Annotated in this window: 227 protein-coding genes, 2 tRNA genes and 3 pseudogenes (2 of these 232 only partly in view); 93 read left to right on the forward strand and 139 right to left on the reverse strand. The window is 64.9% G+C overall.

What is annotated here, in order from left to right; translation table 11 throughout:
- From WJ542_RS01275 to WJ542_RS01325, 11 genes are all read right to left on the reverse strand, one after another.
- Positions 1-706 carry the 5' portion of an SDR family NAD(P)-dependent oxidoreductase gene (locus tag WJ542_RS01275; RefSeq protein ID WP_411187138.1) on the reverse strand. Its footprint begins 95 nt before the window's first position, so the window shows 706 of its 801 coding nt (coding positions 1-706); its start codon is at positions 704-706; its stop codon lies off the left edge, out of view.
- Between the two features lie 19 nt (positions 707-725).
- Entirely contained in the window at positions 726-1,754 is a 1,029-nt protein-coding gene (araH, locus tag WJ542_RS01280; protein WP_411187140.1) for an L-arabinose ABC transporter permease AraH, read from the reverse strand.
- Between the two features lie 23 nt (positions 1,755-1,777).
- Positions 1,778-3,289, reverse strand: a complete 1,512-nt coding sequence (gene araG, locus WJ542_RS01285; protein WP_411187142.1) for an L-arabinose ABC transporter ATP-binding protein AraG — start codon at positions 3,287-3,289, stop codon at positions 1,778-1,780.
- A 115-nt stretch (positions 3,290-3,404) separates the two neighbouring features.
- A complete protein-coding gene (locus WJ542_RS01290) occupies positions 3,405-4,412 on the reverse strand; it encodes an arabinose ABC transporter substrate-binding protein (RefSeq protein ID WP_027795884.1) in 1,008 nt (335 codons plus the stop codon).
- 163 nt (positions 4,413-4,575) lie between these two features.
- Positions 4,576-5,355 (reverse strand): SDR family oxidoreductase, encoded by a 780-nt coding sequence (locus tag WJ542_RS01295; protein WP_411187144.1) that lies wholly within the window; start codon positions 5,353-5,355, stop codon positions 4,576-4,578.
- Positions 5,352-6,053 (reverse strand): 2-dehydro-3-deoxy-6-phosphogalactonate aldolase, encoded by a 702-nt coding sequence (locus tag WJ542_RS01300; RefSeq protein ID WP_411187146.1) that lies wholly within the window; start codon positions 6,051-6,053, stop codon positions 5,352-5,354. Before WJ542_RS01300 ends, WJ542_RS01295 begins: the two co-directional genes overlap by 4 nt.
- Before the next feature lie 48 nt (positions 6,054-6,101).
- On the reverse strand, positions 6,102-7,157 hold the full coding sequence (locus tag WJ542_RS01305) for a 2-dehydro-3-deoxygalactonokinase (protein ID WP_411190448.1): 1,056 nt from the start codon (positions 7,155-7,157) through the stop codon (positions 6,102-6,104).
- A 32-nt stretch (positions 7,158-7,189) separates the two neighbouring features.
- Positions 7,190-8,119: an IclR family transcriptional regulator gene (locus WJ542_RS01310; RefSeq protein WP_411187148.1), complete on the reverse strand. Its 930-nt coding sequence runs from the start codon at positions 8,117-8,119 to the stop codon at positions 7,190-7,192.
- A gap of 431 nt (positions 8,120-8,550) precedes the next feature.
- On the reverse strand, positions 8,551-8,940 hold the full coding sequence (locus WJ542_RS01315; RefSeq protein ID WP_233862175.1) for a RidA family protein: 390 nt from the start codon (positions 8,938-8,940) through the stop codon (positions 8,551-8,553).
- A 70-nt stretch (positions 8,941-9,010) separates the two neighbouring features.
- A complete protein-coding gene (locus WJ542_RS01320) occupies positions 9,011-10,510 on the reverse strand; it encodes an N-acyl-D-amino-acid deacylase family protein (protein ID WP_411187150.1) in 1,500 nt (499 codons plus the stop codon).
- A gap of 30 nt (positions 10,511-10,540) precedes the next feature.
- On the reverse strand, positions 10,541-11,488 hold the full coding sequence (locus WJ542_RS01325) for a MurR/RpiR family transcriptional regulator (RefSeq protein WP_411187152.1): 948 nt from the start codon (positions 11,486-11,488) through the stop codon (positions 10,541-10,543).
- A gap of 106 nt (positions 11,489-11,594) precedes the next feature.
- Between WJ542_RS01325 and WJ542_RS01330 the strand changes: the two genes are divergently transcribed.
- Positions 11,595-12,887, forward strand: coding sequence for an amino acid deaminase (locus WJ542_RS01330; protein ID WP_411187154.1), 1,293 nt, complete (start codon positions 11,595-11,597; stop codon positions 12,885-12,887).
- Between the two features lie 22 nt (positions 12,888-12,909).
- Here WJ542_RS01330 and WJ542_RS01335 read toward each other — a convergent pair whose 3' ends face one another.
- Together WJ542_RS01335 and WJ542_RS01340 are read right to left on the reverse strand one after the other, a co-directional pair.
- Positions 12,910-13,374: a MarR family winged helix-turn-helix transcriptional regulator gene (locus WJ542_RS01335; protein ID WP_411187156.1), complete on the reverse strand. Its 465-nt coding sequence runs from the start codon at positions 13,372-13,374 to the stop codon at positions 12,910-12,912.
- Between the two features lie 29 nt (positions 13,375-13,403).
- A complete protein-coding gene (locus tag WJ542_RS01340) occupies positions 13,404-14,999 on the reverse strand; it encodes an MDR family MFS transporter (RefSeq protein ID WP_411187158.1) in 1,596 nt (531 codons plus the stop codon).
- A gap of 110 nt (positions 15,000-15,109) precedes the next feature.
- On the opposite strand from WJ542_RS01340, the gene WJ542_RS01345 reads away from it, so the two are divergent.
- Positions 15,110-15,979, forward strand: a complete 870-nt coding sequence (locus tag WJ542_RS01345) for an EcsC family protein (RefSeq protein WP_411187160.1) — start codon at positions 15,110-15,112, stop codon at positions 15,977-15,979.
- On the opposite strand, the gene WJ542_RS01350 is transcribed toward WJ542_RS01345, so the two are convergent.
- From WJ542_RS01350 to WJ542_RS01360, 3 genes are all read right to left on the reverse strand, one after another.
- On the reverse strand, positions 15,949-16,914 hold the full coding sequence (locus WJ542_RS01350) for an alpha/beta hydrolase (protein WP_411187162.1): 966 nt from the start codon (positions 16,912-16,914) through the stop codon (positions 15,949-15,951). The genes WJ542_RS01345 and WJ542_RS01350 overlap by 31 nt on opposite strands.
- A 55-nt stretch (positions 16,915-16,969) precedes the next feature.
- Positions 16,970-17,404 carry a CHRD domain-containing protein gene (locus WJ542_RS01355; protein WP_411187164.1) on the reverse strand — a complete coding sequence of 145 codons (435 nt, stop codon included), beginning with the start codon at positions 17,402-17,404 and terminating at the stop codon, positions 16,970-16,972.
- 174 nt (positions 17,405-17,578) lie between these two features.
- The gene (locus tag WJ542_RS01360) at positions 17,579-18,700 is read right to left on the reverse strand and encodes a porin (protein WP_411187166.1); all 1,122 of its coding nucleotides are present in this window, start codon (positions 18,698-18,700) and stop codon (positions 17,579-17,581) included.
- 484 nt (positions 18,701-19,184) lie between these two features.
- Between WJ542_RS01360 and WJ542_RS01365 the strand changes: the two genes are divergently transcribed.
- Entirely contained in the window at positions 19,185-20,129 is a 945-nt protein-coding gene (locus WJ542_RS01365; protein ID WP_411187168.1) for a LysR family transcriptional regulator, read from the forward strand.
- Between the two features lie 178 nt (positions 20,130-20,307).
- Here the strand turns inward: WJ542_RS01365 and WJ542_RS01370 are convergent, their stop codons facing one another.
- The 6 genes from WJ542_RS01370 to WJ542_RS01395 form a co-directional block, all read right to left on the reverse strand.
- Positions 20,308-24,024: an ATP-binding protein gene (locus tag WJ542_RS01370; protein WP_411187170.1), complete on the reverse strand. Its 3,717-nt coding sequence runs from the start codon at positions 24,022-24,024 to the stop codon at positions 20,308-20,310.
- Between the two features lie 32 nt (positions 24,025-24,056).
- Positions 24,057-24,788 carry an aquaporin gene (locus tag WJ542_RS01375; protein WP_411187172.1) on the reverse strand — a complete coding sequence of 244 codons (732 nt, stop codon included), beginning with the start codon at positions 24,786-24,788 and terminating at the stop codon, positions 24,057-24,059.
- A gap of 178 nt (positions 24,789-24,966) precedes the next feature.
- Positions 24,967-25,938 (reverse strand): threo-3-hydroxy-L-aspartate ammonia-lyase, encoded by a 972-nt coding sequence (locus WJ542_RS01380; protein ID WP_411187174.1) that lies wholly within the window; start codon positions 25,936-25,938, stop codon positions 24,967-24,969.
- Entirely contained in the window at positions 25,935-26,597 is a 663-nt protein-coding gene (locus WJ542_RS01385; RefSeq protein WP_411187176.1) for a helix-turn-helix transcriptional regulator, read from the reverse strand. The genes WJ542_RS01380 and WJ542_RS01385 overlap by 4 nt, the downstream gene beginning before the upstream one ends.
- A 198-nt stretch (positions 26,598-26,795) precedes the next feature.
- Positions 26,796-27,323, reverse strand: a complete 528-nt coding sequence (locus WJ542_RS01390) for a single-stranded DNA-binding protein (protein ID WP_411187178.1) — start codon at positions 27,321-27,323, stop codon at positions 26,796-26,798.
- A 106-nt stretch (positions 27,324-27,429) separates the two neighbouring features.
- Positions 27,430-28,587 (reverse strand): MFS transporter, encoded by a 1,158-nt coding sequence (locus tag WJ542_RS01395; protein WP_411190449.1) that lies wholly within the window; start codon positions 28,585-28,587, stop codon positions 27,430-27,432.
- A 250-nt stretch (positions 28,588-28,837) separates the two neighbouring features.
- Between WJ542_RS01395 and uvrA the strand changes: the two genes are divergently transcribed.
- The gene (uvrA, locus tag WJ542_RS01400) at positions 28,838-31,741 is read left to right on the forward strand and encodes an excinuclease ABC subunit UvrA (RefSeq protein WP_411187180.1); all 2,904 of its coding nucleotides are present in this window, start codon (positions 28,838-28,840) and stop codon (positions 31,739-31,741) included.
- 140 nt (positions 31,742-31,881) lie between these two features.
- On the forward strand, positions 31,882-32,967 hold the full coding sequence (locus tag WJ542_RS01405) for an AI-2E family transporter (protein WP_411187182.1): 1,086 nt from the start codon (positions 31,882-31,884) through the stop codon (positions 32,965-32,967).
- 74 nt (positions 32,968-33,041) lie between these two features.
- Here WJ542_RS01405 and purU read toward each other — a convergent pair whose 3' ends face one another.
- The 5 genes from purU to WJ542_RS01430 form a co-directional block, all read right to left on the reverse strand.
- Positions 33,042-33,911 (reverse strand): formyltetrahydrofolate deformylase, encoded by an 870-nt coding sequence (gene purU / locus WJ542_RS01410; RefSeq protein ID WP_411187184.1) that lies wholly within the window; start codon positions 33,909-33,911, stop codon positions 33,042-33,044.
- A 59-nt stretch (positions 33,912-33,970) separates the two neighbouring features.
- Entirely contained in the window at positions 33,971-34,840 is an 870-nt protein-coding gene (locus WJ542_RS01415; RefSeq protein WP_411187186.1) for an NUDIX hydrolase, read from the reverse strand.
- Positions 34,841-34,846: 6 nt separating this feature from the next.
- A complete protein-coding gene (locus WJ542_RS01420; RefSeq protein WP_411187188.1) occupies positions 34,847-35,461 on the reverse strand; it encodes a LysE family translocator in 615 nt (204 codons plus the stop codon).
- 24 nt (positions 35,462-35,485) lie between these two features.
- Positions 35,486-36,052, reverse strand: coding sequence for an adenine phosphoribosyltransferase (locus WJ542_RS01425; protein WP_411187190.1), 567 nt, complete (start codon positions 36,050-36,052; stop codon positions 35,486-35,488).
- 88 nt (positions 36,053-36,140) lie between these two features.
- Positions 36,141-38,147: a monovalent cation:proton antiporter family protein gene (locus tag WJ542_RS01430; RefSeq protein WP_411187192.1), complete on the reverse strand. Its 2,007-nt coding sequence runs from the start codon at positions 38,145-38,147 to the stop codon at positions 36,141-36,143.
- A gap of 242 nt (positions 38,148-38,389) precedes the next feature.
- Between WJ542_RS01430 and kdsD the strand changes: the two genes are divergently transcribed.
- The 11 genes from kdsD (at position 38,390) to WJ542_RS01485 (ending at position 48,101) form a co-directional block, all read left to right on the forward strand.
- Positions 38,390-39,373 carry an arabinose 5-phosphate isomerase KdsD gene (gene kdsD / locus WJ542_RS01435; RefSeq protein ID WP_411187194.1) on the forward strand — a complete coding sequence of 328 codons (984 nt, stop codon included), beginning with the start codon at positions 38,390-38,392 and terminating at the stop codon, positions 39,371-39,373.
- On the forward strand, positions 39,373-39,933 hold the full coding sequence (locus tag WJ542_RS01440) for a KdsC family phosphatase (RefSeq protein ID WP_411187196.1): 561 nt from the start codon (positions 39,373-39,375) through the stop codon (positions 39,931-39,933). The genes kdsD and WJ542_RS01440 overlap by 1 nt, the downstream gene beginning before the upstream one ends.
- On the forward strand, positions 39,930-40,532 hold the full coding sequence (lptC, locus tag WJ542_RS01445; RefSeq protein ID WP_411187198.1) for an LPS export ABC transporter periplasmic protein LptC: 603 nt from the start codon (positions 39,930-39,932) through the stop codon (positions 40,530-40,532). Before WJ542_RS01440 ends, lptC begins: the two co-directional genes overlap by 4 nt.
- 31 nt (positions 40,533-40,563) lie before the next feature.
- Positions 40,564-41,265 (forward strand): lipopolysaccharide transport periplasmic protein LptA, encoded by a 702-nt coding sequence (gene lptA, locus WJ542_RS01450; protein ID WP_411187200.1) that lies wholly within the window; start codon positions 40,564-40,566, stop codon positions 41,263-41,265.
- Entirely contained in the window at positions 41,262-42,053 is a 792-nt protein-coding gene (gene lptB, locus WJ542_RS01455; RefSeq protein ID WP_411187202.1) for an LPS export ABC transporter ATP-binding protein, read from the forward strand. The genes lptA and lptB overlap by 4 nt, the downstream gene beginning before the upstream one ends.
- Before the next feature lie 337 nt (positions 42,054-42,390).
- Positions 42,391-43,905 carry an RNA polymerase factor sigma-54 gene (locus tag WJ542_RS01460; protein ID WP_411187204.1) on the forward strand — a complete coding sequence of 505 codons (1,515 nt, stop codon included), beginning with the start codon at positions 42,391-42,393 and terminating at the stop codon, positions 43,903-43,905.
- A 176-nt stretch (positions 43,906-44,081) separates the two neighbouring features.
- Positions 44,082-44,438, forward strand: coding sequence for a ribosome hibernation-promoting factor, HPF/YfiA family (hpf, locus tag WJ542_RS01465; RefSeq protein WP_411187206.1), 357 nt, complete (start codon positions 44,082-44,084; stop codon positions 44,436-44,438).
- A 375-nt stretch (positions 44,439-44,813) separates the two neighbouring features.
- On the forward strand, positions 44,814-45,269 hold the full coding sequence (gene ptsN, locus WJ542_RS01470) for a PTS IIA-like nitrogen regulatory protein PtsN (protein WP_027795919.1): 456 nt from the start codon (positions 44,814-44,816) through the stop codon (positions 45,267-45,269).
- Positions 45,270-45,405: 136 nt separating this feature from the next.
- Positions 45,406-46,374, forward strand: coding sequence for an HPr(Ser) kinase/phosphatase (gene hprK / locus WJ542_RS01475; protein ID WP_411187208.1), 969 nt, complete (start codon positions 45,406-45,408; stop codon positions 46,372-46,374).
- Positions 46,375-46,533: 159 nt separating this feature from the next.
- Positions 46,534-47,427, forward strand: a complete 894-nt coding sequence (gene rapZ / locus WJ542_RS01480; protein WP_411187209.1) for an RNase adapter RapZ — start codon at positions 46,534-46,536, stop codon at positions 47,425-47,427.
- Positions 47,428-47,465: 38 nt separating this feature from the next.
- Positions 47,466-48,101, forward strand: a complete 636-nt coding sequence (locus WJ542_RS01485; RefSeq protein WP_411187211.1) for an LON peptidase substrate-binding domain-containing protein — start codon at positions 47,466-47,468, stop codon at positions 48,099-48,101.
- A gap of 33 nt (positions 48,102-48,134) precedes the next feature.
- Here the strand turns inward: WJ542_RS01485 and mutY are convergent, their stop codons facing one another.
- Together mutY and mutM are read right to left on the reverse strand one after the other, a co-directional pair.
- Entirely contained in the window at positions 48,135-49,265 is a 1,131-nt protein-coding gene (gene mutY / locus WJ542_RS01490) for an A/G-specific adenine glycosylase (RefSeq protein WP_411187213.1), read from the reverse strand.
- A 15-nt stretch (positions 49,266-49,280) separates the two neighbouring features.
- The gene (gene mutM / locus WJ542_RS01495; RefSeq protein ID WP_411187215.1) at positions 49,281-50,111 is read right to left on the reverse strand and encodes a bifunctional DNA-formamidopyrimidine glycosylase/DNA-(apurinic or apyrimidinic site) lyase; all 831 of its coding nucleotides are present in this window, start codon (positions 50,109-50,111) and stop codon (positions 49,281-49,283) included.
- A 135-nt stretch (positions 50,112-50,246) separates the two neighbouring features.
- Between mutM and WJ542_RS01500 the strand changes: the two genes are divergently transcribed.
- The 8 genes from WJ542_RS01500 (at position 50,247) to hisC (ending at position 57,546) form a co-directional block, all read left to right on the forward strand.
- Complete coding sequence (locus WJ542_RS01500) at positions 50,247-52,097, forward strand: tetratricopeptide repeat protein (protein WP_411187217.1); 1,851 nt, start codon at positions 50,247-50,249, stop codon at positions 52,095-52,097.
- Positions 52,097-52,750, forward strand: coding sequence for a lipoprotein insertase outer membrane protein LolB (gene lolB, locus WJ542_RS01505; RefSeq protein WP_411187219.1), 654 nt, complete (start codon positions 52,097-52,099; stop codon positions 52,748-52,750). Before WJ542_RS01500 ends, lolB begins: the two co-directional genes overlap by 1 nt.
- A 25-nt stretch (positions 52,751-52,775) precedes the next feature.
- The gene (gene ispE, locus WJ542_RS01510; RefSeq protein ID WP_411187221.1) at positions 52,776-53,678 is read left to right on the forward strand and encodes a 4-(cytidine 5'-diphospho)-2-C-methyl-D-erythritol kinase; all 903 of its coding nucleotides are present in this window, start codon (positions 52,776-52,778) and stop codon (positions 53,676-53,678) included.
- A 53-nt stretch (positions 53,679-53,731) separates the two neighbouring features.
- A tRNA-Gln gene (locus WJ542_RS01515) sits at positions 53,732-53,808 on the forward strand.
- A 134-nt stretch (positions 53,809-53,942) separates the two neighbouring features.
- Positions 53,943-54,899, forward strand: coding sequence for a ribose-phosphate pyrophosphokinase (locus WJ542_RS01520; protein ID WP_027795928.1), 957 nt, complete (start codon positions 53,943-53,945; stop codon positions 54,897-54,899).
- Positions 54,900-55,063: 164 nt separating this feature from the next.
- Complete coding sequence (locus tag WJ542_RS01525; RefSeq protein ID WP_411187223.1) at positions 55,064-55,669, forward strand: 50S ribosomal protein L25/general stress protein Ctc; 606 nt, start codon at positions 55,064-55,066, stop codon at positions 55,667-55,669.
- A gap of 143 nt (positions 55,670-55,812) precedes the next feature.
- On the forward strand, positions 55,813-56,415 hold the full coding sequence (gene pth / locus WJ542_RS01530) for an aminoacyl-tRNA hydrolase (protein WP_411187225.1): 603 nt from the start codon (positions 55,813-55,815) through the stop codon (positions 56,413-56,415).
- A 63-nt stretch (positions 56,416-56,478) separates the two neighbouring features.
- The gene (gene hisC, locus WJ542_RS01535; RefSeq protein ID WP_411187227.1) at positions 56,479-57,546 is read left to right on the forward strand and encodes a histidinol-phosphate transaminase; all 1,068 of its coding nucleotides are present in this window, start codon (positions 56,479-56,481) and stop codon (positions 57,544-57,546) included.
- 92 nt (positions 57,547-57,638) lie between these two features.
- Here hisC and WJ542_RS01540 read toward each other — a convergent pair whose 3' ends face one another.
- The 3 genes from WJ542_RS01540 to rsmD all read right to left on the reverse strand — a co-directional run bounded on the left by WJ542_RS01540 (position 57,639) and on the right by rsmD (position 59,284).
- The gene (locus WJ542_RS01540; protein ID WP_411187229.1) at positions 57,639-57,896 is read right to left on the reverse strand and encodes a YfhL family 4Fe-4S dicluster ferredoxin; all 258 of its coding nucleotides are present in this window, start codon (positions 57,894-57,896) and stop codon (positions 57,639-57,641) included.
- Positions 57,897-57,993: 97 nt separating this feature from the next.
- Complete coding sequence (gene coaD, locus WJ542_RS01545) at positions 57,994-58,497, reverse strand: pantetheine-phosphate adenylyltransferase (protein ID WP_411187231.1); 504 nt, start codon at positions 58,495-58,497, stop codon at positions 57,994-57,996.
- A 148-nt stretch (positions 58,498-58,645) separates the two neighbouring features.
- The gene (rsmD, locus tag WJ542_RS01550; protein WP_411187233.1) at positions 58,646-59,284 is read right to left on the reverse strand and encodes a 16S rRNA (guanine(966)-N(2))-methyltransferase RsmD; all 639 of its coding nucleotides are present in this window, start codon (positions 59,282-59,284) and stop codon (positions 58,646-58,648) included.
- A 232-nt stretch (positions 59,285-59,516) separates the two neighbouring features.
- Here rsmD and ftsY point away from each other — a divergent pair, with 232 nt between their 5' ends.
- Positions 59,517-60,668 carry a signal recognition particle-docking protein FtsY gene (gene ftsY, locus WJ542_RS01555; protein WP_411187235.1) on the forward strand — a complete coding sequence of 384 codons (1,152 nt, stop codon included), beginning with the start codon at positions 59,517-59,519 and terminating at the stop codon, positions 60,666-60,668.
- Positions 60,669-60,759: 91 nt separating this feature from the next.
- On the opposite strand, the gene maiA is transcribed toward ftsY, so the two are convergent.
- Together maiA and WJ542_RS01565 are read right to left on the reverse strand one after the other, a co-directional pair.
- Complete coding sequence (gene maiA, locus WJ542_RS01560) at positions 60,760-61,407, reverse strand: maleylacetoacetate isomerase (protein WP_411187237.1); 648 nt, start codon at positions 61,405-61,407, stop codon at positions 60,760-60,762.
- Between the two features lie 38 nt (positions 61,408-61,445).
- Positions 61,446-62,141, reverse strand: a complete 696-nt coding sequence (locus WJ542_RS01565; protein ID WP_411187239.1) for a fumarylacetoacetate hydrolase family protein — start codon at positions 62,139-62,141, stop codon at positions 61,446-61,448.
- Positions 62,142-62,401: 260 nt separating this feature from the next.
- Between WJ542_RS01565 and ybiB the strand changes: the two genes are divergently transcribed.
- The gene (gene ybiB, locus WJ542_RS01570; RefSeq protein ID WP_411187241.1) at positions 62,402-63,364 is read left to right on the forward strand and encodes a DNA-binding protein YbiB; all 963 of its coding nucleotides are present in this window, start codon (positions 62,402-62,404) and stop codon (positions 63,362-63,364) included.
- 211 nt (positions 63,365-63,575) lie between these two features.
- Here ybiB and WJ542_RS01575 read toward each other — a convergent pair whose 3' ends face one another.
- Positions 63,576-63,809: a hypothetical protein gene (locus WJ542_RS01575; protein ID WP_156954436.1), complete on the reverse strand. Its 234-nt coding sequence runs from the start codon at positions 63,807-63,809 to the stop codon at positions 63,576-63,578.
- 17 nt (positions 63,810-63,826) lie between these two features.
- On the opposite strand from WJ542_RS01575, the gene leuA reads away from it, so the two are divergent.
- On the forward strand, positions 63,827-65,473 hold the full coding sequence (gene leuA / locus WJ542_RS01580) for a 2-isopropylmalate synthase (RefSeq protein ID WP_411187243.1): 1,647 nt from the start codon (positions 63,827-63,829) through the stop codon (positions 65,471-65,473).
- Between the two features lie 188 nt (positions 65,474-65,661).
- On the opposite strand, the gene WJ542_RS01585 is transcribed toward leuA, so the two are convergent.
- The gene (locus tag WJ542_RS01585; RefSeq protein ID WP_411187245.1) at positions 65,662-66,045 is read right to left on the reverse strand and encodes a nuclear transport factor 2 family protein; all 384 of its coding nucleotides are present in this window, start codon (positions 66,043-66,045) and stop codon (positions 65,662-65,664) included.
- A 387-nt stretch (positions 66,046-66,432) separates the two neighbouring features.
- Between WJ542_RS01585 and rpoH the strand changes: the two genes are divergently transcribed.
- The 5 genes from rpoH (at position 66,433) to cydX (ending at position 70,940) form a co-directional block, all read left to right on the forward strand.
- Positions 66,433-67,362, forward strand: a complete 930-nt coding sequence (gene rpoH / locus WJ542_RS01590) for an RNA polymerase sigma factor RpoH (protein ID WP_407667939.1) — start codon at positions 66,433-66,435, stop codon at positions 67,360-67,362.
- 373 nt (positions 67,363-67,735) lie between these two features.
- Positions 67,736-68,035 (forward strand): cytochrome oxidase putative small subunit CydP, encoded by a 300-nt coding sequence (gene cydP, locus WJ542_RS01595; RefSeq protein WP_411187247.1) that lies wholly within the window; start codon positions 67,736-67,738, stop codon positions 68,033-68,035.
- Entirely contained in the window at positions 68,025-69,614 is a 1,590-nt protein-coding gene (locus WJ542_RS01600; RefSeq protein WP_411187249.1) for a cytochrome ubiquinol oxidase subunit I, read from the forward strand. Before cydP ends, WJ542_RS01600 begins: the two co-directional genes overlap by 11 nt.
- A 53-nt stretch (positions 69,615-69,667) precedes the next feature.
- Positions 69,668-70,804, forward strand: coding sequence for a cytochrome d ubiquinol oxidase subunit II (gene cydB / locus WJ542_RS01605; RefSeq protein WP_411187251.1), 1,137 nt, complete (start codon positions 69,668-69,670; stop codon positions 70,802-70,804).
- Between the two features lie 19 nt (positions 70,805-70,823).
- Positions 70,824-70,940, forward strand: coding sequence for a cytochrome bd-I oxidase subunit CydX (cydX, locus tag WJ542_RS01610; RefSeq protein WP_411187253.1), 117 nt, complete (start codon positions 70,824-70,826; stop codon positions 70,938-70,940).
- 126 nt (positions 70,941-71,066) lie between these two features.
- Here cydX and nagE read toward each other — a convergent pair whose 3' ends face one another.
- The 5 genes from nagE to WJ542_RS01635 all read right to left on the reverse strand — a co-directional run bounded on the left by nagE (position 71,067) and on the right by WJ542_RS01635 (position 78,490).
- Entirely contained in the window at positions 71,067-72,818 is a 1,752-nt protein-coding gene (nagE, locus tag WJ542_RS01615) for an N-acetylglucosamine-specific PTS transporter subunit IIBC (protein ID WP_411187255.1), read from the reverse strand.
- A 120-nt stretch (positions 72,819-72,938) separates the two neighbouring features.
- The gene (ptsP, locus tag WJ542_RS01620) at positions 72,939-75,557 is read right to left on the reverse strand and encodes a phosphoenolpyruvate--protein phosphotransferase (RefSeq protein ID WP_411187257.1); all 2,619 of its coding nucleotides are present in this window, start codon (positions 75,555-75,557) and stop codon (positions 72,939-72,941) included.
- Between the two features lie 12 nt (positions 75,558-75,569).
- Positions 75,570-76,577, reverse strand: coding sequence for an SIS domain-containing protein (locus WJ542_RS01625; protein ID WP_411190450.1), 1,008 nt, complete (start codon positions 76,575-76,577; stop codon positions 75,570-75,572).
- Entirely contained in the window at positions 76,570-77,673 is a 1,104-nt protein-coding gene (nagA, locus tag WJ542_RS01630; RefSeq protein WP_411187259.1) for an N-acetylglucosamine-6-phosphate deacetylase, read from the reverse strand. The genes WJ542_RS01625 and nagA overlap by 8 nt, the downstream gene beginning before the upstream one ends.
- Before the next feature lie 82 nt (positions 77,674-77,755).
- The gene (locus WJ542_RS01635; protein WP_411187261.1) at positions 77,756-78,490 is read right to left on the reverse strand and encodes a GntR family transcriptional regulator; all 735 of its coding nucleotides are present in this window, start codon (positions 78,488-78,490) and stop codon (positions 77,756-77,758) included.
- A gap of 389 nt (positions 78,491-78,879) precedes the next feature.
- Between WJ542_RS01635 and WJ542_RS01640 the strand changes: the two genes are divergently transcribed.
- Positions 78,880-79,833, forward strand: a complete 954-nt coding sequence (locus WJ542_RS01640) for a bifunctional helix-turn-helix transcriptional regulator/GNAT family N-acetyltransferase (RefSeq protein ID WP_411187263.1) — start codon at positions 78,880-78,882, stop codon at positions 79,831-79,833.
- 94 nt (positions 79,834-79,927) lie between these two features.
- On the opposite strand, the gene WJ542_RS01645 is transcribed toward WJ542_RS01640, so the two are convergent.
- The 6 genes from WJ542_RS01645 to WJ542_RS01670 form a co-directional block, all read right to left on the reverse strand.
- Positions 79,928-80,740: a MetQ/NlpA family ABC transporter substrate-binding protein gene (locus WJ542_RS01645; RefSeq protein ID WP_411187265.1), complete on the reverse strand. Its 813-nt coding sequence runs from the start codon at positions 80,738-80,740 to the stop codon at positions 79,928-79,930.
- Positions 80,741-80,886: 146 nt separating this feature from the next.
- Positions 80,887-81,516 carry an SCO family protein gene (locus tag WJ542_RS01650; protein WP_411187267.1) on the reverse strand — a complete coding sequence of 210 codons (630 nt, stop codon included), beginning with the start codon at positions 81,514-81,516 and terminating at the stop codon, positions 80,887-80,889.
- A 25-nt stretch (positions 81,517-81,541) separates the two neighbouring features.
- Positions 81,542-82,447 (reverse strand): heme o synthase, encoded by a 906-nt coding sequence (cyoE, locus tag WJ542_RS01655; protein ID WP_411187269.1) that lies wholly within the window; start codon positions 82,445-82,447, stop codon positions 81,542-81,544.
- 9 nt (positions 82,448-82,456) lie between these two features.
- On the reverse strand, positions 82,457-83,566 hold the full coding sequence (locus tag WJ542_RS01660) for a COX15/CtaA family protein (protein WP_411187271.1): 1,110 nt from the start codon (positions 83,564-83,566) through the stop codon (positions 82,457-82,459).
- 47 nt (positions 83,567-83,613) lie between these two features.
- Positions 83,614-84,282: an SCO family protein gene (locus WJ542_RS01665; protein ID WP_411187273.1), complete on the reverse strand. Its 669-nt coding sequence runs from the start codon at positions 84,280-84,282 to the stop codon at positions 83,614-83,616.
- A gap of 89 nt (positions 84,283-84,371) precedes the next feature.
- The gene (locus WJ542_RS01670; RefSeq protein WP_411187275.1) at positions 84,372-85,121 is read right to left on the reverse strand and encodes an SURF1 family protein; all 750 of its coding nucleotides are present in this window, start codon (positions 85,119-85,121) and stop codon (positions 84,372-84,374) included.
- Between the two features lie 126 nt (positions 85,122-85,247).
- On the opposite strand from WJ542_RS01670, the gene WJ542_RS01675 reads away from it, so the two are divergent.
- Positions 85,248-85,457, forward strand: a complete 210-nt coding sequence (locus WJ542_RS01675) for a twin transmembrane helix small protein (RefSeq protein ID WP_027795959.1) — start codon at positions 85,248-85,250, stop codon at positions 85,455-85,457.
- A 92-nt stretch (positions 85,458-85,549) separates the two neighbouring features.
- Here WJ542_RS01675 and WJ542_RS01680 read toward each other — a convergent pair whose 3' ends face one another.
- From WJ542_RS01680 to WJ542_RS01715, 8 genes are all read right to left on the reverse strand, one after another.
- Positions 85,550-86,407 (reverse strand): cytochrome c oxidase subunit 3, encoded by an 858-nt coding sequence (locus WJ542_RS01680; RefSeq protein ID WP_411187277.1) that lies wholly within the window; start codon positions 86,405-86,407, stop codon positions 85,550-85,552.
- 104 nt (positions 86,408-86,511) lie between these two features.
- A complete protein-coding gene (locus WJ542_RS01685) occupies positions 86,512-86,724 on the reverse strand; it encodes a DUF2970 domain-containing protein (protein WP_411187278.1) in 213 nt (70 codons plus the stop codon).
- Positions 86,725-86,730: 6 nt separating this feature from the next.
- Positions 86,731-87,300: a cytochrome c oxidase assembly protein gene (locus WJ542_RS01690; protein WP_411187280.1), complete on the reverse strand. Its 570-nt coding sequence runs from the start codon at positions 87,298-87,300 to the stop codon at positions 86,731-86,733.
- A gap of 53 nt (positions 87,301-87,353) precedes the next feature.
- Complete coding sequence (locus WJ542_RS01695; RefSeq protein ID WP_411187282.1) at positions 87,354-87,494, reverse strand: cytochrome oxidase small assembly protein; 141 nt, start codon at positions 87,492-87,494, stop codon at positions 87,354-87,356.
- A gap of 84 nt (positions 87,495-87,578) precedes the next feature.
- Entirely contained in the window at positions 87,579-89,189 is a 1,611-nt protein-coding gene (ctaD, locus tag WJ542_RS01700) for a cytochrome c oxidase subunit I (RefSeq protein ID WP_411187284.1), read from the reverse strand.
- A gap of 53 nt (positions 89,190-89,242) precedes the next feature.
- Positions 89,243-90,925 carry a cytochrome c oxidase subunit II gene (coxB, locus tag WJ542_RS01705; protein WP_411187286.1) on the reverse strand — a complete coding sequence of 561 codons (1,683 nt, stop codon included), beginning with the start codon at positions 90,923-90,925 and terminating at the stop codon, positions 89,243-89,245.
- 92 nt (positions 90,926-91,017) lie between these two features.
- Positions 91,018-91,494 carry a DUF2244 domain-containing protein gene (locus WJ542_RS01710; RefSeq protein WP_411187288.1) on the reverse strand — a complete coding sequence of 159 codons (477 nt, stop codon included), beginning with the start codon at positions 91,492-91,494 and terminating at the stop codon, positions 91,018-91,020.
- 280 nt (positions 91,495-91,774) lie between these two features.
- Positions 91,775-92,749 (reverse strand): methyltransferase domain-containing protein, encoded by a 975-nt coding sequence (locus tag WJ542_RS01715; RefSeq protein ID WP_411187290.1) that lies wholly within the window; start codon positions 92,747-92,749, stop codon positions 91,775-91,777.
- A gap of 137 nt (positions 92,750-92,886) precedes the next feature.
- On the opposite strand from WJ542_RS01715, the gene WJ542_RS01720 reads away from it, so the two are divergent.
- Together WJ542_RS01720 and trmL are read left to right on the forward strand one after the other, a co-directional pair.
- The gene (locus tag WJ542_RS01720) at positions 92,887-93,648 is read left to right on the forward strand and encodes a ComF family protein (RefSeq protein ID WP_411187292.1); all 762 of its coding nucleotides are present in this window, start codon (positions 92,887-92,889) and stop codon (positions 93,646-93,648) included.
- Between the two features lie 55 nt (positions 93,649-93,703).
- A complete protein-coding gene (trmL, locus tag WJ542_RS01725; RefSeq protein ID WP_411187294.1) occupies positions 93,704-94,174 on the forward strand; it encodes a tRNA (uridine(34)/cytosine(34)/5-carboxymethylaminomethyluridine(34)-2'-O)-methyltransferase TrmL in 471 nt (156 codons plus the stop codon).
- A 72-nt stretch (positions 94,175-94,246) separates the two neighbouring features.
- Here the strand turns inward: trmL and WJ542_RS01730 are convergent, their stop codons facing one another.
- The 5 genes from WJ542_RS01730 to WJ542_RS01750 form a co-directional block, all read right to left on the reverse strand.
- Positions 94,247-94,777: an O-acetyl-ADP-ribose deacetylase gene (locus WJ542_RS01730; RefSeq protein WP_411187296.1), complete on the reverse strand. Its 531-nt coding sequence runs from the start codon at positions 94,775-94,777 to the stop codon at positions 94,247-94,249.
- A 38-nt stretch (positions 94,778-94,815) separates the two neighbouring features.
- Entirely contained in the window at positions 94,816-95,814 is a 999-nt protein-coding gene (locus tag WJ542_RS01735; protein WP_411187298.1) for an NAD(P)H-dependent glycerol-3-phosphate dehydrogenase, read from the reverse strand.
- 28 nt (positions 95,815-95,842) lie between these two features.
- Complete coding sequence (gene secB, locus WJ542_RS01740; protein ID WP_411187300.1) at positions 95,843-96,310, reverse strand: protein-export chaperone SecB; 468 nt, start codon at positions 96,308-96,310, stop codon at positions 95,843-95,845.
- Positions 96,311-96,516: 206 nt separating this feature from the next.
- Positions 96,517-96,780, reverse strand: a complete 264-nt coding sequence (gene grxC / locus WJ542_RS01745) for a glutaredoxin 3 (protein ID WP_411187302.1) — start codon at positions 96,778-96,780, stop codon at positions 96,517-96,519.
- Complete coding sequence (locus WJ542_RS01750; protein ID WP_411187304.1) at positions 96,777-97,202, reverse strand: rhodanese-like domain-containing protein; 426 nt, start codon at positions 97,200-97,202, stop codon at positions 96,777-96,779. The genes grxC and WJ542_RS01750 overlap by 4 nt, the downstream gene beginning before the upstream one ends.
- A 198-nt stretch (positions 97,203-97,400) precedes the next feature.
- Here WJ542_RS01750 and gpmA point away from each other — a divergent pair, with 198 nt between their 5' ends.
- The 3 genes from gpmA (at position 97,401) to WJ542_RS01765 (ending at position 100,902) form a co-directional block, all read left to right on the forward strand.
- A complete protein-coding gene (gpmA, locus tag WJ542_RS01755) occupies positions 97,401-98,147 on the forward strand; it encodes a 2,3-diphosphoglycerate-dependent phosphoglycerate mutase (protein ID WP_411187306.1) in 747 nt (248 codons plus the stop codon).
- Positions 98,148-98,413: 266 nt separating this feature from the next.
- A complete protein-coding gene (locus tag WJ542_RS01760) occupies positions 98,414-100,006 on the forward strand; it encodes a S41 family peptidase (RefSeq protein WP_411187308.1) in 1,593 nt (530 codons plus the stop codon).
- 143 nt (positions 100,007-100,149) lie between these two features.
- Positions 100,150-100,902, forward strand: coding sequence for a HesA/MoeB/ThiF family protein (locus WJ542_RS01765; RefSeq protein WP_411187310.1), 753 nt, complete (start codon positions 100,150-100,152; stop codon positions 100,900-100,902).
- A 78-nt stretch (positions 100,903-100,980) separates the two neighbouring features.
- On the opposite strand, the gene ptsP (WJ542_RS01770) is transcribed toward WJ542_RS01765, so the two are convergent.
- From ptsP (WJ542_RS01770) to WJ542_RS01800, 7 genes are all read right to left on the reverse strand, one after another.
- Positions 100,981-102,720 (reverse strand): phosphoenolpyruvate--protein phosphotransferase, encoded by a 1,740-nt coding sequence (ptsP, locus tag WJ542_RS01770; protein ID WP_411187312.1) that lies wholly within the window; start codon positions 102,718-102,720, stop codon positions 100,981-100,983.
- 248 nt (positions 102,721-102,968) lie between these two features.
- Positions 102,969-103,238 (reverse strand): HPr family phosphocarrier protein, encoded by a 270-nt coding sequence (locus WJ542_RS01775; protein ID WP_411187314.1) that lies wholly within the window; start codon positions 103,236-103,238, stop codon positions 102,969-102,971.
- An 80-nt stretch (positions 103,239-103,318) separates the two neighbouring features.
- A complete protein-coding gene (locus WJ542_RS01780; protein ID WP_411187316.1) occupies positions 103,319-103,816 on the reverse strand; it encodes a PTS sugar transporter subunit IIA in 498 nt (165 codons plus the stop codon).
- Positions 103,817-104,108: 292 nt separating this feature from the next.
- Complete coding sequence (gene gshB, locus WJ542_RS01785) at positions 104,109-105,062, reverse strand: glutathione synthase (RefSeq protein WP_411187318.1); 954 nt, start codon at positions 105,060-105,062, stop codon at positions 104,109-104,111.
- A 126-nt stretch (positions 105,063-105,188) separates the two neighbouring features.
- Positions 105,189-106,478, reverse strand: a complete 1,290-nt coding sequence (gene gshA / locus WJ542_RS01790; RefSeq protein ID WP_411187319.1) for a glutamate--cysteine ligase — start codon at positions 106,476-106,478, stop codon at positions 105,189-105,191.
- A 316-nt stretch (positions 106,479-106,794) separates the two neighbouring features.
- A complete protein-coding gene (locus WJ542_RS01795; protein WP_411187321.1) occupies positions 106,795-108,288 on the reverse strand; it encodes an ammonium transporter in 1,494 nt (497 codons plus the stop codon).
- Between the two features lie 28 nt (positions 108,289-108,316).
- Positions 108,317-108,655 (reverse strand): P-II family nitrogen regulator, encoded by a 339-nt coding sequence (locus WJ542_RS01800; RefSeq protein WP_027795982.1) that lies wholly within the window; start codon positions 108,653-108,655, stop codon positions 108,317-108,319.
- 522 nt (positions 108,656-109,177) lie between these two features.
- On the opposite strand from WJ542_RS01800, the gene WJ542_RS01805 reads away from it, so the two are divergent.
- The gene (locus WJ542_RS01805) at positions 109,178-109,435 is read left to right on the forward strand and encodes an accessory factor UbiK family protein (RefSeq protein WP_027795983.1); all 258 of its coding nucleotides are present in this window, start codon (positions 109,178-109,180) and stop codon (positions 109,433-109,435) included.
- A 231-nt stretch (positions 109,436-109,666) separates the two neighbouring features.
- Positions 109,667-110,128: pseudogene (locus tag WJ542_RS01810) on the forward strand (ATP-binding protein); the annotation flags it as partial.
- A 214-nt stretch (positions 110,129-110,342) separates the two neighbouring features.
- Here the strand turns inward: WJ542_RS01810 and WJ542_RS01815 are convergent.
- Positions 110,343-110,675 (reverse strand): helix-turn-helix domain-containing protein, encoded by a 333-nt coding sequence (locus WJ542_RS01815; RefSeq protein WP_411187324.1) that lies wholly within the window; start codon positions 110,673-110,675, stop codon positions 110,343-110,345.
- A 303-nt stretch (positions 110,676-110,978) separates the two neighbouring features.
- Here WJ542_RS01815 and WJ542_RS01820 point away from each other — a divergent pair, with 303 nt between their 5' ends.
- The 4 genes from WJ542_RS01820 (at position 110,979) to WJ542_RS01835 (ending at position 113,356) form a co-directional block, all read left to right on the forward strand.
- Positions 110,979-111,413 (forward strand): hypothetical protein, encoded by a 435-nt coding sequence (locus tag WJ542_RS01820; protein WP_411187326.1) that lies wholly within the window; start codon positions 110,979-110,981, stop codon positions 111,411-111,413.
- Positions 111,414-111,467: 54 nt separating this feature from the next.
- Positions 111,468-112,175: a type II RES/Xre toxin-antitoxin system antitoxin gene (gene parS, locus WJ542_RS01825; protein ID WP_411187328.1), complete on the forward strand. Its 708-nt coding sequence runs from the start codon at positions 111,468-111,470 to the stop codon at positions 112,173-112,175.
- A 97-nt stretch (positions 112,176-112,272) separates the two neighbouring features.
- Entirely contained in the window at positions 112,273-113,103 is an 831-nt protein-coding gene (locus tag WJ542_RS01830; protein WP_411187330.1) for a metallophosphoesterase, read from the forward strand.
- Positions 113,104-113,128: 25 nt separating this feature from the next.
- Positions 113,129-113,356 carry a hypothetical protein gene (locus tag WJ542_RS01835; protein WP_411187332.1) on the forward strand — a complete coding sequence of 76 codons (228 nt, stop codon included), beginning with the start codon at positions 113,129-113,131 and terminating at the stop codon, positions 113,354-113,356.
- 169 nt (positions 113,357-113,525) lie between these two features.
- Here WJ542_RS01835 and WJ542_RS01840 read toward each other — a convergent pair whose 3' ends face one another.
- The 5 genes and pseudogenes from WJ542_RS01840 to WJ542_RS01860 form a co-directional block, all read right to left on the reverse strand.
- The gene (locus tag WJ542_RS01840) at positions 113,526-113,867 is read right to left on the reverse strand and encodes a hypothetical protein (protein ID WP_411187334.1); all 342 of its coding nucleotides are present in this window, start codon (positions 113,865-113,867) and stop codon (positions 113,526-113,528) included.
- A gap of 1,343 nt (positions 113,868-115,210) precedes the next feature.
- Positions 115,211-116,881 carry a phage integrase family protein gene (locus WJ542_RS01845; RefSeq protein ID WP_411187336.1) on the reverse strand — a complete coding sequence of 557 codons (1,671 nt, stop codon included), beginning with the start codon at positions 116,879-116,881 and terminating at the stop codon, positions 115,211-115,213.
- Positions 116,882-117,525: 644 nt separating this feature from the next.
- Positions 117,526-117,798 carry a hypothetical protein gene (locus WJ542_RS01850; protein ID WP_234775420.1) on the reverse strand — a complete coding sequence of 91 codons (273 nt, stop codon included), beginning with the start codon at positions 117,796-117,798 and terminating at the stop codon, positions 117,526-117,528.
- A 15-nt stretch (positions 117,799-117,813) separates the two neighbouring features.
- Positions 117,814-118,490, reverse strand: a pseudogene (locus tag WJ542_RS01855) (MgtC/SapB family protein).
- Positions 118,491-118,660: 170 nt separating this feature from the next.
- Positions 118,661-118,870, reverse strand: a complete 210-nt coding sequence (locus tag WJ542_RS01860) for a hypothetical protein (protein WP_234775421.1) — start codon at positions 118,868-118,870, stop codon at positions 118,661-118,663.
- A 282-nt stretch (positions 118,871-119,152) separates the two neighbouring features.
- On the opposite strand from WJ542_RS01860, the gene phoU reads away from it, so the two are divergent.
- Entirely contained in the window at positions 119,153-119,860 is a 708-nt protein-coding gene (phoU, locus tag WJ542_RS01865) for a phosphate signaling complex protein PhoU (RefSeq protein ID WP_411187339.1), read from the forward strand.
- 698 nt (positions 119,861-120,558) lie between these two features.
- Here phoU and WJ542_RS01870 read toward each other — a convergent pair.
- The 6 genes from WJ542_RS01870 to WJ542_RS01895 form a co-directional block, all read right to left on the reverse strand.
- Positions 120,559-121,107, reverse strand: a complete 549-nt coding sequence (locus tag WJ542_RS01870; protein ID WP_234775423.1) for a hypothetical protein — start codon at positions 121,105-121,107, stop codon at positions 120,559-120,561.
- A gap of 122 nt (positions 121,108-121,229) precedes the next feature.
- Positions 121,230-121,472: a hypothetical protein gene (locus tag WJ542_RS01875; protein WP_411187341.1), complete on the reverse strand. Its 243-nt coding sequence runs from the start codon at positions 121,470-121,472 to the stop codon at positions 121,230-121,232.
- A 239-nt stretch (positions 121,473-121,711) separates the two neighbouring features.
- Positions 121,712-122,020, reverse strand: coding sequence for a hypothetical protein (locus tag WJ542_RS01880; RefSeq protein WP_411187343.1), 309 nt, complete (start codon positions 122,018-122,020; stop codon positions 121,712-121,714).
- A 102-nt stretch (positions 122,021-122,122) separates the two neighbouring features.
- On the reverse strand, positions 122,123-122,404 hold the full coding sequence (locus WJ542_RS01885; protein WP_234775426.1) for a hypothetical protein: 282 nt from the start codon (positions 122,402-122,404) through the stop codon (positions 122,123-122,125).
- Positions 122,405-122,484: 80 nt separating this feature from the next.
- Positions 122,485-122,898 (reverse strand): Hsp20/alpha crystallin family protein, encoded by a 414-nt coding sequence (locus WJ542_RS01890; protein WP_411187345.1) that lies wholly within the window; start codon positions 122,896-122,898, stop codon positions 122,485-122,487.
- Positions 122,899-122,939: 41 nt separating this feature from the next.
- Positions 122,940-123,380 (reverse strand): Hsp20/alpha crystallin family protein, encoded by a 441-nt coding sequence (locus tag WJ542_RS01895; protein WP_411187347.1) that lies wholly within the window; start codon positions 123,378-123,380, stop codon positions 122,940-122,942.
- A 196-nt stretch (positions 123,381-123,576) separates the two neighbouring features.
- Here WJ542_RS01895 and WJ542_RS01900 point away from each other — a divergent pair, with 196 nt between their 5' ends.
- The 6 genes from WJ542_RS01900 to WJ542_RS01925 all read left to right on the forward strand — a co-directional run bounded on the left by WJ542_RS01900 (position 123,577) and on the right by WJ542_RS01925 (position 127,699).
- Positions 123,577-124,215 carry a diguanylate cyclase gene (locus tag WJ542_RS01900; protein WP_411187349.1) on the forward strand — a complete coding sequence of 213 codons (639 nt, stop codon included), beginning with the start codon at positions 123,577-123,579 and terminating at the stop codon, positions 124,213-124,215.
- Between the two features lie 164 nt (positions 124,216-124,379).
- Entirely contained in the window at positions 124,380-124,697 is a 318-nt protein-coding gene (locus WJ542_RS01905) for a co-chaperone GroES (RefSeq protein ID WP_234775430.1), read from the forward strand.
- A 75-nt stretch (positions 124,698-124,772) separates the two neighbouring features.
- Positions 124,773-126,395, forward strand: coding sequence for a chaperonin GroEL (groL, locus tag WJ542_RS01910; RefSeq protein WP_411187351.1), 1,623 nt, complete (start codon positions 124,773-124,775; stop codon positions 126,393-126,395).
- 109 nt (positions 126,396-126,504) lie between these two features.
- A complete protein-coding gene (locus WJ542_RS01915; protein ID WP_368700003.1) occupies positions 126,505-126,759 on the forward strand; it encodes a hypothetical protein in 255 nt (84 codons plus the stop codon).
- Between the two features lie 93 nt (positions 126,760-126,852).
- Positions 126,853-127,248, forward strand: a complete 396-nt coding sequence (locus WJ542_RS01920) for a hypothetical protein (protein WP_411187353.1) — start codon at positions 126,853-126,855, stop codon at positions 127,246-127,248.
- A gap of 253 nt (positions 127,249-127,501) precedes the next feature.
- Complete coding sequence (locus WJ542_RS01925) at positions 127,502-127,699, forward strand: hypothetical protein (RefSeq protein WP_411187355.1); 198 nt, start codon at positions 127,502-127,504, stop codon at positions 127,697-127,699.
- A 5-nt stretch (positions 127,700-127,704) separates the two neighbouring features.
- Here WJ542_RS01925 and WJ542_RS01930 read toward each other — a convergent pair whose 3' ends face one another.
- From WJ542_RS01930 to WJ542_RS02000, 15 genes are all read right to left on the reverse strand, one after another.
- On the reverse strand, positions 127,705-128,919 hold the full coding sequence (locus WJ542_RS01930; RefSeq protein ID WP_411187357.1) for a DUF3396 domain-containing protein: 1,215 nt from the start codon (positions 128,917-128,919) through the stop codon (positions 127,705-127,707).
- Positions 128,920-128,933: 14 nt separating this feature from the next.
- Complete coding sequence (locus WJ542_RS01935) at positions 128,934-129,674, reverse strand: VRR-NUC domain-containing protein (RefSeq protein WP_411187359.1); 741 nt, start codon at positions 129,672-129,674, stop codon at positions 128,934-128,936.
- Positions 129,671-130,195, reverse strand: coding sequence for a PAAR domain-containing protein (locus WJ542_RS01940; RefSeq protein WP_411187361.1), 525 nt, complete (start codon positions 130,193-130,195; stop codon positions 129,671-129,673). The genes WJ542_RS01935 and WJ542_RS01940 overlap by 4 nt, the downstream gene beginning before the upstream one ends.
- A gap of 179 nt (positions 130,196-130,374) precedes the next feature.
- Positions 130,375-130,947, reverse strand: coding sequence for a YkgJ family cysteine cluster protein (locus WJ542_RS01945; protein WP_411187363.1), 573 nt, complete (start codon positions 130,945-130,947; stop codon positions 130,375-130,377).
- 396 nt (positions 130,948-131,343) lie between these two features.
- Positions 131,344-131,529 carry a hypothetical protein gene (locus WJ542_RS01950; protein ID WP_411187365.1) on the reverse strand — a complete coding sequence of 62 codons (186 nt, stop codon included), beginning with the start codon at positions 131,527-131,529 and terminating at the stop codon, positions 131,344-131,346.
- Positions 131,530-132,155: 626 nt separating this feature from the next.
- A complete protein-coding gene (locus WJ542_RS01955; protein ID WP_411187367.1) occupies positions 132,156-132,296 on the reverse strand; it encodes a hypothetical protein in 141 nt (46 codons plus the stop codon).
- A 62-nt stretch (positions 132,297-132,358) separates the two neighbouring features.
- Entirely contained in the window at positions 132,359-132,685 is a 327-nt protein-coding gene (locus WJ542_RS01960; RefSeq protein ID WP_411187368.1) for a hypothetical protein, read from the reverse strand.
- Positions 132,686-132,804: 119 nt separating this feature from the next.
- On the reverse strand, positions 132,805-133,803 hold the full coding sequence (locus WJ542_RS01965; RefSeq protein WP_411187370.1) for a TrbL/VirB6 family protein: 999 nt from the start codon (positions 133,801-133,803) through the stop codon (positions 132,805-132,807).
- Positions 133,800-134,105 carry a hypothetical protein gene (locus tag WJ542_RS01970; RefSeq protein ID WP_411187372.1) on the reverse strand — a complete coding sequence of 102 codons (306 nt, stop codon included), beginning with the start codon at positions 134,103-134,105 and terminating at the stop codon, positions 133,800-133,802. The genes WJ542_RS01965 and WJ542_RS01970 overlap by 4 nt, the downstream gene beginning before the upstream one ends.
- Positions 134,102-134,308, reverse strand: coding sequence for a hypothetical protein (locus WJ542_RS01975; protein WP_411187374.1), 207 nt, complete (start codon positions 134,306-134,308; stop codon positions 134,102-134,104). Before WJ542_RS01975 ends, WJ542_RS01970 begins: the two co-directional genes overlap by 4 nt.
- Before the next feature lie 91 nt (positions 134,309-134,399).
- Positions 134,400-135,341, reverse strand: a complete 942-nt coding sequence (locus tag WJ542_RS01980; protein ID WP_411187376.1) for a relaxase/mobilization nuclease domain-containing protein — start codon at positions 135,339-135,341, stop codon at positions 134,400-134,402.
- 224 nt (positions 135,342-135,565) lie between these two features.
- On the reverse strand, positions 135,566-135,913 hold the full coding sequence (gene mobC, locus WJ542_RS01985; protein WP_411187378.1) for a plasmid mobilization relaxosome protein MobC: 348 nt from the start codon (positions 135,911-135,913) through the stop codon (positions 135,566-135,568).
- A 185-nt stretch (positions 135,914-136,098) separates the two neighbouring features.
- Positions 136,099-136,347, reverse strand: coding sequence for a hypothetical protein (locus tag WJ542_RS01990; RefSeq protein ID WP_411187380.1), 249 nt, complete (start codon positions 136,345-136,347; stop codon positions 136,099-136,101).
- The gene (locus WJ542_RS01995) at positions 136,344-136,616 is read right to left on the reverse strand and encodes a hypothetical protein (RefSeq protein WP_411187382.1); all 273 of its coding nucleotides are present in this window, start codon (positions 136,614-136,616) and stop codon (positions 136,344-136,346) included. The genes WJ542_RS01990 and WJ542_RS01995 overlap by 4 nt, the downstream gene beginning before the upstream one ends.
- 197 nt (positions 136,617-136,813) lie before the next feature.
- Positions 136,814-137,452 carry a helix-turn-helix domain-containing protein gene (locus WJ542_RS02000; RefSeq protein WP_411187384.1) on the reverse strand — a complete coding sequence of 213 codons (639 nt, stop codon included), beginning with the start codon at positions 137,450-137,452 and terminating at the stop codon, positions 136,814-136,816.
- 382 nt (positions 137,453-137,834) lie between these two features.
- Here WJ542_RS02000 and WJ542_RS02005 point away from each other — a divergent pair, with 382 nt between their 5' ends.
- Positions 137,835-138,524 (forward strand): hypothetical protein, encoded by a 690-nt coding sequence (locus WJ542_RS02005; RefSeq protein ID WP_411187386.1) that lies wholly within the window; start codon positions 137,835-137,837, stop codon positions 138,522-138,524.
- A complete protein-coding gene (locus tag WJ542_RS02010) occupies positions 138,505-139,728 on the forward strand; it encodes a phage integrase (RefSeq protein ID WP_411187388.1) in 1,224 nt (407 codons plus the stop codon). Before WJ542_RS02005 ends, WJ542_RS02010 begins: the two co-directional genes overlap by 20 nt.
- A gap of 99 nt (positions 139,729-139,827) precedes the next feature.
- On the opposite strand, the gene WJ542_RS02015 is transcribed toward WJ542_RS02010, so the two are convergent.
- The 4 genes from WJ542_RS02015 to WJ542_RS02030 form a co-directional block, all read right to left on the reverse strand.
- Positions 139,828-139,903: transfer RNA gene (locus WJ542_RS02015), tRNA-Lys, on the reverse strand.
- Positions 139,904-139,947: 44 nt separating this feature from the next.
- Complete coding sequence (locus WJ542_RS02020; RefSeq protein ID WP_411187390.1) at positions 139,948-140,517, reverse strand: Hsp20/alpha crystallin family protein; 570 nt, start codon at positions 140,515-140,517, stop codon at positions 139,948-139,950.
- Between the two features lie 369 nt (positions 140,518-140,886).
- A complete protein-coding gene (locus WJ542_RS02025; RefSeq protein WP_411187392.1) occupies positions 140,887-141,294 on the reverse strand; it encodes an Hsp20/alpha crystallin family protein in 408 nt (135 codons plus the stop codon).
- Between the two features lie 15 nt (positions 141,295-141,309).
- Entirely contained in the window at positions 141,310-141,750 is a 441-nt protein-coding gene (locus WJ542_RS02030; protein WP_411187394.1) for an Hsp20/alpha crystallin family protein, read from the reverse strand.
- Between the two features lie 247 nt (positions 141,751-141,997).
- Between WJ542_RS02030 and WJ542_RS02035 the strand changes: the two genes are divergently transcribed.
- Entirely contained in the window at positions 141,998-142,381 is a 384-nt protein-coding gene (locus tag WJ542_RS02035) for a hypothetical protein (RefSeq protein ID WP_411187396.1), read from the forward strand.
- Positions 142,382-142,733: 352 nt separating this feature from the next.
- On the opposite strand, the gene WJ542_RS02040 is transcribed toward WJ542_RS02035, so the two are convergent.
- Positions 142,734-143,951 (reverse strand): sensor histidine kinase, encoded by a 1,218-nt coding sequence (locus tag WJ542_RS02040; protein WP_411187397.1) that lies wholly within the window; start codon positions 143,949-143,951, stop codon positions 142,734-142,736.
- Between WJ542_RS02040 and WJ542_RS02045 the strand changes: the two genes are divergently transcribed.
- From WJ542_RS02045 to WJ542_RS02065, 5 genes are all read left to right on the forward strand, one after another.
- The gene (locus WJ542_RS02045; protein WP_411187399.1) at positions 143,950-144,456 is read left to right on the forward strand and encodes a response regulator; all 507 of its coding nucleotides are present in this window, start codon (positions 143,950-143,952) and stop codon (positions 144,454-144,456) included. The genes WJ542_RS02040 and WJ542_RS02045 overlap by 2 nt on opposite strands.
- A 280-nt stretch (positions 144,457-144,736) precedes the next feature.
- The gene (locus WJ542_RS02050) at positions 144,737-144,919 is read left to right on the forward strand and encodes a hypothetical protein (protein ID WP_411187401.1); all 183 of its coding nucleotides are present in this window, start codon (positions 144,737-144,739) and stop codon (positions 144,917-144,919) included.
- Between the two features lie 504 nt (positions 144,920-145,423).
- Positions 145,424-145,786 (forward strand): hypothetical protein, encoded by a 363-nt coding sequence (locus WJ542_RS02055; RefSeq protein WP_411187402.1) that lies wholly within the window; start codon positions 145,424-145,426, stop codon positions 145,784-145,786.
- Positions 145,761-146,099 carry an Hsp70 family protein gene (locus tag WJ542_RS02060; RefSeq protein WP_411187404.1) on the forward strand — a complete coding sequence of 113 codons (339 nt, stop codon included), beginning with the start codon at positions 145,761-145,763 and terminating at the stop codon, positions 146,097-146,099. Before WJ542_RS02055 ends, WJ542_RS02060 begins: the two co-directional genes overlap by 26 nt.
- Positions 146,100-146,128: 29 nt before the next feature.
- On the forward strand, positions 146,129-146,503 hold the full coding sequence (locus WJ542_RS02065; protein ID WP_411187406.1) for a hypothetical protein: 375 nt from the start codon (positions 146,129-146,131) through the stop codon (positions 146,501-146,503).
- A 176-nt stretch (positions 146,504-146,679) separates the two neighbouring features.
- Here WJ542_RS02065 and WJ542_RS02070 read toward each other — a convergent pair whose 3' ends face one another.
- The 3 genes from WJ542_RS02070 to WJ542_RS02080 form a co-directional block, all read right to left on the reverse strand.
- Entirely contained in the window at positions 146,680-146,943 is a 264-nt protein-coding gene (locus WJ542_RS02070; RefSeq protein ID WP_411187408.1) for a hypothetical protein, read from the reverse strand.
- Between the two features lie 609 nt (positions 146,944-147,552).
- Entirely contained in the window at positions 147,553-148,620 is a 1,068-nt protein-coding gene (locus tag WJ542_RS02075) for a trypsin-like peptidase domain-containing protein (protein ID WP_411187410.1), read from the reverse strand.
- 127 nt (positions 148,621-148,747) lie between these two features.
- Positions 148,748-149,032: a hypothetical protein gene (locus tag WJ542_RS02080; protein ID WP_411187412.1), complete on the reverse strand. Its 285-nt coding sequence runs from the start codon at positions 149,030-149,032 to the stop codon at positions 148,748-148,750.
- 365 nt (positions 149,033-149,397) lie between these two features.
- On the opposite strand from WJ542_RS02080, the gene WJ542_RS02085 reads away from it, so the two are divergent.
- Together WJ542_RS02085 and WJ542_RS02090 are read left to right on the forward strand one after the other, a co-directional pair.
- The gene (locus WJ542_RS02085; RefSeq protein WP_411187414.1) at positions 149,398-149,685 is read left to right on the forward strand and encodes a hypothetical protein; all 288 of its coding nucleotides are present in this window, start codon (positions 149,398-149,400) and stop codon (positions 149,683-149,685) included.
- A 209-nt stretch (positions 149,686-149,894) separates the two neighbouring features.
- Positions 149,895-150,179: a hypothetical protein gene (locus WJ542_RS02090; protein WP_411187416.1), complete on the forward strand. Its 285-nt coding sequence runs from the start codon at positions 149,895-149,897 to the stop codon at positions 150,177-150,179.
- A 309-nt stretch (positions 150,180-150,488) separates the two neighbouring features.
- Here the strand turns inward: WJ542_RS02090 and WJ542_RS02095 are convergent, their stop codons facing one another.
- The 3 genes from WJ542_RS02095 to WJ542_RS02105 all read right to left on the reverse strand — a co-directional run bounded on the left by WJ542_RS02095 (position 150,489) and on the right by WJ542_RS02105 (position 152,524).
- Positions 150,489-150,686, reverse strand: a complete 198-nt coding sequence (locus WJ542_RS02095) for a hypothetical protein (RefSeq protein WP_411187418.1) — start codon at positions 150,684-150,686, stop codon at positions 150,489-150,491.
- A 289-nt stretch (positions 150,687-150,975) separates the two neighbouring features.
- Positions 150,976-151,209 carry a hypothetical protein gene (locus WJ542_RS02100; RefSeq protein WP_411187420.1) on the reverse strand — a complete coding sequence of 78 codons (234 nt, stop codon included), beginning with the start codon at positions 151,207-151,209 and terminating at the stop codon, positions 150,976-150,978.
- A 1,108-nt stretch (positions 151,210-152,317) separates the two neighbouring features.
- Positions 152,318-152,524 (reverse strand): hypothetical protein, encoded by a 207-nt coding sequence (locus WJ542_RS02105; RefSeq protein ID WP_342964605.1) that lies wholly within the window; start codon positions 152,522-152,524, stop codon positions 152,318-152,320.
- Between the two features lie 1,474 nt (positions 152,525-153,998).
- Between WJ542_RS02105 and WJ542_RS02110 the strand changes: the two genes are divergently transcribed.
- From WJ542_RS02110 to WJ542_RS02120, 3 genes are all read left to right on the forward strand, one after another.
- Positions 153,999-154,316, forward strand: a complete 318-nt coding sequence (locus WJ542_RS02110) for a hypothetical protein (RefSeq protein ID WP_411187422.1) — start codon at positions 153,999-154,001, stop codon at positions 154,314-154,316.
- A gap of 560 nt (positions 154,317-154,876) precedes the next feature.
- Complete coding sequence (locus WJ542_RS02115) at positions 154,877-155,059, forward strand: hypothetical protein (RefSeq protein ID WP_411187424.1); 183 nt, start codon at positions 154,877-154,879, stop codon at positions 155,057-155,059.
- A gap of 4 nt (positions 155,060-155,063) precedes the next feature.
- The gene (locus WJ542_RS02120) at positions 155,064-155,336 is read left to right on the forward strand and encodes a DUF1488 family protein (RefSeq protein ID WP_411187426.1); all 273 of its coding nucleotides are present in this window, start codon (positions 155,064-155,066) and stop codon (positions 155,334-155,336) included.
- Between the two features lie 403 nt (positions 155,337-155,739).
- On the opposite strand, the gene WJ542_RS02125 is transcribed toward WJ542_RS02120, so the two are convergent.
- From WJ542_RS02125 to WJ542_RS02135, 3 genes are read right to left on the reverse strand one after another with little or no spacing between them, the layout of a single operon-like run.
- Positions 155,740-158,109: an AAA family ATPase gene (locus tag WJ542_RS02125; RefSeq protein WP_411190451.1), complete on the reverse strand. Its 2,370-nt coding sequence runs from the start codon at positions 158,107-158,109 to the stop codon at positions 155,740-155,742.
- A 2-nt stretch (positions 158,110-158,111) separates the two neighbouring features.
- Complete coding sequence (locus WJ542_RS02130; protein ID WP_411187428.1) at positions 158,112-160,055, reverse strand: integrase; 1,944 nt, start codon at positions 160,053-160,055, stop codon at positions 158,112-158,114.
- Positions 160,052-160,711: a hypothetical protein gene (locus WJ542_RS02135; RefSeq protein ID WP_411187430.1), complete on the reverse strand. Its 660-nt coding sequence runs from the start codon at positions 160,709-160,711 to the stop codon at positions 160,052-160,054. The genes WJ542_RS02130 and WJ542_RS02135 overlap by 4 nt, the downstream gene beginning before the upstream one ends.
- Before the next feature lie 196 nt (positions 160,712-160,907).
- Here WJ542_RS02135 and WJ542_RS02140 point away from each other — a divergent pair, with 196 nt between their 5' ends.
- Positions 160,908-161,408, forward strand: coding sequence for a hypothetical protein (locus WJ542_RS02140; RefSeq protein ID WP_411187432.1), 501 nt, complete (start codon positions 160,908-160,910; stop codon positions 161,406-161,408).
- A 136-nt stretch (positions 161,409-161,544) separates the two neighbouring features.
- Here WJ542_RS02140 and WJ542_RS02145 read toward each other — a convergent pair whose 3' ends face one another.
- Complete coding sequence (locus WJ542_RS02145; protein WP_411187434.1) at positions 161,545-162,228, reverse strand: site-specific integrase; 684 nt, start codon at positions 162,226-162,228, stop codon at positions 161,545-161,547.
- Positions 162,229-162,328: 100 nt separating this feature from the next.
- On the opposite strand from WJ542_RS02145, the pseudogene WJ542_RS02150 reads away from it, so the two are divergent.
- Positions 162,329-162,928: pseudogene (locus WJ542_RS02150) on the forward strand (ATP-binding protein); the annotation flags it as partial.
- A 344-nt stretch (positions 162,929-163,272) separates the two neighbouring features.
- Here the strand turns inward: WJ542_RS02150 and WJ542_RS02155 are convergent.
- Entirely contained in the window at positions 163,273-163,782 is a 510-nt protein-coding gene (locus WJ542_RS02155; protein WP_411187436.1) for a hypothetical protein, read from the reverse strand.
- Between the two features lie 284 nt (positions 163,783-164,066).
- Here WJ542_RS02155 and WJ542_RS02160 point away from each other — a divergent pair, with 284 nt between their 5' ends.
- Positions 164,067-164,564, forward strand: a complete 498-nt coding sequence (locus WJ542_RS02160; RefSeq protein WP_411187438.1) for a TlpA disulfide reductase family protein — start codon at positions 164,067-164,069, stop codon at positions 164,562-164,564.
- A 93-nt stretch (positions 164,565-164,657) separates the two neighbouring features.
- Here WJ542_RS02160 and WJ542_RS02165 read toward each other — a convergent pair whose 3' ends face one another.
- The 9 genes from WJ542_RS02165 to WJ542_RS02205 all read right to left on the reverse strand — a co-directional run bounded on the left by WJ542_RS02165 (position 164,658) and on the right by WJ542_RS02205 (position 175,315).
- On the reverse strand, positions 164,658-166,028 hold the full coding sequence (locus WJ542_RS02165; RefSeq protein ID WP_411187440.1) for a sigma-54-dependent transcriptional regulator: 1,371 nt from the start codon (positions 166,026-166,028) through the stop codon (positions 164,658-164,660).
- Positions 166,029-166,056: 28 nt separating this feature from the next.
- Positions 166,057-167,982, reverse strand: coding sequence for a sensor histidine kinase (locus WJ542_RS02170; protein WP_411190452.1), 1,926 nt, complete (start codon positions 167,980-167,982; stop codon positions 166,057-166,059).
- 147 nt (positions 167,983-168,129) lie between these two features.
- Positions 168,130-169,410, reverse strand: a complete 1,281-nt coding sequence (locus tag WJ542_RS02175; protein ID WP_411187442.1) for a dicarboxylate/amino acid:cation symporter — start codon at positions 169,408-169,410, stop codon at positions 168,130-168,132.
- A 396-nt stretch (positions 169,411-169,806) separates the two neighbouring features.
- Complete coding sequence (locus WJ542_RS02180) at positions 169,807-170,706, reverse strand: ABC transporter permease subunit (protein ID WP_411187444.1); 900 nt, start codon at positions 170,704-170,706, stop codon at positions 169,807-169,809.
- Between the two features lie 10 nt (positions 170,707-170,716).
- Positions 170,717-171,517, reverse strand: coding sequence for a taurine ABC transporter ATP-binding protein (locus tag WJ542_RS02185; RefSeq protein WP_411187445.1), 801 nt, complete (start codon positions 171,515-171,517; stop codon positions 170,717-170,719).
- 48 nt (positions 171,518-171,565) lie between these two features.
- A complete protein-coding gene (tauA, locus tag WJ542_RS02190; RefSeq protein WP_411187447.1) occupies positions 171,566-172,624 on the reverse strand; it encodes a taurine ABC transporter substrate-binding protein in 1,059 nt (352 codons plus the stop codon).
- A 294-nt stretch (positions 172,625-172,918) separates the two neighbouring features.
- On the reverse strand, positions 172,919-173,935 hold the full coding sequence (gene lipA / locus WJ542_RS02195; RefSeq protein WP_411187449.1) for a lipoyl synthase: 1,017 nt from the start codon (positions 173,933-173,935) through the stop codon (positions 172,919-172,921).
- Between the two features lie 91 nt (positions 173,936-174,026).
- A complete protein-coding gene (gene lipB, locus WJ542_RS02200) occupies positions 174,027-174,878 on the reverse strand; it encodes a lipoyl(octanoyl) transferase LipB (RefSeq protein ID WP_411187451.1) in 852 nt (283 codons plus the stop codon).
- A gap of 110 nt (positions 174,879-174,988) precedes the next feature.
- On the reverse strand, positions 174,989-175,315 hold the full coding sequence (locus WJ542_RS02205) for a DUF2917 domain-containing protein (RefSeq protein WP_411187453.1): 327 nt from the start codon (positions 175,313-175,315) through the stop codon (positions 174,989-174,991).
- 101 nt (positions 175,316-175,416) lie between these two features.
- Here WJ542_RS02205 and WJ542_RS02210 point away from each other — a divergent pair, with 101 nt between their 5' ends.
- The 3 genes from WJ542_RS02210 to WJ542_RS02220 all read left to right on the forward strand — a co-directional run bounded on the left by WJ542_RS02210 (position 175,417) and on the right by WJ542_RS02220 (position 177,147).
- The gene (locus WJ542_RS02210; protein ID WP_411187455.1) at positions 175,417-176,403 is read left to right on the forward strand and encodes a transcriptional regulator GcvA; all 987 of its coding nucleotides are present in this window, start codon (positions 175,417-175,419) and stop codon (positions 176,401-176,403) included.
- Between the two features lie 64 nt (positions 176,404-176,467).
- Positions 176,468-176,719, forward strand: coding sequence for a type II toxin-antitoxin system Phd/YefM family antitoxin (locus WJ542_RS02215; RefSeq protein WP_411187457.1), 252 nt, complete (start codon positions 176,468-176,470; stop codon positions 176,717-176,719).
- On the forward strand, positions 176,719-177,147 hold the full coding sequence (locus tag WJ542_RS02220; RefSeq protein ID WP_411187459.1) for a type II toxin-antitoxin system VapC family toxin: 429 nt from the start codon (positions 176,719-176,721) through the stop codon (positions 177,145-177,147). Before WJ542_RS02215 ends, WJ542_RS02220 begins: the two co-directional genes overlap by 1 nt.
- A gap of 35 nt (positions 177,148-177,182) precedes the next feature.
- On the opposite strand, the gene WJ542_RS02225 is transcribed toward WJ542_RS02220, so the two are convergent.
- From WJ542_RS02225 to WJ542_RS02265, 9 genes are all read right to left on the reverse strand, one after another.
- Positions 177,183-177,479 carry a DUF493 family protein gene (locus WJ542_RS02225; protein WP_411187461.1) on the reverse strand — a complete coding sequence of 99 codons (297 nt, stop codon included), beginning with the start codon at positions 177,477-177,479 and terminating at the stop codon, positions 177,183-177,185.
- Positions 177,476-178,426, reverse strand: a complete 951-nt coding sequence (locus WJ542_RS02230; RefSeq protein ID WP_411187463.1) for an aminotransferase class IV — start codon at positions 178,424-178,426, stop codon at positions 177,476-177,478. The genes WJ542_RS02225 and WJ542_RS02230 overlap by 4 nt, the downstream gene beginning before the upstream one ends.
- Positions 178,426-179,643 (reverse strand): D-alanyl-D-alanine carboxypeptidase family protein, encoded by a 1,218-nt coding sequence (locus WJ542_RS02235; RefSeq protein ID WP_411187465.1) that lies wholly within the window; start codon positions 179,641-179,643, stop codon positions 178,426-178,428. Before WJ542_RS02235 ends, WJ542_RS02230 begins: the two co-directional genes overlap by 1 nt.
- A gap of 394 nt (positions 179,644-180,037) precedes the next feature.
- Complete coding sequence (locus WJ542_RS02240) at positions 180,038-180,670, reverse strand: alpha/beta hydrolase (protein ID WP_411187467.1); 633 nt, start codon at positions 180,668-180,670, stop codon at positions 180,038-180,040.
- Positions 180,671-180,683: 13 nt separating this feature from the next.
- Positions 180,684-181,010: a (2Fe-2S) ferredoxin domain-containing protein gene (locus tag WJ542_RS02245; RefSeq protein WP_411187469.1), complete on the reverse strand. Its 327-nt coding sequence runs from the start codon at positions 181,008-181,010 to the stop codon at positions 180,684-180,686.
- A 105-nt stretch (positions 181,011-181,115) separates the two neighbouring features.
- Positions 181,116-181,757 (reverse strand): ABC-type transport auxiliary lipoprotein family protein, encoded by a 642-nt coding sequence (locus WJ542_RS02250; RefSeq protein ID WP_411187471.1) that lies wholly within the window; start codon positions 181,755-181,757, stop codon positions 181,116-181,118.
- A gap of 82 nt (positions 181,758-181,839) precedes the next feature.
- Positions 181,840-182,805 carry an MlaD family protein gene (locus tag WJ542_RS02255; protein ID WP_411187473.1) on the reverse strand — a complete coding sequence of 322 codons (966 nt, stop codon included), beginning with the start codon at positions 182,803-182,805 and terminating at the stop codon, positions 181,840-181,842.
- A 78-nt stretch (positions 182,806-182,883) separates the two neighbouring features.
- The gene (locus WJ542_RS02260; RefSeq protein ID WP_411187475.1) at positions 182,884-183,771 is read right to left on the reverse strand and encodes an ABC transporter ATP-binding protein; all 888 of its coding nucleotides are present in this window, start codon (positions 183,769-183,771) and stop codon (positions 182,884-182,886) included.
- Positions 183,768-184,895, reverse strand: a complete 1,128-nt coding sequence (locus WJ542_RS02265) for an MlaE family ABC transporter permease (RefSeq protein ID WP_411190453.1) — start codon at positions 184,893-184,895, stop codon at positions 183,768-183,770. Before WJ542_RS02265 ends, WJ542_RS02260 begins: the two co-directional genes overlap by 4 nt.
- 172 nt (positions 184,896-185,067) lie before the next feature.
- On the opposite strand from WJ542_RS02265, the gene WJ542_RS02270 reads away from it, so the two are divergent.
- The 3 genes from WJ542_RS02270 to WJ542_RS02280 all read left to right on the forward strand — a co-directional run bounded on the left by WJ542_RS02270 (position 185,068) and on the right by WJ542_RS02280 (position 187,157).
- Positions 185,068-185,973, forward strand: coding sequence for a biotin--[acetyl-CoA-carboxylase] ligase (locus WJ542_RS02270; RefSeq protein ID WP_411187477.1), 906 nt, complete (start codon positions 185,068-185,070; stop codon positions 185,971-185,973).
- Entirely contained in the window at positions 185,970-186,815 is an 846-nt protein-coding gene (locus WJ542_RS02275; protein WP_411187479.1) for a type III pantothenate kinase, read from the forward strand. Before WJ542_RS02270 ends, WJ542_RS02275 begins: the two co-directional genes overlap by 4 nt.
- Before the next feature lie 102 nt (positions 186,816-186,917).
- On the forward strand, positions 186,918-187,157 hold the full coding sequence (locus WJ542_RS02280) for a hypothetical protein (protein WP_411187481.1): 240 nt from the start codon (positions 186,918-186,920) through the stop codon (positions 187,155-187,157).
- Positions 187,158-187,194: 37 nt separating this feature from the next.
- On the opposite strand, the gene rfaE2 is transcribed toward WJ542_RS02280, so the two are convergent.
- The 7 genes from rfaE2 to WJ542_RS02315 all read right to left on the reverse strand — a co-directional run bounded on the left by rfaE2 (position 187,195) and on the right by WJ542_RS02315 (position 194,421).
- On the reverse strand, positions 187,195-187,680 hold the full coding sequence (gene rfaE2 / locus WJ542_RS02285) for a D-glycero-beta-D-manno-heptose 1-phosphate adenylyltransferase (RefSeq protein WP_411187483.1): 486 nt from the start codon (positions 187,678-187,680) through the stop codon (positions 187,195-187,197).
- A 145-nt stretch (positions 187,681-187,825) separates the two neighbouring features.
- Entirely contained in the window at positions 187,826-188,695 is an 870-nt protein-coding gene (locus tag WJ542_RS02290; protein ID WP_411187485.1) for a ferritin family protein, read from the reverse strand.
- Positions 188,696-189,150: 455 nt separating this feature from the next.
- Positions 189,151-190,350, reverse strand: coding sequence for a patatin-like phospholipase family protein (locus WJ542_RS02295; protein WP_411187487.1), 1,200 nt, complete (start codon positions 190,348-190,350; stop codon positions 189,151-189,153).
- Between the two features lie 62 nt (positions 190,351-190,412).
- Entirely contained in the window at positions 190,413-191,099 is a 687-nt protein-coding gene (locus tag WJ542_RS02300; protein ID WP_411187489.1) for a PhaM family polyhydroxyalkanoate granule multifunctional regulatory protein, read from the reverse strand.
- 122 nt (positions 191,100-191,221) lie between these two features.
- Positions 191,222-192,052, reverse strand: coding sequence for an enoyl-CoA hydratase/isomerase family protein (locus WJ542_RS02305; protein WP_411187491.1), 831 nt, complete (start codon positions 192,050-192,052; stop codon positions 191,222-191,224).
- A 46-nt stretch (positions 192,053-192,098) separates the two neighbouring features.
- Entirely contained in the window at positions 192,099-193,283 is a 1,185-nt protein-coding gene (locus tag WJ542_RS02310; protein ID WP_411187493.1) for an ABC transporter substrate-binding protein, read from the reverse strand.
- Positions 193,284-193,428: 145 nt separating this feature from the next.
- On the reverse strand, positions 193,429-194,421 hold the full coding sequence (locus WJ542_RS02315) for a fumarylacetoacetate hydrolase family protein (RefSeq protein WP_411187495.1): 993 nt from the start codon (positions 194,419-194,421) through the stop codon (positions 193,429-193,431).
- Between the two features lie 175 nt (positions 194,422-194,596).
- Here WJ542_RS02315 and WJ542_RS02320 point away from each other — a divergent pair, with 175 nt between their 5' ends.
- The 9 genes from WJ542_RS02320 (at position 194,597) to WJ542_RS02360 (ending at position 205,197) form a co-directional block, all read left to right on the forward strand.
- Complete coding sequence (locus tag WJ542_RS02320) at positions 194,597-195,514, forward strand: IclR family transcriptional regulator (protein WP_411187497.1); 918 nt, start codon at positions 194,597-194,599, stop codon at positions 195,512-195,514.
- A gap of 185 nt (positions 195,515-195,699) precedes the next feature.
- A complete protein-coding gene (locus tag WJ542_RS02325) occupies positions 195,700-197,166 on the forward strand; it encodes a DUF3108 domain-containing protein (protein ID WP_411187499.1) in 1,467 nt (488 codons plus the stop codon).
- A 453-nt stretch (positions 197,167-197,619) separates the two neighbouring features.
- The gene (gene pcaD, locus WJ542_RS02330; protein ID WP_411187501.1) at positions 197,620-198,408 is read left to right on the forward strand and encodes a 3-oxoadipate enol-lactonase; all 789 of its coding nucleotides are present in this window, start codon (positions 197,620-197,622) and stop codon (positions 198,406-198,408) included.
- A gap of 173 nt (positions 198,409-198,581) precedes the next feature.
- On the forward strand, positions 198,582-198,839 hold the full coding sequence (locus tag WJ542_RS02335; RefSeq protein WP_027793328.1) for a BTH_I0359 family protein: 258 nt from the start codon (positions 198,582-198,584) through the stop codon (positions 198,837-198,839).
- Between the two features lie 225 nt (positions 198,840-199,064).
- A complete protein-coding gene (locus tag WJ542_RS02340; RefSeq protein WP_411187503.1) occupies positions 199,065-200,150 on the forward strand; it encodes a homocysteine S-methyltransferase family protein in 1,086 nt (361 codons plus the stop codon).
- Between the two features lie 69 nt (positions 200,151-200,219).
- On the forward strand, positions 200,220-202,952 hold the full coding sequence (gene metH, locus WJ542_RS02345; RefSeq protein WP_411190454.1) for a methionine synthase: 2,733 nt from the start codon (positions 200,220-200,222) through the stop codon (positions 202,950-202,952).
- A 302-nt stretch (positions 202,953-203,254) separates the two neighbouring features.
- A complete protein-coding gene (locus tag WJ542_RS02350; protein ID WP_411187505.1) occupies positions 203,255-203,458 on the forward strand; it encodes an acid-shock protein in 204 nt (67 codons plus the stop codon).
- 246 nt (positions 203,459-203,704) lie between these two features.
- On the forward strand, positions 203,705-204,304 hold the full coding sequence (locus WJ542_RS02355; protein ID WP_411187507.1) for a type IV toxin-antitoxin system AbiEi family antitoxin domain-containing protein: 600 nt from the start codon (positions 203,705-203,707) through the stop codon (positions 204,302-204,304).
- Positions 204,301-205,197: a nucleotidyl transferase AbiEii/AbiGii toxin family protein gene (locus tag WJ542_RS02360; RefSeq protein ID WP_411187509.1), complete on the forward strand. Its 897-nt coding sequence runs from the start codon at positions 204,301-204,303 to the stop codon at positions 205,195-205,197. The genes WJ542_RS02355 and WJ542_RS02360 overlap by 4 nt, the downstream gene beginning before the upstream one ends.
- Positions 205,198-205,339: 142 nt before the next feature.
- Here WJ542_RS02360 and WJ542_RS02365 read toward each other — a convergent pair whose 3' ends face one another.
- Positions 205,340-205,666: a DUF1840 domain-containing protein gene (locus WJ542_RS02365; RefSeq protein ID WP_411187511.1), complete on the reverse strand. Its 327-nt coding sequence runs from the start codon at positions 205,664-205,666 to the stop codon at positions 205,340-205,342.
- A gap of 330 nt (positions 205,667-205,996) precedes the next feature.
- Here WJ542_RS02365 and argS point away from each other — a divergent pair, with 330 nt between their 5' ends.
- From argS to WJ542_RS02395, 6 genes are all read left to right on the forward strand, one after another.
- On the forward strand, positions 205,997-207,781 hold the full coding sequence (gene argS / locus WJ542_RS02370) for an arginine--tRNA ligase (protein ID WP_411187513.1): 1,785 nt from the start codon (positions 205,997-205,999) through the stop codon (positions 207,779-207,781).
- An 86-nt stretch (positions 207,782-207,867) separates the two neighbouring features.
- The gene (locus WJ542_RS02375) at positions 207,868-208,695 is read left to right on the forward strand and encodes an SPOR domain-containing protein (protein WP_411187515.1); all 828 of its coding nucleotides are present in this window, start codon (positions 207,868-207,870) and stop codon (positions 208,693-208,695) included.
- Positions 208,696-208,745: 50 nt separating this feature from the next.
- Positions 208,746-209,390, forward strand: coding sequence for a thiol:disulfide interchange protein DsbA/DsbL (locus WJ542_RS02380; RefSeq protein ID WP_411187517.1), 645 nt, complete (start codon positions 208,746-208,748; stop codon positions 209,388-209,390).
- A gap of 16 nt (positions 209,391-209,406) precedes the next feature.
- Positions 209,407-210,183: an SDR family oxidoreductase gene (locus WJ542_RS02385; RefSeq protein WP_411187519.1), complete on the forward strand. Its 777-nt coding sequence runs from the start codon at positions 209,407-209,409 to the stop codon at positions 210,181-210,183.
- A 143-nt stretch (positions 210,184-210,326) separates the two neighbouring features.
- The gene (locus tag WJ542_RS02390; RefSeq protein WP_411187521.1) at positions 210,327-211,955 is read left to right on the forward strand and encodes an ABC transporter substrate-binding protein; all 1,629 of its coding nucleotides are present in this window, start codon (positions 210,327-210,329) and stop codon (positions 211,953-211,955) included.
- A 259-nt stretch (positions 211,956-212,214) separates the two neighbouring features.
- Complete coding sequence (locus WJ542_RS02395) at positions 212,215-212,517, forward strand: hypothetical protein (protein WP_411187523.1); 303 nt, start codon at positions 212,215-212,217, stop codon at positions 212,515-212,517.
- A gap of 106 nt (positions 212,518-212,623) precedes the next feature.
- On the opposite strand, the gene fabI is transcribed toward WJ542_RS02395, so the two are convergent.
- Both fabI and WJ542_RS02405 read right to left on the reverse strand, forming a co-directional pair.
- The gene (fabI, locus tag WJ542_RS02400; protein ID WP_411187525.1) at positions 212,624-213,403 is read right to left on the reverse strand and encodes an enoyl-ACP reductase FabI; all 780 of its coding nucleotides are present in this window, start codon (positions 213,401-213,403) and stop codon (positions 212,624-212,626) included.
- 20 nt (positions 213,404-213,423) lie between these two features.
- Positions 213,424-216,039 carry a DUF3141 domain-containing protein gene (locus tag WJ542_RS02405; protein WP_411187527.1) on the reverse strand — a complete coding sequence of 872 codons (2,616 nt, stop codon included), beginning with the start codon at positions 216,037-216,039 and terminating at the stop codon, positions 213,424-213,426.
- Positions 216,040-216,478: 439 nt separating this feature from the next.
- Here WJ542_RS02405 and WJ542_RS02410 point away from each other — a divergent pair, with 439 nt between their 5' ends.
- Positions 216,479-217,420 (forward strand): phosphate acetyltransferase, encoded by a 942-nt coding sequence (locus tag WJ542_RS02410; RefSeq protein ID WP_411187529.1) that lies wholly within the window; start codon positions 216,479-216,481, stop codon positions 217,418-217,420.
- An 8-nt stretch (positions 217,421-217,428) separates the two neighbouring features.
- Positions 217,429-218,685 (forward strand): acetate/propionate family kinase, encoded by a 1,257-nt coding sequence (locus WJ542_RS02415; RefSeq protein ID WP_411190456.1) that lies wholly within the window; start codon positions 217,429-217,431, stop codon positions 218,683-218,685.
- Between the two features lie 39 nt (positions 218,686-218,724).
- On the opposite strand, the gene WJ542_RS02420 is transcribed toward WJ542_RS02415, so the two are convergent.
- Entirely contained in the window at positions 218,725-219,330 is a 606-nt protein-coding gene (locus WJ542_RS02420) for an RBBP9/YdeN family alpha/beta hydrolase (protein WP_411187531.1), read from the reverse strand.
- 199 nt (positions 219,331-219,529) lie between these two features.
- Here WJ542_RS02420 and WJ542_RS02425 point away from each other — a divergent pair, with 199 nt between their 5' ends.
- A complete protein-coding gene (locus WJ542_RS02425) occupies positions 219,530-220,480 on the forward strand; it encodes a 2-hydroxyacid dehydrogenase (RefSeq protein ID WP_411187532.1) in 951 nt (316 codons plus the stop codon).
- Between the two features lie 52 nt (positions 220,481-220,532).
- Positions 220,533-221,174: the 5' portion of a hydroxymethylglutaryl-CoA lyase gene (locus WJ542_RS02430; protein WP_411187534.1), read on the forward strand. Its footprint extends 282 nt past the window's final position; 642 of the gene's 924 nt are visible here — the first part of the coding sequence; its start codon is at positions 220,533-220,535; the stop codon falls past the right edge of the window.

Below are 221,174 nucleotides of genomic sequence, written 5' to 3' on the forward strand. Positions count from 1 at the left end.
GCAGCAGTTCGGCGTCGATGCACTGGCCGCGCTTGATCGACTCGCGGCCTTCGTCCGTGAGCCACAGGCGCCGCTGCTTCTCGGTCATGACCCAGCCCGGCACGAGGGTATTCACGCGAATGCCGAAGCGCCCGAGATCCTTCGCGAGACCGCGCGTGAGGCCCTGCACCGCCGACTTGCACATCGCGTAGACCGGAAAGTCGGCTTGCTTGAGCATCCAGCTAATCGATCCCATGTTGATGATCGATCCGGCACGCGCGGCCTTCATGTCCTCCACGACGGCCTGCGCCGCAAACAACTGATGCCGCACGTTCACCGCGATGCCTTCCTCGAACGACTGGGGCGTCACCTCCGCGAGCGCGTGGCGGCGGTCGTTCGCCGCGTTGTTCACGAGCACATGGATCGGGCCGTGCGCCGCTTTCACGTCGGCGATGGCGGCACGCAGCGCGTCGATATCGGTGAGGTCGCAGGTCACGAAGAGCGGCTTGTGGCGGGAGTCGCCCAGCGAGTCCGCGAGCGCCACGCCCGCGCTCGTGTCGATGTCGAAGAAGCCCACGCGCGCGCCCTGCGCGGCGAAGTGCTCAACGAACGAAGCGCCGATGCCGGTCGCGCCGCCCGTCACGAGGACGACGCGGTCGACGAGGCTCGGGTAGCGTGCATACGGTTCGTGCGCGTGGCGTGCGACGGCGTTGGCGGGGGACGTCATGATTCGGCTTCCTTAGTGGTTAGTCGCGTGCGCCGCGGTTCTTCAACTGGTCGAGCAGCACGGCCGCGAGCAGGATCGCGCCACGCACGAGGTACTGGTAGAACGCGTCGATGTTGAGCAGGTTCATCACGTTCTCGACCGTGCCCATGATCAGCACGCCGATCACCACGCCCGAGATCGTCGCGCGGCCGCCCAGCAGCGAGACGCCGCCCAGCACGCACGCCGAGATCACGTTCAGCTCGAAGCCTTCGGCCGCGTTCGGCTGGCCCGAGGTGATGCGCGAAGCGAGGATCACGCCGGCGAGCGCCGTAACCGCGCCCTGGATCAGGAAGATCCAGACGCGCGTGCGCTCGACGTTGATGCCCGCGAGACGCGAAGCCTCGGGATTGCCGCCGATCGCGAGCGTGTTGCGGCCGTACACCGTGTGATTGAGCATCACGCCGAATGCGATGAAGCAGACGAGCGTGACCCAGATCGGCAGCGAGACGCCGAAGAACGTGAGGTTGCCGAGCGCGATGAAGGTATCCGACGACACCCCCACGGCCTGCCCGTGCGAAACGATGAAGCCGAGGCCGCGCACGATCTCCATCGTGGCGAGCGTGGTGATCAGCGCGTTGATGCGCAGGTAGGCGATCACCGCGCCATTGACGAAGCCGATGGCGGCGCCCGCGGCCACGGCCGCGACCATCGCAATGAACGTGTTGTTCGTCGCGTTGAGCACCATCGCGCAGAGCACGCCCGCGAACGCGACCGTCGAGCCCACGGAAAGGTCGAAGTCGCGCGAGGCGAGACAGAACATCATCGTGCAGGCCACCATGCCGATCTGCGAGACCGAGAGGGCGAGGCCCAGCATGTTCTCGATCGAGAAGAAGTGATCGACGGTCAGCGACATCACGACGAACATGACCACGAAGATCACGATCAGGCTGTATTCCGTGATCTGCTGCCACCACTTCTGCTTGTCGCTGGCCTGCGGTATCAACGCTTCGGCAACCGTCTTCGCAGTGGTTTGCGCAGATTCGGCCGCCAGATTTTCTCTTGCTTGCATTTCAGTCACTCCTCCCCGTCCACTCATGCGGCCAACGCCTGCTCGCGCCTCGGCAGCGCGAGGTCCAGCACCGCGTGTTCGCTCGCCGCGCTGCGCGGCAACTCGCCCGAAATACGGCCTTCGCGCATCACGACGATGCGGTCCGACACGCCGAGCACCTCGGGCAATTCCGATGACACCATCACGATCGCGCAGCCGCGCGCCGCAAGCTGGTAGATCACGTTATAGATTTCGTGCTTCGCGCCGACGTCGATGCCGCGCGTCGGCTCGTCGAGTATCACGACCTTCAGATCCGGCTCCGCGAGCCAGCGCGACAAGATGGCTTTCTGCTGGTTGCCGCCCGAAAGAAAGCGGATCTTCTGGCGGCGGCTCGGCGTCTTGATCTTCAGGAGCTTGATGAAGCGGTCTGCCGTTTCGGCTTCCTTCTTGCGGTCGAGAAACACGCCCGCGCGCAGGAAATGCCGGCGGCAACTGATGTTGATGTTCTCGGAGACCGACGCCATCGCGACGATGCCCTGCTCCTTGCGGTCCTCGGGGCACAGCACGATGCCGTGACGGATCGCGTCGCCGGCGCGCTTCACCTTGATGGTCTTGCCGTCTAGCACGATCTCGCCGACGCGGCGCTTGTGCGTGCCGTACACGAGCTGCATGAGCTCGCTGCGCCCCGCGCCGACGAGCCCGAAGAAGCCGACGATTTCGCCCGCCTTCACCTCGAAGCTCGCCGGCCCGGAGAGCGGATGACCCTCCACGCCGCGCACCGCGAAGCGCACCTCGCCGAGTTCGCGCGGCGTGTAGTTGTAGATGTCGCTGATCTCGCGCCCCACCATCTCCGCGACGATCGTCTCGCGCTTCACGCCGTCGAGCGTCTCGTGCGAGGCCACCTTGCGGCCATCGCGAAAGATCGTGCAGGCGTCGCAGAGCTCGTAGATCTCGTCCATGCGGTGCGAGATATAGATCAGCGCGCGGTTATCGGCGCGCAACTCGCGCACGAGCTTGAACAGCACTTCGGTCTCGCGGTGCGAGAGCGAACTCGTGGGCTCGTCGAGCGCAATCACGCGCGCGTTGCGCAGGAGTGCCTTGCAAATCTCCACCATCTGGCGCTGCGCGATGGAAAGCTTGCGCAGCTTCGCGGCGGGGTCGAGATCGACGCCCATCGCGGTCAGACGCTCGCGCACGAACTTGCGCGCCTCGCCACGCTTGACCCAGCCGAGCGTATTCGGCAGCGCGCCCAGCAGCAGATTTTCGGCGACGGTCAGATCCGGCACGTACTGCAGCTCCTGGTGGATCACGGCGATACCCGCGCCTATCGATGCCGCCGCGTCGGGGAAACGCACTTCGTTGCCGTCCACGAGGATGCGGCCCGAGTCCGGCTGATACTCGCCGCCCAGGATCTTGAGCAGCGTGGACTTGCCCGCGCCGTTCTCGCCCATGAGGCCGTGCACCTGGCCCGAATGCACGTCGAACGAAACGCCGTCCAACGCGCGCACGCCCGGGAACACCTTGCCGATATTGTCAAAACGCAGTGTCGCTGACACTTCGGTTTCCTCTCATTCGATACGCCGCTTCGCAACCGGCGCGCCCCATGTGGTCATGCGGTGCGCGCCGGCAGCGGGCGGCGGGAAACGCTCAACTCAAGCGCAGTTCACGCGCTTACTTCGCGGCGAGACCCATCTGCTCGCGCACCTGGTTCACGTTGTCGCGCGTGGCCAGCATCCCGGTCGTCAGCGTGAGCAGCGGCGGTTCCTTGCCTTGCGTGATCCATGCGTACATCAGTTCCGAAGTTTCCTCGCCGTGGCGCTTCGGGCTGATGATCACGGTGCCGTAGAAGCCGGTCGGCGCGGGCTTCTTGAACTCGTTCAACGCCGAGTCCGATCCGCCAATGCCGATGCCGATCATGTTGTCGGCCTTGAAGCCACGGCCTTCCGCAGCCCGCACGGCGCCCAGCACGGCTTCGTCGTTCAGGCCATAGGCCACCCAGTGCTTGAACTGCGGGTTCTTCGTGAGCGCGATGTTCGCGGCGTTGAAGGCGTTTTCCGTGTCGGTCTTGGCCTGCGGCGCGGCGATGATGTTCGCCTTCGGGAAGCCTGCGGCGACGAGCGCATCGGTCGCGCCGCTCGTGCGGTCATGCGCGGTCGGCAACTGCTCGTAGGTCACGTCGATCGCACCCACGTCCTTCATGTCCCAGCCGCGCTTCTTGATCTCGGCGGCAATGCCCTCGCCCACCTGCTTGCCGATGTTGTACGCGGAGATGCCCATGTGCGGCACCGACTCGATCGGCTTGCCCGACCCGTCGACCAAGCGGTCGTCCACGGTCATCATCTTGAGGTTGTCGGCCTTCGCCTTGGCCACGATGCCCGGTCCGAGCTTCACGTCAGGCGTGCAGATGATGAAGCCCTGGGCCTTCTGCGCAGCCAGGTTGTCGATCGCGCTCATCACTTTCTCGCCCGACGGCGCGCCGATCTTCACGAGCGTGAAGCCATCCTTTTTGGCGGCCATCTCGGCGAACTTCCACTCGTCCTGGAACCACGGCTCCTCGGGCTGCTTCACGAGAAAGCCGATCTTCACCTCGTCCGCCGCCTTCGCGACCGGCGCCTCTGCCAGTGTCGCGCTTGCAGCAACCGCGGCAGCCATCAGCGTCAGAAAGATGCGTCGTTGCATGTTGTCAGTCTCCTGTCTTCTTCGTTCACGGGAAGGGTCGGCCGCCTGTTCTTCTCTCCGCCGCGGCGCGCGGCCAACGCGTCGGCGGATTCCTGCGGATTCGTGCGTATTCCTGTCTATGCTTTACGGCCCGCGATTCGGTCGTCTGCTTCAGTCGTCTGCTTCAATCGTGATAAAGCGCGGTGCGCCCGCCGTCGATCGTGATGCAGGTCGCGTTGATGAACGGCGCCTCGTCCGAGGCGAGAAACACCGCCGTCATCGCCACTTCCTCCGGGCGGCCGATACGCTTCATCGGCGGCAACGCGAGCGTGGTTTCGCGCGCGGCCTTCGGGTCGGCTTGCGAGTCCCACCAGTCGCGCGTGAGCTGCGTCTCGATGTAGCCCGGCGCAATCGCATTCACGCGCACGTTCTTCGGGGCGTATTCGATGCCGAGCGCGCGCGTGAGGCCCAGCACGCCATGTTTCGCCACCGGGTACGGGAAGCAGCCCGGAATGATCTGGAACGCGTGCGTCGACGCGATGTTCACGATGCTGCCGGCGCCGCGTTCGACCATGCCCGGCAGCACGGCGCGGCAGCCGTTCCAGACGCCGTCCAGATCCACCGCGAAGCAGCGCCGCCAGTCGTCGTCGGTCATGGCGAGCGGGTCGGCGAATACGTTGATGCCGGCGTTGTTCACCAGCACGTCCACGGGGCCGAACGCCCGCACGGCCGCGTCCACTGCCGCGCGCACCGAGCCGGCTTGGGTGACGTCGGTCTGCACGGCCAGCACCTTCGCGGTGTCCTGTTGCGCGGCGATCTCGCGCGCCGTGGCTTGCGCGGTTTCGCCGTCGAGCTCCGCGAGCACGACGGCCGCGCCTTCGGCCGCGAACGCACGCGCAATTGCGGCGCCGATACCGCGCCCGGCGCCGGTCACGAGCGCGACCTTGCCAGCCAGCCGGTTCACGCCGGCGCTCCGCGGCTCGCGCGAGCGGCCGCTTCCTGCGTTGCGTGCCAGCCCGCTACGAAGGCCTCGGCGTTCGCGCGCGTCGTGGCTGCATCCTGACCCGGCTTGTACAGCGCGGAACCCAGCCCGAAGCCGCTCGCGCCCGCTGCAAGCTGCGGCCCCATGTTGTCCGGCTTCACGCCACCCACCGGCAGCAGCGGCACGACAGTCGGAATCACCGCGCGCCACGCTTTCGTCACCGCCGGTCCGAGCTGCTCGGCCGGGAACATCTTCAGCGCGTCCGCGCCGTGCTTCAGCGCGGCGAACGCCTCGGTCGGCGTCGCGACACCGGGCACGCACGCCATGCCCTGCAGCTTCGCCGCGAGCACGACGTCGACGTCGGCGTGCGGCATCACGATCAGCTCGCCGCCCGCTGCCTTCACGTCGCGCACGCGTTCGGTGGTGAGCACCGTGCCGGCGCCGATCATCGCGTCCGCGGGAAGCGCCGCGCGCAGCGCCGCGATGCTGTCGAGCGGGCTCGGCGAATTCAGCGGCACTTCGATAAGCCGGAAGCCGGCCTCGTAAAGCGCGCGGCCGTGGTCGGCGGCTTCGGCGGGCGTGATGCCGCGCACGATCGCCACCATCCGGCACGCGCCGAACGCCGTCACGAAACCGGCATGAGGCGTATAGGGAGCAGGCAGATTCAGTTCGGATTCCATATCGTGTTCCAAGGTTCGCTGTCTGGGCTCATACCACGCGGCTTGCGCTCAGCGCGGTGCGGGCTGCGCCGATTGCACCGAGTGTGCCGGTTGCGCCGATTCCGCGACCAGGCCGGCCTTCACGGCGACGTGCCACAGTCCGCGCTCGGTGGCCCGCAACACGAGACGAGCGCGCGTGCAGCCGAACTGTTCGAGTGCGAGCTTATATCGTTCGCACAACGCATCGGCGCCGATCAACTGTGGCGCACAGGCCGAAAGCGGCACGTCGCGGCGCGCCAGCGAGGCCTCCAGGCCCAGCAGTTCATGACCGATCACCACGCCCGAGAGGTAGTCGGGCTGCTCGTCGGCCGAGAGCTGCCCCGTGAGGCCGAGCGTGCGCGAGCTGAACGCCGTCGCGAGCAACCCGGCGCAGCCGTGCTCGCGCGCCACGGTGACGCCGCGCAGGAACGCCGGCGTGTCCGGCTCCGCGGGCCGCTTCATCGTGCGGCCCAGTATCGTGTGTGCCGTGAGCGCCGCGTAAACCTCGCCGGTCATGAAGGTGTAAAAGCGCGCAATGCGCCCGCCTTCGACCACCACCCACTTCGCGTGCGTGCCGGGCAGTCCGATCAGCGCAGCCTGCCCCGCATCGGTCGCCGCCGGATCGGACAAGGCGCCAAACACCTGGGTTTCTTCGCCGCGCATGACGTTCGGCAGCGCGCCTTGCTCCAGCACGCCCGGCACGACGGTCAGCAAAGTGCCGCGCGCCGTGCGAATGCTGACCACACCCGCCACGAGCGCATCGGCGCTGGCCAGTGTCTCGACGTAGGGCGCCTGCACCCAGCCCTGCGCGCTGCCCACCATGCCCGCCGCGATCACCGGCAGCGCGGGCGCCTCGGCAAGCCATACGCCGCAGGCTTCGTCGAAGGCTTCGTCGAACCCGCCCTCCTCGGCCGGCACCGGCAGATTCATGATGCCGGCCGTCGAAACGCGTGTCGCGAGCACCTCGCCGTTCGCGTCGAACAGATAGGCACGCAGCGAGGTCGTGCCCCAGTCGAGCCCGATCAACGCCGCACGCGCGGCGAGTCCGGTTTCCTGCACGCCCTGCTCCACCGTTGCTTCCCCCATCGCGCCTCCCGTTGCATCTTTTTCGCGTGCTTTCATCGGCGAATCCTGCGCGTGGCCGGCTGCGGCGCGCGCCAGCCGAGTTCCTGGGAAATCGCGCGAGCCTCGCGCTGCACGACGGGAATCAGTTCGTCCATGCGTTCGAGCGGCATGTACGGAATCGTGCTCGCCACCGAAAGCGCGGCCACGATCGCGCCCGACGCGTCGCGCACCGGCGCCGCAACGCAGCGGATGGAAATTTCGTTCTCCTCGAGATCGAATGTGTAGCCGCCTGCCGCATAGCTCGTCATGCGCCTGAGGAAAGTATCCGGATCGAGACTATGGTCGGGACGGAAGCTCACGCCGGCGAGCGTGCGGCGCGACGCGTCGAACAGCGAGCGCCACGACGTGGGATCGAGGTCGAGCATCATCGCCTTGCCAATGCCCGTGGAGGCGAGCGGCATGCGGTGGCCCACGCGCGAGCGCATTTCGAGGCCGCGCTGCCCGGGAATCTTGTCGATGTAGAGCACGTCGTCGCCGTCGCGCACGCCAAGGTGGATCGTGTCGAGCGTCTCGCCGGCCAGCGATTCCAGATGCGTGCGCGCGACCGCCGTGAGCGGCATCTGCTCGAGCGCGATGGTGCCCAGTTCGATCAGCTTCGGACCGAGCAGGTAGCCGCCCTGCACCTGGCGCAGATAGCGCGCCTGAACGAGGCTGGAAACGAGGCGATGCGTCGTGCTGCGCGTCGTGCCCAGCACCGCGCCGAACGAGCGCAGGTCGCGCACGCCGGCCGCGGCGGCTTCGAGGATCGCGAGGCCGCGCAGCAGCGTCTGCGTGCCGGCCTGCGAGGCGCCGTCGAGCAGCGTGGCGGGCAGGCCGATCTCGTCGGAGCCAACGCGGATCTTCCGGGCGGCGGGCTTGCTGTCGGCGACTTCGTCCGCGTCATCGGGCAGACGCGCGGCAAGGGAGGACATCGCTTTGGTCATGGCGGGGCGACGAATGAGCGGTGGGAGCGGATCCGGAACGGTATGCGACGCGGCTTCAGGCGCCGCGGCGCCCGCGAGACGGGAGGCAGCGGCGCGGGAAGGCGCCCCGGTAGGACGTGAGCGGCAGAGCGCCCAACGCTTGCACGATCATGACGATGTCTCCGAATCTTGTATGGCTTGCCGCTCGCGGCCCGCTCATTCTGGTCTGGGTTCCGGGCGGCGGCGCCGTTTGCGGCGCTGCCTGCCGGTTGGTCTGGATTGTAGGTCTGTTTTTTCCCGATCTCCAATATGTGAATGTACTGCTCATATATTGGGAATCAATCCGAAAACGGGTCCTGCGTGCCGGAACGGGCGAAAAAAAAGCGGCCCTCGTTGTCCGAGGGCCGCCTTCAGGCATGCCGTCTTGCGAGCCCCGGTGCGGGGCCTGCGGCTCACTTGCCGGCCGGAGCCTTGTACGCCACGCAGTCGATCTCGACCTTGCAGTCCACCACCATGCTCGACTGCACGCAGGCGCGCGCCGGCGGATGCTCGCCGAAATATTCGCGAAAGACCTTGTTGAACGACTGGAAATCGCGCGCGTCGTCGAGCCAGACGCCGCAACGCACCACGTGCTCCGCGCCGTAGCCCGCTTCCTTCAGGATGGCGAACAGATTCTGGATGGCCTTGTGCGATTGCTCGACAATGCCGCCGTTGATCACCTCGCCGCCTTCCATCGGCGTCTGGCCGGACACGTACAGCCAGCCGTCGGCTTCCACGGCACGCGCGAACGGCAAATGCTGGCCGCCCTGGCCCTTGCCGCCTTCCGCTCCAATTCGTTTCATCGTTTGCTCCTTGTAGATCGTTCGGCACGCCGCACCCGCGCCGCGCCGCGCCGGGGTCGAAATTCGTGACTCAGAATGCCGCGGGTTCGGCTTGCGCCGCTTGCGTATCGCCCGTCTGGCGCGGGCCGCGCGCGACGAAATGGCCTGCCCGCGTTCCGGTCGGCGTGCCGTCGCGATACGACAGCACGCCGTTCACCCATACCGCGTTGATGCCCTGCGCCACCTGCTGCGGCTTTTCGAACGTCGCGGTATCGCGCACCGTCTCCGGATCGAACAGCACGAGGTCGCCGTGCCAGCCCACGTGGACTTCGCCGCGCTTGTCCAGCCCGAAGCGGCGCGCCGAAAGGCTCGTCATCTTGCGCACCGCTTCTTCGAGCGGAATCAGCGCAGCATCGCGCGCGTAGTGCCCAAGCACGCGCGGGAAGGCCCCCCACAGCCGGGGATGCGGCAGCGGATCGTTCGGCAGGCCGTCCGACCCCACCATCGTCGCCGGGTGCGAGAGGATGCGGCGCACGTCGTCCTCGGACATGTTGTGATACACCGCGCCCGCGGGCTGCAGGCGCTTCGCGGCCTCCTGCTGCGAGACGCCCCATGCGGCGGCGATGTCCTTGATGAGCTTGCCCGCCTGCTCGGGGTGCGGCGTGGACCAGGTGATCGTGATGTCGATGTCGCCCGTCACCTGCCGGAGGTCGAGCGTGGACGAACTGCGGCTGTACGGATAGCAGTCGCAGCCCACCGGCTGGTATTTGCGCGCGCCCTCCAGCGACGCCAGCACCTCGCTGCTGCGCCCCCAGTTCGACGGCCCCGCGCACTTCAGGTGCGAGATGATCACCGGCACGCGCGCGTGGCGGCCGATGTGATACGCCTCGTTCATGGCGTCGAGAATCGCGTCGAACTCCGTGCGCATGTGCGTCGTGTAAAGCGCGCCCGCCGCGGCGAGCGGCTCGGCCAGCGTGGCCACTTCCTCGGTCGAGGCCTCGTACGCGGAGCCGTAGGCAAGCCCCGTCGAAAGCCCCAGTGCGCCGTGCGCGAGCGCGTCTTCGAGTTGCGCGCGCATGGCGGCGATCTCGCTCGCCGTGGCGGCGCGCTTGAGGTCGTCCATGTGATTGTTGCGCAGCGCCGTATGGCCGATCAGCGCGCCGACGTTCACGGCCGGCCGCGCCGCGTTGACCGCGTCGACATACGCGGAGAACGTGGGATAGTGAAACGCGTCGCGCTCGCCCAGCAGATTCATCGGGTCGGGCGGATCGCCGCTGAGCGTGACCGGCGAGGCGCTGATCCCGCAATTGCCGACGATCACCGTCGTCACGCCCTGGCTGATCTTCGGCAGCATCTGCGGGGAGCGGATCACGTGCGTGTCGTCGTGCGTATGGACGTCGATGAAGCCCGGCGCGAGCGCGCGCCCGTTGGCCTCCACCACCTCTTCGGCCAGCCAGTTCGAGAGATTGCCGATCGCCGCGATGCGGCCCTCGCGCAACGCCACGTCGCGCTCGACGGGCGGCGCGCCGGTGCCGTCGTAGAGCATGGCGCCGACGATCAGCGTGTCGGCGGCTTCCGGGTGCGAATGCATAGCGGTTTCCCTCTCCTGTCGTCCTGTCTGTCAATCACCGAGCGGCTGGCGCTCGCCGCCGCCGCGATGCGCGTCGAGCGTGTGCTTCATGCGGCGCAGCAGCTCGCGGGTTTCCTCGGGCTGCGCGAGCGCGAGTTCGGTCACGAGCACGTCGAGCGCCATCATCATCGCGTAGCGCGATGACGACGGTTTGTAGATGAAATCGGTCTCGCTCGCGACGATCGGCACGAGGCAGTCGGCGAGCGCGGCGAGCGGCGAGGCGGGCGCCGTGAGCGCGATCACCGTCGCGCCGTAGTCGCGCGCGACGCGGCAACTGTCGAGCAGTTCGGGCACGCGCCCCGTCACGGAAAGCGCGACGACCGCGCACTCGGGCGACATCGTGCTGGCCACCATGCGCTGCAGCAGGCTGTCCTGATACGACGCGACGGGACGGCCAAGACGCACGAGGCGAAAGCGCATTTCGTCGGCGAGCGCGGTCGAGCCCCCGCCCATGCCGAATACGTAGATCATGCGCGCGGCACGCAGCGCAGCGGCCGCCTGGGCAAACGGCGCCTCGCGCAGCAGTTCGTGATTGCGCGCGAGCGCCGCGTGAATTTCGTCGTAGACGCGCGTGGCGAGCGACTCCGGCGCTACGCCCTTGCTGCGCCGCCCTGTGCCCTTCGCGCCGGCGCCTTCGGCGGCGCCCGCGTACCCCGCGGCCGCCCCGCGCAGAAAACGCTCGCCCACCGCCGCGGCCTGCGCGAGCCGCAGCTTCAGCTCGCGCACGTCCGCGCAACCTACCGCCTTGGCAAAGCGCGTGACCGAGGCGATGCTCACGCCAGCGCGCTGCGCGAGCTCGCCGATGCTCGCGCGCGCGGCGCTCGCCAGGTCGTCGAGAATGAGCGCGGCGACTTCGCGTTCGGCCGGTCGCAGCTCGGGCACGCGCCCTGCAATGCGCGTCACGATATCGAAACGGCCGGATTCGGTAGCGGAATTCATCGGACAGACGCTGTTAATAAATAACATTCACGCGGAGATGGTACTTTGTGTACCATCTCAAGGTCAATGCCAACCGTCTGCCAGCAGTGAAATGGAGCGAATGGAAATGAAAGTTACAAACTATCAGGGCGCGACGATCGACCCGCAGAGCAAGGGTCTCGGCAACGTGCCGGGCACGAGCATTCAGCTCGTCGACGCCGCGCGCCTCGAATGGAATCTGCTGGACGAGGACGTGAGCCTGCCCGCCGCGGTGCTCTATGCGGACCGCGTCGAGCACAACCTGAAGTGGATGCAGGATTTCGTCACGCGCTACGGCGTGAAGCTCGCGCCGCACGGTAAAACGACGATGGCGCCGCAGCTCTTTCGCCGCCAGATCGAGACCGGCGCGTGGGGCATCACGCTCGCCACGGCGCACCAGACGCGCGCCGCGTATCGCGGCGGCATTTCGCGCGTGCTGATGGCGAACCAGTTGGTCGGCCGCCACAACATGACGATGATCGCCGAACTGTTGACCGATCCCGATTTCGAATTCTTCTGCCTCGTCGATTCGGTGCAGGGCGTCGAGCAACTGGGCGAATTCTTCCGTTCGGCGCGCCGCACGCTGCAGGTGCTGCTGGAGCTCGGCGTGCCGCGCGGCCGCACGGGCGTGCGCGACACCGATACGCGCCGCGCGGTGGTCGAGGCGATCGGGCGCTATCCCGATTCGCTCAAGCTCGCGGGCGTCGAAATTTACGAGGGCATCCTCAAGGAAGAGAGCGAGGTGCGCACGTTCCTGCGCGACGCCATCAACGTGACGAAAGAGCTGGCCGCGCAGGGCCGCTTCGCGCGCACGCCCGCGCTGCTCTCGGGCGCGGGCTCGGCCTGGTACGACGTGGTGGCGGAGGAATTCGCGCCGGCGTCAGAGGCCGGCGTGATCGACGTCGTGCTGCGGCCCGGCTGCTATGTGACGCACGACGTGGGCGTCTACAAGCAGGCGCAATCGCAGATCCTCACGCGCAATCCGGTGGCGCGCCAGATGGGCGAGGCGCTGCTGCCCGCGCTGCAGCTCTGGGCCTACGTGCAGTCGATTCCGGAGCCGGGGCGCGCGATCATCGGCTTCGGCAAGCGCGACGCGGCGTTCGATGCGGGCTTTCCCGAGCCGTCGCGCCACTACCGCCCTTCGCGCGACCGCGCGAAGGGCGCGCCGCCGCGCGACATCGCGGCGAGCGAGGGCTGGGAAGTGTTCCAGATGATGGATCAGCACGCCTACCTGCAGATTCCGGCCGGCGCCGATATCGAGGTGGGCGACATGATCGCCTTCGACATCTCGCACCCGTGCCTCACGTTCGACAAGTGGCGCCAGGTGCTGCTGGTCGATCCGTCGTATCGCGTGACGGAAGTGATCGAGACGTTCTTCTGAGCTCAGGCGAGCCCGCATGGGCTCAAGCGCCGCTGCTCTCTTCGGCTGCGGCCGGCTGCGCGACGCAGGCCTCGCCGATGCGCGCCTCCATCATGCGCAGCGCGCCCGAGAGCGCGGCGAGCGCGTCGTCGGGCATGGACATCGTCAGGTTCAGAAACGCGTTGCGGCGCGGCAGGCTCGCCTCCGTGGCCGTGCGGCCCGCTTCGGTGAGCTTGACGTTCGTGATGCGGTTATCGCGCGGGTCGGCGCTGCGCTCGATCCAGTCCAGCGACTCCAGCGCCTTCAACTGCCGCGTGAGCGCGCCCGGGTCCACGCGCAGGCGCTCGACCAGACGCTTTTGCGACGACTCGCCGTTCTGTTCGTAGAGCGCCAGCAGAATGCGCCAGCGCGGCAGCGGATGGCCCACCTGGGCCTCGAACGCCGCCATGAACGCGCGATAAGTCCGTCCGAACTGCTGGACGATGGCAATGCGATCGTGTGTATCCATGTCGTGTTTCGAATGAAAGCCAGGCCGTGTCAGTCCGCATGGACGACGGGTTCGACCTTGCGGTGCAGCTTGATGGGCGGCACGCGGCGAGTTTGCCAGATCGACACCACCGCAATCGCCGCCGCCATGGCAATGCCCAGATGAATGGCGCCGACCAGCGCCTCGCGGGCGGCCTCCAGCAGCGCCGCCCCGTTGTGCCCCGCGTGCGCGAGGTCGCCTAGCAGCGTGGCCTGCGCGTCGCGGTTGATGAGGATCTGCGGATCGCCCAGTTGCGGCAGCCAGTACGTTGCGTGATCGGCGTCGAGCGCGTTGCGCACGCCGCTCGCATAGAGATGCGTGACGAGGGTTCCGGTCAGCGCCGTGCCGATCATCCCGCCTATCATCCGCAGCGACTGCAGCAGCGCCGTGGCAATGCCCAGGTGTTCGCGGCCCGCCGTCTGCTGCGCGAACACGGTGAGATTGGGCATCACGAAACCCAGCCCGAGACCGCCGACGATCATGAGCGTCATCAGGAGCGAGCGCGGCGTGCCGCGCGTGGCGACGACCACGGCCAGGCAGGCCGCCGCAATCATCGCGAAGCCGATGTAGAGCATGAGATTCGGATTGCGGATGCGTGACACGATGCGCCCGTTCGCGATGCTGCCGATCGTGATGAACACGACGAGCGGCGTGATGACGACCCCCGCTTCCTTCGGCGACATGCCGAAGCCGCCCTGGAACAGCAACGGCGCGTAGAAGAGCAGCGAGAACATCGTGAAGCCGCCGAGCACCGCCAGCGTGAAGAGCGCATTGAGGCTCGGATTGCGGAACATGTCCACGGGCAGAATGGCCTGCGGGCAGCGCAGCTCCCAGCGCCACAGTGCCCAGGCGGCCCCGACCGCCACGACGAGGAGCGCCACGGAGAAAACCCCCACGCCATGCTTCGGCAGCATTTCGACGAAGAGCTGGAGGCTGCCGAGCGCGATCGCAATGAGGAGCGCGCCGGGCCAGTCGAGCCGCATGCGCGCCTCGTGCGCCACCTGGCGCAGATGCGGCAGATAGCGCCAGACGAAGAAGAGCGAAATGAGCCCCACCGGCAGATTCACGTAAAAGACGGAACGCCAGCCGTAGTACTGCGTCAGAAACCCGCCGAGCGACGGGCCAACGGCGTTGGCAATGCCGAATGCGGAGCTCATGAGCACCTGCCAGCGCAACCTCACGACCGAATCGGGAAAGAGATCGGGAATGCAGGCGAAGGCGGTCCCGACCAGCATGCCGCCGCCGATGCCCTGCAGGCCGCGCGCGAGGACGAGGAACAACATGCTGTTGGCCGCGCCGCAAAGCACGGAGGCGCCGGTGAAAACGACGATGGAAGCGATCACGAACGGCTTGCGCCCGTAATAATCGCCGAGCCGCCCGAAAATGGGGACGGTGATGACCGAGGTCAGCAGATAGGACGTGGCCACCCACGCGTAAAGCTCGAATCCGCGCAGTTCGGCGACGATGGTCGGCAATGCGGTGCCGACGACGGTCTGATCGAGCGCGACCAGCATGGTCACGAAGGAAACGCCGAGCATCGCGAGCAGCGACTCCCGGAACGGCAGTACCTGCCCGCTTGAGTGGTGGGCCGCGGTATGAACAGCCATTTTTTGATCCCGCAACGGTTGACGCGTCAAATATTGCCCATCATAGCACGGTGCAATCCTCTACACTGGGCGAACGCCGCCAAGGCCATGCAATTCTCACCGGGAGATTTATGGGACCACAGTCCGATACCACCGCCAGCCTCGCGGGCCTCGCCGGGACGCTGTCCGACGCCGATCTGGCGGTGCTGCGCCGTGCGAAACATCAGCTCGAAAGTCCGCCCCTCGGCATGAAGCTCGCGGCCATCGTCGGCGCGCCGATCGAAAAGATGATCGCGCGGTTGCCGACGCTCGCCAGCGACAAAGTCAACGAAGCGACCCAGGCCGCGCTGCGCAAATGCCTGCAAATCGCGCTCAAGACGCTCGGCAAAGGGGGCAATGGCCTGTCCGGCGAACCCGGCGCGCTGGCCGCGAAGCCAAGCAACCTGCTGCACAAGTTCGCCGTCGCCACCACCGGCGCGGCCGGCGGCGCGTTCGGACTGTTCGCGCTGCCGGTGGAGTTGCCCGTGACGACCACGCTGATGTTCCGCTCGATCTGCGACATCGCGCGCAGCGAGGGCGAGGACCTCGCCAACCCCGACACGCAGTTGCAATGCCTGACGGTATTCGGTATGGGCGGCCGTTCGGCGGCCGACGACGAAGCCGATTTCGGCTATTTCGTCGTGCGCGGCGCGCTGGCGCAGGCGGTGTCGAAGGCGTCGTCGGAGATGGCGACGAAGGGCTTCGCCGCGCATGGCTCGACGGCATTGCTCAAGCTCATGCAGACCATCGCAACGCGCTTCTCCGTACAGGTCAGCGAGCAGGTCGCCGCCAAGTCGATTCCGGCGATTGGCGCCGTGCTGGGCGCGATGGTCAACACGGTATTCATCGATCATTTCCAGCACGTCGCCCACGGCCACTTCGCCATCCGGCGGCTCGAACGGCGCTATGGCGAAGCCGCCGTGCAGGCTGCCTACGACGCGACCGAAGTCTCGCTCGACTGAGGCCCGCGCGGGCTGGCAGTATCCGTGCCCGTGACGCGGCGCACGAAGCGCGCGGTGTCGTCGAGCGCACGGCGCGCCTCCGGCATGAACGGCGCGTAGATAGGCCAGACATGCGGCTGGTCGCGGGCGACCTCGCACTCCACTGCAACGCCGGCGGCCCGCGCACGGTCGGCTACGCGCAGCGTATCGTCGAGCAGCGTTTCCGTGCTGCCCACCCGCAGGAAGAGCGGCGGCAGGCCGCGCAGGTTGGCATAGACCGGCGACGCATAAGGATGCGTCGCGCTCGTCGTTCCAAGATAGAGCGGCGCGACGCGCGCGAACACGTTGCCGCAGAACATCGGATCGCGTCCGTCGTTGCCGAGAAAGGACGCACCCGTCGTTGCCAGGTCGGTCCACGGCGAATAGAGCACGGCGCCGGCAGGCAAAGGATCGCCGGCATCGCGCAGCGCAATGAGCGTCGCGAGCGCGAGCCCGCCGCCTGCCGAATCCCCCGCGATCACGATCGATGCCGCCGGGCGTCCCGCCGCCAGCAACTGGCGATAAGCGGCCAGCGCATCGTCGACGGCAGCGGGAAAAGGATGTTCGGGAGCGAGGCGATAGTCCAGCGAGAACACGTCGGCTTCGGCGCGCGGCGCGAGGCCGAAGGTAATCGAGCGATGCGTTTGCGGTGAGCAGAAGTAGTAACCGCCACCATGCAGATAGAGGATCGTGCGCGCCTCGCGGCGCTCGCCTGCCTCGTGCACGAGCCACTCGCCACGCAAAGGCGCATCGCCGGCGGCGTACTGCTCGCGCAACTGAAAACCGGGGGGCGGCCGTGGCGACCATAGCCGCTTCGCGGTGTTCGCTCGCACGCGAGCGACGTCGATCGGCTCGCGCGTGGCGGGCAGGAAGTGGCGCCGCAGGTACCAGCACACCAGCCTGCTCTGCCAGCTCATCAATCGGCCTCCACGGGCAGCGCCGCCTCGATGCAGGCGCGCGCCGTCGATTCGGTCAATTCGACGGCAACACCTGGCCGCGAATCTCCCCGGACGGATTCTGCTCCGTATGGATATTGAAGTACCACTGGCCCGCCATGAGATCGGCAGCCTGCTTGTCGTCCAGATTCGCCGATCCCTTCATCGGGCTTGCCAGATCGGACTTCGCGATCGGCACCTGCACCTTCGCGTTCTGACCGACAGGCGCCGGGCCATGGAAGTGAGCGGCCGTCACGGGACCCGACAGGTCGGCGTAAGTCACCGTCCATTTCAGTTGCTTCGACGACGTGTCGAACGTGGCGTCGAGCTCGCCATGGCCGTGGCTCACGCGCGGCGGAACTTCGCTGGACGGCTGGAGATTGGCCTTGAGGGCGACGGTGTCGGCAAAGGCAGCGCTCGAGGCAAGGACACACAGGGCGAAAGCGAACTGCAGCGGACGAAGTGCAAGCATGGGAGTTCTCCGTTGTCATGGTACGTCGCGTCGACCATCCGAAGCGGCGCCCCCACATGCTAGAGCAAATTTTGTGACAATGTCGGTTGCCGCCTCGCCAAGGAAAAGCGTGAGAGCGAAAAAAAGCGCCGCAAGCGGCGCTCTTCCATGCTACGACGTGTGTCCCGGATCGCGTTAGAAGCGATGACGGATACCCGTGGTAACGATGCCCTGGTTCTTGCTCGACGAGAAGTTGCTGTCGCTCTGGTAGCCAACCTGCGTGATGCCCACCGCGTTCTGGCCGGCGCCCCACATGCCGACGCCTTCGAGATAGACGTCGGTGCGTTTCGAGAGCGCGTAGTCGGCTTGCAGCGCGAACTGATGCCAGTGCGCCGAATTGCTGCCGTTCGCGTCGAGCATCGAGCCGTTCGCGTTCGTGTACGTGTACATCGCGCCGATGCCGAGGACCGGCGTCAGGTTGTAGTGGAGATTGCCTTCGAGGTTGTTGAAGCGCACCGAGCCGCCGGCCGCGCCGTCGAGACGCGACTGCGTGAACACGACGCCACCGATCATCGGACCGTAGGCATAGCTTGCACCCAAGCCCCAATTGCGTTGCAGGTCGCTCCCGCCCATTGCTGCACCGAACGTGCTGGCGAGGGGCGAGCCCTGCACCGAGCCGCCGGCGTTCCCGTCCACGCCGTTGATCTGCGTGTAGGCCGCACCGAGGCGCAGGCCAGCGTACTCGTAGCTCATACCGGCGCTGTACGCGCGGTTGCTCGCGAAACCGCCGGCCTGGTTCGAGAACGAATAGAGACCGCCGAACTGGAAGCCGGAGAGATTCGGGCTCGCGTACTTGATCGAATTGTTGAGCGAGAACGTGCCGTTGAAGTCGTCGTTATCGAGCAGGTGAGCCGTATAGGTGCCACCCCAACTGCCGACGGCCGTCATCGGGCCAACGTAGTCGATCATCGAGTCGAACTGGCGACCGAGCGTGAGCGTACCGGAGTCCTTCTGCGTCAGGCCGACGAACGACTGACGATTGAACAGCCCGCCGTTCTGCTGGCCGTTCATGACGTCGAAACCGCTTTCGAGCGTGAAGACCGCCTTCAGGCCGCCGCCAAGATCTTCGGCACCGCTCAGCCCCCAACGGGTGGCCTGAAGGTTGCCGCTCGTTGCCGCGAAATTGTTGTGACCGTTGACGTTGGTCGTATAGGTCATGCCGGCATCGACGATGCCGTACAGCGTCACGCTGCTTTGTGCATACGACGCCGACGCGAATGCTGCGGCTACGGCCGCGAAAACCAGTTTCTTCTTCATATGCTTCCTTTAATGCTGAGCCCTTGGGCAAAACTGGATGTCGGCACCGGCGTTCGTGCCGGCATTGCCTCATCCCTGCCGCGCCAGGACGGCGCTACCTTGATTTGCATCCCGAAGTTTAGGGGGATGCCTCCCTCGCCAGGCGTTGCGCATAGAGGCAAAAGCGTTTTTGAATAAATCAAATGCCCTGCAGCCAATCCGTGACTCGCTTGGCGCATAACGCTCCCGGGCTATCTCGTTTTTATCCATCGGAGCAACGCGCTGCCGTATCCCATTAAAGCGTTGCCTCAAGCCAACACGACTGTTTCGGAACGAGCCGCCGATTCAGACGAGTCCCATTCCTCGGCCACATCGCCTGTCGGTACTATCTGGCTCGAATAGCGCAGGCGTCTTGCGCAATCTCTTCGCACCCTTGCCTCTCCGCGCGCAGCCTGGCGCCGCGCGCATCAGAGTTCTCCATTCGATGTCGCTCCGGCCCAAGTCGATGAATCAACTCCAGGCGATGCGCGTGTTCTTGAGCGTCGCCGAATGCGGCTCGTTTGGCCGCGCCGCCGCCGGCCTCAATCTCTCGAACGCGGTGGTCACGCGCTATGTCGCGCTGCTCGAAACCCATCTGGACACGCGTCTTGTCAATCGCAACACGCGCAGCGTGTCGCTGACGGAGGCGGGTGTGGCGTATGCGGAAGCTTGCAGGCAGGTGATCGACGACCTGGAGCGCGTCGAAGCGCAAATTGCGCACGGCGTATCCGTACCGTCCGGGACCTTGCGCATCGTGGCGCACGCATCGTTCTCGCTGAATCGCCTCACGCCGCTCCTGCAGCGCTTTCTCGAAACCCACCCGAAGGTGCGCGTGAGCCTCACGCTGTTGCACCGGCCCGTCGATCTGATCGAGGAGGGATTCGACGCCGGCATCGTCGTGCCGCGCCAGGTGAGCGGCGGTACGCTGATCCGGCGTCCGCTCGTGACGATCGCGCCGATCGCGGTGGCCGCGCCCGCCTATCTCGCGCGGCGCGGTGTCCCGCGGTGCCCAGCCGAACTCGCGCAGCACACGCTGCTTGCGCCCTCCGCGGACATCCACGGCAACGATTGGCAGTTCGAAACGCCGGAGGGCACCTGCGAAGTGATCCAGGTCGAGCCCACCTACGCGGTCAACGACGCAGTCATGCAACGCCATGCCGTACTGGCGGGCATGGGCATTGCCATCCTTTCCTCGGATCAGGTGGAAGCCGACCTCGCGAGCGGCGCCGTGGTGCGCGTCTTTGCCGGTTACGAAATTCGCGATGCCGACAAGGAACTCTCGCTCGTCTACCCCGGCCGCCGTCATGTCCCGGCAAAGACACGCTCGTTCGTCGACTTCACCGTCGACTGGTTCCGCGGCCAGCCCGCCTCGGCCGCGCCCGCCGCCCAAGATTCCCGGCATTTCCCGTAACAATCAATTGATCGTTTTTGCCTCGATCTTTTTCGGGATAGTGACTACGCTAACCATTGCGAGAAGTGACTCTTCACCGAAGGGTCTCCAACTTTGAACGCGGCTTCGGCCGCGTTTTTTTTGCCCCTTGGCGTCGCTCTTCGTCGCCGCCGACGGCCATCCCCGGCAAACCGGCCGTTCAGGTCAGCAAAGCGGCTTGCTTCTCGATATCGTCCAGCATGGCGCGGCAGGTGCGAACCAGCGCGAGTCCCTCTTCGCGCAGTTGCGCCGGCCTGTGGGTATCCATGTGGCGACGGTAGGTCTCGAGGAGCGCGAGCAGCGCCGGATAGTGAAGCACGCCCACCGCACCGGCAAGGCGATGATGCCATTCGCGCATGCGCGCAATTTCAACCTGTTCGAGCAGCGGCGACAGCGCGTCCAGATCGTCGCGCACTGCCGAAACGAACGACCCCAGCAGCGCCTTGACGGTCGCCTCGCTGCCCCATACCTGAATCATGCGCGTCAGATCGAGCGGTCCGGAATCGCGCGTGCCGGCAGACGCAACGGCCGCCGGGTTGGCGCGCGGCGTGACCGCGGCGCTTTCGTCCAGCAGGCGGTGCGCCCCCCCGGCGCCGAACCAGCCTGCAAGGCGCTCGCGCAGCGTCTCCAACCGCGTCGGCTTGACAAGGCAGTCGTCCATGCCCGCGGCGTGGCACAACTGGAGGTTTTCCGGCGCCGTGTTCGCCGTGATGGCAAGAATCGGCAGACGGTGGCCGTCGCTCCGCTCGCGCTCGATCTCCCGTACCCGCCGCGCCAGATCGTAGCCAGATACATTCGGCATATGGCAATCGGTAATCAGGCAGCCATAGCGGTTCTCCTTCATCGCCGCGAGCGCCTCGGCGCCGTCGTTGACGACATCGCAGGCAAAGCCGAGCAGCGCCAGTTGATGGCGAATCAACTCCTGATTCACGGGATGATCTTCCGCAACGAGTATCAGTCGGCCCGCCGCATGCTCCCTTTCGCGCTCGGGCGCGGCGAGGGCCGCTTCGGCGCCGCTCGCAGGATGCGCAGGGACAGCCGGCAGTCCCGCCAGCGCCACCGCGCAGGCAGCGCTCAGCCCGCGCCACGAGAGCGGGTTCACGCTCACGCGCACGCCGTTCTCCGCGATACGGTAGCCAGTGGGCTTCGGCTTGCCGGTCAGGCGGATGACGGGCGCGCCAAGCCTGGGCAAATCGGATACGTACGAGTCGGAGGCAAGAACCAGATCGATCGAGTCCACGAACGAAGCCAGGCTCCGTGCCGGAAATTCGCCGCGCACGTCGCCTGGCAGGCACGTCATGCGCATGCCTAGCGACGTGCCGAAGTGAGTCAGCGCAACCGCCACGCGCGCATCGTCGCAAAGGACCAGCGCGCGCTTGCCGAGCAGTCCGTTCGCATGCGCCGACCGTGCTTCGATCGGCAGCTCGATCTGCAGCGTGAGTGCCGTCCCGCGCCCCGGTTCGCTTTCCAGATCGAGCGCGCCGCCCATGAGCGCCGCCAGCCGGCGGCAGATGGTCAGACCGAGCCCCGTACCGCCGAAGCGGCGCGTCGTCGACGACTCCGCCTGCGTGAACGGCTCGAACAATTTCGCCTGGGCATCCTGAGCAATGCCGATGCCCGTATCAGCAACCACCATCACCAGACGCTGGCATGCCGGCGACGAGGCCGCCGCGCCGACGGGCTGCACGGCCGATACGCTCACGCTCACCTCGCCCGCCGGCGTGAACTTGATCGCATTGCTCAGCAGGTTAAAGAGGATCTGGCGCAACCTCACGCTGTCGCCGCGCAGCCTCGCGGCCACCTCGGAGCCGACGTCCACGCGCATCGTCAGGCCCTTCTCGTGCGCACGCTGCGCCAGCAGGCCGACCGCGTTGTCGACGAGCGCGCGCACCTCGAACGGCTCGCTGACGATAACGAGCCGCCCAGCCTGGATCTTCGAATAATCGAGCAGATCGTCGAGTATCTGAAGCAGCGCCCCTGCCGACTCATGCACCATGTCGATCATCCGAGTCTGGTCGGCGTCGAGCGGCGTGCGCTCGAGCACCTCCACGAGGCCAAGCACGCCGTTCATCGGCGTGCGGATCTCGTGGCTCATCATCGCGAGGAAATCGTCCTTCGCGCGCGATCCCGCCTCGGCGAGATCGCGTGCGCGCGCGATGGTTTGCTCGACGCGGCGGCGGCGGCGCACCTCGCGCTGAAGCAGAACGTAGGCGCGCAGCGTGACCAGCAGCACCACCCCGAAGGCGATCACGAATGGCAACAGCCGCAGCGCGTTGACGCTCCAGCGCTGGGTATGGCCCGCGGCGCCCGTCGTCCAGCGGTTGCGGATCTGCTGGCGCTCGTCAGGCGGCATCGCCGCGAGCGAGCGGTCGATGAGCGCCGCGAGCGGCGCCAGGTCGCGGCGCACGGCGAAGCCCACAGCATCGTCGACGGCGAGCGTGCCGAGCACCTTGAGCGATCCGGCGTACTGACGGCTGAGCGGCACGTCGAGCGCCGCCGCATTGCCGATCGCCACGTCCGCCTGGTCGTGAGCCACCATCCAGAGCGCGGCTTCGACGCTTGCCGCGCGCAGGGTGCTCACGGCGGGCGGGTCGGCGGCGAGTTGGGCGAGACCGGGGGTGTGCGGCGCGAACACGATGCGACGCCCCGAGAAGTCGTCTACACCGCGTGCCATCGGCTCGTCGCGACGGCCCACGAGCACGAGCGGATAACGCTCCAGCGGTTGCGTCGACACCGCGTTTGCGCCGGCGACTTCGTCATGCAAGGAAGTCGCGAGCAACGCGAGGTCGCCGTGGCGAAACGGCTCGGCGGCGCGCACCCAGATGGAGACCGGCACGCGCTCGAACACCACGCCGAGCGTGCTGCGCAGGTAGTCGAGATAGTCATTCGCAATGCCTTCCGGGCGCTGCGCGCCGCCGATGAAGCTGAACGGCGGCCAGTCGGCGTCGACACCGACTTTCAACGGCGGCAGCGCGCGCAGCCACGCGCGCTCGGCACGGGTAAGCGTGAACGTGGGCGCTGCGGGCATCGGTCCGGCCGCGCCGTCGAGCCAGCGCGCGCGTACGCCGCTCGCGGCGGCGGGACGCACGCTGGCCAGCGCCATGTTCAGCCGGTCGCGCAGAGCGCCCTTCGAAGCGGGTACGGCGAAGCGCAGATCGCGCAGACGCAGGCGCTCCGTGCAGGCAATGCGCAGCATCCGGAAAGCGTCGAGTGAAAGCCGGTAGCGCACGACCGGAGCGAAGCCCGCATAGACGTCCGCCGTGCCTGTGGCGACGGCCCGCAGCGCCTCATCCGTGCTGCCATAGGAACGAATGTCGGCGAGCGGAAAACGTTCGCGCAGGACCGGCTCCAGCGCATACCCTCGCTCGACCGCGAGACGCGCGTGACCGAGTTGCCGCGCCGCCGTGACAACCCCCTCGTTGCCCTCATGCGTGACGAAGACGGTCGAGCCGCTCAGATACGGCGCCGTGAACGCGAGACACCGCTCTCGCAGCGGCGAGCGCGCAAGACTCATGATCACGTCGACCTCGCCGGCGCAGGCCCCGGCAAGCAAGGCAGGCATGTCGTGATAAATACGCGGTTCGAGCGTCACGCGGGCGCCGACGGCAAGACGCAGATAGTCGGCGCTGAAGCCGGTGAGCGTGCCGCCGTCGAGCACGTCGAGCGGCGGCCAGCCGCCGGCAACGACGCCGACGATCAGCTTCGAGGGAAATGACGGCGTCTCGCCCGCCATGGAGACGGCAGGCGGCGCACTCGCCTCGCCGGCCGAAGCACCCGCCCGCGCGGCGCCAGGCGCGAGCGCCACCGCGAGCATCAGCGCAGCGAAGACCAGGAACGCGCGACGCGAGTACACAGCCGCCAGAGCGTAGCCGGACATGCGCGCGAGCGCTTTCATCTGCGCGGTGTGGGTCAGGCTTCTGCGTCACCGGGTTGCCGCGCCGCCGCACGCCGTATCCGCGCGTAACGATGGCACAGCCCCGCGCCGATCGCTCCCGCCATCGGCGCGGCCCAGAAGAGCCAGAGCTGGTCGAGCGCCCAGTCGCCGACGAACAACGCCGGGCCGCTCGAGCGCGCCGGATTGATGCCGCCGTTGCTGACGGGAATGCCGATGAGATAGATCACCGTGAGCGCGATACCCAGCGCCACGGGCGCCGATCTGCGCCGCTCGGGCGAAGCCGACATGAGCAGGTGCATCGAGACGAACATGAACGTCAGAACGCACTCCACCATGAGCACCGCGCCGAACGCGTAGTCGCAGGGCGAATGTTCGTCGTAGCCGTTGGCGCCGAACTCCGAAACGGAAAGCGCAAACCCCGGCCGCCCGCCGGCGACCCATGCGAGCAAAGCCGCGCCGGCGATCGCACCGGCTGTCTGTGCCGCGATGTAGGGCGCCAGGTCGCGCACGGGAAAACGCCGCGCGACGGTGTAGCCTACAGTGACAGCGGGATTGAAATGGGCACCGGCCCCATGGCCTGCGGCGAAACTGGCAACCGCAAGCGCCAGCCCGAATGACGCCGCCATCTCGAATATGCTCCAGCCCTGAGCAGGCATACTGGCATTGAGCGCCACACTCGAGCAGCCCGCGAATACGAGCCACGCCGTCCCGGCGCCTTCCACCGCCAACCGCATACCGAGCTTCATCGTTCCGTCTCCGCTTCACGCGCCGCCCCGGCCGGCAGGAATCGCGCTGCTCGCGTGACGACGTACGACAATTCACTCACTGAGTCTGGAATTATCGTGAGCGCCTGTCCGTCATCGGATAGGACAAGTCTTAAAAGACACGAGGAGACAACGGATCGATGAGTGCAACGATCTTGGCTTATGCCGGTGCGCCGACCAGCTCCGCAAAGCGCAGCAGATCGACGTTACCGCCCGACACGACGATCCCCACACGCTTGCCGCGTACGTCAAGTTTCTGCGCAAACACCGCTGCCGCCGCGAGACAGCCCGTCGGCTCGACGACGATCTTCATGCGGCTCGCGAAAAACTTCATCGTCTCGACAAGTTCGGCATCGCTCACCGTGACGATCTCGGCCACGCGCTCGCGGATCACTGCGAAGGTGTACTGACCGAGATGCTGCGTCTGCGCGCCATCGGCGAGCGTCTTCGGCGTGTCGATATGGACGATCGAGCCGCTCTGCAGGCTGCGCTGGCCGTCGTTGCCGGCCTCGGGCTCCACGCCGATCACCGTGCAGGCGGGCGCCAGCGCGTGCGCCGCCGTCGCGCAGCCCGACAGCAGGCCGCCGCCGCCGAGCGGCACGAACAGCATGTCGAGCGCGCCCGCCTCTTCGAAGAGTTCCTTCGCGGCCGTGCCCTGGCCAGCCATCACGTGCGGATGGTCGTACGGCGGAATCAGCGTGAGGCCGCGCTCCGCCGCGAGCCGCTTGCCGAGCGCCTCGCGGTCCTCGGTGTAGCGGTCGTAAAAAATGACTTCGCCGCCGTAGCCGCGCGTCGCTTCGACCTTGATGGCGGGCGCGTCGTTCGGCATCACGATCACGGCCTTCACGCCAAGCAGCTTCGCCGACAGCGCGATCGCCTGCGCATGGTTGCCCGACGAGAACGTGATGACGCCGCCCGCCTTCTGCTCGGGCGTGAACTGCGCGATGGCGTTGTAGGCGCCGCGAAACTTGAACGCGCCCATGCGCTGGAAACTTTCGCACTTGAAGAAGAGCTCCGCGCCGACGCGCTCGTTGGCCGTGCGCGAGGTCAGCACCGGCGTGCGGTGCGCAATGCCGCGAATGCGCTCGTGCGCGGCGGCGACGTCTTCGAAGGAAATCGGCAAGGTGCTCATGATCGGTCTTCCGTGGGCAAATAGGTGTAGACGGTCGAACGGGCGACGCCCAGTGTACGCGCCACCTCGGCGTGAGCGTGGCGCAGGTTGAGAAGGCCGCTTTCGGCCAGTTCGCGCACGGCTGCGCGGCGCTGCGCCAGCGTCATGCCGATGGGCGTGGTGTTGCGCGCCGCGGCGAAGCGCTCGAGCGCGGCGCGCACGTCGTCGCCCGTGCGCGGCCAGAGCGTTTCGGGCACGGGCGCGGCGGCGTCGGTGCGCATCAATTGCCCGAGACCCGCCGTGACCGCGCCGAGCAGGGACACGTCCATGTTCAGGCAGAGCGCGGCGACGTACTCGCCAGCGCTGTTCTTCAGGCCGATCGACGTGCTCTTGACCGGACGGCCGTCGGGAAACGCATTCGGATAGTTGGGCACGACCTCGGGAAAGCCGGGGTTGGTGATGCGCGCGAGCCCCATCTCGGTGACGGCATCGCCGACCTGACGGCCCGAGAGATTGTTCGCGATCGCCACGACCGAATGCTCCGGCCTCGTGAGGTCATGCAGCACGACCTCGACAAGCGGCGCGAGCGTCTGGCCAAGCGCCTCGACGATCTTGCGGCCCTCGCGCAGGAGGAGCGCGTTTTCGCTTGCGTGCGGATCTGTGTGTTTCGATTTCGTCATGAATGACATTTTGACTATTTACGACAAAATGTCAATTTCGGGACGACGTGTGCTGCGAAGAGGTGTGCGGAAAACCCGTTCCCGGCGGATGGATATGAAAAAGAAAAGCCCCAGATTCCACACTGCGCAGGCGTGCCTGCAAGCGCGAATCCGGGGCCGGGAGTCTGTTGCCGGAAGGCCTGGCCCGGCTGCTTCCCTTCAGAACGGAATATCGTCGTCCATTTCGTCGAAGCCGCCGCCAGCCGGCGCGCTCGGACGGCCGCCACCACCGCCGCCGCTCGGGCGCGAAGCGCCGCCGCCCGAAGCGCGGCCGCCGCCGCGCGGCTGTTCGGCCGGCTGGCGGCTATAGCCGCCGTCGTCGCCCATGTCGCCGCCCATCGAGGCGCCGCCGCTGCGGCCGCCCAGCATCTGCATCTGGTCCGCGACGATTTCGGTCGAATAGCGGTCCGTGCCGTCCTGCGCCTGCCATTTGCGCGTGCGGATGCGGCCCTCGATGTACACCGACGAGCCCTTCTTGAGGTACTCCGAGACGATCTCGGCGAGGCGCCCGAAGAACGACACGCGGTGCCACTCGGTCATTTCCTTGAATTCGCCCGAGGCCTTGTCCTTGTACCGGTCGGTCGTAGCGAGACGGATGTTCGCCACGGCATCGCCGCTCGGCAGATAGCGCACTTCCGGATCGGCGCCGAGATTGCCGACGAGAATGACCTTGTTCACGGATGCCATGAATTTCTCCTGTTGATTCCGTTGCGAGAAGCGGCCGCGCGGCGCGCGTGCGGGCAACCGCCATCGCCGCGTGCAGGCCGCCTCCGCAAAAACTGTTCGACCGATGTCAGGCGCGTTTGACCGGCGCCTTCATATTGGCCGCGATTATAAGCCAGCACAACACGAGCCCAGAGCACGTGTAGAACACGGCGCTCGCCCCGTCGTGCTTGAGGAGCCACCCGCCCACCACGCCGCCGAGCGCAAGACCGATCGACTGCGTGGTGTTGTAGACGCCCGTGGCCGCGCCCTTGCGCGCGCCCGGCGCAAGCTTCGAGACGAGCGACGGCTGCGACGCCTCCAGAATATTGAACCCGAGGAAGTACACGAACAGCACGGCTGCCACAACCATAATGGTATGCGTCAGCGAGCCGAGCAACAGTTGGCCGATCAGGATAAGCCCAATGGCCGAGAGCAGCACGGCCTTCATCTTGCCCCGTTTTTCAGCCGCAATGATGGCCGGAACCATGAGCACGAACGAGAGGCCCATCACCGGCAGATAGATCTTCCAGTGCGAGGCGACCGGCAGCCCCGCATCCACCAGCAGGCGCGGCACGACGAGAAAGAGCGCCGTCTGCGTGGCGTGCAGCACGAGCACGCCGAAGTTCAGGCGCAGCAGCTCCACGTTGTGCAGCACCTCGGCGAACGGTGCGCGCACGTGCACGGGCTTCGGCGCATTGGGCACCACCCACAGCACCACGCCCACCGCGAGGATCGAGAACACGCCGACGAGCGCGAAGAGCCCGCTCATGCCCACCCACTGATACACGATCGGCGCGCCCACGATCGCCACGGCGAACGACATGCCGATCGAGCCGCCCACCATCGCCATGGCCTTGGTGCGGTGCTCCTCGGCCGTGAGGTCGGCGATGAACGCGAGCACGGCGGAGGAAATCGCGCCCATGCCCTGGATCACCCGGCCGACGATGATCCATGCGATGTCGTGCGCGCCGGCCGCCACGAAGCTGCCGACGGCGAAGATCACGAGGCCGGCGACGATCACGGGCTTGCGGCCCAGCTTGTCGGAAAGCCAGCCGTAGAAGATGTACAGGAGCGACTGCGTGACGCCGTACGCACCGAGCGCAATGCCGACGAGCAGCACGTTGTCGCCGCCGGGGATCGTTTTCGCGTAGACCGAAAACACCGGCATGATCATGAAGAGGCCCAGCATGCGCAGCGCGAAGATCGAGGCGAGCGACAGGGTTGCGCGCCGTTCGGGCGCGCTCATGCGGGTAGAGGTGGCGGACGGATTGGACATCGGGGAACGTGTTCTGATTGGGCCGTCGCTGCCCGCGCGTGCTGGTGCGGCGCCGCCGCATTGCGCAGCGCGCCCACGGCCGCGCGACGCTCCCGAAACCTCCGCGGTTGCCCCTTCGGTTGTCGCTTCGAAGGCCCGCGAAGACCGTCGGCAAGCCGTAACGGCGGTCTGGAAAAGTCGTTATAGTAGCAGGTTTAGCCTCCCCTTCTCCCGCAGGTTCATGGAACAAATCCGTATCCGTGGGGCCCGAACCCACAACCTGAAGAACGTCAATCTGGACCTGCCGCGCCACCAGCTCGTGGTGATCACCGGGCTTTCGGGCTCGGGCAAGTCGTCGCTGGCGTTCGACACCCTTTATGCGGAAGGCCAGCGGCGCTACGTGGAGAGCCTCTCTGCCTACGCCCGCCAGTTCCTGCAATTGATGGAAAAGCCCGACGTCGACCTGATCGAGGGTCTGTCGCCGGCCATTTCCATCGAGCAGAAAGCGACTTCGCACAATCCGCGCTCCACGGTCGGCACGGTCACGGAAATCCACGACTACCTGCGTCTGCTCTATGCGCGCGTGGGCACGCCGTACTGCCCCGATCACGAGATTCCGCTGGAGGCGCAAAGCGTCTCGCAGATGGTGGACGCCGCGCTCTCCTTGCCCGAGGAAACCCGGCTCATGATCCTCGCGCCCGTGGTCGTGGACCGCAAGGGCGAGCACGCCGAACTCTTCGACGACATGCAGGCCCAGGGCTTCGTGCGCTTTCGCGTACGCTCGGGCGGCGGCACGGCCAACGAAGGCGAGGCGAAGATCTACGAGGTGGAGTCGCTGCCGAAGCTCAAGAAGAGCGAGCGCCACACGATCGACGTGGTGGTGGACCGGCTGAAGGTGCGGCCCGACATGAAGCAGCGCCTCGCCGAATCGTTCGAGACGGCGCTGCGCCTCGCCGAAGGCCGCGCGATCGCGCTCGAAATGGACACGGACAAGGAGCACCTGTTCAGCTCGAAGTTCGCCTGCCCGATCTGCTCGTACTCGATTCCCGAGCTGGAGCCGCGCCTCTTCTCGTTCAACAACCCGATGGGCGCCTGCCCCGAGTGCGACGGCCTCGGCCAGATCACGTTCTTCGACCCGAAGCGCGTCGTGGCGCACCCCTCGCTCTCGCTCGCGGCAGGCGCCGTGAAGGGCTGGGACCGGCGCAACCAGTTCTACTTCCAGATGCTGCAGAGCCTTGCGGCGTTCTACGACTTCGATATCGACACGGCGTTCGAAGACCTGCCCGAGAAGGTGCGCAAGATCCTGCTCTACGGCTCGGGCAAGCAAGAAATCCCGTTCTCGTACATCAACGAGCGCGGGCGCACCTCGGTGCGCGAGCACGTATTCGAAGGCATCATCCCGAACCTCGAACGCCGCTACCGCGAAACCGACTCCGTGGCCGTGCGCGAAGAGCTCGCAAAGTACCAGAACAATCAGCCCTGCCCGCATTGCGAGGGCACGCGCCTGCGCCGGGAAGCGCGTTTCGTCCGTATTGGTTCAAATGCGGGCTCGAACGAGGATGCACGCGCCATCTATGAAGTGAGCGGCTGGCCGTTGCGCGACGCGCTCGGCTACTTCCAGACGCTGCGGCTCGAAGGCGCGAAGCGCGAGATCGCCGACAAGGTCGTCAAGGAGATCGTCGCGCGCCTCATGTTCCTCAACAACGTGGGCCTCGACTATCTGTCGCTCGAACGCAGCGCCGAAACGCTCTCGGGCGGCGAGGCGCAGCGCATCCGCCTCGCCTCGCAGATCGGCTCGGGCCTCACCGGCGTGATGTACGTCCTCGACGAACCGTCGATCGGCCTTCACCAGCGCGACAACGACCGCCTCATCGCCACGCTCAAGCACCTGCGCGACCTCGGCAACTCGGTGATCGTCGTCGAGCACGACGAGGACATGATCCGCATGGCCGACTACGTCGTCGACATGGGGCCGGGCGCGGGCGAGCACGGCGGGATGGTGATTGCGCAAGGCACGCCGGGAGAGGTGGAGCACGACCCGGCTTCGATGACGGGCCAGTACCTGAGCGGCACGCGCCGCATCGAGTACCCCGACGAGCGCAAGGAGGCCGACGAGCGGCGCCTGCGCATCGTGGAAGCCTACGGCAACAACCTCAAGCGCGTGACGCTCGACCTGCCGGTGGGCTTGCTCACCTGCGTGACGGGCGTTTCGGGCTCGGGCAAGTCCACGCTCATCAACGACACGCTCTACCACGCGGTCTCGCAGCATCTGTACGGTTCGTCGGCGGAACCGGCGCCGTTCGAGGCGATCGAGGGCATGGAGCACTTCGACAAGGTGATCAACGTCGACCAGTCGCCGATCGGCCGCACGCCGCGCTCGAACCCGGCCACCTACACGGGCCTCTTCACGCCGATCCGCGAACTGTTCGCGGGCGTGCCGGCGGCCAAGGAGCGCGGCTACGAGTCGGGCCGCTTCTCGTTCAACGTGAAGGGCGGCCGCTGCGAAAGCTGCCAGGGCGACGGCGTGCTGAAGGTGGAAATGCACTTCCTGCCCGACGTCTACGTGCCCTGCGACGTCTGCCACGGCAAGCGCTACAACCGCGAGACGCTGGAGATCCTGTACAAGGGCAGGAACATCAGCGAAGTGCTCGACATGACGGTCGAGGCCGCCTACGAGTTCTTCAAGGCGGTGCCGGTGGTGGCCCGCAAGCTCAAGACGCTGCTGGACGTGGGCCTCGGTTACATCCGGCTCGGCCAGTCGGCCACCACGCTCTCGGGCGGCGAGGCGCAGCGCGTGAAGCTCTCGCTGGAACTTTCCAAGCGCGACACCGGCCGCACGCTGTATATACTCGACGAGCCGACCACGGGCCTGCACTTCCACGACATCGCCCTGCTGCTGGAGGTGATCCACCGGCTCCGCGACCAGGGCAACACGGTGGTGATCATCGAGCATAATCTCGATGTCATCAAAACCGCCGACTGGGTCGTGGACATGGGCCCCGAGGGCGGCGCGGGCGGCGGCCAGATCGTCGCCCAGGGCACGCCCGAGCAGGTGGCGAAGTCGAAAGCGAGCTTCACGGGCCGCTATCTGGCGCCGCTCCTCAAGCGCCAGGCGGACGCGGCAACGGCATCGGCCGGCCGGTAGCACGACAACGGGGTCGCCCGGGGGAAACGCGCAGGAAAGCGCGCGCGGGCAGCAAGAACGAAGCAGTAGATCGACGGGAAAACCGCGCGACAGGGAAACCGCGCGTTTCCCATGGATCGGCAAACGGGTACACCGAATTTATGGTCAAGCGCAACGAAGCCACCGACGACAAACCGGTGCGCGACCTCAGGCCGCGTCCGGTCAGGCTGACGAGCGACATGAGCCTGCCGAAGCTCTCCGCCGTGGAGACAGGCAGCTACATCGCGGCCGTTGTCGGCATGTGGGCAGTCCTGCAACTGAACCTGCTCGGCGCACTGCTCGCGGGTGCGCTCGTGTTCCAGCTCGTCCATACGATCTCGCCGCTCATCGAACGGCGCATGTCGAGCCACCGGGCTCGCTGGGCAGCCGTGGTGCTGCTGTCGATCGTGATCGTGGGCACGTTGACGGGCCTTATCGTCGGCGTTATCGAGCACTTCGAGGACGACGTGCCGAGCGTGCAGAAAGTCATGGGCCAGATGATGGCCTTCGTCGACCAGGCGCGCGGCCGCATACCCGAGGCCGTCGCCGCCTACCTGCCCGTGGACGTGGACCAGATGAAGGTCAAAGCGTTCTCGCTCATGCACGAGCATGCCAACCAGATCCAGCAGGGCGGCAAGAACGCGGCGCGCATCTTCGGGCGTATCGTGATCGGCATGATCATCGGCGCCATCATCGCCATCGGCGCGCAGAAGAATGCGCAGCGCCTGCCGCTCTCCACGGCGTTCGTCACGCGCGTCGCCCGCTTCTCCGACGCGTTTCGCCGCATCGTCTTCGCGCAGGTGAAGATTTCGGCCATCAACACCGTGTTCACCGCCCTCTTCCTGCTGCTAGCGCTGCCGATCTTCCACGCGCCGCTGCCGCTCGCGAAGATGCTGGTCGTGGTGACCTTCGTGGTGGGTCTTTTGCCGGTGATCGGCAACCTGATCTCGAACACGCTGATCGTTGCCATCGCGCTGACCGTGAGCCTGCCCGCCGCCGTCACCGCGCTCGTGTTCCTGATCGTGATCCACAAGCTCGAATACTTCCTGAACGCGCGCATCGTCGGTGGGCAAATCGAGGCGCGCACGTGGGAGCTGCTCGTCGCGATGCTCGTGATGGAAGCGGCGTTCGGCATCCAGGGCGTGATCGCCGCGCCCATCTTCTACGCGTATATCAAGCGCGAACTGATCTATCTGCGGCTGGTTTAGCGGCACGCGCAACAAAAAACCGGCTCCCTTGCAGGTTAGCCGGCTTTTTTTACGCCTGTGCGCGCCGCAAAAGCTTAACGGAACACCACCGTCTTGTGCCCATTGAGCACGATGCGATGCTCCGTATGCCACTTCACCGCGCGAGCGAGCGTGACGCACTCCACGTCGCGGCCGATCGCCGAGAGCTGGTCCGGCGTCATGCTGTGATCCACGCGCTCCACTTCCTGCTCGATGATCGGGCCTTCGTCCAGATGGCTCGTCACGTAGTGCGCCGTCGCGCCAATCAGCTTCACGCCGCGGTCGAACGCCTGGTAATATGGCTTCGCGCCCTTGAAGCTCGGCAGGAACGAGTGATGGATGTTGATCGCGCGGCCTTCCAGTGCGTCGCACAACTGCGGCGAGAGAATCTGCATGTAGCGCGCGAGCACCACGAGGTCGGCGCGCTCGTTCTTCACCACTTCCAGCACGCGCGCTTCCTGCGCGGCCTTGCCTTCGTCCGTGGCGTTCAGCAGCGGGAAATGATGGAACGGAACGTTGTAGCTCGCCGCGAGCTGATAGAAGTCCTTGTGATTCGAGATGATCGCAGGGATCTCGATCGACAGTTGCCCCGTGCGGTAGCGGAACAGCAGATCGTTCAGACAGTGGCCGATCTTCGACACCATGATGACGACGCGCGGCTTCACGCTCGCGTCGTGCAGCTCCCAGCGCATGCCGAACTCCTGCGCGAGCGGCGCGAAGACTTCGCGCAAGCCGTCGAGCCCGGGATCGCCGCCCACCTGCTGGAAGTGGACGCGCATGAAGAACTCGCCCGTGTGGCTGTCGCCGAACTGCGCCGAATCGAGAATGTTGCTGCCGCGCTCGAACAGGAAGCCCGAGACGGCGTGAACGATGCCGGGCCGGTCGGCGCACGACAGTTTCAGAATAAAGCTGTGATCGGTCGACATGACCTTGGTAACTCCCTTCAAATCTTCAGCAGGGCTGATGCCTAAAGAACCGAGCCCTTTCACAGCATCGGCGGTTCGAAGATCGCGGCAATGCCCACGCACGCGTCTTCGTCGATCCAGCGGCGTCGCAGCAGGCAGTCGAGCGTCGCGAGGCTCGCATCCACGGTCATTACGCCTTCCTCGATCCAGCGCGCCGTTTCGTCGATGCGCGCGAGACGGTGCTCGCCCACTTCGCCATCCTGATTGTGCGGAACGAAATCCTCGGGCAGCGCGAGATCGTAGATGAAGATCTGCTCGGCCTGGGTGCCCTCGGGCAAGGACTGCAACACGTGGGCCGTGCGGCCCGGAACGGCGCGCGAGGCGAGCGCCGCCTCGATGCCCGCCTCTTCCCAGCACTCCTTGACGATCGTGGCCTCGATCCCGAAGCCCCAGCCGATGCCGCCCGCCACCACGTTGTCGAGCATGCCGGGGTCGGTGGCCTTGGTGTCGCTGCGGCGCGCGATCCAGAGCTGCGGCGCGCCGGGTGACGACGACCCCGACGACGACCCGGCGTATTCTACGACGCCGTTCAGGTGCACCGCGTACGTCATCGTCCCGAAGAAGCGCGACGCGGCGCGTTCGATGTACGCGAGCGGCGGCGCGTCGAAGGTGTTGCGGATCGCGTAGGTCTCGTCGCGCCAGCCCGGAATGCGGCCTTCGGCGGCCAGCGCGCCGATCACGGCGCCGAGCGCCGCGCTGCGCGCCGTCGGGTTGTCGAATTTCGCGGACAAGGTCACGCGTACACCGTCGACTTCGAAGACGTCGGGCCAGCGGGCCAGCAACCGGGCATCGGGCAGGCGGATCCAGCCGACGCGTTCCGCGCCGATCCAGAACGGCAAATGGGCGCTCGCGTCGAAGCGGCGTGCGGCGCTGATGCAGGGCAAGGTCATGGCGTATCAGTCACGCAGCGCGACACGGATGCCGATGGCGATGAACGTGACGCCCGCGAGGCGGTCGAGCCATACGCCCGCGCGCGGCCGGCGCTTGAGCCAGCCGCCGATGGTGCCGGCGCACAGGCCGAAGACCGAGAACACCACAACGGTCTGCAGCATGAACAGCAGGCCCAGTTCGAGCATCTGCAGCGTCACGGCCTGCGCGCCGTGCGGATCGACGAACTGCGGCAGGAACACGACGAAAAAGAGCGTGACCTTCGGATTCATCATGTTGCCGAGCACGCTCTGGCGGAAAACCGTTGAGAGCGGCTGGCGCGGACGGTCGCCCGCGGCGGCGAGACCCTGGCTGCGCAGCGCCTTGATGCCGATCCAGATCAGGTACGCGGCGCCCGCGAGCTTGAGAATCTGGAACGCCACGGGGGACGAGCGCAGCACGGCGGCAATGCCAAGCGCGGCAAGCGTGGTGTGGAACGTGATGCCCGCGGCAAAGCCGAGCGCGGCGACGAGGCCCGCGGCGCGGCCCTGCGAGATGCCGCGCGCGAGCACCTGGAGGTTGTCCGGGCCGGGCGCGAAGGTAATGGCGATCGAGGTCGCGAGAAACAGGGCGAAATTGGGCATGGGATCAGTTTCCGCGATCAGTGATCAGTGGCCGCCAAAGGACGTCACGGTATAGAGCTGCAGGCCCGCATCGGCGAGCAGCTTCGAGCCGCCCAGGTCCGGCAGGTCGATGATCGCCGCGCCTTCCACGACCGTTGCGCCAAGGCGCTCCAGCAGCAGCTTGCCCGCCAGCATCGTGCCGCCGGTGGCGATCAGGTCGTCCACGATCACCACGCGGTCGCCCTTGCCGCAGGCGTCCTCGTGGATCTCGACGGTCGCCGTGCCGTATTCGAGCGTGTAGGTCTCGGAAACCGTCTTGTACGGCAGCTTGCCGATCTTGCGGATCGGCACGAAGCCCACACCCAGTTCATAGGCGACGATCGGCCCGATGATGAAGCCGCGCGCGTCGAGGCCCGCGATGTAGTCGAGCTTCGCGTCCACATAGCGCTCCACGAAGAGATCGATCAGGACCCGCAGGCCCTTCGCGTCGCCGATGAGCGGCGTGATATCGCGAAACTGCACTCCCGGCTGAGGCCAGTCGGGCACCGTGCGGATCAGGTTCTTCACGAACTGCGCGGTTTCGGCGGGCGCGTTCGCAGGTGCGTTGGACATGATTTCTCCGGGTAGTCTCAGGAATGATCAGGCGTGAAAAACAGGCGATACGGTTTTGGGGCCGGATAACTCCGGCCACCGGCTGCGCTCAGACCGCCGTAGCGCCGGCGCCGGCCCTGCGGTGCCGCGACAGCCGCTCCTCGGCCTCGGCCAGTTGCTCGGGCAGGCCGCGCAGCACGACGATATCGTTCTCGCGCAGCTTCGTCGACGGATCGGGCTCGACGCCGCGAATCCCGTGCCGGCGGATCGCCGTCACCTCGACGCCGATCTCGGCAAGCCCCAGCTCGGCGAGCGTGCGGCCCACGGCGTCGGCGCGCTCGTCGACCGGTACGGATTGTAGCCGCACCTGCTCGTGACCGTCCTCGCCCACATCGTCCGTGCCGTGGAAGTAGCCGCGCAGGAGGCTGTAGCGCTCGTCGCGCAACTCCTCCACGCGGCGCACCACGCGCCGCATCGGCACGCCCATCAGCACCAGCATGTGGGAGGCGAGCATCAGGCTGCCCTCGACGATCTCCGGAATCACCTCGGTCGCGCCGGCGGCCAGCAGGCGTTCGAGATCGGCGTCGTCGACCGTGCGCACGATCACGGGCAGCGTCGGCTCCAGCTCGTGGATGTGATGCAGCACGCGAAACGCCGACGGCGTGTTCGCATAGGTGATCGCCACGGCCGCCGCGCGGTGGATACCCGCGGCGACGAGCGACTCGCGCCGCGCCGCGTCGCCGAACACCACCGACTCGCCCGCCGCAGCCGCGGCCGCCACGCGGTCGGGGTCAAGGTCGAGTGCGACGTACGACAGGCCTTCGTTTTCGAGCATGCGCGCAAGGTTCTGTCCGGCGCGGCCATAACCGCAGACGATGACGTGGCCGCTCTGCTTGAGGCTCTGCGTCGCGATGCGCGTCATCATCAGCGACTGCTGCATCCATTCGGTCGAGGACAGGCGCAGCACGATGCGGTCGGCGTTCTGGATCAGGAACGGCGCGGCGAGCATCGACAGCAGCATCGCGGCGAGGATCGCCTGCAGGAGCGTGGGATCGACGAGATGCTTGTCGAGAATGAGGTTCAGCAGCACGAAGCCGAATTCGCCGGCCTGCGCGAGCCCGAGGCCCGTGCGCATCGCCACGCCCGGCGACGCCCCGAAGAGGCGCGTGAGCGCCGTGATCATGACGGCCTTGAGGACCACCGGGCCGATCAGGAAGGCCAGCACCATCAACGGGTGCTGCCAGATCACGTGCGGATTGAGCAGCATGCCGGTCGTCACGAAGAAGAGCCCGAGCAGCACGTCGCGAAACGGCTTGATGTCCTCTTCCACCTGATGCTTGTACGGCGTTTCGGCGATCAGCATGCCGGCGATGAAGGCGCCGAGCGCGAGCGAGAGGCCGAACTTGTCGGTGATGAACGCGGCGCCGAGCGTGACGAGCAGCACGTTCAGCACGAACAGCTCCTGCGAGCGGCGGCGCGCCACGACGTTGAACCAGCGCGTCATGAACTTCTGCCCGACGATGAGCAGGAGCCCGAGCGCGAACACGATCTTGAGCGCGGCGAGGCCGAGCGACTCCACGAGCGACTTCGAATCGCCGCCGAACGCCGCGATCACGATAAGCAGCGGCACGACGGCCAGATCCTGGAACAGCAGCACGCCGAGAATGTTGCGGCCGTGCTCCGCTTCGATCTCGAGCCGCTCCGCGAGCATCTTGCTGACGATGGCCGTGGACGACATGGCGAGCGCGCCGCCCAGCGCCACGCAGGCCTGCCAGGTGATATGCACCCAGTGTTCGAGCGCGAGCCCGACGAGGAGCGCGACGGCGATGGTTCCGAGCACCTGCGAAAGCCCGAGGCCGAACACCGCGCGGCGCATCGCCCGCAGCTTCGAGAGCGAGAACTCCAGCCCGATCGAGAACATCAGGAACACCACGCCGAATTCGGCGAGATTCTGCGCGCCGTGCGTGTCCGGCACGATGCCGAGCGAGCGCGGCCCGACGAGGATGCCCACGCTCAGATAGCCGAGCATCGGCGGCAGGTTCAGATAACGGAACAGCACGACGCCGACCACCGAGGCGAGCAGCAGGAACAACGTCATTTCCAGCGGGGAGATCATCGTGTGAAGCGTCCTCGTGCGTGGCGTGTACAGCGTGTTCGACCGGCGAAACCGGCGGGTGCATCGGGCCCGCGCCGGGTCGGTCCATGATCGGCGCAAAGCGGGGCGAATGGATAGTGCTGCGAGGGAGCACCGTGAGGTTGGCGCGACGGTCGCGCGAGGCGCCCGGCGGCAGGGCCGCCCGGGGCTTGCCGGCTGGGCGTACCGGCGCGGCGGGCAGACGCCTTTGCTATACTCCGCGAATGATAGCGAAAATCAATGGCGACCGGGCGCTGAAGCTCGCTCGCGACGTGCTCGACATCGAAGCTGACGCCGTGCGCGGGCTTCGCGACCGGCTCGACGACAGCTTCGTCGGCGCGCTCGATCTCATTCTTGGCTGCCGTGGCCGTGTGGTGGTTTCCGGCATCGGCAAATCGGGGCACATTGCCCGCAAGCTGGCCGCCACGCTGGCCTCCACGGGCACCCCCGCCTTCTTCGTCCACCCCGCCGAAGCCAGTCACGGCGACCTCGGCATGGTCACGGCCGAAGACGTATTCGTGGCCCTCTCGAACTCCGGCGAATCGGAAGAGCTGGTCGCGATCCTGCCGCTCGTGAAGCGCATCGGCGCGAAGCTCATCGCCATGACGGGGCGCCCGGGCTCCACGCTCGCGCAACTCTCCGACGTCCATCTGTACGCGGGCGTGGAAAAGGAAGCCTGTTCGCTGAACCTCGCGCCCACCGCCAGCACGACGGCGGCGCTGGCGCTCGGCGACGCGCTCGCGGTCGCGGTGCTCGACGCACGCGGCTTCGGTGCCGACGACTTCGCGCGCTCGCATCCGGGCGGCGCGCTCGGCCGGCGCCTGCTCACCTACGTGCGCGACGTGATGCGCACGGGCGAACAGATGCCGACCGTGCCCGAAAGCGCCACGGTGCGCGACGCCCTGTTCCAGCTCACGGCCATGCGCATGGGCATGACGGCCATCGTCGACGCGGACCAGCGCGTGACGGGCATCTTCACCGACGGCGACCTGCGCCGCGTGCTGGAGCGCGCGGGCGACTTCCGCGATCTGCCGATCACTTCGGTCATGACGCGAGGCCCGCGCACGATCGGCCCCGACCATCTGGCGGTCGAAGCCGTGGAACTCATGGAGCGCCACCGCATCAATCAGTTGCTGGTGGCCGACGCGTCCGGCAAGCTGATCGGCGCGCTCAACATGCACGACCTGTTCTCCAAGAAGGTGATCTGATGGCGGCTCTCTCCGAACTCGACGCGAGTGCGCGCGCGGCGCGCGTGCGTCTGATGATTTTCGACGTCGACGGCGTGCTGACCGACGGCGGCCTCCTGTTCACGGGCGCGGGCGACACCATGAAGGCGTTCAACTCGCTCGACGGCCACGGCGCGAAGCTCCTGCGCGAGGCCGGACTCGACACGGCGATCATCACGGGACGCCGCTCGGAAATCGTGGCGGTGCGCGCGAAGGAACTGCGCATCACGCATCTGTATCAGGGCGTGGAAGACAAGCGCGTCGCGTTCGCGCAGCTGCTGGCCGAAACGGGCATGACGCCCGGACAGTGCGGCTACATGGGCGACGACTGGCCCGATCTCGCCGTGATGCTCCAGTGCGGCTTCGCCGCGGCGCCCGCCAACTCGCACGCCGAGGTGCTCACGCGCGCTCACTATGTCACCACCGCACGCGGCGGCCACGGCGCCGTGCGCGAGGTCACCGATCTGATCCTGCGCGCGCAGAACCGCTACGATGCGATGCTTGCGGCCGCCTGCGCGCCGCATGCCGCGGAGCCCCGATGAACCCGCAGAAGTTCAGTCTCACCTCGCTCGTGCCGGTCGTCTGCGTGGCGGCGCTTGCGCTCTTCACGTGGTGGCTGCTGCAGGCCGTCAAGCCGCACGAGAAGGAAGAGGCGCCGCGCGCGCTCACGCATACGCCCGACTATTTCGCCGACAACTTCTCGGTGTCCGAGCTCGACCAGTCCGGCGCGACGCAGTACCGCCTCACCGCGACGCACATGGTCCATTACGAGGACGACGAGAACAGCGACCTGACGCTGCCGGCCGTGCGGGCGTTCCAGCCCGACAAGCCGATCGTCACCGCTACGGGCCTGCGCGGCACGGTGAACAGCGACGCCTCGATCATCGATTTGTACGACCACGCGCGCATCCTGCGCGCGGCCGGCTACGGCGACCCCGAGATGCAGGCGGATTCCGAACATTTCCACGTGATCGTGAACGACGATGTGATCCTGACCGAAAAGCCGGTTAAACTTCGTCGCGGCCAGTCGGTCATGACGGCCACCAACGGCATGAACTACAACAACGTCACCCGGGTCATCAAGCTCTACGGCAATGTCCGTGGCGCGATCGCTCCGGCTGACTCCGGCGGCTCGTCCTGAACCCCGGGCCGTCCAATCCAGGCGTGACTGCATGAACGTATCGCATCCCCGTCCTCCGTCCGGCGCCCTGCGCGCCGCGCGCGTGCGCCGCGCCCTTCTCGGCGCGCTGGCCGCGCTGACCACGCTGTGCGTGGCGCTGCCGCTCGCGGGCTACGCGCCCGCCGCGCATGCCGAGCGTGCCGACAAGGACAAGCCGCTCAACATCGAAGCGGACAACATGACCTACGACGATCTGAAACAAGAGACCATCTTCACTGGTCACGTGGTCGCCACGAAGGGCACGATTCTGATCAAGGCCGACAAGGTCGTGGTGACCCAGGACCCGCAGGGCTACCAGTACGCCACCGGCACGGTGGCGCCGGACACCCCCGACGCCAACCTCGCCTACTTCCGCCAGAAGCGCGAGGGCATCGACGAATACGTCGACGGCACCGCCGAGCGCATCGACTACGACGGCAAGCAGGACCTGACCACGCTCACGACGCGCGCCACGGTGCGCCGCCTGCAGGGCCTCTCGACCGTGATGGACACGGTTCACGGCAGCGTCGTCACCTACGACGGCCAGAACGACTTCTACACGGCGAAGTCCGGCAAGGACGTCGCGGGTCCCGGCAACCCCACGGGCCGCGTGCGCGCGATGCTCTCGCCGCGCAACGGCGGCGCCCAGCCGCTCACGGGCGCCTCGGTCCCGCTCGCGCCTTCGACTTCGTTGCAGGGAGCGCCGCAGCAATGAACGCCGTAACCGCTCCGCAAAGCCATGGCCGGCAACTGGCCGGCAAAACCAGCTCGCTCGTCGTGCGCAACCTCAAGAAGCGCTACGGCTCGCGCACGGTCGTCAAGGACGTCTCGCTCGACGTGAAAAGCGGCGAGGTGGTCGGACTGCTGGGCCCCAACGGCGCCGGCAAGACCACGTCGTTCTATATGATCGTCGGCCTCGTGCCGCTCGACGCGGGCGAGATCGACCTCGACGGCCAGTCCATCAGCCTCCTGCCGATCCACAAGCGCGCTTCGCTCGGCCTCTCGTACCTGCCGCAGGAAGCGTCGGTGTTCCGTAAGCTCACCGTCGAAGAAAACATTCGCGCGGTGCTCGAGCTGCAGGTCGACATGAACGGCAAGCGGCTGTCGAAAGACATCATCACGGAACGCGCCGAAGCCCTGCTCGACGAGCTGCAGATCGCGCACCTGCGCGAGAATCCGGCCCTGTCGCTCTCCGGCGGCGAGCGGCGGCGCGTGGAAATCGCGCGGGCGCTCGCGACCGACCCGAGCTTCATCCTGCTCGACGAACCGTTCGCGGGCGTCGACCCGATCGCCGTGCTGGAAATCCAGAAGATCGTGAAGTTCCTGAAGCAGCGCAACATCGGCGTGCTGATCACCGACCACAACGTGCGCGAAACGCTCGGCATCTGCGACCACGCGTACATCATCAGCGACGGTACGGTGCTCGCCGCCGGCGCACCCGGCGAGATCATCGAAAACGAGAGCGTGCGCCGCGTCTACCTCGGCGAACACTTCCGCATGTAATCCGCGCGGGGTGGCGCACTGCGCGCCCCCCGCCGTGCGGCTATGCGCCGCGCATTCCCGAATCCTCATCTCCTGTTTCCCGCTCGGCGCGCCCGTGTGCCGCAAGCACGCGCCAACGCGCGGGCAAGTACGCCCGGCTGGCGTACAGGCGGGCGGCGCTGGTGCCATGCTTGATCGCCTGTTTTCAGGTCGCATTGCCGGCTGCTTCGCGGCCCGGGACCGCTGCCTTGCCCGACCGACGATTTGGGGCCGCACCATCGCGGCGCACGCGTATTTTCGTGGATTTTGCGTGGTATCGCGGGCGTGGCAAACTCTTTACAATGAATCGCACACTGCCATGAAAGCCAGCCTCCAACTCCGCCTCTCGCAGCATCTTGCGCTGACCCCGCAACTGCAACAGTCCATCCGGCTGCTGCAGTTGTCGACGCTCGAACTGCAGCAGGAAGTGGCGACGGCGATCTCGCAGAATCCCCTGCTCGAGAACGACGACGACTGGATCGCGAGCCCGCTGCGTGTTGCCGCCGACGGCTCGCTGATCGCGCAGCCGCCCGCGCCGGCGGGCGATGGCGCGCCGGGGCCGTCCACGACCTCGAGTTCCTCGGCAAACGGCAGCGAAGGCGGCGACGGCGAGCCGCGGGGCGTGGACGAATACGACGGTCTTGGCTCCGACGCGAACGGCGACGCGAGCCAATGGAACCTCGACGACTACGGCCGCCCCGGCGGTGCCTCGGACGACGACGATCTTCCCCCGCTGCAAATCCACGAATCCACCACCACGCTGCGCGATCACCTGATGGCGCAGTTGCGCGTGACGCAGGCGAGCCCGCGCGACCGGGCGCTCATCACGTTCCTGATCGAGTCGCTCGACGACGACGGCTATCTGAGCGCAACGTGCGAGGAAATCCTCGCCGACATCCCCGAAGAACTCGAAGTCGACGGGGACGAACTGAACGCCGCCCTCGCGCTCCTGCACAGCTTCGACCCGGCGGGCGTGGGCGCGCGCTCGGCGTCGGAATGCCTCAAGCTCCAGTTGCTACGCATCGAATCGACCCCCACGCGCACGCTCGCGCTGGAGATCGTGTCGAATCATCTGGAACTGCTCGCCGCCCGCGACTTCACGCGGTTGCGCAAACAACTGAAGACGGGCGACGACGAGCTGCGCGAAGCGCATGGGCTGATCCGCTCGCTGGAGCCGTTTCCGGGCGCGGCCTACGGCAAGGCCGAAGCGGACTACGTGGTGCCGGACATCATCGTCAGGAAGATGGGCCAGAACTGGCATGCCGAACTGAACCCGGAAGTCGTGCCGAAGCTGCGTATCAACCATCTTTACGCGAACATCCTGCGCAACAACCGGGGCGACCCGGGTAGCGGCTCGCTGCGTCAGCAACTGCAGGAAGCGCGCTGGCTCATCAAGAACATTCAGCAGCGCTTCGAGACGATCCTGCGCGTCGCACAGGCCATTGTCGAGCGGCAGAAGAACTTTTTTGTGCACGGCGAAATCGCCATGCGCCCCTTGGTTTTGAGGGAGATTGCTGATACGCTGGGCCTACACGAATCAACTGTCTCGCGTGTGACAACCGGTAAATACATGCTGACTCCATTCGGGACACTTGAATTTAAGTACTTCTTCGGATCGCACGTATCAACGGACACGGGAGGCGCGGCGTCATCCACGGCCATCCGCGCACTCATCAAACAATTGATAGGAGCCGAGAACCCTAAATCCCCCCTTTCGGACAGCCGCATAGCCGAACTGCTGGCGGAACAGGGCTTCGTGGTCGCGCGGCGCACCGTTGCGAAATATCGCGAGGCACTCAAGATTCCGGCAGTCAATCTGCGCAAGTCTCTTTAGCCTGTTGCCGGCTCGACCGGCACGGGCACTTTCCGGCCGCGGCGCCATCTGGCGGCGAAGGCCGGCCGAGGTAGTCCGTCGCGCAGGCCTTTTCGGGGAAGCCTCACGCGGTTCCACCAGTCGACCGGCGTCGCCACGCATGATGCGTAAGGCGGTTATTAGCCAGGAGTTGCACTATGAACTTGAAGATCAGTGGACACCATCTCGAAGTAACGCCAGCGTTGCGAGAATACGTGATCACCAAACTGGACAGGGTGCTAAGACATTTCGATCAGGTAATCGATGGCAATGTGGTCCTCTCGGTCGACAACTACAAGGAAAAGGATAAGAGACAGAAGGTTGAAATGAACCTTCATCTGAAGGGCAAGGACATTTTCGTGGAGAGCGCAAACGGCGACATGTACGCCGCCATCGATCTCGTGGTCGACAAGCTCGACCGCCAGGTCGTCCGCCACAAGGATCGGATGCAAGGCCACCAGCACGAGTCGCTGAAGTACCAGCCCGCACCTTCCGCCGAAGTCCCCCCACAGTAATCCCCGCGAACCCGCGCTTGCTCGCGGCGGGTTCGGCCGGATCGATCAAGGTGGCCGATGGGCGACTGACGATCCGGCCCCAAACAGCATGAGCCGCCCCTGCAAGGGCGGCTTTTTCATGCATAGAGGAGAGCGAACAGTAGAACCTGGTGCAACCAGGCATTATCGGTTGCACTGATGCATGGCGCATCGCACCATCCGTCCGTACGCTTGTTCTATAATGGTCCAGTCGTTTTCGGGGCGTGACGTCCCCACGGTCCCGGCACCGGCTTCGCCGCGAGAATCACATGCGTCTTCGGGGCGTGCAGCAAGGCGCCGGATTTCGCGCCAATTGCCGGGGTGAGGAGCATTCAGGCCACGTTTTCGCCTGCCAACATGAATCGTTTAGCCAAAATACTTCCCATCGAGAACGTCGTCGTCGGCCTGTCCGTCACCAGCAAGAAGCGCGTCTTCGAACAAGCTGGACTGATCTTCGAAAACCAGAACGGCATCGCCCGCAGTACGGTTACCGACAATCTGTTCGCGCGCGAGCGCCTCGGCTCCACCGGCCTCGGTGAAGGTGTCGCCATTCCGCATGGCCGCATCAAGGGCTTGAAGCAGCCGCTCGCCGCTTTCGTGCGCCTCGCCGAGCCCATCGCATTCGAAGCGCCCGACGGCCAGCCTGTCTCGCTCCTCATCTTCCTGCTCGTGCCCGAACAGGCCACGCAGCAGCATCTTGAAATCCTGTCCGAGATCGCACAATTGCTGTCGGATCGCGAGACGCGCGAGCGTCTGCATACGGAACAGGACCGCGAAACGTTGCATCGCCTGCTCACCCAGTGGCAACCTTGATGTAACGGGCCACATCGCGCGGTACGGCCTCGCCGGGCGCCTCGCACGGAGCCTGGCCGGCCGCAGCGGCAAGCGAGCGGCGCGCGGCCCGAAACGTCGCGGCCCTAAACCCGAGTCTTCGCGGAGTCACCGACTCATGGATACTTCCAGCATCAACGCCCAAAGCATCTTCGACGACAACGCCACCACGCTGAAGCTCAGCTGGCTGACGGGGCACGAAGGCTGGGAACGCGGCTTTTCGGCCGAGACGGTGGCGACGGCCACGGCAAGCGCGGACCTCGTCGGCCACCTGAACCTGATCCACCCGAACCGCATCCAGGTGCTCGGCGACGCCGAAATCCACTACTACCAGCGCCAGACCGACGAAGCCCGCTCGCGCCACATGGCCGAGCTGATCGCCCTCGAACCGCCGTTCCTCGTCGTAGCGGACGGCATGACCGCGCCGCCCGAACTGGTCCTGCGCTGCACGCGCTCGTCCACGCCGCTCTTCACCACGCCCATGTCGGCAGCGACCGTCATCGACAGCCTGCGCCTTTACATGTCGCGCATCCTCGCGCCGCGCGCGACGCTGCACGGCGTGTTCCTCGACATCCTGGGCATGGGCGTGCTGCTCACGGGCGACTCGGGCCTCGGCAAGAGCGAACTGGGCCTCGAACTCATCAGCCGCGGCCACGGCCTCGTCGCCGACGACGCCGTCGACTTCGTGCGCCTCGGCCCCGATTTCGTCGAAGGCCGCTGCCCGCCGCTCCTGCAAAACCTGCTCGAAGTGCGCGGCCTCGGCCTTCTCGACATCAAGACGATCTTCGGCGAAACCGCGGTGCGCCGGAAGATGAAGCTCAAGCTCATCGTCCAGCTCGTGCGCCGCCCGGACGGCGAATTCCAGCGCCTGCCGCTCGAAAGCCAGACCGTGGACGTGCTGGGCCTGCCCATCAGCAAGGTGACGATCCAGGTGGCGGCCGGCCGCAACCTCGCGGTGCTGGTCGAGGCCGCCGTGCGCAACACGATCCTGCAACTGCGCGGCATCGACACGCTGCGCGACTTCATGGACCGCCAGCGTCTCGCCATGCAGGACCCGGACAGCCAGTTTCCCGGCAAGCTGATCTGACAGTACGAGTACGCGAGTACGCCGAATGCGCGGAAGGTCTGCGCACGCTTTCTGCAGGGGCGTTTGCGCCTCTGCCGGGCGGCGTCCCTTGCCCGGACCGCCATCGCCTGCGGGCGGGTCCGATGCTATGATGGCCTAATCAGGTCCATCGACTTCCCCATGCGTATCATCCTGATCACCGGTATCTCGGGTTCCGGCAAGTCGGTTGCGCTGACCGCGCTCGAAGACGTCGGCTACTTCTGCGTCGACAACCTGCCCCCGCGCCTTCTGCCGCAACTCGCCCAATCTCTCTCCGACGACGGCTACGAACGCCTCGCCGTCGCTATCGACGCGCGTTCGAGTTCGTCGTTCGAAGAAATGCCGGAGATGATGCGCGACCTCGCGCGCCGGCACGACGTGCGCGTGCTGTTCCTCAACGCGAGCACCCAGTCGCTGATCCAGCGGTTCTCCGAAACGCGCCGCCGCCATCCGCTTTCCGGATCGGCCGCACACGACGCGAATGTCGGCATGCTGAAGTCGCTCGAAGAAGCCATCGAGCACGAACGCGAGCTCGTCGCGAATCTCGCCGAGTTCGGACACCAGGTCGATACGAGCAACCTGAACGCCAATGCGCTGCGCGCGTGGGTGAAGGCATTCGTCGAAGGCGAGCGCGGCTCGCTCATGCTCACCTTCGAATCGTTCGGTTTCAAGCGCGGCGTGCCGCTCGACGCGGATCTCGTGTTCGACGTGCGTACGCTGCCCAATCCGCATTACGACCAGCGCCTGCGCCCGCTCACGGGACTCGACCAACCCGTGATCGACTTCCTGCGCGCACAGCCGGCCGTTCACGAAATGATCGACGACATCTACACGTTCGTCGCGAAGTGGCTGCCGCATTTCCGCGCGGACAACCGCAGCTATCTGACCGTCGCGATCGGCTGCACGGGCGGCCAGCATCGCTCGGTCTACATCGCCCAGACCCTGGCCACGCGCTTTGCGGGCGAATCGAACGTCATCGTGCGTCACCGCGACGCCCCACTCGATGTTGGGGAGTCGTCCCGGCTGATAGCCTAACTGGCCCGCATGCGGGCCTTGACCGAAAGCGCTCCGCCATGTCCTCGTCTCCTGCCGTGCTCGCCGATTTGCCGCTCTTTCCGCTGCATACGGTGCTCTTCCCCGGCGGCCTGCTGCCGCTGAAGATCTTCGAAGCGCGTTATCTGGACATGGTCAGCAAGTGTCTGCGAGAGCACACGCCGTTCGGCGTGTGCCTGCTCAAGAGCGGCGGCGAGGTAGCGCAGCACGACGAACCTTCGGTGCCCGAAGATATCGGCTGTCTCGCCGAGATCGAGCAATGCGACGCGGAAGGCTTCGGCATGCTGCTGATCCGCGCGCGCGGCACGCGGCGCTTCCGGCTGCTCTCGCATCGTGGAGAAGCCGACGGCCTCCTCGTCGGCATGGCCGAACCGCTGCCCGCGGACATCCCGCTCGAAGGCACGGAACGGCTCGCGCGCTGCGGCGCCTGCGCGGAAGTGCTGGAACGCATCATCGCGACGATCCGCGAACGCGATGCGGCCAGCGTGCCTTTCGCGGAACCGTTCCGCTTCGACGATCCTTCGTGGGTCTCCAACCGCCTCGCCGAAGTGCTGCCGATCGCCATGCGCGCGCGACAGAAACTGATGGAACTGCCCGATGCCGGCGCGCGCATCGACATCGTGCATCACTACATGCAGCAGCATCAGTTGCTCTGATACGCGCATCGCAGCAAACCATCGGCGCGGGCGTCAGATCAGCGAACCGCGCAACCCGTCGAGCAGTTTGCGCACCGGCGCGGGCACACCGAACGCGTCGATCTCGCGCAGCGCGACCCATGCAGTCTGCCCATCGTTGAGCTCCAGTGCCGACGTCGGCCTCATCTCGCGCGCGAGTTCGACCACGCGCGGCTCGATGTCGAGCTTGAAGTGCGTGAACGTATGCGAGAACGGCGCGAGCGGCGAAGCCTGGCCCGCTCCGCCGAACGATTGCGCACGCTCGGCGAGCGCCGCTTCGTCGGCGGCTTCAGGCAGGCTCCAGAGACCGCCCCAGATGCCGGTCGGCGGGCGCTTTTCGAGCATCACCGTGTCGCCGTCCAGCAGCACGAGCATCCACGTGCGGCGCGTCGGCACAGTCTTCTTCGGGCGCGCCGCGGGCAGTTCGCGCTGACGCCCGGTCGTATTCGCCACGCAGTCTTCCGCGAACGGGCAGCGTGCGCAGTCGGGCTTGCCGCGCCCGCACAGCGTCGCGCCGAGATCCATGAGCCCCTGCGTGTACGCGCTCACGTCCGCGTCGCTCGCGTCGGCGCCAGGCACGATCGATTCGGCGAGCGTCCACATCGCGTTCTCCACGCGCTTCTCGCCCGGAAATCCCTCCACCCCGTACACGCGTGCGAGCACGCGCTTCACGTTGCCGTCGAGTATCGTCGCGCGCGCGCCGAACGCGAACGACGCAATGGCCGCCGCCGTCGAACGGCCGATGCCGGGCAGTTCGGCGAGGCCCTCGACCGTCGGGGGAAACCGGCCGCCGTGCTCCTGCGCGACGGCCTGCGCGCAGCGATGCAGATTGCGCGCACGCGTGTAGTAGCCGAGCCCGGCCCACAGCGCCATCACGTCATCGAGCGGCGCGGCGGCGAGCGCCTCGACCGTGGGAAAGCGTTCGAGAAAGCGCGCGTAGTACGGAATCACGGTGCTGACCTGGGTCTGCTGCAGCATGATTTCCGAGAGCCAGATGCGATAGGCGTCGCGCGTGTTCTGCCACGGCAGATCATGGCGGCCGTGCTCGCGCTGCCACGCGATCAGGCGCGGCGCGAAGCTCTCGATCAGTTCGGGCGGATAGACGCCGGCAGGCAGCGCGGTGGACGTGGACGAAGAACGATACATGGCGAAACCGGAAGCTCAGCGCTGGCAGCGCGGACAGAAAAAAGTGGATCGCTGGCCCTGCACGATCTGCCGGATCGGCGTGCCGCACACGCGGCATGGCTGGCCCTTGCGGTCATAGACGAAATATTCGAGCTGGAAATAGCCGCTCTCGCCGTTGCTGCCGACGAAATCGCGCAGCGTGCTGCCGCCCTTCTCGATGGCCGAGGCGAGCACGGCGCGCACGGCGTCCGCAAGCAATTCGTAACGCGCGAGCGAGACGCGGCCCGCGGGCGTGGTTGGCCGGATGCCCGCGCGAAAGAGACTCTCCGACGCGTAAATATTGCCAACCCCGACGACGATATCGCCGGCCAGCAACGCCTGCTTGACGGAAACCTTGCGGCCGCGCGTCTCGCGGTAGAGCAGCGCGCCGTCGAAGGCCGGCATGAACGGCTCGATGCCGAGTCCCGCGAGGAGCGGATGGCCAAGCACGTCGCCCGCCTCGCGCGGATGCCAGAGCACGGCGCCGAAACGGCGCGGATCGCGAAAGCGCAGCGTAAAGTCGTCGAAGAGCCAGTCGACGTGATCGTGCTTTTCGGCGACGGGCGGCTTCGGCAGGTTACGTAGCACGCGCAACGTCCCGGTCATCCCGAGATGGACGATGAACCAGCCATCCTCGACCTCGAACAGCAGATACTTGCCGCGCCGCCCCACGGAGCGGATCGTCTGGCCGCGCAGCGCGCGCGCGAGCGCGGCCGGCACGGGCCAGCGCAGCGCGGGGTTGCGCACCTCCACGCGCTCGACGCGGCGGCCCGCAACCCACGGCTCGATACCTCGGCGAGTGACTTCAACTTCGGGGAGTTCTGGCATGTCTAACGGGTATGTTGAACGTCGAGCCGGGTGGCAAAGCGGGGTTGGTCTGCAACTTGCATAATCGGTGTGTGTGCGTTGTGCGCGTATTGTAGCCAGCGCGTTACAATCGACCGAAACATTCGACGGAATTCCATGGAACTGTCTTTCGTAAAGCTGTTTGCGAAGCGCTCGTCCGCCGTGGCGGCGCGCCTGCCCGTCGCCATCGGTGCCCGCCGCCTCATCGGCGTGGCGGTGCTCGCGGCCTGGGCGTTGACCGCACCAGGCGCCTGGGCGCAGGATCAGGCCCCCGACACGGACGACACTTCCGTCTCGATGCCGGACATGTTGGGAGAAGTGAGCGCCAACGAAAAGAAGGATCTGCCCGACGTCCCGCTGACGAGCCAGATCGTCTTCCAGGTGCTCGCCGCGGAAATTGCGCTTCAGCGCGACGAGCCGGCGCCCGCATACCAGACTTACCTCGCGCTTGCGCGCGACACGCACGATCCGCGCTTTGCGCAGCGCGCGACGGAAGTCGCGCTCGCGGCGCAAAGCCCGTCCGACGCGCTGAACGCGGCCCAGCTCTGGCAACAGTACGCCCCCGATTCGGAGCGTGCCGCGCAACTGGACGCTTCGCTGCTCGTGCTCTCCGGCCGCCCCGAAGACGCCGAGCCGCTGCTCGCGCGCGAACTTGCGGCCGTGCCGGCGGACAACCGCGGAGCCGCGGTGGTGTCGCTGCAGTTGCTGCTCTCGCGCGGCCCGAACCGCGCCGGCGGCCTGACCGTGCTGAAGGATCTGCTCAAGAACGACATGGACCGGCCCGAGGCACAGCTCGCGATCGGCCGTCAACAACTGCTCGCCGACGACGTGGCCGGCGCGCGCAAGTCGTTCGAGCAGGCGCTCACGATCAAGCCCGATTACCTGCCCGCCGCGCTGATGCTGGCGCAAATGGGCCCGGAAGAGCGCAGCGAAGGCATCGCCGCGATCGAGAAGTACGTGCAGCAGAACCCGAAGTCGCATGAGGGACATCTCGCGCTCGCGCAGACTTACCTTGCGGCCGACCGGCTCGACGACGCCCAGAAGCAGTTCGAGATCCTGCGCAAGGACAACCCGAACGACCTGATGCCGTATATGGCCCTCGCGCTCATCGCCGTGCAGCAGAAGCACTACGACGTCGCGCAAAAGAATCTGACGCAGTACACGCAGCTCGCGGAAAAAACGCCGGGCGCGGACCCGGGCCAGGGCTACATCTACCTCGCACAGCTCGCGATCGAACAGAAGGACGACGACACGGCGCAGAAATGGCTCGACAAGATCGACCCGAACAGCCAGCAGTACGTCCCGGCGCAGATCACGCGCGCGCAGATCTACGAAAAGGAAGGCAAGGTCGACGACGCGCGCCGCCAGCTCGCGAGCATCCAGACCGACGATCCGCGCGATCAGGCGCTGATCGCGCGCACGGACGCCGCGATCCTGTTCGACGCGAAGCGCTATCCGGAAGCGGAAGCCCGCCTCGCGAAGGCCGTCACGGATTTCCCCGACGACCCCGATCTCACCTATGACTACGCGATGTCCGCCGAGAAGAACGGCCATTACGACGTCATGGAAACCCAGTTGCGCAAGCTGATCAAGACGCAGCCCGACAATCCGCAAGCGTACAACGCGCTCGGCTATTCCCTCGCAGACCGCAACCTGCGCCTGCAGGAAGCGGACAAGCTGGTCGAGAAAGCGTCGGCGCTCGCGCCGAACGACGCGTACATCCTGGACAGCGTGGGCTGGGTGAAGTACCGCCTTGGCGACAACGCCGAAGCTATCAAGCTCCTGCGCAAGGCCTACGATATGCAGCCGAACGCCGAGATCGGCGCGCACCTGGGCGAGGTGCTGTGGGAGAACGGCGACCAGAGCGGCGCACGCGAGGCCTGGCGCGAGGCCCTCAAGCTCGAACCCGATAACGACACGCTCCTGAAGACGCTCAAGCGCTTCCAGGTGCAGACGAACGATCTCTGATGGCAGATAACCGATCGACCTTCCGCCCCGCCGCGCCGGTCCTGTTCAGCGCCCGCTTCCTGCGGCGCCCGGTGCTCGGTGTGGCGGCGGCCGCCCTGCTTGCGCTCGCGGGCTGCGCAACGCCGCCGCATCAGCCCTCGACCTCGAACGCGACCACCTCGCTCACCACGCAGACGACCCGCGCCTACCACGGCCGCTTCGCGGCGCAATACGTCGACCAGAATGGTCAGCAGCGCAATGCGTACGGCAATTTCGACTGGCGCGAAACCGACTCGACCGTGACGCTGCAACTGCTCAATCCGATCGGACAGACGCTTGCGATCATCACATCGTCGCCGGCGCAAGCGATGCTCGAACTGCCGAACCGTGACCCCATCATCGCCGACAACGTCGGGACGCTGATGCAGCAGGCGCTTGGCTTCGCGCTGCCGGTCGAAGGCCTGCGCTATTGGCTGCAGCCCACGGTCGCGCCCACCTCGCGCGCGCATACGACAGCCGATCCGCAAGATCCATCGCACCTCGCCCAGATCGAACAGGACGGGTGGACGATAAACTATCTCGCCTATGCCGACGCACCCGCCACCGGCGTCAAGCGCGTGAACCTCACGCGCGAAGACCCGCCGCTGGAAATCAAGCTCGTGCTCGACCAATAAACTGGCCGCACCCGCCATCCGCATCATGACTGAAACCCAGGACTCGCTGCGCGACTGCCTCGCGCCGGCAAAACTCAATCTCTTCCTCCACATCACCGGCCGCCGCCCGGACGGTTATCACAACCTGCAGTCCGTGTTCCAGTTGCTCGACTGGGGCGACACGCTGCACTTCAAGCGCCGCAACGACGGCCGCATCGCGCGCACGACCGAAGTGGCCGGCGTTCCCGCGGAACAGGACCTCACGGTGCGCGCCGCCACGCTGCTCAAGCAGTACACGGGTACGCAGGAAGGCGTCGAAATCGACATCGAAAAGCGCCTGCCGATGGGCGCCGGCCTGGGTGGCGGCAGCTCGGACGCGGCAACCACCCTGCTCGCGCTCAACCGCCTGTGGAAGCTCAATCTGACACGCGCCGAACTGCAGGCGCTCGCGCTGAAACTGGGCGCCGACGTGCCGTTCTTCGTGTTCGGGAAAAATGCGTTCGCGGAGGGTGTTGGCGAGGCACTCGAGGCGGTACAATTGCCCGCGCGTCATTTTTTGGTCGTGACGCCGCAGGTACATGTCCCAACTGCCGCGATTTTCTCGGAAAATTCGTTGACAAGGGACACAAAGCCTTGCACAATAGCAGTCTTTCTTGCACAGCAAGCGGCGCAGAAGGGATGGCCAGATAGTTTTGGCCGGAACGATATGCAAGCGGTTGTCGCAGGAAAATACGCGGAAGTAGCGCAGGTGCTTGGATGGTTTGAGAATGGCTGCAATGTCTCGAACAACATCGCACCGGCGCGGATGACCGGATCGGGTGCAAGCGTTTTTGCAGCGTTCGCCAGCCGGGCAGAAGCGGAAGCGGTGCAGGCGCAACTGCCGGATGTCTGGCGCAGCGCTGTAGCTTCGAGCCTGGACACACATCCACTCTTCGCTTTCGCGGCATAGTTTCAGCATCGTTGAGCGGCCCTACCCGTTCAGCGAAGCGCAAAGTTAAGTGTAGGGGAGTCGCCAAGTTGGTTAAGGCACCGGATTTTGATTCCGGCATGCGAGGGTTCGAGTCCTTCCTCCCCTGCCAAATATTCCAGCGGTTACAACGCAGCCGGGCACCATTGCTCACAATGCTCCGCTCAGTGGTTCGCAGTGGCAGCCGGTCGCGTCGTAAAGCGCATGTAGTTCCTCTCGCCCTCCCAAGTCCGCAGCAGGTGCATGATGAGCAGCCATGACGGCCTGATGGTTTTTACTGGCAACGCAAATCCCGCGCTTGCACAGGAAGTCGTCAAGATCCTCGGTATTCCCCTCGGCAAGGCTATGGTTAGCCGCTTCTCCGACGGTGAGATCCAGGTCGAAATCCAGGAAAACGTGCGCGGCAAGGACGTCTTCGTCCTGCAGTCCACCTGCGCGCCGACCAACGACAACCTGATGGAACTGATGATCATGGTCGATGCGCTCAAGCGCGCATCCGCGGGCCGGATCACCGCTGCCATCCCCTATTTCGGCTATGCCCGCCAGGACCGCCGCCCGCGTTCGGCGCGCGTCGCCATCTCGGCGAAGGTCGTGGCGAACATGCTGGAAATCGCCGGCGTCGAGCGGATCATCACGATGGATCTGCACGCCGACCAGATTCAGGGCTTCTTCGACATTCCCGTCGACAATATTTACGCGACGCCCGTTCTGCTCGGCGACCTGCGCAAGCAGAGCTACGAGAACCTGCTGGTCGTGTCGCCGGACGTCGGTGGCGTGGTTCGTGCACGAGCGCTCGCGAAGCAGCTCAACTGCGACCTCGCGATCATCGACAAGCGCCGTCCGAAAGCGAACGTCGCCGAAGTGATGAACATCATCGGTGAAGTCGAAGGCCGCACCTGCGTGATCATGGACGACATGGTCGACACCGCGGGCACGCTCTGCAAGGCGGCGCAGGTGCTCAAGGAGCGCGGCGCGAAGAAGGTGTTCGCCTACGCCACGCACCCGGTGCTCTCGGGTGGCGCGGGCGAGCGTATCGCCGCTTCGGCGCTCGACGAACTGGTGGTGACCGACACGATTCCGCTGGGCGCGGAAGCACGCGCCTGCGCCAAGATCCGCTCGCTCACGAGCGCGGGTCTCTTGGCCGAAACGTTCTCGCGCATCCGCCGCGGCGATTCGGTGATGTCGCTTTTCGCGGAAAGTTAAGTATTCGCGCGTCAAGCGCGGCATTCGCAAGGATGCCGCGCTTTAGCGTAATCGGCGCGAGCGGACGTAGCTTCGCGCTGCATTGTTGGGGGCCTTCAGGCGAGCCATTTGCCGAATGGGCTCCGTTTTACTGCCTGGTCGCGGGCAGTGCATTGGAGAAAAACATGAAAGTCATCGCTTTCGAGCGTAGCCAGCAAGGTACGGGTGCGAGCCGCCGCCTGCGCAATACCGGCAAGACCCCCGGCATCGTCTACGGTGTCGGCGCCGAGCCGCAACTGGTCGAACTCGATCACAACGCGCTGTGGCATGCCCTGAAGAAGGAAGCCTTCCACTCGTCGATCCTCGATCTCGAAGTGGCCGGCAAGTCGCAGCAAGTGCTGCTGCGCGACGTGCAGTATCACCCGTTCCGTCAGATCATTCTGCACGTGGACTTCCAGCGCGTCGATCCGAACAAGAAGCTCCACACGAAGGTGCCGCTCCACTTCCTGAACCAGGAAACCAACCCGGCTGTGAAGCTGGCGAGCGCGGTCATCTCGCACGTCGTGAACGAAATCGAAGTGGTGTGCCTGCCGGGCTCGCTGCCGGAATTCCTCGAAGTCGACCTCGCGAAGATCGAAGCCGGCCAGTCGCTGCACGCGAAGGACATCACGCTGCCGAACGGCGTGACGCTGGTTCCGCACGTCGAAACGGAAAACCCGGTGATCGTCTCGGCGACGGTTCCGGCCGGTGCCGTGGCGGCAGCCGAGGGTGAAGAAGCCGCCGCCGAGTAAGCGGCAGGAAAGAACCGATATCCTCTCGATCCGTTTCCCTGAAACGGTCGACGTAACCCGCCGCGGTCCGCCCCGGCGGGTTTTTTTTCGCATCTTTTCCGTGCGGTTTTTCCGCACATTTATTCCGATTCGGGCAACAGCACATGATCAGGTTGATCGTCGGACTCGGCAATCCTGGCGCCGAATACACTGCAACGCGGCACAACGCCGGCTTCTGGCTGGTGGACCAGCTCGCGCGCGAAGCCGGCACGACGCTGCGCGACGAGCGGCGCTTCCACGGCCACTATGCGAAGGCGCGCCTCTACGGCGAGGAAGTGCATCTGCTCGAGCCGCAGACCTACATGAACCGCTCGGGCCAGTCGGTCATCGCACTCGCGCACTTCTTCAAGATCCTGCCCGACGAGATCCTCGTCGCGCACGACGAACTCGACCTGCCGCCCGGCACCGTCAAGCTCAAGCTCGGCGGCGGCAGCGGCGGCCACAACGGCCTGAAGGACATTTCCGCGCATCTGACGACGCAGCAGTACTGGCGCCTGCGCATCGGCATTGGCCATCCGCGCGACCTGATTCCCGAAGGCGCACGCGCGGGCGCGAAGCCGGATGTCGCGAACTTCGTGCTCAAACCGCCGCGCAAGGAAGAACAGGATGTGATCGACGCCTCGATCGAGCGCGCGCTCGCCGTCATGCCGACATTCGTGAAAGGCGAAACGGAACGCGCGGTGATGCAGTTGCATCGCAACGGTTGAGGTCGATCGAAGGGCCATCGCGGCCCGTTTGGCGTAGTAACCGCAGCACTACAGGAGAGCGTCTTGAGTCGTTACTGGAGTGACATCGTCGGCCGTCTCGTACCGTATGTGCCGGGCGAACAGCCCGCGCTCGCGAAGCCGGTCAAACTGAACACCAACGAGAACCCCTACCCGCCGTCTCCGCGCGTGCTGGAAGCGATCCGCGCCGAGCTGGGCGAGCATGCCGAGTCGCTGCGCCGCTATCCGGATCCGGTCGCGAAGCGCCTGCGCGAAACCGTGGCCGCGCATCATGGTCTGCGCGCCGATCAGGTGTTCGCCGGCAACGGTTCGGACGAAGTGCTCGCGCACGCGTTTCAGGCCCTGCTCAAGCACGACCTGCCCGTCCTCTTCCCCGACATCACGTACAGCTTCTATCCGACCTACGCGCGTCTCTACGACGTGCAGTACCGCACGGTACCGCTCGACGAGGCCTTCGCGATCCGCATCGAGGACTACGCGCAGCCCAATGGCGGCGTGATCTTCCCGAATCCGAACGCGCCCACGGGCCACGCGCTGCCGCTCGTGCAGATAGAAAAGCTCGTGGCGGCGAACCCGGAATCGGTGGTGATCGTGGACGAGGCGTACGTGGACTTCGGCGCGGAATCGGCGATCACGTTGATCGATCGCCATCCGAACCTGCTCGTCGTGCACACGACCTCGAAATCGCGCTCGCTCGCCGGCATGCGGGTGGGCTTCGCGTTCGGCCACGCCGACCTGATCGAAGCGCTCAACCGCGTGAAGGACAGCTTCAACTCGTATCCGCTCGATCGCCTCGCGCAGGCGGCTGCCGTCGCCGCCTATGAAGACGTCGAATGGCTGCGCGCGACGAGCGCACGCGTCATGGCGGGCCGCACCCGACTCGTGGCGGCGCTCGCGGCATTGGGCTTCGAGATCGTGCCCTCGGCTGCGAACTTCGTGTTCGCGCGCCATCCCTCGCACAACGCGGCGGCCATCAACGCGAAGTTGCGCGAGCGAGAGATCTTTGTGCGCCACTTCAACGCGCCGCGCATTAGCCAGCATCTGCGCATTACGGTTGGCACCGATGCCGAATGCGACACGCTCGTCGCCGCGCTCAAGGACATTCTGGGCTAGCCAAACGGGCTACCGGGCCGCCAGGCCGGACGAGCCAATAAAAAACGCGCCTCATGAGGCGCGTTTTTTTCGTGGTGCGGCGGCGAGACGCTTCAGACGTTTTTCGCCGCCATCAGCGCGTGATACTTCTGCGTCAATTGCTCGACCGACTCCAGGTGCTCCGGATTGCGCGGAATGCATTCCACCGGGCACACCTGCACGCACTGTGGCTCGTCGAAATGGCCAACGCACTCCGTGCATTTGTTCGGATCGATCACATAGATTTCCGGACCCATCGAAATCGCGTCGTTCGGGCACTCGGGCTCGCAAACGTCGCAATTAATGCACTCGTCGGTAATCATCAGGGCCATGCTGGTCTCGCTTCTCTACTCACTGCGTGCCGGCCTGCCCGCCAGCGTCATTCACTATCAAGTCGTCCAGCAAGTTTACGCCGGTTTGGCCCTGCGCTCAGGCCTTCGTGACAGGAGCGGAGAGTGACGCGACCTTGTCCTGCAGGCGCTTTTCCACCGACGGAAACACGAACTTGCTCACATCGCCGCCCAGTTGAGCGATTTCGCGCACGATCGTGCCCGAAATGAACTGATACTGATCCGAAGGCGTCATGAACATGGTCTCGACGTCCGGCAGCAGATAGCGGTTCATACCGGCCATCTGGAACTCATATTCGAAGTCCGACACGGCGCGCAGGCCACGCACGATCACGCGCGCGTTGTTGTTGCGGACGAAATCCTTGAGGAGCCCCTTGAAGCTCATCACCTGCACGTTCGGATAGTGGCCGAGCACCTCGTGGGCAATCTCGAGCCGCTCGTCGAGCGAGAAGAAGGGCTTCTTGTTGCGGCTGTCGGCAACACCCACCACCAGCGTGTCGAAAATGCTCGACGCACGCCGCACGAGATCTTCGTGGCCGCGCGTGAGCGGATCGAAGGTACCGGGGTACACGGCGACTACCATGAGGCTTCTCCTCTCTCAACAGAATTGGGGCGCAATACGTGCAACGCACGCGATAGGCCGCCGAACCGCTCCGATCGTGGCCGGCACAGTGCGGACGCATGCACGCGCGTGACGGCCAGGCCGTCCGCCGCTTGTTATGGAACGCGCATTATTCCTCATTTTCGCGCTGCAGCAAATGATAGAAGACCGCACCTGCCTTGCCCTCGCGCACGACGCTCCAGCCCGCCAGCGCCGGCTGCGCGGCCGGATCGAGGCCCTCGCCGCACTCGACGTAGAGCCAGCCATCCGGTGCGACGAGCGGCGCGGCGAGCTCCAGCGCGCGCACGAGCAGCGCGGGCTCGCCGAACGGCGGATCGAGGAACACCACGTCGAAGACGCCCGGCGCGAGACTGGCCGCGAGGCGCAGCGCGTCGGCTTCGGCGATTTCGATGCTGCGCGCCTCAAGGCGCGCCTGGTTGGCGCGAAGCTGCGCAGCGGCGCGCGCGTTACGCTCGACCATCACGACCCGCGCCGCGCCGCGCGAGGCGGCTTCGAAGCCGAGCGCCCCACTGCCCGCGAACAGATCGAGACAGCGCAGACCGTCGAGGCGCTGGCCGAGCCAGTTGAAGAGCGTTTCGCGCACGCGGTCGGGCGTGGGACGCAGGCCGTCCAGATCGAGCACCGGCAACGGCGTGCGCTTCCAGTCGCCGCCGATGATGCGGATCGTGTGAGCACCGCCGCCGCGGGCAGCTTTGCCGGCCGCGGCCGTGCGCGCGCCTTGCGGGCGCGGGGACGTAGAACGGGACATGCGTGTTTTCTTTGGTGACGGCTTATGGGTGTCCGGGCGGCGCGCCGTGCACGCGCCGCACCCCTGATGCGCGAACGTTACCACAGGCCCGCCCGCGCGCCGCGGGGCCAACGCAACGACGCGGCCGGGGGCGCCTGATAAAATGGCGTGTTCTTTCGCGCGTTGCCGCCATTTCCCCGACGTCCGGACCGTCCGAGGTCCGGCCCGCAACGCGCTTCCACAACGCCAGATCATGTTCAGTTTCTTCAAACGATTCCGGGGCTCCAAGGCCGACGAGAGCGCGCCCGAGGGCGAAGCCGCGGATTCCGCGGCCACCGAAACCGCGCCGGTGGCGCAGACCGCCCCCGTGCCGGTCGCACGTGAAGCAGCGCAAGCTGCCGGACCCGCACACACCACCTCCGCGACCGCCGAGTCTTCCGCTTCGGTCGCCTCAGTCGACCCGGCGACAGAAATCGTCCCGCCGCCCGCGCCGGAGCCCGCCGCGAAGCAGTCATGGCTCACGCGCCTGAAGTCGGGTCTCGCGAAGACGAGCTCGAACCTCACGAGCATCTTCGTCAATGCAAAGATCGACGACGACCTCTACGAGGAGCTGGAAACGGCGCTCCTGATGTCGGATGCCGGCGTGGACGCCACCGAATACCTGCTCGAAACGCTGCGCCAGAAGGTCCGCGCCGAACGCCTCACCGAGGCCGCGCAGGTGAAGGAAGCACTGCGCCAGTTGCTGATCGACCTGCTCCAGCCGCTCGAAAAATCGCTGATGCTGGGCCGGGCGCAGCCGCTCGTGATGATGATTGCGGGCGTGAACGGCGCGGGCAAGACCACGAGCATCGGCAAGCTGGCCAAGCATCTGCAGCGCTTCGACCAGAAGGTGCTGCTGGCCGCCGGCGACACGTTCCGCGCCGCCGCGCGCGAGCAGCTCGCGATCTGGGGCGAGCGCAACAACGTGACGGTCGTGCAGCAGGAAAGCGGCGACCCGGCCGCGGTGATCTTCGACGCCGTGAGCGCGGCGCGCGCCCGCGGCATCGACGTGGTGATGGCCGACACTGCGGGCCGCCTCCCCACGCAGTTGCATCTGATGGACGAGCTCAAGAAGGTCAAGCGCGTGATCGGCAAGGCATTCGACGGCGCGCCGCACGAGGTGCTGCTCGTGATCGACGCGAACACGGGCCAGAACGCGCTCACCCAGGTGAAGGCGTTCGACGACGCACTCGGCCTCACCGGGCTCATCGTCACGAAGCTCGACGGCACCGCAAAGGGCGGCATCCTGGCTGCGATTGCGCGCCAGCGACCGGTGCCCGTGTACTTCATCGGCGTGGGCGAGAAAGTGGAAGACCTGCAGCCGTTCAGTGCCGAAGAGTTCGCGGACGCCTTGCTCGGCAGCTAGGCAACGGGGCTGAATGCAAAGCAAAAGGGGGGGCGTTCCTGCGAACGACCCCCCTTTTTTCATATCTGCGCCCCCGAAGGAGCGCCACGACTCACTCCGAATCCGGCTGCTCGCCCGGTGCGGCCTTCGCGAATGCATCGATCCGCATCGCGTGGTCGTAGATGCGCTGGATCGTCGGATAACGCGCCGTGTCGATATTGAAGCGGTTCGCGTTGAAGACCTGCGGGATCAGGCAGGCGTCGGCAAGGGTCGGCGTATCGCCATAGCAAAGCTTGCCCGTGCGTGCGTCGCTCGCAAGACGCTGCTCCAGCGTGCCGAAGCCCAGTTCGATCCAGTGGCGGTACCAGGCGTCCTTCGCGGCGTCGTCAACACCTAGCGTGTGCTTCAGGTACTTCAACACGCGCAGGTTGTCCACCGGATGGATCTCGCACGCCACTTGCAGCGCCAGCGAGCGCACGTGCGCGCGGTCGGCTGGCGCTTTCGGCAGCAGGGGCGGCTCGGGATGCGTCTCCTCCAGGTATTCGATGATCGCGAGCGACTGCTGGATCAGGTTCTGCTCGTCGTCGACCAGCGTCGGCACGATGCCATCCTGATTGATCTGCCGATACGCCGGCTTCAGTTGCTCGCCGCCCTCGCGCACCAGATGCACCGGCACGTACTCGTACGACAGGTTCTTCAGGTTCAGCGCGATACGCACACGGTACGACGCGGAACTGCGGAAATAGCTGTAAAGCTTCATGCTCTCCTCGTCAAAGCTCGTAACGGTTCGTGCCCGTCTCAGACCACGCGCAGCGCGATCTCGCCCATCCCCTCCACGCCGCCGCGCATCAGGTCGCCCTTCACCACCGCGCCGACCCCCTCGGGTGTGCCGGTGTAGATCAGGTCCCCCGCTTTCAGCTCGAACAGCGTCGAGAGAAAGGCAATCGTGTCCGCCACCGGCCAGATCATCTGCGAAACGTCGCTGCTCTGCTTGTCCTCGCCGTTGACCGAGAGCCAGATCGCGCCCTTCGCGAGCTGGCCCACCTGTTCGACCGGATGGATCGGACCGATCGGCGCCGAATGGTCAAAACCCTTCGCGGTATCCCACGGACGGCCCAGCTTCTTCGCTTCGGCCTGCAGGTCGCGGCGCGTCATGTCGAGACCCAGCGCGTAGCCATAGACGTGCGCGAGCGCGCTCTCGACGGGGATGTCCTTGCCGCCCTTGCCGATCGCGGCGACGAGTTCCATTTCGAAGTGCACATTCTTCGACTGCGGCGGATACGGAAATTCGGCGGTCGTGCCGGGGGCGACGTAGAGAATCGCGTCGGCCGGCTTGGCGAAGAAGAACGGCGGCTCGCGGTCGGGATCGTGGCCCATCTCGCGCGCGTGGGCTTCGTAGTTGCGGCCGACGCAATAGATGCGGCGCACCGGGAAGCGCTGGTCGCTGCCCGCTACCGGCACCGATGCCTGCGTCGGCTCGAAAACGTAAGTCATGGGGTTCTCCGTCTGCTTGAAGGATGGCGCGGATGGCGCGGAACTGCGTGGGCCGCGCGGGAATCCGGCAGCGGCGCGAACTGCGAGTGTAGCGCGCGGCGCCGCGTCCACGCAGCGTGGCAACCAAGCGGGGCGACTGGAACCGCCGCGCTCCGTCCGCGTGCGCGCCTCATGCGATACTGAGCGCATCCCCGTAATGCATCACGACTGCCGCCCGCCGCGCACCGCGCGCACTCCGGGCGCCTGGAATGCCGCTCTCCATGAATGCTCCCGATCCTGCCGACACCTTTTCCTGCGCCCGCTTCATCAAGGAGATCGGCCGCGGCCCGAACGGCGCGCGCGCGCTGTCTCCGGAAGACACGCAGGCGCTCTATGCCGCGATGCTCGACGGCCGCGTGTCCGACCTCGAACTCGGCGCGGTGCTGCTCGCCTACCGCCTGAAGGGCGAAACCGCGGCGGAGCTGGCCTCGATGCTGGCGGCCGCGCACGCATCGTTCGCACCGCTGGCGTCTCCCGCGGGCGACTATCGCGCCGTCTCGATCCCGAGCTACAACGGCGCCCGCAAGCAGCCGAACCTCGTGCCGCTGCTCGCGCTGCTGCTGGCGCGCGAAGGCGTGCCGACCCTGGTCCACGGCGTAAGCACGGATCCTGGCCGGGTGACGAGCGCCGAAATCTTCGCGGCGCTGAACTTCGCCGCCGTTCGCGATCATGCGGGCATCGAAGCGCAGCTCGCGCAAAAGCGCGTTGCATTCGCGCCTGTCGAAGTGCTCGCGCCGCCGCTCGCACGCCTCCTCGCGCTGCGCGCCCGTATGGGCGTGCGCAACTCCACCCATACGCTCGTGAAGCTGCTGCAGCCGTTCGCGCAGCCGGGTCTGCGGCTCGTCAACTACACGCACCCGCCCTACCGTGAAAGCCTGAGCGCATTGTTCGCGGCGCATCCCGATGCCGCGACGGGCGGCGCGCTGCTCGCGCGCGGCACGGAAGGCGAAGCGGTCGCCGACACACGCCGCCAGGTCCAGGTGGACTGGCTGCACGACGGGATCTGCGAAACGCTGGTCGAGCCCGAACGATCGTCGCCCGACGCGCCCGAAGTGGCGCTGCCGGAAGGCCGCGACGCCCCGACGACCGCCGCCTGGATCGATGCCGTGCTGCGCGGCGAGGCGCCGGTGCCCGGGGCGATCGCGCGGCAGGTCGAGACGATCAAGCGCATCGCCAGACGCTAACTCGCTGTTGACACGCACAGTCGTCCTGTCTTACATTGGCCGAATGCGTTCCTTTCCGAACACCCTCCGAATTACCTTCGGCCGCCTAGCGGCCCTATCGCTACGTCTAGCGTAAGCCAGGCGTAGCGCTGCGCGACCGCCTCCTCCGCGAGGTTCCCCGGTCCGCAGTCCTCCCAAGCCGTTCCCGCAGTACCCCAAACTCGCCGTATCCCTACAACCAGTCGTCTGTATTCGTCCGTTTACCGTTCGGACGAGTCGCGAGGGTCAAAATGCACGTTGCATGGGCATCGTTCACGTCCACATTTGCCGCGCCGGTTACCGCCGCCACCGTGGCCGCCTTCTTCGCGTTCGTGGTTGCCGCCCGAACACCGGAAGTTTCGCGCATCGTGCTTCGTCGCCAGCCCGCCAGCCGCCCGCTGCCGACCGCCATCGCAAACGACTTCATGAAGAACGAGGCTCGTCATGTTGCGTAATCCCGCCGAGAAGTACCGCCCCTTCCCCGCCATCCGCCTGAACGGCCGCCGATGGCCTACCCGCACCGTCGAACGCGCGCCGATCTGGATGAGCACCGACCTGCGCGACGGCAACCAGTCGCTCATCGAGCCGATGAGCATCGAACAGAAAACCGAATTCTTCGAGATGTTGGTGGCGATCGGCTTCAAGGAAATCGAGGTCGGTTTCCCGTCGGCATCGCAGACCGACTTCGATTTCGTGCGCAAGCTGATCGAGGAAAAGCGCATTCCCGAGGACGTGACGATCGAAGTGCTCGTGCAGTCGCGCGAGGAACTGATCGCGCGCACGTTCGAGGCGCTCGAAGGCGTGCCGCGCGCGATCGTGCACCTCTACAACGCGATCTGCCCGTCGTTCCGCAAGATCGTGTTCGGCCAGTCGAAGGAAGAGGTCAAGGCGCTCGCCGTGGACGGTACGCACATGATCCGCGAACACGCCGATGCCCGCCCGCAAACGCACTGGATCTACCAGTACTCGCCCGAAACGTTCAGCATGACGGAGCTCACGTTCGCGCGCGAAGTCTGCGACGCCGTCGCGCAAACCTGGCGCCCGACGCGCGATCACAAGATGATCGTGAACCTTCCGGCCACGGTCGAAGCCGCAATGCCCAACGTCTACGCCGACCAGATCGAGTGGATGGATCGCAATCTCGCGTACCGTGACAGCATCGTCCTCTCGGTGCATCCGCACAACGACCGCGGCACGGCCGTCGCCGCCGCGGAAATGGCGCTGCTCGCGGGAGCGGACCGCATCGAAGGCTGCCTCTTCGGCAACGGCGAGCGCACCGGCAACGTCGATCTCGTGACGCTCGCGATGAACCTCTACACCCAGGGCATCGATCCGGGCCTCGACTTCTCCGATATCGACGCCGTGCGCCGCGTAGTCGAGCGCTGCAACCAGTTGCCCGTGCACCCGCGCCATCCGTACGCGGGCGACCTCGTGTTCACGGCGTTCTCGGGCTCGCATCAGGACGCAATCCGCAAGGGTTTCGCGCAGCAGCAGCCCGATGCGATCTGGGAAGTGCCCTATCTCCCCATCGATCCCGCCGACCTCGGCCGCAGCTACGACGCGGTGATCCGCGTAAACAGCCAGTCGGGCAAGGGCGGCGCGACGTATCTGCTCGAACGCGGCATGGGCTTCACGCCGCCGCGGCGCGTGCAGATCGAGTTCAGCCACGCCGTGCAGACGGCCGCGGACACGACGGGCGAGGAAATCACCGGCGAGGCGATCTGCGCCCTTTTCAAGCGCGAATACTTCGAGACGAGCGGGCCGGCCGTGCATGCCGGAGCGGGCCGCGTGCGCTGGGAAGGCCGTGACATTGCGGCGCCCTCGGCCGCCGACGGGCACGAAGCCCTGGCCCAGGCGATTGCGGCGGCAATAACGACGGCCACGGGCGCGACGGTCGAGATCATCTCGTTCGAAACCGCGCGCACCGAGCAGGGCGCAACCGCCGTGTTCGTCGGTTGCCGCGTAGGCGCTCAGCCCATTCGCCACGGCGTGGGCGTCGCCGATGACACCGTGGAGGCGACGGTCGCCGCGGTCGTGAGCGGCGTGAACCGCGCGGCCTGGCCTCAGGTCGACCGCCGCGCCGCCGCCTGAAGCCGCGCGCGATCAGGCCCGGCAGGGAAATTGACAGAAGCTTTGCGTGGGAACAGCGTTGGCTTTGCATGGGCCCGGAGTAAGCGCTAAAGCGCTAACTCCGGCCGACAAGCGCGAGCGGCAGAACGGGCCGCCTGCGTAGGTCCGGAGCGTCCAGAAGACGCGCCGGAAGAAGGGACTAACCGGTTTTATTCGAGCGCACAACGCGTCGCCTGCCATGCGAGCAGACGCCAGTGACCATCCTCCTGCGTCTGGATGGCCGTGTAGGCAATGGGAAACAGCAGCGCGCCATTGTTGGCTTCCATCTCGATCAGTGCGCGCCCGGACACCACGCAGGCCTCGCGCCCAACCGGCAGCACGTCCTGCGACTGGATCTCGATCTGACGGTAGCGGCGGCGTCCTGCCGTGATGGCATCGATGAACTGCTGTTTGGTTTCGCGTTTACCGTTCGTATGGACGAAGATCGCGTTGTCCGACAACAGGGCGTTCAGCGACGATCCGTCGCCCTCCACCATTGCACGAAACCGTTCGCGCTCCAGCCCGCGAATCGCATCGATTACTTTCGCCGCCATGGCCCTTGCCCCCTTGCGCGCCCGTCCCAATGTCGGTGGAAACCAGCGCAGAAGATGTACCGCACGCGTCTCGCTGAAATTTATACCAGGTTTGGTCGCGTGGAAACTTGCGATCAAAAACGGCGCGCCTCGGCGCGTCTGATTGCCACATCTAGAGGGTTTACTCGCCATTCTTCGGCGCGATACTTCGCCATCCGCTGTCGGCCCCGTCCAGTCTGGTTTCCGGCGAAATCTATCGAAATAAATGTTTCGATAGCAGCCACGGAACCTTGAAGTCCCTACAGACTCCAAGTATTAGCACTCGGTGGAGCAGAGTGCTAACATCCACCGTGGAGTCGCAGTCCGACTTTTGCAAGATATAGAGGAGTTCACTACGTGAGCAACGCAATGGCAATGACCCTTCCTGGTACGCTGAGCCCGACGCCGGCCAAGGCGGCGGGGGCAGGCGTGCTGGCGCTCGCGAATCAATCGATGCTGCCCGGCCAGCTGGGCAATATCGACGCCTACATTCAGGCCGTCAACCGGATCCCCATGTTGACGCCGCAAGAGGAGCGCCAGTTCGCGACCGAGTTTCGCGAACAGAACAATCTCGAATCCGCCCGTCGCCTCGTGCTTTCGCACCTGCGCCTGGTGGTTTCGATCGCCCGTAACTACCTGGGCTACGGCCTGCCGCACGCCGACCTGATCCAGGAAGGCAACATCGGCCTGATGAAGGCCGTAAAGCGCTTCGACCCGGAGCAAAACGTACGGCTCGTTTCGTACGCCATGCACTGGATCAAGGCCGAGATCCACGAATACATCCTGCGCAACTGGCGCATGGTGAAGGTCGCCACGACCAAGGCGCAGCGCAAGCTGTTCTTCAACCTGCGCAGCCACAAGCAGGGCCTGCAGTCGTTCACGCCTGAGGAAATCGAAGGCCTCGCGCAGGAACTGAACGTGAAGCGCGAGGAAGTCGTGGAGATGGAGACGCGTCTGTCCGGCGCCGACATCGCGCTCGAAGGCCAGACCGAGGACGGCGAGGAATCGTTCGCCCCCATCGCCTGGCTGGCCGACTCGCACAGCGAGCCGACCGCCGTGCTGGCGTCGCGTCAGCGCGACCGTTTGCAATCGGACGGCATTGCGAGCGCGCTGGAAGCACTCGACGCGCGCAGCCGCCGCATCATCGAGGCGCGCTGGCTGAACGTCGCCGACGACGGCTCGGGCGGCTCGACGCTGCACGAGCTGGCCGACGAGTTCGGTGTCTCGGCCGAGCGTATCCGTCAGATCGAAGCCAGCGCGATGAAGAAGATGCGCACGGCACTCGCCGACTATAGCTGATCGCGCCCGCCGAGCCCCCGGCTCGCCGGCGTGCTAAAGCCCCGTCCTCTCAGGAGGCGGGGCTTTTTCTTTGCACGATGCCGGCGCGCGGCCACCCTCGATTCATATCGGCGGATTTTTCCCTAACATAAATATCGACCCCGATGCGGAACGCATTTTAATTTGCCCCCATTTTATTGACTTAAAGCAAATCAAATCGCGATACTGACCAGGATGGCCTGTGTTCGCGACAAGATGTCGCGAGCGGACTGTCGCATGCCTTGACTCGCAATCTTAAAATTCTTGTCCATCAGTTGTGCCGAAGCGCCGGGTGACCCAAGCCATCCGGTCGGGATAACGAAGCATTGGAAGAATCTGCAGTCATCGATCCATCATGATCTCGACATCCGATCCCCCCTCCCGGCCGCCGCCCGCACTGCGGTCGCGCTTCCTGCGCTGGGCGCGCGGACCCACCTTCTCCCGCGACATCGCCTTCGTCCTCGCCTTCAAGCTTGTCCTGCTGATGGCGCTCAAATACGCATTCTTCAACCACCCGCAGGCCGAAAACATGAACATGCCGCCGGCGGAGGTCGCACGCGCCATTCTTTCGGTGTCCGTGCCATCCGCGATGAACCCGCATCAAGACCATCAAGGCCATCAAAGCGATACCCAGGGGGACCAAAATGCCCATTAGCGAAACCGTCGACCTCTCACGGCTGCAGTTCGCCATCACCGCGCTCTATCACTTCCTGTTCGTTCCGCTCACGCTGGGCCTCTCGTGGCTCCTCGTCATCATGGAGTCGGTCTACGTGATGACCGGCAAGCCGATCTACAAGGACATGACGCAGTTCTGGGGCAAGCTGTTCGCCATCAACTTCGTGATGGGCGTCACCACCGGCCTCACCATGGAGTTCCAGTTCGGCACCAACTGGTCGTACTACTCGCACTACGTGGGCGACATCTTCGGCGTGCCGCTCGCCGTCGAAGGGCTCGCCGCGTTCTTCCTCGAATCGACCTTCGTCGGGCTGTTCTTCTTCGGCTGGAACCGGCTCTCGAAGGGCCAGCACCTCATCACGACATTCTTCGTCGCGCTCGGCTCGAACCTCTCCGCGCTCTGGATCCTCGTGGCCAACGGCTGGATGCAGAACCCCGTCGGCGCCGAGTTCAACTACGAAACCATGCGCATGGAGCTCACGAGCCTCTTCCAGGTGATCTTCAACCCGGTCGCGCAGGTGAAGTTCGTGCATACCGTATCGGCGGGTTACGTGACCGCCTCGATGTTCGTGCTCGGCATTTCGTCGTGGTACCTGATCCGCCGCCGCGACGTCGATTTCGCGCTGCGCTCGTTCGCCATCGCCGCAGGCTTCGGCCTGGCCTCGACGCTGTGCGTGCTGGTGCTCGGCGACGAGTCGGGCTACACCACGGGCGAGGTGCAGCAAATCAAGCTCGCCGCCATCGAGGCCGAATGGGACACCGCCCCCGCGCCCGCGCCGTTCACACTGTTTGGCATGCCGAACCAGAAGGAAGAGCGCACCGACTATGCGATCCGGATTCCTTACTTGATGGGCATCATCGCGACGCGCTCTATCGATGAGCCGGTGATCGGCCTGAAGGACCACATCGGGCGCGCGGAAGTGCGCATCCGCAATGGCATGCTTGCCTATGCCGCATTGCAGAAAATGAAGGAAGGCACCGCCGACACCGAAACACGCGACGTCTTCGACGCCCACAAGGGCGACCTGGGCTACGGCCTGCTGCTGAAGCAGTTCGCGCCGAACGTGGTGGACGCGACGCCCGAGCAGATCGAGGCCGCCGCGAAGAGCGCGATCCCACCGGTCGCGCCCGTATTCTGGTCGTTCCGCATGATGGTGGGACTCGGCATTCTGTTCCTCGCGACCTTCGTGCTGGCGTTCTGGTTCTGCGCGCAACGTTCGCTGCTCAAGCCGAGCCGCGCGTGGTTCCTGCGTTGGGCCGTGTGGGCGATCCCGCTGCCGTGGATCGCCGCCGAGTTCGGCTGGGTCGTCGCCGAACTCGGCCGCCAGCCATGGACCATCGCCGAAGTGCTGCCGACGCATCTTTCCGCATCGAGCCTCGCGCCCGGCGACGTGATGCTGAGCATCGCGGGCTTCGTGGTGTTCTACACGGCGCTCTTCATCATCGAAATCACGCTGATGTTCAAGTACGCCCGCCTCGGCCCGTCCGCGCTGCACACAGGGCGCTACTTCCACGAACAGGGTTCGACCGTGGCGGCCGGCAACGGCCACGTCGCCTGAGCCCGGCGCCGCCGGCTATCGCACCAACAAGGACGAGCAAGGAACAGACAACCATGGACTACGCAACCCTCAAGCTCATCTGGTGGGTGCTGATCGGCGTGCTGCTGATCGGCTTCTCGCTCACCGACGGCTTCGACATGGGCGCCGCCGTACTGCTGCCCTTCATCGGCAAGACCGATGCCGAACGCCGCATCGTCATCAACACCGTAGGCGCGACCTGGGAAGGCAACCAGGTCTGGCTCATCACCGCGGGCGGCGCGATGTTCGCGGCGTGGCCGCTGGTGTATGCGGCGTCGTTCTCGGGCTTCTACTTCGCGATGCTGCTCGTACTCTTCGCGCTGTTCTTCCGCCCCGTGGGCTTCGACTATCGCGGCAAACGCGACAATCCGACGTGGCGCAACGCCTGGGACTGGGCGCTTTTTGTCGGCGGCTTCGTGCCCGCACTCGTGTTCGGCGTGGCGTTCGGCAACCTGCTCGAAGGCGTGCCTTTCGCCTACGACACCGACCTGCGGGTTACGTACCACGGCAGCTTCTGGGAATTGCTCAACCCGTTCGCGCTCGTCTGCGGCCTCGTAAGCCTGACGATGCTCACCGCGCACGGCGCCGCCTTCGTCAAGCTCAAGAGCGACGGCGTGGTGGCCCAACGCGCGGGCAAGGCGCTGCGCCTCACCTCGATCCTCGCGGTCGTGCTCTTCATCGTGGCGGGCGCGCTAGTCGCGACGCTGATCGGCGGTTACACGATCACGTCGCCGGCGCCGCTCGACGCTCCCTCGAACCCGCTGCTCAAGAGCGTCGAGGCCGGCCAGGGCCTCTGGCTCACGAACTACGGCCTCTACCCGTGGATGGCGATCGCACCCCTGCTCGGCATCGTGGGCGGGCTCGTCGCCTGCGTGCTCGCGGGTTCGCGCATGGAGAAGACGGCGTTCATCGCCACCGGGCTCATGATCGTCGGCGTGATCCTCACGGCGGGCTTCTCGATGTTTCCGTTCATCATGCCGTCGTCGCTCGATCCGCGCAGCAGCCTGACCGTGTGGGACTCGACTTCCAGCAAGACGACGCTCGAGATCATGCTCGTCGCCGTGATCATCTTCCTGCCTATCGTGCTGGCCTATACGACCTGGGCCTACCGCGTCATGCGCGGCAAGGTCACTGCCGCCGCGATCAAGGAACAGCACAATTCGCTTTACTGATTTCGAAGGAGTCTGAACGATGTGGTATTTCAGTTGGATCCTCGGCATAGGCGCGGCGCTCGGCTTTGGCATCATCAATGTGATGTGGCTCGACTCGCAGCAGCAGAAGCCGGTCGACACGGTTCGCAAGGACTGAGCCCGGAGCCGCCGCCGCACGCAGGCGGGCAGGCATAAAAAAATCGGCGCTGCAGATAGCAGCGCCGATTTTTCTTGCTCGCGTTCGCGTGGATCGTGCCGCGCATGCAGCGCGGCACGGCAAGCGTCACGCGGGTTGCGGCGCAAGCATGTGCGCGTAACGCTGCGCGGCGCGACCGACCACGATGTGCATCGTATCGGCCGACACCCACACCACGTCGAGCGCATCGAGCTTCTGACGATCGACCGCCGCCGCATCGCGCACGACCACACGCAGGCGCGTTGCCGCCACGACATCGAGCGACACGACGTTAGCCGATCCGCCCAGTGCCGCCAGCCAGCGCGACGGATCCGGATCGAGCGGGCCCGGTTCGCTTTCGTCTGCAACCGCAACTGCAGCAGCCTCAGCCGGTTGCGCGGGCGCCACGGACTGCGCCGGCGCCTGCGGTGCCGCACCGACACCGCGCTTGATCTCGCTGCGGATCTCGTCGGCGATGATGTCGGCTTCCGGTCCGATGATCACCTGCACGCTCTCTCCGCCGCGCTTGAGCACGCCGCGCGCTCCGATCACCTTCAACGCGGGCTCCGATACCTTCGCCGGATCGGCCACCGAAAGACGCAGACGCGTCGTGCACGCATCGACCACCTTGAGGTTCGCAGCGCCACCGAGCGCATCGATATAGCGCGCGGCGCGCGACGCGCCTTCGGCATTCGCCGGCACGGCGGCACCCGACATCGAGGACGCGAGCGCCGTGTCGCCGTTCGAGGCTTCGCGGCCCGGCGTCGGCAGGTTGAAGCGGCGGATGAAGAAGCGGAACAGCGTGTAGTAGACCACCGCGTAGACGAGGCCGAGCGGAATGGCCTCCCAGCCGTGCGTCGAGAGCCCGTAGTTCAGCACGTAGTCGATGAAACCCGCCGAGAACGTGAAACCGAGCTTGATGTTCAACAGCGAGCAAATCGCGAGCGAGAGGCCCGTGAGCACCGCGTGAATGCCGTACAGCACCGGCGCGAGGAACATGAACGTGAACTCGATCGGCTCGGTCACGCCCGTGAGGAACGAAGTGAGCGCCATCGAAAGCAGGAGACCCGCGACCATCGAGCGGCGTTCCTTCGGCGCTTCGTGCAGCATCGCGAGACACGCGGCCGGCAGACCGAACATCATGACCGGGAAAAAGCCCGCCATGAAGCTGCCCGCGGTGGGATCGCCCGCGAAGAAGCGGTGCAGGTCGCCGGTGACGGCCGCGCCGCCGCCGGGCGGCGTGAACGTGCCGAACACGAACCACACGAGCGAGTTGAGGATGTGGTGCAGGCCCGTCACGAGCAGCAGCCGGTTCAGGAAGCCATACACGAAGGTGCCGATCGCGCCCGCCGTGGTAAGCCAGTGACCCGCGCTGTCGATCACGCCCTGCACCGGCCCCCAGCCATAGCCGAACACAATGCCGAGCACCACGCACACGAGCCCGGTAATGATCGGCACGAAGCGTTTGCCGCCGAAGAACGCCAGGAACTCGGGGAGCTTGATGTCCTTGAAGCGGTTGTAGAGCATGCCCGCGACAATACCCGCCACGACGCCCGAGAGGACGCCCATGTTGAGCTTGTCGTTGATGTCCTTCATCACGGCAATCTCGACGAGATAGCCGAGTGCGCCCGCGAGCGCGGCCACGCCGTTGTTGTCCTTGGCGAAGCCGACTGCGATGCCGATCGCGAAAAGGAGCGGCAGGTTGTCGAAGATCGCTCCGCCCGCGTCGGCGATGATCTTGATGTTGAGCATGTCGCTCTGGCCGAAGCGCAGCAGCAGGCCGGCGACCGGCAGCACTGCGATCGGGAGCATCAGCGCGCGGCCGAGGCTCTGAATCTTGAGAAACGGATTGCCATCCATTGAACTGCCTCCAGTCCCTGTCTCTTTCGTGACGTCAGTGAGTGATGAGAGTCGCCGGTTTGCGCGTGAAACCGCGCGTGCCGGCGTGTTTTTTATTTAAGGGGGTGTTCCAGCGGGGGGTTATTCCAGCGGCCAGATCGAGCGGCTCACGGCGCGCACGGCCTGGGCCGATTCGAGGGCAAGCGCGTCCTGCGCGCGCTGGCGGCACAACTGCCAGTCGAGGTTGCGCACGCGCGCCTTGATGGACGGCACCGATACCGGGTCGACGGACAGCTCGGTCACGCCGAGACCGACGAGTAGCGGCACGGCAACCGGATCGCCCGCGAGCGCGCCGCAGACGCCAACCCACTTGCCGTGCTTTTCGGCGCCCTGCACGGCCGCCGCGACGAGTCGCAGCACGGCCGGGTGCAGGCCGTCCGCCTGCGCCGCGAGATCGGGCTGGCAGCGGTCCATTGCGAGCGTGTACTGCGTGAGGTCGTTCGTGCCGATCGAGAAGAAGTCCGCGTGCTGCGCAAGCTGGTCGGCCAACAGCGCCGCCGAAGGCACCTCGATCATCACGCCGATCTCGACCGGCTCGGTGCGGCCGGCTTCTTCTGCAAACGTTTCGATACGCTCGCGCAGACGCACGAGCTCGCCCACGTCGGTGACCATCGGCAGCAGGATACGCACGGCACCCGCCGGCTTCACGGCGACGAGCGCGCGCAACTGGTCGTCGAGCAGATCCGGGCGCACCTGCGCGAGACGGATGCCGCGCAGGCCCAGCGCCGGATTCGGTTCGGGCGGCAGCGTCAGGTAATCGACTTCCTTGTCCGCGCCTACGTCGAGCGTGCGGATGATCGCGCTGCGGCCGGCCAGCGCCTCGGCGATGGCCTGGTAGCTCTGGCGATGCTCCTCGATCGTCGGCGCCGCCTGACGGTGGATGAACATCAGCTCGGTGCGCAGCAGGCCCACCGCATCGGCGCCGTTCTCCACGGCCGTGTTCGCGTCTTCGAGCGTGGCGATGTTGGCCGCGACCTCGATGGCGCGGCCGTCGCGCGTCGCCGCCGCCTGCTGCGAGGTGCGGCGGTTCGCTTCGCGCACGCCCGCGAGGCGCTGGCGCTCGGCGCGCGCACGCTCGACGTCGAGCGCGGTCGGCGCATAGGCGAGACGCCCTTCGCCGGCATTTACGACAACCTGCGTGCCTTCGGCGATCGTATGCAGCGCGTCGCCAACCGCGACGAGCGCCGGAATGCCCGCCTGGCGCGCGATGATCGCCGCGTGCGAGGTCGCGCCGCCGCGCGCCATCACGAGCGCCGTCACGCGCGCACGGTCGAGCGTGGCGAGATCGGACGGCGTGAATTCGTCGGCGGCGAGCACGGCCTCGTCGGGCAGCACGCGTGCCGCCGTGTTCGAGAGCCCGAGCGCGCGCAGCACGCGCTTTTCGATGTCGCGCAGGTCGGCGGCACGCTCCGCCAGCAGCGGATCGTCGATCTGGCCGAGCACCGCGATCTGCGCGAGGATCGCCTCGCGCCATGCGAAGCCCGCGCTCTTGCCGAGGCTGACGAGATCGCGCGCGGCGTCGACGAGCGTCGGGTCTTCGAGCAGCACGCGATGCATCGTGAAGATGCCCGCCTCGCCGATCGCGCCGCGCTGCGACGCGGCTCGCACGGTGTGGTTCAGCTCGGCGTCGACGGCGGCGATGGCCTTGTCGAGCGCGCGGCTTTCGGCGGCCGGGGTGCCGTTCGCCGCTTCGGGCGGCACGATTTCGGCGTCGTCCCAGCGCACCAGCGTGCCGACGGCGATGCCAGGCGCCGCGCACACGCCCGCGAGCGTGTCGGGCGCGGCATTCCCGGCCGCGGCAGGCGCGGCGGGAAGCGTGGCAGGAAGCGCGGCGGCACGCGGCGCCGGCGAGATCTGTCGTGCCGGCGCTTCGCCGCCCTCGCCCGGCGCTTCGCGGGTCAGCTCGTTGGCGACCGCGTCGACGGCCTGCTGCGCGTCGCGGCCCGTACCGACGAGCTCGATCGTCGCACCCTCGCCCGCGCCTAGCGCGAGCAGGCCGACCACGCTCTCGATGGCCGCTTTGCGCTCACCATGCCGCACCTCTACGCGCGCATCGAAATCGCGCACGGCCTCGCGCGCCCGCGCAGCAGGCCGCGCGTGCAGGCCGCCCGCATGCGCGAGCGTCACGGTCCTGCGCACCTCGTTCTCGACTGGGCTCGCCGCACGGACCACGGCGGCCTCCGCGCCCTCGCGCATACGCAGCACAAGCAACGGCGACACGCCGGCTTCCACCTTGCCCGCCTGCGCGCGCGACACCACTTCGAACGCATCCGAATTCGCAATCGCCACGACGGAAACGAGGCTCGGCGCCTCGCACGCAACGACGTCGAGATCGAATTCGATCAGAACGTCGCCGCGCCGCACCTCGGCGCCCTGCTGGACCTTCGGTTCGAAACCCTTGCCGTTCAGCTCGACCGTGTCGATGCCGATATGCACGAGCACCTGCGCGCCTTCGGCCGTTTGCAGCGTGACGGCATGGCCGGTACGCGCGAGGTGCATGACGACGCCGTCGCACGGCGCGACGAGGCGGCCGACCAACGGGTCGATGCCGATCCCGTCGCCGAACAGCCCTTCCGAAAACACCGGATCGGGCACCGATGCGAGCGGCACGACCGGGCCGGTAAGCGGTGCGACAAGTGAAATGTCGCCTGGGGCGGATTGATCCGGGTTCATCAGGTGGGACTCCTGGATGCGTTCCATCAGCTTTCCAATCTAGTGGGTTTCGGTGACTTTGTTCAGGTAGCGCGGCTCGTCGGGATTGCGGCCGCGCGCGGCGGCGAGGCCCGCCGCCATCACGTAGAACGAAAGAATGGCGGCGACCGGATCGAGCGCCGCATCGGCGGCCGTCACGAGCGGCAGCGTGGCCTCCGGCACGTCCGCGGGCGCGGCGAGCAGCACCCGCGCGCCGCGCTTCGTCATGTCGCGCGCGAACTCGACGAGGCCCGCCTGCTCCGGCCCGCGCGGCGCGAACACGAGCAGCGGGTAATCGCGGTCGATCAGCTCCATCGGGCCGTGACGCACCTCGGCACTAGAGAACGCCTCGGCCTGGATGCCCGAGGTTTCCTTGAGCTTGAGCGCCGCTTCCTGGGCGATGGCGAGGCCCGGGCCGCGGCCAATCACGATCATCTGCGAAACGTCGCGCAGTTCGTCCACGGCCTTCGACCAGTCGAGCGCGCCCGCGCGGTGAAGCGCGTCGGGCAGCGCGCGCACGGCGTCCACGAATGCGGCGTCGCGCTGCCAGAACGCGACCAGTTGCGCGGACATCGAGAGCATCGCGATATAGCTCTTGGTGGCCGCCACGCTCAGTTCCGGCCCGGCGAGGAGCGGCAGCTCGACACCCGCGGCGTCGGCGAGCGGCGAGCCCGGCACGTTGACGGCTGCCGCCGTGAGCGCGCCCGCCTCGTGCAGCACGCGCATCGTGGCCACGAGATCAGGACTCCTGCCTGATTGGGAAAAAGCAAGGGCGAACTGGCCCCGCACGCGCAACGGCGCCTGCTGGAGCGTGGCGATCGACATCGGGATCGAGGCGACCGGCACGCCGATGCGGCTCATCGTGAGCGCGGCGAAATAGCTCGCCGCATGGTCGGAGCTGCCGCGCGCGACGGTTAGCGCAACCTGGCGCGGCTCGGCCTGGAGCTGGAGCGCCAGCGCCTCGACGGGCGCGGTGTCCGCGAGCTGCGCGGCGACGACGCTGGCCGAGGCCAGCGCTTCTTTAAGCATATTCGACAATCGAATCTCCTTCGACATAGGTCGCGGTGAGGGCCAGCTCGCGATCGAACACGACGACGTCGGCCCATGCGCCGCGCGCGAGGCGGCCACGGTCCTCGATGCCGAGGTAATCGGCAGCGTAGCGCGACAGGCGCGCGGAGACGTCGGCGATCGGCAAGCCGAGCGAAACGAGGTTGCGCAGCGCCTGATCCATGGTCAGCGTGCTGCCTGCAAGCGTGCCATCGGCAAGCCGCACGCCGCCGAGACACTTTGTCACGTGCTGGCTGCCGAGGCGGTATTCGCCGTCGGGCATGCCGGTGGCCGAGGTGCTGTCGGTGACCACGTAAAGGCGCGGAATCGCGCGCATGGCCGCACGGATCGCGCCCGGATGCACGTGCAACAGGTCGGGAATGATCTCCGCGTATTCGGCATGCGCGAGCGCCGCGCCGACAAGGCCGGGGTTGCGGTGATGCAGCGGCGACATCGCGTTGAAAAGGTGCGTGAAGCCGCGCGCGCCATGCTTGAGTGCCGCGACGCCGTCGTCGTAGGTCGCGAGCGAGTGGCCGAGCTGCACGCGCACGCCGCGCGCCGCCATTTCCGCGATGATTTCGATGTGGCCGGCGATCTCGGGCGCGACGGTCACGACGCGGATGGGCGCGATCGAGAGGTACTTGAGCACCTCGTCGAGCACGGCCGACACGGCCGCGTCGGGCTGCGCACCAAGCTTGCCGGGATTGATGTACGGACCTTCCAGATGCACGCCCAGCACCCGCGAGCCGCCCGGCGTGCGCAGGCGCGCCACGTCGCCAAGCCCCGCCACGACGCTCATCAGCTCGTCGCGCGGCGCGGTCATCGTGGTGGCGAGCAGGCTCGTCGTGCCGAAGCGCGCGTGCGTGCGCGTGATGGTTTCGATGGCGTCGCCCGCCTCCATCACGTCGGCGCCGCCGCCGCCGTGCACGTGCAGGTCGATGAAGCCCGGCAGGACATAGGGCGCGTCGTTCGTCGCCGGATCGGCAGGCTTGCCCGAGATCGAGTGGATGCGCCCGTTCTCGAACGACAGCGTGCCCAGGATCCAACCTTCAGGAGTGAGTATGTTTCCGCTCAGCATGAATGTTTTCCGGTGAGTTGCGAGGAGGCGCGGGGCGTCATATCGGGGTCGTGCCTGTGGGATTCGTTCAGCGGCGCCATGTTCACTGGCGCAGTTCCGCGACGAAGTCGTAGTAGCCGTCGCGGCAGTAGGTATCGGTCAGTTCGATGGCGTGCTGGTCGGCGGAAAAACCCACGCGCGTGATGACGAGCAGCGCCGCGCGCGGCTCCACGCCCATCAGCGCGGCAATTTCGCCCGTCGCATTGACCGCGCGGAAATGCTGCAAGGCACGCACCACGGGCATGCCGCGCGCTTCGAGATACGCGTAGAGCGAAGCGTCGATGGCGTCGGGGTCGGGCACGATCGAAACCGGCAGGGCCGAATGCTCCACGGCCATCACGGTGCCGTCCGCACGGCGCAAGCGCCGCAGGCTCGTGACCGAGGCGCCCGGCGAAAGGCCAAGCTGCACGATCTCCTCACGATGCGCCGCCCGCACTTCGCGCGCCAGCCACACCGAGTCCGGCGTGAAGCCGCGCTGCTGCATCTTCTTCGTGAAGCCGGTGAGGCGCGAGAGCGGATCTTCGACTCGCGGCGTAATGAAGCTGCCTGCCCCGCGCGCACGACGGATCAGCCCCTGCTCCACGAGCAGCTCGATCGCCTTGCGCGCCGTGATGCGCGAAACGCCGATAGCGTCCGACAGCGTGCGCTCCGAAGGCAGCGCCTCGCCGGCCGACCACACGCCGCAATGAATGGCCGTGGCAAGGTTGCGCGCCAGTTGCAGATAGAGCGGCGTCACGTTGCGCGCATCGGGCATCAGGGCAGACCAACGGGTTTCCATGGGACGTGTGCCTGGGTTCTGGGATCGTGGGGCGTCCGGGCGCCGTGTGCGCTGGACCGCTTTGAAGTCGAGCCCATTATATAACCACAATAATACCAGTCAACAGAATGGTATTGATCTGCCATGTCGCCCAGAATCTGTTAATTATCAATAGCTTGCAATTCATCGCCTGGCTGCTTTATGACGTCTTGCCGCATCGGGATTTACCCTGGACATGCCCAATTGGACCTCCGAACAAGACCAAAACGAACGCCCGATACGCTGCGGAGCAGACCAGAGTGATACCACCCTATACCCAAAATGGCAGATCCCAAATAGTGCTAACGTACGTCATGCAGTTCCCCTATAGTCCTGTTTGATAACAATCCGCGACATCGCAAGGGGGCGACTTGTCGACCGAATCCGATGCCATGCGGCACGCCGAGGCCGTGTTGCAGTTCAATCGCTTCTACGCGAAATACCTGAACGCCGAACACGAGCGCCAGCCGCGAAGCGCCTATTCGCTCACCGAAATGCGCGTCTTCCACGAGCTGGCCAGCGGTGCGGCCGACACGGCGGCGAGCCTCGCCCGCAATCTCGTGCTCGACACCGGCTATCTGAGCCGGATCCTCGCCGGGTTCGAGCAGCGCGAGCTGATCTCACGGCGCCCGAGCGAAACCGACGCGCGCCAGTCGCTGCTGAACCTCACCGACGCGGGACGCGCCGAGTACGCATCGCTCGATGCTGCCGCGATTGCTTGCATTGCAACGGCGCTCGGCAAGCTCGCGCCGGCCGAGCAGGAGCAGTTGATCCGGGCGGTTCGAATGATCCAGGGATTGCTCGGGGGACCCGCAGCCCACGGCATCGTCACGCTGCGTGAGCCGCGTCCTGGCGACTTCGGCTGGATCGTCCACGGCCTCGCCCAAGTCTTCGCGCAGGACGAAGCCTGGGGCGCGCAGTTCGAAGCGATGGTGGCCCACACGATCGGCGCTTTCGCGATGAAACACGACCCGGTACGCGAAAACGCATGGATCGCCGAGCAGGAGGGCCAGGCGGTGGGCGGAGCCTTGGTGGTCGCCGCGGGTGAGCATCGCGCGTGCGTGCGGATGTTGTTCGTGGAGCACCACGTGCGGGGGCTCGGGATCGGCTCGCGGCTGCTCGACGAGTGCGTAGGCTTTGCACGACGCGCAGGCTACGCGACGCTCGATATCGAACTGGCACCCGACCTGCCCGAAGCGCGCCGCATGGCCGGACGCGCCGGATTCTCGCTGATGCCCGCAGGGGATCGCGGGCCCGGCACCAGCCCGCTCACCGAACGCTGGACGCGCAGCCTTCACGATACGGTGTCGCGGTGTGCGGCGTAGGCATGGAAAGGCAGGCATAAAAAAAACGCCGCAGCCGCGGCGTTTGCTTTCGCGAGTCACGCATGCGGCAACAAGCCGCATGCCAATGCACCAATCAGAACGACGGCACCATCGAGCCCTTGAACTGGGTCTTGATGAACTGGCGCACGTCTTCCGACTGATAAGCCGCGACCAGCTTCTTCACCCACGGCTTGTCCTTGTCCTGGATGCGCACGGCGATCAGGTTCGCGTACGGGCTGTGGATGTCTTCCAGCGCGATCGCATCCTTGGTGGGCTGCAGCCCGGCTGCCAGCGCGTAGTTCGTGTTGATGACGGCGGCGTCCACGTCGCCGAGCGCGCGCGGCAACTGTGCGGCGTCCAGTTCGACGAGCTTCACCTTCTTCGGATTCTCGGCGACGTCGAGCGGCGTCGCATTGTTGCCGTTCGTACCCGCACCCGCGCGCAGCTTGATCAAGCCCTTGTTCTGCAGGAGCAGCAGCGCACGGTTCTCGTTCGACGGATCGTTCGGCACCGCGACCTTTGCGCCGGCCGGCAGGTCGTTCAGCGACTTGAGCTTCTTCGAGTACACGCCGATCGGCGAGATGTACGTGAGACCCACGCTCACGAGCTTGTAGCCGCGCTGCTTGATCTGGCTGTCGAGGTACGGCCCGGTCTGGAAGCTGTTGGCGTCGAGATCGCCCGAGTCGAGCGCCGCGTTCGGCTGCACGTAGTCGTTGAACTCGATGACCTTGACGTTCAGGCCTTCGCGCTTCGCGACCTTCTGAACGACGGTCCAGACCTCGGCGTCCGGACCCGAGACGGTGCCGACCTTGATGACCTGATCGTCGGCGCGGGCGCCGAAGCTGGCGAGAAGCGTGGTGGCGGCAAAGCCGGCGAGAAGAGCCTTAAGAAGATTTCTGCGCTGCATGGAGGTGATGTTCCTGCCTGTTATTTCGATATCGCCGGCTCGCACGGCATTGTGTGCCGCTGCCGGAGGGGTGGAATGCTCTCACAGAGGGGCGGCTACGCGAAATAATGAAATCGCATACCGGTATGCCGCTGCGTTTTACGTGCTTAGCTGAGCAGCAGCTTCAGGTCGTGAATCCAGGGCGTCACGCCCTGCCCGTCGCGGGCGAAGAGGCGCAGCTTGCCGGTCGGGTCGAACACGTAGCTCGCGGCGGTGTGGTCCATCGTGTAGCTGCCGGGCGTATTGCCTGGCACCTTCGCGTAGTAGACACGGAAGTCTTTCGTGACCTGCTTGAGCGCGGCATCGTTGGCGGGGCGCAGGCCGACGAACGTCGGGTTGAACGCACTCACGTACTGGCTCAGGATCGTCGACGTATCGCGCTCCGGATCCACGGTGACGAAGAGCACCTGAACGCGCTTCGCCGCATCGGGCCCGAGTTGCTGGAGCGCCTGCGAGAGCTCCGCCAGCGTAGTCGGGCAAACGTCCGGACAATGCGTGTAGCCGAAGAACAGCACGACCACCTTGCCCTTGTAGTCGGCAAGCGAGCGCATCGTGCCGTTCGTGTCGGGCAGCGAGAAGTCCTTGCCGAACTGCGTGTTGCCGGTGATGTCGAGGTTCGTGAACGACGGCGCCTGCTGGCCGCAGCCCGCGACGAGCGCGGTGCCGCCGAGGGCGCAGACCGTGGCGAGCGCAACGATCGTGGCGCGCCCAATGCGCGCAAGCGTTTGACGGTTCATGGCAGGGGTCATCGCCGCTCGGGCATCAAGCGCCGATCAGCGCGCGAACGTAGTGATCGACGAGCAACGCCGCGAACAGCAGCGAAAGATAGACGATCGAGTAGCGGAAGGTCCTGCGCGCCAGTGCATCGGAGTACTCGCGATAGATCTTCCACGCGTAGGCGAGGAATACCGCGCCGAGCAGCACCGCTGCCGCCAGGTAGAGCGCGCCGCTCATGCCCGAGATGAACGGCATGAGCGTGACGGCGAACAGAACCACGGTATAGAGCAGGATGCACAGGCGCGTGTAGGCCTCGCCGTGCGTGTTGGGCAGCATCGGCAGACCGGCCTTCTTGTAGTCGTCGCGACGGTACAGCGCGAGCGACCAGAAGTGAGGCGGCGTCCAGACGAAGATGATCAGCACGAGAATCCAGGCGTCGCCGGGCACGTGGCCCGTGACCGCTGCCCAGCCGAGCGCGGGCGGCATGGCGCCCGAGGCGCCGCCGATCACGATGTTCTGCGGCGTGGTGGGCTTGAGCAGCAGCGTGTAGATGATGGCGTAGCCGATGAACGTGGCGAAGGTGAGCCACATGGTGAGCGCGTTCGTGAACGTGTAGAGCGTCCACATGCCCACGGCGCCCAGCACGGCCGAGAACAGCAGGATCTGCATGCTCGTGATCTCGCCGCGCGCCGAGGGCCGCCAGGCCGTGCGGCGCATCATGGCGTCCACTTTCTGCTCGACGAGGCAGTTGATCGCGAAGGCGGCGCCGGCCGTGAGCCAGATGCCGACGGTGCCGCCAACCAACACCTTCCACGGCACCATGCCCGGCACGGCGAGGAACATGCCGATCACCGCGCAAAACACCGCCAGTTGGGTGACGCGCGGCTTCGTGAGCGCGACGTATTGGGAAATCCGGCTACCCGGGGGATGGGAGAGGGTTGTACTTTCCATAGGGCGGGATCACGCCGGCGCGGCGTCGCGCGCAGCGACAACGGCGCGGCCAGGACGGCTATAAGCAATTCGAAAGTTTAGCATGACGACCAGCAGCAACAGGATCGCCGCGCCGCCGTTGTGGGCCACCGCAATGGCGAGCGGCCATTGCAACACGATGTTCGAGAGCCCGGTGAGGAACTGGATCGCCACGACGATCAGAACCCCATTTGCGGGACGCCGCAGCGACTCGAAGCGCCGCAATCCGAGGGCGAACCATACCAGATATGCGATCACCACGAGCGCAAACGTGCGGTGCGTCCAGTGAATCGCGACGAGCGCATCCTGGGTGATGACGTCGCCGTTGCCGTCCATGCCGAGCGCGCGCCACAGGTGGAAGCCGTGATGGAAGTCCATCGGCGGAATCCAGGCGCCGTTGCAGGTGGGGAAGTCCGTGCAGGCGAGCACCGCGTAGTTCGTGCTGACCCAGCCGCCCAGCGCGATCTGCGCGACGAGCAGGGCGAGCGCCGCGAGCGCCGCCGCGCGCCAGCGCCCCGCTTCGGGCTCGTACGCGGGCAGCGGCGTGATGCGCGCCGCGAGCCAGCCGAGCGTGCCGAGCAGCGTGAGGCCGAGCAGCAGGTGCGTCGTGACGATGATGGGCTGCAGCTTCATCGTCACGGTCCATGCGCCGAAAATGCCCTGCACCACGATCAGCGCGAGCAGCGCGGTAGGCCACCAGGGCGAGACATGCAACGGCAGGCGCTTGATGCGCGCGCGCCACGCGATGACCGTTTGCGCGATGATCAGCACGCCGATCGCCATCGCGAAATAGCGGTGGACCATCTCGATCCACGCCTTCGTCATGCTGACCGGGCCGGTGGGCAGCAACGCATGGGCGGCCGCGATCTGCACGTGCGCGATGAACGGCGAGGAGGTGCCGTAGCAGCCCGGCCAGTCCGGGCAGCCGAGCCCCGAATCGGTAAGGCGCGTAAAGCCGCCGAACATCACGAGGTCGAGCGTCAGGAACGTTGTGACCCAGACGAGCTTGCGGAACTTGCCGTCGTCGGCCTTCACCCACACCCATGAGAGCGGGAAAAGCGCAATGCACAAGCCGATCAGGCCGAGTTCCAATACGAACATGTCCTACCTTTTCACCAATTTTTACCAATACATTCGTGCGTCGCACCTTACCCGATCCGCGACCATTTGAGCAGCTTCGAAATGTCGCTCTTGACCTTCGACGGATCCGGGTGCGCCGGAAAACGCATCATCAGGTTGCCGTTCGGATCGACGAGGTAGATGTGGTCGGTGTCCTTCGTCGCGCTGGTGGCGGGCAGCCATTGCGCGAGCGCGGCCGGGTCGGCGCGCAGCATGCGCGTGTCCGGATAGGCGGTCTTGAGGACGTCGGCGACCGGCACGTCGTCCGTACGCAGCCAGACCATCGCGATGCGCTCGCGCTCCTCGCCCTGCGTCGCGCGTATCTGGCGCATGAGGTACAGCTTCGTCGCGCAAGGCTCGCCGCACGCACCGCCGTCCACGGAAATCATCAGCCAGTGACCGCGCAGCGTGGCGAGCGGCACGGCGCGGCCATCGGCGCCGGTGACCGTCAGGCCATCGGGAATCGGGCGCTGCGGCTCGATCAAGGTGCCGTAGTTGGTCGTGCCGCCCGCCGGCTTGACGACGTAGTACATGAAGTACGAGACCGCAATGGGCGCCGCGCAAACGATCGCCATCAGGAGCAGGATCCAGCGTCCGCGCCGCCACGAGCCGTTCGGGCGGCCGCCTGCCGGTGTGGACGCCCGGCGATGCCCGGCGCCATGGCCATCTTGCGGCGTACGGGAAGTTTGCGTCAACAAGGCTCGAACCTCTTTCTCTGGTTGGCGCGCCGCTCGGGGCAGCGCGGATGTCGCGAACGCGCGGACCGCTCTTGCGCAGCGGCGTATCATCAGTCGTCCTTCGGGGCGCGATCCGGGCCCGCCTGCGTGCGCTCTTTTGCCGCAGCCCGCCGCGCCGCATACAGGCCGAATCCGAGGGCCGCGGCAGCCATGCCCCACCACTGGAACATGTAGCCGTAGTTGCGCTCGACGCCCAGGGTCGGTGCCGGCCAGTCTCGCACGAGGCCGTCCTGGACCGCCGGCGCGAAGCCGGACTGCTGGATCACGAACGGCTGCAGCGGCAGCCCGGTTTCCGCCGCGTAGGACGCGACGCCGAGATTCTGCCGTATCTTCTGATGCGGTGCAGAGCCGCCGGCACCCAGTTCGAACGCGCGCGAGGCATCCGCGCGCGCGATGCCTTCCACCGTGACCGGTCCAGCGGGCGTGTCGTAAGGTGCGATCGCGGTGCGATCGGCCATATTGCGCGGCAGCCAGCCGCGATTCACCAGGACATAGCCGCCGCCTTGCAGCTTGAGCGGCATCACGACGTAAAAACCCGGCTGGTCGTTATACGGCCGATTGTCGAGATAGACGACGAGATTCGGCATGAAGATGCCGGTGGCGCGCACCCGATGGAACTCGATGGGGCCAAGCGGCAACGGTGCCGCGCCGACGGTCTGCGGCGGCGCCGACTCGTAGCGTTCGATCTGCGCCTGCAGCGCCTCCTTCTGATGGGCGCGATCGCGCTGCCAGAAGCCGAGGCGGATCGTCACCGCCATCACGAGCAGGATCAGCAGCGCAGGCATGAGACGGAACTTCATCGGGCACGTCCCATGCAGCCGATATCGTCGCGAGGAGCAAGCGGCCCTCGCCGACCCACATCCGGTGCCATAACCGGTGCCATAATGAGACTGGCGCTTTCAGACATGCCCGATTCCGTGAACTTCATGCACATTCTCGTTCCCATCGCGTTCGCGCTGATCATCGCGAGCCTGTTCTCCGCGCTCTATTTCATGATGCACGACCGCGGCCGCACGAAGCGAATGGTCTGGTCGCTCGCCACGCGCGTGGGACTCTCCATTTCGCTCTTTCTCTTCATCCTGTTCGCGCACTGGATGGGGTGGATCCAGTCCACCGGCATTCCGTACGGACGCTAGTCCCCTCTCCCGCGCACATAAACAAAGCGCCGCGCCGACAGGGTCGGCGGCGGCGCTTGGTTATTCAGTCTTCCTGCTTGTTGCGCTGCAACTCAAAGCCAGTACACGACGACATAGAGCCCCAGCCACACCACGTCCACGAAGTGCCAGTACCAGGCGGCGCCTTCGAACGCGAAGTGATGCTCGGCCGTGAAGTGTCCGCGTATCAGCCGCACCATCACCACGGTGAGCATCGTGCCGCCGAGAAACACGTGAAAGCCGTGGAAACCCGTGAGCAGGAAGAACGTCGAGCCGTACACGCCCGAGGCAAGCGTGAGGTTGAGTTCGTTGTATGCGTGAATGTACTCGAACGCCTGCAGGCACAGGAAGCACAGCCCCAGCGCGATCGTCGCCGCCATCCAGGCGATGGCCTTGCTGCGATGGTCGTCGCGCAGCGCGTGGTGCGCCACGGTAAGCGTCGCGCCGGAAGAGAGCAGCAGCGCGGTGTTGATGGTCGGCACCGGGTAGGGCTTCATCGACGCGAACTGCGAGACGAGCTGCGCTGGCCCGGTGTTCGGCCACACGCCGCTGAAATCCGGCCAGATCAGCTTGTAGTCGAGGCTGCCGAGCTGATGCATCGCGATCTCGCGGGCATAGAACAGCGCGCCGAAGAATGCGCCGAAGAACATCACCTCGGAGAAGATGAACCAGCTCATGCTCCAGCGGTACGACACGTCCACGCGCTTGCCGTACATGCCGCCCTCGGATTCGGAGATCGCGTCGCCGAACCAGTGCCAGAGCGTGAAGAGCAGCCACAGCAGGCCGGCCAGCACCCCGATCGGCCCCCACGACTCGCCGTTGATCCACGATGCCAGCGACCCGAGCATGACGACAAGACCGATGGCCGCGCTGATCGGATGCCGCGACGGATGGGGAATGAAGTAGTACGGGCTATCGTTTTGGCCGCTCATGCCTGATTCTCCAGTTTCCAGTTGCTCCGGAAAGATTCCGGCTCTCTGCCTTCCTTATCGCTTCCTGACGTCCTGCAAGACACCCGCAAAACACGAGCCGCGCCTCATCCCACCACGGCATGCACGATCAGCAACAGCACGCAGATGAAAAGCGCCGCGCCGATGAGCGCCGCCGCAATCAGCGCAACAGGGTTCAACTGCGCGGCATCCGCCTCGAGATCCGCGCGCTTGCGAATCCCCAGAAAGGACCACGCTACCGCCTTGAAGAGCTGCAGCATGCCGCCCTTCTTCTTTGCCCCACCGCCTTCGCCGTTCATGCTTCCTCACGTTCCTCCGCCAGCACGCGCCGCGGCTGGCTTGTTCAGCTCGAAGAACGTGTACGACAGCGTGATCGTGTTCACGTCCTTCGGCAGCTTCGGGTCGATCACGAACACCACTGGCATGCGCCGCGCGTCGCCCGCCTGCAGCGTCTGCTGCGTGAAGCAGAAGCATTCGATCTTGTGGAAATACCCGGTCGCCTGCTTCGGTGCGTAGCTCGGGATCGCCTGCGCGGTCACCGTGCGCCCTTCGTGATTCGACAAGTCGTACATCACCGTCATCACCTCGCCCGGATGCACGTCGAGGCTCGTCTGCTCCGGCTGGAAGGCGAGCAGCCCGCGCGCATTCGCATCGAACTCCACCGACACCGTGCGGCTCATGTCCACCTGCGTGTTGCGCGCCTCGCGCTCCGTCGTATCGCGCTGCACCAGGTTGTTGATGCCGGTGACCTGGCAGATCGCGCGGTACATCGGCACGAGCGCAAAACCGAAGCCGAACATCAGGAACGCCACGACGACGAGCTTGACGAGCATCGAACGGTTGAGCGTGCGGTCGCTGGCCCCTTGCGTCGACATCTGGCTTCCTCGAACAATCTTCTCGCAAGACATACCGGCTCAACGCATGCCGCTCAGTACGTGGCGAAATACACCTGCTTGACGATGGCACTCACAAAAAAGGCGGCGACGATAGCCAGCAAGACCAGGCCGAGTCGCAGATTGCCCGCGCGGATTTCCTCGGGCGTTCGTCTTTTTTGTGAATTCCGGATCATGTTTCCCTGGCTGCTTGCTGCAAGCTTTTGCTTAGGCTTCCCGGCCTTGCGTCACGCGCATGCCGGGAAGCCGTTGCCGACACGTCACTCGACCGTCGGCGGATTTTCGAAGGTATGGAACGGAGCCGGGCTCGGCACGGTCCACTCGAGGCCCGTCGCGCCATCCCACGGCTTGTCGCTGGCCTCTTCCAGCTCGCCGCCGCCGCGGTACACGGGCAGCGCCACGAAAAACAGGAAGTACACCTGAGAAAGTCCGAAACCGAACGCGCCGATCGTGATCACCTGGTTCCAGTCCGTGAACTGGGCCGGATAGTCCGCATAGCGGCGCGGCATGCCCGCGAGGCCGACGAAGTGCATCGGCAGGAACGCGAGATTGAAGAAGATCATCGAGCACCAGAAGTGGATCTTGCCGCGCGTCTCGTTGTACATCCAACCGGTCCATTTTGGCGACCAGTAGTACCACCCCGAGAACAGCGCGAACAGCGATCCCGCCACCAGCACGTAATGGAAGTGCGCGACGACGAAGTAGGTGCCGTGATACTGGATGTCGAGCGGCGCCATCGCGAGCATCAGGCCCGAGAGACCGCCGAACGTGAACACGATCAGAAAGCCCACGGCCCACAGCATCGGTGTTTCGAAGGAGAGCGAACCGCGCCACATCGTGGCAATCCAGTTGAACACCTTCACGCCCGTGGGCACGGCGATCAGCATGGTCGCGTACATGAAGAAGAGCTGGCCCGTGACCGGCATGCCGGTCGCGAACATATGGTGCGCCCAGACCATGAACGAGAGGATCGCGATGGAGGCCGTGGCGTACACCATCGAGCTATAGCCGAAGAGCGGCTTGCGCGAGAACGCCGGAATCACCTGCGACACGATCCCGAACGCCGGCAGGATCATGATGTACACCTCGGGGTGCCCGAAGAACCAGAAGATGTGCTGGTACATGACCGGGTCGCCGCCGCCCGCCGCGTTGAAGAAGCTCGTGCCGAAGTGGCGGTCGAACAGGAGCATCGTGATCGCACCCGCCAGCACCGGCATCACGGCAATCAGCAGGTATGCGGTGATGAGCCACGTCCACACGAACATCGGCATCTTCATGAGCGTCATGCCCGGCGCGCGCAGGTTCAGGATCGTCACGACGATGTTGATGCCGCCCATGATCGACGACGCGCCCATCATGTGCAGCGCGAAGATCGCGAAGTCCATGCCGGGGCCCATCTGCGTGGAAAGCGGCGCGTAGAGCGTCCAGCCCGCTGCCGTCGCGCCGCCCGGCGAGAAGAACGAGCCGACCAGCAGGCAACCGGCGGCCGGCAGCAGCCAGAAGCTGAGGTTGTTCATGCGCGCGAAGGCCATGTCCGGCGCGCCGATCTGCAGCGGGATCATCCAGTTCGCGAAGCCCACGAACGCCGGCATGATCGCGCCGAACACCATGATCAGACCGTGCATCGTGGTGAGCTGGTTGAAGAACTCGGGGCGCATGATCTGCAGGCCCGGTTCGAACAGCTCGGTGCGGATCCCGAGCGCCATCACGCCGCCCGAAAGGAACATCACGAACGAAAAGATCAGGTACAGCGTCCCGATGTCCTTGTGGTTGGTGGCCAGCAACCAGCGGCGCCAGCCGTGCGGTGTCGCGTGGGCGTGTTCTCCGTGGACGTGACCGTGGCCCGCTACATCGTGTCCGATGCTCGACATGAGTCTCTCCTAGTGCAAATCCGAGTGCTGCTTGTACGTCCCTGGCCGGCAGCTCAGGCTGCCGGGCCGATTTCCACGCGCCGGGCTTCCCTGGCATCGCTGCCGCCCGTGACCGTTTCCGGCTTCTTGAGAACAATTCGATCTTCCGCGATCCCCGCCGACTTCAGCGCGTCGCGCACCGCCTGTGCACGGTGCTTCGCGAGTTCGGCGTTGACGCCCGCGTTGCCGCTCGCGTCGGTGTAGCCCGAGAGGGCGAGCTTCGCGTCCGGGTGAGCCTTCGCGTAGTCGGCAGCGGCCGCGATCGTGTCCTTCGCATCGGCGGGCAACGTGCTCTTGCCGATGTCGAAATAGATGCTGGCCGGCAGCGACGCCGCGCTGGTCGAAGCGCTGGTCGACGCACTCGCGGCCGAATCCGCGGCCGAACCTGCCGCCGCGCCCGATGCCTGATCGGCGCCGCTCGCCGCGGCCGCGCCGCTGGCCTGATCCGCGCCGCCGGCCGCAGCCGCGCCGCTCGCCGCCGCGCCCGCATTGGCCGTCTGACCGCCGCCCTCGGGCATCTTGCCGTTGCGCGCATCCGCGACCTGGCGCGGCTGCAGCACCTCGCCCGTGTGATTGCCCCACGAGTTGCGCTCGAACGTGATGACCGAGGCGATCTCGACGTCGCTGAGCGTCGGCGCCCACGAAGGCATTGCGTTCTTGCCGTGCAGGACGATGCTCACGTGACCGGCGAGCGGACCGTTGACGATCTTGCTGCCGTCGAGCGCCGGGAACGCGCCGGCGCCCTTGCCGGTCGGCTGGTGGCAGACCGCGCAGTTCGACATGTAGACCTTTTCGCCGCGCGCTTTCAGCTCGGCGAGCGTGTAAGTCTTGTTCGGGTCGTCGTTGGCGGCGGCCATCTTCGCCTTCTGCGTGTCGACCCACTTGGCATAGTCATCGTCGGAGACCACTTCGACCACGACCGGCATGAACGCGTGCTCCTTGCCGCACAGCTCCGTGCAGAAGCCGCGGAAGGTGCCGATCTTCTCGGCCTTGAACCACGTGTCGCGCACGAAGCCCGGAATCGCGTCCTGCTTCACGCCGAACGCGGGCACGTACCACGAGTGCACGACGTCGTTCGCGGTCGTGATGATGCGGATCTTCTTGTTGACCGGCACGACGAGCGGGTTATCGACTTCCTGGAGATAGGTGTCGGTGATCGGCGTCTGGCCATCCACCTCGGCGCGCGGCGTCGAGAGCGTGGAGAAGAAGTTGATGCCCTCGCCCGGCCCCTTCACGTAGTCGTAGTTCCATTTCCACTGGTAGCCCGTGACCTTGATCGTGAGGTCGGAGTTCGAGGTGTCCTTCATCGCGACGACGGCTTTGGTGGCGGGCAGCGCCATCAGCACGACGATGATGAACGGCACGATCGTCCAGATGATTTCGACGGTGGTGCTTTCGTGGAAGTGGGAGGCCTTATGGCCCTTCGATTTGCGGTGCGCAAAGATCGAATAGAACATGACGCCGAACACACCGACAAAGATCACGGTGCACAGCAGCAGCATCATCATGTGGAGGCTGAAGAGCTCCTCGGCGATCTTCGTCACCGGCGGCTGGAAGTTGATTTCGTTCACCGCCGGGCCGCCCGGGCTGTCTCCTACGGCAAGGGCCGCGCCGGCGAACAGGAGTCCGCTACATGCCAGCACACCCGAAAGGGCTCGCTTGATTGTTTTCATAGCTTCCTTACCCATGATTTCCATTCAAACCCTCGACCCCGCAGGAAGGTTGCGGATCGCGCGAAGGATGCACGTGCCGGAAAAGCCAGGCACAACCCTGACGCGGCCCGAGCCGCTCAAGGTCCGCACGCGAGCCACATGCGCAGTTCCCGCGCGAACTGCGCACGCCGGTATTGCGGCAGGTACAACCCGACAGCGACCGTCTGGCCGCGGGATACGAGCCGCACCGGATCGCGTGGCGACGCGACCGGCTCGACCCGGACCCAGCGGGGATTGAATTCGAACTGGGAGAGCGTGTCGGCGCTCATCTGTTCGATCACCAGCCGGTTCGGATACAGCCTGATACGTTCGTAATCGACAGCGTGGCGCGCATAGACGGCAAAGGCGCCCCCTACTACCAACAGATCGATACCGGTGAACGGCAGTACCAGCCAGGCGCCGTTGATCAACAGCAAGACGGCGATCGTGACGGAAACGAAAGCCAGCGACACAAAGAAGTACACGAATTGCCTGGGCGAGACCGAACAGTTGCGCTTCATCAGCCAGTCCTTGATGACCGGCTCGGGACTCGCCAGCAGATCGGACGTCTGCATCGCTGCCTCCTGCCGCACACCACTGCAACAACCTCAGACTATCGCTGCCCGGCGCGTCGCACAACTCTCATAACACTGTAGACGCAGGGCTTGACACATCGGAACCCGGGACGCCCCATGCGGCAAACTGACGCATTATAGGCACGAACTCCCGACACCCACAAGCCAGGTCTGATCGCCCCCAAGTCCAAGCCAGACAAGGCTTTGCACGATCTTCACAGGCTTTTTCGGGAGCATTTCGGTCGCTAATTTCAGGCATAACGAAAGCCCCCTTGCCACCTCATCGATTCCTTGCCGGGCCTCGCCCGATATCCTCGATTCTGACGATGCCGTGCCCTTCGGCAGTCGTGCGCGGCACGGCCTTCCATGCGTGTCCGTAGATGATTTCGAAGGTGAGCGGGATCGTGCCGTCCTCGCGGCGGCGCGCTTCCAGCGCGGCCGCGAGCGCGCGATAGAGGCGCCGCGCGGCATGGGCAGTGCCCGTGGTGCCGGTTTCCCGCTCGAACGGATACGCGCCCCAGCGGCGCACGTCGGCAAGCAGCTTGTCGGCGGAGCGATAGGTGACGGTGATCGTCTCCTGATCCATCACCGGGATCTCGAAGCCGTTCTCGACGAGCATGTCGCCCAGGTCGTGCATGTCGACGAAATCGATGACGTGCGCGCGCGTCGGCACGCCGTGCGCGGCCTCGACCTCGGCCCATGCGCCGCGCAGTTCCTTGAGCGTGTCGGGGCCGAGCGTGCTGAACATGAGCAGGCCGTTCACCTTGAGCACGCGCTGCCACTCGCCGAACACGAGGTCCGGGCGCGAATGCCAGTGCAGCGCGAGGTTCGACCAGAGCAGTTCGAAGGCGCCGTGCGCGAACGGCAGCGCGGCGAAGTCGGCTTGCGCGAAGCGCGGGCCGCGTGCGCCCAGCGCCCGGCCGATGGAGGCAGGAAGGAAGCGCCGCCAGCTCGTGTCGCCGGCGTCGTGATGCAGCGCGCGCTGGAGCATGGCGAACGACAGGTCGGTGCCGAAGACGGGCGCCTCGGGAAAACGCTGACGCAATGCGGGCAGGTCTTCGCCGGGGCCGCAGCCCACGTCGAGCACGCTCGCGGGATTCACCTTGATGTAGTCGAGCCGCTCGCGCATACGCTGGGCGATCTCGCGCGGCAGGAACGCGACCTCGTGAAAGGTCGCAGCGCGGCGGTCGAAGATGCGCCGCAGTTGCCGGGAATCATAGGCCGGACGGCCGGGTCTGGCGGGAGACGGGGACATGTCGGTCGTATTGGCGAAGTCTGCGAAGTATACTCGCTCACTCCCATCCTTTCAGTACGCGAGCCCTCACCACGGGCCGTCCGCCGATGCCGCCGCCGTCCGTCCCGCCGCCCGCTGTCCTTCGCGCAAACCGTTCGATGCGCCTGCGCGTCTGTCAGAGCCTGCGGACCCTCGCCACACCGACGTGGCCCCGGCTTGCCCAGTTCGTGCTGCCCAATCAGTGTTCATTATGCGGCAATTTGTCGCGAGCGGTACTCTGCGTGGCCTGCGACGCACGCTGCTGGAACGAGCCGCGCCTGCGTTGCACCGTCTGCGCGCTTCCGCTTGCCGGCGCGCGGCGAACGACAGGGCGGGCGCGCTACCGCTGCGGCGCGTGCAGCGAAACGCCGCCTGCCTTCGATACGACCATCGCGCTTGGCGACTACCGTGCGCCGCTCGATCTGCTCGCGCGCGGGCTGAAGTTCCATGCGCGCCTCGCGCTGGGCGCCGCCTTCGCCCGGCAACTCGCGCGGGCAGCCGAAGATGCACTCGACCCCACCGATCGACCCGACGTGATCGCGCCGGTGCCGCTCTCGCGCGAGCGGTTGATCGAACGCGGCTACAACCAGGCGTGGCAGATCGCGCGGCCGCTTGGGCGCGCGCTGCGCACGCGCGCGGACCCGACGCTCGTACGCCGCGTGCTGCACACCGCGGCGCAATCGCGGCTCGACCGCGACACGCGCCGCCGCAATGTCGCGCGCGCGTTCGCGCTGACCCGACCGGTGCGCGGCCTGCACGTGGGCATCGTGGACGACGTGATGACCTCGGGCGCCACGCTCGACGCGCTCGCGCACACGCTGAAAGCCGCAGGCGCGAGGCGCGTGACGAATTTCGTCGCACTGCGCACGCCGAAGGACTGATACGGTTTCTCCATTCCTTGTTGCTTTAGTTGCTTCTCAACGAGTCTCACCCATCATGTTCAATGTCGTTCTCGTCGAACCGGAAATTCCGCCAAACACCGGCAACGTCATTCGCCTGTGCGCGAATACGGGTGCGCGACTGCATCTGATCGAGCCGCTAGGCTTCCCGCTCGACGACGCGAAGATGCGGCGCGCGGGACTCGACTATCACGAATACGCGCAGATGCACGTGCATCGCGACTGGGACGCCTTTCTCGCCGCCGAGTCGCCCGATCCGTCACGGATGTTCGCGTTTACGACGCGCGGCTCGGGACGCTTCCATGCCCATGCCTTCGTGCCCGGCGACTGGTTCGTGTTCGGTGCGGAAACGCGCGGCCTGCCCGAGGCGCTGCTCGAGCGCATTCCGGATGAACAACGCGTGCGCCTGCCGATGCGCCCGGGCAACCGCAGCCTGAACCTCTCGAATACGGTGGCCGTTGTCGTGTTCGAGGCGTGGCGTCAAGCGGGGTTCGAAGGCGGCGAGTGAAGCCGCCACCGGCAGGATCAGGAAAATAATGGACGACGCATCGAGTGGCGTCGTCTCCGATGTCGACGAATATCAGGAAGAACGCGCCGCGAGTTCGCGCCGGTAGCGCGTATTCATCGCATCGTCGAAGCACGCGAAAGTCACGTGCTCGAGTTCGGCGTAGTCCAGCAGGAAGCCGATCACCGTCTGCGTGGCGATGAGCACGGCATCATCGGCGGGGAAATGGTAGACGCCGCAACTGATTGCCGGAAACGCGATGCTGCGCACGTCCGCCGCTCTGGCGCATTCGAGCGAGCGGCGGTAGCACGACGCGAGAAGCCGCGCCTCGTCATGGCCGCCGCCATGCCACACCGGACCGACGGTATGGATCACATGCTTCGCGGGAAGCCGGTAGCCCCGGGTGACTTTGGCGTCGCCGGTGGGGCAGCCGCCCAGTGTCTCGCATTCGCGCAGCAGACCCGGCCCGGCGGCGCGATGGATCGCGCCATCCACGCCGCCACCGCCCAGCAGCGAGGTATTCGCGGCATTGACGATCGCATCGACGGCGAGCGTCGTGATATCGACCACCCGCGACTCGATCCGGCAGTTTCCGATGGTAAGCATGTCCGTCCTCCTGGCGGGCGAAGCGCGGACGAAGCGCCCTACTCCGCCTTGGCGTCGCGCCTGAGCAGCGCGCTCACGGCATCGCTCGGCGCAACGCCGTCGAACAGCACGGCGCAGACCGCCTCGGTAATCGGCATGTCGATACCGTGCACGCGCGCGATCGCCAGCACGGCCTGCGCGCAGCGCACGCCTTCGGCGACGTGACCGAGCGCGCCGAGGATATCGTCGAGCGTGCGGCCGCTCGCGAGTTGCATGCCCACGGTGCGGTTGCGCGACAGATCGCCCGTGGCGGTAAGGATGAGGTCGCCGAGGCCTGTCAGCCCCGTAAAGGTTTCGGCCCGGCCGCCCAGCGTCACGCCGAGCCGCGACATTTCCGCGAGCCCGCGCGTAATGAGCGCGGCGCGCGCGTTCAGCCCGAGGCCGAGGCCGTCCGAGATGCCCGTCGCGATCGCCAGCACGTTCTTGACCGCGCCGCCCACCTCGACGCCCACTACGTCGTCGCCGGTGTAGATGCGCATCGCACGGTGATGGAATGCGCCGAGGGTGCGCTCGCGGCACGCCGCGGACGTGCTCGATATGGTCAGCGCAACGGGCAGACCCTGGCCGACTTCGCGCGCAAAACTCGGACCCGAGAGCACGCCATTGCTGGCGTGATCGGGCAGTTCGGCGGCCACGACCTGGTGAGGCATGAGCTGCGTGTCGGCCTCGAAGCCCTTGCAGAGCCAGACGAAATGCGCAGGCACGCGACCGAGATCGCGCATCGTGCGCAGAAGCGCGCGCAGCCCGGCTACGGGCGTCGCGACGACGACGAGCGCCGTCTCGTCCGACGCGTGGTCGAGCGCGGCGGCGAGATCCGTTTCGTAGTGGAGATTGCGCGGCAGCGAGATTCCCGCCAGATAGCGGGCATTCTCGTGCGTTTTGGCGAGGGCGCCGATGAGCGCGCCATCGCGCGCCCACAGCACCGTGTCATGCGCGCGGGCCAGATGGCCGGCCAGCGCGGTACCCCACGCGCCGGCGCCGAGAACGGCGACTTTCATTGCGATACTCCGCTCCGGCGGCCTGGGGTCAATGCGTGGCGCTGCTTTGCGCGCCGTCCTGCTGCGCGATCTGCTGCAGGCGTTGCTCGTAGAGCGCCTGGAAGTTGATCTCGGCGAGGTGGATCGGCGGGAAACCGGCGCGCGTGATCGCGTCGGCAATGTTCGAGCGCAGGTACGGGAACAGGATCGTCGGGCACGCAATGCCGACGAGCGGATCGAGCTGCTCGGCCGGAATGTTGCGGATGTCGAAAATACCGGCTTGTTTGGCCTCGATCAGGAACGCGACCTTGTCCTTCACCTTCGCGGTGACCGTGCCGGTGACGAGAATCTCGTAAACGGATTCCGCAAGGCGCTCGGCCTTGACGTCGACTTCCACTTCGACCGAAGGCATGTCCTGCTCAAGGAAGATGGCCGGCGAATTCGGCTGCTCGAGCGACATGTCCTTGAGGTAGATGCGCTGGATATTGAAGAACGGCTGGTTGTTCTCGTCAGACATGGTGATTGGCTTCCCTGATTAAATGGATTGCAGCAGCAAATGACAGCGCAAACTGCGGTACAGCGCATACGACAACAAGCCCGCGCGGCCGCCTTACGTGAAAGCAGGTCTGCGCGGGCTCGAAAAGCCCTGCGGCGCCTCGAACGGTCCCACGACGGTCCCGCACACCGGCTTCGCCCGAAAATCAGGCTGACTGCGGGCTAACCTCAAGCCGCCTTGTCGAGCAGCGGCATCAGGCCGCCGGCGCGGTCGAGCGCGGAGAGGTCGTCGTAACCGCCCACATGCGTCTCGCCGACGAAAACCTGCGGCACGGTCCGGCGGCCGGTGCGGGTCATCATTTCCTCGCGACGGGCCGGGTCCCGGTCGATCAGCACTTTTTCGATGTGCTCGACGCCGCGCGACTTTAAAAGACGTTCGGCCATCTGGCAATACGGGCACACCTGGGTGCTGTACATGACCACCTTGTTCACTTCGAACCTCCTTGTTTCACGACCGGCATACCGGCCTGCTGCCAGGCGTTCACGCCGCCGTCCAGGACATGGACTTCGGCAAAGCCGGCATCCTGCACGAGGCGCTGCGCCTTGTGCGATTGCTGGCCCGTCTGGCAGACCAGCAACACCGGGTTGCTCTTGTTCTTCACGGACTGGCCCACCTTGGCCTGCAGCTCGGCAAACTCGAGATGACGGGCCGAAGGCAGATGCCCCTTCGCGAAATCCTCCGCGGAACGCAGGTCGATCACCACCGCGTTGCGGCGGTTGATGAGCTGCGTCGCCTCGGCGGCGGAAACGCCGCCGCGCCCGCCGCGCTTGAGCGTCGGCCACAGCAGCATCCCTCCCGAGATGAGGACGATCGCGATGAGTACAAGGTTGATGTAATTGGTAAAGAACGTCACGGAAAATCCGCCGGAAAAATGAGAAAGCGTGGGAAATCGGGAGCAGGCAATCTTGTCATTATAAAATAACCGTTTGTCGCGAGGGTGGCGCGCCCCTGCCCGGGCCGAAGGGTCACCCCCGAGGCCCTCCGGACGGGCCGAGGCTCCTCCCGTCCCCTATTACCCGACTACCGCTTCCTCACTACCGACCGGCATCCCATGTACAAACTCGTGCTCATCCGCCACGGCGAATCGACGTGGAACAAGGAAAACCGCTTCACCGGCTGGGTCGACGTCGACCTCACCGAACAGGGCATCCGCGAAGCCCAGCAGGCGGGCCGCCTGCTCAAGGAGTCCGGCTACACCTTCGACATCGCCTACACGTCGGTGCTCAAGCGCGCGATCCGCACGCTCTGGCACGTTCAGGACCAGATGGACGAGATGTACCTGCCGGTCGTTCACTCGTGGCGCCTGAACGAGCGTCATTACGGTGCGCTTTCGGGCCTGAACAAGGCCGAAACCGCCGCGAAGTACGGCGACGAACAGGTTCTCGTCTGGCGCCGCAGCTACGACACGCCGCCGCCCGCGCTCGACCCCGCCGACCCGCGCACCGCGTACAACGACCCGCGCTACGCGAAGGTGCCGCGCGAGCAGTTGCCGCTCGCGGAGTGCCTGAAGGACACCGTGGCGCGCGTGCTGCCGATCTGGAACGAGTCGATCGCACCGGCCATCAAGTCGGGCAAGAAGATCGTGATCGCCGCGCACGGCAATTCGATCCGCGCGCTCGTGAAGTATCTCGACAACATTTCGGACGACGACATCGTCGGCCTGAACATCCCGAACGGCGTGCCGCTCGTCTACGAACTGGACGAGAACCTCAAGCCCATCCGGCATGACTACCTGGGCGACGCCGAGGCCATCGCCAAGGCACAGGCTGCCGTCGCGAACCAGGGCAAGGCTGGCTGAGCATCGTTTGGCCCGGGGGTTTGCCCCCCCGGTTTTGCTCCCCCTCCGCTTTTTCCCGGCTTCGCTGTCAAAACTGCCAGCCCGGCGTCAGCGCCACGCCCGACAAGGCTTTGCCGTCGGGCTCATGCGAACCGGGCACGCGCTTCGCTGTCGAACCCCCATCTTCCGCGCACGACGCACAGCCCCGGCGAGTGTGCAGTTATACTTGTCCGTCGCTTTTCCATTAGACGCTGCCACGCGCCTTTCGACCGCACGCAACAATCTCTATGCGAAAGAACCTGAAAAACATCGGCCTGATTGCCGCTGGCCTCGCGACCGGCGTATTTGCCACCCTGCAGATCTCCGCCTCGGCCCAGCAGACCACGACCGAGCCGCTGCCGCTCGACCAGTTGCGGCTCTTTGCCGAAGTGTTCGGTCAGATCAAGCATGATTACGTCGTGCCGGTCGACGACAAGAAACTGCTGATCTCCGCGATCAAGGGCATGGTTTCGAGCCTCGACCCGCACTCGTCGTATCTCGACAAGACCGATTACGAGGAGCTCCAGGAGCAGACCAAGGGTCGCTTCGCGGGTCTCGGCATCGAGATTTCGTCCGAAGACGGCCTGATCAAGGTCATCTCGCCGATCGAGGACACGCCCGCGTTCCGCGCCGGCATCCGTCCGGGCGACCTGATCACCCGCATCAACGACAAGCCCGTGCGCGGCATGACGCTCGACCAGGCCGTCAAGCAGATGCGCGGCGACCCCGGCACGAAGGTCACGCTCACGATCTTCCGCAAGACCGACGACCGCACCTTCCCGCTCACCATCACGCGCGCCATCATCAAGGTGCAGAGCGTGAAGACGAAGGTGCTGCAGCCGGGCTACGCCTACATCCGCATCACGAGCTTCCAGGAGCGCACGGTGCCGGATCTCGCCGACAAGCTGCAGGACATCGCGCGTCAGGAGCCGCACCTCAAGGGCCTGATTCTCGACCTGCGCAACAACGGCGGCGGTCTGCTGCAAAGCGCCGTGGGCGTTGCGGGTGCGTTCCTGCCGCCGGACTCGGTGGTCGTTTCGACGAACGGCCAGATCCCGGATTCGAAGCAGGTCTATCGCGACACCTATGAGAACTACCGCCTGCCCTCGTTCGACGGCGATCCGCTGAAAAACGAAGCGGCCGAGTTCAAGACGGTGCCGATGGTCGTGCTGACCAACGCCTACTCGGCTTCGGCTTCGGAAATCGTGGCGGGTGCGCTGCAGGACCAGAAGCGCGCACTGATCGTCGGCAAGACGACGTTCGGCAAGGGCTCGGTGCAAACGGTCCGGCCGCTCACGGCCGACACGGCGCTGCGCCTGACGACGGCGTACTACTACACGCCGACCGGCCGCTCGATCCAGAACAAGGGCATCCGTCCTGACTACGCGGTCGACCAGTATTCGGACGGCGATCCGGACGACGCGCTCGTCACGCGCGAAGTGGACTACTCGAACCACCTTGCGAACACACAGGATCCGAACGAGAAGAAGGAGCAGGAAACGCGCGAGCAGGAGCGCATGGACATGCTCCAGCAACTCGAAGAGCAGAACGACAAGAAGACGCCCGAGCAGCGCGAGAAGGATCGCAACCGCAAGCCGGTCGACTTCGGCACGCCGGACGACTTCATGCTGCAACAGGCCATCAACGTCCTGCAGGGCAAGCCGGTGATCGAATCGAAGTCGCCGATGGAGCGCCGCCTCGCGCAGGAGAAGCCGGAGCAGTCGGCTTCGGCGCCGATCGCCGTGAAGCCGGCGGCTTCGGCGGTGCCGGGCGCCTCGGCCCCGGCTGCCGCTCCGGCCTCGGCGGCTTCCGCCCCCCAGCCGGCCTCGCAGGCGAAGTAACCGCTGTGGCAACACCCGCTCCCGAAACCCGCGCATAACGCGGGCGCCGGGAGCGGACCTCCTCGCGCGACTACAATAACGAAACCGAATTCACGGCGCGCGATTCCGGTCTCCTCGCTGCGCTCAACTCCCCGCGCATCGCGATGAACGACGATCAACTCCTCCGCTATTCCCGTCATATCCTCGTCGACGAGATCGGCATCGAGGCGCAGCAGCGCTTTCTCGACGCGCACGCGATCGTGGTCGGCGCGGGCGGCCTCGGCTCGCCGGCGGCGATGTATCTGGCGGCGTCGGGTGTGGGCGCGCTCACGCTCGTCGACAACGACACCGTCGACCTCACCAATCTCCAGCGGCAGATCATGCACGAGACGGCCTCGGTGGGCCGGGCGAAGGTCGAGTCGGGCCGCGACGCCATCGCGCGGCTGAATCCCGAGGTGAAGGTGAGCACCGTGCAGGCGCGCATCGACGACGCCTGGCTCGATGCGCATGTGCCGGGGGCGGCGGTCGTGCTCGACTGCACCGACAACTTCGCGACGCGCCACGCGATCAACCGCGCCTGCGTGAAGCACGGCGTGCCGCTCGTTTCGGGCGCGGCGCTGCGCTTCGACGGCCAGATCAGCACGTTCGACTTCCGCGACCCGGCTTCGCCGTGCTACGCCTGCGTGTTCCCCGAGGACCAGCCGTTCGAGGAAGTGGCCTGTTCGACAATGGGCGTGTTCGCGCCCACGGTAGGCATCATCGGCGCGATACAAGCCGCCGAGGCGCTGCGCGTGATCGGCGGCATCGGCGAGCCGCTCGTCGGCAAGCTCATGATGCTCGACTCGCTGCGCATGGAATGGAACACCATGCGCATTGCGCGGCAACCCGACTGCCCTGTTTGCGGCGAGCGTCACTGAACCCCGAGATCGAATTGGCCACAAGCGCAAACGCCCCGGCATGCCGGGGCGTTTCTCGTGATACAGATGCAGGACCGCTCAGGCCTCGGCCACGCGCCTGAGCGCCGCGTGCAACTCCTCGGGCTCGTAGGCCGCCAGCACGTCGGCCACGGGCTTCTCCAGCGACTTTAGCTGCGAGCGCAAGATTTCCTGCTTCACCACGAGCAGTTGGCTCGGATGCATCGAGAACTCGGTGAGCCCCATGCCGAGCAACAGGCGCGTGAGCGTCGGGTCGCCTGCCATCTCGCCGCACACCGAAACCGGCACGCCGGCGCGCCGGGCCTCGTTCAGCGTATGCGCGATCAGTTGCAGCACGGCCGGATGCAGCGGGTCGTAGAGATCGGCGACGGCATTGTCGGCGCGATCGATCGCGAGCGTGTACTGGATCAGGTCGTTCGTGCCGATCGAAAGGAAGTCCAGACGCCGCAGGAACATCGGCAGCGAGAGCGCCGCCGCCGGAATCTCGATCATCGCGCCCACCTGCACGTTCGGATCGTAGGCGAGGCCCGCGTCGTCGAGCTGGCGCTTCGCCTCGCGGATCAGGTCGAGCGTCTGGTCGATCTGCTGCGCATGCGCGAGCATCGGAATCAGGATCTTGACCATGCCGAACGCCGATGCGCGCAGGATCGCACGCAGTTGCGTGAGGAACATCTGCGGTTCGGACAAACTCCAGCGGATCGCGCGCAACCCCAGCGCCGGGTTCGCCGCCGTCTCGTAGCCGTCGCTCGCGGTCATCGAATCGAGCGGCTTGTCCGCGCCCACGTCGATCGTGCGGATCGTCACCGGCAGCCCGTTCATGAGCTCGGCCGCGCGGCGGTAGGCGAAGAACTGCTCGTCCTCCTCCGGCAACTGGTTCTTGTGGTTCATGAACAGGAACTCGGTGCGGAACAGGCCCACGCCCGTCGCGCCCGAGTCGAGCGCCGCCTGTGCGTCCTCGGGCAGTTCGATGTTCGCGTAGAGCTCGATCTTCGTGCCGCACAGCGTCTGCGTGGGCGAGAACTTCAGCCGCTGCAGCTTGCGCCGCTCAAGGGCCATCTCGCTCTGGCGCCAGGTGTACTCCTCGAGCACGATCGGCGCGGGATCGACAATCACGACGCCATGATCGCCGTCGACGATGATGAGGTCGTCCTGGCGAATCAGCGCGCTCGCCTGCTGCACGCCCACGGCCGCCGGAATGCCGAGGCTGCGCGCGACGATCGCCGTGTGCGAGGTGCGGCCGCCGAGGTCGGTGACGAAGCCCTGGAAGGTCTGGGTCTTGAACTGCAGCATGTCGGCGGGCGCGATGTCGTGGGCGACCACGATCATCTCGTCGCAACTGCCGTGCAGCACCGCGGGCGACGCGCCCGCCAGCGCCTTCAGCACGCGCTCCACGACCTGCTCGATGTCGGCCTTGCGCTCGCGCAGATATTCGTCCTCGACTTCGTCGAAGTGGCGCGTGAGCCGTTCGAGCTGCTCGGTGAGCGCCCATTCCACGTTGAAGCGCCGGGTGCGGATGAGGTCGATGGTCTCCTGGACGAGCATCACGTCCTTCAGGATCATCAGGTGCACGCCGATGAACGCGCCCATTTCGGTAGGCGCGTCGGCGGAGAGGTCCGCGCGCAGCGCGTCGAGTTCCTGCTCGACGACGGCGAGCGCCGCGCGAAAGCGCTCGATCTCGGCCTCGATCTTGTCGGGCTCGACCAGATAATGGTCGACGTCGAGCGCAGCCGGAGCGATCAGATAGGCTCGCCCAATGGCAATACCGCGCGATACGGGAATTCCATGCAGCGTGAACGGCACGCGCACCTCCTCTGGTTATGTGATGCCGCGGCAAACCGCTGCAATGCGCTCTCTCAGACCCCGATGGCGATTATAAATTCCGTGCGCCGCTCCTGGCTCGTTAAGTCCTTTCATTAAGTCCAATTAATGGCCGGGACATGCTGCCGCGCAGCATGCCGTTCACTCGCCGCACTCGCCGTAATGCGCCCATACAAAAACGCCGCGGGCAAAGCCGCGGCGTCTCGACATTCAAGGGCGATGCACGCGGATCATTGGCCTTCGCCGAACTTGTCGGCAATGAGCTTGAGCAGCGCGCTCATGGCGTCGGTCTCGTCGGGACCTTCGGTTTCGATGAGAACCGTGCTGCCAATGCCGGCGGCCAGCATCATCACGCCCATGATGCTCTTCGCGTTGATCCGGCGGCCGTTGCGGCTCATCCAGATTTCGGACTGAAAATTGCCTGCCAGTTGGGTCAGCTTCGCCGACGCCCGCGCGTGCAGGCCAAGTTTGTTCACGATGGTCGTTTCTTGTTGCAGCATAGGTTCGATCCGGGCGCTGTGTGTTTGAGTGAGACGGGTTCGGTCAATGATCGGGAAGCGCGGCCGCGCTTGCGTGACGGCTATGCGCCGGCCGGTTTCAGCTTGCCTGCCGCGAAATCGGAGGCCGCGGAGGCCGCTTCGGCGCACGGCGTAGGCGCGCAGGCACACTCCGTGGCCGCGGGCGGCGGCGTGGCCGGGCCGATCGCCTGGATGCCGTTGCTCGCGCCAGCCAGCGCCTTCTCGACGAGGGTTTCGAGCGACGTCGTCCGGTAGCAGACGGCGCGCACCAGCATCGGCAGGTTCACGCCCGCCAGCACGCGCACCTGCGGCAGCGTCGCGAGACGCGAGGCGATGTTCGAAGGGGTCGCGCCGAACATGTCGGTCAGAACGAGTGCGCCATTCTCCTCGCGCAGCCGCTCGATTTCCGCATTGGCCTGTCTGACGACCTCGGTGGGGTCGCTGTCGGGAAGGACGTCGAGTGCGCCAACGCGCGCCGGACAGCCGCCGTAGATGTGCGCGATGCAATCGCGTAGCGCGGTGGCTAGCGGTGCGTGCGCGATGATCAGAATGCCTGCCATGTCAGCCTGACTGCAAAAACGGCTCGGTTGATGGCCGAGCCGATCCCCACGATCGTGTCCGGCAGCGCCGATCCCGAGGCCAGCCGCGGGCCTTCAGGGTCGGAACACACGCCGCGCAGCCGTACCGTAAACGTCTTGTCAGACGCCCGCCGGCCTGCCCGGAACGCGGGCTCGCGGCATTGTAGCAGGGTCATTTTCGCGCGAGCGAAGAGCTTTTGCTCGCGCGGTGGCCGTCGCGCCATGGCCCCTGCTACCCCATTCCCTGCATCAGATGCTGGCGGGCGCGTTCGATTCAAGCCGCCGCACGCTCCAGCGCGTCGACGAACATCGCCGCCACGTCGAAGCCCGTCTGGTCCATGATCTCGCGAAAGCAGGTCGGGCTCGTGACGTTCACTTCGGTGAGCCAGTCGCCGATCGCGTCGAGCCCCACCAGCAGCAGGCCGCGCGCGGCCAGCACCGGCGCGAGCGTCTTCGCGATCTCCCTGTCGCGCGCGGTGAGCGGCTGCGCGCGGCCAAGGCCGCCCGCCGCCAGATTGCCGCGCACCTCGTTGCCCTGCGGAATGCGCGCGAGCGAATACGGCACCGGCTCGCCGCCGATCAGCAGGATGCGCTTGTCGCCTTCCTTGATCTCGGGGATGAACTTCTGCGCCATCACGCTGCGCGCACCGTCGTGGCTCAGCATCTCGATGATCGAGCCGAGGTTCATGCCGTCCGGCTTCACGCGGAACACGCCCATGCCGCCCATGCCGTCGAGCGGCTTGAGGATCACGTCCTGGTGCTCTTCATGGAACGCGCGCAGGCGCGCCGCGCTGCGCGTGACGAGCGTGGGTGCGACGAACTGCGGAAACTCGCCGATCGCGAGCTTCTCCGAATGATCGCGGATCGACTGCGGGCGGTTGAAGATCTTCGCGCCCGCGCGCTCGGCCAGTTCGAGCAGCCACGTGGACGTCACGTACTCCATGTCGAACGGCGGGTCCTTGCGCATCACGACCGCGTCGAAGCCCGTGAGCTCGCGCGAAGCGTCTTGCGCGACGAACCACGGTTCGCGATGCAGATCCGCCAGGTCGCCGACCATCTCGAAGCGCCGCACGTCCGCCTCCACCCTGCCGTTCACCCAGGCGAGGTGCTGCGGCTCGCACGCGTAAAGCGTGTGGCCGCGCCGCGCGGCCTCGGCCATCATCGCGTAGGTCGAGTCCTTGTAGATCTTGAACCGCTCGAGCGGATCGGCGATGAAAAGAATGTCCATGTCGTCCCTGCTGCGCCCCCGAACGGGCGCCGTTTATCCGTTATGCGAAAGATCCGCGCAAAAGCACAAGAGCGGGCACAAGGGCGAACGCCAAAGCGGACGCAAAGCCCGCCGGCTTCACACCTGTCACACCTGGATCGCCTCGGGGTCGGTCTTCTCCAGCTCGACCGACGCCGCGAGCAGCCCGAGGCGCGCCACCACGCCGTACATGTAGAAGCGGTTCGGCGGCGCCGCGCCCGGCTTCGCGCGCGTGTCGGGCAGCGCCGTGTGCTCGAAGCCTAGCGGCACGTAGTGCATGCCCGGCGCGTTCAGATTCTGGTCGCGCTCGCGGCTGCCGTGCGCGCGGTAGAAGCCGCCCACCACGTAGCGGTCGATCATGTAGACCACCGGCTCGGCCACTTCGTCGCCGATGCGCTCGAACGTATAAACGCCTTCCTGCACGATCACGTCGTGCACTTCGAGGCCGTCCTTCGTCGCCGACATCTTCGCACGTTCGCGCCTCGTGAGCGCGGCGACCTCGGAGGCGTCGTGCACCGTCATCACGCCGCGCCCGTCGGTGCCCGCATCGGACTTGATGACGACGTAAGGCTTTTCGGTGATGCCGTACTCGCGATACTTCTTCGCGATCTTCTTGAGCACGGCGTCGATGGCCGTGGCCAGCGCCTCCTCGCCGATACGCGCCTCGAAGTCCACGCCTTCCACGTGCGCGAAGTACGGATTGATCATCCACGGATCGACGCCCACCATCTTCGCGAACTTCTTCGCGACGTCGTCATAGCACGAGAAGTGGGTCGACTTGCGACGCACCGCCCAGCCCGCATGCAGCGGCGGCAACACATATTGCTCGTGCAGGTTCTCCAGCACGGGCGGAATGCCGGCCGAAAGATCGTTGTTCAGAAGAATCGAGCACGGGTCGAAGTTCTTCAGGCCCACGCGGCGCGCCGTACGCTCGAGCGGCTCCACGACGATCTTCTGGCCGTCCGCGAGCGGGATCGTGACCGGCCCGGCGATGTTTTCGTCCAGCGTGCCGAAGCGCACGTTCAGGCCCGCCTGGCGCATGATCGTCGCAAGCCGCGCGACGTTCTCCAGATAGAACGCGTTGCGCGTGTGCTGCTCGGGAATCACGAGCAGGTTCTTCGCGTCGGGACAGATTTTCTCGATCGCGGCCATCGCGGCCTGCACGGCGAGCGGCAGCACTTCCTCCGGCAGGCAGTTGAACGCGCCGGGGAAGAGATTGGTGTCGACCGGCGCGAGCTTGAAGCCGGCGTTGCGCAGGTCCACCGAGCAATAGAACGGCGGCGTGTGCTCCTGCCATTCGAGGCGGAACCAGCGTTCGATGGCCGGCGTCGCGTCGAGGATGCGCTGCTCCAGCTCGAGGAGCGGCCCGTTCAACGCCGTAACCAGATGCGGGACCATAAAGTCGTACTCGCGGACTAAGAAATTGCAGGAAAAAAATTGCAGGGAAAGCGGGAGTCTATCTGGGGACGATTCTGCACGATGCAAGATGGCTTATCCCTTACGCGGCGCAGGGTTAATCGGCATGCCCCGGCCGGTCGTCGCCCTCGCGCCCGCCATTCCATTCTGGACCGCGCGAGCCCGCGCGCGCAATGGGTGCACCCGCCCCAAAAAGAAAAAGGCCCGCCGGAAAGGCGGGCCGAACTCGCTGCGCTGATTGCAGACTGCTATACCCCGTAGGAGACGCCCCCGGCGTGGCCGGAAGCGTTCTTGATCGTTATTCGACGCGCTCACCGTGGAGGATCACGTCGAGGCCTTCGCGCTCTTCTTCTTCCGTGACGCGCAGGCCCATCACCATGTCGATGACCTTCAGCAGGACGAAGCTCACCACGCCGCTGTAGATCAGCGTCGTGAGGACGCCCTTGCATTGCAGGAGGACGCTGGCATCCTGCCCGCTGATGTCCTTGACCGCGAACACGCCGGTCAGGATCGCGCCGATGATGCCGCCGATACCGTGCACGCCGAAGGCGTCGAGCGAATCGTCATAGCCGAACTTGTGCTTGAGCCACGTGGCCGACCAGAAGCAGACCACGCCTGCCACGACACCGATCACGATCGCACCCATCACGCCGACGAAACCCGAAGCCGGCGTAACCGCAACGAGACCCGCGACGGCGCCCGAGGCAATGCCGAGCACCGAAGGCTTGCCCTTGGCGATCCACTCCGCGAACATCCAGCCGAGCGCCGCGCAGGCGGTGGCGACTTGCGTCGTGAGCATCGCGAAACCGGCACGGCCGTCAGCGGCGACCGCCGAACCCGCGTTGAAGCCGAACCAGCCCACCCACAGCATGGCCGCGCCCATCAGCGTGAGGACGAGGTTGTGCGGCGCCATCACTTCGCGGCCGTAGCCGATACGCTTGCCGAGCACGAGGCAGCACACGAGACCGGCGATACCGGCGTTGATGTGCACCACCGTGCCGCCTGCGAAGTCGAGGATGCCGGCGGCTGCGAGCCAGCCGGTCGGTTCCCAGACCATGTGCGCGATCGGCGAGTAGACGATGATCGACCACAGCGACATGAACACGAGCATGGCCGAGAACTTCATGCGGTCGGCGAACGCGCCCGTGATCAGCGCCGGCGTGATGATCGCGAACGTCATCTGATAGACGAAGTACACGGTCTCCGGAATGGTCGGCGCGAGGTGGCTCACGGTCAGCGTCACGCCCTTGTCGCCGTGGATGTAGTTCATGCCGGCGAGGAAGACGCGCGAGAAGCCGCCGATGAACGCGCCGCCCGGCGTGAAGGCGAGGGAGTAGCCCACCACAGTCCAGATCACCGTGACGACGCAGGTGATCGCGAAGCTCTGCATGAGCGTCGCGAGCACGTTCTTCTTGCGGACCATGCCGCCGTAGAAGAGCGCGAGACCCGGGATCGTCATGAACAGCACGAGCGCCGTGGAGGTCAGCATCCACGCGGTGTCGCCGGAGTTGATCTTCGACGCGTCGACGGAGAACGGCGCCGTCGGAGCGGCCGGCGCCGCAGCGGCGGCCGAAGCGTCGGCGGGGGCGCTGGCCGCGGTGGTGGCCGACGCGGCGGCGGCAGGTGCCGAGGCCGCCGGAGCCGCCGCAGCGGCGGAAGCGTCCGGAGCGGACGCGACGGCGGCTGGCGCCGAAGCGGCTGCCGGCGCGGAGGCGTCGTCCGCCAGCGCGGCGCCGACGCCGCCAGCCAGCAGCGAGCCGGCCATCAGCAAGGACATCAAAAGTTTGCGCATCTCGGTTTCCTCTTGTCTCTCTCTAATGTCACAGCGCGTCTGCGCCGGTCTCGCCGGTGCGGATGCGGATCACTTGCTCGATCGGCGTCACGAAGATCTTGCCGTCGCCGATCTTGCCGGTGCGGGCGGCGCGCTCGATCGCCTCGATGGCCTGCTCGACGATGTCGTCCGAAACGGCGGCCTCGATCTTCACCTTCGGCAGAAAGTCGACGACGTACTCCGCGCCGCGATACAGCTCCGTATGGCCCTTCTGGCGACCAAACCCCTTCACCTCGGTCACGGTGATCCCCGAGACGCCTATGGCCGACAACGCCTCGCGCGCCTCATCGAGCTTGAACGGCTTGATGATTGCTGTAATGAGTTTCATGTAGTCCTCGCTGTGGTTGCTCCAATCCCTTGTTCGCATATGCAACGGGCGCCGGGCGGGCGGGTCACGCGCAGCCGGCGCACCGCAAGCCAACCGCTGTTCGGTGCGCGGGGCAGTATTAGCAACACCCGTGCCAATCCGGATGCAGCCGCTTCCGGCGACTTCGTGGCAGGAATCGCGCAAGACGGGGACAATGCCGGTCCGCGGGGCCGACAGGCCCGGTACGCGGGCCCTGGCCGGACGGCCAACGTGGCGTGCGCGCGGTGGCGAGGGGTCCGGAACGTTGCTAGAGTGTCTTCAGGCTGTGCGGCTGCAAAGGCCATTCAACAGGCCGCGGCGCAATACCAGGACGTTCGTGCGAGGGCGCCCGGGTCGCCGCGCGAAACCACCTGCAACGGCACGCACCAGATGCGTTCATGGACGCAGGCGGCAGCAGGCCGGCGCACCAAGATCGCTCATGACCGGATGCCAGGCACAGGTGAAACGAAATCTGCACAGGTTTTGTGCAAAGAGGGGAATCAAATGAAACAACCGAACGACGTATTCAACGATCTGCAGAGCCGCGTGAGCGAGCTACTCAAGAACTCGCCCGCGCGCGATGTCGAACGCAATGTGCGCGCGATGCTTTCGCAAGGCTTTTCGAAGCTGGAACTCGTGACGCGCGAGGAATTCGACGCGCAGACGCAGGTGCTCGTGCGCACGCGCCAGCGCCTCGAAGAACTGGAGCGCCGCGTGGCCGAACTGGAGCAGAAGCTGCCCGTCACTGGCCAGTCATCCTGAACATCGGATGCGCGCACTCACTGCAAGCGAGCCGTAGCATGGCCGCAATGGAACCGTAAAGGGGCGCAAGCCTCACCGCCTGGCGCATGCGGGACCTGACTGCTCGCGGCGCCGTCTTTCGGAGAATCCCATGTCGCTTGCCGTGGTGCGTAGCCGCGCGCCGGCTGCTGGCCGCGCGCCGGAAGTCACCGTCGAAGTCCATCTCGCCAACGGCTTGCCGTCGTTTTCGACGTGTTCGGCGCCGCCGACCTGCGCTCGCTGTGCGCGCATCTCGCGGGCGAGGAAGGCGCGCGGCTTGCGCCCGTACGCGCGAGTCTCCCCGGTGCGGACGGCCATGCCGCGCCGCCTCCCGACATGGCGGACGTGATCGGCCAGCGGGGCGCGCGACGGGCGCTCGAAGTCGCGGCCGCGGGCGGGCATCATCTGTTGATGGTCGGGCCGCCGGGTGCGGGGAAATCGATGCTGGCGGCGCGCCTGCCCGGCCTGCTGCCGCCGATGACCGACGCGGAAGCCCTTGCCTCGGCCGCACTGCTCTCGGCGAGCCCGGTCGGCTTCTCGCCGCAGCAGTGGCGGCAGCGGCCGTTTCGTGCCCCGCACCACTCGTCGAGCGCGGCGGCGCTGGTAGGCGGGCGCAACCCGCCGCAGCCCGGCGAAATCACGCTCGCGCATCTGGGCGTGCTGTTTCTCGACGAGCCTTTGTTTAGGTGTTTGGATGTTGTATGTCTTTCGCTCCGGAGGGGTGTGGGGAGGACATGATTAACTTTATCCACAGCGGTCTCAAGCCCTGTCAATTCCTCTTGTGCCATCTCCTGAGCGCCGGCCGACATCGTAACGCCAAGAGCAACGGTAGGATCGCGACCGTCAGGCCAAGTAAAGGTCCAATTTATCGCGCCATCTAGGGACTCGGCTACTCCTGGAAATCGGGCTTCGTCCTTCGGGCTCGTTGCCGCAATGCTCTAACGCGCGTCCCTTTCGTCTTTCCTTGGGTCGCCGCTAGCCGGCGCTCAACGTCGAGGAGCAGGTCACTCGCGGAGCAGCCTAGTCCCGAGGCAAGCAAAAACAGCATGGTTAGTGTTGGCTGGTGCTGACCCAGTTCAAGCATGCTGACATAATTTCGACGAATATCGGCTTCGAAGGCGAGTTGTTCCTGTGTCAGGTCCGCCTGCAGCCGACGTTCTCGCAATACCGCTCCGAAGACCTTAACCGCTTCCAAGTCCCACTCCCAGTGAAATGGGAGCACTCTCGGTTTAACACATGCGCCTGTCTTCCCAGTACACTGGGAGTTATCGGTGTCGTTGGATTTGCACTGCCATATGCCGCCTTAGTCATAGCGTGATCGCAGAGATTGAAAAAGACGGCCCGGAAACTTGTTGGTAAACGGCTAAACGGGGCACGAGACCCGGATGCAGGTCCCGACGCTACGTAGCACCGTGAATCGATCAGTCGGAATTGGAGCACTAGTGGACTGGCCCAGCGCGACCCCCGTTCGCGAGCCACTAACTAGGTTCTATTGGAATTGCGTGGCTCAGTCCAAGGAGCATTGATGCTAGTGACAAATCCAAACTGGATGGATCTTAAACCTGCTAAACGGCTGCCCTCCGAATCGCTTCAGCCGTGGCGGTACGTGTTGTGGACAGACGATACGCCCAACTTTTGCCTAACCCTGTCGCACGGCCTACGTAAAACTGGCGACATGCCAGACGGTGTGCTGGCAGCGGGGCCTGAAGCATTGCTGGATGCGATTGAAGAATTTGGATATCGAGACATCACCGTCTATGTGCTCGACTACGAGTCGAATCAAAGCGCAGTGCGGTTGTGTCGGGTTACCGGTATCTGGCGGGAGCGTGACCTCGCTGGTGGTATCTCCGGTTTCTGGTACTCCACCGATTCAGGCGAACTAAAACCGTGTTTCCGCCCCCACTCGGTTCCGGTCACCAAATTGGAGAGGGTTATCGAGTTGGCTGCTGGCAGGCGCTAATCCGTTACCGGCTGCTCGTCTCTACGGAGCGCGCGCGAGGAAAAGAAGGTATCAATGTCACTGGTGGCAAAGGCAAACTCGCAGAAGACCGGTGCCGCAAAATCTTGCGTTAGCGTCTCGATTGCGGCACACGGGCTCGGCGCGACCCATCGTCACCCGTCCATTCTGGAGCGCGACAAGTGGCACAACGGAGATGTTGGGATGGTCCCTGATGCAGCCGCTAACGAGCGGCCATCCAGCACACACGTCGCAATATCTCTTCTAGAGTTTCTGCGAGCATTCTGTGCGATGCTGGCAGACGTACTTCAAGGTGAGGATTCCACCCATCAACCGGTGACGGCCACTGGCGACGGCACCGAATTCAAAATCGGCAAAGTCGCCAACATCACATCACTCGCCACTCACGACGTCGTCATGAAAGGGCTTCCTATATCAGTTGCATACGAAATGATGCGTGCCTTCAAGACAGCCGACCGCAGAGCCCTGCTTTGTGCCATTGGCATGAGCGAACGCGCGCTCCAGCACGGCAGGAGGACAGACAGGCTGCTCGACAGCAATGCCAGCGACCGGCTGCTTCGCCTAGCCATCGTAACGGAGCAGGCAATCGATGTCTTCGGCTCGCAACAGGCAGCTGAACGCTGGCTCACCACGCCGGCAACTGGGCTGGGAATGCGAAAACCGATTGATCTGCTACAAAGCTCGGCGGGTTCGCAGCTCGTAACGACGGTGCTTGCGCGCATCGACCGCGGCGTTTATACATGACAGCCTTTTCGAACAGGGGTCGTGCTACCGATGGCATGTTAGTCGTCCAGGCTACTTATTTAATGCAAGCTAGGCTTACGCGGTAAGGGTGAAAGGAATGACAACCAACTCACACCATTCGCATGTCGTCGAGCGATACGCGCAGAATGCTTCGGGCCGCGACTTCGCTGTGGGCGACGTGCATGGTTGTTTCTCGCTACTCGACGCTGAGCTTGCCGCCCGCGGTTTCGATCCGTCGCGCGATCGACTGTTCAGTGTGGGCGATCTGATAGACCGCGGCGAGGAATCGCCGTCGGTTCTCGAAGCTATGCGCCGGCATCAGATCAAGGCTGTACGCGGCAATCACGAGCAGGGTATTCTTGACTGGCTTTCGCACAAAGAGCGGGCCTACGATGCAGATCGTATTAAAACTGTACGAGCGAATGCCGACAAAGGTATTGATGGCTGGGCTTACCAAGACAGTAGTACGAAATTTCTAATCCTCAATGGCGCAGAATGGTTTATCCGGTTGTATTGCTCCAGCGAAAAGGGGGCCGCCAATACTGTCAGGGATATAAGGTCCTATTTGGCATCGCTACCTTATGCGATCGAAATCGAGACTACTCATGGTAGGGTCGGCATCGTGCATGCAGATCCCCTTGTTCCTCAATGGGATAATCTGATCCGCATTCTAGAACATGGTCCATCCGATGCGGTGGAGCGCAATTCCATTCTAATCAACCGTCTACGCTGGCGACCCAATGCATGGGCCGCACCTATGGAAGACGTGTCGGCCGTAATCGTAGGGCACACACCGACCCGGGAAATAGCACAGCGCGGCAGCGTGATGAACATTGACACAGCCGCAGTCTACGGCAACAAATTGACGATACTTAACCTAGCCGAAATCCCGGAATATCTGGCGGCAGGGGAACGCGGCATCAGCTAGTCCAATGCGCATCCTGCAGCACACATTGAGCTTCAAAATCAATGAGGATGAAATGGCTTCAGAAAATCAAATCGACCTAGCGATTGCTCTTCGGAAAATTCATGAACTGGCTCTGTCTGATGGTGACTTGGGCTATGCGTACTGGTATCAGGTCGGCAGACTTCTACAGCATGCACGTGGTATGCAAGCGCAAATCGATTTACTCACCAAGGAGTTGGAGCTGTGTCGCACGATACATACCAAGACGGTGTGAAATGTTAAAAAACGCTATGGAATCGTCGATCAGCCGGCAAGCCGCCGCGCTTCGGTCAGACGCTATCGACCGGCCATAGAAGGTGCTTCGTGGCAGCCCAATCACTCTGCATCTTCCCGGGACGGAACGGGACGTGGAACATCGACGATTTCTCGGCAGGCAACAATCGTCAGAGTCCTTGGACCGGATAGTCAGAAATAGAACTCAAGTCGAAGCGCTTGATCGCGTCGACAAGTGATGCACCAAATTTCCTCAGCAATACGTCAGCGTCCTCATCGGTGGTCACAACCGGATATGCCGTAAAGCCAAGTATTGCCAGTGCCGCTGTGCGATGCCGTCCTTGCCTGAATGCAACGCCACCGTAGGACCCGTCGCGAACATCAGGCAACTCAAAAATACGGGTCTCCGGAATTTTTATGGTCCTCTCCAGTCTCGCCGGTACAGGAGAAAAGCATAGTGCTCCTCGTTCCAGCGCTTGATAGACAAGCTGCGGGTTAAGAATGACAATCACCGGCCTCTCACCGCACTCGTTATCGAGTTCCCATCCACCCTTTGGTTCATAGTGAACCGGCTTTTTGCATCTAATCATGATTTTCCGGGTACCATGCCGACGCGGTAATGGCAACTCGCGCCGACAGCGCGTCAGATAGAAAAATCGGGTTTGCCATCGTCGTATATGACGGAAATATTGTCACGATTCCTTATACGCATATGGGACTCATTTTTAATGATTGTGCAAGGCGCTTATCAGTCCCGGATCGTCGAATGCACCAGCTTCGACAATTTTCTGGTCGATCCAGGTTCCTGCGTCGGTACTCCGCTTCGCGCGAATGGCCAAGACATCGAGGATGGTCAGTTTTGCAAGAAAGAGAGAGAGCGCGCGGCAGAAAATCGTACTGCGACGCGAGGAACAGATTTAGGGCGGCGAGGACCCGCTCATCGATCACCGGAGGGCTATTCTCAAGCGTCCAGCCCAAGACGTCCTGTGGGTTCCAGCTGCATGTCCCGACAACGTCCGTCCACGCCGGGGACGGCGAGAGATGACCCGGGATTAGTGATGGGAGAGTACCGTCATAGGTTGCAATTGAGGAAACATCCGGTCCGTGGGCAGGAATGCGGAAGTTCGCACCCGCGTTCATCGAAACGACGGGAACCCGCGCGCGCAAGTCAGCGAGCAGATTTCGCGCTGGGGATCGAATAGGAGCCACTGTTTGATCACGAGCGCGCTCGCCGACCCGAATGAGATATGCGGTTCGCGATCAAGTAGCTTCGCGCTTCGGCCCAGCACCATTACGCGTCGGTCAGGGGGCGCCTCGAGCAACATGCCCGGCGTTGTCTCGAGGGGAACGTGCAACCAGTACAGATCGGGTCGTGACATATTGTTCTACGAAAAATACGCCAGTGGGCGGGTCATCCAGCCTGGTCGCGCGAACGCCTGCGAGCCGCCGATGGCGGCCAGGAGCCGCCAGGGACTCTGTTAGTTGGTGTGATTGTTCCCGATCGGATAGAGGTCCGCAAATTTCGTTAGACTTTCGCTCAGCGAAGTCGCGGTGGACCGCGTCGTCGAAAGCCTCGACGCCGGCAAAAAACGAGAAGCAGGAGAGGATACATCGTGCCCAGCCTCACTCTGGTTGCTGACTCACCGGACGAATGGAAAGAGACTGTACGATCCGAAGACGTCCGCCGAAGGAAAGATGTTCCGTTTTGCGAAGTAAAGTTGGAACTTCGCTGAATTCAGATGAATTCGCGCGATTCCGAAGAATTGTTTTCGTTAAAAATCAACCGGTTGCGAGATTCGCGAAGTAAAGATGAAGCTTTTCCGGGTCCGGATTGATGGCCATGTAGCCGCTATCGCTAGCGGCTGGGTACACCAAACGCCTGATCGAACTGTCTTGCCCGTTTGACCTCGTCGCCGTGCAGGTAGATCGACGTCGTTGAGATCGACGCGTGCCTTAGATTGTCGCGCACCATGATCAGTTCGGTTCCGCGCGCGAGCGCGAGTGAAGCGTGCGTGTGGCGCAGCCAATGGGGGCTCGCGCGCCGCAGCTTCTCCGCCATCGCAGGCCGCTCATCCCTGATCGTGTCGGCGACCAGTGCGAAGAAGCGTCGCAGCACGCGTCCGAGTCGCGTGATTTCGATCCCGGTGCCATCTTCCGCGAGGCTGGCCACGATCACCGTTGCCGGATCCCACCGTTCGCGCGTGACCGGCAACCGGCGTTGCACCAGATACTGATCCAGCGCCATACGCGCCAGCGTCGGGAGCGCGACCTTGCCCATCTTGCCACCCTTGCCGACGAGATGCAGCCAGTGATCACCATGCTCGTCAATGTGGATGTGTCCGAGCGTTGCGCCTGTCAATTCGCTGGCCCGCAGGCCGGTTGCGTATCCGAAATCCAGCAGGAACCGAAGCCGCTGGGCGGCCGCCTCGCTCCAGCCGTAGGACCATTCGAGGCCATCGGCGATCGTGCGGAGCAGCAGCCATTCGCCTTCAGTAAAGCCGCGGGTAACGTCGAGGCCCGCTTTCACGCTTCCTCGCACCTTGACGCCAGCGAACGGGTTCGCAAGGACGTAGCGCTGTTCGACCAGCCACCGGAACAGGGCTGCAAGTACGGTGAGTGCGTACGCAACGGAGCGCGTCGATAAAGGTCCGCTGAACGGTCGCCATTCCACGCTTTGTCGTGGCCGCGACGGCCCGACCCAGCGCTCGCGTGGTGTCGGCCGTCGCAGGAATGCCCGGTAGGCGATTGCGTCATCGGTGGTCAGCGAGGACAGCGCGCAGCCCCGCTCGACGATCGCCCACAGGATCAGGCGTTCCGCCTCCTTCCGGTAGGCGCGCTGCGTGGCGGTGGACTCGTGGAGGGACAGCCAGGATTGCACCGCCTCGTAGTCGTTCGACGCCTTGAGCAGGCATACGTGCCGTGGTGCGCGAAACTGTCCGTGCGAGCCGTCGACCTCGTGCGGCAGGCGCAGTTGTTCCCACGGGACGATCTGCCCTGAAGGGGCTGCCGCAACCAGCGCGCGCGCACGCTCGGTCAGCGCTGGATGGGCCGCAAAGAATGCTTCGACATGGCGTGCGCCTGCCGTGCCGAGTCCGGTGATCGTTGCCCACCAGCGCCGCCGGCGCGGAATCCGCACGGTCAGGTCTGCGAAGGTCCGGATTCCATGCGCCTGCAGGGCAACCACCACCCGCTGTGGCAACCACTGGTCAATTTCGTCGGCGATGTGCGGCTCCGGAGCCGGCAGGTTGCGCAATGTCTCGATCGTGTGCGCGACGATATCAGCCGACACTGCCGATCGCTCGTCGAATGTTTCTGCCAGGTCGGCCCGGTGACGACTCATCGCGAACGCGACCAGTGCGCGCCGGATACGCCCGAGCACGCCGCGCGCGGACATCCCCGGCGCCTTGCGGTCGCCCAGATATCGGGCGACGGCCGAGCGGGCGTCGAGCCCGGCATACCACGCGCGCAGCGCGGCCAGTTCGGCGTCGTCGGGGAACCCGGCGGGTTCGGTCTCGCGTATTTTCATGACCGCCAGTTTAGTCCAGATTTGATAGCGGACCGATAAGAAAAGTTATCAGTCTGGCTCGATTCCAGTCATCGGCCCTGCTTCCTCGCGGGCAGAACGATCGCTATCCCGGCTTCAATTGTCGGTCTTGGCCACCTGCATATGGCCGTGGACGACCCGTTGGCGACGTTCAGCAATAGAGGTCAGCGAGGGCAGGTTTCGTTGCTAAAGTGGACGCTGACGCGTCGCGCCTCATCGAACTAGCGAAAGCCGCGACACTTGTGAAGCCAAGCGGAGGGGGGCTATTCGTGGCGCCAGGGCATCGGCTTCATTTGCTGCAACGCCGGCTAGGCAAATTGAGTCGTTGCAGTTCTGCGGATCGCGCCCCGGCGCCGGTAAACACGCGGCCGTGAAGACCTGCGCTGATCGCTCCCCCTACATTTGATTCGATGTACTTATCAAAAATGGTCCGATGCGCTCACACCGAGGCGATCACGATAGCGAAGATACGCATCCGCTGCTGGTTTCGCGGCACCGAACTAGGCCGAAGCGTAAATCTGGTTACCGAAGAGTTCCGCCACTGCGGGATTAAGTGTGAACGTCGGTGGAAATCCGACAAAAAATGGCGGCGTCGTGGTTTTTCAGTCAGGCCTTGACCATTCAAATCAGTACCGGTCAAGGCTGAACAGATCATCGACAAGTTTGCACGCGGCGTTGTATCCACCCATGAGCGCGTCAGCCTCTGTTGCGAAGGGACGGCCGCGCGCTTCGCCAAAGCGCAAGGGTGAAAACACCGCTACGGTGCTCGCTGCGTGAAATATCCTGACGATAGCAACGTACCCTGGCCGCATTGGCTCGCGCCTGTTCGGTCCGATGCTGATGTCGGACTCAACAGAAATCTCGAGCGTAAAGCCTTCATAGTCGTAGCTTCGCGTCATGACCGTCTCCCCGCCTTATTTCTCGCGTCGACATTCGCGCACGCCCGACATGGCTTCGAGCCGCGTGCATATCGTCGAGAATTCGCTCGCGTTCACCCGCGACAAAGCAATCTGCACATCGTCGAGATCGGCGTCATCCTCCGACTGCTGGACGATGAACTGCTTGACGCGAACGCTCCCCGTGCCGAGTGCCTGATGGACGATATCCAGCGAGACACTGCCGCGCTCGACCAGCAGCTGTATGGTGCGCTGCTGACGCACGGAGATAAAGCGCCGCTCCAGCGGTTTCACACCGACCAGGATGATCATGATGATGACCGTCGCACCGATCGCGGCAGTGTACATGCCACCACCCACCGCCAGGCCGATACCCGCGACCGACCAGAGGCTCGCTGCCGTCGTCAAACCGCGCACGACTTCGCCACGAAGCAGTATCGACCCCGCGCCGAGAAAGCCAATACCGGAAACCACCTGGGCGGCGACCCGAGATGGATCGAGCACGACGTTCTTCTCGCCCAGCACGTCGGAAAACCGAATGCCGAAACGAGCATCATCATCGCGGCCCCAACGCAGACCAGCATGTGCGTGCGCAAGCCGGCCGCCCAGTTCAGTCGCTCGCGCTCGAAGCCGATCACGCTGCCGAGCAGCGCTGCTATCAACATGCGCGACAGAAGTTCGAGATTTTCGATCATCTTCCTGCCCCGATTCGCTGCCCGCGTTAGAAGCGGACGTTAGCCAAGGGTGGAATTGTGGTATTTGTCTGACAATTGCGGCGCGCGCGAATGGGTCAGTGCCATGTCGAACCCTGCGCCCTCCTGCCTTGGTGTTCCCGCCGGGCCTCCTGTTTGGCCGCGAGCACGGCTTACTTCGATTTCGGTGGCCGGCCGGTCTTGACCGGTTCGACCGCCTTGACGGCCGCAAGAAGACGTTTCGTCGGTGCAGATGCCAGCAGAAGCAGCCCTGCACGGACGAGCTCGCTCTTCTTCACGGGCCGGCCAGCATCGAGGCAGCGCTGCTTGAGTACCGCGAGCTGTTCGTAGTCCTCCCTGGGCATCGTGAAGGTGTCGCGCACAACCTTTTCCTGTTTGACATGCTCCCTGCGCCGGCGGACGGCGCGCGCAGAAGGCGCTTCAAAGGGTATTACCTTCCGGGCCTGTGGCTTGGCCGCCACACGTCGGGTTTGCTCAGTTTGGACCGACTTCCCGCTGGCCACTGCCTCGTTGGCACCGTCGTCCGGGGATACATGCGCTCGCTTGCCGCTTCTGTTCCTGGTAGCCATTGGCTTCATGATTTTTTCGGGTTTGAATAAACCGTACAAACAGTTTATCGTCTTTCTGGCAAGAGGGAGTTTTCTATGCCAGACAAACACATTTCCAGCCAGTTTGATGCCGACCTGGAACACCTGTCGTCGAGATTTTTCGAGATGGGTGGGCTGGTTGAGGCCCAATTGGCCGATGCGATGGACGCGCTCAGCCACTTCGACATGGGTCTGGTCGAGAAGGTGGTTGATGAGGAGCATCGACTCAATGCGATGGAAGTCGAAATCGATGCCGCGTGCAGCAACATCATTGCGCGGCGCCAGCCTATCGCATCCGATCTGCGTCAACTGTTGGCCTTCTCCAAGGGGATCAGCAATCTCGAGCGCGCAGGCGATGAAGCGCGCAAGATCGCAAAGCGGACGAGCAGAATCGCGAATGACGCTGCGGGCAGGAACATGAATATCGCGGAAATCCGGTCATCCGGCCAGATGGCGGGAACCATCTTCCACAACGCGCTTGCTGCATTCGCGCGGCTTGATACGGTTGAGGCAGCCCGGATCATGCGTGAGGATGAGGCGATCGACGAGCAGTACCGCGCATTCGTGCGCAAGCTGCCGACATTGATGGCGGAGAATCCCCGCATCATCTCTTCCGCGCTCGACTACGTGTCCATCGCGTCGGCCATCGAACGGATCGGCGACCATGCGAAGAACCTGGCAGAACTTGTCATCTATGTTGTCAAGGGTAAGGATGTCCGTCACATTTCGCGCGACCGACTTGAGCGCGAGGCCCTGGATGATTGAGAAGCGTACAGCAGTGGCGCGAGGCCCCAACAGTCGCATGCGTGACGTGCTGTATCCGGTTGTGAGCCTCATGAAGTGCGCAGTGAACAGCCAGTGTGTCGCGGGGGGAGTGCTATGAAAATGTCTCATAGATTGCAGTCCGATTCGGCCGGGCCGGTATGGGGGCTGCTTTTGGGGATGTTCCTGATGGTGGCTGGGATCGGCATCTGGATCTATGCGAAGTCATCGGGACCCTGCGATTCCCTTGATGAATCGCTCGCGATGGCTGCAATGCTTGTCGGCACCTTTCTGGCTGTCTACGCCGGCCGGGAAATCAGGCACAGACATCGATAGTTCCACGGTCGGCAGCCGGGGCAGCACACGCCAGGGATCATCGAGGCGTTAGAAGGGTAGCCGGAACCGAAAGCGTGCTGGCCACGACAAGGATGCCGGACGGTGCGCGATTTCGCGCGACGAGCGGGTTCCCGACATAGGATCGACCGACGTCCGAGGCGATCGCTGTCCGCTTTCGAATGTCTCTTGCCGAAGGTGAAGGCAACGTTCGAATGTCCATTCAACGTCCCGGAGGAGCGGCCGAAGATGGCCGTTCGACTGCCGCCCGCGATGCAGGCCAGTTTATTCCCGGATGGGAACGACGAGCCAACAGTTCACCTGGCCTAGGTGCCTTGTCCGCGTTGGCATTGCGGCATTACGTTGCCTTAAGTCGGTTCGCTGTTCCGTTGCTCCCCAGATCCCCAAATCTGCCAGTCGCGTTGGAGCGAACGACTTGACTGGCGAGGTACGTCGCGGCCGACCGGCAGCCCGATGGCCGAAAGAATGTATCGCGCCTGCGGGAAGCCACTTTCGGGGAAGCGCTCAAAAATTCGGTTGAACTCCTCGACAAGCGGACGCGCCCGCTCCGGCACGGGCGCGTCGGGCCCCAGCATCAAGGCCGTCTGTCCAAACTTGACAGGTCCAGCCTTGATCAAGGCACGCAGCCCCGAGTTCGCGCTGCCGCGCCCGAACAGCTCCATGCCGTATGCGCGGATCATGGCGCGCACGATCGCTTCAGCAGCGGGTGTGAGCGGCGGCATGGCCTCGACCAGGCGCAGGTGCGGTGAGCGCACATCCGGCGCGGTGAAACGTCCGATATCGTCGATGTCGGCTTGGAGACGCTGCACCGGCAGGTCAGCGCTGAAGAGCAGGAGCCGGATGCGTTCATAAAGCGCGTCTTCGTCGTCGGGATCGATGACTGCAATATCTGTCATTCTCTTTTCCTTGAGGTGGCTTGTGCCCAAACAGTTCCGGAAGCTCGGCGAAGCGGACCCGGATCGACCCTCGAGTCCGCCGTTGTTCACCCTGCGTCCGGACGGAAGTTGCTGCCTGGAGGCTAGGTCCGTCGGACATACCGGTCCGAAACAACCGAGCGTTGCTGGATCCATGCGACGGCAAGCTCCAGCGCTTCATCGCGTGCCTCCTGGGCGTTGGCAAAATCTCCATCGACACCGAGCGTGCGTATTTCGCCCGCCCGGTCGGTGACGATGGCCGTGGCTGTGTAACGGCCACTCCCGGCAGCGGTTACCACCGGCCGGACCTCGCAGCCGTGATACTCGATGACTTTGTCCGTTTGCATATGACACCTCCGGCTGAGCGTCGTGTCCGGAACATGTCCGGGCACGCGCAATTCGCGTCCAGTCTGTTCAGTGCAGCACCTGTCATTCCTCGACCTGCACGCCCGGGTCACCATCGATGGGACCGGACGCTGCCGCGACGACCTGTATCGCACCGAGGTTACCGCAGAGTTTCACGGTAACCTCGCGCCCACGCGTTACCGCGGAGATGACAAGCCAGGCGTTGTGATCGCACAACCATTCAGCCTGCATGTCCCGGCACCACGATATCGGTCGGTTGGCCGCCCGGCACGGGGGACGGCTCCGGCCTCTCCCCACCGCCGTTGCCGGCGGTCTTCTGGCTTCGACGTGTTGCGCCTCCCGGGTGGAGCGCGTCGAGGAATGTTCGGCCCTTTCCGGTCAGGTATGCGCGGCGTGCGCCCTCGCCGCAATGTTCCAGCATGACGAGCTGGCGTTCGAGCAGCGCGTCGAGCTCGGCGCGGTCCATGTCGAGCTGGTCCGGCGCCTGACGAACCAGCATCAGGGTCGCAAATTCGTGCGGACTGAGCATTTTCGTCTCCTGTAAGACATGGCCCCGAAAACAGGGGCACGGTGCAGAAAAAGGACACATAATGCTGGCCATACAAGTGCGCAGCCACGCAGCGCGGCGCGCTCACGCGAGGAAGCGCGGCGGCGAATCCGTGTCGTTGAGACAGCCCGCGTTGATGGCGCGTATCGCGTACTCGACCGTCTCCCGGTGCGCCTCGTCCGCGCTTGCCCAGTGCTGGGCGTAGCGCGGCAGATGCCAGTCCGTGACCGTGTGCTCCGCACGCCGGATGCGCACGATGGCCATGTACCTGTCTGGCCGGTCTGCCGGCAACGCGCAGTGCCGGACCGGAAACGCGAAGGTCTCGATCATGAAGCCCTTCCAGCTTTGGCTGCGTTCGTTGTCCATAACTACCTCCGCGTGGCGGGTCACGCGGCGCGGGCCCTGCGGACCACGCCGCATGACCGGACTTGCCCCTGTGCGTACGCCTAACCAACGCTCACCTCAATGCGTCGCGACTTTGCCTCCTCACGACGAGGAACGGTGAGCTTCAGGACGCCATCGCGCAACTGTGCGTCGATGCGCGAGGCGTCAAAATCCGGACTGAGCGTGAACGCCCGCCAGAAGTGCGGGTGGAGCACCTCGCCATGCTGCAGGCGCAGTCCTGATGGAGTCGGAATCACCGCCTCGGCCTCGATGTTCAGACTGCCGTCCTGCACGCGCACGTCGAGTTTTTCGCGCGGCACGCCCGGCAGGTCCGCATATAGTGTGATACCGCGGCTGTCCTCGAACACGTCGACGGCAGGTGCGACCCAGGTGCGCGGCTTCGCTGCCTGCGCACCCGCTCCGGGGGCAACCTCTGTGCCCGCCCGGCGGGTAGCCAGTTCGGTGCTGTCGTTCATGATGTCCTCCGTAGCTTTCTCATGCTTCATATCCATCAGGCTTACTGAACGGCGATGGCGCGTGGCTTCGACGCCCCGGGACGTCCGACGCTCACCGTCAGGCAACCGTTGACGTAGCGCGCACTGACCTTGTCGGGGTTCGCGCGCTGCGGCAGCTCGATCACGCGCCGGAATGCCCCCATGAAGCGTTCCCTGGCGTAGACGCGCGTCTCATCGTCCGCTTCAGGTCCGGGCGGCTTGCGTTCGCCACTGATCGTCAGCAACCCCTTGTCGATCGAGACGTCGATTGCTGCCGGATCGAGTCCTGGCGCGAACGCGACGATCACGACGCTGTCGTCGGTGCTGCCGAGGTTGACGGGGGGAACGGTTTCGCTGCGCGTGGCGCGCAGGCTTGCGGGAAAGCCCGCGAAGACGCTGGCCATCTGCCGTTGCAGGCGGTCGAATTCGCCCAGCAGATCGGTGCTGAAGAAAAGATCGCTCACGACTGGTTCCCTGAAACCGGGGGCCGCGCACGAAAGACGAACGGAACCACGCGCTCCAGTCCGCCTGTCCGTGAGAAACCCGCCGACAAACAAATCGAAACACGCAGCGCTTATCGCGACTGCCTGAGCGATGAATAAAATAGTGCAAGGAACGGAAATTTCAAGAGGCCCTGCAACATGTCAACCGGGAGGCTTCATGGACCTTTTCGACAGGCTTCAGCAGCAGATCGACACCGTGCGCCTGCCGCTCTTTGCCGTCACCGTCACGGCGGCGGCACAGGTGAATACGCCACTCATCGCAATCCTCCACTGGCATGGATTCCGGCGTGCGACGCCGCTTGTCCTGCCCGGCATTGAGATCCCGCCTCGACCGGTTCCGGGATCGGCCGTCCGGCTCGATGCACCGTGGCACAGCTTCGAGACCGTGGACGCCATGCTGCTGGACGCCGCCTGGCAATCCGGCGCGTGGGAGGTCGAGCGCGTTGAGCAGCGCGGCTGCAACGTGATCGGTGCAAGCGCGGCCGAGGCGCTCGCCTGCAGGCAGGCGTTCGGCGACTACGGAGAGGACGGGGCCCGCGACCGGCCGCTTCTCGATGACGATACCGATCGCGGCGAACTGATGCAGCTTGCCGCGCGCAGCGGCTATCTGCGCTGGCTCTTCCGCCCCGTCAAGGGCGGCCTGTGGGGCACGCTCAACGAACCGGATGACACCCTGGACGCCGACGGCGGACGCCGGCCACCGTGTCCGGTACCCCCTGCGCCCCGTCGCCCGGATGGGTGTGGCCGCACGGTTTATCGCCTCGGGACGGTCCGTCGCATCCTCCTGCCACGTTGAAACAATTTGTTACAAACAGACATTTTCACGCCCCTTGAAGGGTGCGATGGCCGCCTCTATTTCGCTTTCCGCCAGACATTGGCTCGGCTGCACGGAGGCTTTTCACGTGCCCCATATGCAGCCGGATTCTTATTGGTGATCCTTTAATCGCTCAGGAGATGGAAATGCAGATTCGTCCCCTCTACGACCGGGTTATCGTCAAGCGAATCGAAACGCAGCGGACGACAGCTTCGGGCATCGTGATTCCCGATTCAGCGGCAGAAAAACCAGAACAGGGCGAAGTCGTCGCCGTCGGCAGCGGCCGGCTGCTGCAGGATGGAACGCTGCGCGCGCTCCAGCTGAAGGTCGGTGACCAGGTGCTCTTCGGCAAATACGCAGGCCAGACCGTCAAGGTCGATGGCGAGGAACTGCTCGTCATGCGCGAGGAGGACGTCATGGGCGTTCTCGAAGCCGACGCGGCAACCGCCCGCAAGGCCGCCTGAATTCACAATCGCTCGCGGACGCCCGCCCGGTCGTTCGCGACGCGCTGAGTCAACGACTTTACCCGGAGCAACAACATGAGTGCAAAAGACGTCAAATTCCATGACAGCGCCCGCGCCCGTATCGTCAGGGGCGTGAACGTGCTCGCCGATGCCGTGAAGGTCACGCTCGGACCCAAAGGCCGCAACGTGCTGATCGAGCGCAGCTTCGGCGCGCCCACCATCACGAAGGATGGCGTGTCGGTCGCCAAGGAAATCGAGCTGAAGGACCGGTTCGAAAACATGGGTGCGCAGGTGGTCAAACAGGTTGCATCGAAAACCGCCGACGTGGCGGGCGACGGCACCACCACCGCCACCGTGCTTGCCCAGGCGATCGTGCAGGAAGGCATGAAACACGTCGCCGCGGGCATGAATCCGATGGATCTGAAGCGCGGTATCGACAAGGCGGTCGCGGCCGTGCTCGACGAACTGCGCAAGCTGTCCAAACCGATTTCGACGAACCGCGAAATCGCTCAGGTCGGTTCCATCTCGGCCAACTCCGACGAGGCAATCGGGAAAATCATTGCTGACGCGATGGAGAGAGTCGGCAAGGAAGGCGTCATCACGGTCGAGGACGGCAAGTCACTCGAGAACGAACTGGACGTGGTCGAGGGCATGCAGTTCGACCGCGGCTACGTGAGCCCCTACTTCATCAACGATCCCGACAGGCAGGCCGCATATCTCGACGACGCGCTGATCCTGCTGCACGACAAAAAGATCTCGAATATCCGGGACCTGCTCCCGGTCCTCGAAGCCACGTCCAAGGCAGGCAAGCCCCTGCTGATCGTCGCGGAAGACATCGACGGCGAAGCACTGGCTACGCTCGTGGTTAACGCGATGCGCGGCATCCTGAAGGTTGCCGCCGTCAAGGCGCCCGGCTTCGGCGATCGTCGCAAGGCCATGCTCGAGGACATCGCCATCCTCACGGGCGCGACCGTCATCTCGGAAGAGACCGGCAAGCAGTTGCAGAAGGCCACGCTCGAGGATCTCGGGTCTGCAAAACGCGTCGAGGTACGCAAGGACGACACCATCATCATCGACGGCGCGGGCGAGGAGAAGCGCATCCAGGAGCGCGTGCATTCGATTCGCCGGCAGATTGAGGACACGACGAGCGACTATGATCGCGAGAAGCTCCAGGAGCGTGTCGCGAAGCTCGCCGGCGGCGTGGCCGTGATCAGGGTCGGGGCGGCCACCGAGGTTGAGATGAAGGAGAAGAAGGACCGCGTCGACGACGCGCTGCACGCCACGCGTGCGGCGGTCGAGGAAGGCATCGTGCCGGGTGGTGGCGTCGCGCTCGTACGCGCGCGTTCGGCCGTGACGAGCCTGAAAGGCGTCAACAGTGATCAGGACGCGGGCATCCAGATCGTGCTGCGCGCACTCGAAGCGCCAATGCGCGTGATCGCCTCAAACGCGGGCGATGAGCCTTCGGTGGTCATCGCGAAGGTGCTCGAAGGCAAGGGCAACTTCGGCTACAACGCGGCCACCGGCGAATACGGCGATCTTGTCGAGGCGGGGGTGGTCGATCCCACCAAGGTCACGCGCACGGCTCTGCAGAACGCCGCATCGATCGCCGGGCTGATCCTGACGACGGATGCAACGGTGGCCGAAGCGCCGAAGGACGAAAAGCCGGCGCAGGCGAGCGCGCCGGAACTGGAGTACTGACCGCATCGGTTCCGCTCTGCACCGGTCGTCCAGCCCGGCCGGTGCATTTTCTTCGGCACTGTTCTTTCAGTCTTCTCGGGGGCAGTGCCGCTTTTTGCCCGAGACCGTCATGAAACTCGAACTTTTCATAGACTCAAGACCGCTCGACATCGAGATCGATGACGTCGTGGCGGGACTGCTGGCCGTGCGGCTTGACCTGCCGGCTGGCGCAGACAACCAGGATGCTCTCGCTCGCTATCTCAGCGAAAAGGGTGCGCCGTGGACTCTCGACGAGGAACACATGCGCAGGCGTATCCTTCGCCGCCTGATTCTGGATATCGCCGACCCGGCGCTCGTGATCCGCCATCTCATGGCTGAGGAATGAGCTGACCTGGCCAGGCAGGTCGATCGCGGATCGGGAGTGTGGCGACATAGCCCGCATCACGACCGTCTTGCTGTCCCCGCGGAATCAGACATCATGCCAGGCCATCCTCGTTCGCCCGCCCGCTCCTCGGTGAAACTTCCTGCCGGCGTGCTCGGCCGGGACTATCTCAAGTTCCTGCAGCTCTCGGTTGACGATGAGCTTGCCTCTAAGGGATTGTTCGCCGACGCAGCGCTACAGGACGCCATGTCTGCCGTCCGCAGCGGTTCAATGCGCGCGGCGCAGCCGGCGATGAAGGTCTTCTTTGATGGCTGCCAGTTCTGGCTTGCCAGTCATTTTCATCGCTATGAAGCGGCCCGACGTCTCGGCGCCCGTCACCAGGAATTCTGGTGTGAGATTCAACCCGGCCCGAAGGACCATGCCGTACGATATGCGTCGGGCCCCCCCGGCATGATGCGTTTCCGTAACGAGAGGTCCACCACCGGTGGCTGACCGCCATCCATCGCCTGGTTGAACCTGGCGCCGTCCTCGCCCCGAGACGGGCGCTGTTGATGTCCCCGATTCTGGAGGGACCGTTCTCCCGCCCGTGCCTGCAGTCAAACGGAGTCGAAGCCACGTTTGCCGGCTGGCGTCGGACGCCCGGTTTCATGTGGGTCGTACTGGATTCGAACCAGTGACCAACGGATTAAAAGTCCCTTTCATTGCGCGACTATAAGTGCCAATGCGTGACTATTCAAAAAGTTACATGCCGACGATCCACTTCACGGCCTTGTTAAACAACAACGCTGTTGAACTTCCGTTGAACCTGCATCCGATCATCCACCGCAATTGCAGGAGACGCACGCGCATCGTGATGGACATTCAGCAGGGCACCGAGTCGGCGCTCGGCCGACGGTTGAGCGTTTCTCGAAGCCCCGATCCGGTGGATCGCCGGGCGGAGTAGGCCAATCAGTCGGGCGAGTTGCCGTCGTATCCCATACCGTTCGGCGCGGCAACATCGGGAAGGCCCATCGCCTGCCGCAGACGCTTGATGTTTTCCGCGACGGCGGCTTTGCTGCTCGTGACCTTGGGGGTCGTGTGCAGTTCGCGCCAATAATCGTTGATGCTCTCCTTCGGCACGTCGAAACGCCGAAGCCATGCTTCGGAAGCAACGTTCGTGTTGAGCAGCGGCGCGGTACTGTCGAGGGTGCCGGACTGGATAATGTCCGTTTTTTCGGGGATGAGCGAGTGCAGCGCAGCGTTCAGCAGGACGTAGGCGGGGGGAGGCTCGGGCGGCTTGCCTGGTCCTGCGGAAATGCCCGATTCCGGCGCAGCACCGGCTTGGATGATCAAACCCCCATCCCCCAACGGCTGGCGCACGTACCACTCCGGCGGGAGCGGCAGCGAGGAGGCCCCACCGGCGGCGCGAACTAGGTCGGTGTCCAGCGCCACCATCCAGTCCACGGTCTTGATCCTACCGACCAGATCGACGGTGCCCACCGCCATCGGGTCACCGACGTCAATGCCCGGGCCATACCGACGGGCGAGGTAATACTCGCTGGCCTCGTTCGCTTCGCGCTCCATGGGTGGCAGATTCACCGCTAAACCCGCATGACCGTGCACGGTCGGCAGCGCTTCGGCGAACGCGGTGAACAACGCCTGAAACACGCCGGGCCGTTGCAGAAGAAAGGCACGCGGCACCGTGAAATCGAGCGCGTCCAGCCCGCGGTTGAGCTTCGATTGCCAGTCGGCGATCGTGAAGACGGCGAACTCGTAGAAGCCTGTCGCGAGTTTGTGATCCGCGCTGGTCATCGTGGCGACCAGCGCAACGTCGGCCGGCACGGACTTCGCCAGGCTCGCAAACCCCGGCGCTTTGTCGTACGTTACCGGCTGCTCGCCTTCGGTGTAGAACCAGCGCAGCGGCACGTCTTTGGACGGCTTTTGCCCAGCCGCAACTTCCAGGGCGTGCGTGTACTCGTCGATCGTCGCACGGTATTCCTCGAAGCATTTGACTAAGCCTTGCCGCACGGCCGGCGTGTGGCCGTTCCGGAAATACAGGACCCCACGGACCACGAGCGCGGCGCCGGTGATTCCTTTCCGGTACGCCGGTTCGTACACACCGAAGGGAAGCGTATCGGCGCGTCGGGGGTCATCGACCCAGGCTTTGATCTCGTCGTTCGTCATGGCAGGTCAGTCAATCAGGGAAGGGCCGGCAGCGGTGGCATCGTCGGTGGAGGCGGCAAGCCACCGCTCTGAGGGTGGCTACCACCGCCTCCGCCCAAAAGTTCGTCCATGTCCGACGACGATTGGGGCTGGGTCGACGTGGACGTCTTGCCGTCCATTTTGTCGTCGCCGCAGCCGCATTCGGCCGGGCCGATCCGCACAAACTTTGACCGATCGCCGGCGATGCGGATGTAGTCGCGCTGCTGATTCGGACCATAGTCATCAGGTGGAAACTTCATCTCCACGACCATGCGGAGATTTGGTTGCACGGGCGGTTGCGTCGGATCGTTCACGATCACAACGTCTGGCCGGCGCATGTTGCCGTCACCCGCCTTGTATGCTTTTCTCCCGCCAGGCCATGCGTCCTCGATCCATTGTCGCAGATTAGAGTGCGGGGCAAGCGGGTCGTCCGGGTCCGTGATCGGCGCAGGAGGCTCTTTGCGCATGTCGTACGATTGCTCTGGGCAGTATCCCGTCGGAGCGCCCGTCTCGATGCGTGACACTTCGTTCGCGGCGTTGAGGCGCATCTGAACGCAGCGTTGGCGCTGAATCCGTCCGTTCTTCGTCGCGACGCCGACGGCTTTGCATTTGCAAAGTACGGAGCACAACACCGCACGGTCCTTCGCCGACAGACGGCTGTTCAGACCAACTTGTGTGGTCTCACCGTCACCGGGCGCCATGCCACCGGACGAGGAGCCTGGGTCGTACCCGCTCATGCCCCGCCGCTCCCGGGATGGCTGAACGTGAGCGATGACGCTTGGTGGCTTTCGAGCCATCCCGTGAAACCGTTCGCGTCGGTCGTGCCCTGCACCACGCGTCCGTCCGTCGATCGGACGGTGTAAGGATGCCCCGCGACGGGTTGGCGCGTGATGTCGTCGAGGACCTGAAAACGTCCGCGCTGCGGCGTATCTTGGCTTGGTTGCGGCAGCACGTGCTTGCCGCCGCCGACGGAGCCGCTTGGCCCTGCGGTGGGCGACGCGGTCGCCGTGGACTGTGAGGCGATCAACGTCGCCCCACATGCAACCTTGTCTCCCTCTGAGGCCACAGGACGACCATCGAAGGTCATTCCGAGCGATTTGACATCGACGATGGGATAGATGCCCCCGCACTTGGGGCACGACGCCATGTCGCCCAAAAGGGCAAGAGGACGTCCGTCCACTAGGTTTGTCGCCGTACAGGCGAGAACGCGACCCCCATGCGAGGTGGAGTCGCCCTCACGTATGAATGCAAAACCCATGCTGCATAACCTCTCGTCGTTTTGTGGGAGGAATGTAGCACGGTGTGACTTCGATAAACCACCCTATCAATGTCGAGAGCAAGTGTGACGTTTCTTCTCGGCGTTGGCGCTGGGTTGATGGGGTTTAGGATGGTTGATCGACGCTTCGATAACCGATCAGCGCATGTCTGGAACCCGCACTACGCACCAACAGGCGCGAAGAAGTCCCGGATGTCGCGCCAGCGCCCTTGTCCGTTCAATTCCAGGAGCAACCTCGCGAAATCAGCCAAGATCGGGTTTCCCCGAGCGTCGTATGTCACGTGAGTGACGTGGTTGTCATTGCAGTAACGCGGGTCATCAAAAGCAAAATAGGTTCTGCACGCGAATGGCCGGAATTCGTAGATAGAGCACGTGTGGTCAACGCTCAAAAACGGACACGGAGTCTTGGTTTCTCCGTGGCCGGAGCTACGCGATGTTCCAAAATTCTTTCTCGCGCCAGTATTCCGCTCTATGTACTGCGCCTCAATTTCCGTGACGCCAACGTCAATATGGCAGCAGTGGCCGCAACCTTTCTGACATACGGCAAGCGGGGAAATCTCCGAGGCTAGCAGGTCCGCAGCATGATAAATGCGTTTGACTTTTGCCAGACGACTAGCATTTGCACCTCGAACAAAATCGAAATCGCGGCGTGCTTCGTCGATATGCTCTTTGGGTGTCTTGGGAAACGTCAGCGCCTTTGCTTCTTCGATCGTTCGGAATTTGATGGGCGTCATTGTTGTTGAATCCGTGCGGATTACCTTTTGGGGAGGGCAGACGACGAACAGTTATCACGAGATCGTGAGCGCCGTCAACCCAATGCGGCGGGAGCCGCCCCCGAGGGGGAAACTCCCCCTCGCCCCTGCTAGCTCAGGTCGTTGCCTTGCGCGGGAGCGCAAGGTCGCTTTCGACGGGGCGGTTCCGTTATTGAGCTGTCCAAGATTTGGTCCCGAGTGAAATACTCGCCGGCACGTATTCTGTCCGCAGACTCGATCGCCCATTGCAGCGCTTGTGCTAGCGCAAATTTACATCGTTGCGGCTCGTCCTGATCGGGAGGCGCGGAGCTAGGGGCGTTCATAGTCACTCATCCTTGCATAGCTTATGTGTAAAGCGTAAGCGATACGTGCTTTGCCCTACAGCCACTCGCTTTTTTCGCCACCTGGTCGGTGCTGCGCAGCGTTCAGCAACTCATCGTCGAGCTCGTCGTCGGTGAAATAGTAGCCTGCGTCCATCCGAGCGGCGGCGATTCGCGCCCGCTGAATCTGCTCGTCGAGTGAAAACGTTCTGAGGTCACCGATTGGATTTGATGTCGTACTCATGACTCTTTTAAGGGCGTGGTGATCGTTCCGGTGGCTCTGTGAGAGTCAGGAGCGGCTTGCTGCAGTGATTTGCCGCGCATCGAATCCCGTTTGTTAATAGTCCATCATCCTTGTAAGCAAGACCCGCAGTGACTAACCACGGATGTCACAGAGCTACTTATGACATTCGGGCGCTGCGCTTTCGTTCTCCGTGCCCCAAGCACCTATCCACCGTCGCACCTCTTCACCGGTCAGGTGGAGACCTGTCTCGCGGTATTGCCGCCAGGAGGCGGCAGCCTCTTGAAGAAAGCGCGCGCGAGGAACGCTAGGGTGTTCGAGCTCGGAGCCAAGCAGAAGGTGGACAGATCGAGCTTCGCCGGACGGGGACCTTGATTTCATATCATAACGTAACGTATCAACCGTATCGTAACGTATCACGGCCTATTCGAATCACGGAGGCTCGGCGCATCTCCTAGCGGCGGGAGCCGCCCCCGAGGGCAGCGGCCTCGCCTTTATGCTCCTAAGCTTCGTTTGTGGACTTCGCGCGGGAGCGCGAGGTCAGCCCGAATGGGTGTTCAAAGTTCCTCATCCTTGTACCCGGGCGCGAAATTCGGGCTGTAAACCCCGTCGCGCCTCGGGCATCCAAATCAGACCCATTTAGCCTTGATCGGTTGACGTTGGATCTTGCTCGCGGCCGGATTTGTGTCGAGCTCTTCATCGGTCACGTAGTAACCGGCCTCAACGTTTGACAGCGCACGCTCAACTCGATCAATCTGTTTTTCCGTCATCGTCGCTCTTCGGAGAATGTCCGGTCCGAGGGTTAGAATTGGTCTCCCTGACCATAGCTATCTCACAATTTCGTGAGCTCGACCGGTCCAAACATGAAGACCATCATATACCCGGTGGATGTTCGAAATTTTCCAACTGAGAATCCGGCCGGAACCTTCGCAACCATTGCCATCTTCGTTTTCAGTCCAAGGAACGAGCCGTCAATCGGGCCACCGACGAGCTTTTGGAATTCTTCCTTTGTCATTGGCTCAGCCACCTCCGTGCCGATTCGCCAGTTGCCATCCTGGTAGTCGTCGAAAACGTAACCTGCATCCGTTTTCTCGACCTTAATCACCGGCTGAAGCTTCCCATTCTGCTCAGCCCCGTACGCGCCCTGAAGAGTATCCACGGACTCGTGTTTGCATCCCGATAGCACCAACGCAAGACACGATACCAGCAGCGAGCATGCAAGCTTTCCGTTCAATTTGAAATCCCCCTATGTTGGCATGTCACCGGCGCATCGCCGTGCTATAGCCCCTTCACGCTGTTCATGCGAAACCGACTCGTCGCCGCGCGAGCAGCAGCACGCGCGCCTTGCGCCGCCGCGCCACCTGCCCGGCCTCCAGCCCATCGACCGCCCTGGGCGAGTTTGCCCGCGACCATGCGCGACGCCCCACCTGTCGCCGAAGATACTACCCAATTCCCGAACCCGGTCCCGATCGGAGCGCCGCCCGCTAGACTCGATGCGAGATGCGTCACGCCCATGATGATCAGCACGTCAATGATAGCAATCACCAACAAGCCGAGAGCACCGCCGAGGCCCGAATTCGGCGTCATGGTGTCTAGGTACTGCTGAAACGCGACGAACGTGAACGAAAGGATTGTCACGGCGAAAACGTTGACGAAGACGTAGTTGACGAGAAGTCCGAGCCACGCGTCGAAAAACCGTTTCGTCACGTCGAAGATCAGACAGCCGATGAAGATCGGCCCGAACGCTAGCAGAAGCGTCAGCATGCCCTTCGAAAGCAGGATCAGATAAGCCGCGTACAGTGTCATGATAAAACCTGACGCGTAGAACACGAGCCCTGCGAGGTATAGCGCAAAGCCACTGGAGCTCAGGAGAGAACCTTGCGTAACAGCATCGTGTCCGAGAGACCATGCTTGTGCCAGTTGCCGGTCAAGGATGGCCGGGCCGGCAACCGAATCGGGTGTCTGACCGGTGACAATACTTGTCAAGTCCGTTGGCAAATTCAACACGGGATCGAGCACATACTGACCATAGCCGGCGACCGAAAAGCCGATGCTGAGAATCAGCGTAAGCTTGATGACACGAAACACCATGTCGTTGCCCCAGTCCTGCACCTTGCCCCGAATTCCTGCCCAAGCATAGAGGATGAAGTAGATGCCAAGGCAGGTTGTCACGACGGGGAGCATTGCGCTGATCGTTCGCTGCACGGATGTGCCTATGAACGTGTCGATCGCGTTTTGGTAATGCGTGAAGACATTTGCGTAGAGAGTGAAGCTCATGATGTTTCTCCACCTTTTGTTTGACGATCAGGACTTTCGTTGACTAAAGTTTTTTTGACACGCGCCTCCTTGAGGAACTGGCCATAGTCGCGGCGCACGTGTTCAATAGCGACGTCATCGGCGGGATCAAGTGTGCGTCGCTCGAATGCCAATAATTGGCGTTTGACATGCAAACGAGCGAGGAGCTTGGCGTTTGGATGCTGCTTCGCTTCTTCTGACGCAATTTCATTTAACAGGTACCCGATCATGGAATTCATGATCTCTAGGGCAGTTTCGAATTTGACAGCGATTTCGGTTGTCATAGGGCCTCCGTGACCAAAAGAAATCCGTCCTGTGCCAAGTGGTCCAACTGGTCGTGAAATACGCCCAGCATCGCCGCTACGTCGTCGTACATGGGATTGGGTTTGAGCAGATCGATGCATTTCCCCATTCCGTATATCGTCGACTGGAGCGATGTGTACCAGGTCAATAGATCGGGTGGAGCGTTACCATTGATGTCAGCCATAATTCACCTCCTTGCAGGTGGGTTGAGGTCAGGGGGCGTCGGGCGTGTCAGCGCTCGACCTTCCCGTTATTTCGTAAGGTTCGGTACGTGTTCAACGTTCATGGTCACTTTCTCCCGGCGAATTACGTCGGGTTGGCGCGGTCCTGGATCGTTTGACCGTGGCGGATCTGCTGTCGGCGCTTGGTGTTTCAGGGGATGTGTCTTTGCTACGCTGCCTGTTGAGTGTCTCACTCATCTTTTTCGCGGTTTCTTGGCGCTCGGTCAGCAAGGCTGGCAGGTTGTCTACAGAGTACTTGATGTCTCGAGCTAGGACAGTATCGTTAGAGCGTTCAGATGTTTCGAGTCCCTTGGCTAGCGTCAACCATCCTTCGCGTACCTCTTTCTGCTTTTGGCTTGCTTGGTGCTCCCACACGCCGTCAACCTGCTCCCCATTCAACACCGCCTTAGCCGCTTGGCGGAGCTTGCTCGCCTGAACAGTTGATCGACGCCCCTTCGCTGCGTGGTATAAGCTCTGCGGTTTCTGCTTTTTCACGACGCCGCGAATCGAGCGGGGCGTCGCCGCCGCTTCAATTCCCTGCTCGCGCAGCTTCTCAGCAAATAGCTGCCGAAACGCCTGTAGTTCGGGCGGACCATGGCGAAGACGACGACCATTCACTGCACCGGCTCTGACGCAGATGTGCGCATGCGGATGCGGAGGTGCATCTGGGTCCGGGTCAGTGTCTGGTGTGTGAAGAACGAAAGCGTATTCGTGTCCCACGAATGCATCCTGCGAAAACGCCCGTACTGCCGAAGCGAGCCGCTCCACGTTTGTGCCGGCCGGCATGGAAAGCACTATGTTCACCGCCAGCTTTCCGTTTGACCGTCTTTTGCCGGGACATTCCGACCAATATTCATTCAGCTCACGGATATCGTCGAGACACGTAAGCACCTGGCCGCTATCGGTTTCCGCGACGATACGACCATTGCGAGTTATGTAGGTCAGATGCGCCCATACGCGGCCCGTGTCTTTCGCTACGCTGCTGACCTTGACCACAACCTCAGGGGCTCGGCGGACTACCCTGGATATGGCTGCGCGAGCTGTTCCGCCCGAGTTTGTGGATGAACGTTTTCCCGGCGATCGTGCTTTGAGGATCGATGGCGCTGGAGTGTTCGTGGACTGGCCTCCAGCTCGGACAGATGTAAGCCGCCGGAGCTCATCGGCATCGACAGAATCTAGTACGCCGAGCGTATCGAACAGCTTTGCGACTGCCGGATTCGTCATTGTGGTGTCTCCCTGCGGTTGACGCTGGCGTCCGTCATTGCGCCGACCTCCATGCAGTGTTGTTTGATATCGGCCGACAGTTCCGCAATGAGATCGACCGTCACCTGATAGCTCGCATTCGGATCAAGGTTGAGGGTCCTAGCGATCTGATTGAGATTCCTGCCGATAGCTGCAAGCTGTCTGCTCGACTCCGCCAGTGCGTCGATTTCAGCCCGATTGAACTGCGGTTGCCGCAGCAGGGTTGCCCGTATCAACTTGACAATCCATTCCGTTCTGCGGAGCCCTTCAGTTGATGCCGCCGCGCAAACCAGCGAGTTCTCTTCGCTCGTTAACTGGATGTTCACCTGTACCCGCGACCCGACCGGTGACTTACTAGGTTTCGCCACGGGTAGCGGTTCATCATGCAAAACCCTAGCAAGAACCAGCCTGAGGAGCTGGGACTCGCTGCTGCAACCGTGTCGTTTCGCTGCCGCAGCTAACTTCAGTCTCATTTCAGGTGATACGCGTGCTCGGACCGTCGTGCTTTTTCTCACACCACACCTCCGGTGTGTGGCCACTTTCTAGCAGAAAGTGTTTCCTGCCCTAGATCAGAAGACGCCTCTCGACTTTCGTTGACTAAAGTTTTTGCGGTTGTGTATTGCGCAATACACAACTCGTGGGTGGTCGGCGAGTTGCCGCCGCGCTCCCGCGCGACTATGCCGATATCGCTTGCAGAGGCGAGGGGTTCCCCCTCGGTGGCGGCTCCCGCCGCTTTTCGGGGGATGAAATGTTGGCTCACGAAGCGTCTCCTAATCCTTCACTGATGCCTACCAAAGCACCTAGAATCGCGTCGTAGGCATACGTCAGGGCCAAGGAACCTGTGCCAACTGTCGCCATCAGCAATTGATTGCGGATCGGTACTGGATATGGAATGACGAGCGTCGCCGCTAAAACGAACAGGGAGGTACCAGACAACAGCAATAAGGGCCACCTCACAAGCGGACGAATCCATTGCAGGGCGAGGAATATGCCCATCGTCAGAATCACTAGTAGCTTAATCGGCTTCATCGTCATTATCTCGGCGGAGGGAAAGTCAGTCGAATAGGATTGCTTATCTAGTAGATTTCGACTGTCAAAGAGACACCCATGTCCAGGGGGGATGATTTCTTTATAGATAAATATCTATGCTCTTTAGTAGCTCACCGGCGAGCCAAATCTGCGGGAAATAGAGCTCATGGATGAGCTCAATGAACGTCTCCCAAAGCTCACCCATGATCCGGCTCGCCGGTGAGCTGTGTATAAGTTTCGCCGTGCTCTGTTTCTGCACTTAGCCGAAGGAAGATACGCCCAAGCTGCTCCTTCAACTGCCCGTCTGGGAACTGGTTTAACGCCGCTTGCATGTCGTTCAGACCATTGATGTTCAGAGCAACGCCACCGGCTTCAACGTGGTTGAAGTTGACCTGAAGGCGTTCGATATGAACGATTCGAGCGTTCTCGGCGTTCTGCTCTTTCAGCACTTTCTTGATGTCATCTCGCGTGTCCTCCACAGCCGAGGGGACATACTCCCAAGATGCTGTTCCAGTGTGGTTACCTGACTCGTCGAGAATGCGTACAGCCTCTCGAATACGGTATTCGCTGGAGCGACCAACACTCGATTTCAAGATGTAGCCGAAGCCCACGAGTTCACTAATCGCCCGTTTGACCTGAGCGACCGACACGCCCGATTTTTCGGCAATGGTTACCACACTCGGAAATCCGACGCCCGTGTGATAGTTGACGTGCGCCTTTATAACCAGATAGACCTTGAGCGACGAGCCAGCTATCCGCGAGAGGTCGCCGCTATCGACCATGGACCGAAAGAAGTGGAACCAGTGCGTATCGGCCTTGAACAGTTCGCCTTGCACTTGTTTGGAGCTTCGTGTCAACGAGGCACACGCGGTGCTCGACAACGACGGAGCTTTGCCTCGCGGCTTCTTCGAAGTCATAGCGAGAACCCTTGCTCCAAGCAGCGTTTCTGAAGGAGGGCGATATTGATAAGGCTGTACTTCCCGATGCTCACGGTCGGTAGGTAACCTTTGTTGCAGAAGCCAATGACGACGCCGATTGGCAGGCCGATTGCGGCAGCGAATGCCTCTCGCGACATCATTGGTACGGGAGGCAGGTTGGGGAAAGCCTGAGGGTTTGCAAAATCAATCTGTGCGCTCATAATCCACCATTACCAGTTGGATGTATTCGTACTATATGTACGATAAGCAACTATAGGTGTGTCGTCAAGTGGAGAGTGGAATGCGTGATATCGCTGACCGAATGATTGCGATAGTTAATGCGGAAACCCCCGAGGCTCGAAGGTTCAAAGCTCTCGAAGAGTTCTCGCAGATACCAGCAGTGAGTTGGCGGAAGGCCTACCTCCGTGGTCAAAGGCCGACTGCGGAAATGATTCAGGCAATCGGCCAGCGTTGGCCGCAATACGCCTTCTGGATGACGACTGGCATCACCGACCCGGAGCGCGGCGACATAGCTCCAGCCCAATCTAGTACAGATTTCCCGGTGATGAGAGGCGTCGAACAGAAAGCCGCCACCCGGGAATTTCACTACCTGATTGATCTGCTGAAGGGCGAACCGACCGACGAAGGTGAAAGGACAGCACGTCGCCGGCAACTTCAAGAGGCTGCACTGGGAGCAATGGAGACGGTTATATCTCCGGCCGCAAATGTCTCGTATGAAAAGGCGATGCGCGCATTTGGTGAGTCAGGTCGGCACGATTTTTATCCGCTAGTGCTCGACCCGGAGTATCTGGCGATCAGGAAAGCTAGGCGAGATGCGGAAGAACGGCTGAGGACGGAGGGCTTCAATTGGTTCGACAACATTCTCGTGTCTATCAAAGTAGACAAGCGTTTCCTCCAAGGACCCCGATCGTTGTTCGTTAGGTTCTTCGGAACACTATTCCCTCAGAAAGATGACGATCAAGAAAGTTAATAGCGGTTGGCAGGTCAATATTCAACCGGGTGGTCGGGCTGGGAAGCGCCTCAAGAAGACGTTCACGACCAAGGCCGAAGCGATCGCGTGGGAGCGACACATCCGAGCTAAGGTGCAAGAGGTGCCAGACTGGACACCACCGCGTCGTGATGCTCGCCTGTTGACCGAACTCGTCGACATTTGGCATCGGCATCACGGTTCGGGTCTGAATGCAGGCGAAGACACAAAAAATCGGCTACTCGCCATGTGTGAAGCGATGGGAAACCCGCGTGCCGAGGCATTTACGGCCGAGATATTTGCCGAATACCGTGCGCGCCGAATGGGCTCTGGCGTCACGGCGAGTAACATGAATCGCGAACATGCATACCTTCGCGCAATGTTCAATGAACTCATACGGCTCAAGCACTGGAAGAAAGAAAACCCGCTCAAACATGTCCGTGCTTTTAAGGTTCAAGAGCAGGAACTCACCTACCTCACGGCCGTGCAAATCGTGACGTTGTTGACGGCCCTAGCGTCTGGAAAGAATCCGCACGTCGCCTGCGTCTCGAAGGTCTGTCTTGCGACCGGCGCGCGATGGGGTGAAGCCGAAGGCCTGCGTCGGTCGCAGATCAAAAACGGCATGATCCAGTTCGTGCAGACGAAGTCAAGCAAGGCGCGCGCCGTGCCGATCACTGAGGGTCTTGAGCAGGAGTTGATCGATCATTTCGACGAACACGGTGATCCAGCGAACGGGCGCCTGTTTGAGACCGCATTTGCCGCTTTCCGCGAAGGGGTTGAGCGCGCGAGCGTGGTGCTCCCCGCTGGTCAGCTCACGCACGTCCTTCGCCACACGTTCGCCAGTCATTTCATGATGAACGGTGGCAACATCCTCGCGCTGCAACGAGCGCTTGGTCACCACAGCCTGACCATGACGATGCGCTACGCGCACTTGTCGCCGGAGCACCTGGCCGAGACCCGCTGGCTGAATCCTGTCGCGTGCATCGAAAACGGCGGCGCACAAGGGAAACCAGATGAGCGGGACGGGGAGTTGGAAGAGTTGCGCGGGGAACTCAAGGCGCAAACGGACGCACGTATCGAGGCTGAGCGCACGGCGGCAGTCCTGAGGGCCAAGCTCGAAGCAATGACTGATCGAGCGGAGAGGGCCGAGGTCCGCGCAGCGGCGGTTGAAGATCGCGAGAGGGACCGGCTCGTCAACGGGGCATGAGCGCCGCCCAGCGGTGCCTTCCTGCGCTACGCGGTTGTACCTTTGTTGAACTTCTGTAATGAGAAAGGGCCTAGCGCGAACGCTAAGCCCTTGATTCTTTGGTAGGCCGTACGGGATTCGAACCTGTGACCAACGGATTAAAAGTCCGCTGCTCTACCAGCTGAGCTAACGACCCAGTCCTCTTTTTTGGCCGCCGTCATTGCGCTTTGGAGGCTCGCCCTAACTGATATCGATCGTGCGACTCGTGGACGGTACCGGCTCCGTTTTCGGCACGGTCAACGTGAGTACACCGTTGTCGAATTTTGCCAGGGCGCGACCGGGATCGGCGTATTCAGGCATCGGGATCGTGCGCACGAAGCGTCCATGCGCACGCTCCAGCCGGTAGCAGCCGTTTTCCTCACTGCGCACATCCTGCTTTTTCTCACCACGCAGCACGATCGCGCCGTCCTCGACGCTCACCTTCACGTCTTCGCGCTCCATCCCGGGCAGTTCTGCGGTCACGCGCAACACCGGTCCCTCATCGACGACGTCGATGCGCGGCTGGAAGCGCGATGAACTGAAGTCGCCGAACCATCGTTCGAGCGCGCTACGGCCTGCAAACGGGTCGTGAAAAAATTCCTCCACTGCGCGCCATGGCTCCCGTGAGAACAATCGCGCAATGTCGGGCAGGGAGGCCCGCCATTGTTCGTTTTCGCTCGCCGGCGGGCTCGCCGTGCTGTCCGCATCGGACTTGCGCACAGCCCCGCGAAGGAACTTGAAGGGATTCCACTTTTTCGGATCGGGGTTCATCGTTTCCTCCTCTGAAGTCTGGCAGGAGAACCGTATTCCGGTTATGGCACCCGCACCGCTGCTTTTCCACCGTCGACGTTTTCGGACTGGGCCTCGTGAGCGGTTTGGGCGGCCACCTTGCGCACTGCGGCCGCGAATGCTCCCTTTCCAGGCCGACTGACGGCGCAGGACAGCGCATCGCGCGGCGCTTCTGCTGCGATGCCCCCCGCCGTGCATGTTCGTGCAGGTGGCAGTCGGTCATCGCAATGTTGGCCACGGACATTGCTGTCGGGAACGGCTCGCTCATCCGGGCCTCCGCTGTCGGCGGGGAGGCAGCCAGGCCGCCGCCACCCGCTGTGCTTCCTGCCGTTGCTGCCCCACGCGCCGACTTCAGCCCGTACGCACTTCGATCCGCCGCGGGCGCGCCTCGTCACGGCGTGGGATCGTGAGCTTCAGTACGCCATCCTTCAGATTTGCCTCGATCTTCGATATGTCGAAGTCCGGGGAGAGCGTGAACGTGCGCGCAAAGCGCGGCTCACGGACCTCGGCATGCTGCAGCCGCAGATTTGGCGGTGTCGGCACGACCGCCTCAGCCTCGATGGCGAGATTGCCGTCATGGACCCGCACATCGAGCTTGTCCCTGGTAACTCCAGGCAGGTCGGCCCAAAGTGTGACGCCCTGACTGTCCTCGTAGATATCGACGGCAGGAGTAATTGTCATCCGTCGCGCGGACGGCTCGTTCCCGGTGCGCGTGACGGCCGACGGGTCGCGCTTGCTCAGTTCAGTGGTATCGCTCATTTTCGGCTCCCTGGATTACTGGACGGTGATTGCACGCGGCTTCGAGGATTCGCGCTTGCCGACGGCGATCGACAGGCAGCCATTTTCGTAGCGCGCCTGAACCTTGTCGGGGTCTGCGTTCTCGGGTAGCTCGATAACCCGACGGAACGCGCCAGTGAAGCGCTCCTGCGCATAAACTCGTGAGTCCTCGCCGGTATCCGGTTGGGCCGGCTTGCGCTCACCGCTGATGGTCAGCAGCCCCTTGTCGATCGATACGTCGAGTTCCGCCGCATTGACGCCGGGTGCAAACGCGACGATCTGAATCGAGTCGTCGGTGGCGCCAATGTTGACGGGCGGAAATGCGCCGAGGCGGCTCGCCCGGAGACTGGAGGGGAAGTTACCGAAGAGGTTCGCCATCTGCTGCTGCAGTCGGTCGAACTCGCTGAAGAGGTCAGATCCGGAGTAGAAATCGCTCATGATGCAGTTCTCCTCAAATGTTGATGGAGGCGAACGGGCCTACGCGCTCCAGTTCGCCTGCCTGCGTCTGGCAAAACAAATCGAAACACGCAGCGCACGGGACGTTGCAAGCCGCGCGTCTGCCTGAGCGAAACGAAAGATAGGCACTCTGGCGAGGATTTCAAGGGGAAAAAGCAGCGGCGCACCTTGAAATTTTTTTGCCGGGTCATATCATCGCGGCGGAACCATGCAGCAAATGGAGGACGCGATGGAATTCGATACTGACTGGCTGACCCTGGGCCCCCACCGCGTGCGGCTGCGTTCGACCCGGGGGTTTCCGACAGAAGCGATGCGCAAGGCGGTGGACGTCATCCGGATGGCGGTCGACAACAACATGAGCGCCCGCGCGCGCCTGGTGGAAGTGGTTTGCCGGCAGGAGAAAAACTATGAAGTCACGATCGGGACGACTGTCGTCAAGGACAAGGTTTGCGCGCCACAGCTCGAAACGTGTATCGCGGGCGTGCTTGGTCTGCTGCCGGACCAGATCACCCTGATCGTTACCGCAGTCGATCAGTCTGAAGTGGATCTGCACTTCGGCGTGTACGAGCGGATGCTGGCCGAAAAACTGGGCACCGCACCGCCCATCCAGTGATGCGGACCGCAGACAGGATAGCAGGACTGGCTGCCTGAGCGTGCCTCCAGCGCGACCAGGGCGTGGGGCGCCGGCCGAAGGCTGTCCCCCCGGGGAGTGTCGCTTCCCGCCGCGCGGAATGGATAGTGTCAATAATCCGGTTACCTTCGGAGTCAGGCAAGGTGCAGGCGCGGTCGATGCCGCGTGAGAGCACCTCACCCGTGGCCGTATCTGGCGTGCCGGACGGCATGCTTTTCGGCATTTTCGCGGAGCAGGTCGGGCTGGATCCGCGTCATCGACACACGAAGAACACCGATCGCGAGGCGCGTATCCTGCGCACAGCCGGTCAGATCGCGAGCCGACGGGCGCGGCGTCAGCTAATCGGCTTCAGGTCGAGAGGAAAGCGGATTTCGAATGTCGTGCCTTGCCCCTCGCGGGACTCGAAATGGATCTCGCCCTCGAGTGCGCGGCACAACTCCCTGACAATCGCCAGCCCCAGACCGGCGCCCGGGATGTCGTCGCCGGCGACCCGCTCGAACTCCCTGAACACACGCTCCGTGTCCGACGGCGCAATGCCGACACCGGTATCGGCAACCCGCATGGACCACTGGCTGTCTCCGCATCTCGCGATGACCAGTTCGATTTCCCCTTCCCGGGTATATTTCGTCGCATTCGACAGCAGGTTCAGCGCAACCTGCTTGAGCCTGATGCGGCTCGACTGCACCCGGACCAGTCCGGCCTCAAGGCGAGCAGACAGATGCAGGCCCTTCGCTTCGATCCCCGGACGGGCGGCCGTGACCAGTTCGTCGAACAGCATGGGCAGATCCACCGGCGCGATGCAGTTCTGGCTGCTGTCGCCGACGACGACCGAATACTCCATCATTTCGTCGATCAGCTGCTTCATGTCGTTTGCCTGCCGGGTCGCGAGCGCCAGCCCGGCCTCGGCTCTGGATGGAACACGCGCAATCAGCTGCAGGTCGATCGAAAAGGCGTTCAGGAAGTTGCGCAGGTCGTGCACGAGGCTGCGCGTGATCTGCATGCGCGACCGGTGCAATTCGCTGACCTGGCGTTGCTGTTCCCGCAACTCCCGGTTGGCTCGTTCCAGCTGGCTCGTGTATTCCGCGATGATCCGGTCACGCTCGCCGATGACCTCGCGGATGGACGTCAGGGTGACAAAACTGAGCGCCTCGTCGATCAGGCGCAGCGCATGGGATTCCTGGTCGCGGGTGAACGTGACGTCGGACTCCTCGAAGGCCCGGACGGCGCCAGCCAGTTCCCGCCGGAACAGCTCCAGTTCGCGCACGAGTTCATCCACGCGGTAACCCTGCTGCCAGCGCACGTTCCCGTGTTGCCTCGCATTGTGTTCAATGGCCTGTTCGACCGGTTGGAGATCCTGCTCTTCGAGCGCGACGCAGATGGCGCTCAGGATCGCGGGCAGGTGATCGGCCAGTTGCTCCCAGGTCAGCCGGTCCGCCTCGACGAGGTCGGCATCGGCAGCAACGGCCTGCATCCATCTTTCCGTCAGGGCCGCCTGTTGCTGTCGGAGAAATCCGGCGAGGGCGTACAGGGTTCCCGTTTGAAAATCGGTCATGATCCGTACCCAATGCGTGAATTCGTTGGCAAAGACGGCATGCAAGGCACATTATCTTTCCCTCGCACCGCCTGTGGGCCAGTCTCTTCAGGCCGGCGATCGGGAACGCAATTTGCCTCGCATGGCGAAAACAAGTCTACCGACCAGCAAAATGCCTTCTATCCTGCTTGTCGACGACCAGCCTGAGCTGCTCGATGCCTACTGCTTCCTGCTTACCGCCGAAGGATATGGCGTGTGCTGCTCACACAACGGTATGGAGGCGCTCGACCACGCCCTGCGCCAGCCGCCGGATTTGATCATAACGGACTGGGTGATGCCGCTGATGGGGGGCGGTGAACTGTGCCGCCAGATCCGGGCGCATCCTGCGCTGGCACACATCCCGATCCTTGTTCATACGGCGATGCCACCGTCGTCGCCGGGGCCGGTGCAGTGGGACGACTGCCTCATCAAGCCGGTCCCGGTGGCGCGGCTGCTCGCCGCCGTGAAAAAGTGGTGTCCGTCGTGAGGCACGGCCGGATATCCGGATGCGATCTGATCCGCACAGGCAACACGGGTGTTCCGCCCGCGGATAACCGGGTACCGGCTCGCCGGGCACGGTTGGCGGGATCCATCGCAACACCTTGAAAATTTTCATCAGTGAAACTAACTTATATCCAGCTCAGGCAGTGTGCCCGGTGATGGACCGGTTGCATGCTGCGTGTTTCGATTTGTTTGCCCCGCGGCATGGCAGGCGAACTGGAGCGCGCAAGCCCGTTCTCTTCCTTGCTGCGTCGAAGGAGAAGACGATGAGCTGCCTTCATCTCCGCTCGGCTTCGACTATGCTGTTCGAGCGCCTCCACCGTACGATCGTCGTCCTGACCGGCGTTTTCCTGCCGGTCGCGCAGCGCGCCCGGCGCACGCTGCGCGACCGCTTCGCCTCCATGTGGCAGACGTCTCACCAGATCACGTCGCACCTGCGCCGCCGTTAGCAGCGCGGTTGCCCCGCGGGCACCGTTCGGGACGACGGTATGCCGTCGTTCGTGCCGTACGCCGGGCGCGATTCCATGAAGCGATGAGCGCCTCGTTCGGAGCGGTTTTCGCAGGAGCACCGCAAGGCGGGTGGGATACCGGCGCACACACGAGGGGGAGCGATTCAATGGAACGGGTGAGAGTCGAGATGCGAAACGGACTGGAGGTCCGTATGCACACCCTGGTCGTGAGGCACGTACGCACGGCAGCGTGTCCGGGGCAAACCGCGGTGAACGGATACCTTGTATTTGTTCAGGTCGCGAGGGATGGGGAGGTTTTCGTGAACTGGCACTTGCCGTGGCTCTGCCGGCGCTGGCCGAGCCGCGAGGAGGCGGAATCGGAAGCACTGGAGTACGCCGTGCGGCTTGTGGACCGTCGTCCGGTTCGCGCACCGCCGCCGGATGTCGCGGAGGCGGTCTGGCGGTGGCGCCGGTGAGGAAAGACTTGCGGATCCCGAGGAGGTCATGATGGAACTTCACATGCATTCGCATCATTTCGTTCGTCGCATGCCCGAGTGGCCTGCAGCACTTCTCGGCGGGTGCGTGGCGGGCGCGGTTTTCCTGGTGATCGAACTTTTTGCCATGCGCGTTGCGGGGCAAAGCGTATGGTCACCGCTGCGGATGATTGCGGCAATCGTGAGGGGCCGCGATGTGCTCGCACAACCCGCTACGTTTGCAGCTGGCGTCGTACTGGTGGCGCTGCTGGTCCACTTCGCGCTGTCGATCCTCTTCGCGGTCATTCTGGCCGTGATCATGGCGCCATTCAGCCTGGATTCCGGTGTCGGGATGGCGTCGCTGGTGGGTGGCCGAGGCACGCAATCAGGGTGACGCCCTGATCTACCGCACGCGCAAGGCGCTCTCCGAATACGGCGGGACACTGGACGCCGCCGGAAAGGCGACAATTGAGGCCGCAATCACGGAGCTTGAGGCCGCGCTGAAAGGATCCGACAGGGACGAAATTGATGCGAAGGTGCATGCACTGGCGACAGCCTCGCAGCAACTCGGGGGAAAGGTCTACCCAGATGTGCAATCACAGGGGAGCAGCCCCGACGCCGCGACCGGCCCGCAGGGGTCCAGAGGCGCGGGACAGGACGAGGACGTGATAGATGCCGACTTCAGGGAAGTGAAAGGAAAACAGTGACGTGCACCGGCCGTCAAGAGGCTTGCGCCATGAAAAGACGATTGTGTATCCTGGTCCCGGCAATTGTGATCGCCGGGCTATGGTCAGAAAACGCCACGTCAGCCAGCCCGCCGCTGCCGACGTTGCCCCTGCAATACGACATCTGGATCACTGGGACTATTCAGCGTGGCAGCGGGAAGTACGCGCTGGGCGACTATACAACGATCATGCTGGATCGCCCCTCGACGTCGCCGTGCAATGACAAGGAGGTGTCCGACATTCTCCTTGGCGAAGGAGGTGCACCAGCCCCCACGCTCCTGCTACCGTACCTGAACCAGCGCGTCGCCGTCCGGGGCCGCGTGATCTGCCCCGACTCGGGCATTCAATTCACGCCGCAGCCGGACGTCGTGTTTCCGGTCTGGTAAGGCAAGGGGGAAGCACCCGAACATCAACTTCGGCGCGGCCTGACCAGGGTTGCTGCAGCCGCCTGCGAAAGCCCGCGCCGGTCGATCTTTCGCTGGCTACTGGCACCAGCCTCACGCGCGGTTGACAGAGGCAAGCGCCCATCACGGTTCCAGCACACCGGGCGGTGCGAGCGCGATCAGATCAGGCGCGACCGGCCGCCTCGCGGAGCGGGACGACATGCGTGGTCGAACGGCACAGTGCCCAAGGCATCCCCGTCGGCGGGATAATCCAGCCAGAGCAGGCGCGTGGGGAAAAGCAGCGGTGAGACCACGTAGCCGCCGCTTTCCTGCATCCCGGAAGCGATCGCACACCACGCGTTCCAGGTTTGACCCAGTGCGTGAACGAAATGGCGATGCAGCCAGCCCCGCGGGTCGGCTGTGGGCGGTAAATGGGCAGGCATGAAGGCCAGCCATTCGAGCAGTCCAAAAGGCGGATAATTTCCTTGGCAACGCGTCTAATGAGAAGCGAATCTCCATCTATTTGTTGCGCGGGACACCCATAAAACTATCCCGTGACTTGACTGCCGCAGAAAACGCGGTCGATCCGCCCATTGCGTGATCAAGGGTGGCAACAGCACGATTTATCGACGCAGATTCTGCCCCGTACGCTCTTGCTTCCCGCATGTAGAAATTTATTGCATCCAGGCCTTCGAGCCTGTGGGATTGGTTCTCCGGTTGCCCAGGCCAACTGGCGCTCAACATCGAGGCAGGTTGCGACAGGTTGTCATCGACGATGGAAAGTACACATCCCGTACCAATATGGATAACTCTGCAAGCCAGGCGGTCGGCATGAAATTGTGGCAGCGTTGCAAGGAATTCCAGGAGTGGGGACATATAGCCTCTGGCGTTTCAGTGGGGCAGCCTGCTCCGGGTTCGAAGTGGGCAAAGGAATCTGTGGTGGCAATCGCCGCAACGATGAATAAGGCGCGGAATTCGATGCGGCCGCTGCGCCTGCTGGAAAAAGTGAACGGGCGGCGGGCCTTACGGCGGCAGACGGGCAAGATGGCGTGCTAGTGAGCCGTCAACACCATCAAAATATCTGCATACCATGCGCTGTTCAGGCCGAGCGTTTCGTCCATCTGCTCATCCCGGCCGCCCATGTCAATGCTCGAAGAATGAACGCCTAAAAGCAGCCACGGCAGTTCGTCAGGCATTCTGCCTTCCGATGGCGCTCTCAGGACGACCGGTGCGCCACTGGTGCCGCGGTGAGTTCTTGCATCGGTGACGAAGCAGCCCTTGCCCTGAAAGCGCAGGCCGAACGCAGAAGCCAGAACACCTTGCCGAACGACAGGCAGGTGATGCAGCGAATCGTGGAACCCGAGCGGGAAGCCGACGATCAGCAGCGATGCCCCAATCGGCATTGCATCACCTGCGCGCGGCAGATGACCGGGGCCGAAGGCCTGGAACATTGCGCCGGCAGGCAACGCGCCCCTGTAGAGTTCGATTACCGCTACGTCGATCTCGCCGCCGTCATCCGTTCCCTGACGCCAGAGAGGATGCCCTGCGGTGTACAACGGAACGGACATCCACGTCGCGGCGGCCAGGTTCTGCGCGTCGACATGAAACTCGATCTCGAGCCGGTCGGGGAAATGTTCACCGGACACGTCGATCATGACGTGCCGACTGGTCACGAGAAAGAGACGTGTTCCCTGCTGGAAAAAGAAGCCACTGGCATTGGTCAATCGACGTTCCTGCGCAAACGTACATACCCGCGTCACGGCGAGCAGCAGCGCATCCGCGCCGACCTGCGTGTGCGATTCCGGACGATCGCCAGGGTCCGGCGCCAAGGCAATAGGCCCGCTGTCTGGAGCAGGCCCCCTCGCGGGCAGCATCGACCCGGCGACGAGTTCGAGCAGCGCTTCGTGCTCGGGGCCGTAGCTCTCCGACGACAGGAACGCGCCAACCGCCAATTCCGATACGGTGCCCCCCGAAGCCGCGTTCGACACATGGCGCACAATGGGAGCTTTGCGCTCGCCGCGGCACAGAAGCCATCTATCACCGTTAGAACTACGATGGAATTCGAGCGCATCGTCGCTCGTTCCAGCGCTGTCTTCAATCGGGGGGCAGCGAGAATCCATGGTCAGTCCTGACGTGATCGTGATCTCAAGGCGTGGTGGCGTCGCGAATCACGACTGGGCGTATTGCGCGAGGACGTTCGGGAGTCCGCGAGCACGCTCCGGCGAATGGCCTGCCTGGCTGGGGCACTCAGGCGGGCGCATCGATCGTGCGATCAAACCCGTGACCGTCAATCAACATTTCGGCATAGGCCACGCACGCGCGCCTCGCGTCGCCGGTATTGGCGAAAGGATGCTTGCCGGGCACACGGAGGAGCCGGCTGCGGGAGTTGTCAATCCCGGAATCGGGTTCGCTGATACGGATCGACGCATCGAATCCGTCCTCGTAATTGTGGCCAAATCCTGCCTGGGTTGCCCGGTGGGGATACACAAGCAAGGAAATATCGAGACCTCGATAGCGGCGAATGGTTGTCATCAGGTAACTCCCTTTTGGCCACAGCACGCGGCCGGTTTTTTGATAGTTGTGCGGGTCTGGCCGAAGGCGATATCCAAAGTGCCTCACGAGCCGTACCAGCGAGGCGAAGCAACCCGACCAAGCAGTTGTCGGTGAGCCTTATCGAAGGGGGCCACCTGCAGTTGGAGGAGAAATGATGCTGATAGCCGTCGCCATGTCATCCGAAACAGGATTGACGACCATGCAGGCAGTAATCTGCTTTGTAGACCTCGTGAACCACCATACGCGCGCCGGCACCGTCGGTCAATTCAATTCTGGTAACGTATCTGCGCCGCCCTGCGGTTCCCTTATCAAGGTATAGTGGGGCTCCCCCTGGAGTGACCAACATGCCGACACGACCGCTTCTTCTCTACAGGGGGTACGAACTTCATCCCCTCGTCTTCGCTCGCACATTCAGTCGCTTTGACGGACATTCCCGTTACGACGAAGGGTATGACATTGCGGTACGGATATGTCGCCCGGGCGCGATAGCGACCTCTGCCGCAAGCCGTGTTTTCAGGCCGAACCACGCGCATGCATTATCCGACTTCGGTATGGCGAGGCGCGCCGCTCGGCAGCATGGAAAGGACATCATCGACGGAAAAGTGAGCGGTTCTTCGGTCGTCGATATGTGAAAGGGCAGCTGGCGTGTGACATCAGCCGATTTTTCCCGGCGGAGAATTGCACTTTCCTGGATGCCGCCTTGACCGTAGCTGCTTCTACAATGCGGCCGCTGGCGTCGTGCATCCTCAGGCGCATTTCCTTCGTTCGTGCAAACGCGGCGGAAGCCCGTGGCGAACCGGGAGCCTGACCGCACGCAACCCTCCAGACTGGTGCCACCTCCGTGCAAAGTGACCGCATCGAAATTCCGTACTACCTGGTTTTACGCGCTGGCTGTCTGCCGTACGTTTTGAATGCTGACCGCCATGTCGTGCGCCGCGAGGCAAGCCTTCTTCTGCGGGCGTTCGCGAGAGCACAGGGTGCGCCGACATCAATCGCGGATGACGCGTGGAACGCCTTTTCCGGCTCGGAATCCATTTTGCTCATTGAGCGCACGCAGATGCGGGCCTACGCACTGGTTCGCGGGACCGAAAGCGAACGTCAACTTCGGTTACTGGCTGCGCTCTGACCAAACCAACGTGCGCATTCGTTGCGGACGGCGGGCGCAACCACTCGCGCGCACATTTTTTGATGATCTTTTCAGCATGTCTAACCATCAACCCAATGGAGCACCCCATGTAACGGATGATCGGGTATCGCGGGTTCGAGATTCGCGTCTAACCCAGCCGGTCTGCTGAGGATCTTTACGAGATAACGTTTCGGACCAGGGGCGGCGACCACCTGCGCGAGGTGGGCGAATGCCGTGGCCAATTTCCATCGACCTGTCATATAGCCGTCCGCCGCGTGCCGTCATGGCGGTATGACAAGCAAGCCCATCTCAGTACCTCCTCGCATACCCTTCGCGCCACAGGGCAGCACCCACGGAAGTCAGCAACGCAACGTCAGCTGCGCCCAGATCATCCCATGCACTGGCCAGCCATTTTGCAAAGCTCGCGCAGGCATGATCCAGATCGACCACGGCGCGACCTTCGCGATTCAGTTGCTCGAAGACAGAGATCACATCATCAGGGGTCATCGTCGTTCCCTCGTTGAGCCTTTCGGCAGCCTGCGTGAGTTTTTAAAGCCGCCCCCAAATTGATTCGCTCCGTCTCTGTGGCACTTGGCAACGCGCCAGACGGCGGGTGTCGGCGTGAACTGAAGTGCTTCACTTACGAGCGTCGCGCAAACGGGAGGATGGCAACGGTTGACCCTTTACAATGCCGTTCTCCGCCGCTGGACGGCAATACCCTGTAAGTGAAGCAGCTGTGGCGGTCCCCTGCATATTGATCAATCGACCAATGCCGGACAAGCGATGGGGCATCGAACTACGATTCCGGACCAACCAGAACATCAACGGCGGCCTGACCTGCAATCTCCGCTACGAGGTACGCCCAGCGCTCTGAGAACGGACCATGTCGAACAGGAACGACAGCCCCGTCGATGCTGGTGCGGCCAACGTTATGGCCCTTTATTCTGAACGTCACACTGTACATATCCTGAGCAACCTCGGTGAGTGCCACATGGATTTCGAAACCCCGATAGGTGATCAATCGATTCATCTCTGCTCCTGGGTCGCGGACCTGGCGCACGGCGCGGATCGTATGAATATCCGAGGCACAATGCACTCTACACGTCCGCAATCTAATCGCGTTTCAGATTGCATTCCGGCAGATCCTGAATGTAATGCCAAGGCCGCAGTGACACTGGCAGGCGGACCCTCGTTGCCCACGTTTTCGCCAAGGTCCGAGGCTCCGCTCCCAGATTGCACATTGCGACGGTTCAACGTTCCACGTAATTCTGCGAGTGCCGAGGCGGACGGTCCTATTCTGACCGTTAGCTCCCAATCGCCAACCACTGACTGCAGGGTGCCAAAACGCGTTCCATTCCACCAATCCAGCCTGCCTGCGCCGCCGCGCAAGACGTCGTTGGGAGTAGTCGCGCGTCCGTTGTCTTTGTTCGCCGCGCGGCTCGCGTCTCGCGTTCCTTGTTAGGTCCCTTACAGATCCATTCATCGACGGCTCTTTGAAATTGAGCGGGTTAGATAGTTAGTTACGAGAAGACTGCAGGTAGCAGCCGCCACTACAAAAGAGAAGATGAAAAAAATGCTTGCGATCCATTCAAGGACTGCGGCGACGACGGCTGCCATTTTGCTTTTTCCCGATCTGCGTCCTGCACACGCGAGGCGCCCGTGCTTCTAGCAAGACTCCTCGGTGTAAATCGAGCGCGGCCAAGCCTCGTGGACATGACTTGGCGCATCCCGGACAAGTGCCGTACGGGACTTTCCCGTTCGGGCGCATGTGCTGAATCTCCATGCATGCGCTGTGGCTCATCTCATTCCGCTCGTGTTTGCCAGAGAAGCGCGTCACACGGATAGCACCATTCCGGTCGACGGCATTCAGCGTAGCATGAGTGCGCACAAGGGACGCGGTTAGCCCAAGGCAGCGACTTAGCCGCGCCTGGATGGCGTGGCATCTGTTTGACGGTCGACGGTCGAATGAAACAGCCCGAGGATCGCTTGCGCCTTGTCATGCGGTCTGTTCATCCCAGTCTAAACGCGCCTTTCCAGGGTACCCCTCCACTGGGGCGTAGACGGCACGACAGGGCTCTGATGCGGTGTGGACGGAATGACATGCTCCATCCATGTCGTTTCAGATCAACGAGACTCCCTTACTCTTTCCCACCACCATTGATCCCGCTTCCGCTTCGCCATACCTGCTTTCCTCGTTCGGAGAGTTCGCCGCAGCTGTGCTCCGCGTCGCCCTCCGTCCCGTCTATCGCCATCTCACCTCCCGCCTGCTCCTGTGCCTTCTGCTTCTGCTTGTGCCTCGCTGCCACGGCTTCATCGTGCGACCTGCCTGCATAATTCAGGGTCATCTCGCCAACTCCTCCAAAAACCGGTCTCTGCGCCCCACCCAAGCTGCCCAGCGCGTGTCATTTCGCTTACGGCAATCCAGAATACCTGCGCCGTTAGTCCAATACATGATTTCCGTGCAGCCAGAGGATCTTCTGTTTCCGCCGGAGGCCGCGCCTGTACTGTCGCAATGAAGCGCTGAACATGGCAGCCCCCTTTCAGGGCAGAACCGTTCTTATATTCTAGGTGACCATAAGAATATCGGGCATCTCCATCCACTGTTGGACGGCTTGGGCATGTCGGCCAACGCAAGCTGCGGTGAAATTTTCGCCAGTTTCTCTCCAGACAATTCTCGGAGAAGATGATTTTCGACAGGAGAAGCGTGCCCTGACATACGTCATTACTGCAGCGGCTGAGTTTGCCGAAGACGACCCAACGACACGACGCGTCGCCCGCCTGGAATCCGAACTCGCAAAGCAGAGGTTGTGCGGGGATTCGGGAGTCTTCGAGCGGGAGACTGTATTGCTCCCGATCGGTACCAGTCTGGTATGTTGGATCGTCGCTCGGTCCCTCAGCGGTGCGGCACAAATACACAGCGGCGCAGATACACATAGCCCGGGTACCCACGCGCGGATTCCACCACACGAACGCGTACGAAGTGCGTTTTGGTACAAAATAGCGTTCGACAACCCCTGCATCCTTGCCGGGCGTGACAAAGACCACGCGCCTGGTGCGAAATCGTTCATGATGATTTTCGGCGTGCGTTCAATCGCGCCTGGCACTCCGGGTGAAATCAAACGAATGCGGTCGAATCCGAATGTAACAACGAGAATCCGCAAGAACGACCCGGTGACTTCAGTCCGATAGGCTCAACGCTCCCTCAGTACGAACTCATGCCCGCGAATCTGATGAAACGGACGGGGGAGCGCCCGATTTCTCTCGCGCTTATCCGGCGACCCTCTGCGGCCGATACACATCGGCTGTAGCCATGGACAGCCCCGCCTACGAGATCGGTGAAAACATCTCGAATCCTGAATAGTCCGCCGGAGATCGTTAATGAAAATGTGGCGCCATCAATATCGACGTGTTTGCCGATGAGCGGACCGCAAGACTCTCGGCGAGCTGGGCGATCTGCTGGCGTGGATGAAGTCGCACATTGACTTCGTAGCGCTCACGGCAGCTGTCGACACGATTGCCGCGCAACCGGTTAGGCCTGGGGACAATCGTCCGTCGTACCCGACTCAAACCCCAATGGCCCCTGCCATGCTTTCGTGCTCGCACCAGGATCCTTTTCGAGAAGATGCAAGCGCAAAAAGGCATTGTCCCCTGCCAGCAGTGACGCGACTAACGCATTGCCAGGTCTCGCGCCAGGATTGAGTATTTGTTCGCGACGATCGAGCAGAAGCTCGCAAGGTTAGTCGCACCTTCGGTGCAGTACGCCGTTGCCAAAAAGACGACTACACTTGAAGCAGGGAGAATCAGTTCCAGGAGTAGTCCATGCGTGAAGCCACCCCTCAAAACACCTTTCGCGGCCTTCCCTTGACTCAGGAGCAGGACGCGGAGGTCAGGCACTACATCAAGAGGCGAAAGCAGCGTGGTGCCTTATGGGACACGCCGGAGTTGAAGGCGATGCTTGACGACATGCTGGAGCCCCCGAACAACGACGAGGATGAGTCAGGAGAAATCGTCGATGAAACCCGGTCGGCCACCGAGCGCGCGACAGCTTCCGTCACCGAGGCGATCGAACCCATTGGGGCCAGCGAGGAGCGCAACGCCGCCATGGAAGGGGAGAGCATGAAAGGGCCGGGACGCTAGATTTCGGCCTTTTTGGGGGATCCGCGACATCAGGTAGCAGCAAAGACCGCCAACGAGAGCCTGTTTTTCAGCACACCTAAGAGACACGCTTGCCTTCAGCCTCTTACTGCGGTGTTTTCTACACACCGCCCCTCGGCGAAATTCCTGGTGACCGCTTCGCAATTGCGCTTGCATTGGCACGGCAACGAGCGCACGCTGTCATCAGGCTAGATCTGCGGAGCCACGGGTTCTGTGTCAATGCCGCGTGACTGCTTCGACCAGCACGGCGCCGCGGAAAGAACACCGCCGACGCAAGGCATCGCGACCAGACCTTTCGTGCGTCACGCCGTCTGTGTTCGGCCGTTGTCGTTCCGCAGTTTTTATGTGACGATCGGGAATTGAGTACATGGAATCGCTTGAATCGAGCGATTTTAACGCCCCCGTTCCCCGCATAATGCTCTCCGGGTGAAAGAGTGCGTACGGCAAGGTCGCAAGGCGGTTGACCGGCATTTGAACGGTGAGCGAATGCCGGCGACAGGCCCCGCCATTGGCGGTCCTCCTCAATTTTTCGTGGAACCAGCATGCTCAAACCAACCAGAGCGTATTCGCCTTCACCCGTCAGTCATTACGACTTCGTCAGCACGCAAAAAGCGCGAGCCGCTGCACTGGAGAAGGCGGAAAACGAGCGCGCCCAGAAGCGGCGGGAGAACGACGCTCTCCTTGACGTCAACGCCAGCAAGTGGCGATACGACGGCCATCGGTAGCTCGATGAGAAGGCGTATTGTGGCGCTAAATTTCCCAAATCCAAATCGTGTCCACGATGCGTACAGACATTGCGTGTGCTTTTGGGGTTACGACAATGCACGTGAGATTGTCTTTGTGGTCGACGACGCAACGCTGACTAACCTCAATCCCGGCATCGGTTCGGACGAGCCTGTGTTGCTTGCGGCCTTCGACCGCAGCCGCGACCGAATTCTGGGGCTGGCCAGAAGGCTGTATAAAGGCGGCCGACAAACCAGATGCACGATCTCGCTTGAGTGAGGAAGCCTCTCGCGCCGCGGGGGCCGCGCGAGCACTTTCCTCTTCCTGCGAGGCGTGGGTGCGCCCCGCACGCCAACTATGCCGCGGCAAACCAGGCACAGTGGGCTTTCTGCGGCCCAGTCAAATCGACCACCTGTTCCTTCCTGTCGAGCATCCGCTTAAGGGCCTCCCCCGCGCCGTCGGCCCGCGGCATCGGTCGGCCGGACATCACGGCAGCCTGCCTCTCGGTTCGAACCTCTGCGGGGAGGACTCTGGCTGCGAACATCGGCCACCCGAAAATAGGTTACATGGCAGGATTGCGGCGATGGTTGGTTCTGCGGCTTCTTTTTGCGCGTGATCGCGCGTCCTATGGGCTTTCTTGTGTGACCAGAACGGATACCATCCGGAGTCACTTCAGGTGTCATCAGCCGTCACCCGGTGGGACAAGACGCGTGCGGGGGCCCTCGACTTCACGGGCATGTCCGTCGTCGGGAAGATCCAGCCAGAGCAGGCGCGTGGGAAACAGCAGCGGTGAGAGGGCGTAGCAGCCGCTTTCCCGCATCCCGGAAGCGATGGCACACCACGCGTTCCAGGTTTGACCCAGCGCGTGAACGAAATGGCGATGCAGCCAGCCCTGCGGGTCGACTGTGGGCGGCAAATGGGCAGGCATGAAGGCCAGCCATTCGAGCAATCCGAAAGGCGGATAATCTCCCTGGCAGCGTGCGAGCGTCTGAATACTGAAGCGCCGCTCCCAGGACAGGCGCCATCCCAGCAGGGCAATCGACTGGGCAGAGGTATTGCCGTCGCACAGTAACAATCCGGATTCGGGCGAATGGCGAATGGAGCCGGCCTCTGGTTGTACGGGCCGGATTGAATGCGCCAGACGGCGCATACGATTTTTCCGGATCTTCCTGTAAGCGGCACACAGCATGATGCATGTGTGGTCCACATGTGGCCAGTCGGCTGCCCAGGCGCAGCGGGCGGGTGGGCACACTGACCGACGACAGCCGCCCCCGCTTTGAGCACTGGCGCCGGGTACGGGATCGACGCGGGGCAGCTCTGGCGGACGGCGAAGGTGTCGCTCCAGCTCGCCGATAAACGCGAGACGATGGGGAATATGCGAGCACGCCTGGATTTCGTCGCCGGGAAGGTACTGCCCGGCCGCATCGCGCATACGCCTCCTGCCCGGGCCGAGCAGCTGCGCATAGCGGAAGAAGTAGTCGTGCCATGCGCGCAGGCGATCCAGCCCCGTTGCGTCGATACCAGCCTTCGTGCGCAGGCGGCGAAGCGAGGCCGCGGCGAGCAGGGAGCGACCGCAGGCCGGGCAGGCATATGGATGGCGTACGAGCCCTGCGTGGAGGCGGTATGCGAGCGGTTGCCCGCAACCGGTGCAGGCCTCGCACAGCGCGCATCCGTGAATGGGGCAGCGCCGGAACGCGGTGAACTGAAAAAGTGTTGCATGAAAACCCGCCGACGCGCAGGTCGGGCAGAAGCGCAACGACGGGCTCGCCGCGTCGAGCAAGGCATCACCACGATTCGCAGTGCAAAACGAATTTTCAAGATCGTGCAAGCCGATGTGCAAGGTGTCGGCCAGGTCGGTGAGCCTGAAGGCATCGGCCGCCCGGAGGTCGATACCCTCGCCGGTATTGATTGCTGGCAGAACCGCCATGGCCTCGTCGAGTTGTGTCCAGTTCAGGCGATTGAGCAGCTGAAATTTTGCGAACCGCGACCACGCAGACTCGACCTCGCAGGTCCATGCCGCGCGCGTTGTATACGTTGTCCGGTGAGCGACGGAAACCCGGTTGTGCTCCTGCCAGGGCAACGTCCCTTCCACTGGCCGGGCATCATCATTTCCTGGCGCGAACATAGCCGGACACATCGACGCCTTCGGCCCAGATTGCCCTGGAAAAAGCGAAACTGGTCGAGTCACGCTGCGCATACTGGTAAAGGATGTGCTGGACCGCGCGCGTGAAGAATTCCATCGGTAGCTCGAGTTCCCCATCAGCTGTGCTCGTTTATGCGCGTCGTCGAAGGCTTCCCAGAGGGCACCGCCTTCGGCGGCCAGACGCATGCCGGCGTCCCAGGCGCGCGGGAAAAAGAAGCGCGTATGAGTCCAACCGGAGTTTTCGGGATATTCGCCCTGGTCGTACCCCTGCAGACAGGCCGCGCACTCGTGCGCGGAACGCACCCCATGAAAAGGTAATTCTTCGGTCATGAAGCGGGCGACAATCTGTTCTTCTCCGTCGCGCTGGAAAATGCTCTTCCTCGCCCGCAGCGAGGGCTGGCCGACGAGCATGGTCACAAGGCGCACGCCTTCGAGCTCAAGTTCGTCGTGAATGTCGCGCAGCCATTCGAACTCCGAACTGCCCAGATGCTGGGCCTCGTCGAGGAAAACGAGGATATCGCTGCTGCGCGACTGATCGGCTATTTCGAGCAGACGCTCCGTGAGCCGGTGCCGCAGCTGTGTCGGATCGCGTCCGGAGCTCGCCTTGTGTCGGGCCATGGTCAGCAGGGTGCTGAAGAAAGCCGTCTCGGTCGCAATGCGCTTGTGCTGGCAACGCATGCGCAGGATAGGCAGGGCCGGGCGCTGTGAAGCGAGCAGTGACTCCAGAAAAAGGATCGCATAGGTCTTGCCGACCCGTGAGCGGGCATAGACCATCGCTCCGGTCCGCAACGACAGGCAGCGCACCAGCAATGCGTAGAATTGCGCGATCGACGGCGTCGGGATGCGATATCTGCGCAGCACGACCGGATGTTCGTCGATCGGTGATGGCCGTAATGAGTCGGTCACCATGATCAACGAAAAATCTGCCCCTTGCCGAGCTCGGGCATGCTCACGGCAGGGATATGGTCAGATCCGTCTGATGCTGGTGCCGCCGGGATTTCGTCACGCCTGTCGCGCTGCTCAACGGCACGTGCGGCTTCGGCGATGCGATGGGGTATTCGCCGCTGTTTCGCGCGGGATTTGCGTCGCTGATACTTGAGGTAAGCGTCTACGGGATCGGAGAGATCGCCGTAGTCGATTTCCTTGAGACGTTTGAGTCTCAGAATCTCCTGACGAAGCCGCAACGAATGAGGTGTCTGGTCCCAGGGTCTGGCTGCCCTCAGTGGGCCGATCTCCTCACCGCTGGCGAGATACGCCGCCACGACGCGCATGTCCTCGGGATCGAAATAGATGCGCAACGGCTTACCGATCTGCCCGGTTGCTTCTCCGAGCACGCCGCTGGAATACCGGACGCCGTAGAGGTTTACATAGGGGCGCACGCCGCGCCTCAGGTTGCCGCGGACAATGGCCTCATGAACCGGCTGCAGCAGCATCAGGTTTTGCCGGTAGCGTTCGGCAAGTGTTCGCCATAACCCGCCAGGTTTCTGTGCGAAATGCTGCATCATCTCAATGGGAGAACGCCCGCCCAGGCCGTCATGGGGTGTTCCGTTGTAATTCGCGAAGCTCACGTCGAGTAATTCGGCAAGTTCTTCGCTGCTCACCAGAAGGCTGCGTTTGCCGTCTGGATCGCTCAGCGCCCGCCGGACATCCTGGGCGCTGGAGCCTGTTGTACCGGGAAGGCGATGGGACAATGTGCTGCCAACCGTGCCAAAGAACCGCTCGATGTACGGCCGCTCGTTGGGCTCCGCGTAGGGGCCGGCGTCGACGTGACTGCCGATCATGTCGCATACAGTGGCGAGTGTCTCGCCAGCAAGGTGACTGCGCGCATTGTCGTAGCGCAACCAGTCCCACGTCGCGTATTCGGCCTCGCGAACGGCCTCGCTGACGAACCCGGCGCGCGATTCGTAGCGCAAGCCGGCAATCGAGAAGGTAGTCCGCTTGCGGCGGGGTTGCAGGGCGTTTTGTACGGTCCTGATAACGTCATGCCGGTTGTATTCGGTGGCCAGCGCGAGGTTCCAGCCGAGCACCGCCCGCGTACAGACATCGAGCACAACGAGCAGCCACACGCGCTCGAGTTCGATATCCTTGTCCAATCCGATGGGATCTGTCACCCGGATGCGCAGGCGGATATCCAGTTTGTGGCCGTCGAACTCGACCGCTTCGAACGGACGCGTGACCGGCGAACGCGACATCTGATCCGGTGGAGGGCGAAGTGGCTGGACGCGCTGCGCGCCTGAGACCCGCGCTGCCTGCGCAAATGTCTGGTTTGCTACCAAGCGACGGATGGCTGCAGCCAGGCTGCGGATGCCCTGAAGATCCTGGTTGAAGGGATAGTGCCTGCCCGTCAGATTGAGCTCGCGACAGCGGTTGAGAAATTCCCGGTGCGTCGCGCGCAGGCCGCGCAGTTCGCCGCGTGCGCCGAAGTAGACCTTGTGTAGCTGGATCTGCCTTTGCAGGAACTCTGCAAGGACCTCATGCCGCGCGAGCAACTGCGCCATTGCTCCCGCCGCGCCGCCCCGCTTGCCGGGGACGGCCGGTTGCGTGGGCCGGGTCCGCACATAGCCCCGCGTACGCACATGAGGAACCAGTGCGCGGAAGCCCTGGATACGTCCGTCGGCATGCGGCGTGGTGCAGCGGGCGAGCAGGCGGTACAGCTGCGCACGCCGGATGCCGGTCGCGCTCTCGATCAGCGTCAGGCTCCGGTCCTCCAGATATTGGCGAATCGCCTCTTCACGACGCAGAAAAATCGTCCGGCGCGCTTCCGGCAGAGCAGATGGATCGACTGTCGGCCAGCTATGCAGATCACGCAACTCCGGGGCAAGAGCCCGACGCGTGAGGCAGTCCGACGTTATCACGACGCGCCCTCTGTCGCCACAACCTGCCTGAATCGCATATGCCTGTTGAGCTCACCGGTGCGCAGTTCCGGGCTCACTAGCCGACCGCGTCGAGTCAGATCGAAGACAGCAGTGCGCGTCAGGACTGGATCGGTTGGCAATGCCTCGTATTCGATGGCGTACAGCGGCTTTGGTGAAGCTAAGCCCTGTTCGATCCGGTCGAGAAATTCATTCGAAAGAAACGTGCCGTTGCTTGTGACGTACGGCAACATACGCATCCAGTTGTCGATCCACTGGCGATGCGGCTTTAGTAGATCAGCGTTCACGGTCGTGACAGCCAGTGGATCGAGGATTTCAAGCGACCCGGCGTCGATCGCGGTAAGGGGCGTAGCTTCCACGACGACGAACTCGGTTACATCGTCGCGGCGAAGCACGAAGTCCGCGATACGGGGCTTCTGGTCAACAAGGATAAGTCCCGGATACTCGCAGAACGTCAAAACCGACGAGTACGACTCCATCATGGCCCAGAAGTCGACAGCCGCATGCGAATAAAGCGAGAGGCATCGGGCAAGCTTGGGGCTCCAGACGTGGAACTGGTGCGTCCATTTCGAGCGCTGGATGGCGATCGGGTGAAAGTCAAACTGCAGGGCAGGATCGACCGCACGATCGTCAGTCACCACCAGCCCTCCAGCCCTCCGCAAAGTTCCAGATTTACTTCGCTTCATCAACAAGATCCGAGTTTAGTTCGCATTCCCGAAAAGTAAAGTTAAAGACAGAGGAAGGTGGGCTTGCTGCAGCACGGGGCTTTCTTTGGGGGCAGATGAAACAGCATTACTTCGCGGGACGGAAGACGGCAAGGTCACGCACAGTATCTTGACGACGGCAAAGTGCGCGCCGTTCCGCACCAAGGTCCCTCCGGACCGGCCCGGGGCGGAGCTCGTCGAGACGCATTTCGCCGTGGTGAGCGATGCCCAGCCGTCGCAGCTCGGTGTGTTCCAGGACGGCGCGCACGCCTGGGTCTATGTGGATCTGGCGACTCTCACATGGATCAGGAATCAATGGATGTTCGGGCGGCGCATTGAAGTCACGCTCTGGAGAGCGGAAGGCCTCGCGGGATTTACCTATGGCATGGCGCCGGATGGCAGCGATATCGTCTGGGACCAGGACTTAGCAAAAGTCGTGAAGATGGACAACGTGACGCTGGAAGCTTCCGCATTCAGACCCGGGACGGAAGCCCAGAGAAGTGAAGCGCCCATACCCGCTCATGAGCGCTACTCGGAACTGCTCTCGACGCTCAGGAAGATTGCGCATCGCCTTGATCTGTTAGCCGCAATCGTGGCGATCTTTTTCGTCTGGTACTGGGCACACAGGTAAGCGAACTTTCACGGCGCCGTCGCGCGAATCCTCATCCCCAGGGCCGCCTGGATCATCGCCGGCAATTGAGCTACACCATGCCATCCAAAATCACGAATGAACAGATCAACGCGGCGTTCGACGTCGCGAGGCAGGTCTATCGCGGCGAACTGACGGCTTCGATCGGTGCAACCCAGTTGGCCCGCGAACATAGCATCAACATCAACAGCGCAACGGCGCTTAGCACCACAGGTAATCTCTTGATGACGCGCAGCAGGCCGATTCGCGGCAGGCGTACTCCGCGGGGGTTTCGACCACGCCCAGCAGCGCGCCACGGTGAGTTAGGGTCGGCGGAGCACAAGTATTTGCCAAGAGGCGACGGCATCAAGTTTCTGCGGTGCCCCCATTCGTGAAAGGCCACGGCTACGGTGACGCGCTGGTTGATCGTAGCGCTGGCGTATCGGCGGTGAGTACCGTTCTTTTGTGAGCTTAGCTCCGCCCGATAAACGCCGATGGTCTCCTCAGTGACGTCAGTCAGAGACATCTTCCGGGCTTCAAGGTGCTGAAGCCACACAAGCAACGCGCCGGCATACGTACGCACGGTGTCGCCGGTGACTGATCGGCTGGCCAATGCGGTGTCCGCGAGAAAAAGGGTCGGCATCCAGACCGGCACACCGGTACCGTCAACGACAACAGCGACTAGCGGCAGCGCAAACAGTCTGGGTTCCCATTCGATCGGTTCAGCGAGACCCGCGTGCTTGAAGACCGCAGGCCAGCTGTCGAATTCCAATTGGGGTCGGAAAAACTTGACCGCAAATCGCTCCTGAGTCTCTGAGGCCATAGGACGATTCCTCCTATCACAGGCTTCGATGATTGGATTTCGTCGGGAATATAGGTACGTTCTAGCGCCTCGGAAACAGACAGACAAGGAAATACATCTAATCCCCGAGTTCGACCGGCATGTGCTGGAAACCCTGCGCGAACCGCTCGAAGCCGGCGCCATCACGATCTCGCGCGCCGCGTGGCAAACCGACTTTCCCGCCGCATGCCAGCTCGTCGCCGCCATGAACCCCTGCCCGTGCGGTTGGCGCGGCGACCCCTCGGGCCGCTGCCGCTGCACGCCCGAGGGCGCCGCGCGTTATCTGCGCAAACTCTCCGGCCCGCTCCTCGACCGCATCGACATCCAGATCGAAATTCCCGCGCTACCGCCCGCCGAACTCGCGGCCCGCGCGTACTCGCCCGCCGAGCCCAGCGCCGTCATCGCCGCGCGCGTGCATGCCGCACGTGAGCGCCAGCGGTCACGCCAAGGCAAAACGAACCGCGAATTGAGCGGCCGCGACACCGACGAAGTCTGCCGCCCGGACGCTGCGGGCGAAACGCTGCTGCGCGAGGCCGGCGAGCGCTTCGGCTGGTCGGCGCGCGCGTATTACCGCGTGCTCAAGGTCGCTCGCACCATCGCCGACCTCGCCGACGCCGACATGCCCGCCTCCGGTCATATCGCGGAAGCCATCCAGTACCGGCGGGTTTTTACCGATCATTAGGCCGGCCCAAGGTCATCACCGTGTCAAAAAAGGGAAGTCAAGACTTGACTTATGCACATTGCCCCGGATTATCCCCAAAACTGTGGACAACGCGCAGGCACCCCGAGCTTCTTTCACAAGTCGTTGATTCAATTGAATTAATAAAATTGCAAGGAAGGCGTGCAAACTAACAAAAAGCCCACAGGGTGGCCCTTTGCGGGCTATTCCCCAGCTTTTTCCACAAAGTTACCCACAGCGTCTGTGGGTAACCCGTAAACCCCCAATCAAATCCGGCTCTTAGCGCCAAAACTTGCAGTGGAACCTTCAATCCTGCCTGCTGTCACCACGCCGCCCGGTGAATTCACTCAGTAGAGCTGGAACGACTGAAAGAACTGATCGACCTGCTCGACAGGCGGCTCAGAGCGTCCCACGATCGCGATCTGGTAAGCGCGCGCGCCCTTCGCGACAAGGCGCGCGTGGATCGTGCGCGGCTCGGCCTTCTCGCCTGCCCGGCCGGAGAGCCGCAGCTCGATGCCATCGACCGCGCCGCCGCCGGCCACCGGCACCGCCACGTCGTGCGCGTCGGACGTGGCGCTCACGTTGCGCGCGAGGCCGTCGCGCAAAAAGGCAATCGCCGCCTGCTGGGTTGCCGGCTTCGCGTCGGGCAGATCGAGCGTGCCGACGACGAACAGCTCGCCGTCCACTTCGGCGGTCTGCATGCGCATACGCATCGGCGAGCCGTCCACCTCGATTTCGCGCTGGTCGGAACCCGGCTTCGCGGGCAGATCGACACTGTAGCCGCTCGTGTTGTTCGCGACGGTGCGCCAGTCGTACTGCGGCGAGCAGCCCGCCAGCACGGCCAGCCCTATGCCCATCAGGGCAACCAGGGCGCCTGCGGCGCAGACATGGCAAACGCGGAGCACCCAGGCTAAACGGGGAAAAATCTGGCGAAGAATGGTCGGGAACATGTAGCGCAACGCAAACGTGCAGGAGTAACGAGGATGAAAGGAACGCGACATTATCCGTTGCTGGTCCCGGACATAGTGGGCAGCAAACGCTATACCGGCAAATTCGGCGCTAGAATACTCCGACCAGTTTCCTGGTGTCCGAGGTTCCGCCCATGACTGCTGCATCCCCTACTCCCCCGAAAGCGTCCGGCATGCGTGCGATTCATCGCGTCGCGGTGGCGCTGATCGTCGGCGCGCTCGCCGTGGCCGGCTACTTTGCGTTCTTCGGTAGCCAGCAACGCGTGCCCGACGCGACCTTCACGCTGCTCTCCGGCCAGAAGGTCTCGACCGCCGACCTCAAGGGCAAGGTCTATCTCATCAATTTCTGGGCGACGAACTGTTCCACCTGCGTGCAGGAAATGCCGCAGATGGTTCAGACCTATAACCGCTTCAAGGGCGAAGGGCTCGAATTCGTCGCCGTCGCAATGAACTACGACGCGCCGATGTACGTCGCGAACTACGCGCAAACGCGCAAGCTGCCGTTCAAGGTCGCGATGGACGATGGCTCGGCGGCAAAGCAGTTCGGCAACGTGCAGCTCACGCCGACGACGTTCGTCGTTGACCGCAACGGCAAGATCATCAAGCGCTACGTGGGCGAACCGCAGTTCGCCGAGCTCGACCAGTTGCTGCAGAAAGCGCTTTCGACCTGAGCGCGAAGCGTCGGCGCCGCGTCTTGCAAACGGCAGCGGCCCAGCCCGCTGCCGTTTTCGTTTTCAGCCTTGCCCGGCGGACCTGAGCGCGCCTCAACGCACCTCCTGATCGCCCCGCACCACGAGCCCATAGCGGCGGATCTTTTCGTAGAGCGTCGCCTTCGCCATCTGCAGTTGTTCGGCGGCCTGCGCGACCGCGCCGCCCGCCTGCGCCAACGCATCCGCAATCAGCGCGCGCTCGTACTGTTCCACGCGCTCCTTCAGCGGCTGCGGCGGCGCCGCGCCGCCATCCGCCGGCGCGGCGGCATCGTCGGGAATCCCCAGCACGTAGCGATCGGCGGCATTGCGCAGCTCGCGCACGTTGCCCGGCCAGTCGCGCTGGGCAAGACGCATGCGGTCGCGTTCGGTGAGGAGCGGCGCGGGACGCTGGTAGCGCACGGCCGCGTCGAGCAGGAAATGCTCGAACAACGGCACGATGTCCTCGCGGCGCTCGGCCAGCGGCGGCAGCGCGATGGTCACGACGTTCAGGCGATACAGCAGGTCGCGCCGGAAGGTGCCCGCCGCCACGTGTTCGCTCATGTCGCCCTTGGCCGCCGCCACCACGCGCAGATCGACGCGCACGGGCTGGTTCGAGCCCAGCCGCTCCAGCACGCCGTCCTGCAGCACGCGCAGGAGCTTCACCTGCAGCGAAAGCGGCATGCTCTCGATCTCGTCGAGGAAAAGCGTCCCGCCCGAGGCGTGCTCGATCCGGCCGATCCGGCGTTTCGTCGCGCCCGTGAAGGCGCCGGGCTCGAAGCCGAACATCTCCGATTCGAACATCGGCTCCGGCAACGCCCCGCAGTTCACGGCGACGAACGGTTTGCCGCGGCGCGGCGAGAGCTCGTGCAGGCTGCGCGCGATCAACTCCTTGCCCGCGCCCGTATCGCCGTTGATGAGCACGGCGGCGTCCGTGGGCGCGATGTTGGCGATCAGGCGCCGCACCTGCTCGATGACCGGACTCCTGCCGATGATGCGCGGCGCGAGCGGGTTCTGGCCCGCCAGTTCGCGGCGCAGCGCGAGGTTCTCCAGCACCAGCGTGCGGCGCTCCAGAGCGCGGCGCACGGTTTCGGTCAGGCGCTCCGCGGCGAACGGCTTTTCGATGAAGTCGTAGGCGCCGTCGCGCATTGCCTGCACGGCCATCGAAATATCGCCGTGGCCCGTAACGAGGATCACGGGCACGTCCGGCGCGCGCTCGTGGCACTGCGCGAGCAGGTCGAGCCCGCTCGCGCCCGGCAAGCGGATGTCGCTCACCACGACGCCCGCGAAATCGGCGTCGATGATCGGCAGCACGGCTTCGGCCGAAGCGAAGCCGGTCGTGTCGAAGCCGGCTAGCTGCAGGCTCTGCACGCCCGCGCGCCGCACCAGTTCGTCGTCCTCGATATAGAGCACCCGGCCGGCGTGCCGGGTCACATGCTGCGTCACCATGTTCGTTCGCTATCCTGATTCAACGGGTTCAGACATCGGCGGCCGGCACACGCGCCGCGCTCACCTGCGCGCGGCGCAGCGTGAGCACGAAGCGTGCGCCGCCGTCCGGTTCGTTTTGCGCGGCGAGCGACCCGCCGCAGTCGCGCGCGATCGACGACGAGATCGCAAGGCCAAGCCCCAACCCCTGCCCCATCTCTTTCGTCGTGAAGAACGGCTCGAAGAGGCGCGGCATCACGTCGTCGGGAATGCCGGGACCGTTGTCGCGCACGTCGATCGCGAGCGTCGCGGCGTCGGCCTCGATCCCGATCGCAATGCGTGGCGCGGGCGTGCCCGCCACCGCGTCGAGCGCGTTGCCGATCAGGTTGATGAGCACCTGTTCGAGCCGCAGGTCGTCGCACTGCGCGACCAGTTCGGGGTGGCCGCCATGCGGATCGAAGGCGACCGCGGCCGCATCCGCGTGCTCCGTGCGGTCGGTCAGCGTGAGCGCGACGCTCACGCCCGCGAGTCGCTTGCCGAGCAGCGCGAGCGCATTGCGCAGCGCGGGCGCCACCGGCGAGCGCAGGCTGCGCGGCCGCGCGCGCCCCACGAAGAGCTTGAGCTGGTTGACGATCTTGCCCATGCGCTCGGTCAGCGCTCCGATCGACTCGAGATTTTCGTGCGCCGCCGCATACTGGCCGCGTTCCAGAAACACGCGCGTGTTGTCCGAGAAGCTGCGCAGCGCCGCGAGCGGCTGGTTCAGCTCGTGCGTGATGCCGGCCGCCATCTGGCCAAGCGCCGCGAGCTTGCTCGCCTGGATCAGTTCGTCCTGCGCGGCGCGCAATTCGGCCTCGGCGCGCGCGCGCTCGTGCACCTCGCGCTGCAGTTGCTCGTTGGCCTGCGAAAGATCGGCCGTGCGCTCGGCCACGCGTTCGTTGAGCATCGCGTACGCCTTCTGCAGCATGGCGCGGCTCTTGATCATCTCGTTCACGCGCGCGCGGCGCTGGCGCCAGTAGAAGCCGAGCAGACACAGCGACACGTAGCCGAACCCCGTCATGACCGTCACGCTGCGCGCGGCATCGACCACCGGGCTCACCGGCGACAGGGTCACGAGATGCCAGTCCGGCGCGCCCAGCGCGCGGCGCGTCTCCAGATAGCGCGGCGCACGCAGGCCACGGCCGATGCGCACGATGTCGGCATCGTCTTCGAGCACGCGTTCGACGTGAGTAGGCAGCGGCGTGAGGGGCTGGCGTGCGTACTGCTGCGTTTCGTCGATCGAAGCCGCGATATCGGCAGGTAGCGGACGCACCGTGCGGTACTTCCACGCGGGCACCGACGAGAGAAAGATCACGCCGTGATCGTCGGTGACGAGGAGCGGTTCGGTCGCGTCGGTGCCCGGAAACCATTCGAGGTTCAGCTTGACCACCACGACGCCAACGAACCGGCCGTCGCGACGCACGGGCTGCGAGAGGTAGTAGCCCGGGTCGTGCGAGATCGTGCCGATGGCGAAAAAGCGGCCCACACCGCCCTTCGCCGCATCAATGAAGTAAGGCCGGAAGCGGTACTGCCCGCCCACGAAGCTGTCCGCGTCGCGCCAGTTGCTGGCCGCGATGCAGTAGCCGTCAGGACGGATGAGGTAGGTCGTGGTCGCGCGCGCGTGGCGGTTGACGTCTTCGAGGTAGCGGTTGGCCGCGCTCACCCACTCGGGCCTCGGATCCTCCAGCACGTCCTGCACGAGCGGATGCTCGCCGACGATATAGGGCAGCGACTCGTAACGCTCCAGCGTGCTCTTGAGCGCGGCCGTCGTGCGATCGCCGCGCACGGCGGCGTCGCGGCGCAGCGAGTCGATGCCGCTCTTCCAGGCGAGCGTCCACGTCAGGGCGCAGACCGCGACGAGCCCGGCGGCGAGCACGAGGAGGATGAGCAGGCGGCGCGTCACGACAGCGGTGTCCAGTCGGTCGAACAGGGATGGTGTGATTGTGGCACACGCCCGGCAGCGGGCGGCCAGCGCGGCTCGCCGATACGAGCCGCGCCGGCCTTGGGTAAAAACGCAGCGCGCCACAGGGGAATGGCGCGCTGCAAGGCGGCGAGGGGGCCGCAGCAAAACGGTTCGGGGCGCAGCGCCTCAGGCGCCCGCGCCCTCCTTCACTTCCACTTCGCCCGACAGCACGGCGCGCAGCTTCGTGCGGTCGAGCTCCTTCTCCCACGCCGACACGACGACGGTCGCCACGCCGTTGCCGATGATGTTGGTGAGCGCCCGGCACTCGCTCATGAAACGGTCGATGCCGAGAATCAGCACCATGCCCGAGAGCGGAATGGTGGGCACCACCGCAAGCGTCGCCGCGAGCGTGATGAAGCCCGCGCCGGTCACGCCGCTCGCGCCCTTCGAGGTGAGCATCGTCACCGCGAGCAGCGTGAGCTGCTGGGTCAGCGTGAGGTCGGTGTTGGTGGCCTGGGCGATGAAAAGCACCGCCATCGTCATGTAGATGTTGGTGCCGTCGAGGTTGAACGAGTAACCGGTCGGCACCACGAGGCCCACCACGGAGCGCGAGCAGCCGAGGCGTTCGAGCTTCTGCATGAGCTGCGGCAGCGCCGACTCCGACGAGCTCGTGCCGAGCACGATCAGCAGTTCCTCCTTGATGTACGCCACGAAGCGCACGATCGAGAAGCCCACATAGCGCGCGATTGCGCCGAGCACGATCAGCACGAACAGCGCCGAGGTGAGGTAGAACGTGCCGATCAGCTTGAGCATGGGAATCAGCGAGCCCACGCCGTACTTGCCGATGGTGAAGGCCATCGCGCCGAAGGCGCCGATGGGGGCGAGCTTCGTGACGATCTTGACGATGCCGAACAGCACGCCCGAAACGCTTTCGATGAACTCCGTCACGACGCGGCCGCGCTCGCCGATCTGCGCGAGCACCGAGCCGAACAGCAGTGCAATGAGCAGGATCTGCAGGATCTCGCCTTGCGCGAACGCCGAGAACAGCGTGTCCGGAATGATGTGCATCAGGAAGTCGACCGAGCTCTGGCCGTGCGCCTTCTCGGCGAACGAAGCGACCGCCTTGGCGTCGAGCGTATGGACGTCGACGTTGAAGCCCGAGCCCGGCTTGAGCACGTGCGTGGCGATCAGGCCGAAGAGGAGCGCGAAGGACGAGACGATTTCGAAGTAGAGCAGCGCCTTGCCGCCCACCCGGCCCACCTTCTTCATGTCCTCCATGCCGGCGATGCCGGTCACGACGGTGCAGAAGATGATCGGGCCGATCACCATCTTGATGAGCTTGATGAAGCCGTCGCCTAGCGGCTTCATGTCGATGGCAAGCGCCGGTGCGTAGTGGCCGAGGATGACGCCCACGACGATCGCGGCGATCACCTGGACGTAGAGCACTTTGTGGAAGGGTTTCTTCACGGTCTTTCCTGAGTCTGAAAGTGAAACGATGGCCGCAGCGCGAGCGAAAGCCTTCGCGCGACGCGGGCCGCAACAGAACGGGGAATCAGCGAAACCGGGAGGGGGTAACGGACATCGGCTGTCTCCTTGTCGACCGGGTCAAGGGCTGGAGCCCTGAGTCCGGTCTCATTTAGTTGTCGGGCCTAGGTGGCCGCGCACTCTTTTTCGCAAGGTTGATGCCAGATGGCTTGAGCGCCGAAAGCCTTGATCTGCAAGGCTTTTCTGTCCTGGAAACAGCAAGAAAATCCGGATTTCCGGAAAGCCGGACGACGCGCGTATGGCTTTCCGGAAAGGCGAAACGCCGCGCACGAGGCGCGACGTCACGAAAAAGCAAGGTGAGCCCGGGAAATGGCGGCCTCAGCCGCGCCCTTTCCACGGCACGAGGTGCCGTTCGAGCGCGCGCATGCCGAGATCGAAGCCCCACGCAATGAGCCCGATCAGCACGATCCCCATCACCACGACGTCGGTGCGCAGGAAGCTGGACGCGTTGAGCACCATCTGGCCGAGGCCCGCGGTCGCGGCCACCATCTCCGCCGCCACGAGCGTGGTCCAGCCAAAGCCGATGGCAATCCGCAAACCGGTGAGAATCTCGGGCAGCGCGGCGGGCAGCACGACAAAACGCACGATCTGCCAGAAGCTGCCGCCCAGCGAGCTCGCCGCGCGGATCTGCTCGACGGTCGCGCTGCGCGCGCCCGCCCGCGCGGCCATCGCGATCGGCGCGAAGCAGGCGAGCCAGATCACGACGATCTTGGCGGTCTCGTCGATGCCGAACCAGATCACGACGAGCGGCAGATAGGCAAGCGGCGGCAGCGGACGGTAGAACTCCAGCGGCGGATCGAGCAGCCCGCGCGCGACGCGCGAGACGCCCATCAGGATGCCGACCGGAATCGCCGTCACGGCCGCCAGCGCGAACGCGCCGAACACGCGCAACGCGCTCCACGCGAGATGCTCGGAGAGCGGCAGGCCGCCCTGGATGCGGCCGTGCGAGGCGTCGATAAACGCCTGCCAGACCGCCTCGGGCGTCGGCAGGAAGAGCGGCGGCAGCCAGTGCAGATGGGTGGCGAGCCACCAGAGCAGCGCGAGCCCCGCGACGGAGGCCGCGGAAAGCGCCGCGGTCGGGCCTTCGCCGGGCATGCGCCAGACTTTGGCCGAAGCCTCGCGGGACGCACCGGGCGCTTCGGACGCGCGCGGCGCACTCTGCCCGGAAGGACGCGCCTTCAATGCGACGTCATGCAACGATTCCTGCGGCACGCTCATGGCATCCTCCTCACGACAACGCCGGTTCGGGCGCACGCGCGTGCAGCAGCCGAATCAGCCGCTCGCGCCACTCGATGAATTCCGGCGACGACTTCACCGCGCGCGCGTCGCGCGTCTGCAGATAGCGCCGTGCGAACGGCAGCGCGTATTCGTGCTCGATACGCCCCGGACCCGGTGTCATCACGACCACGCGCGTCGCGAGAAAGAGCGCCTCCTCGACATCGTGCGTGATGAAGAACACCGTCTTCTTCGTGCGCCCCCAGACGTCCAGCACGAGCTCCTGGATCGATTCGCGCGTCATCGCGTCGAGCGCGCCCAGCGGCTCGTCCATCAGCAGCATCTGCGGATCGCTCGCGAGTGCGCGGACCAGCCCCACGCGCTGCTGCATGCCGCCCGAAAGCGCGTACACGCGCGAGCGCGCATGCGGCTCCAGCCCGACCAGGGCGAGCTGCTCGCGCGCGATGCGCTCGCGCTCGGGCCTGGGCACGCCCTGGAAGCGCAGCCCGAGCGCGACATTGCCGAGCACGTCGAGCCACGGCATCAGCGCGTGCTTCTGGAACACCACGCCGCGATCGGCGCCCGGCCCCGTCACGCGTGCACCATTGACCCGCACCTCGCCCTGCGCGGGCTGGATAAAACCCGCGATGCAGTTGAGCAGCGTGGTCTTGCCGCAGCCCGACGCGCCGAGTGCGACGACGAACTCGCCGCTCTCCACGTTCAGATCGACGTTCGCGAGCGCGACGCTGGGCGGCGCGCCACGTGTGGCGCCGTCGTAGACGACGCCCAGATTGCGGATTTCAAGCGTGCTCATGATGCGGTCTTCCTGTCGGCACACTCGGTGCGCCGATCCATGCGCCAGTCAATGTACTGAAGCGTGCTGCACGAACTGCGGATCGACACCCACCGAATAATCGGGCAACACGTTCTGGATCGTCCCTTGCGCCTTCAGGAAGGTCGCGGTGGCGAGCAGCGACTGCGCCGCGCCCGACTGCGCGCCACCGCCCAGCCACGTCTTGGAGGCCTGTTCGGCGGGCGTCGGGAAGGCGTAGAGCGCGAGGCTCGCGGGCACGTCCTGCGGGTTCGCGCCGGACTCCTTCGCCACCGCCTGCACCTGCGGCGACGCGGCGGTCCATGCGTTGCGATGCGCGCTGTAGTCGGCGTCGGTGGCGGCGAGCACCTTCACGAACTTCGCGAGGAAGTCGGCGTTGTCCTTCGCGAAGCGGCGGTCGACGACGAAACCGTCGAAGGTCGCCTTGCCCGTGGCCTTCGCCACCTGCCCCGACGTGATCAGCACGTGGCCGTTCTTCTTCACCTGCGCAAGCACGGGGTCCCAGATGTAGGCCGCGTCGATGTCGCCGCGCTGCCAGGCCGCCGCGACCTCGGCCGGACGCAGGTTGACGATCTTCACGTCAGCGGGATTGACGCCCGCGTTTTCGAGCGCGACGAGCGTATGGAAGTGCGACGTCGACACATAAGGCACGCCGATCGTCTTGCCCTTGAGGCCGGCCACGCTCGTCACGCCGGAGCCGTCGCGCGCGACGAGGGCTTCGGCGTCGTTGATGTTGTCGAGAATCCAGAACAGCGAAATGTCGAGGCCCTGCGAGAGCCCCGCCGCGATCGGGCTGGAGCCGGCCTCGCCGAGTTGCACGGAGCCCGAGGCGAGCGCGCGGATCACGTCGGCGCCGCCCGCGAGCTTGCGGTAAGTGACCTTGTAGCCGGTTGCCTTTTCGACCTCGCCCGTTGCCTGCGCGTAGCGCCACGGCACCACCATGTCCTGGTAGGCGATCACGACCTCGTGGGAACCGCTGTCGGCGGCCTGCGCGCCGCTCGCGCCGAAAGCACAGGCCAGCGCGGCGACAACGGCTAATGAGGCCGCAAGAGGTCGGGCAAGGCGCGACGAGACATGAGCGCGTTTCATCGGTACAAACTCCGTGAGCAAGGATTTCAATAGAGCGAAGAACCCGACTATAGGGAGTCTGGCGGCAACCGGTTCTAATTTATCCGCGATAGCTAATGACCCGATCGGGCATGGCTTTGCGCGCCGAACGGGGGGAAAACGCGCGCGGAATGCGGATGTTCGTATCGTGCATCGCAAACGCGCTGCGCATAGGCGCAAAAAAGCCCGCTAAACGCGGGCTTTTCGCGGGATGGGCCGATTTTTCGGCGCGCGGCTGACCGGGCACTTCAAAACGGCGTTCGACCGACCTTTCGGTCAGACAACGCCCGCGCCGTGCGCCTGCAGGTCGGCGTGATAGCTCGAACGCACCATCGCGCCCACGGCCGCGTGCGTGAAGCCCATCTTGTACGCCTCTTCCTCGTACATCTTGAAGGTGTCGGGATGCACGTAGGCGCGCACCGGCAGATGGTGCTCCGAAGGCTGGAGATACTGGCCGATGGTCAGCATGTCCACGTCGTGCGCGCGCAGATCGCGCATCACCTGAAGAATCTCTTCCTCGGTTTCGCCCAGACCCACCATCAGGCCTGATTTCGTCGCGACCTCGGGATGCAGGGCCTTGAAGTCCTTGAGCAGCTTGAGCGAGTGCGCGTAGTCCGAACCCGGGCGCGCTTCCTTGTAGAGGCGCGGCACCGTTTCGAGGTTGTGGTTCATCACGTCGGGCGGCGCGGCGTTCAGGATGCCGATCGCGCGGTCCAGACGGCCGCGGAAGTCCGGCGTGAGAATCTCGATGCGCGTTTCGGGCGACTGCTCGCGCACCTGGCGGATGCACTCCACGAAGTGGCCGGCGCCGCCGTCGCGCAGGTCGTCGCGGTCCACGCTCGTGATCACGACGTACTTGAGCTTGAGCGCGCCGATCGTGCGCGCGAGGTTCGCGGGCTCGTCCGGATCGAGCGGATCGGGACGGCCGTGGCCGACGTCGCAGAACGGGCAGCGGCGCGTGCACTTGTCGCCCATGATCATGAACGTCGCCGTGCCCTTGCCGAAGCACTCGCCGATATTCGGGCAGCTCGCTTCCTCGCACACCGTGTGCAGGTTGTGCTCGCGCAGGATGTTCTTGATCTCGTAGAAGCGCGAATTGCCGGTGGCCGCCTTCACGCGGATCCATTCCGGCTTCTTGAGCTTCTCGATGGGGATGACCTTGATGGGAATGCGCGAGGTCTTGGCTTGCGCTTTCTGCTTCGCGGTCGCGTCGTAGGAAGCGGCCCCGGTGGCGGGGTTCGTGTCAGCATTGGTGCCGGTATTGGCGCCCGCGTTGGTGCTTACGTCACTCATTCTGTCGATCCAGTCAGGCCGCCGGTGCTGTGCCGGCCTGCGGTTGCGGCGGTTGCCCGCCCTCTCGGGCCGCGCGAGCGGCGGTCAATCTTCAGCCGCCTGCGGCCGGGTCCGGTCGAGCCGCTTCGGCTGCCGGGTCTGCGGCGGCCGCTTCGGCCACCGAAAGCGTTGGCGCGGAAATCGCGCCTGTGTTCTTTGCCTGCGCTGCATGATGCGCGGCGAGATTCGCTTCGAGCCGCGCCGCCAGCATCGCGGCCACGTCGCGCCAGCTCGCGCTCGCGCCCAGCGTGGCCATGTCGACCGTTTCGAGGCCCGCATAACCGCACGGATTGATCGCGAGGAACGGGTTCAGGTCCATCGAGACGTTCAGGCTCACGCCGTGATAGCTGCAGCCATTGCGGATCTTCAGGCCCAGCGCGGCGACTTTCGCGCCCACGTGCGCGGCGCTTGCGCCGCCGGCCTGTTCCGGCACGTAAATGCCGGGCGCGCCGGCCTTGCGCGCACCGGCGAGATTATACGCCGCCAGCGTTTCGATCACGGCCTCCTCGATGCGCTCGACCAGTTCGCGCACCATGAGCTTGCGGCGCCGGAGATCGAGCAGCAGATACGCCACCACCTGGCCGGGACCGTGATAGGTGATCTGGCCGCCGCGGTCGATCTGCACGAGCGGTATGCCGCTATCGGCGACGAGCAGGTGTTCCGGCTTGCCGGCCTGGCCCAGCGTGAAGACGGGAGGATGCTCGACGAGCCAGATTTCGTCGAGCGTGTCGGCCGTGCGAGCGGCGGTGAACTCGCGCATGGCGTCGAAGCTCGCCTGGTACGGCTCGAGGCCGCGCCAGCGCTGCACGACGGGAACTGCCGACACAGGATTCCTTGGGAAAGCCGCTTCCGGCTCAGCAGGGTCGGAAGGTATTTGCAGGGGTGATACCGGGGTGGCGCACATGATTGCGGGAGTTTACCGAAATCGGGACAACCCCGCCGGACATGAAAAGGGGCGAATCAACGTCCGCCCCCTCGAATACCGGACCCAAACACCGGGCCCATGCAGGACCGTCAAACGGAATACCACCCGTTGCCCTTGTGAACCCCGAAGCGCGCCGCATAGCGCACCAGCATGTCGAACACGCGCTCGCCGAGGTGGGCAGGCGATTCGAATGCCACCCAGGCGGCCTTGCCTCCTTCCGCGCCAATCCACAGGCGCTCGCCTCGCCGCAGCCGCAGGGTATGGCCCGGCTCGAGCCAGTAATCGGCCGTGTCGTCGCTGCGCGTAATCCAGACCGCACCGCAGCGCACCGTGATCCGCGTGCTGCGCGCCACCCGCACCGACGACACCTGATCCACGAGCACTTCAAACGTGATATCCGAAGAAATTTCTCTCATTTTCGCCTCCGCCGAACCGGCTCCGATGGCTACAATCGTAGGCGTATCAAGGGCTTGAGCAAAACGATCAATTTTCACGGCTATGTGAGAAAAATTACGATATGGATCTCCGCCAGCTCCCCGCGCTAAACGCGCTCAAGGCCTTCGAGGCCGCCGCCCGCCACGAGAGCTTCTCGCGCGCCGCCGACGAGCTGTTCGTCACGCACGGCGCCGTCAGCCACCAGATCCGCGCCCTCGAAGCCGAACTGGGCGTCGCGCTGTTCGTGCGCGACGGCAAGCGCGTGCGCATCACCGACACCGGCCGCCGCTATGCGGGCCAGGTGCGCGACGCGCTCAGCCAACTCGCGCACGCTACCCACGAAATCCGCGCCGGCGACCGCGACCGGCGGCTCGTGGTCTCGATGCTGTCGTCGTTCGCGGCGCGCTGGGTGACGCCGCGCATCGGCCGTTTCATCGAGGCGCACCCGCAGTGGGACGTGGAACTACAGTCGACGAATCAGCTCACCGACTTCACCCGCGACGACGTGGACGTGGCGATCCGCTTCGGCTACGGACACTACCCGGGTCTGCACGCCGAACTGCTGCTCGACGAGATCTTCTTTCCCGCCTGCTCGCCGAACTTCCGCGGCGGCAAGCTGCCCACCGACCCGCGGGAGATCGCGAAACTGCCGCTATTGCGCTCGGACGACGAACTGTGGCGTCCGTGGTTCGATGCGGCGGGCCTGACCGATCTGCCCGAGCCGAAGCGCGGCGTGCTGTATCAGGACTCGTCGAACCTGCTGCAGGCGGCCATGGACGGCCAGGGCATCGCGCTCGTGCGGCGCTCGCTCGCGATGCACGAGATCACGCAAGGACGGCTCGTGCGGCTCTTCAAGGACATCGACGGCCCGAGCCCCTGGCGCTACTACTTCATCTGCACGCCGCAGCGGCTCGAGACCGAACGCGTGCGGGCCTTCCGCGCGTGGGTGTTCGACGAGGTCGCGCGCTTCCGGCGGCTTTACGAGGATGCATGCGAGGCGGGGCCGGTCATGACGGCCGCGGCGGCCGCGGCGGCCGCGCTGCGCGAGCGCGTGGGGGACGGGCCGTGAACCGGTTGCAACGCATCCGCATATGTAGTAACGTACCTACAATTATGCAGCCGGGAGTGTCATCATGACAATCACGACCCTGTCGAGCCGGGAACTCAATCAGGATGTAACCAAGGCAAAGAAAGCCACAAAGGACGGCCCCGTGTTTATCACGGACCGCGGCAAGCCAGCCCACGTGCTGCTGAGTTTCGAGGAATATCAAAGGCTTACGCAGCAGCGCCGCAACATTGCCGACGCTCTCGCGATGCCCGGGCTCGAGGACATTGAATTCGATCCGCCGCGCGTCACGATCACCGCCCGGCCGGCTGAATTCTGATGATGTTCGTTCTGGATACCAACGTCGTTTCCGAACTGCGCAAGGTACGAACGGGTAAGGCCGATGCCAACGTTGCGGCATGGACGACAACCGTTGATGCTGCCGCCCTGTTTGTTTCCGCCATCACGATCATGGAGCTGGAAACCGGTGTTTTGCGAATCGAGCAGCGGGACGCGGCACAAGGCGCGCTGTTAAGGACATGGCTCGATCAGCATGTGCTGCCCGAGTTCACGGGGCGCGTATTGCCGGTCGACACGGCAGTAGCTCAGCGCTGCGCCCGGCTGCACGTACCGGACCCCCGCTCCGAGCGGGACGCGCTGATTGCGGCAACCGCGCTTGTGCATGGCATGACCGTCGTGACGCGCAATGTCGCTGACTTCGCTGCAACCGGCGTCGCGATCCTCAACCCGTGGAACGCTTTGCCGTAAGCGATACGCCCTCTGTCGCCACGACGCTCCCGCGTTCACAGCACGATCTTCACCATCGGATGCCCGGTGAGCGCGCGATAGATATCGTCGAGATGCGCCTGGCTCGTCGCGCGCACGGTCACGGTGAGGCCCGTATAGTTGCCGCCGCTCGACGGGCGCGTTTCGACGGCGCCCTCGTCGAAGCCCGCATCGAACGTACGGATCACGCCAACAATGGTCGGCGCGAATTCCGGGTGTGTCTTGCCCATTACCTTGATCGGGAAGTCGCACGGAAACTCGATCAGCGTTGCTTTCGGGCTGGCGTCAGATTGGGGACTCGAGGCCTGGTTCATTTTCCTGCTCCTTGCAGCGACGCGGCCGCGATAGTCTGAAAGCATTGGGCGTGCGCGCCGGCGGCCAGGCGCGCCTTCGCGCGCTGATACGCCGCGTAGAGCGCGGCATAGACAGGCCCTGGCTGGCCGCTGCCGACCGCGTTGCCGTCGAGCGACGTCACCGGCAGCACTTCCTTCGTCGCCGAAGTCACGAGAATCTCGTCGGCGGCGCGTAGCGCGGCTTCGTCGATCTGGCGCGCCTCGAAGCGAATGCCGCATTCGCGCGCCAGCTCCTCGACGAACCCGTAGCGGATACCTTCGAGCAACAGGTGGCTCTTCGGCGGCGCAAAGAGCGCGCCGTCCTGCGCCACCCACACGTTCGACGACGACGCCTCGGTTAGCCACCCATCGCGCAGCAGGATCGTCTCGAACACGCCGTGCTCGACCGCATGCTGCGCCATCAGCACGTTGCCGAGCAGCGAGGTCGATTTGATGTCGCAGTTCAGCCAGCGGCGGTCTTCGGCAGTGACGCAGGCCACGCCGCCGGCGCGCTGGGCGTCGGTGGGCAGGCGCATGGGGTTCGCCATCACGAGCACCGTGGGCCGCACGTCCGCCGGAAACGCGTGCGCGCGCTTCGCGACGCCGCGCGTCACCTGCAGGTAGACGCTCGCGTGCTCGTCGCGCGCGAGCGCACCCGCGGCTTCGTTCGCCTCGATCACGCGCGCGAGGCGTGCGAGATGCTGGGCGACGCGAAACGGCACGCGCACCGTCCGGTGCCCGCCAACAACCGCCAGCGCATAGACCGGCACCACTTCGTAGATGCCGTCGCCAAAAATGAAGCCGCGGTCCAGCACCGGCACGCGCGCTTCGGAGAGCGGCGTGAGCTCGCCGTTGAGCCAGACGAGCGGCTCCGGAGCCATGTCACCGGGCACGCCGGACGCGCCGGGCGCGGGTGTCGGGCCGTTCATTACTTCTTCTTGTTGAACATGAGCATCAGCGAATCCCACACGCGGCCGACGATGCCGGCCTGCGGCACCGCCTGCAGCGCGACGATCGGGAACTGCGCGAGCACCTTGCCGTCGGCGCCGACGAACTTCGCCGTGCCCACCTGCTGGCCGTCCGCGAGCGGCGCGATCAGCGGGCTCGTCAGGTCGACCTGAGGCTTGGCCTTGTCGGCGGCGCCCTTGGGCAGCGTCACGTACTGATCCTTCTTCACGCCGACCTTCACCGCATCGTCGGCGCCCTTGTAGACGCGCGGCGTGGCGATCACCTGGTTCGCCTGATAGATGCGCGTGGTGTCGTAGGCGCTATAGCCGTAGTTGAGCATCTTCAGGCTGTCCTGCACCCGGTCGTGCTCCTTCTGCTCGCCCATGATCACGGAGACGAGACGGCGCTCGCCACCACCGGCGATCGGGCGCCGCGCCGATGCGATCAGGCAGTAGCCGGCCGCCTGGGTATGGCCGGTCTTGAGGCCGTCGACGGTCGGGTCGATCCACAGCAGGCGGTTGCGGTTCGGCTGCTTGATCTTGTTGTAGGTGAAGTCCTTCACCGAGAAGATGCTGTAGTACTCGGGGTAGTCGCGGATCAGGTGCGTCGAGAGCGTCGCGAGGTCGCCAGCCGTCGTGTAGTGATTCGGGTCGGGCATGCCGTTGACGTCGGCGAAGTGCGTGTGCGTCATGCCGAGCTTCTGCGCCTCGGCGTTCATCATGTTGACGAAGTTCGCCTCGCTGCCGCCCACGAGTTCGGCCAGCGCGATGGCCGCGTCGTTGCCCGACTGGATGATCATGCCGTAGACGAGGTCGTGCACGGACACCGGCTTGTTCGCCTCGATGAACATGCGCGACTCGTCGTTCTTCACGCGGCGCACGGCGTCGCTCGGCGTGACGATCTGCTCCATCGAGATCTTCTTCGTCTGCAGCGCCTCGAACACGAGGTAGGCCGTCATCAGCTTCGTGAGCGAAGCCGGCTCGACACGTTCGTCGGCGTTACCCGCAGCGAGCACCTGGTTGGCCGTCGCATCGACCAGCACCCACGAACGCGCGGTCACCGCGGGCGGCGGCACCTGCGCGAAAGCGCTGGCCGACGCGAACAGCGCGGCGGGCAGCACGGCGCCAAGCGTGACGGTACGAACGATGGAAGAGGGAACGAAAGAGGAAGACTGCTGGCCGGAGGAAAGAAAACGCATAGGTTCAGGGTCGGGCTGAATATGGGCTGGATGAACTTGCGCGCCATGCGGCGCACGGTCGAGGAGATCCGGTGAGCGGACGGCGCGGCCGTGCAGGCCGACGCAAACAGCGCCCGTTGGACCAGCTGCGCGGCAAGTGGTTCGCGCGCGGCACGATGGACACGGCGCGCACGAAGCACCCGCGCCGGCAGGTCGAACGGAGCCTTCGCGCCGCGAACCGCGGGCTGCGGCATCCACAAAAAAGAACGGCCATTATACGCGCCGCGTTGCGGCGTTTTTTCGCTAAAGCCGCTTTTATGCGTACCTGTCGTGCATTTTTCGCGCACGCACGACGCGCCGGCGGCCCCGCCGTCCGCCCCTTAAATACCGATAAAAACGGGGACGATTGAGCGGGTCAACGCCAGGCTTCGACGATGATGCGCTTGAGGATATGCAGCTTGCGATGCAGGAAGTGTTCCGCCCCCGGAATCACGACGATCGGCAGTTCCTGCGGCCGCGCCCATTCGTAGACGGAAAGGATGGGCACCGTGTCGTCGAGTTCGCCATGCACGACGAGCGTGTTTTCCGGCACCGTCGTGACCTCCCAGCGGCTCGCGGCCGTGCCGACGAACACCATGCGCTCAATCGCGCCGCCCGCCTCCGTGTAGCGCTTCGCGACGTGCGAGAGCACGAACGTGCCGAACGAGAAACCCGCGAGCACAAGCGGCACGTCGGCCTGGCCCGGCTGCGCGCGCATGTGGGCGAGCAGGGCGAGCAGGTCGTCCTGTTCGCCGATGCCGTTGTCGTGCGTGCCCGCGGTCGCGCCCACGCCGCGAAAATTCGAGCGGTACGTGGTGTAGCCCAGTTGCACGAGCGTGCGCGCGAGGGTCTGCGCGACCTTGTTGTCCATGGTCCCGCCAAAGAGCGGATGCGGGTGCGCGACGAGCGCGATGCCGCGCACGGGCGTGCCGGCATCGGGCACGTCGAGCGCGCATTCGATCTTGCCGACGGGACCGTCGATCTGGAATTTCTGCGTCTGGGCGTTCATCGTGCGGCAGTCCTCAGCGGTCGATCTTGAGGCGCTCGACCACCTGGCCGTTCTGCAGATGCGAAACGACGATCTCGTCGATGTCGGTTTCGTCGATATAGGTGTACCAGGTGCCCTCCGGATACACGACGACGGTCGGGCCTTCCTCGCAGCGGTCGAGACAGCCCGCCTTGTTGATGCGCACCTGGCCCGGCCCCGCGAGGCCCAGTTGCTTGACGCGCTTTTTCGCGTATTCCTGCATGGCCTGGGCGTTGCAGTTGGCGCAGCTCGGGCGCTCGGCGCCGGGTTCCCGCTGGTTCAGGCAGAAGAAGACGTGGTACTTGTAGAACGAATCGGTCATGGCGTGAAGTACCGGTGAAAGTCGCGCCGCGTAACGTGGCGCGACGCGGTGTCGGGATCGGTCGATTATAGCGAGCGCGGCGCGAACGCTCCCGCGTCCGCCACGTCAGCGCGCAGCGGCGATCTGCTGCGTGGCGAGCCACGCGCTGACCTGATTCACGAAGTCGTCGCTCGCCGCCGCCAGCGCGCGCACGCCGCCCGCCGCGTCGGGGGAGCTTGCCGCCGCATGCGTGACGAACACATGCTGCGCGATGATCCTGGCACCTTGCATCAGGGTCGCGCGCCCGGCCACCACGCCCGAACTCGAAGTCTGGCTGTCGAACACCTGCTCGAACTGGTCGAGCTCGATCTTGAGCATCGGCGCCTGCACGGCGTCGGCGCCCGAGAGCACCGTCGCGTGCGCGCCAAGCGCCGCGCGCAGGCGCAGCGTGAGCATGCGCGCCGGCGACATCGTCCAGCGGCTGTTCGCATACTGCCCCGTGCGCTGCCCGTCGCCGCTCAGGCGGTAGAGGATGCTGTCGTTATCGAGCGGCGGCGGTGCGTTCACTTCGAGCACCTTGAGCGGCGGCAATGGCCCCGCCACACTCGCCGCGCTCGCCGGGGTCGGCGGACCGAGGTCGTAGCGGACGTCGCCAGGCGCGGCGCTACGGCCCGCGCACGCCGCGAGAAGCATGGCGGCAAGAAGCGCCGCGCACACCATCAGTGCCTTGCCTGGGCCGCGGCCGGGGTGAAAGGTCGAGCGTAACATTGCAGTTCCTTCTGGGTCGTGCGGCGCCGGGGCGCCGCGCTTCATGCATCGAACGTATTACGCGTGGGGCTGCGCCAGGGTCTTACTTGCCGCCTGCGGCCGCGGGCCAGACGAAGCCGGGCTCGCCCGGCCCCGGCGCAGGCCGCGGCGCGCCGCCGAACAGCAAGCTGTTCGGGCTCGTACTGAAAGTGCCCGCCGCGCGGTCCACCGAACGCATGGCCGAGCGCACGTCCTCGGTCAGCGAGTCGACGCGAGGCAGCGTGTCGTAGCCGATGCGCGTGGAAAGCACCTGGATCGACGCATCCATCGAGGCGAGCGCCTCGCCCGCCTGCGCCGCCGCCGTGCCGGCCTTGTTCAGGTTGGTCTGGAACGGGCCGTCCGGACGATTCACGTTCTCGATCAACTGGTTCGTGGACTTGAGCGTGCGCTGCAGGTCGCTCACCGCGCCAGGCAGCGCCTTCGTGGTCGGCTCGAGCTGCTTCGCGAGCGTGTTCGCGCTGTCTGCGGCCTGTTGCAGGCTCGATACGGCGCCCATCAACTGCCTGCGGTTGTCCGGCGAGAGCAGATCGTCCACGTCGCCGGCAATGCGGTCGAGCTTGCGCAGAAGCGCGTCGCCACGCCGCTGCAACTGGTCGAGCAGGCCCGGGCGCAGCGGCAGCTCCGCGACGTGGGCGTCGGACGAAGGCAGCGCAGACAGATCCTGCCCGTTGTCGTCGAGCTGCACGAACGCGATGCCCGTCACGCCCTGCAAGGCGAGCGTGCCGTAGGTGGAGCGCGTCATGGGCGCCTTCTGGTCGACGAGAATGCGAATGCGGATCTGCCCCGGCCGATTCGGGTCGAACTTGATCGAGTCCACCTTGCCGACGTCGAGACCCCGGTAGCGCACGGCCGCGTCCGGATAGAGGCCGGTCACGTTCGAGCGCGAAATCAGGTCGTACGGCACATGGACGGTGTGGTCGGCGCTGAAGAAGAGGACGATCAGCGCAATCACGACGAGAAGGCCGATCGTGAACAGGCCGGCCCAGAACGCATGCGGTTTGTTTTCCATCGTCAGATTCCCTCGTTGGCGACCGCGGCACGGGGTGAACACCAAAACCGGCAAGAAAGCGCTCGCATGTCCGGCCCCCTATATGCCGAATGCCGGCGCGAGCGCCGCCGGCGGCAGCTTCGCGCGCCGCTCGGGCGGCAGCGCCTGCAGCGCGCGCCGGCCGCGCATACCCAGAAAATATTCGCTGATGAAGGGATCGTCTACGCCCGCCACCTCCTCCACGGGCGCCGCCACCAGCACGCGGCGCTGGGCCAGCACGGCCACGCGCGTGGAAAGGGCGACCATCGCGTCGAGATCGTGCGTCACCAGCACGACGGTGAGGCCGAGCGCACGGTGCAGCGTGCTGATCAGATCCACCACTTCGTCCGACGAGTGGGGGTCGAGCCCCGCCGTCGGTTCGTCGAGAAACAGCAACTCGGGCTCGAGCACGATGGCGCGCGCGAGGCCCGCCCGCTTGACCATGCCGCCCGACAGCGCCGCCGGCATCTTCGAGGCGTGCTTGCACGGCAGCCCGACCATCTCCAGCTTGAGCATCACGATGTCGCGCAGGAGGTCGGCGGGCACCTTGCCCAGCTCGCGCACGGGCTGCGCGACGTTGTCGAACACCGACAGCGAAGAAAAGAGCGCGCCTTGCTGGAACAGCATGCCGGTGCGCGTGCGCATGAGGCGCGCGGCTTCGTCGTCGATCTGCGTGAAATCCTCGCCGAACAGTTTGATGCTGCCGGAAGTCGGCTTTTCGAGCCCGAGAATCTGCCGCACGAGCGTCGTCTTGCCCGAGCCGGAACCGCCCACGATCGTCACGATCTCGCCGCGCCGGATATCGAGGTTCAGATGCTGATGCACGACGTTGCGGCCGTAGCGCTTGCTGAGATTGCGCACCTCGACCACCGGCTCGCCGATGGCGGGCAGCGGCAAATCGCGCACCACCTCCCTGAGCGGCGTGGCCCGGGTGCCGATCGTACTCATGACAGCCCCACGTTCTGGAACAGGATCGCGAACACGGCGTCGGCGAGGATGACGATCGTGATCGAGCTGACGACCGAGGTGGTCGTGCCCTCGCCGAGACTCTGCGAATTGGCCTTGATGCGAAAGCCGAAATGGCAGCCGACGATGGCGATGAGCATGCCGAACGCCACGCCCTTGCCGAGGCCGATCCATACGTTCGCAATGGGTACCACGCCAGGCAGGGAGCGCACGAAATACGAAGCGTCGATGCCGAGCACGAGCTTTGCCGCGAGCGCGCCGCCGGTGAGCGCGATCATGTCGGTCCAGGTCACGAGCAGCGGCATGGCGATGCCGAGCGCGATCACGCGCGGCATGACGAGGCGCAGGCCGTGCGGGATGCCCATGACGCGCATGGCGTCGAGCTCCTCGGTCACGCGCATCACGCCGATCTGCGCGGTGATGGCCGAACCCGAGCGGCCGGCCACGAGGATCGCCGAGAGCACGGGCCCGAGCTCGCGGATCACCGCGAGTCCGAGAATGTTGACGATGTACTGGTTCGCGCCGAAGAGCCGCAACTGCTGCGCGGAAAGATACGACAGCACGATGCCGATCAGGAACGCCACGAGCGCCGTGATCGGCAGTGCCCGCGCGCCCGCGTTGTAGATATTCGCCGAGATCTCGATCCAGGGCGTGAGCTTCGGCTTGCGCGCGATCAGCAGCAGGTCGAGGATCACGCGGCCGAGCATCGCAATGCCGCCGTACAGGTGGTCGAAGAACGAGAAGATCGCGAGCCCGAACCGCGTCACCGGATCGATGCGGACCACCTTTTCCACCGGCTCGCGCACGGAATCGAGCAGTGCGATGCGGTTGAAGATGTCGCGCTGGGTATCGGTGAGCGCCACGAGGTCGGGGGGCAGCTTGTGGCCCCAGACGCGCCAGAGCGCCTGGCCGCCCACGTGGTCCATGTGCTGGACGCCCGAGAGGTCCCACTGGCCGACCGGCTCGCGTCCGAGCGCGAGCGCGCGCAGGCGCAAAACCGCACCGCCCCGCTCGCGGTCTCGTGCGAGGGCCAGCGCGGTCCACTGACCGGAAAGGCGGACGATCCTTCCGTGGGGGCCGGCCGCGATTTCGAGGCCGGGCGGCATCTCTTGGATCAAGGCGGGGCGCTCGGGCGGGAGAGGGAGCCGTCATTGTAGCGAACGCACCCCGTTTAGGCGGTACGGGCGCGCACGGATGCGCATGTCCGGCGCGGCGGCCGGGCCGGGGCCCCGCAAACCCCGCGCGGCTGCCGCGCCGCCAGCCACTACAATACGCCTCATGAACGCAACCTCCTCCCACGCAACGCCGCCCGCCGGCGACTGGCGCATCGACCGCGACCGCGCGGTGACCCTGTTCGGCCCGGCCGCCCACGACTGGCCCATCGAGATCGTCGAGGAAACCGGCTCGACCAACGCCGACCTGATGGCGCGCATGAAGGCCCTGCCCCAGCGCGCCAACGCCCTCGCGCGGCCGATCGTGCGCGTGGCCTACCTGCAGACCGCGGGCCGCGGAAGGCGCGGCCGCAGTTGGGTCGCGCAGCCCGGCGACGCGCTGCTGTTCTCGCTCGCCTGCGTGCTGCCGCGCCCGCTCGACGGCCTCGCGGGCCTCTCCCTCGCGCTGGGCTCGGCGCTCGTGGACGGCCTGCGCACGCTGCCCGTGGCCGCGCCCGGCCAGATCGCGCTCAAGTGGCCGAACGACGTGCTGCTCGAAGGCGACAAGCTGGTGGGCATTCTGGTCGAAACGGCCTGGAGCACGCCCGACGCGACGGCCGTCGTGATCGGCATCGGCACGAACGTACGCGGCGCCGACGCACTGGCCGCGAAGCTCGATGCGCTGAACGCCGGCGCCGACGCCGCGGCGGTGCCGGGCACGACGCCCACGGCGCTCTCGCGCGCCTGGCCCAGCGCGAATCTCACCGACACGCTCGCCGCCGAGCTCAACGCGCTCGAAAGCGCGCTGCAACGTTTCGCGGAAGGCGGTTTCGCGCCGTTCCAGGCGCGCTGGAACGCCTGCCACGCCTACGCGGGCCGCGAGGTGACGCTCTACGAACAGGGCAGGGAACTGATGCGCGGGGTGGCGGTGGGCGTGGACGAGCGCGGCCAGTTGCTCGTCGATACGGCGCACGGCCGGGAGACCGTCGCGACGGGCGATATCTCGCTGCGCATCGCGGGCGGCGGCGCATGAGCGCGGCGGCCGATCTATCCCAGCCGCCGCCCTTTCTGCTGATCGACGCGGGCAACAGCCGGATCAAATGGGCCATCGCCGACGCCATGGGCACACGCACGCATGCGGGCGCGGCGAATCACAGCAGCCTGTTCGACGGCGAGGCTGAGTTGCCTGGCTGGTCGAACCTCCCGGCGCCCTCGGGCGCCTGGATCTCGAATGTCGCGGGAGACGTGGTCGGGCAGCGTATCGATGCGTTAATCGAGGCGCGCTGGCCGGGACTGCCGCGCACCGTGGTCCGCGCGAGCGCGCAGCAATGCGGCGTGACCAACGGCTACACGACGCCCGGCTCGCTCGGCAGCGACCGCTGGGCGGGCTTGATCGGCGCGCGCGCGGCGTTTCCCGACGAGCCGCTCCTGATCGCGACCTTCGGCACCGCCACGACGCTCGAAGCGCTGCGCGCGGACGGCCGCTTCGTCGGCGGCCTGATCGCGCCGGGCTGGACGCTGATGATGCGCTCGCTCGGAGAGCACACCGCGCAGTTGCCGGTGCTCGATGCGTCTTCAGCGCGTGGTCTGATCGGCGGCGCTGCGGACGCGGCGACCCGCGGCGCGGACGCCGCGCAAGCCGGCCCGTTCTTCGCCGCCGACACCAAACGCTCCATCTCGGCGGGCTGCGCGCTTGCCCAGGCGGCGCTGATCGAGCGCGCGTGGACCGATCTGCAGCGCGAATGGGAAGAGCCGGTACGGCTGGTGGTGAGCGGCGGCGCGGCCGCCGAAGTGACAGCGGCGCTCAAGGTGCCGCATACTCGCCACGACGCGCTGGTGCTCGCGGGCCTCGCGCTGATCGCGGCGCGGTCCTGACCGCGCGGTTCCTGCGGGTGGTTCCTGCTGGCGGTTCCATGCGGGCCCTCCCGCATGGGTCGTCCCTAACGATAACGACGGATAACGACGGAGCTTCACACGATGCTGCGCTGGCTGCTCGCCATTCTGATACTCGCCAACGTTCTCGCCTTCGGGGCGCTGCGAGGCGTCTTCGGCCCGACACCCGCCTCGGGCCTGCGCGATACCCAGCCGTTGACCCGGCAGATCCACCCGGAGCGGCTCGGCGTGCGGCCGATCGCGGCATCCGAATCCGTCGACGTGCCGGTGGTGGGCGGTCCGGTGGCCGACCCCGCGGTGCAAGCCTCGACGCTCGCGCAGTAACGGCGCGGCAAGTAGGGCGCCGCGGCCCCGCGGGCGCTCAGCTCGCCTGGGTGCGCACCTTCTTGAGCAGCTTCGTGGTCGAGCGGTCGTGCTCGAACGGAATCGCCAGCGCCCGGCCACCCCAGCCACGCACGAGCGCCGACTCGGGCAGCGCGTCCATGTCGTAATCGCCGCCTTTCACGAGCACGTCCGGGCGTAGGGCCTCGATCAGTTCGATCGGCGTGCGCTCGCCGAAACCCACCACCCAGTCCACGCTTTCCAGCGCCGCGAGCAGCGCCATGCGGTCGGCTTCCGTGTTGATCGGGCGGTCGTCGCCCTTGCCGAGCATGCGTACCGAGGCGTCGCTGTTCACACCGACTATCAGCGTCGCGCCGAGCGCTTTCGCGTCGGCGAGATAGGTGACGTGCCCGCGGTGCAGGATGTCGAAAACCCCGTTGGTGAACACCACCGGACCGGCCAGTGTGGGCCGCAGTTGCGCGAGCGCCTCGCGCGTCGTGATCTTGCGTTCGAAGGAAGCGGGCATCGGATGGGACTCGGTTGAAGCGAACAAGGCCTCGGACGGAAGGCCAAAACAAACGGCCCGGCACGCACGAGCGCCCGGGCCGTCCCGATCATGCCGATCGCCTGGCGCGCCCGCCGGCTTCAAGCCGGCCCGGCGCACGCGGCGCTCAGGCGGGCTGCTGCGTGCCCTGATCGGATTGCAGGCGCGAGACCACTTCCTTGCGGTAGCGGTTCAGTTCCTGCGCCGTGTTGAACGTGCGTTCGAACAGGATCGACAGGTTGTGCAGGATACGCTCGACGACCTTCTTCTCCCAGCCGTCGTCGAAACGGATCTGCTCGTCGAGCCAGCGCTCGAGCCATTCCGGATCGGGCAGGCGCGACTGCACGGTGTCGCGCGGGAACAGCGCCTGGTTCACGTGCAGGTTCGTGGGGTGCAGCGGCTTTTCGGTGCGGCGCGCCGAGGCCATCAGCACGCCGATCTTCGCGAACGCCGCGCGCGCGCCGTCGCCGAAGTTCGTGAGCGCCTTCTTCATGTAGCGCAGATAGGCGCCGCCATGGCGCGCCTCGTCGCGCGAAATGGTTTCGTAGATCGCCTTGATGACGGGTTCCGTATGCCATTCGGCCGCGCGGCGATACCAGTGATTCAGGCGGATCTCGCCGCAGAAGTGGAGCATCAGCGTTTCGAGCGGGGGCGCCGGGTCGAACGTGAAGCGCACGGCGTGCAACTCTTCTTCGGTCGGCACGAGTTCCGGCTTGAAGCGGCGCAGGTACTCCATCAGCACCAGCGAATGCTTCTGCTCCTCGAAAAACCACACGCTCATGAACGCGGAGAAGTCGCTGTCGTGATGGTTGTCGCGCAGGAACATCTCGGTGGCCGGCAGCGCGGACCATTCCGTGATGGCGTTCATCTTGATGGTCTTCGCCTGCTCGTCGGTGAGGAGCGACGCGTCGAACCTGTCCCAGGGGATGTCCTTCTCCATGTCCCATCGGACCGATTCGAGCGATTTGTAAAGTTCCGGATAAAGCATCGTGTTCATAGTCCCGCCCCTGATCTGCGCATCACGCGCGCATGACGATTTCGTAGCGTGCCGCGTGCCCGCGAAAATCCGCGGCGCGCAGGCGAAAACATTTAATTTTACGCGGTAATCGGCCACTCAAACGCATCCGGCAGCCCTGTTGCGCCCGTCGGACAGTAATCCGTGTACCGAATGAGAAGCGGCCTGGCGAGTCCTGGGTAGCTGCTCCGTGCCTGGAACCCGAATGCCGGTGTATCCGCGCAGGCGTCACCCGCGCCGCCCAGCCCGCCGCCTGTCCGGCGTGCCGGGGCCATCAACGACATGCGGCGAATTGTCGCAGCCCTGCCGTCCGGTACCGTCCTCGCTCGCTACCGCCGGGCCACTCGCCAGACCGGCCAGCAAGTGCGTGAAACCAGGTCGAACAACGTCGAAACGGCCGGGAAAACCACCTTACACGATGATAGCACGCCGATCTGTCAGATCCGCCGCCCTTCCGGATGCCCGTTCGCGCCACCTGTCGGCAATTTGAGCCAGGTCAAAAGTACGTCGCGTCGAGCCAGCGTATCGCGATAGCCCAGCTCGATCAGCTCACGCGTGAACGCCTGCTCGAACAGCAGATAGCTCGCAAACGCCGCGCCCGACGCGCGATTGCCGCCCACCGCGCCCAGCAGCATGCGCACCGAACGCGGCAACTCCAGCAGATGGCGCGCGGCGATGAGCTCGATACGCTCGCTGGGCGCGATGGCGAGCACGTCCACGTGCCGCCAGCCGCTCTCGGGCTCCACCGTCTCCGGCAGATGCCGAAGCACGCGATTGATGTGCTCCACGCGTTCGATGTCGGCGCCGAGCGCGTCGAGGAATACGCTCGCCAGCACCTGCTGGCCGACCTGCGCGAGCGTCGGGTAGGCATCGGGGCTCGCGAGGGGCACCTCGGGCGCCGGCGCGGCGGCGCCGATCACGACGATGCGTCCCGCGCCGAAGTGGATCGCGGGGCTGAGCGGCGCCATCTGGCGAATCGAGCCGTCGCCGAAATACTCGTGGCGGCCGTCGATCTGGAGGCGCACCGCAGGAAACACGTAAGGGATGGCGGACGAAGCGAGCAGATGCGCGGGCGTGAGCTCGACCATGCGCGCCGTGCGCTGCGCGCGGCGCCATGCGCTGATGGGCTCGCTCGCCTGGTAGAAGGTGAGATGCCGCCCCGACGAATAGCTGAGCGCCGTGACGGCGACCGCATGCAGGCGCCGCTCGTCGAGCATCTGTTCGATGCGGTGAAAGCTCAGCGTGCGCGCGAGGAAATGGGCGAGCGGCGCATTGTCGAACAGCGTCTTGGGCGTACGGCGCGCCGCGAATCCGAAGGTGGCCCAGCCGAACGCCAGCGCGCCGAGCCAGCGCGCGCCCGCGGCGGCGATGCCTGGCCAGTCCGTGCGATAGACGTGGTCGGCGCTCAGGTTCGCCCAGAAGTCGGCGAGACGCACCGCGCCCTGGGTGAAGTGGTCCGCGTGGCTCGCGATCGAGGTGGCGTTGATCGCACCCGCCGACGTGCCGCAAATCACCGTGAACGGTATCTCGCGGCGTCCCGGCTCGGCGGCTTCCGCGATTTCCGCCAGCGCACGCAGCGCGCCGGCCTGGTAGGCCGCGCGCGCCCCGCCCCCCATCATCACGAGCGCAAGCCGCATGATGCCGACGCTCCCCGTAAGCGCCCTAACGGGCGCGGTTTTTCAAACGTGCGCCGCAAGCCTCACTCGGGCTGCGCCGGCGCCTTCTTCGTCGTCCGCGACGCGGACGGCCTGGCCGTAGCGCGCTTGCCGGCAGGCTTCGCCGCCTCGTCGGGCGCGGCCCTCGCCGCCGAAGCCTCCTGGGCGGCACCCGCGGGCTGCGTCATCGCGAACTGCGCGAGCTGGTTGAACTGAGCCTGCAGCAGGTTCCACCAGGCCGAGGCGTCGAAGCCGGGCGGTGGCGGCGGAGGCGCGTTGTCGCCGGCTTCGGTGGGTCCGGCCGAGGCGGAGGATTCAGCGGCTGCGGCAGCCTTCGCGGACGCGCGCGAGGACTCGGCGGCAGGCGGCGGCGACATCTGCGATTGCGCAAAGGCGCCGAACGCGCGCAGCGTGGAAAGCGTCGCGCGCTGCACTTCCATCGCCTGGATAGCCGACTGCAGCATGCTCAGATTGAGCTTGAGCCATTGCTCGACGGCGCGCAGGTCGGTGATGCGCTTGTCGAGTTCTTCGATGTTGGTAAGCGGCGTCATGATGTCGGACATCATCGAAAGCGAGGGCCCGAGGCCTTGCGCCATGCCCGGCTCGCTGCCCGGGAAGGCGCTGCCGAACGGCGTGAGACGCATCATCCCCCACATGCGGTCGAGCATCTCGGCGGGCGGGAAGCCGGGAAACCCGGGAAACGGCGGCACGGAGCCAGCGGTGTCAGTCATGCGGATCTCCTCGCATAGTCGATGTTAGAGGGCGCTTGCATTGAGGTATCGGTCCGATCATACCGCGCCAGCCGGCCTGCGCGCGATGCCGGGCCGACGGGGTATCGAGGCTTCGGGGGGCATCAGAACCTGAACGGATCGCCGCCCGGGAAGTCGGGCGTGCGCCGCTCGCGCAGCGACTGCACGCCTTCGCGCACGTCGGGTCCCGAAAAACCCATGAATTCGAGCGCGAGCGACGTATCGAAGTTCGGTCCCGCCATGCGCAGCCAGTTGTTGAGCGCGTACTTGGTCCAGCGCACCGCGGTCTGCGAGCCGTTCGCGAGACGCTTCGCCACCTCGAACGCCTTGGGCAGCAGATCGTTCTCGTCGACGGCGAGCGAGACGAGGCCGATGCGCTCCGCTTCCTCGCCGCTCACGGGCTCGCACAGCAGCAGGTAGTACTTCGCCTTCGCCATGCCGCACAGAAGCGGCCACACGATCGCCGCATGGTCGCCCGCGGCCACGCCGAGACGCGTGTGGCCGTCGATGATGCGCGCCGTCTTCGTCGCGATCGAGATGTCGGCGAGCAGACCCGCGACGAGCCCCGCCCCCACCGCCGGCCCGTGCATCGCCGAGACGATCGGCTTGCCGCAGTTGATCACGTTGTAGACGAGATCGCGCGCCTCGCGCCAGACGCGCGCGCGCACGTCGAAGTGCATGGCCATGTCCTCGACGAGCGCGAGATCGCCGCCCGCCGAAAAGCCCTTGCCTTCGCCGCGGATCACCGCGACGCGCGCGTCGGGATCGCGGTCCACGTCGCGCCAGATTTCGGCGAGCTCGCGGTGCATGTTGGCGTCGGCGGTCGCGAGGCCGCTTTTGTTCGCGCCTTCGCCGCTCATCACGATCTCGACGATGCCGTGCTCGTGACGCCGCACGTGCAACGCGTGATAGCGGGCGTAAAAAGGATCGTTCATGCGCGCTTCCTCCCTGCTTCCGATAGATGATGAATGGCGGGCGGCGTCAATGCGGCTGGTAGACCCACTTGCCGTCGCGGATCTCGACCATCACGCGGGCATGCGCATCGAGCCCGAGGTGATCGGTCGCGCTCATGTTGACGACGCCGTTCGTATCGACAAGGCCGCGCGTGGCTTCGAGCGCGTCGCGCAACGCGTGGCGAAATGCGCTCGTGCCAGGCGCCGCGGTCTTGAGCGCAACCGGCAGCGCACTTTGCAGCAGCAGACCCGCGTCCCACGTGTACGCACCGAATGCCGACACCGTGCCCGCGCCGTAACGTGCTTCGTACTTCGAAATATAGTCGAGCGCGAGACGGCGGCCCGGATAGTCCTCGGGCAGTTGCGCCGCGACGAGCACGGGGCTCGCCGGCAGGAACGTGCCGTTGCAATCGGCGCCGCACACGCGCAGGAAATCGCGGTTGCCCACGCCATGGTTGTGATAGATGAGGCCCTGGTAGCCGCGCTCCTTGAGCGCCTTCGGCGGCAGGGCGGCGGGGGTACCCGCCGCGCCGACCACGACGGCATCGGGATGCGCCTCGACGATCTTCAGCACCTGGCCCGTGACCGAGGGATCGGTACGGTTGAAGCGCTCGCTCGCGACGATACGGATGCCGTGTTGCTGCGCGGCCTTCGCGACCTCGGCATAGAAGGTCTCGCCCAGCGCGTCCGCCTGGCCGATGTACGCGAGCGTCTTCACGTTGTGCGCCACGGCGTGCTCGACGATCGCGCCGGCCATCATCGCATCGGTCTGCGGCGTCTTGAACATCCAGCGGCGCTTGTCGTCGACGGGCTCGATGATCTTCGCCGACGAGGCGAGCGAGAGGGTGGGCGTCTCGCCCTGGGCGACCACGTCGAGCATCGCGAGCGTGTTCGGCGTGATCGACGAGCCGATGATCGCGTCCACGTGCTGCTCGTCGATCAGCTTCTTCGTGTCCTGCACGGCCTGGGTGGTGTCCGAAGCATCGTCGAGGACGATGTACTGCACCTTCTGTCCGGCGATTTCCGTGGGGAACATCTGGGCCGTGTCGCGCGCCGGAATGCCGAGCGACGCGGCCGGCCCCGTGAGCGAAAGCACGAGACCGATCTTGATCTGCGCGAGCGCGAAGGCGGGAGCGAGCAAACCGGCGAGCGCAGCCAGCACGGCTACGGTACGGCTCGGCTCGGCAAAGAGCGTTTCATCGTGTCTCCTCATTGTCGTGTGCGTATTCTTCGTACGACTCTCGGCGCCGACAGGATGCGTTTGCCAGCACGTTGGCCAGCGCGTTTGCCAGTGTAGCCGCGCCCCTCGCGCACGGCATCGGGCGTTACCCTTCCGCGCGGCGGCGCGTTAAAGCGGATTACTGTGCATCCGTTGCCGGCGCCACCGCCTGGTCGATCGCACCGAAGATCGACTTGCCCGTCTCGTCGAGCATCTCGATCTTGACGCTGTCGCCGAACTTCATGAACTCCGTGCGCGCCTCGCCGTGCTCGATCGTTTCGAGGCAGCGCTTCTCGGCAATGCAGCAGTAGCCGCGCTTCGCATCCTTGTTCGACACCGTGCCTGAGCCGACGATCGCGCCCGCGCGCAGGTTGCGCGTCTTCGCCGCGTGCGCGATCAGTTGACCGAAGTGGAACACCATGTCCGTACCCGCGTCGGGCTGACCCACTTTCCTGCCGTTCCAGTGCACGACGAGCGGCAGGTGCACGCGGCCCTCGCGCCAGTGGCCGCCGAGTTCGTCGGGCGTCACGGCGACGGGCGCGAACGACGTGGCCGGCTTGCTCTGGAAAAAGCCGAAGCCCTTCGCGAGTTCGGCGGGAATCAGGTGGCGCAACGAGACGTCGTTTGCAAGCGTGACGAGGCGGATGGACCGAAGCGCCTCGTCGGGCGTCGTGCCCATCGGCACGTCGCCGGTGATCACGGCCACCTCGGCCTCGAAGTCGATGCCCCACGCCTCCGACGCACAGACGATGTCGTCGGTCGGGCCGACGAAGTCGTCGCTGCCGCCCTGGTACATCAGCGGGTCGGTCCAGAACTCGGGCGGCATTTCGGCGCCGCGCGCGCGGCGCACAAGCTCCACGTGGTTCACGTAGGACGAACCGTCCGCCCACTGGTACGCACGCGGCAACGGCGCCATGCACTCGCGGGCGTCGAAGCCGAAGGCATTGCGCGCGCGGCCCTGGTTGAGCGCGTCGTAGAGATCGAGCAACTGCGGCGCGTAGAAGCGCCAGTCGTCGAGTACGCGTTGCAGGGTTGGCGCGATCGTGTCGGCAATGGCCGCCGTGCGCAGGTCGCGGGAAACGACGATCAGTTGACCGTCGCGGGTGCCGTCCTTCAGCGTGGCAAGTTTCATGGGACTGGTGCGTTGTGCGGATGACGATAGAGGAAATGTATTCTACGATGGTGAATCGGCGCGGCCCAAGGGGCGCGCGTGGAACGGCACGCCGTGCGGCCGTCTGCGCCCGATCCGCCCCCGGCTTGTTGCCGCCCGTTGCTCCGTTGCCCACGCCTCGACCAGAACGCTATCCATGCCGCCGTCTGCCCGCTCCTCCTCGCTGTCCGCCCGCCGCGCCGCCCCGGTCGATCCCGCCGAAGCCGAGGTCGACGATCTCCACGACGCTCCCGAGCACGCCGAGGGCGAAGGGGGGGAAACGGGTGAAGAGAAGCTGCGCTCGGGCATCCAGTCGATCGAAGTCGGCTTTCGGCTGCTCGAAGTGCTGACCGGGGAGCCGCGCGCGATGATGCTGCGCGATCTCGCGCAGCGCGCAGGCATGAGCCCGGCGAAGGCGCACCGGTATCTGGTGAGCTTCCTGCGGCTCGGCATGGTTGCACAGGATCCGCTTTCGGGACGCTACGAACTGGGCGGCTTCGCGCTGCAACTGGGGCTTGCGCGGCTTGCACGCGTGGACGGCGTCAAGCTTGCGCGCATCGCGCTCGCCGAGCTGCGCGACGCGCTCGACATCACGGTGGGCATCGCCGTGTGGGGCAACCAGGGGCCGACCGTCGTGCACTGGATGGAGTCGAGCCACCCGGCCAAGGCGTCGCTCAAGCTCGGCGACGTCATGCCGATGCTGAGCTCCGCCACGGGCCTCCTGTTCGCCGCCTACCTGCCGCGCAGCAAAACCAGCCCGATGATCGAGCGCGAACTCGCGAGCGCGCAGCACTACACGTCGGGATCGACGCCGCGCACGGCCGAAGAACTCGAACGTGCGCTCGCCGAAGTGCGCGAACACGGCGCGGCACGCGTGGAAGGCATGCTGCTGCCGACGATCCACGCGTTCTGCACGCCGGTCTTCGACGCCACGGGCGATCTCGCGCTAGGCGTGATCGCGCTCGGGCACGAGGGCGCGTTCGATATCCACTGGAACGGCGCTGTCGACACGGCGCTGCGCGAGTGCGCGCAGAAGCTGTCCTGGGAATTGGGGTACAGTCCGGTTCCGCGCTGAGCGCAGGTTGACCGCGCGTTGACCGTACGTTGACTGCGGGGTGATTTCGCGCGGAACCGTCCATCCGGCCGGAACGCAGCCGGCGCCCGGCGGGTCGAAGCGGGTTCACGGCGCGTTCTGCCGTTTTGCAGGCACGCCGCCCGACGTGTCACATTAACGTTCACATTCACCTCAAATCGAGCCCGATGCCAGGCGCCCTCGCCCGTTCAGAAACCACAGCCTCCGCTTCGCCGCCGCGCTCGCGCGCCTGGCGCTGGTTGGCCGTGTTCGTCGTGGTGACGCTGCTGCATTGGCTCGCGGCCGAGTGGATCGAGCGGCATCGCGGCGTGCCGCCCCCCGTGCGCGACGTGCACGTTCCCGTGCAGGTCGCGCTGCTCAAGCCCGAACGCATCGAACGCGAGGCGCAACCCGCCGCGGCAAGCGCGGCGCACAAGGCCGCCCCGCACCCGGCCCACCGACCGGCGAGCAGACCGCACGAACTACGGGCCGTGACGCCGCCGAAACCCCAACCCAAAGTTCAGGCGGCGCAGCCCGCCTCCAGCCCGGCCGAAACGGAAAACACGGCGGCCACGAACCCGGCCGCCTCCGACGCCGCCGCCAGCAGCGCGGCGGCCGGCGCCGGCAACGGCGGCACGGCACACGCCGGCGCGGGCAACGGCAACACGCCTTCGGCGCAGGCAAGCCAGGCCTCGCACGGCGTGAAGTTCTCGATCCCGCCCTCGGGCGAACTGCAGTACGACACGTTCTATAACGGCGTGCGCAACCAGCCGGGCACGATTCACTGGGCGAGCGACGGGCAGCACTACGAGATGGTGGTCTCGGTGCCGCTGCCGTTCATCGGCAGTTTCAACTGGACGAGCCGCGGCCACGTGGACGCGTTCGGACTCGCGCCCGATCAGTACATCGAGAAGCGCGGCCACCGCCCCGAAGACGTGACGGTCTTCAACCGCAACCAGAAGCAGATCGTGTTCACGCGCACGCCAAACTCGCTCGCGCTGCAGGACGGCGCGCAGGATCGCTTCAGCATGGTGATGCAGCTCGCGAGCCTCGTGCGCGGCGACCCCGAGGCGTACAAGCCCGGCGTCACGCGCGAGTTCTACGTGGCCGACAACGACAGCGGCGAAGTCTGGCCCGTGACGACCATCGGCGACGAAAGCGTGAGCACCGATCATGGCTTCGTCACCGCGCGCCACTTCATGCGGCTGCCGCGCCGCGAAGGCGACAAGCGTCGCATCGACGTGTGGCTTGCGCCCTCGCTCGGCTGGCTGCCCGTGCGGCTCGTGCAGACCGAGCCGAACGGCACGCAGTTCGAACTCGTCTGGCGCGGACCGATTGCCTTGCCCCCGGCAAACGGGGCGGGCGCAACGGACGCAAACGCATCGAACACCGGAACACCGACTGCCGCGCCGCACGCCGGCAACAACGAAACGCCGGCAAGCGCCCCTGCAAGCGCGCCGGGCGACAACCAACCGGATGCGGCACAACCGCCATCGCAGCCGGCTCCGGTGCCCCCTTCTTCCGCCGAACCCTCCGCGCCGGCTGCACCGCAACCGTCCGCATCGGCTCCGACGTTGCAGCCGGCTCCGTCGACCGCTCCCGATACGGCACCCGCCGGCAACGCGCCCGCGAACGACACGCCCGCACAGCCCTGAGCCCCCGTGCTGCGTCGGCTCGCCTTTACCCCGTCTTGATCCTTTACAGACGCTCACAAATTGCGCGCAACACCTGAGCCCACTTCGCAGCAGAACGCCGCGAAATAGCGCATACTGGAATCGCTGGCTGCACACGTCATAGAAGGTGAACGAGAAGTCTGCGCATCGCGCGACTCCGCACCATGCGTTACTACGCGATGCACGCACAGCAGGCGGCGCGCCATTCGAATCAAGGAAAAGAACTGACGAAAGCATCACGGCGCGTCACGCATACGAACCTATCTCGCGCGTACTGACCGCGCAAAAATCGCGCATCAACCGAGGACAGCAGCAAACATCGCCCCGCGCACCGGCAGGCACCAACAGGCGCGCGGGTTGCTCCACCGGCATCGCATCCACGCAGCACCTCGCAGACGGCCTGACTCCCGACCCGGCAACGTGAAGGAGGAAACCATGCAAGTGACTGTCAACGGCATCGATACGCACTACGTCCTCGACGACCGCAGTGGCGGTCCCATGCTCACGTTCGTGCATCAGTTGGGCGGCGACCTCACGGTATGGGATCCGCTTGCGGGTCATTTCCGGCATCGCTATGGCGTGTTGCGCTACGACGTGCGCGGTCATGGTGCGAGTGCCATTTCACGCGAACCGTACGGCTTCGCACACCTCGCCGCCGATCTGCGCGCCATGCTCGACGCTATGGGCGTGACGACCACGCATCTCGTCGGCATGTCGATGGGCGGCATGATCGCGCAGCAGTTCGCGATCGACTATCCGTCGCGCGTGCTCTCGCTCACGCTTTGCGACACGTCGAGCCGCACGCCGCCCGAAGCGCGCGACATGTGGAACCAACGCGCCGCGCTCGTGCGCCGCGAAGGCACGACGGCACTCGCGAACGCAACGATGGAGCGCTGGTTCACGCCCGACTTTCGCCGCGCGCATCGCGACACCGTCGAGAAAATTTGTGACGTTTTATTACGGACAGCTTCGGAAGGTTATGCCATGGCCTGCGAGGCACTACGCGATTTCGACGTCCATGCAAAGCTCGCAGCATTGCGCACGCCGACGCTCGCCATCGCTGGCCGCTACGACGGCGGAACGCCGGTCGCTGTGACAGAGGCGCTCGCGCAGGCCATCGAAGGCGCCCATTTCGAAATACTTGATGCGGCCCATCTGGCCCCGGTAGAGGAGTCCCACAGGTTTGCGGCTTTGCTTGAAACGTTTCTGCACCGGGCAGTCTAACCAATGCGAGCAGAACGATGACAGTGAGGCTGGCAAGAGGCGGAGGTCGAAGGGCGAGCATGACGGATGAGTTGCCATGCGAGTCCCCTTGAATTCCAGCTTGAACGCTCCATGTATGGTCACAAGCAAAGAGGCTGCAAAGCCAGGGAGCACAGGAAAAAAGGAGTGTCGCCATGCAGATGATCTACAACAGTCCCAATTATTGCGTTGTCGAATTCCCCCCGCAGGACGGCCACGTCGCGATGAACGCCGGGGGCTATGAAATCGTCGACAAAAACGCGCGCCGCGAGATATTTATCGACGGCGTGATGGCGGCAAGCTTTCGCGAGCACGTGCAAAAGCTGATGCAGGAGGAACAGACGCCCGACGAAGTCGACGAATTCCTCGGTCAATTCGACAGTCTCATGCAGCAGCCCGTCGTGCTTCACTGAGGTGCTTCACCGAAATCGCACTGAGCCTGCGTAGGTCGCGGCACTCGTGCTCAGGGAACCCCGTCCGCTTCGGCGGCCGGGGTTTTCTTTTGGGTCTTCCTTTTTTTTTGGGGGGGGGTTCTGGTCAGGTGGCCCAGCCCCACGGCAGCGCCGGGCGAGGCGCCCCGGCTGCGGCTACAATACAGGGTTCCCTCGTTCAACCGGCGCCAAGCCCGTCCGCCCTTCATGAACCAGCCTGCCGATACCGTCTCCCGCACCGCCGCCGCCCGTCCTGACGCAAGCGGGCGCTACACGCGCGGCGCTGCCCTGCCCGCGCTGCTCGCTTCGCGCATCGTGATCCTCGACGGTGCGATGGGCACGATGATCCAGCGCTACAAGCTCGATGAAGCCGCATACCGTGGCGAGCGCTTCAAGGACTACCCGCGCGACATCAAGGGCAACAACGAGTTGCTCTCGCTCACGCAGCCGCAAATCATCAGCGAGATTCACGAGCAGTACCTCGCGGCGGGCGCGGATATCCTGGAGACCAACACGTTCGGCGCGACCACGGTCGCTCAGGACGACTACGGCATGGGCGAGCTCGCCGTCGAGATGAACGTCGAATCGGCGAAGCTCGCGCGCGCAGCGTGCGACAAGTATTCGACGCCGGACAAGCCGCGCTTCGTCGCCGGCGCGATCGGGCCGACACCGAAGACCGCGAGCATTTCGCCCGACGTGAACGACCCGGGCGCGCGCAACGTCACGTTCGAAGAGCTCCGCATGGCGTACTACGAGCAGGCGAAGGCGCTCATGGACGGCGGCTGCGACCTGTTCCTCGTCGAGACGATCTTCGACACGCTCAATGCCAAGGCCGCGCTCTTTGCGCTCGACCAGTTGTTCGAGGACACCGGCGAGATCCTGCCGATCATGATCTCGGGCACCGTGACCGACGCGTCGGGCCGCATTCTCTCGGGGCAAACCGTCGAGGCATTCTGGAACTCGCTGCGCCACGCGAAGCCGCTCACGTTCGGGCTGAACTGCGCGCTTGGCGCGGCGCTCATGCGCCCGTACATCGCCGAACTCGCGAAGCTCTGCGACACCTACGTGTCGTGCTATCCGAACGCGGGCTTGCCGAATCCGATGAGCGAAACGGGCTTCGACGAAACGCCTGCCGATACGTCCGGACTCCTGAAGGAATTCGCCACGGCCGGTCTCGTGAACGTCGCGGGCGGCTGCTGCGGCACCACGCCCGAGCACATCGCCGCGATCGCGAAGGCGCTCGCCGAGATCAAGCCGCGCCGCTGGCCCGGCCAGTATCGCGATGCAGCCTGAGCCTCGCTCGCCGCTTTATCGTCGCTTTTATCATCGACTCCGCGCCCCGCTCTCCCGAGACACCATCCGATCCGGTCCCACGCCATGACTGACCACACCCTGCGCCTTTCCGGCCTCGAACCCTTCAACGTCAACGAAGGCACGCTGTTCATCAACGTCGGCGAGCGCACGAACGTGACCGGCTCGAAGGCGTTTGCGCGGATGATCCTGAACGGCCAGTTCGACGAGGCGCTCGCGGTCGCGCGCCAGCAGGTCGAGAACGGCGCGCAGGTCATCGACGTCAACATGGACGAGGCCATGCTCGACTCGAAGGCGGCGATGGTGCGCTTCATGAACCTGATCGCCTCCGAGCCCGACATCGCGCGCGTGCCGATCATGATCGACTCGTCGAAGTGGGAGGTGATCGAGGCAGGCCTGCAATGCGTGCAGGGCAAGGCGATCGTGAATTCGATCTCGCTGAAGGAAGGCAAGGAACCCTTCATCCATCACGCGAAGCTGATTCGCCGCTATGGCGCGGCGGCCGTCGTGATGGCCTTCGACGAACAGGGCCAGGCCGACACCTACGCGCGCAAGACCGAGATCTGCAAGCGCTCGTACGACGTCCTCGTGAACGAGGTAGGGTTCCTGCCGGAAGACATCATCTTCGACCCGAACATCTTCGCGGTCGCGACGGGCATCGAGGAGCACAACAACTACGCGGTCGACTTCATCGAGGCGACGCGCTGGATCAAGCAGAATCTGCCGTACGCGAAGATCAGCGGCGGCGTCTCGAACGTGTCGTTCTCGTTCCGCGGCAACGACCCGGTGCGCGAGGCGATCCACACCGTGTTCCTCTACTACGCCATTCAGGCGGGCATGGACATGGGCATCGTCAACGCGGGCCAGCTCGGCGTATATGCCGACCTCGATCCCGAACTGCGCGATCGCGTGGAAGACGTGGTGCTCAACCGCCGCGAAGACGCGACCGACCGCCTGCTCGAAATCGCCGACAAGTTCAAGACCGGCGCCGCGAAGAAGGAAGAGAACCTCGAGTGGCGCAATCAGCCCGTCGAGAAGCGTCTCGCGCATGCGCTCGTGCATGGCATCACGAACTTCATCGTAGAGGACACCGAAGAAGCGCGCGCGAAAATCATGGATGGCGGCGGCCGTCCGATCAACGTGATCGAAGGCCCGCTCATGGACGGCATGAACGTGGTCGGCGACCTGTTCGGCCAGGGCAAGATGTTCCTGCCGCAGGTCGTGAAGTCGGCGCGCGTGATGAAGCAGGCCGTGGCGCACCTGATTCCGTTCATCGAGGAAGAAAAGCGCCTGCTCGCCGAAGCGGGCGGCGACGTGCGCGCGAAGGGCAAGATCGTTATCGCGACCGTGAAGGGCGACGTGCACGACATCGGCAAGAACATCGTGTCGGTCGTGCTCCAGTGCAACAACTTCGAAGTGGTCAACATGGGCGTGATGGTCCCGTGCAACGAGATTCTCGCCAGGGCAAAAGTCGAGGGCGCGGATATCGTCGGGCTCTCGGGCCTGATTACGCCGTCGCTCGAAGAGATGGCCTATGTCGCGAGCGAAATGCAGCGCGACGACTACTTCCGCATCAAGAAGATTCCGCTGCTGATCGGCGGCGCGACCACCTCGCGCGTGCACACGGCCGTGAAGATCGCGCCGCATTACGAAGGCCCGGTCGTGTACGTGCCCGACGCGTCGCGCTCGGTATCGGTCGCATCGAGCCTGCTTTCCGACGAAGGCGCGACGAAGTACATCGACGAGCTCAAGAGCGATTACGACCGCATCCGCGACCAGCACGCCAATCGCAAGGCCACGCCGCTCGTGACGCTAGAAGAGGCGCGCGCGAACAAGACGAAGATCGACTGGGCGGGCTACCAGCCCGTCAAGCCCAAGTTCATCGGCCGCCGCCTGTTCAAGAACTTCGACCTGCACGAGCTCGCGAACTACATCGACTGGGGCCCGTTCTTCCAGACGTGGGATCTCGCCGGCCCGTATCCTGCGATTCTCAACGACGAGATCGTCGGCGAATCGGCGCGCAAGGTGTTCTCCGACGCGAAGTCGATGCTCGCGCGCCTGATCCAGGGCCGCTGGCTCCAGGCAAACGGCGTGCTCGCGCTGTTGCCCGCGAACACCGTCAACGACGACGACATCGAGATCTACACCGACGAATCGCGCAGCGAAGTCGCACTCACGTGGCGCAACCTGCGCCAGCAGTCCGTGCGCCCGGTGGTGGACGGCGTGATGCGCCCGAACCGCTCGCTCGCCGACTTCATCGCGCCGAAAGACTCGGGCGTGGCCGACTACATCGGCATGTTCGCGGTGACGGCCGGCATAGGCGTGGACGTGAAGGAAGCGCAGTTCGAGAAGGATCACGACGACTACAGCGCGATCATGCTCAAGGCGCTCGCGGACCGCTTTGCGGAAGCGTTCGCCGAGGCGATGCACGCGCGCGTACGCCGCGACCTGTGGGGCTACGCAGCCGGCGAAACGCTCGACAACAACGCGCTGATCGACGAGAAGTACTCGGGTATCCGCCCGGCACCGGGCTATCCGGCGTGCCCGGACCACCTCGTGAAGCGCGACATGTTCGAGTTCCTGCAGGCGGGCGAGATTGGCATGAGCGTGACCGAGTCGCTGGCCATGCTGCCGGCGGCGAGCGTTTCGGGCTTCTATCTGGCGCATCCGGACAGCACGTACTTCTCGGTCGGCAAGATCGGCGCCGACCAGCTCGCCGACTTTGGGCGCCGCATGGCGCTCTCCGACGAGGACGCCCGCCGCGCGCTCGCACCGCTGCTCTGAGACACGGCGTAGCGCTTCCGGACCTCCCCTGGCCCGACGATTCGGCGGCAGCTTGCCGTTGCCGCTTTTCCTGCGATCCGCGGCGCGGCAACCCTTGCGTTGCCGCGCCGCGATATATGCCGGCCGATAGACTGAATATTTGGCACGCGCGACTTTTCGTCTTTGTAAGATGGGCTGGCACCACCCTAGGCCAGACGGGCCAAACGAGCCAGGCGGACGGGCGCGAAATGCGCCGCCGCCCGCCACCTTACCGGCTCGCTCATCAGCAAATCCTTAAAAGCAACACTCGACGGAGAAATCGTATGAAGAAGCTGATGTTGATGTTGACCGCATTCGGCGTTGCTGCGCTCGCCCAGCCGTCGTTCGCCCAGCCGGCCTCTCATCCGGAAGCGAGCGCGGTTTCGTCGTATTCCGCCCCCACCGAAAAGCACGTGAAGAAGCCGAAGAAGAAAAAGGCGAAGAAGGGTGCCGCTTCGGCTGCAGCACCGGCAGCCGCCAGCCAGTAAGCACGATGCCGCGAAAGGCGGCGTACCCGGAAAACAGGGATCCGCACATGCGGACTCCTCACAAAACCCAGGCCCCGGGCCTGGGTTTTGTTATTGGTGAGCCATGCTGAAGAAACTGCGTCCTGCCTGGGTGCAGATCAAAGTGCCCCATCATGGAAGCGAACCGCGAATCCGGTCCAAAGCTAGAATGTTTCTAATTATCGGTAAATATTGACATATACCTACAAATTGGAACACCATCGACCGATGGAAAACTCGACCGACAAACTGCTGGCCATGGTGCGTACCGCGGGCCTGATTCGCGCCAGAGATCTGGCGCCGCTAGGTATTGCCCGCGTGACGCTCACGCGCGCGGTGAGAAAGGGGCAAATCGAGCGGCTCGGTCGCGGGCTGTATGGGCTGACGACACGATCCGTCTCGGCTCACGGCACACTGGCGGAAGTGGCGCGGCGTGTACCCAACGGAGTCATTTGCCTGCTGTCGGCCCTGCGCTTTCACGGCCTGACAACTCAGGCCCCTTTTGAAGTCTGGGTCGCCATTGCCAACAAGGCGGCCACTCCCCGGCTCGGCTACCCCCCGCTGCGGGTTATTCGCTTCTCCGGCGTGACACTGTCCGAAGGCGTCGATTCAATCATTGTCGACGGTGTGCCCGTACGCATAACCGGCGTCGCCAGGACAGTGGCAGACTGCTTCAAATTCCGGAACAAGATCGGGCTGGACGTGGCGCTCGAAGCGCTGCGCGAAGCGTGGCGCGAAAAGCGTATGAGCAGCGACGATATCTGGCACTACGCGAGGATCTGCCGGGTTGCCAACGTCATGCGCCCGTACCTGGAAAGCCTGGAATGAACCGCCCTCGCAATCTTGCCGCGTCGGTGCGCGCGAAGCTGCTCAACAAGGCGCGTGCCGAGGGGCTCGATTTCAACCTGCTCCTGACCCGGTACGCGCTGGAACGGATGCTGTACCGCCTGAGCGTCTCCCGCCATCGCGACAATTTCCTGCTCAAAGGATCACTGCTTTTCGACCTGTGGTTCGACGTACCGCATCGACCGACCCACGATGCGGATCTGCTCGGATTCACGCTCGCGGAAGTCCCTCAACTGATCACGGTGTTCCGGGAAATCAGCGAAGTCGAAAGCGACGACGGCGTCGTTTTTCAAGCCGAAACCGTGCGAGCGGCCGAAATCCGCAAAGAGGCCAACTACGCTGGCGTTCGCGTCACGCTAACCGGACTGCTCGATGGAGCGCGCTGCCCGGTGCAGATCGACATTGGATTCGGCGATGCGGTCGTTCCTGGCCCTGAGGAATCGCACTATCCCGTCATCCTCGAAGGGATGCCACAGCCGTATTTGCGCGTCTATCCCCAGTACACCGTTATCGCGGAGAAACTGGAAGCGATTGCTACGCTCGGCATGCTCAACACCAGAATGAAGGACTATTTCGATCTATGGGTGCTGGCTCGACATGCTGAAATCGATCGCGCCATTCTGGAGAGAGCGATACAGGCAACGTTCGAACGTCGGGGAACAGCGATACCTGCCGATCTGCCATTGGGACTGAGCGACGAATTTGCTCACGATGAGAGAAAGGTTCAGCAGTGGCAGGCATTTCAGCGCAAAAATCGCCTGGATTCCGTACCGCTATCCGACGTAGTCACGGCGCTGCGTCAATTTTTGCTACCGGCCCTGGAACGGCTGACAACCGGAAGTGCCGGGGACTACGCCTTGAAAACGAATCGCTAAAAGACAAAACCCCGCGTTCTAAAAAACGCGGGGTTCATCACGTCGTTGCCTGCCTGAAAGGCCAGCGTCGCGGGCTCTTCGTTCCAATGTCCAGCACGGAGCGGGTATTCCTGAGTTCTCCCCCCACCGCCCCGCGACCAACTCAAAGCCCCCAGACGATATCGCTCTGCTCCTTGCGGGCCGCACGCAGCATGTCGAGGAACGGGAAGGCGCGCTGGGCGAGGCCCACCGGCAGTTCATGGTGATCGTGACCTTCTTCGCCCTCGTGGAAATGGCCTTCGTGCTCGGCACGTTCTTTTTTGTCGGTGGCGATGGCCGCCTCCAGCTTCGTGATCGCGACGTCGAGTTCGTCGTGCGTGATCACACCACGCGGCCCGAGCCGCTTGCCGATAATGCCGAGCAGGTATTGAGCGAGATTTTCCAGCATCGTGACGTCGGGCGACGCACGGCATTTGAATGTAACCAGCATGACGGTTCCCTTTTGATTTTTTGAGGTCCGCGCGCTTGACGGACGGGCCGGGAGAACGAAACGGCGAGGCCGGCCAAATGCTGCCGGCGAGGCGCAGCCAGAGAATGGGCCCCGGCAGGCAATCCGGTGCGGCAGCCGCACCCGGATGGCATTCACCCTTGCCGGGCTTCTCATTTCACATATTAGCACCTGCTAAAATCCGTCTGAACGGAATTACCCGCAGGGCGCGGCCGAATGGCCAGTTCGGCCCGGATTGGCCAGATTCGGCCTGATTTGGCCCGAAGCGCGGCCGGGCGCTCTCAAACTACCCGCACAGGACCTGCAACAAGCATGCTGCCCGCACAGAAACACACCCTGGAGACCCTGCTCGCCGACGCCGTCGGCCAGGTGGCCAAGGCCCTCGACGGCGCCACCGAAGCGGCATTCGTCGTGCCCGCGATCACGCTCGAGCGTCCAAAGGTCGCCGCGCACGGCGACGTCGCCTGCAACGTGGCCATGCAGCTCGCCAAGCCGCTGCGCGCCAATCCGCGCCAGCTCGCCCAGCAGATCGTGGACGCCGCGCTCGCGCTGCCCGCCGCCGCCGGGCTGATCGAGGCCGCCGAAGTGGCGGGCCCCGGCTTCATCAACCTGCGCCTCGCGGCCAGCGCGAAGCGCGCCGTGATCGGCGCCGTATTCGCCGAAGGCGAGGCGTTCGGCCGCTCGCAGCGCGAAGCGGGCAGGCACGTGCTGGTCGAATTCGTCTCCGCGAACCCCACAGGCCCGCTGCACGTCGGCCACGGCCGCCAGGCCGCGCTCGGCGACGCCATCTCGAACGTGCTGGCCTCGCAGGGCTACGATGTGCACCGCGAGTTCTACTACAACGACGCGGGCGTGCAGATCGGCAACCTCGCCATCTCCACCCAGGCGCGCGCGCGCGGCTTCAAGCCCGGCGACGCCGAGTGGCCGGAAGCGGCCTACAACGGCGAATACATCGCCGACATCGCGCGCGACTACCTCGCGGGCGAGACCGTCGCCGCGAAGGACGGCGAGCCCGTGAAGGGCGCGCAGAACCCCGACGACCTCGACGCGATCCGCCGCTTCGCCGTGGCCTATCTGCGCCACGAGCAGGATCTCGACCTGCAGGCGTTCGGCGTGAAGTTCGACCGCTACTACCTCGAGTCCTCGCTCTACACCGAGGGCCGCGTCGAGAAGACCGTCGAGGCGCTCGTCGCTTCGGGCGAGACCTACGAGCAAGAAGGCGCGTTGTGGCTCAAGACGACCGAGTACGGCGACGACAAGGACCGCGTGATGCGCAAGTCCGACGGCACCTACACGTACTTCCTGCCCGACGTCGCCTATCACGTTACCAAGTGGGAGCGCGGCTTCACGAAGGTCATCAACATCCAGGGCTCGGACCACCACGGCACCATCGCGCGCGTGCGTGCGGGCCTGCAGGCGCTTGGCGTCGGCATTCCGAAGGGCTATCCCGACTACGTGCTGCACAAGATGGTCACGGTGATGCGCGACGGCCAGGAAGTGAAGATCTCGAAGCGCGCGGGCAGCTACGTAACCGTGCGCGACCTGATCGAATGGTCGGGCGGCGCCAACCCGGGCAGCGAAGTTTCTCCCGATCTGCTCGACGAAGCGACCATTCGCCGCGGCCGCGACGCCGTGCGCTTCTTCCTGATCTCGCGTAAGGCGGACACCGAGTTCGTGTTCGACATCGACCTCGCGCTCAAGCAGAACGACGAAAATCCCGTCTACTACGTGCAGTACGCGCACGCGCGCATCTCGACGATCCTGGCCGACTGGCAGGCGAAGCACGGCGGAAACCTCGCCGCGCTGCCGCAGGTCGACCTGGCGCCGCTTTCCAGCGAGCGTGCGCTCGCCCTGATCGGCAAGCTCGCCGAGTTCCCCGACATGCTCACGCACGCCGCGGCCGAACTCGCGCCGCACGCGGTCGCGTTCTACCTGCGCGAACTCGCCGCCGAGTTTCACTCGTTCTACAATGCCGAACGCGTTCTGGTCGAGAATGCCGACGAGCGCGACGCCCGCGTCGCGCTGCTCGCGGCGACGCGCCAGGTCCTCGCGAACGGCCTCGCGGTGATCGGCGTTTCGGCTCCCGAGCGCATGTAACGAACTTACAGCGCGACAGCACACACGAAGCAACATGCATGGGGCCGCCGGCTTCTCAAGCGGGCGGCCATTCCAGATTCTCTTGTTTGCAGGTGATTCAGACGATGGCAAAACCGCGCCGCAGCAATACGAAGCAGCAGTCGAAACAGTCCGGGGGCACCTTCCTCGGCATCGTGCTGGGCCTGATTGTCGGCCTTGCCATCGCGGTGGTGGTGGCGCTCTACATTACGCGCGCGCCCACGCCGTTCGTCGCGAAGGTCGCGCCGCCCGCCTCCGATGCGAGCGACGCCAGCGGCCAGTACGATCCGAACCGCGCGCTGCAGGGCAAGTCGCCGGGCCAGCCGGTGCCGCAGACCGCACAGAACGCGCCGCCCAACACCGCACCGGGCCAGAGCACGAACCCGTCGCAGCCGTCGGGCATGCTCGCGGAGCCGCAGATCGTGGAAGTGCCGCCTTCGGGCTCGGCGCAGGATAACGGCAACGCGAACGGCGTGGCCGTCGCGCCGGCGCCTTCCACCGGCAACAACGCGGCCCCTGCGGCGAAGCCGCAGCCGCAGCCCAACCCGGCCCAGATTCTCGCGGGCAACGAGCCGCCGAAGTCGCCCACGGCCATCCCTGCGCCGGGCGCGAAGCCCGCGCAAGGCAGTTCGGCCGCACCGTCCGCCAATGACGCCAACACCGGCTACTTCCTGCAGGTGGGCGCCTACAAGACCTCGGGCGACGCCGAACAGCAGCGCGCGCGCCTCGCGTTCCAGGGCTTCGAGTCGAAGGTCACGCAGCGCGATGCGGGCGGGGTCACGTACTATCGAGTCCGCATAGGCCCGTTCGCGAAGTTCGACGACATGAACTCCACGCGCCAGCACCTGTCCGACGCCGGTATCGATACGGCTGTCATTCGCTTCACGAAGCAGTAAAAAACGAGACGACCGGCCCCGCCGGTCGCGACAACACGAGTCAGAAGAACATGAAACGACTTCTTGGTACGCTTTTGCTTTTGCTTTCGCTTTCGATGCTCGCCGGTACGGCGCACGCCTCGCCCTCCGCGCCCGTGGCCGGCAAGGACTACACGGTCCTCGCGCAACCACAGCCGCTCGACGTGCCCGCGGGCAAGATCGAGGTCATCGAGTTCATGTGGTACGGCTGCCCGCACTGCAACGAATTCGACCCGTACCTCGAGGCGTGGATCGCGAAGCAGGCGCCGGACGTCGTGTTCAAGCGCGTGCCGGTGGCATTCCGCGACGACTTCATCCCGCACTCGAAGATGTACTACGCGCTCGACGCGCTCGGCCTCGCGAACAAGCTCACGCCCGCCGTGTTCCACGAAATCCACGTGAACAAGGACTACCTGCTCACGCCGGAAGACCAGGCCAAGTTCCTCGCCACGCAGGGCGTCGACCCGAAGAAGTACATGGAAGCGTACAACTCGTTCTCGACGCAGAGCGCCCTCCAGCGCGACAAGGCGCTCATGGACGCGTACAAGATCGACGGCGTGCCCACGCTCGCCGTGCAAGGCAAGTACGAAACGGGCCCGGCCGCGACCAACAGCCTGCCGGGCACGATCCAGGTGCTCGACTTCCTCGTCTCGCAGATCCGCGCGAAGAAGATGTAAGCCCCGGCGCGCCGGTATGAGTCAACCGCTGAAGGTCTTCATCACCGGCGCGTCGAGCGGCATCGGCGCGGCGCTGGCCGCCGAATACGCGCGGCGCGGCGCCATCCTCGGGCTCGTCGCGCGCCGCGCCGAGGCCCTCGCCGGCTTCCGGCAAGCCCACCCGCAGCAAGCCATCTCGATCTATCCCGCCGACGTGCGCGACGCCGAAACGCTCGCCCACGCCGCGCGCGCCTTCGTCGCCGAGCATGGCCAACCCGACATCGTGATCGCCAACGCGGGCGTAAGCCGCGGCGTCGTCACCGGTCAAGGCGACCTCGCCGCCTTTCGCGACGTGATGGACACCAACTACTTCGGCATGGTAGCCACCTTCGAGCCGTTCGCTGCCGCGATGAGCGAGGCGCGGCACGGCACGCTCGTCGGCATCGCTAGCGTGGCCGGGGTGCGCGGGCTGCCGGGCTCGGGTGCGTACAGCGCGTCGAAGGCCGCGGCGTTCGCTTATCTCGAGTCGCTGCGCGTCGAGATGCGGCCGTTCGGCGTACGGGTCGTCACGATCGCGCCCGGCTACATCCGTACGCCGATGACGGCGAAGAACCCCTACCCCATGCCGTTCCTCATGGACGCCGACCGTTTCGCCGCGAAGACGGCGGACGCGATCGCACGCGGCACGTCGTTCGCCGTGTTTCCCTGGCCGATGCGCGTGACGGCTGCGCTGCTCCGGGTCCTGCCGCGCTGGCTCTACGACCGCCTGTTCGAGAAGGCGCCGCGCAAACCGCGCACTGCCGCGAGCGACTGAATCCGCACGGATGCGGGGCGTCCCCCTGCGCGTCTGACCGCACGGGCCCCGCCTGGCGCCCGCACGGCCATATGGGTATGCGGTTTAAGTTGTTGTCTCGACAATTCCCCTTCGCTAAGCTTGCCCCGACAACCGGAGATCCCATGCGCTTCACCTCGCCTGCCCCCGCGCTCGCCCGCCTGCGCAACGCCGCCGCGTGCACCCTCGGCGCGGCGCTCGCGCTCGCCGCTGCGCCCGCACTCGCGAAGCCGCTGATCGTCTGCACGGAATCGAGCCCGGACGGTTTCGACGTGGTGCAGTTCAATTCGCTTGTGACGACGAACGCCTCGGCCGACGTGATCTTCAACTCGCTCGTCTCGTACGACGAGGCCGCCAAAAAGGTCGTGCCCGCCCTCGCCGACCGATGGGACGTGAGCGCCGACGGCCTCACCTACACGTTCCATCTGCGCCCGAACGTGCAGTTCCAGACGACCGCCTGGTTCAAACCCACGCGCGCGCTCAACGCGGACGACGTCGTCTTCACGTTCGATCGCATGCTCGACGCGAACAACCCCTGGCACAGCGTGACGGGGCCGAGCGGTTTCCCGCATGCGCAGTCGATGGGCCTCGCGAAGCTCGTCAAGTCGATCTCCAAAGTGGACGACGGCACGGTGAAATTCGAGCTGACGGAGCCGAATTCGACCTTTCTCTCGATCCTGACGATGGGCTTCGCGTCGATCTACTCCGCCGAGTACGCGAACCAGTTGCTGAAGGCCGGCAAGCAGGTCGACCTCAACGCGCAGCCGGTGGGCACGGGCCCGTTCCAGTTGAAGAGCTACACGAAGGACGCGGTGATCCGCTATGAAGTGAACCCCGCCTACTGGGGGCCGAAGCCGAAGGTGGACCGCCTGATCTACGCGATCACGCCCGACGCCGCCGTGCGCGCGCAAAAGGTGAAGACGGGCGAATGCCTGATCGCGCTTTCGCCCAAGCCCGACGACATTGCCATTGCGAAGCGCGACAAGTCGCTCAAGGTAGTCGAAACGCCCGCGTTCATGACCGCCTTCGTCGCGCTGAACACGCAAAGGAAGCCGCTCGACAACCAGAAGGTCAGGCAGGCGCTGAACATGGCCTTCGACCGCACGACCTACCTGAAGACCGTGTTCGACAACACGGCCACGCCCGCGACGAACCCGTGGCCGCCCACCGCCTGGGGCTACGACCGTTCGATCCAGCCCTACCCCTACGACCCGGCGAAGGCGAAGCAACTGCTCGCCTCGGCGGGCTTCCCGAACGGCTTTTCGACGACGATCTGGGTGCGTCCGAACGGCAGCGTGCTGAACCCGAATCCGCGCGCGAGCGCCGAACTGCTGCAAGCCGATTTCGCGAAGATCGGCGTGAAGGCGGACATCAAGGTGATCGAGTGGGGCGAGCTGATCAAGGAAGCGAAGGAAGGCCAGCACGATACGCTGTTCATGGGCTGGGCCGGCGACAACGGCGACCCCGACAACTACCTCTCGCCGCTCTTCAGCTGCAACGCGGTGAAGTCGGGCATCAATTTCTCGCGCTTTTGCGACCCGCAGCTCGACAAGCTGATCGCCGACGGCAAGGCCACCGCCGACCAGGCGAAGCGCGTAAAGCTCTACGAAGCCGCGCAGAAGATCATTCACGATCAGGCGCTGTGGATTCCGCTCGGCTACCCCACCGCCACCGCCATCACGCGCGCCAGCGTGAGCGGCTATCAGGTGAGCCCGTTCGGCCGCCAGAACTTCGGCAACGTCGCCGTTCAGTAACGCCGGCGCGCCTCGATCCGGGCTCCGTCTTCATTCCGGGCCCGTTACAAGGATTACAGGGCGGCCTGCATTATTACGCGGCTTTACCGCCCACGAGGCCTGCGCCCGCAGCAAGGCGCACGGCGCGGCACGGCGGATGCCGCGAAGCCTCGCGCCCTGGAACATTTGGCCCAACATTGTTGCAGTTTGGTAACGCAAGGCGAAACGCGCCCCGCTACATTGAAGCCATGCAATCTTTCTTCCACCGAAGGGGGCTTAAATGAAAGCGAAACTGTTTGCCGCCTTGGGCGCCGGGGCACTGATTCTCGCCGCATCGCAATCCGCGATGGCGGGTGTGGCCATCGGCCTGAACCTCGGCGTGCCCGCGCCGGTTTACGTCGCACCGGCTCCGGTCTATGCCGCGCCGCCGCCGGCGTACTACGCACCGCCGCCGGTCGTTGCCTATCAGCCGGTTGCCGTAGCTGTGCCGTCGGTCTATATCGGCTGGCATGGCGACCGCTACTGGGACGGTCATGCCTGGTGGGGCCGCCGCGACTGGTACGCCCATCACCGCTACTACTGACCGCATCCTGCCAGCCGGTCAGTTGACGTAGAGCCGAACGCCTCGCAGTTCATTCTGCGAGGCGTTTGGTTTTTGTTGCCGGCGCAACGTCATGCGCGTTTGACCGTCACGCCATGACGTGCGCGCCGCCGTCGACATAGACAGTGTTGCCGCTCATGCGGCGCGCGTAGCGCGTGGCGAGGTACGCGGTGGCGTAGCCCACGTCCATGATGTCGACGAGTTCGCCCAGCGGCGCGCGATCGACCGCCTCGGCCAGCATACGGTCGAAGTCGGGCAGACCCGAGGCCGCACGCGTCTTCAGCGGCCCCGGCGAGATGGCATGTACGCGAATGCCGAGCGGCCCGAGCTCGTAGGCCAGATACCGGCACGACGCTTCGAGCGCGGCCTTCACCGGCCCCATGAGACTGTAGTTCGGCACGACGCGATTGGCGCCGTCGTAGCTCATCGCGAAGAGCGTGCCGCCGCGCGGCATCAGCGGCGCCGCACGCTTCGCCATGCGGATGAACGAGTGGCACGACACATCCATCGCATAGGCAAAGCCCTGCGCCGACGAGTCGAGCAGGCCGCCCTGCAGGTCGTCCTTCGGCGCATGGGCGATGGAGTGCAGCACGATGTCGAGCGCGCCCCAGGTCTCGCGGATAGCCTCGAAAGCGGCCTCCATCTGTGCGTCGTCCTCGACGTTGAGCGGCAGGAAGAGCTTCGCGTCGAGCTCGTTCGCGAGCGGCTCGACGTAAGGCTTCGCCTTGTCGTTCAGGTAGGTGATCGCGAGCTCCGCGCCGAGTTCGGCGAATGCGCGCGCGCAGCCATAAGCGATCGATTCGGCGTTCGCGATGCCCGTGACGAGCGCGCGCATGCCGGCCAGCGGCCGGTCGGGAGGAGTCTGCATGGCTTGCCTCGCTGCTGGATTCATTCGCCTGCGGGACGCGTGGCGCGGCGGCGCGAAGCCGGCGTGCCCGCGCCATGCGCCGGCGACGCGGCAGCGGCCGGGCGCGCCCGCCGCGGCGTCTTGGCTGCAGCCGGCGTCTTGGCGGCCACAGTTGCCTTGGCTTTCGCCGGTACCGGCGCGCGCTTCGCTTTCGCGGGCACCACCGGCGGGGCCTCGGGCACCTCGTCGGCAGTCGCCGCGACACGCTTCGACGCCTTCGCAGCGGCACGCTTCGGCGCGGCTTGCACCGCCGGCTCGTCGACACCCGCCGCCGTCGCCGTCGCGTCCGCCGCGCTCACGGCACCCGCAGCACCCCCAGCACCCGATAGCGCGCCCTCCTCCGGCGAGCCGGATGCCGCTCCGCCCGAGGCCGGCCCTTCCGGCGGCGGCAAACTGCTCTTCTCGCTGCCGGGTTCGAGGCCCAGCGCCTTCTGCACTTCCCGGAAGCGCTCGCGCCGCTCGCCTTCGAGCGGCCCCGACACCGTCGCGATGCGGTACACGGCCGCGAGCAGCGCACGGCGCGTGGGCATGTCGGGAACGATTTCGGTCAGTGCCTCGATGGCGGCCTGCGGGTCGAGCGCCACGATCGCGCCCTGGCGCCGCGCGGCTTCCTTCAGTTCGGCGATGCTGGGCTGACGATCGCCCAGATACTCGCGCGCCATCTCGCGCATGCGCTGGAACGGGCGATATTGCACGGTGTGCATTTCGTCGACGAGATACGCCATGATGCGCATGAACGCATCCACGAGCGTGCCCTTGCGCAGGTTCGCGCGCGCCGCGCGCAGCCGCAGTTTCGCGAGCTCCTTGCGCAGTTCCATGAGGGGCGGCCCGATCGGTTCGAGCGGCTGGCCCGGCGCCACGCCCACGAGCGCCTGCACCCACGGCGCCGTATAGACGTTGTAGAACGTGTTCTCGACCCACGCGTCGCGCGCGTCGCGGTAGAGATCCCAGGCGGACTCGATGCTCGCCGACATCTGCTGTTCGAGCTGCGTGAAGGGATTATCGGGCGCGACGGGCTTGCGGTGCTTGCGCACCGACTCGGCGAGCACCGGCAGCGCGGCGAGCGCCGGGTTCGCGTCGCTCAGCACGCTGCGCTCCACGCGCGACGGATGCGACTCGCGCAGCACATGCGCCGTGAGCGCGTTGCTCGACGCGCGCACGATCGGCGAAACCAGCAGGTCGTAGAGCCGCTGATTGTTCTCGGCAAAGCGGCGCACCACTTCGAAGGGCTGCTCGTCCGCGCGGCCGTCGTCGAGCGCGAGGATGTCGTCGATCGTGCGCCGCTCGAAGCGGATTTCGTAGCGCCCTTCGAGCGATTCGAGGCGGCCCGCCTCCGGCGTCGTGTCGGTGATCTTCGCTTCGTAGAGGCCGGGCGGCAGCACGTCGATGAGGTCGAGCGCCGAAAACAGTTCGGTGTGCTCCTTATTCGCCACGCTCGCCGAAACGAAGATGCCGAGATGCCCCACCTTGTCGTGCAGGCAGTAGACGATCACCTGCTCGTTGGCGATGACTTCGTCCACGCTCGCGTAGAGGTCGGGGATCCAGTTCAGCGCCTGCTGCGGCGGCGTGATGTTGTCGCCCCACGAGGCGAGCACGATGATCGGCGTGCGGATGTTGCGCAGGTCCACCGGCGAGCGCGCGTTCTTCGCGTACACCTCGTTGCGCGTGAGTTGATTGCCGACGAAGAGGTGCTGCACGATCCAGTCGATCTCGGCGCGGTTGAGCTGGAAGTGTCCGCCCCACCAGCGCTCGAATTCGAGGAAGCGCTCGCGTTCCGTATCGACCCGCGAATAGAGGTTGTAGAGCTTGCCCCAGAACGTGTTCGCAGGATTGAGATTCTCGAAGTTCTGCACGAGATGGGCGCCGTCGAAGTGGCCGTCGCCCAGATCGGCGGCGAGCGACGACATCCACGAACCGCCGAGCATGCCGCCCGAATAGCGCATGGGGTTCTTGCCCTTCACGCCGGCCCAGTACGAAAGCGGCGAGCCCGCCAGCATGAGCGGGCCGACCAGTTCCGGCGCGCTCGCCGCGAGCAGCGCCGCGGCCCAGCCGCCCTGGCAGTTGCCGATGATGAACGGCAGGCCGTCCGCCTCGGGATGCAGTTGGCGCACCTTGCGGATGAAGACGGCTTCCGCCTGCCCGACCGACTGGATCGTCTGCGTGGGGCACGGCACCGGGAAGAAGGTCACGAAGTAGCAGGGATGCCCCTTGCGCAGCGCGATGCCCACCTCGCTGTCCATCTTGAAGCCCGCGATGCCGGGGCCGTGGCCCGCGCGCGGATCGATGACGACGAAGGGCCGCATGCGCGCATCGGTCGGCGCGCCTTCCTCGGGCAGGATGCGCAGCAGTGCGTAATTGCAGGGGTCGTCCAGCTCGCGCCCGTCCACGACCACTTCGTAGTCGAAACGCAGCACGGGCGGCATGCCCTCCTTCTCGTGCACGTAGGTCTGATTGCCGCGCTCGCGCAGCGCGTCGAAGAACAGCACGCTGCGCTGCCACGCGTCGAACAGATAGTCGTAGAGCGGCTGAACGGCGGCCGGGGCGAACGCAGGCGTAGCGGGGGCAGCGGCGAGAGGCGTGGGGGCGAGAACAGCCACGAGGCGAATCTCCTTGAACGGGGAGCGCGCGGCCGCCCTGCGCGCAGGATGCCCGCAGGGCGCGACCGGTCCGGCGCGGCATGCCCGTGCACGACGCGCGGAGCCCAGATGATGATGTGATGCAGCGCTATGCTGCACTGCAGTATCTCAATGTAGGCAGCGCCTTGTTGAAAGTCAAGGCAAGCAAACAGGGCCGCAGCGCGGCCTACTGGTACATGATCGGCTTGCGGCGTGAACGAAGCGTGACAAGGCCTGGCGCGATGCGTCACGGTGCCGCGGCACACTTTCCCTCCGCCAATTCCTACGCTGCACTACACTGTCTAGCGCGTTGCGCGGCGCAACATGGAGCGCGGTGCAAGCGCCCGGTGCCTGCCGTGGTCAACGCGCGAAATCGACGCGCTGCCCGGCACGCAGGCAGCGATCGAAAGAGGAGATCGTCATGGCTTCCCCGCAAGACAAGTACTCCGCCCTGCTGGAGCGCTGCAGCAGCCTCGCACCGGTGCCCACCGCCGTGGCGCATCCCTGCGATGTGTCGTCGCTCACGGGCGCGCTCGACGCCGCGAGCCTCGGCCTCATCGTGCCGCTCCTCATCGGGCCGGAGGCGAAGATCCGCGCCGTGGCCGACGAAGCAGACCTGTCGCTCGGCAACGCCACGGTCATCGACGCGCCGCACAGCCACGCGGCGGCCGCGCGCGCCGTGCTCGCGGTGCGCGAAGGCGAGGCGGAGCTGCTCATGAAGGGCAGCCTCCACACCGACGAACTGCTGCACGAAGTGGCCTCGGGCACGACGGGCCTGCGCACCGAGCGGCGCCTCTCGCACGTCTTCGCGATGGACGTGCCCTCGTATCACAAGCCGCTCTTCATCACCGACGCGGCCGTCAACATCTTCCCGAAGCTTGCCGACAAGGCCGATATCGTGCGCAACGCGATCGAGCTCGTCCAGTCGCTGGGCATCGAACGGCCCAAGGTAGCGATCCTCGCGGCGGTCGAAACCGTCTCCGACAAAATGCCTTCGACCATCGACGCCGCCGCGCTCTGCAAGATGGCCGACCGCGGCCAGATCGTGGGCGGCGTGCTGGACGGCCCGCTCGCGTTCGACAACGCCATCAGTGCGGAGGCGGCGCGCATCAAGGGCATCGTCTCGCCGGTCGCGGGCGATCCCGACATCCTGCTCGTGCCCGACCTCGAAGCCGGCAACATGCTCGCCAAGCAGCTCACTTTCCTCGCCGGCGCGGAAGCGGCCGGCATCGTCCTCGGCGCGCGCGTGCCGATCATCCTCACGAGCCGCGCCGACACCGTGCGATCGCGCATCGGCAGTTGCGCGATCGCGGTGCTCGTCGCGCACGCGCGGCGCGCGCGCAAAACCACGGAGCTCATGTGAGCACTTCGGTGAATACTTCGCCCGGCGCCCGGGAGGCGCATTCCCACGCAGAAGGCCACGTCGTGCTCGTCGTCAACGCGGGCTCGTCGAGCATCAAGTGCTCGGTGTATCGCGTCATCGACGACCCGCACGTGGAAGGCGGCGCGCGCGCGATCCTTGGCGCGGGCGGACAGATCGAGGGGATCGGCGTCGCGCCGCGCGTGGTCGCGCGCATGGCCGACGGGCGGCTCATCGTGGACGAAAAGTTTCCGGTCGCGCAGGTGGCCGATCACGACGCCGCCTTCCGGCTGCTGCGCCTCGTGCTCGCCGTGGGCCTGCGCGACACGCCGCCTTCCGCGATCGGCCATCGCGTGGTACATGGCGGCGCGCACTATGCCGATGCCGTGCTCATCGACGACCAGGTGATCGCGGACCTCGACGCGCTCACGCCGCTCGCGCCGCTGCATCAACCGCACAACCTGGCGACGATCCGCGCCGTGCGCCAGGCCGCGCCCGATCTCGTGCAGGTGGCCTGCTTCGACACGGCGTTTCACGCGACCAACGGCGTCATGGCGCAACTCTTCGCGCTGCCCTACAGCTACTTCAAGGACGGCATCCGCCGCTACGGCTTTCACGGCCTCTCGTACGAATACATCGCCCGGCACCTGCACGTGGTGGCGCCCGACATCGCGCGCGGGCGCGTGGTCGCCGCGCATCTGGGCAACGGCGCGAGCCTGTGCGCGATGAAGGACGGAAAAAGCGTGGAAACGACCATGGGGCTCACCGCGCTCGACGGGTTGCCCATGGGCACGCGCTGCGGCGCGCTCGACGCGGGCGCGGTGCTATGGATGATGGCGCGCGGCATGGATCACGACGCCATCGAGAAGCTGCTTTATCACGAGTCGGGCCTCAAGGGCCTCTCGGGCGTGAGCAGCGACATGCGCGAGTTGCTTGCGAACGGCAGCGACCAGGCAAAGCTCGCAATCGACTTCTACACGTATCGCATCGCTCAGGAAGTGGGCAAGCTCGCCGTGGGGCTGGGCGGGCTGGACGGGCTCGTGTTCACGGGCGGCATCGGCGAGCATGCCGCGCCGATCCGTGCTCAGGTGTGCGAACGGCTCAAGCCGCTCTTCGGCACCGATCTCGACGTCGACGCGAATACTGCCAACAAGGAGCGGATCGGCGCGCGCGAGAGCCGCGTGCCCGTTTTCGCGGTGCCCACCGACGAAGAAGGCATGATTGCACTGCACACGGCGCGCCTTCTGCGCGAGGCAAAGCGGGTCTAGTCCGCGCCCCCCAAGCGCCCCCGGCGCGCCGGCAAGGCGCTACCAGGCAAACGCCAGCTCGCCGGCCTCCACCGTTTCGTCGCGCAGACGCCGCGGCGCCTCGCAATGCACGAGCGTGTCGATGAAGTGCTTCGCCCGCGGCCACGGCCCGAATCCCGCCGCCGTGTTGATATGCCCGGCGTCTCCGAGATTGACGAAGGCGCTGCCCAGATGCTGCGCGAGTTCGCGCGCCCCGGCGAGGGTCATCCAGGGATCGGTTTCGCTGCCGATCAGGATCGACGGCACCAGTAGCCGCTTCGCCTCGAACGGTCCCGCGAAACGGAACTTCGCGGGACTGGCAGGCGCGACGAACAACACGCCCACCACGTCGGCGCCAGCCATGCCCTGCTGCAACGCATGCGCGGCGGCGAGGCAGCCGAAGCTGTGCGCCGCGAGCACGAACGGCCCGCGCTCGCGCGCCAGCAAGGCGCCGAGCGCCGCGCTCCAGACCACGAGGTCGGGCGCTTCCCAGTCGGCTTGCTCCGCGCGCAATGCCCGCGGGAACTGGCGTTCGAGCCAGGTCTGCCAGTGCGCGCCGTCGCTGCCATGCAGCCCCGGCACGGTGACGAGTCTGGGCGGCCAACGGGGATGAGCGCTCGAAAGCATGATTTTTTCCTCGCAACGACCAAGCGTGAACGGATTGTGACCCTCGCTCCGCGCTCGCCGAACCAATTTTTTTTGCTTAGCTTTGCAGCGCGCCCGGCTTAAAGCCGCGCGCCGGGGGCCGCCGCGTGGATGTGCGGCGGGCCCCGGCGCGAAAACGTAGAATGTCACGACAACCCCAACCAGCGAGACACGCCGCGCGATGAAGATCCTGTTCTGGCTGCCGCAAGCCGATGCGTCCACCTGGCTGCACGGCCTCGCCCGCGCGCTGCCCGGCGCCGAGCTGCGCGAATGGCAACCCGGCGATACCGCCGCCGCCGACTACGCGGTCGTCTGGCACCCGCCGCGCGAACTGCTCGCCGCGCGCCGCGGTCTGCGCGCGATCTTCAACCTGGGGGCGGGCGTCGATGCGATTCTCGCGCTCGAGCGCGAACAGCCGGGCACGCTGCCGCCCGACGCACAGCTCGTGCGCCTCGAAGACTCGGGCATGGCGCAGCAAATGAGCGAGTACGTGCAGCATGCCGTGCTGCGCTATCTGCGGCGCTTCGACGACTATGCGCTCGCCCAGGCGCGCCATGAGTGGCACGTGCTCGCGCCGCATCCGCGTGAAACCTTCACCGTGGGCGTGCTCGGGCTCGGCGTGCTAGGCGCCCAGGTTGCACGCGCGGTCGCCTCGCTCGGCGTGCCGGTGCGCGGTTTCTCGCGCAGTGCGAAGCATCTCGACGGCATCGAAACGTATTCGGGCCCGCTGCGCGGCGAGCAGTTCGACGCCTTTCTCGACGGCGTGAAGCTGCTCGTGAACCTGCTGCCCGCCACCCCGGACACGGAGAGCATTCTCGACGCCAGCGTGTTCGCGAAACTCGAACGCGGTGCCTATGTGGTGAATGTGGCACGCGGCTCGCATCTCGTCGAACAGGATCTGCTCGACGCGCTCGCCAACGGCACGCTCGCGGCGGCCACGCTCGACGTGTTCCGCAACGAACCCCTCGCGCCCGACCATCTTTTCTGGCGCGAGCCGCGCATCACGATCACGCCGCACAGTTCGGCGCTGACGCTGCGCGAGGAAGCCATCTCGCAGGTCGCCGACAAGATCGAGGCGCTTGCGCGCGGCGAGACCGTGAGCGGCGTCGTGCATATCGAGCGCGGCTATTGAGCCCGCGGAGTCCGCGCCTCGCCGGCCGATCAATGAAACTCAGGAGACACCCATGACCCTACCCGCAGCAGTAAAGATCGTCGAAGTCGGACCGCGTGACGGTCTGCAGAACGAAAAAGAGTTCGTTCCCACCGCCACCAAGATCGAGCTGATCAACCGCCTTTCGGCCGCCGGCTTCGCAAACATCGAAGCGGCCTCGTTCGTCTCGCCTAAATGGGTGCCGCAAATGGCCGATGGCGCCGAAGTCATGGCCGACATCGCGCGCCGCCCCGGCACGATCTACTCGGTGCTCACGCCGAACCTGCGCGGCTTCGAAGGCGCGCTTGCGGCGCGCGCGGACGAGATCGTGATTTTCGGCGCCGCGAGCGAAGCGTTCTCGCAGAAGAACATCAACTGCTCGATCGCGGAAAGCGTCGAGCGTTTCGTTCCGGTGGCCGAGGCGGCGAAGCAGCACGGCATCCGCATTCGCGGCAGCCTGTCGTGTTCGCTCGGCTGCCCGTATCAGGGCGAGGTGCCGGTGGCCTCCGTCGTGGACGTGGTCGAGCGCTTCGCCGCGCTCGGCTGCGACGAGATCGACATTGCCGACACGATCGGCGTCGGCACGCCGAAGCGCACGCGCGAGGTATTCGAAGCCGTAACGAAGGTGTTTCCGCGCGAGCGCCTCTCAGGCCACTTCCACGACACCTACGGCCAG

Source organism: Paraburkholderia yinzeri, from assembly GCF_046581065.1.
GTDB lineage: Bacteria > Pseudomonadota > Gammaproteobacteria > Burkholderiales > Burkholderiaceae > Paraburkholderia.

Excerpts from the sequence above, each read along its gene's own strand:
- WJ542_RS01425 (WP_411187190.1), bottom strand. The coding sequence starts at position 36,052 with ATGTCCAACGCACCTGCGAACGCGCCCGCCGAAACCGCGCAGTTCGTG.
- WJ542_RS02305 (WP_411187491.1), bottom strand. The coding sequence starts at position 192,052 with ATGAACGATCCTTTTTACGCCCGCTATCACGCGTTGCACGTGCGGCGT.
- WJ542_RS01660 (WP_411187271.1), bottom strand. The coding sequence starts at position 83,566 with ATGTTCGTATTGGAACTCGGCCTGATCGGCTTGTGCATTGCGCTTTTC.
- WJ542_RS01890 (WP_411187345.1), bottom strand. The coding sequence starts at position 122,898 with ATGAACGACAGCACCGAACTGGCTACCCGCCGGGCGGGCACAGAGGTT.
- WJ542_RS01730 (WP_411187296.1), bottom strand. The coding sequence starts at position 94,777 with ATGCTTACCATCGGAAACTGCCGGATCGAGTCGCGGGTGGTCGATATC.
- WJ542_RS01645 (WP_411187265.1), bottom strand. The coding sequence starts at position 80,740 with ATGCAGCGCAGAAATCTTCTTAAGGCTCTTCTCGCCGGCTTTGCCGCC.
- gpmA (WP_411187306.1), top strand. The coding sequence starts at position 97,401 with ATGTACAAACTCGTGCTCATCCGCCACGGCGAATCGACGTGGAACAAG.
- cydB (WP_411187251.1), top strand. The coding sequence starts at position 69,668 with ATGGACTACGCAACCCTCAAGCTCATCTGGTGGGTGCTGATCGGCGTG.
- WJ542_RS01440 (WP_411187196.1), top strand. The coding sequence starts at position 39,373 with ATGGCGGCTCTCTCCGAACTCGACGCGAGTGCGCGCGCGGCGCGCGTG.
- WJ542_RS01880 (WP_411187343.1), bottom strand. The coding sequence starts at position 122,020 with ATGCTCAGTCCGCACGAATTTGCGACCCTGATGCTGGTTCGTCAGGCG.
- WJ542_RS01300 (WP_411187146.1), bottom strand. The coding sequence starts at position 6,053 with ATGGAATCCGAACTGAATCTGCCTGCTCCCTATACGCCTCATGCCGGT.
- WJ542_RS02260 (WP_411187475.1), bottom strand. The coding sequence starts at position 183,771 with ATGAGTACGATCGGCACCCGGGCCACGCCGCTCAGGGAGGTGGTGCGC.
- WJ542_RS02155 (WP_411187436.1), bottom strand. The coding sequence starts at position 163,782 with ATGGGCATAGGGCTGGCCGTGCTGGCGGGCTGCTCGCCGCAGTACGAC.
- WJ542_RS02210 (WP_411187455.1), top strand. The coding sequence starts at position 175,417 with ATGGATCTCCGCCAGCTCCCCGCGCTAAACGCGCTCAAGGCCTTCGAG.
- WJ542_RS02245 (WP_411187469.1), bottom strand. The coding sequence starts at position 181,010 with ATGACCGATTCGTTCTACAAGTACCACGTCTTCTTCTGCCTGAACCAG.
- leuA (WP_411187243.1), top strand. The coding sequence starts at position 63,827 with ATGTTGCGTAATCCCGCCGAGAAGTACCGCCCCTTCCCCGCCATCCGC.
- lipA (WP_411187449.1), bottom strand. The coding sequence starts at position 173,935 with ATGAGTGACGTAAGCACCAACGCGGGCGCCAATACCGGCACCAATGCT.
- WJ542_RS01310 (WP_411187148.1), bottom strand. The coding sequence starts at position 8,119 with ATGACCAAAGCGATGTCCTCCCTTGCCGCGCGTCTGCCCGATGACGCG.
- WJ542_RS01885 (WP_234775426.1), bottom strand. The coding sequence starts at position 122,404 with ATGGACAACGAACGCAGCCAAAGCTGGAAGGGCTTCATGATCGAGACC.
- WJ542_RS02205 (WP_411187453.1), bottom strand. The coding sequence starts at position 175,315 with ATGAGAGAAATTTCTTCGGATATCACGTTTGAAGTGCTCGTGGATCAG.
- WJ542_RS02035 (WP_411187396.1), top strand. The coding sequence starts at position 141,998 with ATGGAATTCGATACTGACTGGCTGACCCTGGGCCCCCACCGCGTGCGG.
- WJ542_RS01520 (WP_027795928.1), top strand. The coding sequence starts at position 53,943 with ATGAGCAGCCATGACGGCCTGATGGTTTTTACTGGCAACGCAAATCCC.
- WJ542_RS02065 (WP_411187406.1), top strand. The coding sequence starts at position 146,129 with ATGAAAAGACGATTGTGTATCCTGGTCCCGGCAATTGTGATCGCCGGG.
- WJ542_RS01360 (WP_411187166.1), bottom strand. The coding sequence starts at position 18,700 with ATGAAGAAGAAACTGGTTTTCGCGGCCGTAGCCGCAGCATTCGCGTCG.
- fabI (WP_411187525.1), bottom strand. The coding sequence starts at position 213,403 with ATGCAGACTCCTCCCGACCGGCCGCTGGCCGGCATGCGCGCGCTCGTC.
- WJ542_RS02145 (WP_411187434.1), bottom strand. The coding sequence starts at position 162,228 with ATGGCCTCAGAGACTCAGGAGCGATTTGCGGTCAAGTTTTTCCGACCC.
- WJ542_RS01735 (WP_411187298.1), bottom strand. The coding sequence starts at position 95,814 with ATGAAAGTCGCCGTTCTCGGCGCCGGCGCGTGGGGTACCGCGCTGGCC.
- WJ542_RS02230 (WP_411187463.1), bottom strand. The coding sequence starts at position 178,426 with ATGAACGGCCCGACACCCGCGCCCGGCGCGTCCGGCGTGCCCGGTGAC.
- WJ542_RS01380 (WP_411187174.1), bottom strand. The coding sequence starts at position 25,938 with ATGAGCACCTTGCCGATTTCCTTCGAAGACGTCGCCGCCGCGCACGAG.
- WJ542_RS01415 (WP_411187186.1), bottom strand. The coding sequence starts at position 34,840 with ATGACCTTGCCCTGCATCAGCGCCGCACGCCGCTTCGACGCGAGCGCC.
- WJ542_RS01975 (WP_411187374.1), bottom strand. The coding sequence starts at position 134,308 with ATGGCTGACATCAATGGTAACGCTCCACCCGATCTATTGACCTGGTAC.
- WJ542_RS01875 (WP_411187341.1), bottom strand. The coding sequence starts at position 121,472 with ATGCAAACGGACAAAGTCATCGAGTATCACGGCTGCGAGGTCCGGCCG.
- WJ542_RS02340 (WP_411187503.1), top strand. The coding sequence starts at position 199,065 with ATGAACCAGCCTGCCGATACCGTCTCCCGCACCGCCGCCGCCCGTCCT.
- WJ542_RS01945 (WP_411187363.1), bottom strand. The coding sequence starts at position 130,947 with ATGACGCCCATCAAATTCCGAACGATCGAAGAAGCAAAGGCGCTGACG.
- WJ542_RS02425 (WP_411187532.1), top strand. The coding sequence starts at position 219,530 with ATGAAGATCCTGTTCTGGCTGCCGCAAGCCGATGCGTCCACCTGGCTG.
- WJ542_RS01290 (WP_027795884.1), bottom strand. The coding sequence starts at position 4,412 with ATGCAACGACGCATCTTTCTGACGCTGATGGCTGCCGCGGTTGCTGCA.
- ctaD (WP_411187284.1), bottom strand. The coding sequence starts at position 89,189 with ATGTCGAGCATCGGACACGATGTAGCGGGCCACGGTCACGTCCACGGA.
- WJ542_RS01525 (WP_411187223.1), top strand. The coding sequence starts at position 55,064 with ATGAAAGTCATCGCTTTCGAGCGTAGCCAGCAAGGTACGGGTGCGAGC.
- WJ542_RS01805 (WP_027795983.1), top strand. The coding sequence starts at position 109,178 with ATGAAACAACCGAACGACGTATTCAACGATCTGCAGAGCCGCGTGAGC.
- WJ542_RS01845 (WP_411187336.1), bottom strand. The coding sequence starts at position 116,881 with ATGAAAATACGCGAGACCGAACCCGCCGGGTTCCCCGACGACGCCGAA.
- WJ542_RS02315 (WP_411187495.1), bottom strand. The coding sequence starts at position 194,421 with ATGAAACTTGCCACGCTGAAGGACGGCACCCGCGACGGTCAACTGATC.
- WJ542_RS02300 (WP_411187489.1), bottom strand. The coding sequence starts at position 191,099 with ATGACTGACACCGCTGGCTCCGTGCCGCCGTTTCCCGGGTTTCCCGGC.
- WJ542_RS02020 (WP_411187390.1), bottom strand. The coding sequence starts at position 140,517 with ATGAACCCCGATCCGAAAAAGTGGAATCCCTTCAAGTTCCTTCGCGGG.
- WJ542_RS02185 (WP_411187445.1), bottom strand. The coding sequence starts at position 171,517 with ATGAGCACGCTTGAAATCCGCAATCTGGGCGTCGTCTACGACGGCGCC.
- WJ542_RS02120 (WP_411187426.1), top strand. The coding sequence starts at position 155,064 with ATGAGAAGGCGTATTGTGGCGCTAAATTTCCCAAATCCAAATCGTGTC.
- cydP (WP_411187247.1), top strand. The coding sequence starts at position 67,736 with ATGATCTCGACATCCGATCCCCCCTCCCGGCCGCCGCCCGCACTGCGG.
- WJ542_RS02280 (WP_411187481.1), top strand. The coding sequence starts at position 186,918 with ATGCTGCGCTGGCTGCTCGCCATTCTGATACTCGCCAACGTTCTCGCC.
- phoU (WP_411187339.1), top strand. The coding sequence starts at position 119,153 with ATGCCAGACAAACACATTTCCAGCCAGTTTGATGCCGACCTGGAACAC.
- cyoE (WP_411187269.1), bottom strand. The coding sequence starts at position 82,447 with ATGGAAAGTACAACCCTCTCCCATCCCCCGGGTAGCCGGATTTCCCAA.
- parS (WP_411187328.1), top strand. The coding sequence starts at position 111,468 with ATGTCACTGGTGGCAAAGGCAAACTCGCAGAAGACCGGTGCCGCAAAA.
- WJ542_RS01675 (WP_027795959.1), top strand. The coding sequence starts at position 85,248 with ATGCACATTCTCGTTCCCATCGCGTTCGCGCTGATCATCGCGAGCCTG.
- WJ542_RS02160 (WP_411187438.1), top strand. The coding sequence starts at position 164,067 with ATGCGTGCGATTCATCGCGTCGCGGTGGCGCTGATCGTCGGCGCGCTC.
- WJ542_RS02335 (WP_027793328.1), top strand. The coding sequence starts at position 198,582 with ATGCAGATGATCTACAACAGTCCCAATTATTGCGTTGTCGAATTCCCC.
- tauA (WP_411187447.1), bottom strand. The coding sequence starts at position 172,624 with ATGAAACGCGCTCATGTCTCGTCGCGCCTTGCCCGACCTCTTGCGGCC.
- WJ542_RS01375 (WP_411187172.1), bottom strand. The coding sequence starts at position 24,788 with ATGAAGCTCGGTATGCGGTTGGCGGTGGAAGGCGCCGGGACGGCGTGG.
- uvrA (WP_411187180.1), top strand. The coding sequence starts at position 28,838 with ATGGAACAAATCCGTATCCGTGGGGCCCGAACCCACAACCTGAAGAAC.
- WJ542_RS02045 (WP_411187399.1), top strand. The coding sequence starts at position 143,950 with ATGATCCGTACCCAATGCGTGAATTCGTTGGCAAAGACGGCATGCAAG.
- nagE (WP_411187255.1), bottom strand. The coding sequence starts at position 72,818 with ATGGATGGCAATCCGTTTCTCAAGATTCAGAGCCTCGGCCGCGCGCTG.
- WJ542_RS02325 (WP_411187499.1), top strand. The coding sequence starts at position 195,700 with ATGCCAGGCGCCCTCGCCCGTTCAGAAACCACAGCCTCCGCTTCGCCG.
- WJ542_RS02255 (WP_411187473.1), bottom strand. The coding sequence starts at position 182,805 with ATGGAAAACAAACCGCATGCGTTCTGGGCCGGCCTGTTCACGATCGGC.
- WJ542_RS01350 (WP_411187162.1), bottom strand. The coding sequence starts at position 16,914 with ATGAGCTGGCAGAGCAGGCTGGTGTGCTGGTACCTGCGGCGCCACTTC.
- WJ542_RS01775 (WP_411187314.1), bottom strand. The coding sequence starts at position 103,238 with ATGCTGCAACAAGAAACGACCATCGTGAACAAACTTGGCCTGCACGCG.
- ispE (WP_411187221.1), top strand. The coding sequence starts at position 52,776 with ATGACTGAAACCCAGGACTCGCTGCGCGACTGCCTCGCGCCGGCAAAA.
- WJ542_RS02105 (WP_342964605.1), bottom strand. The coding sequence starts at position 152,524 with ATGACCCTGAATTATGCAGGCAGGTCGCACGATGAAGCCGTGGCAGCG.
- WJ542_RS01685 (WP_411187278.1), bottom strand. The coding sequence starts at position 86,724 with ATGAACGGCGAAGGCGGTGGGGCAAAGAAGAAGGGCGGCATGCTGCAG.
- WJ542_RS01950 (WP_411187365.1), bottom strand. The coding sequence starts at position 131,529 with ATGAGTACGACATCAAATCCAATCGGTGACCTCAGAACGTTTTCACTC.
- ftsY (WP_411187235.1), top strand. The coding sequence starts at position 59,517 with ATGTTCAGTTTCTTCAAACGATTCCGGGGCTCCAAGGCCGACGAGAGC.
- WJ542_RS02295 (WP_411187487.1), bottom strand. The coding sequence starts at position 190,350 with ATGCGGCTTGCGCTCGTGATGATGGGGGGCGGGGCGCGCGCGGCCTAC.
- WJ542_RS02390 (WP_411187521.1), top strand. The coding sequence starts at position 210,327 with ATGCGCTTCACCTCGCCTGCCCCCGCGCTCGCCCGCCTGCGCAACGCC.
- WJ542_RS01460 (WP_411187204.1), top strand. The coding sequence starts at position 42,391 with ATGAAAGCCAGCCTCCAACTCCGCCTCTCGCAGCATCTTGCGCTGACC.
- WJ542_RS02180 (WP_411187444.1), bottom strand. The coding sequence starts at position 170,706 with ATGAGCGTGCCGCAGGAATCGTTGCATGACGTCGCATTGAAGGCGCGT.
- purU (WP_411187184.1), bottom strand. The coding sequence starts at position 33,911 with ATGTCGACCGATCACAGCTTTATTCTGAAACTGTCGTGCGCCGACCGG.
- rfaE2 (WP_411187483.1), bottom strand. The coding sequence starts at position 187,680 with ATGCCCGCTTCCTTCGAACGCAAGATCACGACGCGCGAGGCGCTCGCG.
- WJ542_RS01680 (WP_411187277.1), bottom strand. The coding sequence starts at position 86,407 with ATGAGCGGCCAAAACGATAGCCCGTACTACTTCATTCCCCATCCGTCG.
- WJ542_RS01995 (WP_411187382.1), bottom strand. The coding sequence starts at position 136,616 with ATGAAGCCGATTAAGCTACTAGTGATTCTGACGATGGGCATATTCCTC.
- argS (WP_411187513.1), top strand. The coding sequence starts at position 205,997 with ATGCTGCCCGCACAGAAACACACCCTGGAGACCCTGCTCGCCGACGCC.
- WJ542_RS01925 (WP_411187355.1), top strand. The coding sequence starts at position 127,502 with ATGCCGACGATCCACTTCACGGCCTTGTTAAACAACAACGCTGTTGAA.
- WJ542_RS01940 (WP_411187361.1), bottom strand. The coding sequence starts at position 130,195 with ATGGGTTTTGCATTCATACGTGAGGGCGACTCCACCTCGCATGGGGGT.
- WJ542_RS02080 (WP_411187412.1), bottom strand. The coding sequence starts at position 149,032 with ATGACAACCATTCGCCGCTATCGAGGTCTCGATATTTCCTTGCTTGTG.
- WJ542_RS01345 (WP_411187160.1), top strand. The coding sequence starts at position 15,110 with ATGGGACCACAGTCCGATACCACCGCCAGCCTCGCGGGCCTCGCCGGG.
- WJ542_RS01905 (WP_234775430.1), top strand. The coding sequence starts at position 124,380 with ATGCAGATTCGTCCCCTCTACGACCGGGTTATCGTCAAGCGAATCGAA.
- WJ542_RS01405 (WP_411187182.1), top strand. The coding sequence starts at position 31,882 with ATGGTCAAGCGCAACGAAGCCACCGACGACAAACCGGTGCGCGACCTC.
- WJ542_RS01355 (WP_411187164.1), bottom strand. The coding sequence starts at position 17,404 with ATGCTTGCACTTCGTCCGCTGCAGTTCGCTTTCGCCCTGTGTGTCCTT.
- gshB (WP_411187318.1), bottom strand. The coding sequence starts at position 105,062 with ATGGACATTCTTTTCATCGCCGATCCGCTCGAGCGGTTCAAGATCTAC.
- WJ542_RS02365 (WP_411187511.1), bottom strand. The coding sequence starts at position 205,666 with ATGCTGGTTACATTCAAATGCCGTGCGTCGCCCGACGTCACGATGCTG.
- WJ542_RS01955 (WP_411187367.1), bottom strand. The coding sequence starts at position 132,296 with ATGACGGAAAAACAGATTGATCGAGTTGAGCGTGCGCTGTCAAACGTT.
- WJ542_RS02225 (WP_411187461.1), bottom strand. The coding sequence starts at position 177,479 with ATGAACCAGGCCTCGAGTCCCCAATCTGACGCCAGCCCGAAAGCAACG.
- WJ542_RS01600 (WP_411187249.1), top strand. The coding sequence starts at position 68,025 with ATGCCCATTAGCGAAACCGTCGACCTCTCACGGCTGCAGTTCGCCATC.
- WJ542_RS01795 (WP_411187321.1), bottom strand. The coding sequence starts at position 108,288 with ATGCGCAAACTTTTGATGTCCTTGCTGATGGCCGGCTCGCTGCTGGCT.
- ptsN (WP_027795919.1), top strand. The coding sequence starts at position 44,814 with ATGAATCGTTTAGCCAAAATACTTCCCATCGAGAACGTCGTCGTCGGC.
- WJ542_RS01870 (WP_234775423.1), bottom strand. The coding sequence starts at position 121,107 with ATGACAGATATTGCAGTCATCGATCCCGACGACGAAGACGCGCTTTAT.
- WJ542_RS02395 (WP_411187523.1), top strand. The coding sequence starts at position 212,215 with ATGAAAGCGAAACTGTTTGCCGCCTTGGGCGCCGGGGCACTGATTCTC.
- WJ542_RS01385 (WP_411187176.1), bottom strand. The coding sequence starts at position 26,597 with ATGACGAAATCGAAACACACAGATCCGCACGCAAGCGAAAACGCGCTC.
- WJ542_RS01430 (WP_411187192.1), bottom strand. The coding sequence starts at position 38,147 with ATGATCTCCCCGCTGGAAATGACGTTGTTCCTGCTGCTCGCCTCGGTG.
- WJ542_RS01715 (WP_411187290.1), bottom strand. The coding sequence starts at position 92,749 with ATGTCCCCGTCTCCCGCCAGACCCGGCCGTCCGGCCTATGATTCCCGG.
- rpoH (WP_407667939.1), top strand. The coding sequence starts at position 66,433 with ATGGCAATGACCCTTCCTGGTACGCTGAGCCCGACGCCGGCCAAGGCG.
- nagA (WP_411187259.1), bottom strand. The coding sequence starts at position 77,673 with ATGCTGAGCGGAAACATACTCACTCCTGAAGGTTGGATCCTGGGCACG.
- WJ542_RS01720 (WP_411187292.1), top strand. The coding sequence starts at position 92,887 with ATGCGCCTGCGCGTCTGTCAGAGCCTGCGGACCCTCGCCACACCGACG.
- WJ542_RS01900 (WP_411187349.1), top strand. The coding sequence starts at position 123,577 with ATGGACCTTTTCGACAGGCTTCAGCAGCAGATCGACACCGTGCGCCTG.
- WJ542_RS01315 (WP_233862175.1), bottom strand. The coding sequence starts at position 8,940 with ATGAAACGAATTGGAGCGGAAGGCGGCAAGGGCCAGGGCGGCCAGCAT.
- WJ542_RS01625 (WP_411190450.1), bottom strand. The coding sequence starts at position 76,577 with ATGCTTAAAGAAGCGCTGGCCTCGGCCAGCGTCGTCGCCGCGCAGCTC.
- coxB (WP_411187286.1), bottom strand. The coding sequence starts at position 90,925 with ATGGAAATCATGGGTAAGGAAGCTATGAAAACAATCAAGCGAGCCCTT.
- WJ542_RS02075 (WP_411187410.1), bottom strand. The coding sequence starts at position 148,620 with ATGGATTCTCGCTGCCCCCCGATTGAAGACAGCGCTGGAACGAGCGAC.
- WJ542_RS02030 (WP_411187394.1), bottom strand. The coding sequence starts at position 141,750 with ATGAGCGATTTCTACTCCGGATCTGACCTCTTCAGCGAGTTCGACCGA.
- WJ542_RS01670 (WP_411187275.1), bottom strand. The coding sequence starts at position 85,121 with ATGAAGTTCCGTCTCATGCCTGCGCTGCTGATCCTGCTCGTGATGGCG.
- WJ542_RS02220 (WP_411187459.1), top strand. The coding sequence starts at position 176,719 with ATGATGTTCGTTCTGGATACCAACGTCGTTTCCGAACTGCGCAAGGTA.
- WJ542_RS02270 (WP_411187477.1), top strand. The coding sequence starts at position 185,068 with ATGAACGCAACCTCCTCCCACGCAACGCCGCCCGCCGGCGACTGGCGC.
- WJ542_RS02085 (WP_411187414.1), top strand. The coding sequence starts at position 149,398 with ATGCCGACACGACCGCTTCTTCTCTACAGGGGGTACGAACTTCATCCC.
- hprK (WP_411187208.1), top strand. The coding sequence starts at position 45,406 with ATGGATACTTCCAGCATCAACGCCCAAAGCATCTTCGACGACAACGCC.
- WJ542_RS02380 (WP_411187517.1), top strand. The coding sequence starts at position 208,746 with ATGAAACGACTTCTTGGTACGCTTTTGCTTTTGCTTTCGCTTTCGATG.
- WJ542_RS02040 (WP_411187397.1), bottom strand. The coding sequence starts at position 143,951 with ATGACCGATTTTCAAACGGGAACCCTGTACGCCCTCGCCGGATTTCTC.
- WJ542_RS02110 (WP_411187422.1), top strand. The coding sequence starts at position 153,999 with ATGCGTGAAGCCACCCCTCAAAACACCTTTCGCGGCCTTCCCTTGACT.
- WJ542_RS01320 (WP_411187150.1), bottom strand. The coding sequence starts at position 10,510 with ATGCATTCGCACCCGGAAGCCGCCGACACGCTGATCGTCGGCGCCATG.
- WJ542_RS01305 (WP_411190448.1), bottom strand. The coding sequence starts at position 7,157 with ATGGGGGAAGCAACGGTGGAGCAGGGCGTGCAGGAAACCGGACTCGCC.
- WJ542_RS02310 (WP_411187493.1), bottom strand. The coding sequence starts at position 193,283 with ATGAGGAGACACGATGAAACGCTCTTTGCCGAGCCGAGCCGTACCGTA.
- WJ542_RS01330 (WP_411187154.1), top strand. The coding sequence starts at position 11,595 with ATGAAAGTTACAAACTATCAGGGCGCGACGATCGACCCGCAGAGCAAG.
- WJ542_RS01325 (WP_411187152.1), bottom strand. The coding sequence starts at position 11,488 with ATGAATTCCGCTACCGAATCCGGCCGTTTCGATATCGTGACGCGCATT.
- trmL (WP_411187294.1), top strand. The coding sequence starts at position 93,704 with ATGTTCAATGTCGTTCTCGTCGAACCGGAAATTCCGCCAAACACCGGC.
- lptA (WP_411187200.1), top strand. The coding sequence starts at position 40,564 with ATGAACGTATCGCATCCCCGTCCTCCGTCCGGCGCCCTGCGCGCCGCG.
- WJ542_RS01395 (WP_411190449.1), bottom strand. The coding sequence starts at position 28,587 with ATGAGCGCGCCCGAACGGCGCGCAACCCTGTCGCTCGCCTCGATCTTC.
- WJ542_RS02005 (WP_411187386.1), top strand. The coding sequence starts at position 137,835 with ATGCGTGATATCGCTGACCGAATGATTGCGATAGTTAATGCGGAAACC.
- WJ542_RS01575 (WP_156954436.1), bottom strand. The coding sequence starts at position 63,809 with ATGAAGTCGTTTGCGATGGCGGTCGGCAGCGGGCGGCTGGCGGGCTGG.
- WJ542_RS02350 (WP_411187505.1), top strand. The coding sequence starts at position 203,255 with ATGAAGAAGCTGATGTTGATGTTGACCGCATTCGGCGTTGCTGCGCTC.
- WJ542_RS01915 (WP_368700003.1), top strand. The coding sequence starts at position 126,505 with ATGAAACTCGAACTTTTCATAGACTCAAGACCGCTCGACATCGAGATC.
- ptsP (WP_411187257.1), bottom strand. The coding sequence starts at position 75,557 with ATGGAACGCATCCAGGAGTCCCACCTGATGAACCCGGATCAATCCGCC.
- WJ542_RS02320 (WP_411187497.1), top strand. The coding sequence starts at position 194,597 with ATGCCGCCGTCTGCCCGCTCCTCCTCGCTGTCCGCCCGCCGCGCCGCC.
- WJ542_RS02215 (WP_411187457.1), top strand. The coding sequence starts at position 176,468 with ATGACAATCACGACCCTGTCGAGCCGGGAACTCAATCAGGATGTAACC.
- WJ542_RS01760 (WP_411187308.1), top strand. The coding sequence starts at position 98,414 with ATGCGAAAGAACCTGAAAAACATCGGCCTGATTGCCGCTGGCCTCGCG.
- WJ542_RS02050 (WP_411187401.1), top strand. The coding sequence starts at position 144,737 with ATGAGCTGCCTTCATCTCCGCTCGGCTTCGACTATGCTGTTCGAGCGC.
- WJ542_RS02360 (WP_411187509.1), top strand. The coding sequence starts at position 204,301 with ATGAACCGCCCTCGCAATCTTGCCGCGTCGGTGCGCGCGAAGCTGCTC.
- WJ542_RS01965 (WP_411187370.1), bottom strand. The coding sequence starts at position 133,803 with ATGAGCTTCACTCTCTACGCAAATGTCTTCACGCATTACCAAAACGCG.
- WJ542_RS01635 (WP_411187261.1), bottom strand. The coding sequence starts at position 78,490 with ATGGAAACCCGTTGGTCTGCCCTGATGCCCGATGCGCGCAACGTGACG.
- lptC (WP_411187198.1), top strand. The coding sequence starts at position 39,930 with ATGAACCCGCAGAAGTTCAGTCTCACCTCGCTCGTGCCGGTCGTCTGC.
- WJ542_RS01710 (WP_411187288.1), bottom strand. The coding sequence starts at position 91,494 with ATGCAGACGTCCGATCTGCTGGCGAGTCCCGAGCCGGTCATCAAGGAC.
- lolB (WP_411187219.1), top strand. The coding sequence starts at position 52,097 with ATGGCAGATAACCGATCGACCTTCCGCCCCGCCGCGCCGGTCCTGTTC.
- hpf (WP_411187206.1), top strand. The coding sequence starts at position 44,082 with ATGAACTTGAAGATCAGTGGACACCATCTCGAAGTAACGCCAGCGTTG.
- WJ542_RS02010 (WP_411187388.1), top strand. The coding sequence starts at position 138,505 with ATGACGATCAAGAAAGTTAATAGCGGTTGGCAGGTCAATATTCAACCG.
- WJ542_RS02385 (WP_411187519.1), top strand. The coding sequence starts at position 209,407 with ATGAGTCAACCGCTGAAGGTCTTCATCACCGGCGCGTCGAGCGGCATC.
- WJ542_RS01420 (WP_411187188.1), bottom strand. The coding sequence starts at position 35,461 with ATGCCCAATTTCGCCCTGTTTCTCGCGACCTCGATCGCCATTACCTTC.
- WJ542_RS02240 (WP_411187467.1), bottom strand. The coding sequence starts at position 180,670 with ATGAACGCCCAGACGCAGAAATTCCAGATCGACGGTCCCGTCGGCAAG.
- WJ542_RS02125 (WP_411190451.1), bottom strand. The coding sequence starts at position 158,109 with ATGGTGACCGACTCATTACGGCCATCACCGATCGACGAACATCCGGTC.
- WJ542_RS01585 (WP_411187245.1), bottom strand. The coding sequence starts at position 66,045 with ATGGCGGCGAAAGTAATCGATGCGATTCGCGGGCTGGAGCGCGAACGG.
- WJ542_RS01935 (WP_411187359.1), bottom strand. The coding sequence starts at position 129,674 with ATGAGCGGGTACGACCCAGGCTCCTCGTCCGGTGGCATGGCGCCCGGT.
- mutY (WP_411187213.1), bottom strand. The coding sequence starts at position 49,265 with ATGTATCGTTCTTCGTCCACGTCCACCGCGCTGCCTGCCGGCGTCTAT.
- pth (WP_411187225.1), top strand. The coding sequence starts at position 55,813 with ATGATCAGGTTGATCGTCGGACTCGGCAATCCTGGCGCCGAATACACT.
- WJ542_RS02100 (WP_411187420.1), bottom strand. The coding sequence starts at position 151,209 with ATGAATCGATTGATCACCTATCGGGGTTTCGAAATCCATGTGGCACTC.
- lipB (WP_411187451.1), bottom strand. The coding sequence starts at position 174,878 with ATGTGCGCCACCCCGGTATCACCCCTGCAAATACCTTCCGACCCTGCT.
- WJ542_RS01370 (WP_411187170.1), bottom strand. The coding sequence starts at position 24,024 with ATGTCCGGCTACGCTCTGGCGGCTGTGTACTCGCGTCGCGCGTTCCTG.
- WJ542_RS02095 (WP_411187418.1), bottom strand. The coding sequence starts at position 150,686 with ATGACCCCTGATGATGTGATCTCTGTCTTCGAGCAACTGAATCGCGAA.
- WJ542_RS01765 (WP_411187310.1), top strand. The coding sequence starts at position 100,150 with ATGAACGACGATCAACTCCTCCGCTATTCCCGTCATATCCTCGTCGAC.
- WJ542_RS01800 (WP_027795982.1), bottom strand. The coding sequence starts at position 108,655 with ATGAAACTCATTACAGCAATCATCAAGCCGTTCAAGCTCGATGAGGCG.
- araH (WP_411187140.1), bottom strand. The coding sequence starts at position 1,754 with ATGCAAGCAAGAGAAAATCTGGCGGCCGAATCTGCGCAAACCACTGCG.
- WJ542_RS01540 (WP_411187229.1), bottom strand. The coding sequence starts at position 57,896 with ATGGCCCTGATGATTACCGACGAGTGCATTAATTGCGACGTTTGCGAG.
- WJ542_RS02070 (WP_411187408.1), bottom strand. The coding sequence starts at position 146,943 with ATGCCTGCCCATTTACCGCCCACAGCCGACCCGCGGGGCTGGCTGCAT.
- pcaD (WP_411187501.1), top strand. The coding sequence starts at position 197,620 with ATGCAAGTGACTGTCAACGGCATCGATACGCACTACGTCCTCGACGAC.
- WJ542_RS01340 (WP_411187158.1), bottom strand. The coding sequence starts at position 14,999 with ATGGCTGTTCATACCGCGGCCCACCACTCAAGCGGGCAGGTACTGCCG.
- WJ542_RS01565 (WP_411187239.1), bottom strand. The coding sequence starts at position 62,141 with ATGACTTACGTTTTCGAGCCGACGCAGGCATCGGTGCCGGTAGCGGGC.
- WJ542_RS02290 (WP_411187485.1), bottom strand. The coding sequence starts at position 188,695 with ATGAACACGATGCTTTATCCGGAACTTTACAAATCGCTCGAATCGGTC.
- WJ542_RS01650 (WP_411187267.1), bottom strand. The coding sequence starts at position 81,516 with ATGAACCGTCAAACGCTTGCGCGCATTGGGCGCGCCACGATCGTTGCG.
- WJ542_RS02025 (WP_411187392.1), bottom strand. The coding sequence starts at position 141,294 with ATGAGCGATACCACTGAACTGAGCAAGCGCGACCCGTCGGCCGTCACG.
- WJ542_RS01365 (WP_411187168.1), top strand. The coding sequence starts at position 19,185 with ATGAATCAACTCCAGGCGATGCGCGTGTTCTTGAGCGTCGCCGAATGC.
- rsmD (WP_411187233.1), bottom strand. The coding sequence starts at position 59,284 with ATGTCCCGTTCTACGTCCCCGCGCCCGCAAGGCGCGCGCACGGCCGCG.
- WJ542_RS02420 (WP_411187531.1), bottom strand. The coding sequence starts at position 219,330 with ATGCTTTCGAGCGCTCATCCCCGTTGGCCGCCCAGACTCGTCACCGTG.
- WJ542_RS02275 (WP_411187479.1), top strand. The coding sequence starts at position 185,970 with ATGAGCGCGGCGGCCGATCTATCCCAGCCGCCGCCCTTTCTGCTGATC.
- WJ542_RS01335 (WP_411187156.1), bottom strand. The coding sequence starts at position 13,374 with ATGGATACACACGATCGCATTGCCATCGTCCAGCAGTTCGGACGGACT.
- WJ542_RS01820 (WP_411187326.1), top strand. The coding sequence starts at position 110,979 with ATGCTAGTGACAAATCCAAACTGGATGGATCTTAAACCTGCTAAACGG.
- lptB (WP_411187202.1), top strand. The coding sequence starts at position 41,262 with ATGAACGCCGTAACCGCTCCGCAAAGCCATGGCCGGCAACTGGCCGGC.
- WJ542_RS01930 (WP_411187357.1), bottom strand. The coding sequence starts at position 128,919 with ATGACGAACGACGAGATCAAAGCCTGGGTCGATGACCCCCGACGCGCC.
- WJ542_RS01485 (WP_411187211.1), top strand. The coding sequence starts at position 47,466 with ATGTCCTCGTCTCCTGCCGTGCTCGCCGATTTGCCGCTCTTTCCGCTG.
- coaD (WP_411187231.1), bottom strand. The coding sequence starts at position 58,497 with ATGGTAGTCGCCGTGTACCCCGGTACCTTCGATCCGCTCACGCGCGGC.
- WJ542_RS01920 (WP_411187353.1), top strand. The coding sequence starts at position 126,853 with ATGCCAGGCCATCCTCGTTCGCCCGCCCGCTCCTCGGTGAAACTTCCT.
- cydX (WP_411187253.1), top strand. The coding sequence starts at position 70,824 with ATGTGGTATTTCAGTTGGATCCTCGGCATAGGCGCGGCGCTCGGCTTT.
- WJ542_RS02115 (WP_411187424.1), top strand. The coding sequence starts at position 154,877 with ATGCTCAAACCAACCAGAGCGTATTCGCCTTCACCCGTCAGTCATTAC.
- WJ542_RS02265 (WP_411190453.1), bottom strand. The coding sequence starts at position 184,895 with ATGCCGCCCGGCCTCGAAATCGCGGCCGGCCCCCACGGAAGGATCGTC.
- WJ542_RS01970 (WP_411187372.1), bottom strand. The coding sequence starts at position 134,105 with ATGACAACCGAAATCGCTGTCAAATTCGAAACTGCCCTAGAGATCATG.
- mutM (WP_411187215.1), bottom strand. The coding sequence starts at position 50,111 with ATGCCAGAACTCCCCGAAGTTGAAGTCACTCGCCGAGGTATCGAGCCG.
- WJ542_RS02410 (WP_411187529.1), top strand. The coding sequence starts at position 216,479 with ATGGCTTCCCCGCAAGACAAGTACTCCGCCCTGCTGGAGCGCTGCAGC.
- secB (WP_411187300.1), bottom strand. The coding sequence starts at position 96,310 with ATGTCTGACGAGAACAACCAGCCGTTCTTCAATATCCAGCGCATCTAC.
- groL (WP_411187351.1), top strand. The coding sequence starts at position 124,773 with ATGAGTGCAAAAGACGTCAAATTCCATGACAGCGCCCGCGCCCGTATC.
- WJ542_RS01780 (WP_411187316.1), bottom strand. The coding sequence starts at position 103,816 with ATGGCAGGCATTCTGATCATCGCGCACGCACCGCTAGCCACCGCGCTA.
- WJ542_RS01695 (WP_411187282.1), bottom strand. The coding sequence starts at position 87,494 with ATGATCCGGAATTCACAAAAAAGACGAACGCCCGAGGAAATCCGCGCG.
- gshA (WP_411187319.1), bottom strand. The coding sequence starts at position 106,478 with ATGGTCCCGCATCTGGTTACGGCGTTGAACGGGCCGCTCCTCGAGCTG.
- WJ542_RS02355 (WP_411187507.1), top strand. The coding sequence starts at position 203,705 with ATGGAAAACTCGACCGACAAACTGCTGGCCATGGTGCGTACCGCGGGC.
- WJ542_RS01690 (WP_411187280.1), bottom strand. The coding sequence starts at position 87,300 with ATGTCGACGCAAGGGGCCAGCGACCGCACGCTCAACCGTTCGATGCTC.
- WJ542_RS02250 (WP_411187471.1), bottom strand. The coding sequence starts at position 181,757 with ATGTTACGCTCGACCTTTCACCCCGGCCGCGGCCCAGGCAAGGCACTG.
- WJ542_RS02235 (WP_411187465.1), bottom strand. The coding sequence starts at position 179,643 with ATGCGTTTTCTTTCCTCCGGCCAGCAGTCTTCCTCTTTCGTTCCCTCT.
- WJ542_RS02165 (WP_411187440.1), bottom strand. The coding sequence starts at position 166,028 with ATGGTGACGCAGCATGTGACCCGGCACGCCGGCCGGGTGCTCTATATC.
- WJ542_RS01850 (WP_234775420.1), bottom strand. The coding sequence starts at position 117,798 with ATGACGCGAAGCTACGACTATGAAGGCTTTACGCTCGAGATTTCTGTT.
- kdsD (WP_411187194.1), top strand. The coding sequence starts at position 38,390 with ATGATAGCGAAAATCAATGGCGACCGGGCGCTGAAGCTCGCTCGCGAC.
- WJ542_RS01390 (WP_411187178.1), bottom strand. The coding sequence starts at position 27,323 with ATGGCATCCGTGAACAAGGTCATTCTCGTCGGCAATCTCGGCGCCGAT.
- WJ542_RS01830 (WP_411187330.1), top strand. The coding sequence starts at position 112,273 with ATGACAACCAACTCACACCATTCGCATGTCGTCGAGCGATACGCGCAG.
- rapZ (WP_411187209.1), top strand. The coding sequence starts at position 46,534 with ATGCGTATCATCCTGATCACCGGTATCTCGGGTTCCGGCAAGTCGGTT.
- WJ542_RS01500 (WP_411187217.1), top strand. The coding sequence starts at position 50,247 with ATGGAACTGTCTTTCGTAAAGCTGTTTGCGAAGCGCTCGTCCGCCGTG.
- maiA (WP_411187237.1), bottom strand. The coding sequence starts at position 61,407 with ATGAAGCTTTACAGCTATTTCCGCAGTTCCGCGTCGTACCGTGTGCGT.
- ybiB (WP_411187241.1), top strand. The coding sequence starts at position 62,402 with ATGAATGCTCCCGATCCTGCCGACACCTTTTCCTGCGCCCGCTTCATC.
- WJ542_RS02055 (WP_411187402.1), top strand. The coding sequence starts at position 145,424 with ATGATGGAACTTCACATGCATTCGCATCATTTCGTTCGTCGCATGCCC.